Source organism: Rhizobium sp. BK512, assembly GCF_014194915.1.
In the GTDB taxonomy this organism is placed as follows: Bacteria; Pseudomonadota; Alphaproteobacteria; order Rhizobiales; family Rhizobiaceae; genus Rhizobium.
The window spans coordinates 338,226-560,368 of sequence record NZ_JACIAS010000006.1 but is presented as its reverse complement, the minus strand read 5'-3'; the positions used below and the strand labels follow the sequence as shown (position 1 = coordinate 560,368).

At 61.1% G+C, this 222,143-nt stretch carries 233 protein-coding genes and 2 tRNA genes (2 of these 235 cut by a window edge); 111 read left to right on the top strand and 124 right to left on the bottom strand.

Annotated features, from left to right (window positions below; all coding sequences use genetic code 11):
- The 3 genes in view from FHX06_RS23405 to FHX06_RS23395 are tightly spaced (at most 53 nt apart) and all read right to left on the bottom strand, a layout consistent with a single transcriptional unit that may run on beyond the window.
- Positions 1–34: the 5' portion of a sensor histidine kinase gene (locus FHX06_RS23405; protein WP_113117916.1), read on the bottom strand. The gene continues 1,370 nt to the left of window position 1, outside the view; the window shows 34 of its 1,404 coding nt (coding positions 1–34); it begins with the start codon at positions 32–34; its stop codon lies off the left edge, out of view.
- A complete protein-coding gene (locus FHX06_RS23400) occupies positions 24–695 on the bottom strand; it encodes a response regulator transcription factor (RefSeq protein WP_018114517.1) in 672 nt (223 codons plus the stop codon). The genes FHX06_RS23405 and FHX06_RS23400 overlap by 11 nt, the downstream gene beginning before the upstream one ends.
- Before the next feature lie 53 nt (positions 696–748).
- Positions 749–997: a hypothetical protein gene (locus FHX06_RS23395; RefSeq protein ID WP_018114518.1), complete on the bottom strand. Its 249-nt coding sequence runs from the start codon at positions 995–997 to the stop codon at positions 749–751.
- A 285-nt stretch (positions 998–1,282) separates the two neighbouring features.
- Here FHX06_RS23395 and FHX06_RS23390 point away from each other — a divergent pair, with 285 nt between their 5' ends.
- Positions 1,283–2,497, top strand: coding sequence for an MFS transporter (locus FHX06_RS23390; protein WP_183881067.1), 1,215 nt, complete (start codon positions 1,283–1,285; stop codon positions 2,495–2,497).
- A 160-nt stretch (positions 2,498–2,657) separates the two neighbouring features.
- On the opposite strand, the gene FHX06_RS23385 is transcribed toward FHX06_RS23390, so the two are convergent.
- The 4 genes from FHX06_RS23385 to FHX06_RS23370 form a co-directional block, all read right to left on the bottom strand.
- Complete coding sequence (locus FHX06_RS23385; RefSeq protein WP_162728633.1) at positions 2,658–2,846, bottom strand: hypothetical protein; 189 nt, start codon at positions 2,844–2,846, stop codon at positions 2,658–2,660.
- 208 nt (positions 2,847–3,054) lie between these two features.
- Complete coding sequence (locus FHX06_RS23380) at positions 3,055–3,366, bottom strand: Dabb family protein (protein ID WP_113017156.1); 312 nt, start codon at positions 3,364–3,366, stop codon at positions 3,055–3,057.
- A 144-nt stretch (positions 3,367–3,510) separates the two neighbouring features.
- The gene (locus FHX06_RS23375) at positions 3,511–4,455 is read right to left on the bottom strand and encodes a YeeE/YedE thiosulfate transporter family protein (protein ID WP_312866592.1); all 945 of its coding nucleotides are present in this window, start codon (positions 4,453–4,455) and stop codon (positions 3,511–3,513) included.
- A 137-nt stretch (positions 4,456–4,592) separates the two neighbouring features.
- A complete protein-coding gene (locus tag FHX06_RS23370; protein ID WP_183881065.1) occupies positions 4,593–5,120 on the bottom strand; it encodes a YkgB family protein in 528 nt (175 codons plus the stop codon).
- Between the two features lie 265 nt (positions 5,121–5,385).
- Between FHX06_RS23370 and FHX06_RS23365 the strand changes: the two genes are divergently transcribed.
- A complete protein-coding gene (locus FHX06_RS23365; protein WP_183881062.1) occupies positions 5,386–5,955 on the top strand; it encodes a TetR/AcrR family transcriptional regulator in 570 nt (189 codons plus the stop codon).
- 51 nt (positions 5,956–6,006) lie between these two features.
- Here FHX06_RS23365 and FHX06_RS23360 read toward each other — a convergent pair whose 3' ends face one another.
- The 7 genes from FHX06_RS23360 to FHX06_RS23330 all read right to left on the bottom strand — a co-directional run bounded on the left by FHX06_RS23360 (position 6,007) and on the right by FHX06_RS23330 (position 13,325).
- Positions 6,007–7,233 (bottom strand): NADH:flavin oxidoreductase/NADH oxidase family protein, encoded by a 1,227-nt coding sequence (locus FHX06_RS23360; RefSeq protein WP_183881088.1) that lies wholly within the window; start codon positions 7,231–7,233, stop codon positions 6,007–6,009.
- Between the two features lie 146 nt (positions 7,234–7,379).
- The gene (locus tag FHX06_RS23355) at positions 7,380–8,018 is read right to left on the bottom strand and encodes a hypothetical protein (protein WP_183881060.1); all 639 of its coding nucleotides are present in this window, start codon (positions 8,016–8,018) and stop codon (positions 7,380–7,382) included.
- Positions 8,019–8,401: 383 nt separating this feature from the next.
- Positions 8,402–8,968, bottom strand: a complete 567-nt coding sequence (locus FHX06_RS23350) for a TetR/AcrR family transcriptional regulator (protein WP_113146338.1) — start codon at positions 8,966–8,968, stop codon at positions 8,402–8,404.
- 16 nt (positions 8,969–8,984) lie between these two features.
- On the bottom strand, positions 8,985–9,446 hold the full coding sequence (locus FHX06_RS23345) for a DUF1348 family protein (RefSeq protein ID WP_112970625.1): 462 nt from the start codon (positions 9,444–9,446) through the stop codon (positions 8,985–8,987).
- Positions 9,447–9,661: 215 nt separating this feature from the next.
- A complete protein-coding gene (locus FHX06_RS23340) occupies positions 9,662–10,030 on the bottom strand; it encodes a DUF983 domain-containing protein (protein ID WP_112970624.1) in 369 nt (122 codons plus the stop codon).
- Positions 10,031–10,405: 375 nt separating this feature from the next.
- Complete coding sequence (locus tag FHX06_RS23335; RefSeq protein ID WP_183881058.1) at positions 10,406–11,809, bottom strand: PLP-dependent aminotransferase family protein; 1,404 nt, start codon at positions 11,807–11,809, stop codon at positions 10,406–10,408.
- Between the two features lie 106 nt (positions 11,810–11,915).
- On the bottom strand, positions 11,916–13,325 hold the full coding sequence (locus FHX06_RS23330; RefSeq protein ID WP_409564433.1) for a PLP-dependent aminotransferase family protein: 1,410 nt from the start codon (positions 13,323–13,325) through the stop codon (positions 11,916–11,918).
- 108 nt (positions 13,326–13,433) lie between these two features.
- On the opposite strand from FHX06_RS23330, the gene FHX06_RS23325 reads away from it, so the two are divergent.
- From FHX06_RS23325 to FHX06_RS23305, 5 genes are all read left to right on the top strand, one after another.
- Positions 13,434–14,297, top strand: coding sequence for a DMT family transporter (locus FHX06_RS23325; protein WP_112547455.1), 864 nt, complete (start codon positions 13,434–13,436; stop codon positions 14,295–14,297).
- Between the two features lie 45 nt (positions 14,298–14,342).
- Positions 14,343–15,056 carry a class I SAM-dependent methyltransferase gene (locus FHX06_RS23320; RefSeq protein WP_183881054.1) on the top strand — a complete coding sequence of 238 codons (714 nt, stop codon included), beginning with the start codon at positions 14,343–14,345 and terminating at the stop codon, positions 15,054–15,056.
- 83 nt (positions 15,057–15,139) lie between these two features.
- Positions 15,140–15,823 carry a glutathione S-transferase family protein gene (locus FHX06_RS23315; protein ID WP_183881052.1) on the top strand — a complete coding sequence of 228 codons (684 nt, stop codon included), beginning with the start codon at positions 15,140–15,142 and terminating at the stop codon, positions 15,821–15,823.
- Entirely contained in the window at positions 15,823–16,167 is a 345-nt protein-coding gene (locus FHX06_RS23310; RefSeq protein WP_112970618.1) for an ArsR/SmtB family transcription factor, read from the top strand. Before FHX06_RS23315 ends, FHX06_RS23310 begins: the two co-directional genes overlap by 1 nt.
- Entirely contained in the window at positions 16,167–16,628 is a 462-nt protein-coding gene (locus FHX06_RS23305; RefSeq protein ID WP_183881050.1) for an SRPBCC domain-containing protein, read from the top strand. The genes FHX06_RS23310 and FHX06_RS23305 overlap by 1 nt, the downstream gene beginning before the upstream one ends.
- Here FHX06_RS23305 and FHX06_RS23300 read toward each other — a convergent pair.
- Positions 16,615–17,235 (bottom strand): CGNR zinc finger domain-containing protein, encoded by a 621-nt coding sequence (locus FHX06_RS23300; RefSeq protein ID WP_183881048.1) that lies wholly within the window; start codon positions 17,233–17,235, stop codon positions 16,615–16,617. The genes FHX06_RS23305 and FHX06_RS23300 overlap by 14 nt on opposite strands.
- Before the next feature lie 159 nt (positions 17,236–17,394).
- On the opposite strand from FHX06_RS23300, the gene FHX06_RS23295 reads away from it, so the two are divergent.
- From FHX06_RS23295 to FHX06_RS23285, 3 genes are read left to right on the top strand one after another with little or no spacing between them, the layout of a single operon-like run.
- Positions 17,395–18,105, top strand: a complete 711-nt coding sequence (locus tag FHX06_RS23295) for an alpha/beta fold hydrolase (protein WP_183881046.1) — start codon at positions 17,395–17,397, stop codon at positions 18,103–18,105.
- Between the two features lie 56 nt (positions 18,106–18,161).
- The gene (locus FHX06_RS23290; protein WP_183881044.1) at positions 18,162–19,001 is read left to right on the top strand and encodes an alpha/beta fold hydrolase; all 840 of its coding nucleotides are present in this window, start codon (positions 18,162–18,164) and stop codon (positions 18,999–19,001) included.
- 25 nt (positions 19,002–19,026) lie between these two features.
- Positions 19,027–19,797 (top strand): SDR family oxidoreductase, encoded by a 771-nt coding sequence (locus FHX06_RS23285; RefSeq protein WP_183881042.1) that lies wholly within the window; start codon positions 19,027–19,029, stop codon positions 19,795–19,797.
- 6 nt (positions 19,798–19,803) lie between these two features.
- On the opposite strand, the gene FHX06_RS23280 is transcribed toward FHX06_RS23285, so the two are convergent.
- The 4 genes from FHX06_RS23280 to FHX06_RS23265 all read right to left on the bottom strand — a co-directional run bounded on the left by FHX06_RS23280 (position 19,804) and on the right by FHX06_RS23265 (position 21,362).
- Positions 19,804–20,178 (bottom strand): VOC family protein, encoded by a 375-nt coding sequence (locus FHX06_RS23280; RefSeq protein ID WP_112970612.1) that lies wholly within the window; start codon positions 20,176–20,178, stop codon positions 19,804–19,806.
- A gap of 7 nt (positions 20,179–20,185) precedes the next feature.
- The gene (locus tag FHX06_RS23275) at positions 20,186–20,362 is read right to left on the bottom strand and encodes a hypothetical protein (RefSeq protein WP_183881040.1); all 177 of its coding nucleotides are present in this window, start codon (positions 20,360–20,362) and stop codon (positions 20,186–20,188) included.
- A 113-nt stretch (positions 20,363–20,475) separates the two neighbouring features.
- Positions 20,476–20,910 (bottom strand): DUF1801 domain-containing protein, encoded by a 435-nt coding sequence (locus FHX06_RS23270; protein WP_183881038.1) that lies wholly within the window; start codon positions 20,908–20,910, stop codon positions 20,476–20,478.
- A gap of 11 nt (positions 20,911–20,921) precedes the next feature.
- Positions 20,922–21,362, bottom strand: coding sequence for a DUF1801 domain-containing protein (locus FHX06_RS23265; protein WP_183881036.1), 441 nt, complete (start codon positions 21,360–21,362; stop codon positions 20,922–20,924).
- 165 nt (positions 21,363–21,527) lie between these two features.
- Here FHX06_RS23265 and FHX06_RS23260 point away from each other — a divergent pair, with 165 nt between their 5' ends.
- Positions 21,528–23,150 carry an ABC-F family ATP-binding cassette domain-containing protein gene (locus FHX06_RS23260; RefSeq protein ID WP_183881034.1) on the top strand — a complete coding sequence of 541 codons (1,623 nt, stop codon included), beginning with the start codon at positions 21,528–21,530 and terminating at the stop codon, positions 23,148–23,150.
- On the opposite strand, the gene FHX06_RS23255 is transcribed toward FHX06_RS23260, so the two are convergent.
- A complete protein-coding gene (locus FHX06_RS23255; protein ID WP_183881032.1) occupies positions 23,147–24,100 on the bottom strand; it encodes an SDR family NAD(P)-dependent oxidoreductase in 954 nt (317 codons plus the stop codon). The genes FHX06_RS23260 and FHX06_RS23255 overlap by 4 nt on opposite strands.
- A 116-nt stretch (positions 24,101–24,216) precedes the next feature.
- On the opposite strand from FHX06_RS23255, the gene FHX06_RS23250 reads away from it, so the two are divergent.
- Positions 24,217–25,128: an AraC family transcriptional regulator gene (locus tag FHX06_RS23250; RefSeq protein ID WP_183881086.1), complete on the top strand. Its 912-nt coding sequence runs from the start codon at positions 24,217–24,219 to the stop codon at positions 25,126–25,128.
- A gap of 131 nt (positions 25,129–25,259) precedes the next feature.
- The gene (locus FHX06_RS23245) at positions 25,260–26,165 is read left to right on the top strand and encodes a S1C family serine protease (RefSeq protein WP_183881030.1); all 906 of its coding nucleotides are present in this window, start codon (positions 25,260–25,262) and stop codon (positions 26,163–26,165) included.
- Positions 26,166–26,227: 62 nt separating this feature from the next.
- Here FHX06_RS23245 and FHX06_RS23240 read toward each other — a convergent pair whose 3' ends face one another.
- Both FHX06_RS23240 and FHX06_RS23235 read right to left on the bottom strand, forming a co-directional pair.
- Complete coding sequence (locus tag FHX06_RS23240; RefSeq protein ID WP_183881028.1) at positions 26,228–26,956, bottom strand: esterase family protein; 729 nt, start codon at positions 26,954–26,956, stop codon at positions 26,228–26,230.
- Entirely contained in the window at positions 26,953–27,918 is a 966-nt protein-coding gene (locus FHX06_RS23235) for an acetylxylan esterase (protein ID WP_183881026.1), read from the bottom strand. The genes FHX06_RS23240 and FHX06_RS23235 overlap by 4 nt, the downstream gene beginning before the upstream one ends.
- 312 nt (positions 27,919–28,230) lie before the next feature.
- Between FHX06_RS23235 and otnK the strand changes: the two genes are divergently transcribed.
- Together otnK and FHX06_RS23225 are read left to right on the top strand one after the other, a co-directional pair.
- Positions 28,231–29,493: a 3-oxo-tetronate kinase gene (gene otnK / locus FHX06_RS23230; protein ID WP_183881024.1), complete on the top strand. Its 1,263-nt coding sequence runs from the start codon at positions 28,231–28,233 to the stop codon at positions 29,491–29,493.
- Positions 29,486–30,121, top strand: coding sequence for an aldolase (locus FHX06_RS23225; RefSeq protein ID WP_183881022.1), 636 nt, complete (start codon positions 29,486–29,488; stop codon positions 30,119–30,121). Before otnK ends, FHX06_RS23225 begins: the two co-directional genes overlap by 8 nt.
- Before the next feature lie 48 nt (positions 30,122–30,169).
- Here FHX06_RS23225 and FHX06_RS23220 read toward each other — a convergent pair whose 3' ends face one another.
- Together FHX06_RS23220 and FHX06_RS23215 are read right to left on the bottom strand one after the other, a co-directional pair.
- Positions 30,170–30,973: an endonuclease/exonuclease/phosphatase family protein gene (locus FHX06_RS23220; protein WP_183881020.1), complete on the bottom strand. Its 804-nt coding sequence runs from the start codon at positions 30,971–30,973 to the stop codon at positions 30,170–30,172.
- Positions 30,974–31,051: 78 nt separating this feature from the next.
- Positions 31,052–31,966, bottom strand: a complete 915-nt coding sequence (locus FHX06_RS23215; RefSeq protein WP_183881018.1) for an SDR family oxidoreductase — start codon at positions 31,964–31,966, stop codon at positions 31,052–31,054.
- Positions 31,967–32,068: 102 nt separating this feature from the next.
- Between FHX06_RS23215 and FHX06_RS23210 the strand changes: the two genes are divergently transcribed.
- The 3 genes from FHX06_RS23210 to FHX06_RS23200 all read left to right on the top strand — a co-directional run bounded on the left by FHX06_RS23210 (position 32,069) and on the right by FHX06_RS23200 (position 35,535).
- Positions 32,069–32,638, top strand: coding sequence for a TetR/AcrR family transcriptional regulator (locus tag FHX06_RS23210; protein ID WP_183881016.1), 570 nt, complete (start codon positions 32,069–32,071; stop codon positions 32,636–32,638).
- Between the two features lie 98 nt (positions 32,639–32,736).
- The gene (gene ampC / locus FHX06_RS23205) at positions 32,737–33,894 is read left to right on the top strand and encodes a class C beta-lactamase (protein WP_183881014.1); all 1,158 of its coding nucleotides are present in this window, start codon (positions 32,737–32,739) and stop codon (positions 33,892–33,894) included.
- Between the two features lie 132 nt (positions 33,895–34,026).
- Entirely contained in the window at positions 34,027–35,535 is a 1,509-nt protein-coding gene (locus FHX06_RS23200) for a mechanosensitive ion channel family protein (RefSeq protein WP_112547435.1), read from the top strand.
- Positions 35,536–35,538: 3 nt separating this feature from the next.
- On the opposite strand, the gene FHX06_RS23195 is transcribed toward FHX06_RS23200, so the two are convergent.
- On the bottom strand, positions 35,539–36,024 hold the full coding sequence (locus FHX06_RS23195; RefSeq protein ID WP_112547434.1) for a YcgN family cysteine cluster protein: 486 nt from the start codon (positions 36,022–36,024) through the stop codon (positions 35,539–35,541).
- 187 nt (positions 36,025–36,211) lie between these two features.
- On the opposite strand from FHX06_RS23195, the gene FHX06_RS23190 reads away from it, so the two are divergent.
- The 3 genes from FHX06_RS23190 (at position 36,212) to FHX06_RS23180 (ending at position 39,666) form a co-directional block, all read left to right on the top strand.
- Positions 36,212–38,395, top strand: coding sequence for a transglycosylase domain-containing protein (locus FHX06_RS23190; RefSeq protein WP_183881012.1), 2,184 nt, complete (start codon positions 36,212–36,214; stop codon positions 38,393–38,395).
- Between the two features lie 142 nt (positions 38,396–38,537).
- Positions 38,538–39,125 carry a DUF1214 domain-containing protein gene (locus tag FHX06_RS23185; protein ID WP_112547459.1) on the top strand — a complete coding sequence of 196 codons (588 nt, stop codon included), beginning with the start codon at positions 38,538–38,540 and terminating at the stop codon, positions 39,123–39,125.
- The gene (locus FHX06_RS23180; protein WP_112547432.1) at positions 39,118–39,666 is read left to right on the top strand and encodes a DUF1254 domain-containing protein; all 549 of its coding nucleotides are present in this window, start codon (positions 39,118–39,120) and stop codon (positions 39,664–39,666) included. Before FHX06_RS23185 ends, FHX06_RS23180 begins: the two co-directional genes overlap by 8 nt.
- A gap of 15 nt (positions 39,667–39,681) precedes the next feature.
- On the opposite strand, the gene FHX06_RS23175 is transcribed toward FHX06_RS23180, so the two are convergent.
- A complete protein-coding gene (locus tag FHX06_RS23175) occupies positions 39,682–39,852 on the bottom strand; it encodes a hypothetical protein (protein ID WP_183848328.1) in 171 nt (56 codons plus the stop codon).
- Positions 39,853–40,393: 541 nt separating this feature from the next.
- Here FHX06_RS23175 and FHX06_RS23170 point away from each other — a divergent pair.
- Together FHX06_RS23170 and FHX06_RS23165 are read left to right on the top strand one after the other, a co-directional pair.
- The gene (locus tag FHX06_RS23170; RefSeq protein ID WP_113209978.1) at positions 40,394–40,600 is read left to right on the top strand and encodes a hypothetical protein; all 207 of its coding nucleotides are present in this window, start codon (positions 40,394–40,396) and stop codon (positions 40,598–40,600) included.
- A 257-nt stretch (positions 40,601–40,857) separates the two neighbouring features.
- Complete coding sequence (locus tag FHX06_RS23165; RefSeq protein WP_112547458.1) at positions 40,858–41,907, top strand: DUF2336 domain-containing protein; 1,050 nt, start codon at positions 40,858–40,860, stop codon at positions 41,905–41,907.
- Positions 41,908–41,957: 50 nt separating this feature from the next.
- Here FHX06_RS23165 and FHX06_RS23160 read toward each other — a convergent pair whose 3' ends face one another.
- Positions 41,958–42,926: an AraC family transcriptional regulator gene (locus FHX06_RS23160; protein WP_113209979.1), complete on the bottom strand. Its 969-nt coding sequence runs from the start codon at positions 42,924–42,926 to the stop codon at positions 41,958–41,960.
- A gap of 117 nt (positions 42,927–43,043) precedes the next feature.
- Here FHX06_RS23160 and FHX06_RS23155 point away from each other — a divergent pair, with 117 nt between their 5' ends.
- The gene (locus FHX06_RS23155) at positions 43,044–44,015 is read left to right on the top strand and encodes an oxidoreductase (protein WP_113209980.1); all 972 of its coding nucleotides are present in this window, start codon (positions 43,044–43,046) and stop codon (positions 44,013–44,015) included.
- Here FHX06_RS23155 and FHX06_RS23150 read toward each other — a convergent pair whose 3' ends face one another.
- The 4 genes from FHX06_RS23150 to FHX06_RS23135 all read right to left on the bottom strand — a co-directional run bounded on the left by FHX06_RS23150 (position 44,016) and on the right by FHX06_RS23135 (position 48,637).
- Positions 44,016–45,602: an ABC-F family ATP-binding cassette domain-containing protein gene (locus FHX06_RS23150; protein WP_183881010.1), complete on the bottom strand. Its 1,587-nt coding sequence runs from the start codon at positions 45,600–45,602 to the stop codon at positions 44,016–44,018.
- Positions 45,603–45,727: 125 nt separating this feature from the next.
- A complete protein-coding gene (locus FHX06_RS23145) occupies positions 45,728–46,066 on the bottom strand; it encodes a DUF1491 family protein (protein ID WP_112970594.1) in 339 nt (112 codons plus the stop codon).
- 37 nt (positions 46,067–46,103) lie between these two features.
- The gene (locus tag FHX06_RS23140) at positions 46,104–47,552 is read right to left on the bottom strand and encodes a methyl-accepting chemotaxis protein (RefSeq protein WP_113209982.1); all 1,449 of its coding nucleotides are present in this window, start codon (positions 47,550–47,552) and stop codon (positions 46,104–46,106) included.
- A 110-nt stretch (positions 47,553–47,662) separates the two neighbouring features.
- A complete protein-coding gene (locus FHX06_RS23135; protein ID WP_112547425.1) occupies positions 47,663–48,637 on the bottom strand; it encodes an oxidoreductase in 975 nt (324 codons plus the stop codon).
- 152 nt (positions 48,638–48,789) lie between these two features.
- Here FHX06_RS23135 and FHX06_RS23130 point away from each other — a divergent pair, with 152 nt between their 5' ends.
- Positions 48,790–49,857, top strand: coding sequence for an AraC family transcriptional regulator (locus FHX06_RS23130; protein ID WP_113209983.1), 1,068 nt, complete (start codon positions 48,790–48,792; stop codon positions 49,855–49,857).
- A gap of 17 nt (positions 49,858–49,874) precedes the next feature.
- Here the strand turns inward: FHX06_RS23130 and FHX06_RS23125 are convergent, their stop codons facing one another.
- Together FHX06_RS23125 and FHX06_RS23120 are read right to left on the bottom strand one after the other, a co-directional pair.
- Positions 49,875–50,828: a peptidoglycan-binding protein gene (locus FHX06_RS23125; RefSeq protein ID WP_113209984.1), complete on the bottom strand. Its 954-nt coding sequence runs from the start codon at positions 50,826–50,828 to the stop codon at positions 49,875–49,877.
- Positions 50,800–52,338 carry a sensor histidine kinase gene (locus FHX06_RS23120; RefSeq protein ID WP_183881008.1) on the bottom strand — a complete coding sequence of 513 codons (1,539 nt, stop codon included), beginning with the start codon at positions 52,336–52,338 and terminating at the stop codon, positions 50,800–50,802. The genes FHX06_RS23125 and FHX06_RS23120 overlap by 29 nt, the downstream gene beginning before the upstream one ends.
- Positions 52,339–52,789: 451 nt before the next feature.
- Here FHX06_RS23120 and FHX06_RS23115 point away from each other — a divergent pair, with 451 nt between their 5' ends.
- Both FHX06_RS23115 and FHX06_RS23110 read left to right on the top strand, forming a co-directional pair.
- Positions 52,790–53,314, top strand: a complete 525-nt coding sequence (locus FHX06_RS23115; RefSeq protein ID WP_113208214.1) for a DUF5330 domain-containing protein — start codon at positions 52,790–52,792, stop codon at positions 53,312–53,314.
- 211 nt (positions 53,315–53,525) lie between these two features.
- Positions 53,526–53,948 carry a SufE family protein gene (locus tag FHX06_RS23110; RefSeq protein WP_113209986.1) on the top strand — a complete coding sequence of 141 codons (423 nt, stop codon included), beginning with the start codon at positions 53,526–53,528 and terminating at the stop codon, positions 53,946–53,948.
- A gap of 94 nt (positions 53,949–54,042) precedes the next feature.
- Here FHX06_RS23110 and FHX06_RS23105 read toward each other — a convergent pair whose 3' ends face one another.
- From FHX06_RS23105 to FHX06_RS23060, 10 genes are all read right to left on the bottom strand, one after another.
- A complete protein-coding gene (locus FHX06_RS23105; protein WP_112970588.1) occupies positions 54,043–54,468 on the bottom strand; it encodes a YciI family protein in 426 nt (141 codons plus the stop codon).
- 261 nt (positions 54,469–54,729) lie between these two features.
- Complete coding sequence (locus tag FHX06_RS23100) at positions 54,730–55,161, bottom strand: MucR family transcriptional regulator (protein ID WP_007821525.1); 432 nt, start codon at positions 55,159–55,161, stop codon at positions 54,730–54,732.
- 438 nt (positions 55,162–55,599) lie between these two features.
- Positions 55,600–55,932, bottom strand: a complete 333-nt coding sequence (mnhG, locus tag FHX06_RS23095) for a monovalent cation/H(+) antiporter subunit G (RefSeq protein WP_029868903.1) — start codon at positions 55,930–55,932, stop codon at positions 55,600–55,602.
- Positions 55,932–56,243 (bottom strand): cation:proton antiporter, encoded by a 312-nt coding sequence (locus FHX06_RS23090; RefSeq protein ID WP_029868902.1) that lies wholly within the window; start codon positions 56,241–56,243, stop codon positions 55,932–55,934. Before FHX06_RS23090 ends, mnhG begins: the two co-directional genes overlap by 1 nt.
- The gene (locus tag FHX06_RS23085) at positions 56,240–56,719 is read right to left on the bottom strand and encodes a Na+/H+ antiporter subunit E (protein WP_113209988.1); all 480 of its coding nucleotides are present in this window, start codon (positions 56,717–56,719) and stop codon (positions 56,240–56,242) included. The genes FHX06_RS23090 and FHX06_RS23085 overlap by 4 nt, the downstream gene beginning before the upstream one ends.
- A complete protein-coding gene (locus tag FHX06_RS23080; protein ID WP_113209989.1) occupies positions 56,716–58,263 on the bottom strand; it encodes a Na+/H+ antiporter subunit D in 1,548 nt (515 codons plus the stop codon). Before FHX06_RS23080 ends, FHX06_RS23085 begins: the two co-directional genes overlap by 4 nt.
- 61 nt (positions 58,264–58,324) lie before the next feature.
- Positions 58,325–58,702: a Na+/H+ antiporter subunit C gene (locus tag FHX06_RS23075; protein ID WP_113209990.1), complete on the bottom strand. Its 378-nt coding sequence runs from the start codon at positions 58,700–58,702 to the stop codon at positions 58,325–58,327.
- Positions 58,702–59,121 carry a Na+/H+ antiporter subunit B gene (locus FHX06_RS23070; protein ID WP_113145913.1) on the bottom strand — a complete coding sequence of 140 codons (420 nt, stop codon included), beginning with the start codon at positions 59,119–59,121 and terminating at the stop codon, positions 58,702–58,704. Before FHX06_RS23070 ends, FHX06_RS23075 begins: the two co-directional genes overlap by 1 nt.
- Positions 59,122–59,386: 265 nt before the next feature.
- Positions 59,387–61,744 (bottom strand): putative monovalent cation/H+ antiporter subunit A, encoded by a 2,358-nt coding sequence (locus tag FHX06_RS23065; protein ID WP_113209991.1) that lies wholly within the window; start codon positions 61,742–61,744, stop codon positions 59,387–59,389.
- A 129-nt stretch (positions 61,745–61,873) separates the two neighbouring features.
- Positions 61,874–62,077, bottom strand: a complete 204-nt coding sequence (locus FHX06_RS23060) for a hypothetical protein (protein WP_029616312.1) — start codon at positions 62,075–62,077, stop codon at positions 61,874–61,876.
- Between the two features lie 553 nt (positions 62,078–62,630).
- Between FHX06_RS23060 and FHX06_RS23055 the strand changes: the two genes are divergently transcribed.
- The 5 genes from FHX06_RS23055 to msrB all read left to right on the top strand — a co-directional run bounded on the left by FHX06_RS23055 (position 62,631) and on the right by msrB (position 67,088).
- Positions 62,631–64,292, top strand: coding sequence for a SulP family inorganic anion transporter (locus tag FHX06_RS23055; RefSeq protein ID WP_246715619.1), 1,662 nt, complete (start codon positions 62,631–62,633; stop codon positions 64,290–64,292).
- 227 nt (positions 64,293–64,519) lie between these two features.
- The gene (locus tag FHX06_RS23050) at positions 64,520–65,314 is read left to right on the top strand and encodes a DUF2092 domain-containing protein (protein ID WP_113209992.1); all 795 of its coding nucleotides are present in this window, start codon (positions 64,520–64,522) and stop codon (positions 65,312–65,314) included.
- A 23-nt stretch (positions 65,315–65,337) separates the two neighbouring features.
- A complete protein-coding gene (locus FHX06_RS23045; protein ID WP_029616223.1) occupies positions 65,338–65,538 on the top strand; it encodes a hypothetical protein in 201 nt (66 codons plus the stop codon).
- 86 nt (positions 65,539–65,624) lie between these two features.
- The gene (locus FHX06_RS23040) at positions 65,625–66,524 is read left to right on the top strand and encodes a carbonic anhydrase (protein WP_113209993.1); all 900 of its coding nucleotides are present in this window, start codon (positions 65,625–65,627) and stop codon (positions 66,522–66,524) included.
- A 150-nt stretch (positions 66,525–66,674) separates the two neighbouring features.
- Entirely contained in the window at positions 66,675–67,088 is a 414-nt protein-coding gene (gene msrB / locus FHX06_RS23035) for a peptide-methionine (R)-S-oxide reductase MsrB (protein WP_112970944.1), read from the top strand.
- Positions 67,089–67,133: 45 nt separating this feature from the next.
- Here msrB and FHX06_RS23030 read toward each other — a convergent pair whose 3' ends face one another.
- The gene (locus FHX06_RS23030) at positions 67,134–68,201 is read right to left on the bottom strand and encodes an NAD(P)/FAD-dependent oxidoreductase (protein WP_183881006.1); all 1,068 of its coding nucleotides are present in this window, start codon (positions 68,199–68,201) and stop codon (positions 67,134–67,136) included.
- A gap of 75 nt (positions 68,202–68,276) precedes the next feature.
- Between FHX06_RS23030 and FHX06_RS23025 the strand changes: the two genes are divergently transcribed.
- Both FHX06_RS23025 and FHX06_RS23020 read left to right on the top strand, forming a co-directional pair.
- Entirely contained in the window at positions 68,277–68,816 is a 540-nt protein-coding gene (locus FHX06_RS23025) for a GNAT family N-acetyltransferase (protein WP_183881004.1), read from the top strand.
- Positions 68,813–69,559, top strand: a complete 747-nt coding sequence (locus FHX06_RS23020) for a class I SAM-dependent methyltransferase (RefSeq protein WP_183881001.1) — start codon at positions 68,813–68,815, stop codon at positions 69,557–69,559. The genes FHX06_RS23025 and FHX06_RS23020 overlap by 4 nt, the downstream gene beginning before the upstream one ends.
- 1 nt (position 69,560) lies before the next feature.
- Here the strand turns inward: FHX06_RS23020 and FHX06_RS23015 are convergent, their stop codons facing one another.
- The 5 genes from FHX06_RS23015 to FHX06_RS22995 form a co-directional block, all read right to left on the bottom strand.
- The gene (locus tag FHX06_RS23015; RefSeq protein WP_183880999.1) at positions 69,561–70,259 is read right to left on the bottom strand and encodes a pentapeptide repeat-containing protein; all 699 of its coding nucleotides are present in this window, start codon (positions 70,257–70,259) and stop codon (positions 69,561–69,563) included.
- Between the two features lie 104 nt (positions 70,260–70,363).
- Positions 70,364–70,873 carry a GNAT family N-acetyltransferase gene (locus FHX06_RS23010; RefSeq protein WP_112970948.1) on the bottom strand — a complete coding sequence of 170 codons (510 nt, stop codon included), beginning with the start codon at positions 70,871–70,873 and terminating at the stop codon, positions 70,364–70,366.
- A gap of 88 nt (positions 70,874–70,961) precedes the next feature.
- Positions 70,962–71,630 (bottom strand): PAQR family membrane homeostasis protein TrhA, encoded by a 669-nt coding sequence (gene trhA, locus FHX06_RS23005; protein ID WP_112543107.1) that lies wholly within the window; start codon positions 71,628–71,630, stop codon positions 70,962–70,964.
- 120 nt (positions 71,631–71,750) lie between these two features.
- Positions 71,751–72,071 (bottom strand): TraR/DksA family transcriptional regulator, encoded by a 321-nt coding sequence (locus FHX06_RS23000; protein WP_112543106.1) that lies wholly within the window; start codon positions 72,069–72,071, stop codon positions 71,751–71,753.
- Positions 72,072–72,083: 12 nt separating this feature from the next.
- On the bottom strand, positions 72,084–72,494 hold the full coding sequence (locus tag FHX06_RS22995; RefSeq protein ID WP_018114083.1) for a universal stress protein: 411 nt from the start codon (positions 72,492–72,494) through the stop codon (positions 72,084–72,086).
- A 199-nt stretch (positions 72,495–72,693) separates the two neighbouring features.
- Between FHX06_RS22995 and FHX06_RS22990 the strand changes: the two genes are divergently transcribed.
- The gene (locus tag FHX06_RS22990; RefSeq protein WP_183880997.1) at positions 72,694–73,650 is read left to right on the top strand and encodes a VOC family protein; all 957 of its coding nucleotides are present in this window, start codon (positions 72,694–72,696) and stop codon (positions 73,648–73,650) included.
- A gap of 232 nt (positions 73,651–73,882) precedes the next feature.
- Positions 73,883–76,720: a phospholipase D-like domain-containing protein gene (locus tag FHX06_RS22985; RefSeq protein ID WP_183880996.1), complete on the top strand. Its 2,838-nt coding sequence runs from the start codon at positions 73,883–73,885 to the stop codon at positions 76,718–76,720.
- A 95-nt stretch (positions 76,721–76,815) separates the two neighbouring features.
- Here the strand turns inward: FHX06_RS22985 and FHX06_RS22980 are convergent, their stop codons facing one another.
- On the bottom strand, positions 76,816–77,889 hold the full coding sequence (locus FHX06_RS22980) for an aldo/keto reductase (RefSeq protein WP_183880995.1): 1,074 nt from the start codon (positions 77,887–77,889) through the stop codon (positions 76,816–76,818).
- A 95-nt stretch (positions 77,890–77,984) separates the two neighbouring features.
- Here FHX06_RS22980 and FHX06_RS22975 point away from each other — a divergent pair, with 95 nt between their 5' ends.
- From FHX06_RS22975 to FHX06_RS22965, 3 genes are all read left to right on the top strand, one after another.
- The gene (locus tag FHX06_RS22975; protein ID WP_183880994.1) at positions 77,985–78,884 is read left to right on the top strand and encodes a LysR family transcriptional regulator; all 900 of its coding nucleotides are present in this window, start codon (positions 77,985–77,987) and stop codon (positions 78,882–78,884) included.
- 82 nt (positions 78,885–78,966) lie between these two features.
- Positions 78,967–80,133: an AI-2E family transporter gene (locus FHX06_RS22970; protein ID WP_183880993.1), complete on the top strand. Its 1,167-nt coding sequence runs from the start codon at positions 78,967–78,969 to the stop codon at positions 80,131–80,133.
- Positions 80,134–80,156: 23 nt separating this feature from the next.
- The gene (locus FHX06_RS22965; protein WP_183880992.1) at positions 80,157–81,449 is read left to right on the top strand and encodes an NAD(P)/FAD-dependent oxidoreductase; all 1,293 of its coding nucleotides are present in this window, start codon (positions 80,157–80,159) and stop codon (positions 81,447–81,449) included.
- A gap of 107 nt (positions 81,450–81,556) precedes the next feature.
- Here FHX06_RS22965 and FHX06_RS22960 read toward each other — a convergent pair whose 3' ends face one another.
- Together FHX06_RS22960 and FHX06_RS22955 are read right to left on the bottom strand one after the other, a co-directional pair.
- On the bottom strand, positions 81,557–82,339 hold the full coding sequence (locus FHX06_RS22960; RefSeq protein ID WP_113210001.1) for a polysaccharide deacetylase family protein: 783 nt from the start codon (positions 82,337–82,339) through the stop codon (positions 81,557–81,559).
- Between the two features lie 161 nt (positions 82,340–82,500).
- Positions 82,501–82,893, bottom strand: a complete 393-nt coding sequence (locus FHX06_RS22955) for a DUF930 domain-containing protein (protein WP_029868963.1) — start codon at positions 82,891–82,893, stop codon at positions 82,501–82,503.
- A 233-nt stretch (positions 82,894–83,126) separates the two neighbouring features.
- Between FHX06_RS22955 and FHX06_RS22950 the strand changes: the two genes are divergently transcribed.
- Positions 83,127–85,235: a S9 family peptidase gene (locus tag FHX06_RS22950; protein ID WP_183880990.1), complete on the top strand. Its 2,109-nt coding sequence runs from the start codon at positions 83,127–83,129 to the stop codon at positions 85,233–85,235.
- Positions 85,236–85,287: 52 nt separating this feature from the next.
- A complete protein-coding gene (locus FHX06_RS22945) occupies positions 85,288–85,815 on the top strand; it encodes a DUF1697 domain-containing protein (RefSeq protein WP_183880988.1) in 528 nt (175 codons plus the stop codon).
- Here FHX06_RS22945 and FHX06_RS22940 read toward each other — a convergent pair.
- A complete protein-coding gene (locus tag FHX06_RS22940; protein ID WP_112970959.1) occupies positions 85,812–86,492 on the bottom strand; it encodes a TetR/AcrR family transcriptional regulator in 681 nt (226 codons plus the stop codon). The genes FHX06_RS22945 and FHX06_RS22940 overlap by 4 nt on opposite strands.
- A gap of 219 nt (positions 86,493–86,711) precedes the next feature.
- Between FHX06_RS22940 and FHX06_RS22935 the strand changes: the two genes are divergently transcribed.
- Positions 86,712–87,659, top strand: coding sequence for a homocysteine S-methyltransferase family protein (locus FHX06_RS22935; RefSeq protein WP_183880986.1), 948 nt, complete (start codon positions 86,712–86,714; stop codon positions 87,657–87,659).
- Between the two features lie 41 nt (positions 87,660–87,700).
- Entirely contained in the window at positions 87,701–87,916 is a 216-nt protein-coding gene (locus tag FHX06_RS22930) for a hypothetical protein (RefSeq protein WP_246715618.1), read from the top strand.
- A 22-nt stretch (positions 87,917–87,938) separates the two neighbouring features.
- On the opposite strand, the gene FHX06_RS22925 is transcribed toward FHX06_RS22930, so the two are convergent.
- A complete protein-coding gene (locus FHX06_RS22925) occupies positions 87,939–89,387 on the bottom strand; it encodes an MDR family MFS transporter (protein ID WP_183880984.1) in 1,449 nt (482 codons plus the stop codon).
- A gap of 258 nt (positions 89,388–89,645) precedes the next feature.
- Here FHX06_RS22925 and FHX06_RS22920 point away from each other — a divergent pair, with 258 nt between their 5' ends.
- The 4 genes from FHX06_RS22920 to FHX06_RS22905 all read left to right on the top strand — a co-directional run bounded on the left by FHX06_RS22920 (position 89,646) and on the right by FHX06_RS22905 (position 94,741).
- Positions 89,646–91,148 (top strand): protein adenylyltransferase SelO, encoded by a 1,503-nt coding sequence (locus FHX06_RS22920; RefSeq protein WP_183880982.1) that lies wholly within the window; start codon positions 89,646–89,648, stop codon positions 91,146–91,148.
- 48 nt (positions 91,149–91,196) lie between these two features.
- Positions 91,197–91,742, top strand: coding sequence for a glutathione peroxidase (locus FHX06_RS22915; RefSeq protein ID WP_113208943.1), 546 nt, complete (start codon positions 91,197–91,199; stop codon positions 91,740–91,742).
- Between the two features lie 121 nt (positions 91,743–91,863).
- Entirely contained in the window at positions 91,864–94,203 is a 2,340-nt protein-coding gene (locus tag FHX06_RS22910) for a glucose/quinate/shikimate family membrane-bound PQQ-dependent dehydrogenase (protein ID WP_183880980.1), read from the top strand.
- 76 nt (positions 94,204–94,279) lie between these two features.
- Positions 94,280–94,741, top strand: coding sequence for a hypothetical protein (locus FHX06_RS22905; protein ID WP_183880978.1), 462 nt, complete (start codon positions 94,280–94,282; stop codon positions 94,739–94,741).
- A gap of 49 nt (positions 94,742–94,790) precedes the next feature.
- Here the strand turns inward: FHX06_RS22905 and FHX06_RS22900 are convergent, their stop codons facing one another.
- The 4 genes from FHX06_RS22900 to dmeR form a co-directional block, all read right to left on the bottom strand.
- Positions 94,791–96,803, bottom strand: a complete 2,013-nt coding sequence (locus tag FHX06_RS22900; protein WP_183880976.1) for a BTAD domain-containing putative transcriptional regulator — start codon at positions 96,801–96,803, stop codon at positions 94,791–94,793.
- 503 nt (positions 96,804–97,306) lie between these two features.
- Positions 97,307–98,191, bottom strand: a complete 885-nt coding sequence (gene bla, locus FHX06_RS22895) for a class A beta-lactamase (RefSeq protein WP_113203660.1) — start codon at positions 98,189–98,191, stop codon at positions 97,307–97,309.
- Positions 98,192–98,262: 71 nt separating this feature from the next.
- The gene (gene dmeF, locus FHX06_RS22890; protein WP_183880974.1) at positions 98,263–99,216 is read right to left on the bottom strand and encodes a CDF family Co(II)/Ni(II) efflux transporter DmeF; all 954 of its coding nucleotides are present in this window, start codon (positions 99,214–99,216) and stop codon (positions 98,263–98,265) included.
- A gap of 29 nt (positions 99,217–99,245) precedes the next feature.
- The gene (gene dmeR, locus FHX06_RS22885) at positions 99,246–99,518 is read right to left on the bottom strand and encodes a Ni(II)/Co(II)-sensing transcriptional repressor DmeR (protein WP_007816163.1); all 273 of its coding nucleotides are present in this window, start codon (positions 99,516–99,518) and stop codon (positions 99,246–99,248) included.
- A gap of 114 nt (positions 99,519–99,632) precedes the next feature.
- On the opposite strand from dmeR, the gene FHX06_RS22880 reads away from it, so the two are divergent.
- The 5 genes from FHX06_RS22880 to FHX06_RS22860 all read left to right on the top strand — a co-directional run bounded on the left by FHX06_RS22880 (position 99,633) and on the right by FHX06_RS22860 (position 103,061).
- Positions 99,633–100,274: a MarR family winged helix-turn-helix transcriptional regulator gene (locus tag FHX06_RS22880; protein WP_112543085.1), complete on the top strand. Its 642-nt coding sequence runs from the start codon at positions 99,633–99,635 to the stop codon at positions 100,272–100,274.
- A gap of 41 nt (positions 100,275–100,315) precedes the next feature.
- A complete protein-coding gene (locus tag FHX06_RS22875; RefSeq protein WP_183880966.1) occupies positions 100,316–101,032 on the top strand; it encodes a hypothetical protein in 717 nt (238 codons plus the stop codon).
- Between the two features lie 152 nt (positions 101,033–101,184).
- Positions 101,185–101,730 (top strand): TlpA family protein disulfide reductase, encoded by a 546-nt coding sequence (locus tag FHX06_RS22870; RefSeq protein ID WP_183880963.1) that lies wholly within the window; start codon positions 101,185–101,187, stop codon positions 101,728–101,730.
- Positions 101,731–101,947: 217 nt separating this feature from the next.
- Complete coding sequence (locus FHX06_RS22865) at positions 101,948–102,442, top strand: GNAT family N-acetyltransferase (protein WP_183880961.1); 495 nt, start codon at positions 101,948–101,950, stop codon at positions 102,440–102,442.
- 40 nt (positions 102,443–102,482) lie between these two features.
- Positions 102,483–103,061, top strand: coding sequence for a type 1 glutamine amidotransferase family protein (locus tag FHX06_RS22860; protein ID WP_183880959.1), 579 nt, complete (start codon positions 102,483–102,485; stop codon positions 103,059–103,061).
- Here FHX06_RS22860 and FHX06_RS22855 read toward each other — a convergent pair.
- From FHX06_RS22855 to FHX06_RS22835, 5 genes are all read right to left on the bottom strand, one after another.
- On the bottom strand, positions 103,043–103,726 hold the full coding sequence (locus FHX06_RS22855; RefSeq protein WP_183880957.1) for an isochorismatase family cysteine hydrolase: 684 nt from the start codon (positions 103,724–103,726) through the stop codon (positions 103,043–103,045). The genes FHX06_RS22860 and FHX06_RS22855 overlap by 19 nt on opposite strands.
- Before the next feature lie 23 nt (positions 103,727–103,749).
- Positions 103,750–104,043, bottom strand: a complete 294-nt coding sequence (locus tag FHX06_RS22850) for a hypothetical protein (RefSeq protein ID WP_183880955.1) — start codon at positions 104,041–104,043, stop codon at positions 103,750–103,752.
- Between the two features lie 39 nt (positions 104,044–104,082).
- Entirely contained in the window at positions 104,083–104,997 is a 915-nt protein-coding gene (locus tag FHX06_RS22845; protein WP_112970978.1) for a c-type cytochrome, read from the bottom strand.
- A 130-nt stretch (positions 104,998–105,127) separates the two neighbouring features.
- A complete protein-coding gene (locus FHX06_RS22840) occupies positions 105,128–105,571 on the bottom strand; it encodes a c-type cytochrome (protein ID WP_112543141.1) in 444 nt (147 codons plus the stop codon).
- 134 nt (positions 105,572–105,705) lie between these two features.
- On the bottom strand, positions 105,706–106,341 hold the full coding sequence (locus tag FHX06_RS22835; protein ID WP_113145887.1) for a LysE family translocator: 636 nt from the start codon (positions 106,339–106,341) through the stop codon (positions 105,706–105,708).
- A gap of 127 nt (positions 106,342–106,468) precedes the next feature.
- Here FHX06_RS22835 and FHX06_RS22830 point away from each other — a divergent pair, with 127 nt between their 5' ends.
- Positions 106,469–107,170 carry a helix-turn-helix transcriptional regulator gene (locus FHX06_RS22830; protein ID WP_183880953.1) on the top strand — a complete coding sequence of 234 codons (702 nt, stop codon included), beginning with the start codon at positions 106,469–106,471 and terminating at the stop codon, positions 107,168–107,170.
- On the opposite strand, the gene FHX06_RS22825 is transcribed toward FHX06_RS22830, so the two are convergent.
- Positions 107,167–107,937: an SDR family NAD(P)-dependent oxidoreductase gene (locus FHX06_RS22825; protein WP_183880951.1), complete on the bottom strand. Its 771-nt coding sequence runs from the start codon at positions 107,935–107,937 to the stop codon at positions 107,167–107,169. The genes FHX06_RS22830 and FHX06_RS22825 overlap by 4 nt on opposite strands.
- Before the next feature lie 168 nt (positions 107,938–108,105).
- Between FHX06_RS22825 and FHX06_RS22820 the strand changes: the two genes are divergently transcribed.
- Positions 108,106–109,020: an AraC family transcriptional regulator gene (locus FHX06_RS22820; protein WP_183881082.1), complete on the top strand. Its 915-nt coding sequence runs from the start codon at positions 108,106–108,108 to the stop codon at positions 109,018–109,020.
- Here FHX06_RS22820 and FHX06_RS22815 read toward each other — a convergent pair.
- The 5 genes from FHX06_RS22815 to FHX06_RS22795 all read right to left on the bottom strand — a co-directional run bounded on the left by FHX06_RS22815 (position 109,017) and on the right by FHX06_RS22795 (position 111,701).
- Positions 109,017–109,862: a metallophosphoesterase gene (locus FHX06_RS22815; protein WP_183880949.1), complete on the bottom strand. Its 846-nt coding sequence runs from the start codon at positions 109,860–109,862 to the stop codon at positions 109,017–109,019. The two genes, FHX06_RS22820 and FHX06_RS22815, sit on opposite strands and share 4 nt — an antisense overlap.
- 84 nt (positions 109,863–109,946) lie before the next feature.
- Positions 109,947–110,168: a hypothetical protein gene (locus tag FHX06_RS22810; protein WP_112970984.1), complete on the bottom strand. Its 222-nt coding sequence runs from the start codon at positions 110,166–110,168 to the stop codon at positions 109,947–109,949.
- A gap of 40 nt (positions 110,169–110,208) precedes the next feature.
- Positions 110,209–110,619, bottom strand: a complete 411-nt coding sequence (locus FHX06_RS22805) for an SRPBCC domain-containing protein (protein WP_112543072.1) — start codon at positions 110,617–110,619, stop codon at positions 110,209–110,211.
- Positions 110,616–110,939 (bottom strand): ArsR/SmtB family transcription factor, encoded by a 324-nt coding sequence (locus FHX06_RS22800; protein ID WP_112543071.1) that lies wholly within the window; start codon positions 110,937–110,939, stop codon positions 110,616–110,618. Before FHX06_RS22800 ends, FHX06_RS22805 begins: the two co-directional genes overlap by 4 nt.
- Positions 110,940–111,098: 159 nt before the next feature.
- The gene (locus FHX06_RS22795; RefSeq protein ID WP_112543070.1) at positions 111,099–111,701 is read right to left on the bottom strand and encodes a superoxide dismutase; all 603 of its coding nucleotides are present in this window, start codon (positions 111,699–111,701) and stop codon (positions 111,099–111,101) included.
- Positions 111,702–112,195: 494 nt separating this feature from the next.
- On the opposite strand from FHX06_RS22795, the gene FHX06_RS22790 reads away from it, so the two are divergent.
- The 3 genes from FHX06_RS22790 (at position 112,196) to FHX06_RS22780 (ending at position 115,347) form a co-directional block, all read left to right on the top strand.
- The gene (locus tag FHX06_RS22790; RefSeq protein ID WP_246715617.1) at positions 112,196–113,740 is read left to right on the top strand and encodes a hypothetical protein; all 1,545 of its coding nucleotides are present in this window, start codon (positions 112,196–112,198) and stop codon (positions 113,738–113,740) included.
- 134 nt (positions 113,741–113,874) lie between these two features.
- Positions 113,875–114,543 carry a class I SAM-dependent methyltransferase gene (locus tag FHX06_RS22785; protein ID WP_113210014.1) on the top strand — a complete coding sequence of 223 codons (669 nt, stop codon included), beginning with the start codon at positions 113,875–113,877 and terminating at the stop codon, positions 114,541–114,543.
- Between the two features lie 72 nt (positions 114,544–114,615).
- Complete coding sequence (locus FHX06_RS22780) at positions 114,616–115,347, top strand: sulfite exporter TauE/SafE family protein (RefSeq protein ID WP_113210015.1); 732 nt, start codon at positions 114,616–114,618, stop codon at positions 115,345–115,347.
- Here FHX06_RS22780 and FHX06_RS22775 read toward each other — a convergent pair.
- Entirely contained in the window at positions 115,344–115,691 is a 348-nt protein-coding gene (locus FHX06_RS22775; RefSeq protein WP_183880947.1) for a nuclear transport factor 2 family protein, read from the bottom strand. The genes FHX06_RS22780 and FHX06_RS22775 overlap by 4 nt on opposite strands.
- A 194-nt stretch (positions 115,692–115,885) precedes the next feature.
- On the opposite strand from FHX06_RS22775, the gene FHX06_RS22770 reads away from it, so the two are divergent.
- Complete coding sequence (locus FHX06_RS22770) at positions 115,886–117,115, top strand: MFS transporter (RefSeq protein ID WP_113210016.1); 1,230 nt, start codon at positions 115,886–115,888, stop codon at positions 117,113–117,115.
- A gap of 3 nt (positions 117,116–117,118) precedes the next feature.
- On the opposite strand, the gene FHX06_RS22765 is transcribed toward FHX06_RS22770, so the two are convergent.
- The gene (locus FHX06_RS22765) at positions 117,119–117,727 is read right to left on the bottom strand and encodes a TetR/AcrR family transcriptional regulator (protein ID WP_113210017.1); all 609 of its coding nucleotides are present in this window, start codon (positions 117,725–117,727) and stop codon (positions 117,119–117,121) included.
- 110 nt (positions 117,728–117,837) lie between these two features.
- Between FHX06_RS22765 and gstA the strand changes: the two genes are divergently transcribed.
- Together gstA and FHX06_RS22755 are read left to right on the top strand one after the other, a co-directional pair.
- Positions 117,838–118,521, top strand: a complete 684-nt coding sequence (gene gstA, locus FHX06_RS22760; protein WP_183880945.1) for a glutathione transferase GstA — start codon at positions 117,838–117,840, stop codon at positions 118,519–118,521.
- A gap of 152 nt (positions 118,522–118,673) precedes the next feature.
- Positions 118,674–119,645: an NADP-dependent oxidoreductase gene (locus FHX06_RS22755; protein ID WP_246715616.1), complete on the top strand. Its 972-nt coding sequence runs from the start codon at positions 118,674–118,676 to the stop codon at positions 119,643–119,645.
- 51 nt (positions 119,646–119,696) lie between these two features.
- On the opposite strand, the gene FHX06_RS22750 is transcribed toward FHX06_RS22755, so the two are convergent.
- Complete coding sequence (locus FHX06_RS22750; protein WP_113210020.1) at positions 119,697–120,599, bottom strand: LysR family transcriptional regulator; 903 nt, start codon at positions 120,597–120,599, stop codon at positions 119,697–119,699.
- A 137-nt stretch (positions 120,600–120,736) separates the two neighbouring features.
- Here FHX06_RS22750 and FHX06_RS22745 point away from each other — a divergent pair, with 137 nt between their 5' ends.
- The 3 genes from FHX06_RS22745 (at position 120,737) to FHX06_RS22735 (ending at position 124,856) form a co-directional block, all read left to right on the top strand.
- Positions 120,737–121,930 carry an HlyD family secretion protein gene (locus FHX06_RS22745; protein ID WP_113210021.1) on the top strand — a complete coding sequence of 398 codons (1,194 nt, stop codon included), beginning with the start codon at positions 120,737–120,739 and terminating at the stop codon, positions 121,928–121,930.
- Positions 121,931–122,007: 77 nt separating this feature from the next.
- On the top strand, positions 122,008–123,630 hold the full coding sequence (locus FHX06_RS22740) for an MDR family MFS transporter (protein WP_113014941.1): 1,623 nt from the start codon (positions 122,008–122,010) through the stop codon (positions 123,628–123,630).
- A gap of 29 nt (positions 123,631–123,659) precedes the next feature.
- The gene (locus FHX06_RS22735; RefSeq protein ID WP_113210022.1) at positions 123,660–124,856 is read left to right on the top strand and encodes an adenylate/guanylate cyclase domain-containing protein; all 1,197 of its coding nucleotides are present in this window, start codon (positions 123,660–123,662) and stop codon (positions 124,854–124,856) included.
- Between the two features lie 101 nt (positions 124,857–124,957).
- On the opposite strand, the gene FHX06_RS22730 is transcribed toward FHX06_RS22735, so the two are convergent.
- A complete protein-coding gene (locus FHX06_RS22730; RefSeq protein WP_183880943.1) occupies positions 124,958–125,845 on the bottom strand; it encodes a branched-chain amino acid aminotransferase in 888 nt (295 codons plus the stop codon).
- Positions 125,846–126,096: 251 nt separating this feature from the next.
- Here FHX06_RS22730 and FHX06_RS22725 point away from each other — a divergent pair, with 251 nt between their 5' ends.
- Positions 126,097–127,137, top strand: a complete 1,041-nt coding sequence (locus tag FHX06_RS22725; protein WP_113210024.1) for a zinc-dependent alcohol dehydrogenase family protein — start codon at positions 126,097–126,099, stop codon at positions 127,135–127,137.
- A 107-nt stretch (positions 127,138–127,244) separates the two neighbouring features.
- The gene (locus tag FHX06_RS22720; protein ID WP_113210066.1) at positions 127,245–128,150 is read left to right on the top strand and encodes an adenylate/guanylate cyclase domain-containing protein; all 906 of its coding nucleotides are present in this window, start codon (positions 127,245–127,247) and stop codon (positions 128,148–128,150) included.
- Between the two features lie 3 nt (positions 128,151–128,153).
- Here the strand turns inward: FHX06_RS22720 and tetR are convergent, their stop codons facing one another.
- On the bottom strand, positions 128,154–128,765 hold the full coding sequence (tetR, locus tag FHX06_RS22715; protein ID WP_113210025.1) for a tetracycline resistance transcriptional repressor TetR: 612 nt from the start codon (positions 128,763–128,765) through the stop codon (positions 128,154–128,156).
- 77 nt (positions 128,766–128,842) lie between these two features.
- Here tetR and tet point away from each other — a divergent pair, with 77 nt between their 5' ends.
- On the top strand, positions 128,843–130,021 hold the full coding sequence (gene tet / locus FHX06_RS22710; protein WP_113210026.1) for a Tet(A)/Tet(B)/Tet(C) family tetracycline efflux MFS transporter: 1,179 nt from the start codon (positions 128,843–128,845) through the stop codon (positions 130,019–130,021).
- A gap of 42 nt (positions 130,022–130,063) precedes the next feature.
- On the opposite strand, the gene FHX06_RS22705 is transcribed toward tet, so the two are convergent.
- Positions 130,064–130,882, bottom strand: a complete 819-nt coding sequence (locus tag FHX06_RS22705; protein ID WP_113145868.1) for a sugar phosphate isomerase/epimerase family protein — start codon at positions 130,880–130,882, stop codon at positions 130,064–130,066.
- 272 nt (positions 130,883–131,154) lie between these two features.
- On the opposite strand from FHX06_RS22705, the gene FHX06_RS22700 reads away from it, so the two are divergent.
- From FHX06_RS22700 to FHX06_RS22685, 4 genes are all read left to right on the top strand, one after another.
- On the top strand, positions 131,155–131,619 hold the full coding sequence (locus FHX06_RS22700) for a cupin domain-containing protein (RefSeq protein ID WP_112543054.1): 465 nt from the start codon (positions 131,155–131,157) through the stop codon (positions 131,617–131,619).
- Between the two features lie 171 nt (positions 131,620–131,790).
- Positions 131,791–133,527 (top strand): hypothetical protein, encoded by a 1,737-nt coding sequence (locus FHX06_RS22695; protein WP_113210027.1) that lies wholly within the window; start codon positions 131,791–131,793, stop codon positions 133,525–133,527.
- Positions 133,528–133,663: 136 nt separating this feature from the next.
- Complete coding sequence (gene tam / locus FHX06_RS22690; RefSeq protein ID WP_113014948.1) at positions 133,664–134,434, top strand: trans-aconitate 2-methyltransferase; 771 nt, start codon at positions 133,664–133,666, stop codon at positions 134,432–134,434.
- A 219-nt stretch (positions 134,435–134,653) separates the two neighbouring features.
- Positions 134,654–135,364: a hypothetical protein gene (locus FHX06_RS22685; protein WP_113014949.1), complete on the top strand. Its 711-nt coding sequence runs from the start codon at positions 134,654–134,656 to the stop codon at positions 135,362–135,364.
- A 58-nt stretch (positions 135,365–135,422) separates the two neighbouring features.
- On the opposite strand, the gene FHX06_RS22680 is transcribed toward FHX06_RS22685, so the two are convergent.
- Complete coding sequence (locus FHX06_RS22680) at positions 135,423–136,040, bottom strand: LysE family translocator (RefSeq protein ID WP_113116224.1); 618 nt, start codon at positions 136,038–136,040, stop codon at positions 135,423–135,425.
- Positions 136,041–136,188: 148 nt separating this feature from the next.
- Here FHX06_RS22680 and zwf point away from each other — a divergent pair, with 148 nt between their 5' ends.
- Positions 136,189–137,697 (top strand): glucose-6-phosphate dehydrogenase, encoded by a 1,509-nt coding sequence (gene zwf, locus FHX06_RS22675; protein ID WP_113210028.1) that lies wholly within the window; start codon positions 136,189–136,191, stop codon positions 137,695–137,697.
- A gap of 29 nt (positions 137,698–137,726) precedes the next feature.
- On the opposite strand, the gene FHX06_RS22670 is transcribed toward zwf, so the two are convergent.
- Positions 137,727–138,017 carry a hypothetical protein gene (locus FHX06_RS22670; protein WP_113116226.1) on the bottom strand — a complete coding sequence of 97 codons (291 nt, stop codon included), beginning with the start codon at positions 138,015–138,017 and terminating at the stop codon, positions 137,727–137,729.
- 336 nt (positions 138,018–138,353) lie between these two features.
- Complete coding sequence (locus FHX06_RS22665) at positions 138,354–138,749, bottom strand: hypothetical protein (RefSeq protein ID WP_113116227.1); 396 nt, start codon at positions 138,747–138,749, stop codon at positions 138,354–138,356.
- 228 nt (positions 138,750–138,977) lie between these two features.
- Between FHX06_RS22665 and FHX06_RS22660 the strand changes: the two genes are divergently transcribed.
- On the top strand, positions 138,978–140,534 hold the full coding sequence (locus FHX06_RS22660; RefSeq protein ID WP_113210029.1) for a helicase HerA-like C-terminal domain-containing protein: 1,557 nt from the start codon (positions 138,978–138,980) through the stop codon (positions 140,532–140,534).
- A gap of 105 nt (positions 140,535–140,639) precedes the next feature.
- On the opposite strand, the gene FHX06_RS22655 is transcribed toward FHX06_RS22660, so the two are convergent.
- The 3 genes from FHX06_RS22655 to FHX06_RS22645 form a co-directional block, all read right to left on the bottom strand.
- The gene (locus tag FHX06_RS22655; RefSeq protein ID WP_113210067.1) at positions 140,640–140,942 is read right to left on the bottom strand and encodes an alkylphosphonate utilization protein; all 303 of its coding nucleotides are present in this window, start codon (positions 140,940–140,942) and stop codon (positions 140,640–140,642) included.
- A 147-nt stretch (positions 140,943–141,089) separates the two neighbouring features.
- Positions 141,090–141,515 carry a metal-dependent hydrolase gene (locus tag FHX06_RS22650; protein WP_246715615.1) on the bottom strand — a complete coding sequence of 142 codons (426 nt, stop codon included), beginning with the start codon at positions 141,513–141,515 and terminating at the stop codon, positions 141,090–141,092.
- Positions 141,516–141,618: 103 nt separating this feature from the next.
- A complete protein-coding gene (locus FHX06_RS22645; protein WP_162738446.1) occupies positions 141,619–141,756 on the bottom strand; it encodes a hypothetical protein in 138 nt (45 codons plus the stop codon).
- 453 nt (positions 141,757–142,209) lie between these two features.
- On the opposite strand from FHX06_RS22645, the gene FHX06_RS22640 reads away from it, so the two are divergent.
- The gene (locus FHX06_RS22640; protein WP_113210031.1) at positions 142,210–143,736 is read left to right on the top strand and encodes an ABC-F family ATP-binding cassette domain-containing protein; all 1,527 of its coding nucleotides are present in this window, start codon (positions 142,210–142,212) and stop codon (positions 143,734–143,736) included.
- A gap of 55 nt (positions 143,737–143,791) precedes the next feature.
- Here FHX06_RS22640 and FHX06_RS22635 read toward each other — a convergent pair whose 3' ends face one another.
- From FHX06_RS22635 to FHX06_RS22625, 3 genes are all read right to left on the bottom strand, one after another.
- Positions 143,792–144,568 (bottom strand): VOC family protein, encoded by a 777-nt coding sequence (locus FHX06_RS22635; RefSeq protein ID WP_112543044.1) that lies wholly within the window; start codon positions 144,566–144,568, stop codon positions 143,792–143,794.
- Between the two features lie 112 nt (positions 144,569–144,680).
- Complete coding sequence (locus FHX06_RS22630) at positions 144,681–145,145, bottom strand: DUF1579 domain-containing protein (protein ID WP_113014958.1); 465 nt, start codon at positions 145,143–145,145, stop codon at positions 144,681–144,683.
- A gap of 87 nt (positions 145,146–145,232) precedes the next feature.
- On the bottom strand, positions 145,233–145,976 hold the full coding sequence (locus tag FHX06_RS22625) for a DUF899 domain-containing protein (RefSeq protein WP_113210033.1): 744 nt from the start codon (positions 145,974–145,976) through the stop codon (positions 145,233–145,235).
- Between the two features lie 90 nt (positions 145,977–146,066).
- On the opposite strand from FHX06_RS22625, the gene FHX06_RS22620 reads away from it, so the two are divergent.
- From FHX06_RS22620 to FHX06_RS22610, 3 genes are all read left to right on the top strand, one after another.
- The gene (locus FHX06_RS22620) at positions 146,067–146,513 is read left to right on the top strand and encodes a MarR family winged helix-turn-helix transcriptional regulator (RefSeq protein ID WP_112971012.1); all 447 of its coding nucleotides are present in this window, start codon (positions 146,067–146,069) and stop codon (positions 146,511–146,513) included.
- A 113-nt stretch (positions 146,514–146,626) separates the two neighbouring features.
- Positions 146,627–147,034, top strand: coding sequence for a MerR family transcriptional regulator (locus FHX06_RS22615; RefSeq protein WP_112543040.1), 408 nt, complete (start codon positions 146,627–146,629; stop codon positions 147,032–147,034).
- Entirely contained in the window at positions 147,003–147,998 is a 996-nt protein-coding gene (locus FHX06_RS22610) for an aldo/keto reductase (protein WP_113210034.1), read from the top strand. The genes FHX06_RS22615 and FHX06_RS22610 overlap by 32 nt, the downstream gene beginning before the upstream one ends.
- 63 nt (positions 147,999–148,061) lie before the next feature.
- Here FHX06_RS22610 and FHX06_RS22605 read toward each other — a convergent pair whose 3' ends face one another.
- A complete protein-coding gene (locus FHX06_RS22605) occupies positions 148,062–149,606 on the bottom strand; it encodes an acid phosphatase (protein WP_113210035.1) in 1,545 nt (514 codons plus the stop codon).
- Positions 149,607–149,817: 211 nt separating this feature from the next.
- Here FHX06_RS22605 and FHX06_RS22600 point away from each other — a divergent pair, with 211 nt between their 5' ends.
- The gene (locus FHX06_RS22600) at positions 149,818–151,116 is read left to right on the top strand and encodes a cytochrome-c peroxidase (protein WP_183880940.1); all 1,299 of its coding nucleotides are present in this window, start codon (positions 149,818–149,820) and stop codon (positions 151,114–151,116) included.
- A gap of 57 nt (positions 151,117–151,173) precedes the next feature.
- On the opposite strand, the gene FHX06_RS22595 is transcribed toward FHX06_RS22600, so the two are convergent.
- On the bottom strand, positions 151,174–151,596 hold the full coding sequence (locus FHX06_RS22595; RefSeq protein ID WP_007818814.1) for an organic hydroperoxide resistance protein: 423 nt from the start codon (positions 151,594–151,596) through the stop codon (positions 151,174–151,176).
- A gap of 127 nt (positions 151,597–151,723) precedes the next feature.
- Between FHX06_RS22595 and FHX06_RS22590 the strand changes: the two genes are divergently transcribed.
- Positions 151,724–152,200, top strand: a complete 477-nt coding sequence (locus FHX06_RS22590; RefSeq protein WP_113203626.1) for a MarR family winged helix-turn-helix transcriptional regulator — start codon at positions 151,724–151,726, stop codon at positions 152,198–152,200.
- A gap of 61 nt (positions 152,201–152,261) precedes the next feature.
- Here FHX06_RS22590 and FHX06_RS22585 read toward each other — a convergent pair whose 3' ends face one another.
- Positions 152,262–153,662: an MFS transporter gene (locus FHX06_RS22585; protein ID WP_112543036.1), complete on the bottom strand. Its 1,401-nt coding sequence runs from the start codon at positions 153,660–153,662 to the stop codon at positions 152,262–152,264.
- Positions 153,663–153,785: 123 nt separating this feature from the next.
- On the opposite strand from FHX06_RS22585, the gene FHX06_RS22580 reads away from it, so the two are divergent.
- On the top strand, positions 153,786–154,748 hold the full coding sequence (locus FHX06_RS22580; protein ID WP_183880938.1) for a LysR family transcriptional regulator: 963 nt from the start codon (positions 153,786–153,788) through the stop codon (positions 154,746–154,748).
- 133 nt (positions 154,749–154,881) lie between these two features.
- Here the strand turns inward: FHX06_RS22580 and FHX06_RS22575 are convergent, their stop codons facing one another.
- The 5 genes from FHX06_RS22575 to FHX06_RS22555 all read right to left on the bottom strand — a co-directional run bounded on the left by FHX06_RS22575 (position 154,882) and on the right by FHX06_RS22555 (position 160,421).
- Positions 154,882–155,607, bottom strand: coding sequence for a L,D-transpeptidase (locus tag FHX06_RS22575; RefSeq protein ID WP_112543034.1), 726 nt, complete (start codon positions 155,605–155,607; stop codon positions 154,882–154,884).
- Positions 155,608–155,783: 176 nt separating this feature from the next.
- Complete coding sequence (locus FHX06_RS22570; protein WP_112543033.1) at positions 155,784–156,596, bottom strand: L,D-transpeptidase; 813 nt, start codon at positions 156,594–156,596, stop codon at positions 155,784–155,786.
- A gap of 147 nt (positions 156,597–156,743) precedes the next feature.
- Positions 156,744–157,667, bottom strand: coding sequence for an alpha/beta hydrolase family protein (locus FHX06_RS22565; protein ID WP_112543032.1), 924 nt, complete (start codon positions 157,665–157,667; stop codon positions 156,744–156,746).
- Positions 157,668–157,781: 114 nt separating this feature from the next.
- A complete protein-coding gene (locus FHX06_RS22560) occupies positions 157,782–159,407 on the bottom strand; it encodes a cisplatin damage response ATP-dependent DNA ligase (protein ID WP_183880936.1) in 1,626 nt (541 codons plus the stop codon).
- A 3-nt stretch (positions 159,408–159,410) separates the two neighbouring features.
- A complete protein-coding gene (locus FHX06_RS22555; RefSeq protein ID WP_183880934.1) occupies positions 159,411–160,421 on the bottom strand; it encodes a ligase-associated DNA damage response exonuclease in 1,011 nt (336 codons plus the stop codon).
- 155 nt (positions 160,422–160,576) lie between these two features.
- Between FHX06_RS22555 and FHX06_RS22550 the strand changes: the two genes are divergently transcribed.
- Complete coding sequence (locus FHX06_RS22550) at positions 160,577–161,173, top strand: DUF922 domain-containing Zn-dependent protease (RefSeq protein ID WP_113145925.1); 597 nt, start codon at positions 160,577–160,579, stop codon at positions 161,171–161,173.
- 5 nt (positions 161,174–161,178) lie between these two features.
- On the opposite strand, the gene FHX06_RS22545 is transcribed toward FHX06_RS22550, so the two are convergent.
- On the bottom strand, positions 161,179–161,751 hold the full coding sequence (locus FHX06_RS22545; protein WP_409564435.1) for a dienelactone hydrolase family protein: 573 nt from the start codon (positions 161,749–161,751) through the stop codon (positions 161,179–161,181).
- Between the two features lie 133 nt (positions 161,752–161,884).
- On the opposite strand from FHX06_RS22545, the gene FHX06_RS22540 reads away from it, so the two are divergent.
- Positions 161,885–162,856, top strand: a complete 972-nt coding sequence (locus tag FHX06_RS22540; protein ID WP_183880931.1) for a glycerophosphodiester phosphodiesterase family protein — start codon at positions 161,885–161,887, stop codon at positions 162,854–162,856.
- Here FHX06_RS22540 and FHX06_RS22535 read toward each other — a convergent pair whose 3' ends face one another.
- Complete coding sequence (locus FHX06_RS22535) at positions 162,857–165,154, bottom strand: putative bifunctional diguanylate cyclase/phosphodiesterase (protein ID WP_183880929.1); 2,298 nt, start codon at positions 165,152–165,154, stop codon at positions 162,857–162,859.
- A 224-nt stretch (positions 165,155–165,378) separates the two neighbouring features.
- Between FHX06_RS22535 and FHX06_RS22530 the strand changes: the two genes are divergently transcribed.
- Positions 165,379–166,746 carry a TIGR03808 family TAT-translocated repetitive protein gene (locus tag FHX06_RS22530; protein ID WP_113210068.1) on the top strand — a complete coding sequence of 456 codons (1,368 nt, stop codon included), beginning with the start codon at positions 165,379–165,381 and terminating at the stop codon, positions 166,744–166,746.
- Between the two features lie 98 nt (positions 166,747–166,844).
- Positions 166,845–167,510 carry a glutathione S-transferase family protein gene (locus FHX06_RS22525; protein ID WP_183880927.1) on the top strand — a complete coding sequence of 222 codons (666 nt, stop codon included), beginning with the start codon at positions 166,845–166,847 and terminating at the stop codon, positions 167,508–167,510.
- 3 nt (positions 167,511–167,513) lie between these two features.
- Here the strand turns inward: FHX06_RS22525 and FHX06_RS22520 are convergent, their stop codons facing one another.
- Entirely contained in the window at positions 167,514–168,410 is an 897-nt protein-coding gene (locus FHX06_RS22520) for a LysR substrate-binding domain-containing protein (protein ID WP_113210043.1), read from the bottom strand.
- A 171-nt stretch (positions 168,411–168,581) separates the two neighbouring features.
- Here FHX06_RS22520 and FHX06_RS22515 point away from each other — a divergent pair, with 171 nt between their 5' ends.
- Entirely contained in the window at positions 168,582–168,776 is a 195-nt protein-coding gene (locus tag FHX06_RS22515) for a hypothetical protein (RefSeq protein WP_183880925.1), read from the top strand.
- A gap of 46 nt (positions 168,777–168,822) precedes the next feature.
- Complete coding sequence (locus FHX06_RS22510) at positions 168,823–169,200, top strand: MmcQ/YjbR family DNA-binding protein (RefSeq protein WP_112543023.1); 378 nt, start codon at positions 168,823–168,825, stop codon at positions 169,198–169,200.
- Here the strand turns inward: FHX06_RS22510 and FHX06_RS22505 are convergent.
- Together FHX06_RS22505 and FHX06_RS22500 are read right to left on the bottom strand one after the other, a co-directional pair.
- Positions 169,170–169,790 (bottom strand): glutathione S-transferase family protein, encoded by a 621-nt coding sequence (locus FHX06_RS22505; RefSeq protein WP_112543022.1) that lies wholly within the window; start codon positions 169,788–169,790, stop codon positions 169,170–169,172. The two genes, FHX06_RS22510 and FHX06_RS22505, sit on opposite strands and share 31 nt — an antisense overlap.
- Before the next feature lie 103 nt (positions 169,791–169,893).
- Entirely contained in the window at positions 169,894–170,250 is a 357-nt protein-coding gene (locus tag FHX06_RS22500; protein WP_112543021.1) for a DUF4406 domain-containing protein, read from the bottom strand.
- 123 nt (positions 170,251–170,373) lie between these two features.
- Here FHX06_RS22500 and FHX06_RS22495 point away from each other — a divergent pair, with 123 nt between their 5' ends.
- Positions 170,374–171,129: a DeoR/GlpR family DNA-binding transcription regulator gene (locus FHX06_RS22495; RefSeq protein ID WP_113210045.1), complete on the top strand. Its 756-nt coding sequence runs from the start codon at positions 170,374–170,376 to the stop codon at positions 171,127–171,129.
- On the opposite strand, the gene FHX06_RS22490 is transcribed toward FHX06_RS22495, so the two are convergent.
- Both FHX06_RS22490 and FHX06_RS22485 read right to left on the bottom strand, forming a co-directional pair.
- Entirely contained in the window at positions 171,104–171,925 is an 822-nt protein-coding gene (locus tag FHX06_RS22490; RefSeq protein ID WP_246715613.1) for a hypothetical protein, read from the bottom strand. The two genes, FHX06_RS22495 and FHX06_RS22490, sit on opposite strands and share 26 nt — an antisense overlap.
- A gap of 66 nt (positions 171,926–171,991) precedes the next feature.
- The gene (locus FHX06_RS22485) at positions 171,992–172,996 is read right to left on the bottom strand and encodes an asparaginase (RefSeq protein WP_183880923.1); all 1,005 of its coding nucleotides are present in this window, start codon (positions 172,994–172,996) and stop codon (positions 171,992–171,994) included.
- A 198-nt stretch (positions 172,997–173,194) separates the two neighbouring features.
- On the opposite strand from FHX06_RS22485, the gene FHX06_RS22480 reads away from it, so the two are divergent.
- Positions 173,195–174,406, top strand: a complete 1,212-nt coding sequence (locus FHX06_RS22480) for an MFS transporter (RefSeq protein ID WP_183880921.1) — start codon at positions 173,195–173,197, stop codon at positions 174,404–174,406.
- Between the two features lies 1 nt (position 174,407).
- On the opposite strand, the gene FHX06_RS22475 is transcribed toward FHX06_RS22480, so the two are convergent.
- Positions 174,408–175,031 carry a helix-turn-helix transcriptional regulator gene (locus FHX06_RS22475; RefSeq protein WP_112971028.1) on the bottom strand — a complete coding sequence of 208 codons (624 nt, stop codon included), beginning with the start codon at positions 175,029–175,031 and terminating at the stop codon, positions 174,408–174,410.
- A 100-nt stretch (positions 175,032–175,131) separates the two neighbouring features.
- Here FHX06_RS22475 and FHX06_RS22470 point away from each other — a divergent pair, with 100 nt between their 5' ends.
- Complete coding sequence (locus tag FHX06_RS22470) at positions 175,132–176,589, top strand: MFS transporter (RefSeq protein WP_183880919.1); 1,458 nt, start codon at positions 175,132–175,134, stop codon at positions 176,587–176,589.
- A gap of 61 nt (positions 176,590–176,650) precedes the next feature.
- On the opposite strand, the gene FHX06_RS22465 is transcribed toward FHX06_RS22470, so the two are convergent.
- The 4 genes from FHX06_RS22465 to FHX06_RS22450 form a co-directional block, all read right to left on the bottom strand.
- Positions 176,651–177,649 carry an NAD(P)H-quinone oxidoreductase gene (locus FHX06_RS22465; protein ID WP_113116251.1) on the bottom strand — a complete coding sequence of 333 codons (999 nt, stop codon included), beginning with the start codon at positions 177,647–177,649 and terminating at the stop codon, positions 176,651–176,653.
- Positions 177,650–177,726: 77 nt separating this feature from the next.
- Positions 177,727–179,532, bottom strand: coding sequence for a GGDEF domain-containing protein (locus FHX06_RS22460; protein WP_210295343.1), 1,806 nt, complete (start codon positions 179,530–179,532; stop codon positions 177,727–177,729).
- Positions 179,533–179,686: 154 nt separating this feature from the next.
- Positions 179,687–179,929 carry a type II toxin-antitoxin system ParD family antitoxin gene (locus FHX06_RS22455; RefSeq protein WP_112543014.1) on the bottom strand — a complete coding sequence of 81 codons (243 nt, stop codon included), beginning with the start codon at positions 179,927–179,929 and terminating at the stop codon, positions 179,687–179,689.
- A gap of 212 nt (positions 179,930–180,141) precedes the next feature.
- Positions 180,142–180,690 (bottom strand): HdeD family acid-resistance protein, encoded by a 549-nt coding sequence (locus FHX06_RS22450; RefSeq protein WP_112543013.1) that lies wholly within the window; start codon positions 180,688–180,690, stop codon positions 180,142–180,144.
- A gap of 140 nt (positions 180,691–180,830) precedes the next feature.
- On the opposite strand from FHX06_RS22450, the gene betI reads away from it, so the two are divergent.
- The 5 genes from betI (at position 180,831) to FHX06_RS22425 (ending at position 186,300) form a co-directional block, all read left to right on the top strand.
- Positions 180,831–181,505 carry a transcriptional regulator BetI gene (gene betI / locus FHX06_RS22445; protein WP_246715612.1) on the top strand — a complete coding sequence of 225 codons (675 nt, stop codon included), beginning with the start codon at positions 180,831–180,833 and terminating at the stop codon, positions 181,503–181,505.
- A complete protein-coding gene (gene betB / locus FHX06_RS22440; protein WP_183880917.1) occupies positions 181,450–182,913 on the top strand; it encodes a betaine-aldehyde dehydrogenase in 1,464 nt (487 codons plus the stop codon). The genes betI and betB overlap by 56 nt, the downstream gene beginning before the upstream one ends.
- A gap of 52 nt (positions 182,914–182,965) precedes the next feature.
- Positions 182,966–184,618 (top strand): choline dehydrogenase, encoded by a 1,653-nt coding sequence (gene betA, locus FHX06_RS22435; protein ID WP_183880915.1) that lies wholly within the window; start codon positions 182,966–182,968, stop codon positions 184,616–184,618.
- Between the two features lie 72 nt (positions 184,619–184,690).
- Positions 184,691–185,605: a sigma-70 family RNA polymerase sigma factor gene (locus FHX06_RS22430; RefSeq protein WP_409564434.1), complete on the top strand. Its 915-nt coding sequence runs from the start codon at positions 184,691–184,693 to the stop codon at positions 185,603–185,605.
- A gap of 89 nt (positions 185,606–185,694) precedes the next feature.
- Positions 185,695–186,300 (top strand): flavodoxin family protein, encoded by a 606-nt coding sequence (locus tag FHX06_RS22425; protein WP_113014982.1) that lies wholly within the window; start codon positions 185,695–185,697, stop codon positions 186,298–186,300.
- Between the two features lie 5 nt (positions 186,301–186,305).
- Here the strand turns inward: FHX06_RS22425 and FHX06_RS22420 are convergent, their stop codons facing one another.
- The 3 genes from FHX06_RS22420 to FHX06_RS22410 form a co-directional block, all read right to left on the bottom strand.
- Positions 186,306–186,776, bottom strand: coding sequence for a DUF6644 family protein (locus FHX06_RS22420; RefSeq protein ID WP_113014983.1), 471 nt, complete (start codon positions 186,774–186,776; stop codon positions 186,306–186,308).
- A 9-nt stretch (positions 186,777–186,785) separates the two neighbouring features.
- Positions 186,786–187,172: a DUF6152 family protein gene (locus FHX06_RS22415; RefSeq protein ID WP_113145836.1), complete on the bottom strand. Its 387-nt coding sequence runs from the start codon at positions 187,170–187,172 to the stop codon at positions 186,786–186,788.
- Positions 187,173–187,265: 93 nt separating this feature from the next.
- The gene (locus FHX06_RS22410; protein WP_112543006.1) at positions 187,266–187,712 is read right to left on the bottom strand and encodes an RrF2 family transcriptional regulator; all 447 of its coding nucleotides are present in this window, start codon (positions 187,710–187,712) and stop codon (positions 187,266–187,268) included.
- 419 nt (positions 187,713–188,131) lie between these two features.
- Here FHX06_RS22410 and FHX06_RS22405 point away from each other — a divergent pair, with 419 nt between their 5' ends.
- Genes FHX06_RS22405 through cysN form a run of 3 tightly spaced genes read left to right on the top strand, consistent with a single transcriptional unit; the run spans position 188,132 to position 191,332 of the window.
- On the top strand, positions 188,132–188,875 hold the full coding sequence (locus FHX06_RS22405) for a phosphoadenylyl-sulfate reductase (protein WP_183880907.1): 744 nt from the start codon (positions 188,132–188,134) through the stop codon (positions 188,873–188,875).
- A 17-nt stretch (positions 188,876–188,892) separates the two neighbouring features.
- Positions 188,893–189,846, top strand: a complete 954-nt coding sequence (cysD, locus tag FHX06_RS22400; RefSeq protein WP_183880905.1) for a sulfate adenylyltransferase subunit CysD — start codon at positions 188,893–188,895, stop codon at positions 189,844–189,846.
- Position 189,847: 1 nt separating this feature from the next.
- The gene (gene cysN, locus FHX06_RS22395; RefSeq protein ID WP_112543003.1) at positions 189,848–191,332 is read left to right on the top strand and encodes a sulfate adenylyltransferase subunit CysN; all 1,485 of its coding nucleotides are present in this window, start codon (positions 189,848–189,850) and stop codon (positions 191,330–191,332) included.
- Positions 191,333–191,359: 27 nt separating this feature from the next.
- Here cysN and FHX06_RS22390 read toward each other — a convergent pair whose 3' ends face one another.
- The gene (locus FHX06_RS22390) at positions 191,360–192,412 is read right to left on the bottom strand and encodes a LacI family DNA-binding transcriptional regulator (protein ID WP_183880903.1); all 1,053 of its coding nucleotides are present in this window, start codon (positions 192,410–192,412) and stop codon (positions 191,360–191,362) included.
- Positions 192,413–192,933: 521 nt separating this feature from the next.
- Between FHX06_RS22390 and FHX06_RS22385 the strand changes: the two genes are divergently transcribed.
- Positions 192,934–194,442, top strand: coding sequence for a DegQ family serine endoprotease (locus tag FHX06_RS22385; protein ID WP_183880901.1), 1,509 nt, complete (start codon positions 192,934–192,936; stop codon positions 194,440–194,442).
- 51 nt (positions 194,443–194,493) lie between these two features.
- On the opposite strand, the gene FHX06_RS22380 is transcribed toward FHX06_RS22385, so the two are convergent.
- The gene (locus FHX06_RS22380) at positions 194,494–195,900 is read right to left on the bottom strand and encodes a PLP-dependent aminotransferase family protein (protein ID WP_113210056.1); all 1,407 of its coding nucleotides are present in this window, start codon (positions 195,898–195,900) and stop codon (positions 194,494–194,496) included.
- Between the two features lie 106 nt (positions 195,901–196,006).
- On the opposite strand from FHX06_RS22380, the gene FHX06_RS22375 reads away from it, so the two are divergent.
- Both FHX06_RS22375 and yghU read left to right on the top strand, forming a co-directional pair.
- Entirely contained in the window at positions 196,007–196,675 is a 669-nt protein-coding gene (locus tag FHX06_RS22375; protein ID WP_113203685.1) for a GNAT family N-acetyltransferase, read from the top strand.
- A gap of 238 nt (positions 196,676–196,913) precedes the next feature.
- Complete coding sequence (yghU, locus tag FHX06_RS22370) at positions 196,914–197,792, top strand: glutathione-dependent disulfide-bond oxidoreductase (protein WP_113210057.1); 879 nt, start codon at positions 196,914–196,916, stop codon at positions 197,790–197,792.
- Positions 197,793–198,128: 336 nt separating this feature from the next.
- Here the strand turns inward: yghU and FHX06_RS22365 are convergent, their stop codons facing one another.
- Positions 198,129–198,314: a hypothetical protein gene (locus tag FHX06_RS22365; protein ID WP_112542999.1), complete on the bottom strand. Its 186-nt coding sequence runs from the start codon at positions 198,312–198,314 to the stop codon at positions 198,129–198,131.
- 197 nt (positions 198,315–198,511) lie between these two features.
- Positions 198,512–198,588, bottom strand: a tRNA-Pro gene (locus tag FHX06_RS22360).
- 261 nt (positions 198,589–198,849) lie between these two features.
- Here FHX06_RS22360 and FHX06_RS22355 point away from each other — a divergent pair.
- Positions 198,850–199,260 carry a hypothetical protein gene (locus tag FHX06_RS22355; RefSeq protein WP_112542998.1) on the top strand — a complete coding sequence of 137 codons (411 nt, stop codon included), beginning with the start codon at positions 198,850–198,852 and terminating at the stop codon, positions 199,258–199,260.
- A gap of 94 nt (positions 199,261–199,354) precedes the next feature.
- Here the strand turns inward: FHX06_RS22355 and FHX06_RS22350 are convergent, their stop codons facing one another.
- The 3 genes from FHX06_RS22350 to FHX06_RS22340 form a co-directional block, all read right to left on the bottom strand.
- The gene (locus FHX06_RS22350) at positions 199,355–202,750 is read right to left on the bottom strand and encodes an acyl-[ACP]--phospholipid O-acyltransferase (RefSeq protein ID WP_183880899.1); all 3,396 of its coding nucleotides are present in this window, start codon (positions 202,748–202,750) and stop codon (positions 199,355–199,357) included.
- A 91-nt stretch (positions 202,751–202,841) separates the two neighbouring features.
- Entirely contained in the window at positions 202,842–203,123 is a 282-nt protein-coding gene (locus FHX06_RS22345; RefSeq protein WP_113203605.1) for a YiaA/YiaB family inner membrane protein, read from the bottom strand.
- 34 nt (positions 203,124–203,157) lie between these two features.
- Positions 203,158–203,844, bottom strand: coding sequence for a PspA/IM30 family protein (locus FHX06_RS22340; protein ID WP_113203604.1), 687 nt, complete (start codon positions 203,842–203,844; stop codon positions 203,158–203,160).
- Between the two features lie 111 nt (positions 203,845–203,955).
- Here FHX06_RS22340 and FHX06_RS22335 point away from each other — a divergent pair, with 111 nt between their 5' ends.
- On the top strand, positions 203,956–204,573 hold the full coding sequence (locus FHX06_RS22335) for a TetR/AcrR family transcriptional regulator (RefSeq protein WP_112542995.1): 618 nt from the start codon (positions 203,956–203,958) through the stop codon (positions 204,571–204,573).
- 6 nt (positions 204,574–204,579) lie between these two features.
- Here the strand turns inward: FHX06_RS22335 and FHX06_RS22330 are convergent.
- Positions 204,580–204,654, bottom strand: a tRNA-Gln gene (locus FHX06_RS22330).
- A 157-nt stretch (positions 204,655–204,811) separates the two neighbouring features.
- On the opposite strand from FHX06_RS22330, the gene FHX06_RS22325 reads away from it, so the two are divergent.
- From FHX06_RS22325 to FHX06_RS22315, 3 genes are read left to right on the top strand one after another with little or no spacing between them, the layout of a single operon-like run.
- On the top strand, positions 204,812–205,108 hold the full coding sequence (locus FHX06_RS22325) for a cupin domain-containing protein (protein WP_112542994.1): 297 nt from the start codon (positions 204,812–204,814) through the stop codon (positions 205,106–205,108).
- Between the two features lie 2 nt (positions 205,109–205,110).
- Entirely contained in the window at positions 205,111–206,025 is a 915-nt protein-coding gene (locus FHX06_RS22320; RefSeq protein ID WP_113203603.1) for an MBL fold metallo-hydrolase, read from the top strand.
- A gap of 2 nt (positions 206,026–206,027) precedes the next feature.
- Positions 206,028–206,483: a thiol-disulfide oxidoreductase DCC family protein gene (locus FHX06_RS22315; protein WP_113145826.1), complete on the top strand. Its 456-nt coding sequence runs from the start codon at positions 206,028–206,030 to the stop codon at positions 206,481–206,483.
- A 167-nt stretch (positions 206,484–206,650) separates the two neighbouring features.
- Here the strand turns inward: FHX06_RS22315 and FHX06_RS22310 are convergent, their stop codons facing one another.
- A complete protein-coding gene (locus FHX06_RS22310) occupies positions 206,651–207,556 on the bottom strand; it encodes a DUF1499 domain-containing protein (RefSeq protein ID WP_113015056.1) in 906 nt (301 codons plus the stop codon).
- A gap of 225 nt (positions 207,557–207,781) precedes the next feature.
- On the opposite strand from FHX06_RS22310, the gene FHX06_RS22305 reads away from it, so the two are divergent.
- Positions 207,782–208,171, top strand: coding sequence for a hypothetical protein (locus tag FHX06_RS22305; protein WP_112542991.1), 390 nt, complete (start codon positions 207,782–207,784; stop codon positions 208,169–208,171).
- A 52-nt stretch (positions 208,172–208,223) separates the two neighbouring features.
- Here the strand turns inward: FHX06_RS22305 and FHX06_RS22300 are convergent, their stop codons facing one another.
- Positions 208,224–208,469: a hypothetical protein gene (locus tag FHX06_RS22300; protein WP_007818080.1), complete on the bottom strand. Its 246-nt coding sequence runs from the start codon at positions 208,467–208,469 to the stop codon at positions 208,224–208,226.
- Between the two features lie 108 nt (positions 208,470–208,577).
- Here FHX06_RS22300 and FHX06_RS22295 point away from each other — a divergent pair, with 108 nt between their 5' ends.
- Together FHX06_RS22295 and FHX06_RS22290 are read left to right on the top strand one after the other, a co-directional pair.
- Complete coding sequence (locus FHX06_RS22295) at positions 208,578–208,775, top strand: hypothetical protein (protein ID WP_113203602.1); 198 nt, start codon at positions 208,578–208,580, stop codon at positions 208,773–208,775.
- 72 nt (positions 208,776–208,847) lie between these two features.
- Entirely contained in the window at positions 208,848–209,123 is a 276-nt protein-coding gene (locus FHX06_RS22290; protein ID WP_113203601.1) for a hypothetical protein, read from the top strand.
- Here the strand turns inward: FHX06_RS22290 and ppdK are convergent.
- The 4 genes from ppdK to FHX06_RS22270 form a co-directional block, all read right to left on the bottom strand.
- Positions 209,117–211,783 (bottom strand): pyruvate, phosphate dikinase, encoded by a 2,667-nt coding sequence (gene ppdK, locus FHX06_RS22285; protein WP_113014994.1) that lies wholly within the window; start codon positions 211,781–211,783, stop codon positions 209,117–209,119. The two genes, FHX06_RS22290 and ppdK, sit on opposite strands and share 7 nt — an antisense overlap.
- A 442-nt stretch (positions 211,784–212,225) precedes the next feature.
- Positions 212,226–215,684 carry a chromosome segregation SMC family protein gene (locus tag FHX06_RS22280; RefSeq protein ID WP_113203600.1) on the bottom strand — a complete coding sequence of 1,153 codons (3,459 nt, stop codon included), beginning with the start codon at positions 215,682–215,684 and terminating at the stop codon, positions 212,226–212,228.
- A 78-nt stretch (positions 215,685–215,762) separates the two neighbouring features.
- Positions 215,763–216,461: a DsbA family protein gene (locus FHX06_RS22275; protein ID WP_112971049.1), complete on the bottom strand. Its 699-nt coding sequence runs from the start codon at positions 216,459–216,461 to the stop codon at positions 215,763–215,765.
- Positions 216,462–216,710: 249 nt separating this feature from the next.
- Entirely contained in the window at positions 216,711–217,202 is a 492-nt protein-coding gene (locus FHX06_RS22270) for a DUF721 domain-containing protein (RefSeq protein ID WP_113145824.1), read from the bottom strand.
- Positions 217,203–217,299: 97 nt separating this feature from the next.
- Between FHX06_RS22270 and mutY the strand changes: the two genes are divergently transcribed.
- Genes mutY through FHX06_RS22255 form a run of 3 tightly spaced genes read left to right on the top strand, consistent with a single transcriptional unit; the run spans position 217,300 to position 219,377 of the window.
- A complete protein-coding gene (gene mutY / locus FHX06_RS22265; RefSeq protein ID WP_183880897.1) occupies positions 217,300–218,391 on the top strand; it encodes an A/G-specific adenine glycosylase in 1,092 nt (363 codons plus the stop codon).
- A gap of 2 nt (positions 218,392–218,393) precedes the next feature.
- A complete protein-coding gene (locus FHX06_RS22260) occupies positions 218,394–219,008 on the top strand; it encodes an HAD family hydrolase (protein WP_112542983.1) in 615 nt (204 codons plus the stop codon).
- 3 nt (positions 219,009–219,011) lie between these two features.
- On the top strand, positions 219,012–219,377 hold the full coding sequence (locus FHX06_RS22255) for a nuclear transport factor 2 family protein (protein WP_113213048.1): 366 nt from the start codon (positions 219,012–219,014) through the stop codon (positions 219,375–219,377).
- 129 nt (positions 219,378–219,506) lie between these two features.
- On the opposite strand, the gene FHX06_RS22250 is transcribed toward FHX06_RS22255, so the two are convergent.
- The 3 genes from FHX06_RS22250 to FHX06_RS22240 all read right to left on the bottom strand — a co-directional run bounded on the left by FHX06_RS22250 (position 219,507) and on the right by FHX06_RS22240 (position 221,470).
- A complete protein-coding gene (locus FHX06_RS22250; RefSeq protein ID WP_183880895.1) occupies positions 219,507–220,637 on the bottom strand; it encodes a site-specific DNA-methyltransferase in 1,131 nt (376 codons plus the stop codon).
- Positions 220,638–220,784: 147 nt separating this feature from the next.
- Positions 220,785–221,144, bottom strand: a complete 360-nt coding sequence (locus FHX06_RS22245) for an antibiotic biosynthesis monooxygenase family protein (RefSeq protein WP_112542980.1) — start codon at positions 221,142–221,144, stop codon at positions 220,785–220,787.
- Complete coding sequence (locus tag FHX06_RS22240; RefSeq protein WP_112971054.1) at positions 221,141–221,470, bottom strand: NIPSNAP family protein; 330 nt, start codon at positions 221,468–221,470, stop codon at positions 221,141–221,143. The genes FHX06_RS22245 and FHX06_RS22240 overlap by 4 nt, the downstream gene beginning before the upstream one ends.
- Before the next feature lie 71 nt (positions 221,471–221,541).
- Here FHX06_RS22240 and FHX06_RS22235 point away from each other — a divergent pair, with 71 nt between their 5' ends.
- On the top strand, positions 221,542–222,143 hold the 5' portion of the coding sequence (locus FHX06_RS22235; RefSeq protein ID WP_112971055.1) for an ArsR/SmtB family transcription factor. The gene runs 85 nt beyond the window's last position; 602 of the gene's 687 nt are visible here — the first part of the coding sequence; it begins with the start codon at positions 221,542–221,544; its stop codon lies off the right edge, out of view.

Sequence of the window (222,143 nt, the reverse complement as noted above, 5' to 3'; positions counted from 1 at the left end):
GCAGCACGCGTGCGGTGAGCGACTTAATTCGCATTGGTCGGCGCTTGGATGCGGTAACCGAGACCGCGCACCGTTTCGATCAGATCGACGCCCATCTTCTTGCGCAGGCGGCCGACGAAGACTTCGATCGTGTTGGAATCACGGTCGAAATCCTGATCGTACATATGTTCGACCAGCTCCGTACGGGAGACCACCTCGCCCATGTGATGCATGAGATAGGCAAGCAGGCGATACTCATGCGAGGTAAGTTTCAGGGTGACGCCGTTGACGATCGCCTTGGAAGTCTTGGTGTCGAGGCGCACCGGGCCGCAGACGATTTCGGAGGAGGCATGGCCGGCCGCCCGGCGGATCAGCGCCCGGATGCGGGCCAGCACTTCCTCGACATGGAAGGGCTTGGTCACATAGTCGTCGGCGCCCGCGTCGATGCCGGCCACCTTGTCGCTCCAGCGGTCGCGGGCGGTCAGAATCAGCACCGGCGTCGTGCGGCCTGCGCCACGCCATTTTTCAAGGACAGTCACACCATCCATCTCGGGCAAACCGATATCGAGGATGATCGCGTCATAAGGCTCGGTGTCGCCGAGAAAGTGGCCCTCCTCGCCGTCGAACGCCTGATCGACGACATATCCCGCCTCTTTGAGCGTGTCGCTCAGCTGCCGGTTCAGATTGACGTCGTCTTCGACTACCAGAATGCGCATCGCTTCGCCTTCTTCCGCTGCAAATCACTGGAACCTTGATAAGCCGATTCCGCTTACATCGGAACCTTTACCGTCACCTTGCGCGGACGCTGGCCGTTACCCTGAACGAGAACAGTTATGATGCAGCTATTGCCCACCGGCTGCACGGAGAGAAGCTGGCCGCCCGTCTCGTCCACGACCTGCTGGGCTGCGGCGCTGCAATCGCCCGCCACACGCAGGACAAGCGTGTGTGTATCGTCCGGTGAGGGCGCCGAAACCGCCAGGCCGGCGGCCAATGCTGCGACGCTCAGAGGAGAGGCCATGTGCTGTGCTTTCAATGTAATGCCAACTTGCCCAGACTATGTACTCAAGCGACCTGAATGGCAAATGAATGCACGGCTATGCAGGTTTTTTAGAACAATTCTCGACTATTGCGCGAAATATACCTGATTTCCGAATGATGGCCGGAAACTGTCGTAATGTATTCCTCCGCAACGAAAATCCCGACATCGGTCGGACCGGTGGTGGATCTGTTCGATCGAGCCTTTCACCAGCAGGTTGAAGCTGCTATCGCTTGACGCGTCTTCATTCATTTCATTTCAAAATCCATGCAAAAATCATTTTCGCTCCGTACGGCGCAGACGGTTGGCGTGCTCGCCGTCACCCAGCTTATCGGCTGGGGAACCACCTTCGACATGCTCGGCGTCATGGGACGCGTCATCGCGCCATCGCTTGGCCTTCCGAATGAGGCAATCTTCGCCGGCCTGACGATCATGATGATCATCAGCGCCTTCGCCGGCCCTGCGACCGGGCGCTGGCTCGGCCGCTATGGCGCGGCAAAGGTCCTGGCCGGCTCGTCGATCACCTTTGCGATCGGGTTGCTGCTGCTGGCCGCCACCACGAATGTCATCCTTTATGCCATTGCCTGGGTGGTAATCGGGTTCGGCGGCGCGCTCGGTCTCTCGGCGCCCTGCTACACCGCCGTCGTGGAGCGCGAGGGCGTGAACGGCAAGCGCGTCATCGCCATCCTCATGCTGTTCACCGGTCTTTCGGCCACCATTTTCTGGCCGATCCTGACATTGCTCAACGAAAACTTCGGCTGGCGCATCACCTTCGTCGTCAGCGCCGGCCTGCAATTCTTCATCTGCCTGCCGCTGCACCTCTTCGCCCTGCCGAAACCGGTCGCAAGCCATACACAGGGAGCCGCCGCCGAAATGCCACCGGTGGCGCTTTCGCCGGCCGACCGGCGCAAGGCCTTCCTGCTGATTGCCGTCTCCACCACGCTCTGCACCTTCATCACCTTCGGCGTCTCGCCGTCGCTGCTCGAAATCTTCCGCCAGTCCGGCGCATCGCCGGCCCTTGCCCTGCAGCTTGGCTCGGCCCGCGGCGTGATCGGTATCTCGGCGCGTGCGCTCGACATGCTGCTCGGCAAGCGCGGCAATCCGATCCTGACATCGGTCATGGGCGCCAGCCTGATGCTTTTCAGCTTCCTGATGCTCTTCGTCGTGCCGCCGTCGGCGCCGCTGCTCATCACCTTCGTGCTGCTCTACGGTTTCGGCTCCGGCGTGCTGGCGGTGGCGCGTGCGCTGCTTCCGCTCGCCCTTTTTTCGGCCAGGGAATACGGGCTGCAGACAGCCCGCCTGTCGATGCCGCAGAACCTCGCCAATGCGATCGCGCCCGTCATCTTCACCGCGGTTCTCGACCGTGCCGGCGCCGGTCCGACGGTGATCATATGCGCAGTGCTTGCGGCCATCGCCCTGGTTTTCGTTTTGATGCTGATGGCACTGGTGCGTGGCGCAAGACCGAGCGTCCAGCCAGCCTGACCGACAGGAGAAGCCCATCCCATTTGCCGGCGGCCGGCTCGTCTTCCAAGGCCGGCCGTTTAAATCTGTTGATTATGATGTCCCCACAACCAGCGGAGAACCGGCGCCCTGCCCTCGGCGCAGGAAGCCCGGTCAGTCGGCACCAAAGACTGCAAATCCGTTAAGCTTCTGAATCATTTGCAGCTTTTTCCTCAATGGTTGATTCCGGCTCTTGACAGATTGATTCATCGGCAACCGGCGCAGCATCCAATTTCTCCCTATCCATTTGAATATGAATAAGAATTTTCAAAATGAGCCTTAAATGCGGTGTTTTGGGCGCTAAGTCATTGATCCTGAATAAGTGATCCACTTTGCCTCAAAACTTCGCGTAAAGAATTTCAAAATCAGAGGCAGCCTTTGCTGAAATCGAATTCAAAAAGAAGTTTTGGCCTTGGATGCATCACTTAAACAGAATCAATGACTTAGCCGATAAATCACGGCAAATATGCCGGAGGCTAAAAATACTTATTCATTTTCAACGGGATAGGCCTTTCGCCGAAGCGGCGCGGTCGCCATCGTCAATGCTGCAGGGGCGTAGTGACTGCCTTATCGCTATCGAAATCGGCCGCAGTCCTGGTATCGCGGAGCGGCTTTACCGTGCGTGTCGAGAGATCATAATCGGGATGCGACTTGTAGGCGGCGAGTGCTTCCTCACTCTCGAATTCGCCGTAGACGACAAAATCGACAGCATTGCCCCACTGGTCGGTCTTGACGTTTTCGCCGATCTCCAGCTTCAGCGCATGCGGGATACCCGTCAGTATCGAGAGCCCCCTGCGCACTGCCTCGCGGTTTTCCTCCGGCACGGTGAAGAAGACGATATGGCGGATCACGCGGAACACTCCTGGGGCAATTCTCTGAGCCTGGGCTCTCAAGGCCGGCAACCGGGCGATAACACGCGCCGCCCGGGCCTTCAACCGGGCTACAATGTCGCGTCACTGACCAACAAAGCTTGAGCCGCACGGGCGAGCCTGATGTTACGACCAAGATCGCGCTGCTGAACCAAACCCAACGATCAGCGCGGCAAGCGCCGCAACCATAAGAAGGTAGGCGATTAGGGCCTGCCACGCTCCCATCGGGAGGCCGACGAGCAGCAGGGTGTCGTTTCCACCAGGGATAAGGAGCGCCCCAAAGCCCATCAGCATCCCGCCCGTTATCCTTCGCGCCACACTTCCCCATGTCGGCCAGGTTAGCGAAAAGCGATGTCCGCGAATTCTCGCCGAAACGAGACTGCCTCCGAACATGCAGACAAAAATGAGCGAACTCGTCACTGGGATCGAAAGCATCGATCCAATCGAGGTGGTGATCGAGAAGCGGGGGGCAAACTCTGACAAGGTGGCCGAAGTTATGCCGATCGTACCCATTGCTAGCGTCAGCCGCCGAAAGTTCGTCTCGGATCTGAAAGAGACGCCCAGTCTTAGAAAGAGAAATACGGACAGAACCACGAGCAACGCTCCGAGCGCAAGCGGCGGTGCGGCGCTGATCGGCATCGGTGCCGGGCGGAACTCGAGCGCAAAGTCGAGGGAGAGGATGACCAGAATACCGAGGAACGTGAAGCCGAACTCCAGGTCCCCGTTGCCAAAGTGCCCGACCGATCCAAAGACGCAGGCACCGTTCACGTATACGCCGACGCCAAAGAGGATGGCTGCGCTGACCATATGAAGCAAAGGAGACCATTCAGCATGCATGGTCGGCAACGTATCGAGGACAATATATCCGACGCCAGCCCATACCGCGCATTCGGCCAAAGCAAGAAATCGTGCAGGTCGGCGCTCGGAAACCAGCTCGGTCGTAGCGATGAAGGTGCAGATCGAACCGTAGTTCATCGCGAAGCCGAGTACGAAGCTCAGCGTACCGATAACGCTGAAACCCGCCCATGTCTCGAAACCTGCTGGCTCCGCACCGCCGGGCAATCCGTCCACAGCACCAATCCTCCGTTCAGAAAAGAAGATCGCGCTTCGCAGAATGGCACGAGTTTCGATTTCAGTGAACGGCGAACGCCCCGATCCGAGCTAGATCGGGGCGTTCGCACCAAAGGCTAACTGCCGGGCTCTCGGATCTAGGCTCTGGCGGACCGGATCGCGAGAAGGGAATCCATTGCAATCCAAAGGGATAGCGCTAGTAGCCCGACGTCCTTGAGCAGGAATTGTCCAGGAGCGACGGAAATGGCCGGGAACCCGAGCTCGGGAACAATCACGCCAGGGGTCGTCACCATGAAGCTGATGGTGGTGACGAACAGTCCCGAAGACAGGACGCCTCCCAATAGCGAGTAGACCGGGCTAATGAACCTTGCTGCGATCAGTGCGCCGATGCTCAGTTCCAGGACGCCAAGAAAGCTCGAAAAACCTCGAACACTGAAGATCGCATACATCCAGCTTACAAGGGCGCTGTTACTGACCAGATCGACGAGTCCCTGCGCTTCGTAGGCTGTAAATTTCATGCCGCCGAACCAGGCATAAATCACGGTGATCGAGACATAGAGGCCGGCGGTTGTCGCCGAACGGCCATAGGTATCCGCCAGATGCAAGATGCCGAAGGTGCTCCTGGACTGCGGCTGCTTGCCGAGACGATTGATAGCTTGGGTCATTTCCTTCTCCCATTGAATTGATCTCCGGAGGTTCCTCGCCTCCAAGGAAAACGATACAAATCTGTATCGTTAGTAACGAAATACTACAGAACTGTATCGTTTCCAAATCACGAAAGCGCGATCCTCAGCGCCCTTCGATAGTGCAGGCATGCGAGCCGCCTTGGCAGAAGTGGCGCCTAAAGGAATCTTCCTGCGCTTGCGCGTTGCCATTGGTTGCTGGAATACCTAATTGTCGCTACAGATCAGTTCTGTTTGAGGAGTGACAATGCGGCGATCAGAGATCAGGGACCATCTTCTTGAAACGGCCCTCCGCCTTTTCAACCAGAAGGGCTATCAGGCAACGGGGGTTGATTTGATCATTGCGGAAAGCGGCGTCGCGAAAACGACGTTGTATCGGCACTTCGAGACGAAGGAGGATCTGATCGTTGCCGCGCTCGAGCGGCGCGACGAGGAGGATCGCCGTGAGATGCGGGAGTTTGTGGAAAAGCGTGCCAGTGATCCGGCAGAGCGGATTTTATTGACGTTCGACTTTCTGCAGCTCTGGTTCAAGGACAAGGACTTCAGGGGTTGCAGCTTCATGGCGGCTACCGGAGAACACAAGGACATCGTCGATCCCGTGTTTCGTGCCGCCAGCATGCACAAGCGCCTGACGCTCGCCTATTTAGAAGAACTTGCTCATGCCGCACGGTACCGTGATCCCAGACGCGTGGCGGACGAAATCAATATTCTTCATGAGGGAGCAACGGCCGTAGCCCAAGTGGTTCGCACAGCGGAGCCCGGCCGCCAGGCGAAACGGATGGCCGCGGCTATCCTCGCGACGATGGAACGTGATTAGTCAGAAACCAGTATTCGCTCCATCCGCCAGATAGGGCTGGCGTCGTCGGCTTCAACTGCTTCCGGCTGCCTCGTTGGCAAAGTGAGCCAGCCAGACTTTTGTTCGATGCTTGTCCCGTTCCGCATAGTCGCGGACGGCCTGTTCGAGGCCGCTGGAATCGGGTGGATCGTTGTCAGCACCGATCTCGGCGAGCCGCATCGTGTACCATGCGGTGATCCCACCCTCCGGAGCGTCTGGGAACCTGGGAAAGGACGGCTCCGATTTCTGGTCTTCTTTCCAAAGATTGGGAAGAGAAGGCTCAAGGACGAGCGCGCGCGCAAGACCGACAATGTCAATGGCACCGCATGTCACGGCGTCTTCAGCCTGCCCGCGGGTCTTGAAACCGCCTGTCAGCATAAGAGGCTTGGTTGTGACAGCGCGTGCGCGTTTCGCGAAATCGAGGAAGTAGGGTCCCCGGCCCGCCCTGTCGGAGGCTGATTTTGCGCCAGGAAAGTAAGTCCCGCCGCTGATATCGATCAGGTCGATCGAAGATCGGTCCAGCGCCGCCACCACGTCGAGCGCGTCATCTTCGTCGAACCCTCCTTCCAGTTCGTCCGAAGAATTCAGTTTCACGGCGATCGGGAAAGCCGGCCCGACAGCGACCCGGGTGGCTTCGATAACTTCCAGCAGAATCCGCATACGATGGGCGATCTCCCCTCCGTACGCATCGCGCCGCCTGTTGAACAGCGGTGAAAGAAACTGGCTCAGCAGAAATCCATGTGCCGCGTGAATCTGCACACCGCCAAACCCGACCTGCTGCGCTAGCCGGGCTGTCGTTGCATATTGCGAGGGCAATCGGCCTAGTTCCTTCAATGTGATTTCCGCGCAACGCAGGCCCTGGAGGTCGAAAGCACTCGGACCCCTCGGGTTGCTTGTCGGTGCATAGGCAAGGGCTCCAGCGTGACCGAGTTGCAGCCAGAGCTTGGTGCCGTTTTCGCTGCCGTGCAGAGCAAGTTTCTTGAACTGTTCGAGGTCCGATGCTTCGTTGAGCACCAGGCTACCGGGGTTCTCGGCATAGCCGGAGGTAAGCTGGACCTCTCCGATTATGGATAGGGCCAATCCACCTTCGGCCCAGCGTTGATAGAGCCTCATCTGCGCAGCGGTCGGATGCCCCGTTCCGTCGCCCAGTGAATCCGACATCGCTGATTTTGCAATTCGATTACCAAGGGTCAAACCGCAAGGCAGCTGAAGCGGTTCAAACAGTGGCCCACGACTTTGCCTTAGAGCTCTCACGACCATTACCCTCGACATTCAATTTATCGCTGAAAACCGGCGGCAGGACAATGTCAGTTGCATCGTCGCGATAGTGTGTTGGCTAGCAGTTGGAAGTCGTCAGCCTCCCAGCAGTTTCGACTCGCGAGGCTCGCCGCCCTGAGGCGTTGAGATCAAGTCGATAAACCGCATTGCTCCATGCTGATCGCCGCGAGGAAGGTTTGCGCATAGTCGGCGAGCTTCTCGGCCCTGTCGGTGCCGTTGACGATGCGGCGCGCGTTGACCCAGTCTTCCCTTTCCTCGTTGAGGTGATCGCAAAGCCGGTGACTGTTGAAGCTGCCGCGCAGCATGCCCTCGATCAGGATCGTCACAGCCGGCGCCATTTCCATGGCGCGATCGGGATGAGCGACGAGATCGATGCCGGTTACCTCGCTCATCGCCTCATAGTTTCTCTTGTGGGTGAGCTGCACCAGCCCGCGGCCGAGCCAGCATTTGCCGTCCTCATCCGCCCGCCAATAGGGCGACTTCACCCAGGAGAGCCGACCCGAAGCGAAGGCGGTCTCGAGAATTTCCACGGCGCGCGAATCGCTCGTCGCCAGCGTCTCGCGTACAGGCTGCATGGTGTAAGCAGTCTCATGAAATGCGGTCGCTAATATATAGGCCAGCCAGCGCCGATCAGCGGTAGCCAAATTCGCGTTCCAGTAGTCGAGTATTGCGTTCATGCCTTCGATCTGGGCCGGCGTGAGGCTGCCCTTGAACAGGCTGTGCTGCACAGTGTCGAAGAAGGATTGCCGGTCGAGTGGGACGTTCATGATGCTTTTCTCCGAGGCCTGCTGTGGTTAATGTCCGCTTAATCGATTGAAATTTTTTTAATCGTTTCAAGTGTGACCGGGGTAGATTTACACGCTGTTTTTCTTGTGCGATGCCTCCAACCGCAAGCACACTCTTGCTGAGGAAGAGAGGGACACGATGCCGACCACCGCAGAAACTCCGACCAAGATCCCCCAGCACGTCGTCGACCAGATGGAAAACGAATGGCGCCAGGTACGCACGCAACGCGAGAATCCGCGCCCGGTCCGTCTGCCCTCCCAGAACGACTCTTAAACACAATCCTGACGAGTGAGGATGTCCTGAACCCCTCACTCGCAGCCTTCTGCATTGGCGTCATCTGCGCTCCAGCCGCGGCGGCCACGGACTATTCCCCATGTCTCGTCGCAGCCAGCCTGACGGCCAATCGACCTAGGGTCCTGCGGAACATATCCTTGTCATCCAGCGCCCGCGAGAGCACCAGCGCGCCCTGAATGCCCGAAACGGCTTCTTCGGACGCGGCAAGCGCGACATCCTCGGCGTAGCCGGCGCGGATCAGTGCCTGGCGCAGCGCCTCGATCCAACGGACGAAATAATCCCTGATGACGGGCGAGAAGCGCTGCCGCGTTTCGTCCAGCGCAAAGGCGCCGACGAGGCAAATGCGGCTGCCGGAGCGGAAATAGTCCATTACATTGTCCCACATCGCATCGATCGCCGCCCCGGCATCGTCACGGCGCAGCGGCTCGTAGATGGCGCGTTCGAACCAGCCGTCGACATCGGCAAGGACGGCCGCCGCCATCTCTTCTTTCCCGCCAGGAAAGAAATGATAGAGGCTGCCCTTGCCGATGCCGGTGCGCTCGGTAATGCGGCTCAACGTCGTGCCCTCGTAGCCGAGCTCGCGGAAGATCTCTGCGAGCAGCGGCACGACATCAGCACGTTCATAAACGGTCTTCACAGTTCACCTTGAGGCCTCAAAGGCCGAGGTCGGAAAGGCCCGGATGGTCATCGGGCCGCCGGCCGAGCGGCCAGTGGAACTTGCGATCCGATTCCTTGATCGGCAGATCGTTGATGCAGGCGAAACGGCGCTGCATCAAGCCCTCCGCATCGAATTCCCAATTCTCATTACCATAGGAGCGGAACCAGTTGCCGCTGTCATCATGCCATTCATAGGCAAAACGCACGGCAATGCGATTGTCGGTGAAAGCCCAGAGTTCCTTGATCAGCCGGTAATCCAGCTCCTTTGCCCACTTGCGTGTCAGGAAAGCGACGATCTCGGCACGGCCCGTCACGAATTCGGCGCGGTTCCGCCACTGGCTGTCTGGCGTGTAGACGAGCGAGACGCGCTGCGGATCGCGGCTGTTCCAGCCATCTTCGGCAAGGCGAACCTTCTGGATTGCAGTTTCACGGGTGAAGGGAGGAAGCGGTGCAGGCATATCTGGTCTCCTTGATGAATCTGTACCTATTGTTATTCATTGTACTGATCGGTACAGAAAATGCAATGGACTTGAATACCGGGCTCCTGCGGCATTTTGGCTTCGGAGAAATCCGGTGACGGCCCGGGCAGCAAAAAAGGCCGCTCGCTTTCCGAACGGCCTTTCATTGTGAAGGGTCAGCATGCCTGACAGTAGCAGACCTTGGCAGCCTGAGATCAGGCGAGCTTGCCCTCTTCGGCCTTATAGAAATACTGGCTTGCGACCAGCCATCCCTTCAGCGGTCTCAGCGGCGGAATACAGGTGGCGAACATGAAGGGGCCGGTGACCAGCAACTGCACCCAGAGCGGCGCAGAGAAGGCAACTTCCAGCCATACGCCGAGCAGCACGCTCGGCACGCAGGCAAAGCAGATGACGAAGAAGGCAGGCCCGTCAGCCGGATCGGCGAAGGAATAATCCAACCCGCAGACTTCGCATTCCTTCTGCAGCGTGAGGAACCCCTTGAACATATGCCCCTGTCCGCAGCGCGGGCAGCGGCCCCGGATGCCAGTCTGCATGGGAGGGAGAGGAGGATATTCGGCGTCCATGGCGATCTCGCTTTTCGACTTTGCGAGGCATCAGGAAATCCATTCAATGCCTCATAATGAATGCATACAATATAATTACATTGAAAGGGAATTGCCAGTCCATTAGCCAGAATGACGCAGAGATCTTTTGGGTTAGGCTCATGGGGCGCGAGGGAGGGAAGATCCAATCTTAACCGGACGAGATTGCGCGCTTGCCAAAAGCCCCTCCCCAACCCTCCCCACAAGGGGGAGGGCTAACTTGTGGCGCCCCTTCACTCCTTCCGAAACACCGAATAAGTGACAGCCGAGCGCGGCAGATTAAATCCCTCCCCTTGCGGGGAGGTTTGGGGCAGGGTCTTTATTGATTGAATTGAAGGCGTTAGGCGGAGCAACGGCTCAGAAGAAAGACGCCGACATTTCCGGCGGGCCTTCCAGCGCATGGGCCATGAAGTCCAGTGCGCCCTTAAGCATCTCGCGGCCGATCGGACCACCCAGGCAAACACGGACGGCTTCGGGTGCTGCACCTTCCACCGTGAAGGCGTCGCTCGCGACTACACCGATGCCTGAAGAGCGCATGTGGCTGCCGAAAGTGGAGCGGGTCCAGCCATTGGTGAGCGGCAGCCAGATGTTGAAGCTAATCGGATCGGCTTTGTAGCTGCCCTCGGGGAGGATATTCGCCACCATCTGCTGGCGAGCACCTGCCTCGGCGCGAATGAAGCGCAGGATCGTGTCCGCCGTACCATCCTCGATCCAGCGCGTCGCGAGCGCAACTGATATCGGCGAGGCCATGACATTGTTGGCGCGCATGGCGCTGACGAAGGGCCAGATCGCCTTGGTGTCCGGCGCCACCACATAGGCCAGCCGCAGGCCGGCGCCGATACATTTGGCGAGGCCGCCGATATGCCAGGTGAGATCAGGCGCGATTGCGGCCAGCGGCGGCGGGCCGTGCAGCGGGATGAAGCCATAGGCATCGTCCTCGACAACGGGCACGTGATATTTGCGGGCGACGGCAGCGATTTCCTCGCGGCGCTTTTCCGGAATGGTCAGCGTCAGAGGGTTCTGCAAGGTTGGATTGAGATAAAGCGCCTTCGGCTTCAAGCGCTCGCAGGCTTCTCCAAAGGCATCGGGCAGGATGCCCTCTTCATCCATCGGCAGACCCGAGAGATTGAGGCGCAGCTGGGCGGCGATCGAGCGCATGCCGGGATAGGTGATGTTTTCCGACAGCACGGTTTCGCCAGGCTTTGCCAGAAGGCCGAAGATCGCCAGCAGCGCCGGATGCGCGCCTGGTGTCACGAAGATGCGCTCCTGCGAGGGCAGTAGGCCGCGGCGTGCAAGCCAGGTGGCAGCGGCCTCCTTGTCCATGCCGGAACCACCAAATCCCTGATAGCGCAGCAGCGGGATAAGATTGGCGGCCACCGCCGACATGCCTTCGCGCATGCGTGTCAGAAGTTCCGGATCGTCAGGCTCGGGCGGCAGGTTCATCGAAAAATCGATTACGGATGTCCGGCGCGGATCCGGCGCAGCATCCGCAAAAAGGTCGCGCCGTTCCCTACCCTGCCCGCCCGTCACGAAGGTGCCGCGGCCGACATGCGAGTCCACCAGCCCACGCTTCTGCGCCTCCACATAGCCGCGCGCAACAGTCGTGAAATCGATGTTGAGGCGCTTTGCGAGTTCGCGCTGCGGAGGAAGCCTGTCGCCCGCTGTCAGTGCGCCGTTTCGCAAATCCATCTCGATCAGATCGGCGATCGCCATGTAACGGGGGCTCGAAGAGCGGCTGAGGTCTGGATGCCAGTCTTTCATGTCGTAATCCGCAATGCGCATCCGGACTGATACGGCCGGCCGAAATTGACTGTATATTGTTGGGCGGCGATCCTGTCATCCTAAAACATCGGCATGCGACAGCGTATCACTCAGCGGACCGTTCCGCCTGCCTAAGCGCATCCCTAAGCACATCAAATACCCTGCTTTCCAGCGTCTGCGAGACATTGAAGCGCATGAAGCCGGTGGCGGATTGCGACAGGCTGAAGGCGTTGCCCGGCGCGAGTACGACATTCCGGGCAAGTGCTGCACGCGCGACCGCCGCGGCATCCAGACCATCCGGCAGATGGCACCAGAGGAACATGCCGGCCTGCGGCTCCAGCCAGGGGCGAATGCCCAGTGATTTCAGCCGGGTTGCCACCTCGAACATCGCCTTCGAGAGGCGGCTGCGCAGGCCCTCTGCATGTTTGCGATAGCTGCCGTCGCTGAGCACACCAAGCACCAGTTCGGCATTCAGCCGGGCGCCGCCGAATGAGGTAGCGATCTTGAGGTCGATCAGGCCTTCGATCCATTCCGGCCGTGCGGCGATGAAGCCACAGCGGGCGGCGGCCGAGAGCGTCTTGGAGAAGCTGCCGATATGGATGACACGATCGAGGCCGTCGAAGGCAGCAAGGCGTGGTGCCGGCATCAGTTCGAAATCAGCGAAAATATCGTCCTCGATGATGGTGAGGCCGTGTTGTTCGGCAAGCTTCAGGAGCCGGTGCGCCGTAACCGGCGAGAGCGTGGCGCCTGTCGGATTGTGGATTGCGGAATTGGTGATGTAGAGGCGCGGCCGGTGCTCGGTAAGCGCTGCGGCGAAGAGCTCGATATCGGGGCCGGAGGGCGTATAGGGAACGCTGACGACCTTGGCGCGGTGGGCTCTGAGCAGGGCATGGAAATTGAAATAACAGGGGTCATCCACCAGCACGGTATCGCCGGGCTCGATCAGGAAACGGCAGAGGAAATCGATCGCCTGCGTGCCGGATTCGGTGAGCATGACCTGGTCCGGCGATGCCTCGATGCCGCGCTCCGCCGCGCGGCGTGCGATCAGCTGCCGCAGCGGCTTGAGGCCAAGAGGCGCGCCGTAATCGGAGAGGCTTGCGGCATCGGCGCGCGACAGGGATCGAAGGGTTCGGCGGATCGCCTCTTCCGGAAGCCATGCAGGCGGCAGCCAGCCGCAGCCGGGTTTGAGGTCGCTTTCCTGCGCCTCCAGCGATTGCCGCGATACCCAGAAGGGATCGACGGCGCGGTCGAGCTTCGGGCCAATATCGGCGAGCGAGAGCGGAGCCGTCTGGCTCGCGACATAGAAGCCGGAGCCGGGGCGCGAGAGGATCGCGCCTTCGGCGACCAGCCGCTCATAGGCATCGACCACGGTCGAAGCCGAGACTTTCAAGGTTCCCGACAGGCTGCGGATCGAGGGCAGCTTGGCGCCGGGTGTGAGGCTGCGGCCGGCGATGCGCTGGCGGATGGTCGCCATGACCATGCCGACCCGGCTGCCTGCCTGTATCTGTTCGTCCATCCGTACTGGTTCCCTAACCATAACAGTTTCAGAAAACTGTATCGAACTGTGGCTGGCAGCGCCAGTGCGGAAAGCGGATAAGCATGGGGCAAACAAAGGAGTGCCTACATGGATCGCACAGCGACCGGATGGATCAATGGTTTTATCGGCGTGCTCATTTTCAGCGGATCGCTGCCTGCCACACGCGTGGCCGTCATGCAGCTCGATCCGGTTTTTCTGACGGTGGCCCGAGCGGCGATTGCCGGCATCCTGGCGCTCTGCCTGCTGATCGTCTTTCGGGAAAAGCGTCCTTCGCGGCAGGATCTCATCTCGCTCGTCGTCATAGCGCTCGGCGTCGTCGTTGGCTTCCCGCTGCTGACGGCGCTGGCGCTGCAGCATGTGACCTCGGCGCATTCCATCGTCTTCATCGGCCTATTGCCGCTCGCAACCGCAATCTTCGGCGTCATCAGGGGCGGCGAGCGGCCGAAGCCGGCTTTCTGGCTCTTCTCGCTGCTCGGCAGCGCGCTTGTGGCCGGTTTTGCGCTGATGCAGGGGCTGACCGCCTCGCCTGTTGGCGATGCGCTGATGCTCGGCGCGATCATCGTTTGCGGGCTCGGTTATGCCGAGGGTGCGCGGCTGTCGCGCCGGCTTGGCGGCTGGCAAGTGATTTCCTGGGCTCTGGTGGTATCGTTGCCGGTCATGATCGTCGCGGCCATCGCCTACCGGCCGCCGAGCTTTGCCGAGATCCAGACGCCGGCCATGCTAGGCCTTGCCTATGTCTCACTCTTCAGCATGCTGATCGGCTTCATCTTCTGGTATCGCGGCCTTGCGCAGGGCGGCATTGCCGCTGTTGGCCAATTGCAGCTGCTGCAGCCCTTCTTCGGCCTGGCGCTTGCCGCCACATTGCTGCGGGAAACGGTGAGCTGGTCCATGCTCGCGGTGACGGTTGCCGTCATTCTCTGCGTCGCCGGGGCGCGCAAGTTTGCGAAATAGCCCCACGAATTGACAGGCCAGAAATCATGTACTAATAAAAGTTACATGAAGAACGGTGATCATCCTGGCCACTCCCCGTCTCACACGGCGGCATCTGCCTTCAGCGGCGATGCCGCCAAATCCTATCTCGAAGGTCCACCACGACAGGTTCCCGGCTTTTCAAGCCTGCACCGGATGGCGGCGTTGCTGATGGCAGAGCGCATGCCTGACGATGGTCGCGCTCTTGTCCTCGGCGCCGGTGGCGGGCTGGAGCTTAAAGCCCTTGCCGAGGCACATGCGAGCTGGACTTTCGACGGCGTCGACCCCTCCGCCGACATGCTGCAACTGGCGCGGCAGGTCGCCGGAGAGTACGGCGGCCGTATCGGTTTTCATCAGGGCAACATTGATGTCGCGCCCGAGGGACCGTTCGATGCCGCCGTTTGTCTCCTGACGTTTCACCATATCCCGATCGAGCAACGACTTGAAACCCTTTTGCAAATTCGCCGCCGCCTGAAGCCCGGCGCGCCCTTCGTGATTGCGCATATGAGCTTTCTCCAGAGCGAGCCGGAGCGATCGATCTGGATCGATCGGCATCTCGCCTTTGGCGCCATCGATGGAACAGACCCCGCCCGCGTCGAGAATGCGCGCAAGGCGATGCGTGAAAGGCTGCATATCCTCGCACCCGAGGAAGAGGAGACCATGTTGCGCGAGGCGGGCTTTTCGGGTGTCGCGCTTTTCTACACCGCCTTCAGCTTCAGGGGATGGGTGGCTTACGCATAAAAACTTTCCGCTATTGGAAAGTATCTTGCCGTACCATCACGGCGACGCTATAGTTTCCTCAGTTGGAAACTATAGGTGGATTAATGACACTGACGCTTTATCTTCATCCCCTCGCCTCCTTCTGCCATAAGGTGCTGATTGCCCTTTATGAAAATGGGACTGCGTTTGACGCGGAGATCGTCGACTTCGGCAATCCGGAGTCGGCCGCAGCGTTGCTCGACAAGTGGCCGGTCGGCAAGATTCCGATTCTGGGTGATCGGGCAGCGGGGCGCACGATACCGGAAACGAGCATCATCATAGAGTATCTGCAGGCCCACTATCCGGGGCCGGTGCGGCTTCTGCCCGATGATCCGGGGGCGCAGATGCAGGTGCGGCTCTGGGACCGGTTTTACGATCTCTATGTCAGTGTGCCGATGCAGAAGATCGTCACCGACAGGATCCGGCCGGCAGATGCTCATGATCCGCATGGCGTGATGGAAGCGAGGACGATGCTTGATCAGGCCTACAAGATGATTGACGCCCACATGCAGGAAAAGCGCTGGGCAACGGGAGATGATTTCACCATGGCCGATTGCGCGGCCTTGCCCGGATTGTTCTTCGCCTCCATCGTGCATCCGTTCACCGGGGAGCAGCAGGCGCTTTCCTCCTATCTGGAGCGTCTGTTACAACGTCCTTCCGTCAAACGCGTGCTGTCGGAAGCGCAACCCTATTTTTCGATGTTTCCCTATCGGGAGGCGATGCCCGCGCGGTATCTTGAGGCAATGTAATGGCAGAACCGGCGCCAGCCGAATTCGACCGGATGTTTCAGGCGCTTGCCGATCCCTATCGGCGCAGCTTCATTGAGCAACTTGCCAGGGGACCGGCCTCCGTCACGGAACTGGCAGAGCCCGCCGATGTCGGTCTGCCGGCCGTGCTGAAACACCTGCGCATTCTCGAGGAAAGCGGCATCGTCATTTCGGAAAAGATCGGCCGCGTGCGCACCTATCGCATGCAGCAGCAGGCCTTCGGCGCCATCAACCGGTGGCTCGAGCAGCGACAGGCCGAAATGCATGCCGCCTTCGACCGCCTAGCCCTGCTGATGGCGGAAACCCCTGAGGAAAAGGATCACTGATGGGTGTCACCGTCAATCATCGGACGTTCGTCATCGAGCGCGACCTGCCTGGTAGTGTCGGGCATGCCTTCCGCTTCTGGTCGGACCACCAGCTGAAGCGGCGCTGGACAGCGTGTCATCCCGACTGGCAGGTGATGGAGGATCATTTCGACTTCGCGATCGGCGGAGCCGAGCGCATGACATGGCGCATGCCTGATGGGACCGAGCAGGCGATGCGCGCCCACTATCTCGAAATTCACCCGCGCGAACGCATCGTCTATGCCTATACGATGCTGACGGCAGGCAAGAGCATCTCCTCGTCGCTGGTCACGGTGGAATTTACCGGACGCGGCGCCACGACGCTGATGACCTTTACCGAGCAGGCCGTCTTCGGAGACCCCAAAGACGGCGATATCAGAGAGGGCGGCACGGGTATCGGCTTTGACCGGCTTATCGAAGAAATGAAGGTTACGCCTGCCTGATCCGGTCGCGGTGTGCGGCCTGCTTGGCGCGGTTGCCGCACATTGCCATGCTGCACCAGCGCCTGCGGTGACCACGGGTATGGTCGGCAAACAGCAGGGTGCAGACCGGCCCCTCGCAAGCTTTCACATTGGAAAAATCCTCGGAGCAGACAAAGCGCCCGAGCGCCTCGCCGACCGGTAACAGCAATGCTTCCGGCGAACGCCATTTGCGCATCGGCCGGAACTCGAAAACCTCGCCTTCTTCCGTCTGGCGCGCCACGATACGGCTGAAACCCTCGTCACGTTCAAGCAGGCGGTTCAGCGGCTCCAGTTCGGCCAAAGCCTGGGGCTTCAGCTGCTTTCCCTTATGCTCGCGGACAAAAGCTCGGAACCATTCGCGCAGATTGCGCGCCTGATCGGCGACCTTGTCGAGTTCCCCCGGCAATGCCTGGGCGCGCAGGCTTTCAAGCGTCTCGTGCGGGACGAGGTTTGCCTGTTCCAGCCAGCGCAACAGGCCCTCCCCGTCTTCTATCCAATCAACAGGCGTGTCGACAGGCGTCGCCACCGAATTCAGGAAATCCAGTGCCAGCGCATCACCCAGAAACAGGGCGGGAGAGTGGTTATCCATGACAAGTCCTATTTCGGCTGCAGACCGTAACTGTACGGCAGCCCGTTTGAAAACGTGCCCCTTATGTAACCTGTCAAAAGCCTGTTGACAAGTTACGCCTCCACAGGATAACCGTTCTATATCGCTTTAAACGGTTACTTCGAAAAAGGGAGAAAGCAGATGCCGTCGCAATCGACTGATCAGCAGACTATGCATATCGTGCTCGTCCATGGGGCCTGGGCTGATGGCTCCGGCTGGGCCAAGATCATCGCGCCGCTTGCCGCCGACGGTTTTGCGGTGACGGCCGCACCGCTGCCGCTGACCTCCTATGCCGATGACGTCAAAGCCCTGGAACAGGCGCTGGACCGTTTGGACGGGCCGGTGGTTCTCGCCGGCCATGCCTATGCCGGAGCGGTTATCGCCGGCGTGCGGAACGAGAATGTGAAGGCACTGGTCTATGTTGCTGCACTGGCCCCGAATGAAGGAGAGACGGTTGCCGATGTCTTCTATCGCACTGAACTCGATCCGCGGGCGCCGCAACTGGCGCCCGACGAGAATGGACTGATCTATTACCCGCGTGAAGCCTTTGCCGCGGCCTATGCGCCGAACGCAACGGATGAAGAACTGGCGGTGCTCTCGGCCGTGCAGCGGCCGATTTCACCTGCCTGCATCACGGTACCGGTCGAGCGACCGCTCTGGAAGGATCGCCCTTCCTGGTTCCTGGTCGCCGAAGACGACCGGATGATCGCGGCCGCCAACCAGCACTTCATGGCCGAGCGTATGCAGGCGCTGCAGCGGCCCTTCGCTGTCGATCATACGCCGATGGTCACGGCACCGGACACGGTGCTGCAGGTCATCCGCGAGGCGGCGGCAACAGTGGCCGAAGCCTGAACGGCCGACATATCTCCGAACATATCACCAATCATCTCACTGAAGGAAACATGACCATGACCAAGATCAGCTATCGCAACACCACCGTCGACGGCATCAAGATCGCCTATCGTGAGGCCGGTCCCAAAGGTGCGCCGAAGCTCCTGCTGCTGCATGGCTTCCCGACCTCCGGCCACATGTTCCGCGATCTGATCCCGCTGCTTGCCGATCGCTATCACATCATCGCGCCCGACCTTCCGGGCTTCGGCCAGTCGGACGATCCCGCGGTCAACAGCTTCGACAGCATTGCGGACACGATCGACCGCTTCACCGAGATCGTCGGCTTCGATCGCTACGCCGTCTATGTCTTCGACTATGGCGCGCCAACCGGTTTCCGCCTGGCAGTGAAGCATCCGGAGCGGATCACGGGCATCATTTCGCAGAATGGCAACGCCTATGTCGATGGCCTCAGCGATGCGTGGAACCCGGTGCAGGCCTATTGGCAGGATGCAAGTACAGAAAACCGGGCCGTGCTGAAGGCGTTTCTGGGTCCGGAGACGACGATCTGGCAATATACGCATGGCGTTGCCGATCCGACCACGGTTTCGCCCGACGGTTATTCGCTCGACAATTTCTATCTCTCGCGTCCGGGTGCTGAAGATGTGCAGCTCGATCTCATGGGCGACTACAAGAGCAACGTGGCACTCTACCCGACCTTCCAGAACTACTTCCGCACCCACAAGCCGCGCTTTCTCGCGGTCTGGGGCAAGAACGACCCCTTCTTCCTTCCGCCGGGCGCAGAAGCCTTCGCCCGCGATATTCCTGATGCCGTGATCAAATTCTTCGACACTGGCCACTTCGCGCTCGAAACGCATGCGGACGAGATTGCCGCTGCGATCCGCGACTTCCTCGGTTGATAGGCCTGCAAAAAGGAGGGATATCATGTCCGACAGAGTAGCCATCATTACTGGCGCCAGCCAGGGCATCGGCCAGGCAACAGCCATCCGGCTTGCAAAGGATTTTTCCGCGCTTGTGCTCGTTGCCCGCAACAAGGCCAATCTCGCCGAGACCGCCAAGGCTGTCGAGGCGGCGGGCGCAAAAACGCTGGTCATCGATGCCGACCTTGCGGAACCGGCGGCGGCACAGGGAATCGTCGACAAGGCGCTTGCCGCCTTCGGACGGATCGATGCGCTGCTCAACATTGCAGGCGCCGTGCCGCAGATCGACGTGTTCGAGATGACAGACCGACAATGGGATGACGGCATGGCGCTGAAGCTGCATGGCGCACGGCGGCTGACCATCGCCGCCTGGCCGGCGCTGAAGGAAACGAAAGGTTCCGTCGTGCTGATGTCCGGTAACTCGGCGGTTTTTCCGAAGGCCGCCTATGCCGCCGTCGGCACGATCAATGCGGCGATATCTGCGCTCGCCAAGGCTTTCTCCGATCGCGGCATCGAGGATGGCGTGCAAGTCAACAGCGTGCTGCCCGGGCCGGTCATGACCGGGCGCCGCCGCAGCTATCTGGAGCACTGGGCGCCGTTGCACAACATGACGGCAGAAGAGGCGACGGCCAGGTTTCCGAAGGAAGCCGGCATTGCCCGCTACGGCGAGCCGGAAGAGATCGCCGAACTCATGGCCTTCCTCGTCTCGCCGGCTGCGCACTGGATGACCGGCACGACGCTGCGCATGGATGGCGGCGAGGTGAAGTCGGTCTGACGTGAACTAGTCGGAGGTGACACAGAAATTGTTGCCTTCGGGATCGTTCAGCACGGTGTAATCGGCCGTTTCGCGCACGAAAGTCGCGCCCAGGGATAACAGGCGCGCGACTTCCTTTTTCCGGTCGTCGACAGCTATATCGAGATGAACGCGGTTGCGAGCCGGACGCTCTCCCTTGCGAAGATGGAAGCAAAGGCGCGTGCCAGGCCCGTCGACCATCACCACCGGGTCGGTCTCGGGTGTCAGGCCGAGCGCTGCCAGACGCGCGATTTCATCGTCGTCGTAAGGCAGCACCGCGTAACCATCGAGCGCTTCGGCCCAGAAGCGGGCGACGCGGGAGGGCACATCGCAATCGATGACGATTTCCTTCAGCCGTCCCATGGGTCTCTCAGGAATTGCCGGAGCGGCGACGGACCGCACGCTCGGCGACCGCACCGCCCGCGACGGGCAGAAGTGCGAAAAGAACCAGTTGTGGCGTTCCTGTCAGCGTCAAAAGACTGGACAGGAAAATCGCGATGAGCATTCCGGCCAGTGCGCCCAGCAGATAGGGAAGGTAACCCTTCAAGAGAGCCTCCGTCTTATCGGGTTTTAATCGAAATCAGCTCGCAAGGTTCCACATAGCCCACTCCGCGGTGTCGGCAATGTCCAGTCGGGCCGGACCGCCTTTCGCCTGCAAAACTAGGCGCCTGCTTTCTTCGCCGCCGGTTTGCGCGCGGTGTTCAGCGCCACCGCGGCCTGCACCAGCGCTGTCAGGGCTGCCTCGTCGATTTTCTCGCCTTCGTGAATATCGATCGCGCGGCGCGTATTGCCTTCAAGGCTGGAATTAAAGAGCTTGGACGGATCCTCCACCGAAGCGCCCTTGGCAAAGGTCAGCTTGACGACGGTCTTGTAGGTTTCGCCGGTGCAGATGATGCCGGCATGTTCCCAGACCGGAACGCCGCGCCATTTCCAGGTCTCCTCGACCTCGGGATCGGACGCGCGGATGATCGCCCGGACGCGAGCGAGCGTTTCGCCCCGCCAGTCGCTCAACTCCTCGATCTTGGCATCGATGCGTTCGGAGGGAGACACTTCCTTCAGGTCCGTTTCCTTTTTTGTGGTCGCCGCTTTCTTCATGGTCTCTCTCCTTACATTTTCTCGCCGGGCAGCAGGCTTGCCTGTCTCACCCAATCGGCAATCTGTGCCTCATCGATCACGTCGTTCTCATGGATGTGGAAGTAGCGCGTTTCCGCAGTCCTGGATTCCTCGGGCGGCATGGGCTGCAGGGTGGCACCGCGGAAGAAGGCCAGCTTGATGTATCTGTTGAAACAGTGAACGCCGAGGAACCAGCCGTCACCCTTCATGCCGTAGAGCGGCGAGTTCCATTTGACGGCCTTGCGGGCATCGGGAACGGTTTGCATGATCAACGCATCGAGGCGACGGCCGACATCGCTTTTCCAGCCGGGCATGGCAGCGATATAGGCCTGCACCGGGCCATCGCCCTCGCCTTTGGCGATCTGCGGATTGCCGCCGGAAAGCAGCTTCGGTTCCGCTGGTTTTGCCGGCTTGGCTGATATCTTGTCGGTCATGGGCTCCTCCCCGTGGGGATAATAAGGAAGGATGTCTCGATTTCCAGTCGTGCGGAATGGACACAGGCTGCAAAGATCACAGCTTCATGACGCGGAAAACCTGCGACACGGCGGCAAACCCGTGGCATAAGGGCGCCAAAATTCTCCCAAGCTCCCGCGTAAGACATGATCCGTATAGAAAATATCAGCAAGCAAAACAGCCACCGCATCCTCTTCATCGAAGCTACCGCAGCCCTCAACAAGGGCGAGAAGATCGGTCTCGTCGGCCCGAACGGCGCCGGCAAGACCACGCTTTTCCGCATGATCAACGGCGAAGAGCTGCCGGATGAAGGCCAGGTCTCGGTCGAAAAACACGTCTCGATCGGCTATTTCAACCAGGATGTCGGCGAAATGGCCGGCCGCAGCGCGGTAGCCGAGGTGATGGAGGGCGCTGGCCCCGTCAGCATCGTTGCCGCCGAGTTGCGCGAGCTGGAAGCGGCCATGTCCGATCCTGATCGCATGGACGAGATGGAAGAGATCATCGAGCGTTATGGCGAGGTGCAGGCACGCTACGAGGAGCTGGACGGCTATGCGCTGGAAGGCCGCGCCCGCGAAGTTTTGGACGGCCTGAGCTTCAGCCAGGAGATGATGGACGGCGATGTCGGCGCGCTCTCGGGCGGCTGGAAGATGCGCGTGGCGCTCGGCCGCATCCTGCTGATGCGTCCCGACGTGATGCTGCTCGACGAACCGAGCAACCATCTGGATCTCGAAAGCCTGATCTGGCTGGAAGAGTTCCTGAAGACCTATGAGGGCGCGCTCTTGATGACCTCGCACGACCGCGAGTTCATGAACCGCATCGTCACCAAGATCATCGAGATCGATGCCGGCTCGCTCAACAGCTATTCCGGCGACTACGGCTTCTACGAGCAGCAGCGGGCTCAGAACGAGAAGCAGCAGCAGGCGCAGTTCGAACGCCAGCAGGCGATGCTTGCCAAGGAAATCAAGTTCATCGAGCGCTTCAAGGCGCGCGCCAGCCATGCCTCGCAGGTGCAGAGCCGCGTCAAGAAGCTGGAAAAGATCGAACGCGTCGAGCCGCCGAAGCGCCGACAGACGGTGGCCTTTGAATTCCAGCCGGCGCCGCGCTCGGGCGAAGATGTCGTCAACCTCAAGAACGTCCACAAGAAATACGGCAGCCGTACCATCTATGAAGGGCTGGACTTCATGGTCCGCCGCAAGGAGCGCTGGTGCATCATGGGCGTCAATGGCGCCGGCAAATCGACGCTTCTGAAGCTGGTGACGGGTACGGCCGAACCGGATACCGGCAGCGTGGCGCTGGGTGCCAGTGTCAAGCTCGGCTATTTCGCGCAGCACGCCATGGACCTGCTGGACGGCGAACGCACCGTGCTGGAATGGCTTGAAGATTCCTTCCCACTTGCCGGCCAGGCGCCGCTGCGCGCGCTTGCCGGCTGCTTCGGCTTTTCGGGTGATGATGTGGACAAGCGCTGCCGCGTGCTGTCCGGCGGCGAGAAAGCCCGCCTCGTCATGGCCCATATGCTGTTCGACCCGCCGAACTTCCTCGTGCTCGACGAGCCGACCAACCACCTCGACCTCGATACCAAGGAAATGCTGATCAAGGCGCTCGCCGATTTCGAGGGCACGATGCTCTTCGTTTCGCACGATCGCCACTTCCTGGCAGCCCTTTCCAACCGCGTCCTGGAGCTGACGCCTGATGGCATCCACCAGTATGGCGGTGGCTATACCGAGTACGTCGAGCGCACCGGTTATGAGGCGCCCGGCATCCACGCTTAACGGCTGAACGCGTTTACACCGGTCAATTCCGCCGAGAGCGCCCAGAGACGGGCAGCCTCGTCGGGATCGACGGCGTAGGCGCGCACACTGGTCTCCGCCCCGTCGTCGGAGATGGATGCGATATCGCAGTTGGCGCAGTACAGGCCGCCGAGGCCTGCAAGCTGTGGTGAGGTCGCGGCCCAGACCTGTGTTGCGGCACCCTGTTCGGGTGTCTTGAAGGTGGGGTCGATGGCATTGCCGTCAGCGTCGATCCAGCCGGCGGCGACCATATCCTCTTTCTCCAGATGCCGCTGCAGCGGCGTCAGGATCTTGCCGGGATGCAGCGAGAAGGCACGCGCGCCGGCATCCTTGCCCAGCCTGTCCAGATGTACGGCGAAGAGCGCATTTGCGGTCTTCGCCTGCCCGTAGGCCTGCCATCTGTCGTAGCCACTATTGAACTGGATATCGTCCCAGCGGATCGGCGTGATGCCGTGAGCGGCTGAGGAGACGGAGACGATACGGCCTCCTTTTGATATTGCCGGCCAAAGGCGATTGACGAGTGCGAAATGGCCGAGATGGTTGGTGGCGAGCTGCGCCTCCCAGCCCGGGCCTACCCGCGTTTCCGGGCAGGCCATGATGCCGGCGCTGTTGATGACGATATCGGCCTTGCGGCCGGAGGCCACGAAGCGTTCGGCAAACTGCCGCACGCTTTCGAGATCGGAAAGATCGAGCCTGTCGACCTCGATATTGGTGGTGCCCGAAAGCGCCTTGGCCGCCACTTCCGGCTGACGTGCGCCGACAAGCACATGGGCGCCGGCCCGCGACAGCGCCTTCGTCGTTTCCAGCCCGAGACCGGAATGGCCGCCGGTGACAATTGTCAGTTTGCCCGTGAGATCGATGCCGGCGAGAACATCGTCAGCCGTCGAGCGAGCGCCGAAACCGGAACCGATGGGGTGTTGTGCGTTTTCCATGGATGTCTCCTTCTCTATTTCGCCCGGAGACTAATACGGTGGCGGCCATACGATCTATGCGTTAGAGTCCACGATATGTTTGCGATCGTCCGGATTTCCGTATGACCTCCGTTTCCATGGATCCACTTTCCGATGTGTTGGCGCTCTTGAAGCCGAAAAGCTACGTCTCGCTCGGGCTCGATGCCGGCCGCGACTGGGCGATCGATTTTCCGCCACCGCAGGGTATCAAGTTCAACGCAGTCCTCTCAGGCGGCTGCTGGCTGGAGGTGGATGGTGTCGCCGAGCCTGTCCGACTGGAAGAAGGCGATTGCTTTCTGCTGACGCAGAGCCGGTCCTTCCGGATGACGAGCGATCGCAGCCTTAAGCCAATCCCGGCTGACGACATCTACGCGCATGCGAAGGATGGTGTCGCGGTCTGCAATGGCGGCGGCGCCTTCTTCCTCGTCGGCAGCCGGTTCGGCTTTTCCGGCGCCGGCGCCGACCTGCTCGTCGGCATATTGCCGCCGGTCGTGCATGTCCGCGAGCATTCGGACCAGGCGTCGGTCTTGCGCTTTGCGATCGACCAGATGGCGCGGGAGCTGCGCGGCCGACACCCGGGCGGCTTCCTGATGACCGAGCATCTGGCGCATATCATGCTGATGCAGATCCTGCGGCTCTATCTCGCGGCACCCGATACGGATGGCACGGGCTGGCTCTTTGCGCTCGCCGACCGGCAGATCGGCATGGCGATCGGCGCCATGCATGCCGAGCCGGCGCGGCGCTGGACGCTACAGCAGCTTGCAGCCATGGCCGGCATGTCGCGTTCCTCCTTTGCGGAGCGTTTCAAGCAGAAAGTCGGTGCTGCTCCGATGGATTACCTGACGCGCTGGCGCATGATGCTGGCGGGCGAGCGGCTGGCAAACAGCAGCGAACCGATCGGTACGATTGCACTTTCCCTCGGCTACGAGTCCGAAAGCGCATTCAGCACCGCCTTCAAGCGGGTGATGGCGCGCTCGCCACGGCAATACGGCCGGGACGCGGCGGAGTAAAAGACCGTAGGCCACGGGTCTTGCAGAAACGGCTGTCGTTTCATACCTATACAGAGAATGGTATGCGTCCGGCCCTTGCCGGCCCTCGCTGCATTCTGGGCCTTTGTGCCGCGCCTTACGAGGATGAAACCATGAATATCGACAGGATCCTGCGGTCAGTTGTGGCCGTTCGCGCCTCCATCCCCGAAGATGCCTTCACCGCGAATACGCTGGGCACCCGCCGGGAAGGTAGCGGCGTTGTCATCAGGGAAAACGGGCTGGTGCTCACCATCGGCTACCTGATCACCGAAGCAGACGAAATCTGGCTGACCCGCCATGACGGCAAGGTGGTTCCGGGTCATGCGCTCGCCTACGACCAGGAAACCGGCTTCGGCCTCATCCAGTCGCTTGCGCCTCTCGACCTGCCGGCCATCGACATCGGCGACAAGGTCAAGACGAAGGTCGGCGACGCAGTGATCTTTGCCGACGGCCTTGGTGAATTCGTGCAGGCCAATATCGTCGCCAAGCAGGAATTTGCGGGCTATTGGGAATATCTGCTCGACGAGGCGATCTTCATCGCACCCGCCCACCCCTCCTGGGGCGGTGCGGCGCTCGTCAGCGACGACGGCAAGCTGCTCGGCATCGGCTCGCTGCGTTTGCAGATGGTACAGGGCGACGAGGTGGCCGACATCAACATGGTCGTACCGATCAACCTTCTGCCGCCGATCCTCGACGACCTGCTCAATCGCGGCCAGATCGACCGCCCGCCGCGCCCCTGGCTCGGCGCCTTTTCGGCCGAAAGCAATGGCGAAGTGGTTGTCATGAGCGTTGCCAAGGGTAGTCCTGCGGCACAGGCGGGTCTGCAGCAGGGCGACGTCATCTCGGAAATCCGCGACGGCGAAGTGGATGGGCTTGCCGATTTCTACCGCAAGGTCTGGGGGAGCGGCCCGGCAGGGGCGGAAATTCCCATGCGCGTGCTGCGGAACGGCCGCGAGGCCTGGCTGCGCATCAAATCCGCCGACCGCAACAGCTTCCTCAAGAAACCGCTGATGCAGTGATCAGAGATAGAGTGCCGCCATCCGGCAGCGTTTAGATGTAGAGTGGCGCCATCCGGCGGCGTTTAGATATAGAGTGGCGCCATCCGGCGCCAGGCTCCTGCGCGATGCGCCCTGCCATCCCAGAAATGCAGCTGATGGCCGACAGCCTTTTCGGCGAGCAGGCGGCTGAGATAGCGGTTGTTGTCTAGGAAGGGATCCTCGTTGCCGATCGTCAGGACGATTTCGACCTGCCGCAGTTTTTCCAGCCGCCAGTCGGAAGTGAGACCCGGCAGGAAATGCGTCGGCGTGTGGAAATAGACCGTCTCGTCGTAATAGCCGTCGAAAAGATCACCGAAGGACTCGACCTTCATCGTCAGGTCGTAGCGGCCGGAAAAGGCCACCAGCTTGCGAAAGAGATGCGGGTGGCGGAAGACGAGACTGGCGGCCTGGAAGGCGCCGAGGCTGCAGCCGTGGACAATGGTGCATTCGTGGCCGTTGCGGCTCTCCATCAACGGCAGAACCTCGTTCAGCACATATTCCTCGAACGCGATATGGCGACGGAGACGATCGGCCGGGTGACGGCCGAAATCGTAAAAGGTCTCGCCCGCCAGGCCTTCGATGCAGAACAGTTGCAAATGGCCGGCCTCGAGCTTCTCAGCGAGGCTGGCGACGATACCGAGATGTTCGTATTCCCAAAAGCGCCCTTCCCGCGTTGGGAACATCAAAACTTTGGCGCCGGCATGCCCGAACACCAGAAGCTCCATGTCACGATGGAGCCGATCGCTGTACCAGCGCAGATATTCTCGGTTCATAGACCCCTGAAAAACCGCCCGACTCGCTCGCGCAGCGCAGTTTGCTGCACTGCACTATCAGCATAGTCGAAATGCCCGGCATCCAGGATGAAGATTTCGTTAAATTTTGATCTCGGCAAAGCGTTCGCAACCGCGAACTGACATGGCGGCGCGACGGCTGGATCGAAGAGGGCCACGGCGGCCAGCATCGGTATTCTGATGCGGGTCGCAGCCGTTGCGGCATCGAAAAGGCGCAGCTTTTCCAAAACACCCGGGTGGGTCTTTGCATATTCCTGCACCGAGTGGGCGCTGCCGACCGTCGGCAATGTCAGCCAGAGCTTGCGGTCTCCGAAGGTCGGCACCGTCAGATGGCCGCGCTCGATCCTGCTGTCGAAGGGAATGGCGAGCGCGCCGATACCGCCGCCGAGGCTGATCCCGCTATAGCCGATGTGACTGTCGAGTGAAGGATAGAGGGAGCGCAGCGCCGACACCGCTACCCACAGATCCTCGACGCAGCCGCCGATCACGTAATGGTCGGGATCATCGATATCATGCAGCACATGCCCGGGGGCGTCGGGCGAAATCGGCGGATGAGCGCTGCGCGACATACCGCGAAAACAGGGAAAGAGGATCGCGGTTTCCTCGACCGGAATATCGAATTCCGGCTGGTCGCGCCCGCCATAGCCGTGGCCGACGACGAGGCCGCGCCTGACTTCGCCCTTGCGGGGCGTGAGCAGCCAGCCGCCGATGCTGATATCATCAGTGGAGGTGTAGACGATATCGCGCACCTGCCAATCCGGATGGGTATCCTTGCTCGGGCTCAGGCGTGGCCCGGGCTTGACCGCCAGCGCCTTCGCATAACGCTTCTGCCAGAAGGCATCGAACCCCTCAGGCGCCTCGGGCGGGCGGATGGCCTGCAGATCGGCAAGCGTCATCCCGTAGGTGGGATCGAAGTCGAACGGATAGTCTGTCGGAATGCTCATGCCCTGCTTGTTGCCGCGAAACCGCTCTCGAAGCAAGATACGCCCCCTGCCCGAAATTGCGTGACAGCCTTGTCCGGCTGGTCTTAACTGGAAACGCGCTATGTCTGCCGACTCAGGCGACAACGCGTTCTGGTTTGCGTTCACTTCATCGGTCGGAGGACCGTTTCAAATGAAAATCCTTTTGATCGGCGCAGAGTTTCGATGCCAGCCGCACCTTTTCGCCCGGTTTCACAGCCGGGACATCCCTTGATGACACCATCCGCGTCCATATCGAGGACGAATTGAACAATAGTCTACCGGAGCGCACCTGACATGCTGCTTGGAGCCATTGCCGACGATTTTACCGGCGCCAGCGATCTAGCCAACACCCTTGCCCGCGGCGGCATGTCGACGATGCAGTTCGTCGGCCCCGGCCGCGGCAAGGTCAATTGCGAAGCAGGTGTGGTGGCGCTGAAGACGCGCTCGATACCGGCCGAGGAAGCGGTGTGGCAATCGATGGATGCGGCACGTTGGCTGCTGGATCAGGGCTGTGAGCAGATTTTCTTCAAATATTGCTCGACCTTCGATTCCACGCCTGAAGGCAATATCGGCCCGGTGGCCGAAGCGTTGCAGCGACTGACCGGCGCCAATGTCACCGTCGTCTGCCCGGCCTTTCCGGCAACCGGCCGACGGGTCTTCATGGGTCACCTCTTCGTCAAGGACAAGCTGCTCAGCGAATCCGGCATGGAGAACCATCCGCTGACGCCGATGACCGATCCGGATATTCGCCGCTGGCTGCGGCTGCAGGCGCGCGGCGGTGTCGGCGGCATCACGCTCGATACGGTGCGCCAGGGTTCGGAAGCCATCCGCCGCCGGCTGCGCGATGAGCTGACCGATGGCAATCGTCTCGTCGTCGTCGATGCGATCGAGGATGCCGATCTGCTGACAATCGGCGAAGCCGTCGCCGATCATGAACTCGTAACCGGCGGGTCGGCACTGGCCCAGGGGCTGGCGCGCAATTTCGCCAGGCGCGGCAAGCTCTCTGGCGCCCCGGCCGAAGTGCCTGTCGTCAGCGGGCCTGGTGTCATCCTCTGCGGCTCCTGTTCGCTCGCCTCTCAGAACCAGGTCGCCTGCCATCTCCAGAATCATCCAGGCCTTTCTATCGACCCGGCGGCGATCATGCGCGGCACCATGTCGGTGGAGCATGCCGCCCACTGGGTTGCTTCCAATGCGGCCGACAATCCGATCGTTTATTCCACCTCCTCGCCTGAAGTCGTGAGTTTCGTGCAGCAGCGCTTCGGCCGCGAGGAATCGGCGAAGATTCTTGAGGATTTCTTCGGCGGCCTTGCCAAACGGCTTGCCGATTCCGGCACGCAGCTGATCGTCGTCGGCGGCGGCGAAACCTCAGGCGCGGTGGTCGAGGCGCTCGGCCTCAGGCATATGATCATCGGCGCCGAGATCGATCCCGGCGTGCCGGTGCTGGTATCGGAACGCGGCAACCCGATGCAGCCGATCGGACTCGCGCTGAAGAGCGGCAATTTCGGCTCGCCCGACTTTTTCGCCAAGGCATTGGACAGGATTGCAGGCCATGAGTGAGACCCTACTGCGTGAAGCCATCGTCCGCTGGGGAAAATCGCTTTTCGACAGGGGGCTTACGGCCGGCTCTTCCGGAAATATTTCGGTGCGCACCGCAGAAGGCTATCTCGCGACCCCGACCAATTCCTGCCTCGGCTTCCTCGATGCCGAGCGGCTGTCGAAGCTTGATAGCGACGGCAGGCATGTGTCGGGTGATGCGCCGACCAAGGAACTGCCGCTGCATTTCTCCTTCTATGAAAAGCGGCCGCAAACAGGAGCCGTGGTGCACCTGCACTCCACCTATGCGACTGCCCTTTCCTGCCTTGCGGATACCGATCCAAAGGACGCCATTCCGCCGCTGACGCCCTATGTGGTCATGCGCGTCGGCAAGGTGCCGGTCGTGCCCTATACGCGGCCGGGCTCAACCGACGTGAAGCCGCTGATTGCCGAGATTGCGGGCGAACACAGCGCCGTGCTCCTGGAAAATCACGGGCCCATTGTTTCGGCCGCCACGCTCGACTCTGCCGTCTTCGCCATCGAAGAGCTGGAAGAGGCGGCGAAGCTTTCGATCATCACGCGCGGCATGAAGGTGCGGCAGCTGAACGAGGAGCAGATCGCCGACCTCAACCGGCATTTCAAGCTGCGCTAATTCCTGCGCCATTCCGGACGCAAAACCGCTTCTCGCCTTCGGAATTGCTCAGGCAAGCTCGATCAAAAGCGCCCGGTGATCGGAAACTTCGGGCTGTTCGACGACCTCGAAGCGCTCCACCACGACCTCTGGCGTCACCAGCATATAATCGGCAAAGCGCCCTTCCTTCGGATAGAGCGAGGTGCGGGTATCGGTAAAACCCCTGCTGGTGACGAGATCGTTGAGGCCGAGGCGGCCGAGCTTTTCGAAACTTACGCTGTCAGGCAGCACATTGAAATCGCCACAAACGACGAGGCGTTCGTCACCCGGCCAGACGCGTTCGATCAGCTCGACGAGTGCATCCGCCTGGGCATGACGTGCCGGGATGTCGCCCTTGCCGGCGGGATCGCGCAGGCCGTGAAGCTGGGCGATGGTGACGGAAATGCCGCCGGCATAATCGAACAGGCGGATGCAATGGGCATTGCGCGAGCGCGGATGCTCGCCCCAGCCATCCGGCGAGAAACGGCCATGGATGAAATCCGCCGCCTGCCCGATGACAGGATAGGATCTGCGGACGAAGGTGGCGATCCCGAATTCGGACGGGAAAAGGGTCTCGCCGTGAAAGAGGTCGCCGCGCGCAAACGGGCTGAAATAACCGTCGTGATCGGGAAGAACGGCAGCGATTTCGTCATAGAGACGGGCGCGCTGGGCCAACCGAGTGCCGCCGTCGCGATATTCCAGCCATTCCGGCGTATCGGGCGCTGACCGGATCACCTCCTGCAGGCAAAAGACGTCGGCCTCCGCATGCGCGAGATAGTCGATCAGCGGCGCGTGGATGCTGCCGCCCCAGGCATTCAGTGAAATGATACGCAAAGTCGTGCGAGCTCCCTTTCCGGGAGGAGACTAGCAGATTCGCCGGCCGATCAATGCCCGGGGCCGCAGTCCATCGGATCAGCGATAGCCAGCGTCATCTGCCGGCTTGCCAGGCTCCTGCACTTCGGCGAGATACCGCCAGCAATCCGGCCGGGTGCCATCGAGATCGGTGAAACCATAGGCATCGGCCAGCTGGAAGCTCGATAGCGACTGACCATTCCATCTGTTGCGATCGGGATCGGCAGCGAGTGCGGCGACCGCTCGGCCGGTGAACCGTGGCGTTTCCGATATGACGAAATGCGGCTGGACTTTTGTACCGTCACGCCAATTTTCTTCCTTAACCCCGTAAATTTCCAGCATCATTTCCGAACGCATCCAGCCCGGCGAGAGCGAGACGGCAGTGGCGCCATGGGCTGCCAGATCCTTGGCATGCGCCCAGGCCATGCGGTTCGTGCCTGTTTTCACCAGGTCGTAATAGGGGCAGAGGCGATAATGGGTGGCGTTGTAATCCGCCGTGCCATCCGTGACCTCTACCAGCAGGGCCCCCGGCTGCTCGATCATCAGCGCCAGCGCATAGTGGGCGGTGATGAAATGGGTGTCGATTGCAAGCCGCAGCATGCGCAGGCCCTTGTCGAGAGAATGTTCCCAGACCGGTTTGTTCCATTCCGTCAGATGTTCGCCACCCCAGATGTCGTTGACGAGAATATCGAGCCTGCCCTGCTCCGCTCGGATGCGGGCAACCAGCGCTTCGACCTGCTCGGGCACCAGATGGTCCACCTGCACCGGGATGCCGCGCCCACCCTCCGCACTCACCAATTCGGCTGTCTCCTCGATGGTCTCGGGCCGGCCATATTCGGATTGCTGCGCGCGGGTCGTGCGGCCGGTCACATAGACGGTCGCGCCTGCCGCGCCCAGTTCCACCGCAATGCCGCGGCCGGCACCACGCGTTCCGCCGGCAACGAGTGCTACCTTTCCATTCAAGTCCACTGTCACTTCGCTGTCCTCCCCGCTAGAAAGAATTGGCCATATCGATCGGCTCACTTGTATATAAACGAATGCTCGTTCATAAATAAGGCGAGCGCAAGAGGGAATTTCATGCCGCGTCCGCGCACGCTTTCCGATAAACAGCTGCTTTCGATCGTTCTCGATGTGATCCAGTCGGAGGGACCGGATGCGGCGACCTTTGCGGCAGTCTCGAAGGCGAGCGGCCTTTCCGGTTCGACGCTGGTGCAGCGCTTCGCCACCAAGGCCGGCATGTTGCGCGCCGCCCTGCTCCACGCCTGGGACCGGCTGGATGCTGAAACCGCCCGACTTGCCGATACATTGCCGAAAACCTCGGATGGAGCGATCGCGCTTCTGGCCGCCCTTTCCCAGGACTATGGAGATAATCCCGCCTCCTATGCGGAAGGCCTGCTTCTGCTGCGCGAAGACTTCCGCGACCCGGTGTTGCGCGCCCGCGGCGGGGCGTGGGGGACCGCGCTGATGTCGGCACTTGCCGAGCGTTTCGAAGGGCACAGTCAATCACAGACCATTGCCAGGCTGATGCTCTCGCAATGGCAGGGATCGCTGCTCTGGTGGGGCTTCTCGTCCGATGGCGCGGTTGCCGATTACGTGGAGCGGGAACTGCGGCTCTTTCTTGCCGCTCTCAAGCCCAAATTAAACTAGGGCCTCCTGCGAGTTCTTATCGTTTGTGGAGGGGCAAACGGCCACGCTATCGACGGTGTGTCGGCCGTATCGCCGGCTGCGCAAAGAGGAACCGTCCGATGAACACAAGACATTGCCTTATCGCCCTCGCCTTGTCGGCGAGCCCGCTTCACGCGGCAGACATGACGGACAAGGCATTCCAGGAGATAGCAGATCGCGTTTTTCAGCCGGTGATCAGGGAATACGACATTCCGGGACTAGCCGTCGGCGTGACGATCAATGGCTCGGAATTCTATTATACCCGCGGGGAAGCCTCGCGCGAGACGAAAGCGCCGGTCACCAGCGACACGATCTTCGAACTCGGCTCCGTCAGCAAGATTTTTAATGTCACGCTTGCCGCCGCTGCCGAACAGCGCGGCCTGCTGTCGCTGGATCAGCCGGTTTCGACCTATCTGCCGGAGCTCAAGGGCAGCGCTTTCGACAAGATCTCCCTCGTCAATCTCGCCACCCATACATCAGGCGGCCTGCCGCTGCAGGTTCCAGACAGCGTGACGGATGATAGCGAGCTGATGACCTACCTGAAGAGCTGGAAGCCGGCCTACAAGGCTGGCACCATGCGCTCCTATTCCAATGTCAGCATCGGCCTGCTCGGGCGTATTGCCGGACAGCGTCTCGGCGGCACCTACCGGCAAGCCGCCGAAGGGCAGCTGTTTCCCGCCCTCGGTCTGAAAAGCACCTTCATCGCGGTTCCGCCTGATGCCATGGATCGCTACGCCTTCGGCTATGGCAAGGCGAACAAGCCGATCCGCGTCGGACCTGGCGTCCTCGACGACGAGGCCTACGGCATCAAGACCACGGCCCGCGACATGGTGCAGCTACTGGACGCCAATTTGAAGCCGGACGCTCTTGCACCTGAATTCAGGGCTGCGATCGAGAAAACGCATACGGGATATTTCGATACGGCCTATTACACGCAGGACATGGTCTGGGAGCAATATGCCTGGCCCGTCGCGCTAAAGCAGCTTCTCGACGGCAATTCCGCAAAGATGAGCCTGGAAAGCCAGCCCGTGAAAAAACGGACAAAGCCGCTTGCGCCGCAGACGGCAGTGCTGATGAACAAGACGGGATCGACGAACGGTTTCGGCGCCTATGTCGTGCTGGTGCCGAAGTTGCATATCGGCCTGACGGTGCTGGCGAACCGGAACTATCCGAACACGGTCCGCGCCGAAGCGGGGCTGAAGCTCGTCCAGGCGCTGGAAGCCTACGCGGCGCAATAGCCATCAAATGGCCGGCCGGGCAAAAATCCCGGCCGGCGTTGTCAGCGGTCACGACACCCTATCCATTCGTGTCAGAGGACAGGACTTCTTCTTCCGTGATATAGGGTCCAACCCCCAATCAGGATGTCCTGCATGTCATGGCAGACGCTCGAAGATCCCCTGTACCAGTTTATTGTCCTCGTTCTGGCCAGTGCCGCGGCGCGGTTCATTTTCGGACGGGAACCCGCCTTCCGGCTGATCGCCAACTTCATCTTCTTCGCGCTGCTGACCGTGCTGCTCGTGAAACACGAGATTGCCCCCTATACGTCCGACATGGGCAAGGCCGAAGATCTTTTCCGGCGCATTTTCGTCGGGGTCGCCAAGGCCGTCTGGTGGATCGGTGGCGCAATGGTACTGGCGAGTTCGGTGCGGCTCTTCCTGATCTTCGAGCGCAAGCCGCGCGAGGCACGGCTGCTGCAGGATCTCGTTGTCGGCATCATCTATCTCGGCGCCGGGCTGTCGGTCGTGGCTTACGTCTTCGGCGCACCGATCGGCACACTGATTGCAACATCGGGTGTCTTCGCCATCGTGCTCGGCCTTGCGCTTCAGAGTACGCTGAATGACGTATTTTCGGGCGTCGCGCTCAATCTCGGCAGGCACTACAGCGTCGGCGACTGGATCGTTCTCGAAGACGGCGTGCAGGGCCGCGTGGTGGAGACGAACTGGCGCTCCACCCATCTCCTGAACGGCACAAACGACCTCGTCATCGTACCCAACAGCGCACTCGCCAAGGCGCGGCTGACGAACCTGACCAGCCCTGAAGAAGCCCATGGCGTCTCGCTGAAAATCCGGGTCGTGCCTTCAAGCCCGCCCGCGACCATCGAGGAGACGATGCGCACGGTGCTCTTGAGCAGCAACGCCATCCTGAAGTCCCCCGTCCCGACTGTCAGCGTCACCGGGCTGGACAGCAGTGCCATCGAATTCGAGCTCTCCTTCCGTGTCTCCGGACTGGGCGAGGCGACCGCTGCCCGGAACGAAGTCTACGATCTCGTCTATCGTCACATCAAGGCGTCAGGCCTGCAGCTTGCGTCACCTGCAGGGTCGTCGCTTCCCCCGGCTGCGGATCCGCCGGAGGACGCCGGGAAACATCCGAACTCGGCCTGGCGCCTGCTCAACGCCATTCCGCTCTTCTCGACGCTGACGGAAGACGAAAAGGAATCGCTTGCGGCCGACATGAAACGGCTGACCTTCCGGAAGGATGCGTTGATCGCCACGCAGGATACGTCGCTGACATCATTGATGGTCGTGCGGCGAGGCGTTGCCGTCGTCGAGCGGAAGGAAGGCAACGAGACGATCGAACTCGCCAGAATCGCGCCCGGTGATCTCTTCGGCGAACGCGGCGTGCTGATGGGTGCGCTGGAGCCGGCCAATATCCGTGCGCTGACATCCGTCGTGGTCTACGAAATCGCCAAGGATCACCTCGCGGCGATCATGCAGGAGCGGCCGGCACTTGCCGAAGAGCTTGGTCTGCTGCTGTCTCGCCGGATCGAATCCGAGAAGCATCACTTCAGTGCAGGCGTGTCGGCCGAAGCCAGCCATCCAACGACGCTGACGACGCGCATAAGGCATCTGTTCCAGATCCCTCACAGCACCTGGTCATGACGGTCAGCCGGCCTTTTCCTCGGGCTCTTTGGCATCATCTCCGACCGTCAGCGGCCAGTCGACGACGTAATCCTCGAAATCGTCGACAGCGACCTCGTTTTCGCTGATGGTGCGGCCGCGGGCGGAAATGCCGGCGGCATGGACAGTCTCGGGATCGCCTGAGACCAGCGGATGCCACCAATAGAGATCACGGCCCTCATTGACGAGGCGATAGCCGCAGGTCGGCGGCAGCCATGCGATTTCGGGAACGTTTTCCCTGGTGAGCTGAACGCAATCGGGCACGAAATCCCAGCGGTTCGGGTAGCTGGAACAGCGACAGCTTTCGCTGTCGAGCAGCTTGCAGCGGATCGAGGTGAAATAGACATCGCCGCTATCCCATTCCTCGATCTTGTTCAGACAACAGAGGCCGCAGCCGTCGCAGAGGCTTTCCCATTCCTCGGCATTCATTTCGGCAAGTGTCTTACGCTTCCAGAAGGGCAGATCGTTCATCGTTCGTTTCTTGCAACAGCCGCCCGCAAATTCGCGTGACGACCGTTCAACTCTCTTGTTCTTGTGCGCAAAATCAACCAATTATTCAACTTGCTCCGGCTATCCGGAGAGTTGCGGCCCCTTTCAGGCCCCGCTCCGGCGTCCGGATTTTACGGTCGCCGAGCGTGCTCAGGCGGGAATATAGGACGTGCAGGATCCGGACAACCCAAATAATGGGTCAGATGTTGGTTCAGAAGGCCCCGAAAACGGGCAAGGCAAGCAGCAGTCGAAAAACCGTCACCTGCTGCTGCGCATCGATTCGTGGATCGACTCGACCGTCTGGAATGCCGGTTTTCGCGCCGCAGAGATCTGGGAAGACACAACTATCTTCTTCCGCCGCTTCCGCGTTCGCGGCTGGAAACGTGCGGTGTTCGAACTCGCCGGCGAAGGGCTGACGCTCGGCGCCGTCGGCATAGTGCTGATGCTGGCGCTCGCCCAGCCGGCTTTCGAGGCCACCAAGCAAGACTGGCGCAACCGCGGCGATTTTGCCGTCACCTTCCTCGACCGCTACGGCAATGTGATCGGCCATCGCGGCGTCATCCACCAGAATTCCGTGCCAATCGACGAGTTGCCGGATTCCCTGATCAAGTCCGTGATCGCCACAGAAGACCGGCGCTTCTTCGACCATTTCGGCATCGACGTGATCGGCCTCTTCCGCGCCATGGTGACCAACGCCCAGGCCGGCGAAGTCGTGCAGGGCGGCTCGACGCTGACGCAACAGCTCGCCAAGAACCTGTTCCTTTCCAACGAGCGCTCGATCGACCGCAAGATCACCGAAGCCTTCCTGGCGTTCTGGCTGGAAGCCAATCTCTCCAAGAAAGAGATCCTCGCGACCTATCTCGACCGGGCCTATATGGGCGGCGGCACATTCGGTGCGGCGGCGGCGGCGCAATTCTATTTCGGAAAGAGCATCACCGATGTGAATCTGGCCGAATCCGCCATGCTCGCCGGCCTGTTCAAGGCGCCTGCCAAATATGCGCCGCATGTGAACCTGCCGGCTGCCCGCGGCCGCGCCAACGAGGTGCTGACCAATCTCGTGCAGAGCGGGCTGATGACCGAGGGTCAGGTGATTGCGGCACGGCGCAATCCGGCCAATGTCGTCGACCGCAACGAGGTGGAATCGCCCGACTTCTTCCTCGACTGGGCCTTCGACGAGGTACAGCGCCTGTCGCCGCGCTTCCACCAGCGCTCGCTGATCGTCCGCACCACGATCGACATGGGCATCCAGCAGGCGGCCGACGATTCCATCGAGACGTCGCTGCGCGAATATGGCGAGGCCTATCACGCCAAGCAGGGCGCGATGGTGATGATCGAAAACGGCGGGGCCGTGCGCGCCATGGTCGGCGGACGCGACTATGGCGAGAGCCAGTTCAACCGCGCCACAAAGGCGCTGCGCCAGCCGGGCTCCTCCTTCAAGGTCTATACCTATTCGGTGGCCATGGAGAGCGGGATGACGCCGAAAACGACGATCATCGACGCGCCGATTTCCTGGGGCAACTGGAGCCCGCACAATTACGAAAACCGTTATGCCGGCCGCATCACGCTGGAGACTGCGATCGCCCAGTCGATCAACACCATCCCGGTGCGCCTTGCCAAGGAAAAGCTCGGCATCCAGCCGATCCGCGCCATGGCCAAGGCCATGGGCGTCGAAACGCCGATCCGCGACGACGTGACGATCCCGATCGGCACGTCCGAGGTGACGGTGCTGGACCAGGCGACCGCCTATGCCGTGTTCCCGACCGGCGGCTATCAGTCCCGTCGCCATGGCATTACGCAGGTTCTCGATTATGACGGCGACGTTCTCTACGACTTCGATCGAGACGAGCCGCCCGCCCGGCGTGTGCTGTCCGAACAGGCCGACAGCTACATGAACCAGATGCTGTCGCGGGTGCCCTATGTGGGCACGGCGCGCAAGGCAGCCCTCGACAACGGCGTCGTCACCGCCGGCAAGACCGGCACCACGCAAGCCTATCGCGATGCCTGGTTCGTGGGCTTCACCGGCAACTATACCTGCGCCGTCTGGTTCGGGAACGATGACTACACGTCGACCAACAACATGACCGGCGGCTCGCTACCGGCCATGACCTTCAAGCGCGCCATGGATTATGCCCATCAGGGCGTCACGCTGCGCCCCATCCCCGGCATCGAAAACCCGCTGCCATCCGAAAAGGATGTCGCCAAGGCACAGGCCAACAAGCCGAAGGACGGCGTGCCAACGCTTGTCCGCCCGCGCATGCTGTCGGTGCAATCGACAAACATTCTCAAGGGTATCGGCGAGAAGCTGAAGGATGCTGCGCCGCTCGAGGTGCAGAAGGTGGCGAGCGCGGAATGATGCTTCCGCTGTTTTAGTCGGACCGCCCTTCGACTTGCCAAGAGTTGGGGGACACATCGCCCCATGGCATTCCACCCTGCCAGAATCAGTGGTAACCCTTTCAACTGATTTGATCTTCAAGTTTGATCTTCAAGGGCGCAAGGTGTTTCGGTTTCCCCTTTTCATCCTGATCACGCTGATCGTCGCCTTCGGCGGCGGCATCATGATTTCGCTTTACGCGCTGGATGCGACGCAGGGATTCGGAGCGATCAAGCTCGGCGCCTGGGAGGCCTTTCCGGAACTCCAGACCGTCGACGCCGACCCCTATGCGAAGTCGCATCGCGCGCGCGCCGGCAAGCTGCTCTATGGCAGCGCCGAAGGCCTGACCTTTACAGCAAGCGTGGACGACAGCGGCGAGCGGCTGAACGCTGCCTGCCATTACCGCATCAGCGGCCAGACGCCGCCGGCACGGCTGTGGACTTTGTTTACCGCAGACAATGCCGGCAATCCCGCCTCCCTGCAGCAGGCCCTGCCGGCGGCGCTGAATTCATGGACGGTCCTTCGCCAGCCGGACAGCAGCTTCACCATCGACATTGCGACGCGGGCCGAGCCCGGCAACTGGCTGGCACTGCCGCAAGCCGGTACGTTCCGGCTGGTGCTGACGCTGTTCGACACGCCAACGGCCGGCAGCTCCGGCGTCATCGACCTGTCGATGCCGAAACTGACCAAGATCGGATGCGGCAATGCTTAGGGTGTTCTTTGCCCTTCTCGCCGGGCTTTTCGGCGCAGCGCTTCTGCATCTGGTGATCATTCTGGCACTGCCGCACTTCACCGGCCGCGATGCGGCGACGCGCGTGGAAGCGGAGGGCGATCCGAACAATTTCTATCTGCTGACCGGCCGATATGATGAAGCAGGGCTCGCCAATGGCGATCCCTTCGTGCGCACGGCCGTCTGCTCCTTCGATGTGGGCGAGGATCCGGTGCACTTCACCGCCAAGGGAAATGTGCCCTTCTGGTCGATCGCGATCTATGACAGCGCTTCGAACGAGGTCTTCAGCATGAACGACCGCACCTCTGTCGGCGGCGCTCTCGATGTTCTCGCAGCAGGCCCGATCCAGTTGACGGACCTTCGCAAGAACCTGCCGCAAGAGCTGGAGCAGACGATCATGGTCGAGATGGCGCATCCCGAGGGCTATGCGGTGCTGCGCACGCTGGCGCCGCAGGCAAGCTTCGACGAGGCTGCGCGCGCCTTCCTGACGGAAGCGGGCTGCGAGGAACTCGACGCCCGCTAGGGTTGCTTTCGTGAATTACTTATTCTTGACGCGCGGCGCAGAATGCGCCGGATTTTTCTTCGGGGTTTCGACGATCCGTTCGTAACGGACGCCGGTGAACCAGAGTATTTTTGCTTCACCGGGCTCCTTGCCCGAGCGACGCGGCGCCTGCGGCAGCCGGTCCGCCAATGCGACTACAATTGCCATTCTCGTCTCCATGCACTGCCCGAGACGGATGAACTTGCGTTGGATTTCACCCTGCCCGCCTTGCTGCGGGCCAGCGCGTCCTCAAGCGCCGGATGAACCGGACCGAGGGCATTCGCGCCTTTCTCACGGCACCTACCGAAATACCGTGATGTTGCGGAGCTTCCACGATCCATATTCCCAAATCGCGTCGTTCCTGTCCGAATTGAGACACACGACCGTTAACAGATTACTAATATTCAGCCGCTGCTTTGGGCAGCCTGCTCGGCACTCAGATAACGCGCAGAACGGTTGTTTGGTTTCAGCCGCGGAAAAGAAAAGACAGGCTGAAAGCCGTCCGATAAAATTAGAGATAATTCATATAGTTAATGGCTCCCCGCCATTGAAACGGCGCCCAAGCCCCCACTGTTGCAAATATGCATCATTAAAATATGAATTGCGGCCAGGATGGATGGGTGTATCGTAACTCCATCGGCCCAAAGCTTTTAAGGCGATGGCCGCTTGGAAGTCATACGTGCTCTTGCTGTCATACGGAGAGCAGCCCATGCCCTTTTTATATGGTTGCGCATTCACGTCAGAGGATTTGGACGTGTTAAGTGGCGTGCTAAATGCGTGGTGCGCTGAAAGACATATCGACATCAGAAGTGTCGAGGCGCAGTTCGCTGCTTCGACCGCACTCGACCTCTACCAGTCGGGCCACCACGAACCCGACAAGCTTCTGTCGGCACTCAACGGCCGCACCGGCCTATAGATTATTTGCCGGCTATTTATCCGCATGTCTCGAAACTGCGAATCCCCGTGTTTTGGGGGCACGTTATTTTATTTTGCCGGCTTATTATTATGCGACACGCGAAACGTGTATATTTCTGTTGCATTTTAATAGAATCTTCAGCATGCATTAACCGTGCCGGTGTAGGATTTGTTCATAACCGTATGGTCTGACGCGCGTCCCGCCAGCGCTTGTCGGCCCACGGTGTCCCGCTTGTTCTGCGTTTTCAGGGTGTGCTTGTGCGTGACCGGTTTCGAGACCTAGAGGGCCCGTTGGCCATCAGGAAGAAGGACGTGGTGTTAATGGCGACTGTCAGCAGTTTCGAGAACCTGTCACATCCGACACGCTCCGAACTGCGCCAGTTTGCCGAACTCTTCATGCCGCTTTTCCAGGCATCCTCCGAGGAAGCACGGCGCCAGGCCGTCGCCGCACTTTCCCAGTGCGAGAACATGCCGGCAGCAGTCGCCCTCTTTATCGGCAACCAGCCGATCGAAATCGCCGCTCCTTTCCTCACCTCCTCCAAGGCAATCGGCGACGATACATTGATCACGATTGCCCGCACCCATGGTGCCTCGCATGTGAAGGCAATCGTCAGCCGGGACTCTCTCTCGCCCAAGGTCATCGATGCGCTGGTGGCATTGCGACAGGCCGAGCCGCGTCCTTCCGCCGCCACACCTGCCGAACAGCCGCCCATGCCTCTTTCGCCGATGCCTGCTCCGCCGGAAATGGACCAGGAAGAAGCCCAGCGTCTCGCCAATGAAGAGGCGCTGCGCGAGCGCATCCGCGGCCTTGCCGGCCATCTTGGCCGCGATGACGACGACCGGCTTGGCCTTCGTTCGCTATCCGACATTCAGGAAGCACTGCTGGTGCGCTTTGCCCGCTCTCGGGAAGCCACGCATTTCGCCACCGCACTTGCCGATGCGCTTTCCGCCAGCCGCTGGCTTGCTGAACGTATCATGCTCGACCTCTCCGGCCAGCAGCTCGCCACGACGTTGACGAGCCTCGGCATGGGCTTTCTTGACTCCGTCTTCGTGCTGGAAAAGCTCTATCCGCATCTTGCCGAGGTGCAGCACAATGTCAGCCGCGCCTTCCTCGTCCTCGATGCGCTGGACCCGGAAGAGTGCCATGCCCGTGTCGAGGCCTGGCGGCGGGCCGACAGCTATACCTACAATCCGGACAGTCCGGCCGCAGCCAAGCCTGCGCCCGCAGCCCAGGCGCAAGCTCCCGCCTATCGCTTCATCCGGCAGGCGCCGTTGCGCGACCTCAAGAGCGTCAACCGGGCGCGCTAGAGCGCCGAGCGTCCCTTCGGACGCACAAAGATCGCTCTAACTCTTTGATTCTACGCATCAGGCTTTCCGAAAATCGATCCCGATTTTCGGGCCGATGCTGCAGCCATCTGGTGGTCGCGCCTGTACTGCTGCGGCGCGACGCCGGTGATACGCTTGAACGCATTGCTGAAAGCGCTTTCCGACTGATAGCCCAGCGAATAGGAAATCGCCGAGATCGGCTCTGCGCCTGACCGCAGCGCCTTCGCGCCAAGCCGGATGCGCCAGCGCAGCAGATAATCGAGCGGTGAGATGCCGGCTAGCTCCCGGAACCGCAGCGCGAAATTGGAGCGCGACATGCCGGCCGCATCCGCCAGATCCTGCAGCCGCCAGTTTCGCGCGGGATCGCCGTGCAGCAATCGGATCGCCGCGCCAACACGCCGGTCGTTCAAGGCCTGCATCCAGCCCGGCGCTGCCGTCTCGGCCTGAGCGAGCCAGACACGGATGAGCTCCACAAAGAGAAGCTGGGCCAGATGATCCGCCGCAACCGACCCACCGGCGCGCTTCTCATCCCATTCCTCTCCCAGGCGCGACAGCAGCCAGCGGATGGCGGCTGCCTCCCGCGACTTGCCACTGACGAAGAGGATCGGAGGCAGCGCATCGAGCAACAGGCCGGCATCGGCATCATCGAAGGTCACGCGCCCGCCGACGGCAAACAGGCATTCTCCCGGCAGGTCAGCATGGATGGAACCGACATGGTCGGGTCCGAATACCTCGGACGGCGAAAGCGGCGTCAGCGAGGGATCACTGCACAGGATATGGGTGCCGCAATTGACGAGGAGGAAGCAATCGCCGGCCTCCAGCCAGCGTGGTTCACTTCCTTCGGAGACCAGATAACAGCCGCCTTCGAGCACTGCATTGAATTTCACGCCATCGGAGGCAAAGCGGATGGACCAGTCACCCTTGGCTCTGAGACTGGCGGAAAGCAGGCTCCTGGCCGAGAGCAGCGACAGGACATCGGAGAGAGGGTCGACAGGAAACATTTAGGACGATCACGCAAGCAGATTGGATTTCAGCGCATGGATAATCCTACATCGGATGGCCTAGGTCTAGTCCAGTAGGAGCGGACAAGCCGCCCACAAGACAAATGCGAGGACTTCATGCCGACTTCCCAATATCCTCTTCCCTCCGGATTCAGCCGCTCGACGACATCAGAAGAAGCGCTCGGCAATGCCGATCTCACCGGCAAGCTTGCCATCGTTACCGGCGGCTATGCCGGCCTCGGCCTCGAGGCGGTGCGGGTGCTTTCGGGGGCCGGAGCTTCGATCATCGTGCCGGCGCGTGATACCGAGAAGGCCAAAGCGGCGCTCAAAGACCTGCCGCGTATCGAGATCCATTCATTCGATCTTTCCAACCCGGCCTCGATCAATGCCTTCGGCCGGGAATTTGCCGCGAGCCACCGGCCGCTTGATCTCTTCATCGGCAATGCCGGTATCATGGCAACGCCGCTTGCCCATGACGACAGGGGGTTCGAGCGGCAGTTTGCGACCAACCATCTCGGTCATTTCCAGCTTGCCGCATGGCTCTGGCCAGCGCTGAAGCGCTCCGGCAATGCCCGCGTCGTGGCACTGTCATCGGGCGCGCATCGCTTCTCCGCCATCGATTTCGACGATCCGAATTATCAGCGCCGACCCTATGATGCCTGGAAATCCTACGGCCAGTCGAAGACCGCCAACGCACTCTTCGCACTCGAGCTCGACCGGCGCGGGGCAGAACATGGCGTACGCGCCTTCTCGGTCCACCCCGGCTCGATCCGGACGGAGCTGACCCGCTATGTCTCGGACGCGGATATGGAAGCGATCGGCTTCCGCGATACCGACGGCAATATACCCTCGCATATCGCGGCCCTCTTCAAGACGATCGAACAGGGTGCGGCAACCACCGTCTGGTGTGCGACGAGCCGCCAGCTCGACGGCATGGGCGGCGTCTATTGCGAGGACTGCGATATTGCCGAGGCGCTGCCTGCCGATACGACGGAGCTGCGCGGCGTCATGCCCTGGGCAATGGACGAGGAGGCCGCCGCGAGACTCTGGATGCTGAGCGAAAAGCTGCTCGGTATCTCATTCGCGTAACTATCTCCCAGGCAATTCCAGCCGGCGCGTGATGCCGACCATATCCAGGAACACCTCGTCATGGCTGACAATCAGCAGCGCGCCGTCATAGGCTCTGAGGCCTGCTTCGACGGCCGCGATGGAATCGATGTCGAGGTGATTGGTCGGCTCGTCAAGGATCAGCAGCGACGGCGGTGTCGCACCGCCGAGAACGCAGGCAAGGCCGGCGCGCAGAAGCTGGCCACCTGACAGAGTAGAGACGATCTGCAGCGCAGCATCCGCCCGGAACATGAAACGGGCAAGGGCTGCGCGGCAGGCATTCTCATCCGATTGCGGGTTCAGCCGACGGAAATTGTCGCGGATCGAGGTTTCGGGGTCGAGCAGGCTGACGCGCTGGTCGAGCATCGAGAAAGAGGTCAAAACACGCACCACTCCCTCCCATGGCTGGAGATCGCCCGCGATCAACGCCAGCAGGGTTGTCTTGCCCGAGCCGTTCGGGCCGGTGACTGCGATGCGTTCGGGTCCGGTCATGTCGACGGAGAGTTTACGGATGATCGGCTCGTCGATTTCGTAGCCGGCGGTCACCGCGTCGATCTTCAATACCGATCTGCCCGGCGGCAGGCCGGTCGAGGGCAGTTTTACGGAGAGCGGCTGCAGGACCTCGATGCGTTTGCGGGCCTCCTCGGCATCCTCAAGCGCCTGGCTATGGCGGCGTTCGGCAAGGCGGGCATTCTCGCCGCTGGTATTTTCCGCCTGCCGCTTGAGACCACCGGCAACGATGCGCGGCATGTCGCCCTTGGCCGCTTTCTTCTTGCCGGCACTGTCCCTGCGGGCCTTGCGCTCGGCCGTTTCCTGGGCACTGCGGGCGACCTCCGCCACGCGCCTTTTGGCGTCCGCCAGATCGTGCTCGGCGGCGGCCAATTCCAGCGCCTTGCGGGCGCGGTAATCGCTCCAGTTTCCGCCATAGCGGGTGGCGCCCAAAGTCGTCAGCTCGACGATGGCGTCCATCGTCTCCAGCAGTTCGCGGTCATGGCTGACGACCAGGGCGCCGTGGCGCCAGCCTCCAAGAAGCGAGATCACCGCTTCGCGCCCCTCCCGGTCCAGATTGTTGGTCGGCTCGTCGAGGATGAGGAAATCCGGCTCTTCGAAGATCAGGGCGGCGAATGCCGCGCGGGTGCGCTGGCCGCCGGAGAGTGTTGCGAGCAAAGTCTGCGGCCCAGCGGCAAGACCGGCACGTTCCAGTGCGGTTTCGATGCGGGCTTCGAGCGTCCAGTCGGCAACAGCAAGCTCATCGGCAGTGGCTTCGCCGCTTTCGGCACGGCTGAGAATGGCAAGCGCCTGCGTTGCGCCGAAAAGATCGGCGACCGTTTCATCCGGCCCAACCTGCACACTCTGGCGCAGGATGCCGATAGTGCCGGATACGGCAACGGAGCCGGTCTGCGGCTGCAGTTCGCCGGCGACGAGCTTCAGGAGCGTTGTCTTGCCGACGCCATTGCGACCGACAAGGCCGGCGCGCTCCGCGTTAAAGCTCAGATCGATATTGGAGAAAAGCGGCCGGCCGTCAGGCGTGGACCACGAAAGATTGGAAACTGTAATGGATGCAGGCATGGAAATCCCCGATGGCAAGGCGAATTGGCGTTGCGATCAGGTTCATATCCATTGAGCACACATCCTGTTGGTATTGCGGATGGCGGTAAACTAGGCGGGAATTGGCGTAAATTCAAGGCAAGCCGTCAGCTGGCCATCGGGATGAGTTCCGAGACCTCGTCTGCCTCCAGCTCGACGATCCAGAGATCCGGGTCGAACTTGCGCTCGCGCTCCAGCATTTCCTGCACCTTTTCGGGCTCGGCGCGTTCCAGCCTGATTTCGAACAGCCGGTCGCCGCTGCTCTCCTCGTCGAAGAAGCTTTGCGGGGCCGGCGCATAGAGGGTTTCAAGCCCATCGCGGAAGCGCTGGCGAATGAAGATCGCGCCAGCTTCTTCCGCGCCCTTCTTCTCCACGGCAGCAAAATCGCCGGCGGAGAAAACCCTGCGGACGAGAGCGGAAACGTAGATATCGGCGCGCAATCTCATGGGCGGGACATAGACCGGATGGCAGATGGCGGCAACGCTATACTTTTACCGCCAACCGCAAACCACCCCAATGCCTACCGCGGACTGTGATCGGGGCAGAAATATCTTTCATCATGACGAAGTTGCCGCCGCCCATGTCCCGCCTGTAGGTCTGGACGAGGAAGGGCGCAGTGCTTCTGCCGGCAGCAAGTCCGACGCGATCGTTGAAGATGCGGCGATTGCGGCAATTGGCAGTGTTCCAGACGACATCGCCCGGCCGCTGCGGCTCGGAGAATTTGCGATTGTGGGTCGGCAGGTAGCCGTTTTCATCAATGGCGGCACAGAAGGCGATGCGCTGGTCGGAACCCGCCACCGGCTCCTGGATCGGCGGCAGCAGCCGGTCGGCGAGCTCAGTGAAAGGGGCCATCATCTGTACCGGATCGGTGCCGGATATCGGCTGGTAGTGGCGGTTGAACAGGTTCTCCATGCCGATTGCACCTTCGGCAACGGCACGCTCCAGGGCATACGATATCTGGCCGGCGACGGATTGGGCCTGTTCGATCCAGTGGCGGTCGGCGGTTTCCACGCCGGCACTCGCGGTCAGCTGGATCAGTGTTTCTGACAGGCCGACGACACTGTCGACGCGCCTGGCGGCCTGCTGCAGGCGGCCGTTGGAATCCAGCACCTCGGCCGACATCTCTCCGAGCTTGGCGACGAAGCCGGCGCAATCGCGATCCACGGCCTCGGTCGTGTTGGCCATGACCGCGGATGAATCGAGGATGCGGGTAATCACATGTTCCATGCTTTCGAAGGCGCCGCGCATCGCTTCGGACTTTTCGCTGACGCCGGCAGCACTCTTGCGGGCGCCGCCGCCGACAGTCGAGAGACGATCGATCTTGAGCCGAAGCTGCTCCAGCGTTTCCTGGATGGAGCCAGTGGCCTTGGAGGTCTGCAGCGACAAGGCGCGAATCTCAGAGGCGACGACGGCAAAACCTTTGCCAGCCTCGCCTGCACGAGCGGCCTCGATTGCCGCATTGAGCGCCAGAAGATTGGTCTGGCGGGCGATGGTGCTAATTTCGGCGGCCACCTTGTCGACATCGGTCAGCGAGCGGGAGAAGCCGGAGATTTCCGTGCTGATCTCTTCCGAGGACTGGACCATGTGACGGATTTCCGAGACCGAGCCGGACAGGCGATCGGCCGATTCCTTCAGCATGTGGCGCGCCTGCGTCGCGGTACTGTCGGTCTCACGCAACGAAACGGCAACGGAGCGATTGGTCTCGGCGATGGAAAGGGCCGTGCGGGTGACCTCATCGAAGGCGGCGGCATGGCGGGCCGACATTGCCGCCATGTCCTGGATGGCGCCGGCTATATCGACGAGGTCGACGCCGAGCGTTGAGGCCTCTTCGGCAAGGCGCGAGAGGATATGGCGCAGCGCGTCGCGATCCGGTCCATCCGGCTCGTAAGCCGGGCTTACGGCATTCTCCCCCACCGCCTTCAACGCCTGCATGATCGAGCTCCCCCAAGCTACATTAGGGAAGCTTCAAACAACATGGTTAACAACTGGCTAAGAATAGCGGCGCTTATACTTAGGTCTTAGACCCCTGCCCGCTTATGCCTTCAGCTCTGCGTCAGACCGGTCAGTCTCTCGCTCAGCTGCCAGAGGCGCTCGGCAAGCTCGGGATCGGTCGCCCAGGGGCGCACGCCGAGCAGTTCCTCGGAGTCGGCAGGCACAGCCTTGGCGATATCGCAGTTCTCGCAATAGACGCCGCCCATGCCATCCAGCTCGTCGCTGACAGCGCACCAGACAGTGGTTGCCGCACCCTGGGCAATGGTCTTCTTGTTGTTTTCAGGGTCGATGACCGGGTTGCCGTCGGCATCCACATAACCGCTCGCCAGCAGATATTCGCGCGACTGGTGGCGAATGAGATCGGTCGTGACGATACCGCCCGGATGAAGAGAGAAGGCCCTCACGCCCTCTCTTGCGCCCAAAGCGTCCAGCGCAACGGCAAATAGCGCATTGGCTGTCTTCGACTGGCCATAGGCGACATAGGGCAGGTATTCGCGGTTCTCGAACATCGGATCGTCGAAATCGACGCCAGAGCGGACGTGGCCGCGCGAGGAGACGGCAACCACACGCGCGCCTTCCGCCTTCACCAGCGCCGGCCAGAGCCGCGCGGTGAGCTGGAAGTGGCCGAGATGGTTCGTGGAGAATTGCGATTCGTAACCGCGGCTGTCGCGCGTCAGCGGGTTGGCCATGACGGCGGCATTGTTGATGAGGAAATGCAGTGGCTTGTCGTCTTCGAGGAAACAATCGGCGAACTCGTCGATCGAATTGGGATCCATCAGGTCCATATAGGCGAATACCAGGCCGGGCACGTTTTCGCCCGCCGCCCTCGCCTTCTCGATATTGCGGGCGGGCACGATCACCTTGGCGCCGGCGGCCGCCATCACGCGGGCGGTTTCGAGGCCGAGACCGGCATAACCGCCGGTGACGATCGCCACCTTGCCGGTGAGGTCATGGCCGGTAATCACCTCTTGCGCCGTGGACGCTGCACCGAAACGTGAACCGATGGGAGCCTGGGGAGTGGACATGAAATGTCTCCTTTCAAGAGGATTCCGTCCCGTGGGTGACGGAAATGTTCTATCTCTTTGTTTTTATGCAGTTCGAGACGTAAAACCGCTGCACACGTCTGCCGGAATTGCTCTGGTCGGGAAATATCTATCTCCGGCAGGTGGGATTCTGAATGCTTGTAAATCCCGATTTCTTGCGCCATCGTACAGAGATGACAAGCGATCCCCTCTCCGAAATGCTCAGCCTGCTCGATGCCCGCTGCCTGATGGCGGGCGGTCTGATTGCCGGCGGCCCCTGGGCGCTTGCCTTTCCGCAGCCGAACCGCATCAAGATCAGCGCGGTGGCCAAAGGCCGCTGCTGGCTGGTGCTCGACAATGGCAGCGAGCCTATCCTGCTCGAAGCCGGTGACGTCGTCCTGCTCAACGGCAAGCATTCCTTCATGCTGACAACCGATCTTGCGATGGAGCCCGCCGATGCCGTCACAACCTTCAAGGAGAAGAAGGTCAATGGCATGGCGCGGCATGGCGTGGGCGAGGATTTCCTCTATATCGGCGGGCATATCGCGCTTGGGCCGACCGGCACGGCGCTGCTGCTCGACGTATTGCCTCCGGTCATCCATGTGCGGGCGACCCTTGCCGAGGCCGGCGTGCTGCGCTGGCTGTTGGACCAGCTGGTGCGGGAAATGGCGGCCGGCAAACCGGGCGCGCTGCTTGCCTCGGCCCAGCTTTCTCAGCTCATCTTCGTGCAGGTGCTGCGCGCCCATATCATGACGTCGGAGCCGCTGACGGTCGGCTGGCTGCGCGCCTTTGGCGACGAGAAGATCGCGCCGGCGCTGCGACTGATGCATTCAGACCCAGCGCATGACTGGCAGCTCGGAGAGCTCGCGAAATCCGCCGGCATGTCGCGCACCAGCTTCGCCCTGCGCTTCAAGACGGTCGCGGGCGTTGCCCCACTCACCTATCTCACCGCCTGGCGCATGCGCCTTGCCGAGCGGGCGCTGCGCGAGGGATCGATGCCGGTCTCCTCGCTGGCGCTTTCACTCGGCTATACCTCGGAGAGCGCCTTCAGCAATGCGTTCAAGCGCGTGACCGGCATTGCGCCGAAGCGCTACCGGACTTCGGCCGCCATCAATGTCGGGCCGATCGAAGAGGTGGTTGATGTCGAAGGTCGGGTGCGAACGGTGGACTACCGGCTCCTGCGGCTGGCGAGCCAGCCGTCAGCCCTGTCGCAGCAGGGCTGATTTCAGTCCGTTATTGCTCAGAGCGCACCGATTTCCTTGAGCTTCTTCAACACGGCTTCGCTGGGTTCGCCATTTTCCGGGAGATTGTAGTGTTTCTGGAAGTGCCGGATGGCAGCGCGGGTCTGTTCGCCGGCGACACCGTCGACGCCGACATTGGCGTAGGCCATGTTGACCAGGCCCTTCTGGATCTTCAACACCAGATCGACACTGGAAATGCCTGACAGCGGAACCTGTTTCGGCCCTGATGGCGCCGTCTTGACGGTCTTTTCGGCACTGCGGATTGCGGCTGCGACGGGATCTTCCTCCGTCGCCTTCGACGTCACGTCTTCCCGAGGTTTCTCCGGGGGGACGGTCGAGGGACCGACTGCATCGGTTCTGAGCGCCGCAAGCACGTCGGGCGTCGCATCGCCACTTTGTGCCATGCCAACCGTTTCCTCGAAGAAAAGGATGGCTGCGCTGGTGCGCGGGCCGATGACGCCGTCGGCATTGCCGTTATAGAGGCCGCGGCGGATCAGCTCCTTCTGGATGTCCATCACGAGCTGGTTCGGCTGCTGGCCGGCCGCGGCAGATGGCGGCGTGGTCTGGGTCGTTGCCGCGGCGTCGTCCGGTCGCTCGATGCGGAACGTGGTGACATCCCCCTGCGGCTCGACCTGCGGGCGGAAGCCTATGGCGGTCGGCGCGCCCGGATCGCGGGTGCGGAAAATCGGATGCGGATGCGCGCCTGGCTGATACCAGAGCGCATTGGCAGCGACGAAGGAGAAAATGACGACGAAGGCGATCGTGCCGCCGGCAATCGACGGATTGCGGCCGATGACGCCGCCGAGCGCACCGGCGCCCTGAAGACCGAGGCCACCCAGCGCAGTCGCACCCTGCAGGCCGATGCCGCCGAGTGCTGCCGCACCGGTCATCACAAGGCCCGGCTGCTGCCGTCCCTTCCTGCCCTTAGGCGATTTTCGCTTGCGCGCGGCCATCGAAAAGCCCCTCTTCCAGTTCTGCGGCACCCGCCGCGCCCTTCAGCCGCGGCGGAAACTCGACCGTTTCCACCTGGCCGGCATTTTCTGCCGCCGGGGCTCCGGAACCATCCGCCGCAATCTCGATGGTGATGATCGTGCCCTCGCCAGGCTGGCTGGCAATGGCGAAATTGCCGCCATGCAGGGCGACAAGGCCTTTGACCAGCGACAGGCCAAGACCCGTGCCCTCGAATCGACGGGTATAATCGTTCTGGATCTGGACGAAAGGTTGGCCGAGTGTGGCAAGCCTGTCGGCAGGAATGCCGATGCCGGTATCGCTGACAGTGAGCTTCAGAATGCCGTCGCGCATGGCCGCATCGACGGTGACCACGCCGCCCGCTTCGGTGAATTTCACGGCATTGCCGACAAGATTGATAAGGATCTGCTGCAGCGCGCGCTGATCGGCCACGACCTCTGCGATACCGCGCTGGACACGGTTCGTGAGCGTCACGCCCTTGCTCTTGGCCTGCAGCGCCAGCATCGATTCGCAGGACCGGATCGATGCGCCGATATCGAAAGGCTCGAGCATCAGCTCGTAACGGCCCGCCTCGATCTTGCTCATGTCCAGCATCGTATTGACGACGGAAAGCAGATGCGCACCGGATTCACGGATCAGGCCGACATATTCGCGCTGGCGCTCGTTCTCGAACTTGCCGAAATATTCGCCGATCAGGATATCCGAAAAGCCGAGGATGGCATTCAGCGGCGTGCGCAGTTCGTGGCTGACGGCGGCGAGGAAACGGGATTTGGCATCGTTGGCCGATTCCGCATCTGCCGCGCGCGTCTGCGCCTCGGCGCGAAGCCGTTGCTCCACCGAAACATCATGCAACTGGGCAATGACGGCCGAAAGCATGCCGTCGACATCACGCCGTGCGGTCATATCCATGCGCAGATAAGCGAATTGCCTGTTATCGCGCGAGACGGAGGGGCGCTCCAGCCTGATATCGACGGTCGCCTTTTCCTCGCCCTGGCGCAGCGCATCCAGCGCCTGCAGGAAAAGGATGCGATCGGAAACATGTACCTGCTCGAAGAAGCCACGGCCCTTCAGGTCGCGCATCCAGGCGAGATAGTCGCGCTTGTCGCGGCCGCCCGCCATCGTCACGCTGCCAAGCGGATCAAGGAAGAGGACGAGGCCCGGGCTCATCTCTAGGAAGAGATCGTCGGCACTGGCTGCGGCTACGTGCTGGGGGATAGCCTGGCGGGCGAGCGCAATGCTGCCGACGGCAGAAAAAAGAAAGGCGGCGCAGACCGTGGCGACGCCGGCCGGCAGTGCAACTGCGGGGCTGGTAACGATGGAGAGGCCAACCGGAGCGGCGACAAGAGCGGCAGAGGAGAGGAAGACCAGGCGGCGCAGAATGGTGAGCTCGCTCTGGCGCACAGCTTCGCCGCCGCTCGTGCGGGAAAGCCAGCTTGCAGCTGCCCGGTCCACGAGGGCTGTCGCCCAACCGCCAATGTCACTCAATACACGCACGCAATACCTGCCCGAAAAGGCCTTTCATTGACCCGGACAATAGGCCCCCGCGGCTTAAGGAAAGGATAAGGCAAAGTCGCCTTCCACAGCCCAAAAATGCTAAAAGTCCCGTTTTGGGCCATCTGTCTGGCTCTTTCAATTTCGTGGTTAATAGCAGGTAAGCGCTGGATTTTCCTCATATTTCAGCATCACGTTAACTCTTGTGGCAGAGCAGGGGGGCAAAAGTCCAGCAATTGCAGGCAGCGGCTGCCACCATGCTTAACGACATCCGTTAGAATTTGAGTGAAATGCCCCGAAAATACCGATCATTAAAATTTGAGATAAATTTGCCGCAAATGCCGATGAGTTTCGAAAAGCTGCATTCGCAACTCGGCTGTAAGGTGCAGACATACCGGACAACCGGCCCGATTCGGCGACAAGACCGGACGGGAAAAACAGGATGGGCAAGACAATGTGGTTTCTGATCAAAGGATCATTCTGGTTTGGCCTTGTGCTCGTCGCTCTCTCCGTTTTCTCTTCGGAGAGCTCCGACAATGCCGGCCACCCGCAATTGCAGCTTTCCGACGCCTTCACCGCGGCAAGCGGCGCTTACGTCTATATCACCGGGATGTGCTCCGAAAAGCCCGAGGTCTGCAGCAAGGGTGGGGAGACCCTGACGGCTCTCGGCTACCGGGCCCGCGAAGGCGCCCGTGTCGCCTATGAACTGCTCGACAGCCAGTTCAGGGACGACAACTCCAAAATGGCCTCCGCAAAGACGGCCGTGCCGCCGGCGCCTGTCGCGCTTGCCGCTCCTTCCCTGCCGGAGGCTATCACCAATACAATGCGCGAGGCTCAGGCCGCGCTGAACCAGCCGATGCCGCACCTGCCGCAGCCCTACCGCCCACCGGTGGACGACGGCGCTTCGGCTGAACGTGTGGTAACCGGAACCATTCCGGCCGGGTCGATCCCGCTGCCGACGCCGAAACCGGCGATCTGACGAATTTCGCGGGCACCCCGCCCGCACCCCAGCTTGCATCGGTGGTCCGCATGACGCGGAGATGCCCCATGCCTGACGTGCCTGCCCTGTTTATTTCAGCACTTTGCTGCGCCGTGAGGATGCCCATCCCTCACGGCGTTTCTTTTTAACGGTTCAAATCTGCGGTCGCTTCGCCTATATGAACTGATAATAGTGAAAGGCCTGAACAAGCATGGCGACCCTCGACCAGATCATCGACGACTTTTCCTTCCTGGACGATTGGGAAGACCGCTACCGCTACGTTATCGAACTCGGCAAGGCGCTGCCTGAACTGGCAGACGAGAAGAAGACTTCCGAGAACAAGGTGATGGGCTGCGCCAGCCAGGTATGGCTGGTAACGCATACAGCAGGCAATCCCGACAATCCGGTCATGACATTCGAAGGCGATTCCGACGCGCATATCGTGCGCGGCCTCGTCGCCATCGTGCTTGCCACCTATTCCGGAAAGACTGCTGCCGAGATCGCCTCGCTCGATGCTTTCGAGACCTTCTCAAAGATCGGTCTGACTGAAAATCTCTCCTCGCAGCGCTCGAACGGCTTGCGCTCGATGGTCAACCGCATCCGAGAGGAAGCGCGCGTGCGGGCGACCGCCTGACAGGTGCGATCCGCACGAGAAAACAAGCCTTGAGACCAGACGGTTCGGCGCACGGAGGAATACGCCGGGCGCCGAACCTGATCTTGCCGATTCGTTATTTGCCGTTTGTCATCCTCTCACCGAGACGTTCGGCCCGCTCGGCAAGCTCCGGCGTCAGGGCCTCGCCGAAATCGGCCGCTTCGAACACCTGACGGATTTCGATCTCGCTCGGACCGAGCATTGGATTGGGGCAGCGCTTTACCCACTCGACGGCTTCGTCCATATCCTTGACCTGCCACAGCCAGAAACCGGCGATCAGTTCCTTGGTCTCGGCGAAGGGGCCGTCGATGACCATGCGCTTCGGGCCATCGAACGCGATGCGCTTTCCCTTGGAAGAAGGATGCAGGCCTTCACCCGCCATCATGATGCCGGCATTGACCAGATCCTCGTTATACTTGCCCATAGCCCCCAGAAGCTCAGTCGTGGGCATGATGCCCGCTTCACTGTCTGCCGTCGCCTTGACGATGACCATTACGCGCATGTCTCTTCTCCTCTTGTTTGCGGCGGCATGAGTGCCCGCCCGTCCTCGATCTTTCATATCATTCCGTCGTTATCGCAAAACCGCTGCGCACTTTTGCGCGACATGCTTTAGAGACGGATGAGCAATCGCGGGACCGACATTTTTTGCCGCGCTTTTTTTGAAGATAGATGACGAGAGCCGAAATCACCGGAAGAGACGACCGGTAAATACAAAAAAAGCCGGGCAACAGGCCCGGCTCTTTATCATGCAGCGGTGCAATACTCAGCCGCGGCCGCGCTTGCGGCGCTGTCCCAGGCCCATTTCCTTCGCAAGGCGCGAACGCGCTTCGGCATAGGCCGGGGCTACCATCGGGTAATCGGCAGGCAGGTCCCACTTCTCGCGATATTCTTCCGGCGCGAGATTGTGATGCGTCATCAGGTGGCGCTTCAGGGACTTGAAGTTGCCGCCGCATTCGAGGCACGTAATCTGCTCGTCCTGCACGGACTTGCGGACAGAAACTGCAGGCTTCTGCTTTTCGACGACCGCTGCCACCGGCTGCGGTACGGATGTGTTGCTCAGTGCCGAATGTACGTCGGAAATCAGATTAGCCAGGTCGCTGACCGGGACAACGTGGTTGCTGACATAGGCCGCGACGATATCGGCCGTCAGTTCCACAAGCAGCTCCGGCGCATTGCCGGTCGCCATATCCGTCATATTCTTTCTCCTGTTAGCATGCTCAAACGGTCCTTCTCCCAAAAAGACAAAGAACCCTCGTCGTAGAGCCAAACACCAAAAGAGCAGCTTACAGCCTTTGTTTCGAAAAACCGGAATCCACCCCTAGATTCCGAAGACCGTACTCTGCACCAATACTGCCTGACGGTGAGCTACTACGTATTCTTCCAGGCCGTCACCCAGTTAGACATTGACAAACAAGGCTAGGAGACCTGGAAGCAGTACGATTCTAATTCACAATCAGAACTCTACTTGGATTTTCAAATAGCATCGTTTTCGCAAAAGGCCAATTATTAATTGTGATTTTCCTAGAAAAAAAATCCATCACAAAGAATTGGTCAGCGGTTCAGCAAGCTTTACTCGTGCTTCCAGTGCATAAGTTTGCGTAAAATTGCTTAAAATTCTGAGTAGCCCTCGCCCTCAGCGCATTCGCATATCGTCACGTACTGAGATATCGGCCGGAAAATGTCCTGATATATGCGAAGCTCTCGCAAGAAGGTGTGCAGAAACCGGTGCAGTCAGGATAAAAAAGAGGAAACCGGCCAACGCTCTTGCAAGCACAGCAAGTTCGCCCGAATAAAGCCCGGCAGCAAGCAACAACAAACCGGAACCGACCGTGCCGGCTTTTGAAGCGGCGTGCATGCGCGTGTAGAGATCCGGCAAGCGCGCGATACCGATCGCGGCCACCAGGGCGAAGAAGGCACCTGCCAGCAGCAGGACCGCAGTGACGATAGCAAGCGCATAGTCCATTATCATTCGCCTCTCCCCTGCGTCCCAGATGCCACGGCTCTCCGAGAGAGCACGAAACGGGCGAAGGCGACGGTCGCCAGAAAACCGACGAGGCCGAGCGCGATGGCGATATCGATGTAAAGCGAAAATCCGGTGCGCACCGCGACGACGGCAATGAAACCAATGGCGATGCCCGTCATCATGTCGAGCGCCAGGATGCGGTCGGGAAGAGTGGGGCCGGCAATGACGCGCCAGACGGTCACAAAAAGCGCAATACAGAGAATACCGAGGGCTGCGATGGCGGCGGCGGAAACGATGGCGGCAGGCGTTATCATCCAAAGGCCTCCATGATACGGCGCTCGAAACCGCCAGCAATATCGCGCCTGACCGCGGCAGGATCGGCGCAGTCCAGCGCATGCACATAGAGCGTGCGCCGGTCCTCGGAAACATCAACCGAAAGAGTACCCGGCGTCAGTGTGATGAGATTGGCAAGGAGCGTGATCTCAAAATCGGTTCTCACCGTCAGCGGGAATGCGAGGATACCGGGCGCCAGCTGCATACGCGGCGAAAGCACCGTCAATGCCACCCGCCAGGCCGAAAGTGCCAGTTCCCAAAGGAAAAGCCCCACCAGCAGGAAGATGTGCCAAGGGCGGATGCGGCGCGGCGGCGAACGGCCGGCGAAGGCCTCGCGCACGACTGCGAGCGACAGCAGCGACAGGGCGAGGCCGAGAACGAAATTAAGCGGCGAGGCGCTGCCGGTTACGGCGACCCAGGCGATGGCAAGCGGCAGGCTGAGGAACAGGACTGTCAACGTATGGTCCCTTCCGGAAAGACGGAGAAGATATAGGCGGAGGGATCAGCAAGCCCGTCGGCGGCGGAGCGCGCGAGTTGCAGCAACTGTTCCGGCAGGACACCGATGCCGATGACGAGGATCGTCAATGCCGCAAGCGGAAGACCGGCCGTCCAGCCGGTCCGCACCGGAGGGAGCGCCGGGGACGCGGGACGCCAATAGGCAAACAGGAAGACGCGGCCGCAGGCAATCGTCAACAGGAAGCCGCCGAGCAGGATCGTGCCCGCCAGCCACCACGCGCCGACATCGAGCGAGGCCTTGACCAGCAACACCTTGGGCCAGAAGCCGGAAAAGGGCGGCAGGCCGCAGGCGGCCAGCAGCAGCATCAGCGAAATCGCCGCGAACCAGCCATTCTGACGATAGAGGCCGCCGAGCGCGGCCAGCGAGAATGAGCCGCCTCGCCTGCCCGCTTCGCCGGCCAGAAGATAGAGCGCCGTCATCAGCACTACCGAATGCAGCGCATAGAAGACTGCGCCGCCGAGGCCTTCGGCGGTGCCGAGTGCTGCACCGATCAGCATATTGCCGATGCCCGAGATCACCACATAGCCGAGCAGACGACGCAGGTCGGTTTCGGCGAGTGCACCGAGTGCGCCGACGAGGACAGTCAGGGCTCCGACGACAGCTATCAGCAGGCTGAGTTCATCGCGCTCGGCCGGCAGCAGCATGACCAGGACGCGCAGCAGCGCATAGATGCCGACCTTGGTCAGGAGGCCGGCAAAGAGTGCGGAAACCGCGATGCGCGGCGTGTGGTAGGAGGCCGGCAGCCAGAAATTGACCGGAAAGGCCGCAGCCTTCATGGCGAAAGCGAGCAGGAAGAGGCAAGCGAGCGTCATCAGCGGCGCCGTGCCGCTCAAGCCTGCTGCCCGCTCGGCGATATCGGCCATATTGAGCGTGCCAAAACTCGCATAGAGGATGCCGACGGCGATGAGGAACAGCGTCGTGGCGATAAGGTTCAGAACCGCATATTTCAGCGCGCCATCGATCTGCGCCCGTTCGGAACCAAGGATCAGCAGGCCGAAGGAGGAGATGAGCAGCACCTCGAACCAGACGTAGAGGTTGAAAATATCGCCGGTCAGGAAGGCGCCGGTGACGCCTGCCATCAGCAGCATCAGCAGCGGGAAGAAACCGTATCGGCGGCCGCTTTCGGTGGTATCTGACAGGGCATAGATACCGGCTGCCAGGGCAGCGACCGCTGCGGCCAGCGCCATCAGCGCGCTGAAGACATCGACCGTAAAGGCGATACCGAAGGGCGGCAGCCAGCGGCCCATGACCATGGTGAGCGGGCCGTGTCCGACGACCTGCTGCAGGAGAGCAGCGTCAAGGAGCAGCAGGACAACGAGGCCGGCAATTGCGATCCATGCCTGCAGGCGCGGAAGGCTGCGCAGCATCAGGAGCAGCGCACCGAGGCTGATGCAGAGCACGACCGGCAGGATCGCCAGCCAGTGGGCGGACGGGACGGGAGCGGTGACCATGGCGGCCGAGAGGTCGGTGACGGGAGCGGCCATTAGTGGGTGCCTCCCGCGAGGGTCGGCGCATGGGCACTGAGCATCCGCATCTTGCTCACGATCAATACCCCAAAGGCGGCAGCGGCCGGTCTTCTGGTTCGGCATCGTGCATGCGGGTCGTATCGTCTGTGCCGAGCTCCTGATAGGCGCGGTAGGTCAGCACCAGCAAGAAAGCGAGGAAAGAAAAGGAGATGACGATGGCCGTCAGGATCAGCGCCTGCGGCAGCGGATTGGCCGCACCTGATGGCAACGAGTCGGCACCTGCCGGTATGATCGGCGGCACGACGCGAGTCAGCCTTCCTGCCGTGAAGATCAGCAGGTTCACGGCGTTACCGAGAATGGCGATGCCGAGCATGATGCGGATCGAGAAGCGCGACAGGATCAGATAGACAGCGGCCGAAAAGAACAGGCCGACGAGAATGGCAAAGAGCGCTTCCATCAGTCCAGCTCCCTTTCTTCCAGCGCCAGCGCGATCGAAGCGACGGCGCCGAGCACCACGAAATAGACGCCGAGATCGAAGAGCATGACACTGGAGAGCGGCACTTCCACACCTGCCAGGACGGGATAGACCCAAAGGCCGGTCATGAATGGCACGGCAAAGAAGATCGAGATCAGGCCGGCGAGGCAAGAGAGCAAGAGACCGAAGCCGGCAATCGCCAATGGATGGAAGCGGATCGCCCGGCGCACCGCGTCCACGCCGAAAGCAATGCCGTAAATCGCCAGAGCCGAAGCGGCGATCAAGCCGCCGATGAAGCCGCCACCCGGCTCGTTGTGGCCGCGCAGCAGGATAAAAACGGAAAAAAGCAGCATCAGCGCGGTGATGAAGGGGGCGACCGTACGGAAGATGAGGGTGTTCATCGCGTGCCTCCACGAAGAGCCTGAGAAGGCCGGGGACGTCTACCAACCTCCCTCATTCCTGTGCTTGTCAAAGGAATCCAGCCACGACGCGTCTGCGTCGTGAATGACTCATTTGCAGCAAACCAAAGAGTCTCTCCTGCCCAAGGACTTGGGCAGGCTGGATTCCGGTGACCAGCACAGGAATGAGGGGAAACGGTAACGTCTCGCGATACCTCGAACGCTGCATTCGCTGCGAGGACAGAATCAGATTCCAACGAGACCTGTCTCATGCCTCCTCCGCATCCGGATCGTTTGTCGCCAGCCGGCGCTCCGTGTTGCCGCGGATGCGGATCAGCGCAAGGATGGCGAGGCCTGTCACCGCCACGACGGCAATTTCGCCGAGCGTGTCAGTGCCGCGGAAATCGACGATGATGACGTTCACGACATTGGCGCCGTGGGCGATCAGCTTCGAATGGGCATTGAAGAAATCGCTGAGCGCCGTGTTGAACGGCGTCTGCGTGGCGCGCATCAAAAGCAGCGCGAAGCCGAGACCGCAGGCGAGTGAAAGCACGATATCGAAGAAGCGGCGGACGCCGTGGCGCGGATCGGTCGGCGACAGGCGCAGACGGGTCATGACGAGGGCAAGAATGACGACCGCGAGCGTTTCGACCATGAACTGGGTGAAGGCGAGATCCGGGGCGCCGAAGAGCAGGAAGATCAGCGCGACGGCAAAACCCTGAATGCCGAGCGATACGATCGCCGTCAGCCTGTCGCGGGCGATCAGCACGGCGACAAGGCCGAGTACGGCGATGACCATGATGCCCGCTTCGCGCAGGCGCAGGTCTGCAGGCCAGGCAAAGCCTGGCGGCAGCCCGTCATTGATGACGAGCGGTACAAGCAGGATTGCGGCAACGCAGAGGAATGTGCAGGCGACGTAGATATCCAGCCGCCTTGGCTGGACGATGCCGATGAAACCGTGGGCGAAACGGACAAGTCCGGCGATGAAATGATCGAAACCGCGATCCGGGCCACGTGCGGAGTGCAGCACGTAGGCGACGAAAGCCCTGCTACGGTCGAGCTGCCAGTAAACAGCGATGCCGAGTACGATCGTCAGCAACGACAAGGCAAGCGGCAGGCCGATATGCGGGGTCAGCGAAATGGAAACCTCTTTGGGAGCGCCAGCAATAGCGGAGGCCATGGGCGAGGAGATCGCACTGTGGGTGACGCCGGAAAAGACTGCAGCAAGCGGACCTGCCAGAGCAAGGACGGCAGGGCCGAGCCAAAGCAGGACCGGCGCCTCATGCGGATGTTTGGGCGTCTCCACCAGCCTGCCGGCGAAAGGCCTCAGCCCCACCGCAAAGGCGATCGCAAACATCAGCGCATTGCCGAGGACGGCGATGGTGGTGGCAAGGACAGGATAGAGATCACTGCCGACGATAGCCGTATAAATTTCCTCCTTGGCGAGGAAACCGAAGAAAGGCGGCAAACCGGCCATGGAAAGTGCGGCGACGATAGCGATCGCAAAGGTCAGCGGCATGGCCCCTCGCAGGCCCCGCAGCCGCGTGATATTCCGCGTGCCGGTTTCGTGGTCGATGATGCCGGCGACCATGAAAAGCGCGCCCTTGAAGAACGAATGCGCCACCAGATAGAGCACTGCGCCTTCAATGGCATAATCCGATCCGAAGCCGGTCAGCAGCACCAGCAGGCCAAGGGAGGAGACCGTCGTATAGGCGAGCTTCAGCTTCAGATCCGTCTGTCGGATCGCAAGCACCGAGCCGGTGACGAGCGTCAGGCCGCCGAAGACCGGCAGCAGAACCTCCCATGCGGGTGTTGCGCCCATAACCGGGTTCAGCCGCATCAGCAGATAGACGCCGGCCTTCACCATGGTGGCGGAATGCAGATAGGCTGAAACGGGTGTCGGCGCCTCCATGGCGTTCGGCAGCCAGAAGTGGAATGGAAACTGTGCCGATTTGGTGAAAGCGCCGCCGAGCACCAGCAACAGGGTGGCAAAATAGAGCGGGCTGCCTCTGACGACATCGCCGAACTGCATCAGTTCCGACAGCTGCGCAACGCCTGTCTGCCCCCAGAGCAGGAGCAAGCCGGCAAGCAGCAGCAGCCCTCCCCCGCCTGTGACGACGAGTGCCTGCAAAGCGGCGCGCCGTGCCGCCTGCCGTTCATGGTCGAAGCCGATCAGCAGAAAGGAGGTGATCGAGGTGAGCTCCCAAAAGATGAAGAACATCAGAAAGCTGTCCGACACCACGACGCCGAGCATTGCGCCCATGAAGAGGAAGATGAAGGAGAAGAACCGGCCCTGATCCGGATGGCCCTTCAGATACCCGCCGGCATAAAGCACGATCAGCGTGCCGATGCCGGTGATGAGCAGGGCGAAGGTGAGCGACAATCCGTCGAGGAACCAGGAAAAACGCAGGCCCAGGCCCGGCACCCAGTCATAGCCGCCGGTTATGATTTCGCCATCAGCGATCTGCGGCACGAGACGCAGGAAATGCAGGAAGGCGAGCAAAGGGGCCACGGCGAGCAGCCAGGCGCCGCCTGCGCCGAAGGCACGAATGATAAAGGGAGCCGCAAGAGCGCCGATCAACGGCAGACACAGGGCCAGAAATGTCAGAGCCGTGACATCGGCCATGTCCCCTCCCCGTGAGCACGGATGAAAGTCGGCAATCAGCCTTTTCCAAGGCTTAGGTGAATCGGCTGATAGCCTCAAGCAATTTCGACAACCCGCAATGGATGCGGGCTGTGTTCACAGGCTTGACGTTCAGGAAAGGCGCGTGGCGAGACGCAAAACGGAACCGTGCAGGATGAAGAAAGCGAGCGGCAGCGGCCAGACCAGACAGGCGACCAGCCCTGCGATACGGAACACCGTCCAGCGATCATGATTGACCCAGCCCTCCAGCAGGGTCACACCCATGGCAATCGCGGCGACTGCGCCGTACAGAACAATCATCAGAGTATGAAACACCGTTTGTCCCCGAAACACGCAGCATTAAGCTTAATGGAACACTAAAGATAAAGCACGGGTGATTCGTCGTCTTCCCCCGAATTGGGTAGATGACAATTGGGGCGCTGAAGCGGCACAGTCTGCTTTGGGGACTTGATCACACCGAGGCTTCCATCCTCAGGCACTCTCAGGACAGGCCGAGACGGCTATTGGCGGGCGAAAAAACCGCGGCGACGGCCTTCGTCCCAAGAGAACATCAGTTCTCCTACGATGACCGCAAGAAAGATGTAAGCAACGACCCCCATACTCACTTCTTTTCGCACGTATTTTACGTTATAATGACACCTCTTTTAGTTCGCACCCGTCCAGTAAACATCCAACTCTGCTGAGGCAGAGTGCGTGGCATGTGTATTCAATTGAGTTTCTACGAAGCGAGCACAAGGTTTTGAACTGGAGCAAGACAGCCGCTGACGCCGGGACGCGGCTATAGTGACATCGTCAAAATGCCCGGTGAAATGTCACGAAAGCGACTGAATTTCCGATCGGAGCAGTGGCCGTGTCCCACGAAACCCACATGGCAGTCAGTAGAAACGATGGCGGTGCCTCGTTCGCGGCTGGCCTTCGGTTCGATATAATGGCGGGCCTTGTCGCCGCTGCGGTCGTACTGCCCAAGGCCATGGCTTATGCCACGGTTGCCGGGCTGCCGGTGAGCGTCGGTCTCTATACGGCATTCGTGCCGATGATTGTCTACGCATTACTCGGCACGTCACGCGTACTAAGCGTCAGTTCGACCACCACCCTTGCCATTTTGGCCGGGACCGAGCTTGGAACCGCCGTTCCAGATGGCGATCCAGGCAAGCTGGTCACCGCCGTTGCGACACTTGTGGCGTTGACCGGGGCTCTCCTCATTGCAGCCTCCGTGCTGCGCCTGGGGTTTGTTGCCAACTTCATTTCATCGCCAGTGTTAACCGGTTTCAAAGCAGGCATCGGCCTGGTGATCGTACTGGATCAGATACCGAAACTGCTGGGCGTGCATATTGAAAAGGCGGGCTTTTTCCGCGACATCATGAGCGTGGTCCAGCATATACCCGAAACGTCGCTGCTTACGCTGGCCATTGCAGCCGTGGCGCTGATCGCCTTGTGGATGATGGAAAGGCTCTGGCCCCACTCTCCGGCCCCACTCGTGGTCGTCGGCGCGGGCATTCTGGTATCCTGGCTCGCCGGTCTCAATGCCTTGGGTATCGCGACAGTCGGATTCATCCCGCGGTCGCTGCCGTCACTCACTCTCCCGAGCGCCAGTTTGGTCGAGCAACTCTTGCCCGGAGCGCTCGGCATCGCACTGATGAGTTTTACCGAAACGATTGCCGCGGGTCGGGCGTTTGCCGCACCGTCCGAGCCCCCAATCAGGCCCAACCGCGAACTTCTCGCGACAGGCACGGCCAACGTGGTTGGCGCATTCTTCGGCTCGATGCCCGCAGGTGGTGGCACTTCGCAGACGGCGGTCGTCCGCGCAGTGGGCGGGCGGTCCCAGACGGCCTCGCTTGTCACTGCTGCGACTTCTGCGGCCACCATGCTGTTCCTTGCGCCGCTGCTTGGCTTGCTACCACAGGCCGTTCTCGCCGCGATTGTGATCATCTACTCGGTCGGCCTCATCGCTCCGGCGGAATTTGCGGCCATCCGCAAGGTGCGGCGAATGGAATTTCGCTGGACACTGGCGGCATTCCTCGGCGTGCTCGTGTTCGGTACGCTTCAGGGCATCGTCGTCGCGATCGTTCTTTCGCTGATCGGTTTGGCCAGTCAGTCGGCGAAACCGAAAGTTTACGTCATCGGCCGCAAGCCGGGCACTGACGTGCTCCGGCCGCTGTCTTCGGACCATCCTGACGACGAAACATTTGATGGTCTGCTGATACTGCGCCCGGAGGGACGGTTGTTTTTCGCCAACGTCCAGCAAGTCGCGGATCAGATTCAGGCATTCGTAGCCGAATACAAACCGAAAGTGCTCGCACTCGATATGAGCGGGGTCTTTGACATCGAGTATTCCGCTCTCCAGATGATGATTGAGAGCGAACGCCGCGTTACTGCCCAGGGCATAACCGTGTGGCTCGCAGGATTGAATTCCGATGTACTCGACTATCTACGCGCCTCCGGTTTCGCCGACAAGCTCGGCCGTGAGCGCCTCTTTTTTAGCATGAATGCCGCTCTGCAACGCCATTTGGAGCAAAAGAGCGGCAGCTAGGCATGGACTGGAGCCGGCAGCATTGCCGTGGTGCGTCGCTGCGCTGCTCTCCTTGGCATCTTCAATCTTTGCAATGCAGTCTTTTTGAGGGAGCAAGCTACTTCAGCCGAAAGTCGCTGGTGGACCGTCTCAGCGAGGGCCACACGAGCGCTGTAGGACAGTCCATCCCGCGCGTTTGTTTGAGCCACGCGGGTCGTCTTCTCACTATCTTAGCGGAGGAAACACCCATGCGATCTCGATCGGAAAACCCCTTTCAGAATGCCCGCCTGCTTGCCGCTGGGCTTGCCCTGGCGGCGCTGACTTGCGCGACGTCCGCCCAGGCCGACGACACACAGGCGAAGAGCCTGCTAAAGGCGATGTCGGACTACATGGCAGCGCAGGACGCAATCTCCTTCGAATATGACACGAGCCTGGAGGTCGTTACCAAACAGAAGCAGAAACTGGCCCTTGCAAGCTCCGGCGCGGTGAAGCTCAATCGGCCCGACAAGCTGAACGTCACACGCCAGGGCGGCTTCGCTAACGTCGAAATCGTTTTCGACGGCAAGACACTCTCGATTCTCGGGAAGGACGCCAACCTTTACGCTCAGACGGAAGTGCCCGGAACGACCGACCAGCTGATCGACGCCTTGCGGGACAAATTCCATCGGCCGCTGCCGGCCGGCGACATCTTGATGTCACACCCTTACGACGCGCTCATGTCCGAGGTCACCGACGTCAAGGATCTCGGGAGTGGCGTAATACGCGGCGAGGAATGCGATCACCTGGCATTTCGCACCAAGGAAGGGGTGGATTGGCAAATCTGGATTGCCCAGGGACAGAACCCCTACCCTTGCCGCTACGTTGTTACCAGCACCAAGGTCGCAGGCTTTCCGCAATATACGATTGACATACGGTCATGGAAGGCAGGGGCGGACGTGGCGGCAGGCGACTTCAGCTTCAAGGCGCCCGACGGGGCTCAAAAGCGGGATTTGAGCAAGCTTCCTGACGCTGACGAACTGCCAGAAATATTCTCCATGAAATGATCGAACTTGAAAGGAGAGACGGCATGCTTAAATGGATCGCTATCACGTTGCTTGCTGTAGTCGCCGGGGGCTCAAGCATCGAATTTCGCGGCGCACTTCCGGTCGAATTCAACCTGATGCCTTCCGCAGAGGCCAGGGTTGGGCGCCCGCTGACACCCGTCAGCGTCGCCGGCGTTGCCCGCAGGAGCGCAAGGCGATGCGCGGCAGGTGTCTATAACTGTTAGCCAAGGCAACTGCGCGCAGCGACCACGTCCTTTCAACGACAAACTGCGCGCAGCCGCCGGATCTGTCTGTGCAGGGGGGTGTCGACATGGCAAAGGGCTCTACAGAAGACCATTCGTGTGAAACCTCTGCGTTGCTGGCCGAAGTGATCTATCGGTTCGCGTTCGATGCGCCACACAGGCCCCTGCCGCAGGATGCAGATGCTGCCCGTTTGCGGCTCGAGGCTGGCAATCGGGCTTTCGCCGAACTCCTGACCCGATTCGGATCTTCCAAGGCGACAACATTAAGTATCGATATCGACCCGCGGGATCTCGGCCTTTATCCAAGGGGCAGCGGGGCACCAGCTCAGCAACCGTTCGCGGCAATTGTTGGCTGTGCCGACGCCCGTGTTCCTGTCGAGCTAGTCTTTTCCGAGGGCCCGAACGACTTGTTCGTCGTCAGGACCGCCGGCAACGGCATCGGAGATGATGTCGTGGGGAGCCTGAGCTATGCGATCAGCCATCTCGGGGATAGTCTCAAGTCTATCGTGGTTCTTGGCCACAGCCGGTGCGGCGCCGTTTCTACGGCAGTCGATGTCTATTTGCAGCCCGCCAAATACATGCATATCGTGCCGCTGAAGGATCTGCGGTGCATCGTGGACCGCACACTCGTCATCGTCCAGCTCGCAGCGACCTGGCTGGAAAGGGCTCATGGAGTGGAGGTCATTCGCCAACCGGGCTATCGCGCAGCACTGGTCGAGGTTGCGATCGTGCTGAACGCCGCTCTCACCGCCTATAGCATTCGGACGTGCCTCGGGCTAACCGGAAGCGACTCGATCGATGTCGTTTACGGCATCTATCTTCTGGAGCAACGGCTCGTGTGGGCGCCACGAGAAAAAGGGCAGAACTGGTTTGGGCTTGCGTCTGCGCCTCACGACGCGAATGAATTTGCTGTTCTGTGTGATCTCGTGGTCTCCTGCCCCAGGATACAGGCTTTGCTCGTTGCTTAGGGGCGTATCGAGAGCAGAAATATCTCCGATCACGTGCGATGCCCCCAGGTTCAGCTCCCGGAGGCGCGATCCCAGTCTTGATCAATTGCGCTCAACGCACCACATTTGCGCACGAAAAGAGATTGCCCCCATCGGCGAAAGGAGCACTCCATGGCCGAAACGACCACCACACCAAAAGTCCACAAGACCGATGCCGAATGGAAGGAACTGCTGACTCCCGAGCAGTACCGTATCACCCGCCAGCACGGTACCGAACGCGCCTTTACCGGTCCCTACTGGGATTCCTTCGAGACCGGTCTCTACCGCTGCGTCAGCTGTAATTCGCCGCTCTTCCGCTCCGACACGAAGTTCGATGCCGGATGCGGCTGGCCGAGCTATTTCGAGCCGGTCTCTCCGGAGTCCGTCACCGAACACAGCGACACGACTTACGGCATGGTGCGCACGGAAATCCGCTGCGGCACCTGCGAGGCCCATCTCGGCCACGTCTTCCCGGACGGACCGCCGCCGACCGGCCTTCGCTATTGCATTAACGGGCATGCGATGGTTTTCGAGCCCGGCAAGTAAAAGCTTGAAACCAAAACGAAAAGCGGACCCACGGGTCCGCTTTTTTCATATCAGGCCGGCGCATGGGATGAGCGGCGAGCGCCGGTCTTCCAGCACATGCTCTGCTGCAAGCCGTCCGAGCAGCGGTGCGAGAATGACGCCGGGATGACCGACGGCGACATAGGCGCCCTCGATGCCGGGCAGGAAACCGAGCCGCGGCATCTCATCGGAGAAGAATGGGCGGTAACCGGCAGCAGCCTCGACCAATGAGACGCCTTCGGGCAGGCGCAGGCGCTCATGCATGATCTTCAAGATCCGCTGACCAACCTCTTCCGGTGCGTTCTCCGCGGAATCATCGATATAGCCCTTGGCGACGTGCAACATGTTGTCCGCTGATTGGCGAATTTCCAGGCCGGGGCCGCGGAGAATGCGGTTCACGACAGGCTCTGCGCACCTATAGCGCAGGATGATCGAGGGTGAGGCTTCGACGCCCGTTTGGAAATCCACGCTTTCCGTCAGGCGGTCGACCGCTGTTCCGCCTGCGAGGATCACGAGATCGGCCTCGATCGTACCATCGGCCGAACGTACGCCACGCACCCGATCGCCCGAAAGGATGAGGCTTTCGACCTTCCGGCCGAAGGTGACGGGCACGCCGGCGGCATCGATCAGGTCCCGCGCCAGCCTTGCAGGATCGAGCGCGAGATCGCGAGGCGAGAAGATCGCGCAGGCGGGAGGCTCAAGCAGATTGGGCTCCCATGCTGCGATCCTTGCGGCATCGACCAGTTCGACATCCGTCCCTTCGGCGCGATGGGCTGCGGCGAAGTCTTCGGTCTCCGCAGTGCTTTTGAGCCAGAACAGGGAACCGGGACGCGCGGCGACAAAGGCATCCGGCAGATCGGACTGCAGGCGGGTATAGTCGGCGAGCGCCTGCTGCACGAGGCCGTAATTGACGGCTCCCGGCACGACATTGATGATATTCACCCAGCCGAAGGCCCGTGCCGTCACGCCGCTGCCGGCTTGCTCATTTTCATCCACGACTTGGACAGTGGCTCCACGCCGGGCCAAATGGAAGGCAAGCGAAGCGCCGACAACGCCGGCACCAACGATAATGACGCGTATCTTTGCAGATGCCATGGCGGAAGCTCTCGTATAAAGCGGACTGAAGAAGTTGGCGGGCTTAGGCGCGCTGGATGACAGAGGGATTAAACAATGTCCATCGTCCGCGAAATCCTGCGCAGCGACCGGCTGGTGTTGCGCGAAATCATCGTCGCGGACCTGCCGGCGCTCGAGCGCATCTTCGCCGATCCGCTGTGCATGCGATATTACCCTTCCGTGAAGGATGCCGCGGCAACGCGCGATTTCTTCGACAGGCTCGCCTTCGGAAGCTATGAGAAAAATGGTTTCGGCCTCTGGGCGATGATCGATCGCGAGAGCGGCGAACTGCTCGGCGACTGCGGGATCACGCTGCAGGACACGTCGCGCGGATTGGAGCCCGAGCTTGGCTACCACCTCTGGCCGGATTACTGGGGCAAGGGCTATGCCACCGAGGCCGCGCTTGCCTGCCGCGATCATGCCTTTTCGACCATGGGGCTGTCGCGCCTCGTCAGTATCGTCAGCCTGGAAAATCTTCCCTCGCAGAAGGTCGCCGGACGCGTGCATCAGCGGCGAGAGATCTTCAGCAAGCAGAACGCGGCCGGCGAGACGGTGGAACGTTATCTCTATATCAGCGAAAGGGCATCAGACGTATGAGCACAGTTTCAGACGATCCCCTCTACCGCGACCCTTCGCTTGCGCAATTCTATGATACCGCCAATCGCTGGGGGCCGGATTTCGACTTCTGCATGAAGCTTGCGGCAGGCGCCAATTCCGCGCTCGACCTCGGCTGTGGCACCGGAGAACTGACGGCAGCGCTCGCAGCGACACGCGACGTCACCGGCGTGGACCCGGCCGCCGCCATGCTGGATATCGGCAGGGCGCGGCCAGGCGGCGATAAGGTGGAATGGATCGAGGGTGATGCGCGCACCGTTCGCCTCGGGCAGAAATACGATCTCATCGTGCTGACGGGCCACGCTTTCCAGGTCTTTCTAACGGAAGAAGACCAGCGCGCCGCCCTTGCGACAATTGCCGCACATCTCAGTCCCATCGGCCGGTTCGTCTTCGATACGCGCAATCCCGGTTTTCTTGGACAGCACGACGTGCGTCATAGCAAGGTGCGCCAGCTCGAACATGTGGAGCTTGGTGCGATCGAGGCCTCGGACGAGTCGCATTACGATGAGACGAGCGGCATTCTTTCCTACGAGAACGGCTATCGCGTACTCTCGACCGGCGAGCGTTTCGCCGGACGTTCGAAAATCCTCTACACCCCGCGCGACAAGCTTGCCGCAATGATCAGCGATGCCGGGCTAACCGTCGATGCATGGCATGGCGACTGGGAAGGCAACCCTTTCCAGGCACAGTCGCGGGAGATCATTCCGGTCGGCCGCCTAGCCTGAGTTAATCCTGCTCCTGCGGGCAAGGCCAGTTTGACGGGACGGTAAGCCCCGAAGGCAGCTTCGTGGAGGAATCGCCACAGGCAAGATCGATCTGCGCCTGCTGCAGGCCTGTGGCGGCGGACAGATCCAGCCCCTCGATGCGGGTCAGGAACATGAAGGCACGGTCGAAGCTGATCGGGCCTTCATAACGTGAACCCGTCAGATCGGCGCGCGAGAGATTGGCGAGCGCGAAGCTCACGCCCGTCAGCACCGCCTTGTCGAAATTGGCGCGGCCAAGCTCGGCTTTCTCGAAATTGGCCTTCGTCAGTTGCGCACCGGTGAAATCGGCCCGCTGCAGCTCTGCACCGGCAAAGCTTGCGCCGTCGGCGGCCGCACCTGCAAAGGTGGAGCGGTAGGCCTCGATCTTGCCGAAATTGGCGCCCTGGGCACTTGCTCCGGCCAGAGAGGCGCGCACGAGGGTTGCTTTTTCCGCATTGGCAGATTTGAGGTTGGCACCGCCGAGATCGGTCAGCGAAAAATCCGTGCCGGCAAGGTTGGCGCCCTGCAGGTCGCTGCCCTGAAGCATCAGGTTCTTTTTGTTACACTCCTGCCAGTCGAGCTCCGGCGAAGCCGTGCTGCCGCAACTGGCCGCCATCGATGGCAGCGAATAAGCTGTCATGACCAGGAAGGCCGAAAGACCGAGCACCGAGCGTCCAAACATCAACCTCTCCTCCGCGAGTCGCGCCATCAGAGATTCCTACAAGGCGCAGACTACGATAAAAATATGGTTAGTCCTCGCCAGCAATCAATCTGGAACCGGCCCTATCAGACCTTCGGTACGCGCAGTTCCATGCAGGTCAGATCCAGCCAGCGGCCGAATTTGATGCCGACCTCGGAAAATGTGCCGGCGATGCGGAACCCGAGCTTCTCGTGCAGTTTGATGGAGGCGGCATTTTCGGCCTCGATGCCGGCAATCATGACATGGATGTTGGCGGCGCTGGCGCGCTCGATCAATGCACGCATCAGCTTTTCGCCGATGCCGGCGCCGCGGCAATCCTTGTCGACATAGACGGAATGCTCGACCGTGTGGCGGTAGCCATCGAAAGCACGCCAATCACCGTAAGAGGCGTAGCCGGCGACCTTGCCATCCATTTCGGCGACGATGACCGGAAAACCCCTGCCCTTGCGGGCCTTGAACCATTCCAGCCGGTTGTCGAGATCGACAAGCGTTTCGTTCCAGATCGCCGTCGTATGTTCGACGGCGTGATTGTAGATATCTCTGACAGCAGGAAGATCAGCTTCGGCAGCGTCCCTGATAAGAACGGTATTGGTCATGTGGCAGGCCCGGCTCGGAATGGTCGTGTTCGAATAAGCTTGTGGCACGGGGAATACGCCGGGCGCGGGCTTATGTAAACGCAAGATGTCAGAAGGCGGGGACCGAGAGGCTGAAGCAGGTCAGCACGGCCGAATAGTGCACGGCGGCGGCGGCCACCACGAAGGCGTGCCAGATCGCATTCTGAAAGCGGAGCCTTTCCCAGACATGGAAGATGACGCCCAGCGAATATATGATGCCGCCGATGATGATCAGCAGCATGGAGGCATAGGGAATGCGCGAAGCGACGGGCTCTGCCACCAGTACGCCGCTCCAGCCCATAGCGAGATAAAGCAGGATCGCCAGCCGGTCATACCTGCCCGGGAAAACACATTTGACGAAGATGCCGAAGGCTGCGATCGCCCAGATGGCGATCAGCGTGCCCAAGAGCAGCGGGTCATCGGCGCCGCGCTCCAGAAAGGGCGTGTAGGTGGCGGCGATCAGGATGAAGATCGCCGAATGATCGAACCGGCGCAGATACCATTTGGTGCGCGAAACCGGCCAGATATTGTAGGAAAAGGAAATGCCGAGCGTCAGCACCAGTCCCACGCCGTAAACCCAGGCGGCAACAAGCGCACCGGCAGGGCTCCAGAGAGTGGCGTAGAAGATCAGTACGGTCACGCCGATCAGCGCAAAGAACAGCCCGACGCCATGAACAATGCCGTCCGCGATCAGTTCATATCTGTCGTAGGCCCAGCGAATGCCGTTGAACTCGCCCATGCACGCACCCTTACTCAGAGTAAGGGGATGGTCGCACCGAATTGGGCAAGGCGCAACCGGACGCCTGGTGGCGTCAGGTTAAATCTTTGTGACGAGCCAAGCGTGTTCTTGATGGCGCGCTTACTTGCCCGCCGCGCAATCCTCGCAGAGCGGCGTCTGCGGCAGCACTGCAAGGCGGGCCGCGGAGATCCCGGCGCCGCAGCGGGCACAGGTGCCGTAAGTGCCCTTAGCGATGCGTTCGAGGGCGGCATCAATGGCGCGCAACTCCTCTTCTCCGGCCTGGCCGAGACCTTCCAGCACTTCGTCGTTCTCGTTTTCGATGGCGCGGTCTTCGTCATCGATCGCCTTGGTGCGGCCGAGATCCGTGTCGATCTTTCGCAGGCGCGTTGTCAGTTCGTGCCAGCGATCACGCAGGATCTTTTCCTGTAATTTCATGTCCATGGGTTTCACGTCCTACCGGTCCACCAGCACCGAGCACTTGGCGTGGCGCACCACGCGATCGGCGGTGGCACCGATGAAGTAGTTGTAGATATCGGGAAGATGCGAGGCGACCATGATGAGATCGGCACCGTGGTTTTCGGCAGCGGCCAGAATGCCGTTGGCGGGCGGACCGTTGCGGACTTCGACGGTGGCCGGAATGCCGGTCTTAGCAACGAGGCTATCCAGCCTGTCACGGCCTTCCTTCATGGCGTTTTCAACGACGTTTGCCGGCAACTCTATGGCGACGTAGGTCGGAATATCCTCGACGACGTTGAGGAGGATGATCTCGCCGCCATCGTCGAGCAGCTTTTCCGCCTTGCGGAAAATCTTCTCGCCTTTTTCGATGCTGCCGATTTCAATCGGAACGATGATCTTCCTGTACATGCGATCCTCCTTGAGGTGTTGCTCTTCGTCGTCAACTATCCTCTCTGGATAGATAAAGCGCATTGACTGATATCAAGTGGAGAGCCAGGCATCGTCAACGTTTTCAGAACGCTTCATCGTCAAAAATGGGCCTTCTGTGAACAATGCGAATAGGCCATATAGATATCAAGTACAGCAGCCGAGGGGAGCTTACAGGCGAATGGACCGGCGAAAATTCCTCGCGCTCGCTACGGGCGGCACACTTGCCGCCACCGCCGGTACGCCTTTCAATTCCAGGGCAGGAGATCATTCCATGACATCATCAGAAACTTCTTATGCGCTGACGCGCCCTGCCTATATCGACCAGTCGCACCTGGTCGTAAAAGACCTGGCTGCGGTCTCCGGTTTCTATCAGAGGATGCTTGGTCTCTCGGTGCTCGAAAAGACCGCAAGCGGTGAGGTTCTCGGTGTTGCCGGCCTGCCGCTCCTGACGCTGACGACAGATAGCAACGCACGCGAAGCGCCCCGCAACGCCGCCGGCCTGTTTCACACCGCCTTCCTCGTACCCAATCGCACCGAGCTCGCGCGCTGGCTTCGTCATGCTGCGCAGAACAATGTCACGCTCGAAGGCGCGTCCGACCATGTGGTCAGCGAGGCGATCTATCTTTCCGATCCGGAGGGTAACGGCATCGAAATCTATGCCGATCGGCCACATGAGGGCTGGAAATTCCACCCAGACGGCATGGTGGAGATGGCGACGCTGCCGCTCGATCTGCAGGCGCTCTACAACAGCGCTCCCGATGAGGCCTGGACCGGGATGGCAGACGGCACTGCGATCGGTCACATCCACCTGCAGGTCGGCGACATCCCCCAGGCGGATGCCTTCTATCGCGACGTGCTTGGCCTGAAGGTGATGGCCCGTTATCCGAGCGCGAGCTTCTTTGCGAGCGGCGGCTATCACCACCATCTCGCCGCCAATATCTGGAACAGCCGCGGCGCCGGCATGCGCGCCGACCACATGACCGGCCTTTCCGACTACAAGATCCGCTTCAACGACAAGGAAACGCTCGACAAGGCCGTGTTGAAGCTCGACGAACTGGAGATCAAGAGCGAGAAACGCGACGGCGGCGTCTTCCTCAGGGATCCGTGGGGCATAGGGCTGACGCTTTCAGCCTAAGGCGACCACCCTCAGACAATATCAGAAGGGTCGTTTCGGAATTTTCCGAAACGGCCCTTTTGTTTTCAGGCAATTACCAGTCGCCACAGCCTGGCGATGCAGCGGGTCTCGACGCCATCATGCCGCTGTAATAAACTGGGCGTATCCATCTACTTTGCAACCCTCAATAGATTTCGCAGCCATTCCCGATCGTATCCCAACGAAATGTCCGCTTACGGACTGAGGAGGCAGAATGACAGTCGAGGACTCCCAGCGCGTCAAGCTGGTGGCGCAGCAGGTCGCGGCTGCCAGTCCGCCTGATGTGCAGGCAGATATCCGGGCGCTGATGCACAGCGCCGATAAACCCGAATGGCTTAGCGAAGCCGGCCGCGCCATGAACGTCCGCTATGGGGGCGTCCGCGCCCTGATGAACAAAGATCAGCCTGTCGAGGAAGGGGTGGATATCGGGCCGCCACCTGTTGGTAACGACGAGACGATCGTCTTTGCCGTGGGCACGCCGGTTTTCCTCGTCAAGAACAATGCCGTCGATATCGACAGCGCTCGCGAGGAGGCCAGGGCGTGGCGTCGCATCCTCACGGAAAACGCCGCGAATGTGAACCGGGCGATGGTCTCGATCGGCCGTGTCGACGTAAGCAACGCCGATCGCGATTATGCCGGCACGGCCTGGGTGATCGATGATGGCCTCGTTGTAACCAACCGGCATGTGGCCAATCTTTTCGCCGAAGCAAGCGGCACCGGCTTCAGGTTCAAGATCGGTTTCGATGCACGCCGCCAGATCGGCGTCAATATCGACTTCCTGGAAGAATACGGCAATGAAGCCAGCGACGAGGTGAAAATCGAACGCGTCGTCTGGGTGGCGCCGGAAAGCGGGCCCGATGTCGCCTTCCTGAAACTGGAGCAGAAGTCCTCGCCGGTCGGACGTTTGAAACTCGACCTTGCTGTCGATCTGCCAGTACGCAATCTGCCGGTTGCCGCCATCGGTTATCCCGCCAGCGATTCCCGCTTTTCCGACCAGAGGCTTGCCGAAAAGATCTTTGGCGGCGTCTTCACCAAGAAGCGGCTTGCGGTCGGAAACCTGCTGGCCGCCGATGAGAACCGTGTCACGCATTCCTGCTCCACCCTCGGCGGCAATTCCGGCTCTCCGCTGCTCGACATCGGCACCGGCAGGGTGACCGGGCTTCACTACAGCGGCACCGAATTTATCGAGAATGACGCGGTCCCGGCAGCCGTGTTGCAGCGCTGCCTGCAACGCGCCCGCGGACTGCTCGAAGCGCCATCGAACGGGGAGATCATCGTGAGCGGCAAGGACGGCAATAGCAGCGGCGGCGGAAACGGAACCAGCAGCGGCGGGGGGAAAGTAACGTTCACGGTGCCACTGAAGATCACCGTTGAACTCGATACAGCTGCGCTGCAGTCATCGCTTTCCGGCGGACCGACACTCTCTTCTTTGGGGTCGACCTTCGTCGTGAATACGGCCGGTTCCGGCATTGATGCGGCAGCGGTTGCGCCGATCGCGATGCCGACCAAGGAACAGGTGTTTGCAGCGGTGCGCAGCGCGCGATCGCAATTTGCCAATCGCGAGGATGTCGTCGCAATCAAACCGGGCTATCGCTTCGAGAATGGCGAGATCACCGATCAGCGCGCCGTCGTGATTGCGGTCAATCGCAAGCTCGAGTTGGGTGCCCTGGAAGCACGCGGCCGCACGAAACTGCCTGATTATATCGATGGCGTTCGCACCGATATCACCGTCGCCTCGGCACAGGATCTCTTCGGCATCGATCTGGACGAAGCCGCGACGGCAAGCTGGCACACGAATTACAAGCCGCGCCCCGATCTGCCACTGAGCCGGCGCCCGGTCAGCGGCAAATTCGTCATCCATACCGGACCCGACGCAAGCTGGCCGCAGCTTGGCCCGTTCCTGTCGAAGACCCGCACCTCGCTGGTCGTTGCCATGTACGATTTCGGAGCGACGAATGTCGCCAATGGCGTGCTGGACGCGGTCAAAGGCCAGGCCGAGACCATCTCCATGGTGCTGCAGATGGGCGGCAAGGTGCATGACGGCGACCTGACGGATGCCGAGGCGGTCGCGCAGATCCGCGATGCGAAGGGCAACAAGTTCGATTTCGCGCCGGCGAGCGTCGGCAAGGATGGCATCTTCGATTCCGCCTATCACATCAAGGTCGCCGTGCGTGACCACAAGGCCATGTGGCTCTCGAGCGGCAACTGGCAAAGTTCCAACCAGCCAAACGTGGCGCCTTTGACGAACAAGGATGACGAGGCATCGGCGCTGCGTCTCTACAATCGCGAATGGCATGCCATCCTTGAAAACGCCGAGCTCAGCAAACTCTACGAGGCGCATATCCTGCGCGATCTTGCAGAGGCCAAGACGGTGACGGAGGCCGGCATCGTGCCGGAACAGCTGGTATTCCTGCCAGCCAATCTCGCCATGGATACGCTCGAGGCGCCTCAGAAGCCGCGCTATTTCCAGCCGCTGACCGGCGAGCGCACGATCGACGTGCAGCCGATCCTGACGCCCGACAACTATATCGACGTCGTATTGCCGTTCATCCAATCGGCCAAGAGCCGGATCTATTTCCAGAACCAGAGCTTCAATACCAGGACAGTGGGCGACAACTATCGCCGGCTCCTGGATGCGCTGCTTGAAAAGCAAAAGGGTGGCCTCGACGTGCGCATCATCTTCCGCAGCTTCGGCTCCGAGGACCGCGACGTCATCAGCAATGCCAAGGATTACGGCTTCGATACCAACAAGATCCGCAAGCAGAAGAACTGCCATACCAAGGGGATTATCATCGACAGCGAAGCCGTACTGATGGGCAGCCACAACTGGACGACAGCCGGCACCGGCTTCAACCGCGATGCGAGCCTGATCTTCTATGATGTGGAGATCGCCAAGTTCTACGAGGAAATCTTCCTCTACGACTGGAACCGTATCGGCCCGGCAAAAATAGATGAAAATCTGCCGCCGCCGGTGCTTGCGCCGGCCGGAGCGGAAACGGCACCGCCATCAGGCTACATTGCCGTCCCGCTTTCCATTGCACTTGGGCGCTGAATTTGGAACGGCACGCCTAGGCTTTTCGCAGCAAAGCGTCCAAACGACAAATGGCGCCGTTTCCGGCGCCATTTCCATTTGAATAACCTCGGACTTCAATGACGGGGCTCGATGGTCACCTCGCCGAACATGACGCCGCGCGTCAGCGGCTTGGCGAGGAAATCATGCGGGAAGCCAAGGACAATCGCGCTTGCCTCGGCGAGGCGGGCGCGGTGTTCGTCCGACAGGACGACATCGAGCGCACCAAGATTGTCTTCGAGCTGGGCCATCGTCTTGACGCCCATGATCGGCGAGGTCACGGCCGGGTTGGTGAGCGTCCAGGCGATCGCCACCTGGGCCGGCGTCTTGCCGATTTCGGCTGCGACCTGCTTCACGACATCGGCGATGCCGAGACTGCGTTCCGTCAGCGCACCGTTGCCGGCGGCGACATTCTTGCGGGTGCCGACCGCACTTGCCGTCCCCGCACCGATATCGAGATCGGAGCGGCTGTATTTGCCTGTCAGAACGCCCATGCCGAGCGGCGACCAGGGAATGACGCCGAGGCCGAGTTCATGGGCCATCGGGATCAGTTCGCGTTCCACCGTGCGTTCGATCAGGCTGTATTCGATCTGCAAGGCGACCAGCGGTGCCCAACCACGTAGGTCGGCCAGCGTCTGCATGCGCGCAACCTGCCAGGCGGGCGTGTCGGAGATGCCGGCATAAACGATCTTGCCGGCAGTAACGAGATCGTCGAGCCCGCGCATGACCTCTTCGACCGAGGTCGTGAAATCCCAGGCATGCAGGTAGAAGAGATCGATGTAGTCGGTATTCAGTCGCTTCAGACTGTCTTCTACCGAACGGATCATGCTGCGGCGATGATTGCCACCGGAATTCGGATCTTTCGGGCGCGAGGTAATCGTATATTTGGTGGCGATGATAAGCTCGTCGCGGCGGCCTTCGGCAAAGCGGCCGACGAGTTTTTCTGAGGTGCCACCGGTATATTGATTGGCGGTATCGATGAAGTTGCCGCCGCGATCGACATAGGCGTCGAACATGCGACGGGACTCCTCTTCGTCCGCGCCCCAGCCCCAGTCTGTTCCGAAGGTCATGGCGCCGAGCGACAGCGGCGAAACGCGCAGGCCGGAACGGCCGAGGAGACGGTAGCGGTCAAGGGACAATGTATCAGTCATGGGTAATCTCCTGTGTTGCAGACAGAAGATGCGCCTTGCCGATACTGACAACAATGCTACATTATCGGCATGGCTTCCTTAGAAAAGAGAGTATAATGCGCGGGAGTGACTATGCGGAGCTCAGGGCTTTTGCCGCGGTCGCCGAGCACGGCAATTTTGCCCGTGCGGCCGCCCGGCTCGGCATATCCGCCTCCGCGCTCAGCCAGACGATCCGCACGCTCGAGGAGCGGATGGGCATCCGGCTGCTCAACCGCACGACCCGTAGCGTGGCGCCGAGCGAGGCAGGCCAGCGCCTGCTTTCGAGGCTGCTGCCGGCACTTGCCGATCTCGACCAGGCGGTGGCGGATGTTTCTGCACTGCGCGATACGCCGGCCGGCCTGCTGCGCATCAACGCGCCGCGGGTTGCGATCGTACACAGGCTGGCGCCGCTGATTGCGCCTTTCCACGCGGCCTTTCCCGATATCGTCATGGACATCATCGTGGATGACAAACTCTCCGATATCGTCGCCGACCGCTTCGATGCCGGCATCCGGCTGGGCGAAATGGTGGAAAAGGACATGGTGAGCGTGAAACTCGGCGGCGAGATGCGGCTCGTCGTCGTCGCCTCGCCCGAATACATCGCGCGCCACGGCATCCCGGACACGCCGCGCGACCTGCGCGACCATTCCTGCGTCGTCTCCCGCTGGCCGACGGATGGCAGCCTCTATCACTGGGAATTCGAGCGCGGCGACGAGAAGCTTGAGGTTGCCGTTTCGGGACCGCTCAGCACCACCGACAACGATCTGATGCTGCGGGCCGTGCTCGATGGCGTCGGCATCGGTTATCTCTTCGACTATCACGTCGCGGAACATCTCGCCGCCGGACGGCTGATCAGCATGCTCGATGACTGGACACCGCCCTTCCCAGGCTTCCACCTCTATTATCCGAGCCGTCGCCAGATGCCGCCGCCACTACGCGCCTTCGTGGATTTCGTCGCGCGACAGCGGGCTGCCTAGCTGGCTCGATAGCAGAGGGGAACCTGTGGCAACCCCTGTGCGTTGATTGGCGAAGCAATCGGGCTTCGGGGACTTATCGCACATGGGTATCGCCAACGGCATCCGGAAACAGGCAAACAAGATCCGTCTTGGCGAACGCCATACCAGCGCATGGGCGCGAACACTGCAGGAAGCAGCCGAGGGGCTGCCACCGGCACCGGTGCGGCGCGTCGAGAAGGATGGGCTCGATGTCAGCATGGCCTGGGCCATCATCGGCATCTTCGGCATCCTCGGGCTTGCCGCCGTCTATCAGATGTCGCTGATCCTGATCCCGATCACGCTCGCCGTGGTCGTCGGCATGATCCTCGGGATGGCAGCCGAGAAACTTTCAAAGATGGGCGTGCCGCGGCTTGCCAATGCCGTGTTGCTTTCCAGCGGCGTCGCGCTTGTCATCTTTTTGCTCGTCAATTCGCTTGCCGGACCACTGACGATGCTTGCCAATGACGCGCCTGATTTCATCGATCGCACCACACAGCGCATCATGCCTTATCTGGAACGGATCGAGTGGCTGCACATCACGCCCGCGACTTTCCAGAGCGGGCCTATGTCCATCGAGTCCCTGCTGGCTAATACCGGCAACGTCCTGCACGTGGTGACGACGAACCTGACGCCGGCGCTGGTACAGGGGCTGATCTTCTTTGCTGCCCTGCTACTCTTTCTTGCCAGCCGTGTCAGCCTGCGCAAGACGATCATCATGACCTTCCGCGAGCGTGCGCGGAGGCTCGCGGCAATCCGCGTCATCAATGCGGTGGAACAGGCGCTCGGCTTTTACTTCGCCACAGCCTCGCTGATCTATGTCGCGCTTGGTGTCGTCATGACCATCATCGCCTATGCCGGCGGTCTGCCGACGCCCGTTCTCTGGGGCTTCTTCGCCTTCATCTCGAGCTTCATCCCCTATCTCGGCATCACGATGATGACCTTTGCCGTGGCTATCGCAGGCGTCATGTCCCATGACGGCATCGTCATCGGCCTCATTCCGGCGGCGGCATTCTTCACCGTGCACCTCGTCATGGAGAACCTTATCTTCCCCGCGGTCATGGGGCGGCGGCTGGAGATCAACCCCTTCGTCGTCTTCCTGGCGATCATCTTCTGGACGTGGATGTGGGGGGCGGTCGGCGCCATGCTGGCCCTGCCGCTGTCGCTCGTCGTCATGACCATCATCGACGAACTGCTGATCGAGGAAAAACCACAGCCGCAACTGCCGAAGTAACGACAGCGCCCGGAGACAAGCCTATGGCATCCGACCTGCATCTCAACGAAGCCAGCCACGACGAGCTCGTGGGCGGCTGCTCGCTCTGGGGCAGGAACGGCGTGCAACCGGTCTATCAGCCGCTGGAGCAGAGCTTCAAGACCGATATCGCCATTATCGGCGGCGGCATCACCGGCGCGCTTGCCGCCGAACATCTGACGGCGCGCGGCTTCTCGGTGGTCGTCATCGACCGCGAACAGCCTGGGCTCGGCAGCACCGCGGCAAGCACGGCGATGCTGCAATGGGAGATCGACCGCACGCTCGGTGAGTTGGAGACCTTTTACGGCTTCGAGCGGGCGGCCGGCATCTATCGCCGCAGCGCTGCCTGTGTCGCGGGGCTTGCCAAGCTGATTGCCGCCCATGGCATTACCTGCGGTTTCCAGCCCCGCAATACGCTCTACGTCGCCAACAACCACGAGGGTGCGCGCGAACTGATGGACGAACGGCAGCTTCGCCGCCGGGCGGGACTGCCGGGCCACTATCTCGAACATCCCGATCTCCTCACCCAATACGAATTCGACCGCGATGCAGCGATCCTCTCACCGGGGTCAGCGGAGGCCGATCCGCTGCTGCTCACCTGGTCTTTGCTGCAGATTGCCTTTTCGCGCGGTGCGCGGCTGATCAACGCCTCGGTGACCGGGCTTCACAGCGAAGGCGGGCGCGTCACGGCCGAGACAAACGGCGCCCATGTGATCGAGGCGCGGCATGTGGTGCTGGCGACCGGATATTCCATGCCCGGCCTCGACATGCCGAAGCTGCATCGCACCAGTTCCAGCTGGGCGCTCGCCACGGTGCCGCAGAAGCCTGACGATCTCTGGCGGGATGGCATGCTGCTCTGGGAAGACAGCCATCCCTATCTTTACGTGCGCACCACTGACGACAACCGTATCATCGCCGGCGGCGAGGACGACGACACGACCGACCCACAAGAGCGCGACCGCAAGCTGCCGGGAAAGGTCATGGCGATCCGGGAAAAGCTGAAGCGGCTATGGCCGAAGGCGGATACACGGGTGGAGCATGCCTGGTGCGGCACCTTCGGTGAGACGGCAGACGGCCTGCCGCTGATAGGTCCTGTGCCCAGCATGGCCGGCGTTTATGCCGCCTACGGCTACGGCGGCAACGGCATCACCTTCTCCTACCTCGCCGGGCAGATGATCGGCGCAATGCTCGCCGGCATGCATCGTGACTGGTTCGAGGATTTCGCCCTCGACAGGGATGCGCCGACCATGCGGAGTTTCGCGGCGGATTGGACGCGGACCGGCGAGGAACTGAGATAAGCCCCGTCCCAGAGCATTTCCGTTTATTTTGAATCAGGAAAGTTCTCTATCTCTTTGCTTTCACGCAATTCCGGACGCAATCCGCTGCACACTTTTGCGGCGTTGCTCTATTCCGTCGTCTTGTCGTCGCCCGTATCGGCAACATCCTGCAGCCGGACGAACTCCGTGCCTTTTGCCTTGAGATCGACGAGCGCCTTGGCGACGCCCTCACCGGCCGCATGGGTCGGCTGGTTGATATGGGAGATGACGACATCGCCATCCTTGGCCGAGGAAATGCGCTTTTCGGTGACCGCCGCACCCAGCAGCGAGCCGCCGTCGCCATTCACGGAATAACCGGCGATGCGGTATCCCATGGCACGGATCTGGCCGATGGCCGAGAGATCGTATTTGGCAGTCGAGCCCCGGAACCAGTGGGGTGCGGGAATGCCTGATGCGACCATGGCGGCAGCACCGCCCTCCACCTCCTGCCTGACGGCATCGGGCGATCCGGCGGATGCAATGCCATAGACCAGCACCGGCTTGTCGATTGCCGGGATATGCTTCTCGCCGTGATTCTCCAGCTCGAAAAGGTCGGGATTCTGCAGAAAGACGGCAACCGCCTTCGGATTGCGTTTCAGCCAGCGGGCGGTGACGAAGATCGTCGCCGGGATGCGCTCGCTGACGAGCGTCGACAGGATGCGCTCATCAGCCTCGCCCATGCAGGCATCGAAGGTGAGCGCGATACGGGCGCGGCCTGATACGTTGGAGCGGGCGATGTGCAGATGCGGCTCAACGAGCTTCGGACCGGCTGCCGCTGGCGTATGGGCTGGCATGGCAGGAGCAAGTATTTCGGCGGCAAATGCCGACGGGGCAGCCAGGAGCAGCGCAGAGGCGAGAAGACAGCGTTTCATGAAGAATCAGATTCAGTTGATGTTTTAGACAATATTAAAACAAAGAAACGAAGCGGGCCATGTGGCCTGATGCCGCCCGGCGCGAGCGGTTCATGTCTCAATCTGCCCGCATTCCTGTGCCCGTCACCGGAATGCGAGAGTGCCGGGAAGAGGCCGAGGGCTCAATCGTAAAGATAGTATTTTGTCCACTTATCCTTCGGCACCTTGTCACCGATCTTGTACTGCAGGTTACGCACATTGATGTGCTGCGGGCCGGTAATGCAGGTGTAGGAAAGGTGATACCAATCGCCCTTGCTGCGGAAGACGGCGCCGGGGGCTTCGAGGCGGTCATCGCTTGGGATCGGGTCCTTGAATGTGTACGCGATGACCTTGTCCGGCCGGAAGCCGGTGCCGTCCTGGTTGATGCGGCTCATGGCCTCGGTATCGCAGCTCTGCTCGAGGCGGGTGGCCGGATCCAGCTTTTCGAGCTGCTTCTTGATGGCGGGATCGACAGCAAGGGCGGATGAGGCTGCAAGGGCTGCAAGCGACATAAACAGGACCAGACGTTTCGGCATTACGGAGAAACCTTTACTGTTATGTATTCATCATAATGCCGCCGGAAACTTGCCGGAGGCCTGACGCGGGTGCAATTTTCGCGCAGCGCTAGCGGACATTCTTAAACAATGTGGTGACATCAAGGCAACGCGCCGGCCATTTTGTCTCAATAAGGTTCACCGGCCGACGCTTGATCATGACCCGCCGCACCTCTATCTCTTGCCCACCGATACCGCCCTTTACGGAGCTTTCCTTGACCGCTTTCAAGAACCTGCCCGCCCCGCCCGCCGCTGAAAAAAGACCCGTCTCCGATACGCGGCACGGCATCACGCGCACTGACGACTATGCCTGGCTGCGGGCAGACAACTGGCAGGCCATGTTCAAGGATCCCTCCATCCTCGACGCGGATATCCGCGCCCATCTGGAAGCCGAAAATGGCTACATGAACGCGGCCATGGAAGACACCAAGGCCTTGCAGAAGGTGTTGTTCGCCGAAATGCGCGGCCGCATCAAGGAAGACGACAGCTCGGTCCCGATGAAGGACGGCCCTCATGCATACGGCACGTCCTTCGTCACCGGCGGCGAGCAGCCCCGCTATTTCCGCATCCCGCGCGATGGCAATGTGAAAGACGAGACGATCCGTACAATCCTTCTCGACGGCGACAAGGAAGCCGCCGGCAAGGCCTATTTCCGACTCGCCGGCCTCGATCATTGCACGGACCACAGCCGCGGCATCTGGGGCTATGACGACAAGGGCTCGGAATTCTTCACGCTCAGGGTTCGCGATCTTTCAAGCCTCGAAGACCTGTCCGACGTGATCGAGAATACCGGTGGCGGCGGGGTCTGGGCGCCCGACGGGAAGAGCTTCTTCTATTCGGCGCTCGACGAGAACCATCGTCCGTCGAAGGTTTTCCACCATGTCCTCGGCACGCCGCAGAGCGAAGACCGGCTGGTTTACGAGGAGGCGGATGCCGGCTTCTTCATGGGCGTCGGCGGCTCGCTGCTCGACGACTTCATTTACATCGACATCCATGACCACGAGACGAGCGAATACCGCCTCTTGTCGACGAAGGATCTGAACGCCGAGCCGAAGCTGGTGGCGGTGCGCGAAGAAGGCATCGAATATTCGCTGACCGAAGGCGGCGACGTCTTTTACATTCTCACCAATGACGGCGGCGCCAAGGATTTCAAGATCATGGAAACGCCCGTTGACAAGCCGGGCAAGGAGAACTGGCGCGAGGTCGTGCCGCACAAGCCGGGCACTCTGATCATCAGCCACATGGCCTATGCTCGCCATCTCCTGTGGCTCGAGCGCAAGGACGGCCTACCGCAGATCATGATCCGCGACCGTCTGAGCGGCGAAGAACATGCAATCGCCTTCGACGAGGAAGCCTATTCGCTCGGCCTTTCGGGTGCCGCCGAATATGACACAGACGTCATCCGCTTCTCCTATTCCTCGATGACGACGCCCTCGCAGCTCTACGACTACAACATGGTCACCCGCGAGCGCACGCTCTTGAAGACGCAGGAAGTGCCATCGGGCCATAACCCTGACGACTATGTCACCCGCCGCGTCTTTGCACCGGCATGGGATGGCGAAAAGGTACCGGTGACCCTGCTCTATCGCAAGGATACGCCGCTCGACGGCTCCGCTCCCTGCCTGCTCTATGGCTACGGCGCCTATGGCATTACCATTCCAGCCGGCTTCAACACCAATTGCCTGTCGCTCGCCGATCGCGGCTTCGTCTATGCCATCGCCCATATTCGCGGCGGCAAGGACAAGGGCTTTGCCTGGTACGAAGACGGCAAGATGGACAAGAAGACCAATACCTTTAAGGACTTCGTCGCTGCCGCTGACTATCTGAATCAGGAGAAGTTCACGTCCTACGCGAACATTATCGCCGAGGGCGGGTCTGCCGGCGGCATGCTGATGGGTGCGGTCGCCAACATGGCGCCGGAGAAATTCGCGGGTCTCATCGCCGCCGTTCCCTTCGTCGACGTGCTGAACACCATGCTCGACGACACGCTGCCGCTCACCCCGCCGGAATGGCCGGAATGGGGCAACCCGATCGAGAGCCGCGAAGAATACGAGCAGATTGCCGCCTATTCGCCCTATGACAATGTCGGCGCCAAGCCCTATCCGCCGATCCTGGCGCTCGGCGGCCTGACGGACCCGCGCGTCACCTATTGGGAGCCGGCGAAATGGGTCGCAAAGCTGCGCGACAAGACGACGGGTGCCGCACCCATCCTGCTCAAGACCAACATGGACGCCGGCCATGGCGGGGCTTCCGGCCGCTTCCAGCGGCTGGAAGAGATCGCATTCGAATATGCATTTGCGATAAAGGTAGCGGCCAAGATGTAGGGCGCGCGGATGTGGCGTGCCCTGGTGCGCCACTCGCTCAAGGGAGGGAGAAATGGCCGTCTATATCGCGCTGCTGAGAGCCGTGAATGTCGGCGGCACGGGCTCCCTGCCGATGGCCGAGCTGAAGTCGATCTGCGAGCAGCTCGGCTTCACCGACGTGAAGACCTACATCCAGAGCGGCAACGTCCTGTTCCGTTCGGATGGGGCCGAAAAGGCGGTGGAGGAGAAGCTCGACGAGGCACTGGGAAAGAAGATGGGCAAGCGACCGGGCGTTATGGTGCGCAGCCGCAGGGAGCTTGACGGCATCATCGCCCACGCGCCCTTCCCTGAGGCCAAGCCGAATTTTCTGCTGGTCTATTTCCTGCCCGAGGCAGCACCCAAGGATGCACTGGAAAAGTTGGTGGCGCCCGATGGCGAGGAAGCAAAGCTCGCCGGGCGCGAAATCTATGTGCACTATCCCATCGGCTCCGGCCGATCGAAGCTGAAGCTTCCGGCACTGAAGGCGGGCACGTCCCGCAACCTCAACACCGTACGCAAGCTTGCCGGCCTGGCGGCTGAGCTGGAAGACGGCAAAGCCTAAAGCTGCTCGCCACTCCTTACCGTGCCATAGATATGTTCATGTCTGACGGCAACGAGCGGCGACTCGATGGCGGGCAGGAAGAGCATCCTCACGAAGATGCGCAGCATCAGCACCTGTTCGGCGAGCGTATTCGGCTCCTTCAGCGTCTTTGAGAGAACAATGCCGCCTTCCAGCACCGAAGAAACCATATCGGCGAGTTGGTCGACATCGACGGGCTCGCGTGGCGAATAGACTTCCATGATCTCGCGGAACATGCGGCCGAAGCGGCGGCGCCAGGCAAGTACGGCATTGCGGTTGGTCTCCTGGATCTCGCGATCGAAGAGCCGCTCGTAATAGCAGACGGTCGCCACGAGACAGCCCGGATGACCGTTCGGCAGGTCGGCCACCAGTTCGGAGAGCAGCTTCAGGCCCAACAGAAAGGATTGCAGCGGATCATCCATCAGATCGCGCGCACGGCTGAAGATCTCGTCATAGATCCGTTCGTCGTTTTCGATGTAGCGGTTGAGCAGCGCTTTCGCGAGCTCGTTCTTGTCCTTGAAGTGGTAAAAGAAGCCGCTCTTGGTAATGCCGGTTTCGACGATCAATTCCTCGATGGACGTGCCGCCGAACCCCTTCTGCAGGACCGCTGCTTCCGCCACATCAAGGATGCGATTCCGCGTTTCTTCGCCCTTTCGCATGTTCCCCTCCTGTACCCACGGTACAGTTTTCTGGACAGCTAGATCGAGCCCGCCTGCGCCCCCGGCAGCACCGGCCCATGCAAGGGATTGATTTCAATCCGCAAAATTCGAAACCTGTGATAGTATACCGCAAGTCGCCTAGTTTGACACCAGAATAAGCGGCAGAACATGACCATCGACGGCAGTCATTTCAGGCGCCTCGACTGGAGAGGTTTCACGATGGCAAAGTACAGGCATGGGTTGCCGCAGCTTAAAGGCGGCGCCTTCATTAGCGATGGCGGCATGGAAACCACGATGATCTTTCAAGAAGGCATCGATCTTCCGCATTTCGCCTCCTTCGTATTGCTGGCATCCGAAGACGGGCGGGAGCGCACGAAGAACTACTATCGCCGCTACCTGGATATCGCCCGGCGACACGGCACGGGCTTCGTGCTCGACACTGCCACATGGCGTGCCAATCCCGACTGGGGTCAGAAGCTCAACTATACGACCGAAGCGCTGCAAACAGCAAACGAGCAAGCCGTCGAACTGCTCGTGGGCTTGCGCCACGACTATGAGCGACCGGAGCAACCAATCGTCGTCAGCGGCGCCATAGGCCCGCGCGGCGACGGCTACAAGGCGGGCGTCATGAGCGCCGACGAAGCGGAGGACTATCACGCCTTCCAGATCGAGACCTTCGCCGGCACCGAGGCCGATATGGTCGCCGCCTTCACGCTGACCAATATCGACGAGGCGATCGGCATTGCGCGGGCAGCCAGCACGCTCGGCATGCCCTGTGCCATCTCCTTCACGCTGGAGACGGATGGCCGGCTGGTGACCGGCCGCAGCCTTCAGGATGCGATCGAGACGACGGATGCGGCCACCGGCGGATCGCCGGCCTACTACATGATCAACTGCGCCCACCCGACGCATTTCGAGGCGGCGCTCGATCATGGCAGCGGCTGGGTAAAGCGCATTTCCGGCATCCGCGCCAACGCTTCGACCATGAGCCATGAACAGCTCGACAACAGTGAGGTGCTGGATGCCGGCGACCCTGCCGATCTCGGCCAACGCTACCGCGAGCTCCTTCGCCGCATGCCGCAGGTGCGCGTGCTCGGCGGCTGCTGCGGCACCGACCACCGCCATGTCGCGGCGATCTGCGAAGCGTGCCTGCCCCGGGCGGCGTGACGGAGTGAGCGGGAGGGCATGGCGTGACGATGGTGGGGGCAATGACACGCCGGCGCAGCTGGCGTGATCTGTGGCTTGCGATTAAAGGGCAACAGACGCAAGCCGAACCGGAGGCGGCTGTGGAGGTGGCATTGCAGGATATGGATCTTGCGGCCTTCGAGGACCTCGACCGCCGCATGGCCTACGGGCTCCAGGCGGACCAACGCAAGGCGCGTCCATTGCGGCGCAGGCGATTGCGGGAACCTGTCGGCCTCTGACGAAGAGAAAGGCGCCTCAGCTTCAGGCTGCGGCGCCTTTCTTGTGCTTGACCCTGTAGCCGCTGATCTCTTCGCCCGCCGTCGGCGAGAAGCGCAGGTTCCAGATGGTGGCGGTGATCGAAATGATCGCAACGACGATGAAGGCGATCGAGAAATCGCCCAGCTCCGGTGTTTCGACACCATTGAAAGCCATGGAGCCATGCAGCGCCAGTGCGCCGATGCAGATGCCGAGCGACAGCATGAGCTGCTGGAAGGTGGTGTAGAAGCTCGTTGCCGAGCTCATCCGTTCCGGGCCGATATTGTCATAGGCAATGGTATTGTAGGCCGTGAACTGGAACGACATGAAGAAGGCGCTAAGCACGAGCGCGATGAAGATCAGCGGCATTGGCCAGTCGGGCCGGAAGGCGGCACAGAGACCATAGCCGATCGTGCCGAGAATGCCGTTTATGATCAGGCTTTTGCGGAAGCCGACACGGCGGAAGACGGCTTTGGCAAGCGGCTTCATGAAGAGTGCGCCAAGTGCGGTGGAAATGACGATCTGGCCGGCCGCAGCAGCCGAAAGGCCGAAGCCGATCTGGAAGAGCAGTGGCAGCAGGAAGGGTTGCGCGCCTTGGGTGATGCGCGTCAGCGAGCCGGCAATGACCGACGTGCCGAAGCTTGGTACCTTCATCAGCGAGAAATCCATGATCGGGGCCGGATGCTTTCGGGCATGGCGCAGATAGGCGATGCCGAAAAGCAGGCCGATGGCGATCAGGAAGATCGAGAAGGAGCCCTGCCCCTCATGGCTCGAGAGTTCGAAGCCGAACAGCATCGAGCCGAGCGAAATGCCCGAGAGGATGAAGCCGATCGTATCGAAGGGGCCGGCGGCCTTACCCTTCACCTCGTCGATATAGATCGACACGAAGATCATGCCGATGATGCCGATCGGCACGTTGATGTAGAAGATCCAACGCCAGTCGAGATAGGTGACGATGAAGCCGCCGAGCGGAGGGCCGACGATCGGGCCGATCAGCGCCGGCACCAGCAGCCAGGACATGGCGCTGACCATGTCCTTGCGGTCGACGCTGCGCATCAGCACCAGACGGCCGACGGGCATCATCATGGCGCCGCCGATGCCCTGCAGCAGGCGGGCAAGCACGAGGAACGTCAAGGTCGGCGCAAAGGCACAGAGGATCGAGCCGACCACGAAGACGGCGATCGCCGAGCGGAAGACGGTGCGCGATCCGAAACTGTCTGCCACGCGGCCGCTGGCGGGAATGAAGATCGCAAGGCTGAGCAGGTAGGAGGTCAGCGCAATCGACATGGCCGGGGCGTCGACGCCGAAATCGCGCGCCATCGTCGGCAGCGCGGTCGCCAGCACGGTTGCGTCGACATTTTCCATGAGCATGGCACTCGCGACAATCATCGCGATCACCCGGAAATTGGGTGCTGCACGCCGGACCATCGGCGCATGATAAATCTGATCCGACATCGTCAGGGATCACTCGCAAAGGCGCAGCGGAGCACACGGGGCGACAAGGCCGCGGGGATGACATGGCAAAAATGCCAAGAGGAGATGGTTTTGCTATACGCCTGCAATCATGGCGGCGCTATGTCTTTTATGGCACATCTGCTTTGCCGAGAGGTAAAGGCCGATCACCATTCCTTGCACTTTTTTGCCCTTCGTGAAGCGGATGGTTTGGACCTAAGGCGGCTTGCGTGACCGCATCTGCGGCCCTACCTATTAGTCATGACCTCCGCCCCGCAGACAAACCCGCCGGACAACGCCTTCGGCTTCGACAACAGCTATGTGCGGCTACCGCAGAACTTCTTCGCCCTGCAGGCGCCGACGCAGGTGGCCGAGCCGTGGCTGATCAAGCTCAACGAACCGCTGGCTAGAGAACTGGGGCTTGATGTCGAGGTCCTGAAGCGCGATGGCGCAGCAATTTTTTCCGGAAATCTCGTGCCTGGCGGCGCGGAGCCGCTGGCGATGGCCTATTCCGGCCATCAGTTCGGGCATTTCGTGCCACTGCTCGGCGACGGGCGCGCGATCCTTCTCGGAGAAGTGATCGACCGCAACGGGAAGCGCCGCGATATCCAGCTCAAGGGCGCGGGCCAGACGCCGTTTTCGCGCCGCGGCGACGGGCGGGCAGCTCTCGGTCCGGTGCTGCGCGAATATATCATCAGCGAGGCGATGTTTGCGCTCGGCATTCCCGCCACGCGGGCGCTTGCCGCCGTGCTGACCGGCGAAGGCGTTCGGCGTGAGGATATCTTGCCGGGCGCCGTCTTCACGCGCGTCGCAGCAAGCCATATCCGCGTCGGTACCTTCCAGTATCTTGCCGCTGGTGGCGACGAGGACGGCATCAAGGCACTCGCCGATCATGTCATCGAACGGCACTATCCCGAGCTGAGGGCGGCGGAAAATCCCTATCTCGCGCTCTATGAAGCTGTCTGCGACCGGCAGGCGGCGCTGATCGCCCACTGGCTGCAGGTGGGCTTCATCCATGGAGTGATGAATACCGACAACATGACGATCTCGGGCGAGACGATCGATTTCGGTCCCTGCGCCTTCATGGATATCTACGATCCGATGACGGTGTTCTCGTCGATCGACCAGCACGGGCGCTACGCCTATGCCAATCAGCCGGGCATCGGGCAATGGAACCTGGCGCGGCTCGGTGAAGCGCTGCTGCCGCTTGTTGATGCCGACAAAGACAAGGCGATCGAGCATGCCAACGCCATCATCAAGGCCTATGGCGAGCGTTTCCACGCCTATTGGCTGCAGGGCATGCGCGGCAAGATCGGCCTGACTTCAATCGAAGACGGCGATCTCGAACTCATCCAGTCATTGCTGGCGCTGATGCAGGCAGGGGGAGCGGATTTTACGTTGACCTTCCGGCGGCTGTCGGCTGTTGCAGGCGACGAGGCGTCCGAGGCGGTATTCACATCGACTTTCCGCGAGCCTGCTGCCGGCACCGAATGGCTGGCGCGCTGGCGCGAGCGGCTTTCGCGCGATCCGCAGATGCCCAGTGATCGGGCTGCAGCAATGAAGCAGGTCAATCCGGCCTTCATTGCGCGCAACCATCGGGTCGAGCAGGCGATCGAGGCGGCCGTTGAGGACGGCGATTTTTCGCTGTTCGAGGCGCTGCTCACAGTTCTTTCGCACCCCTATGAGGAACAGCCGGCGTTTGCAGCCTATATGGACCCGCCGAAGCTGGAAGAGCGGGTGCTCCAGACCTTCTGCGGAACCTGATTCCAGACAATTCCAATTCAACTCGCCCCATATTCATTGGAGATAACAATGACTGACCTTCTCGATATTCCGGTCAAGACAGTGCAAGGACGTGAGACGACGCTCAACGAATATCGCGGCCAGGTGCTGCTCATCGTCAATGTCGCCTCCAAGTGCGGCCTGACGGTGCAGTATGAAGGGCTTGAAAAGCTCTATGCCGACAAGCGCGAGCGCGGCTTCGTCATCGCCGGCTTCCCGGCCAATGACTTCAAGGGCCAGGAGCCGGGCACGGATGCGGAAATCCTGGATTTCTGCACCAGCACCTTCGGCGTCGATTTCCCAATGTTCTCGAAGATTTCCGTCAAGGGACCGGACAAGCACCCGCTCTACAAGAACCTGACCGGCTCCGATGTGGAAACGACAGGCGAAGGGCCGATGCGTGAGCGGCTGAAGGGCGCCGGCCTCGCCGGCGACGACAAGGAAATCCTCTGGAACTTCGAGAAATTCCTCGTCGGCCGCAATGGCAAGGTCGTCGCCCGTTTCGCCCCCGACGTGACGGCGGACGATAGCCGCCTGGTCTCCGCAATCGACCGAGAGCTTGCAAAAGCCAACTAGCGCGCCAGTTTCAACCGCGGCCAAATGCGGCGGTTGAAAGGCAGGCCTCCCGCTCTATCTGCCTGATCGGCGTATGTTTTTCGCCATTTTCCGATCCGGCTAACCAGCGGGAGACTGCCTTATGGCAATCGTCATTACCTCCATACTCTTCATCATTTTCGGACTGGCGCTCGGCGGCGGGGGGCTGTGGCTCGTCACGCTTGGCGGCAGCGTCTTCTATCTCTTCGCGGGACTGATGTTCCTGCTGACGGCAGGCCTGCTTCTCATGCGCAAGGCAGTCGCGCTGTGGGTCTATGCGGTACTCGTCGTCGTGGCTCTCGCCTGGGCAATCTGGGAGGTGGGGTTCGACTGGTGGCAGCTCGGGCCGCGCGGCGGCCTGATCATCCTCTTCGGGCTCTGGCTGCTGACGCCATGGATCCGCAGGCCGCTCGGTTTTCGCAGCCCGACCGGCATCTATTACGGTGCCAATCCCTGGCCGCTGGCCATTCCGGTCATTCTGGCCATCATCGTCGCCGGATATTCCATGACGACGGATCCGCATGACCTCGCCGGCGATCTGCCGACGCAATCATCCGCTGCAACGCCGGCTTTTGGTGGCAATGTGCCTGACGGCGAATGGCATCAATATGGCCGCACGCCCTACGGCCAGCGCTATTCGCCGCTTGACCAGATCACTGTGCAAAATGTTTCCACCCTCGATGAGGTGTGGCGCTACCAGACCGGCGACGTGAAGAAGCCCGACGATGTCGGCGAGACCACCTATCAGGTCACCCCGCTGAAAGTCGGCAACACGCTTTATCTGTGCACGCCGCACAATTGGGCGATTGCGCTCGATGCCAAGACCGGCCAGCAGAAATGGAAATATGACGCCAATTCCGGCATGAACCCGGACCGGCAGCACCAGACCTGCCGCGGCGTGACCTATTACAGCGATGAGGCGACACCTGCCGGCCAGCCTTGCAAGGAGCGTGTCTACCTGCCGACTTCGGATGCACGCCTCATCGCGCTCGACGCGACCAACGGGCAGGTCTGCGCGAGCTTTGCCGACCATGGCGTGCTGCAGCTACAGACCGGCATGCAATACAACCCGGCCGGCTACTACTACTCCACGTCGCCGCCGGTCGCTGTCGCGGGCAAGATCATCATCGGCGGGGCGGTCAACGACAACTATTCGACGAAAGAACAGTCCGGCGTCATCCGCGCCTATGACATCAACAGCGGCGCGCTGATCTGGAACTGGGATTCCGGCAATCCCGACCAGACGACACCGTTGGCCGAGGGCCAGCATTACACGACGAATTCGCCGAACAGCTGGTCGGTCTTCAGCGTCGATGACCAGCTCGGCATGGTCTATATCCCGCTCGGCAACCAGGTGCCGGACCAGCTCGGCATGAACCGCAGCGCCAATGTCGAGAAGTTCTCGTCGTCGGTCGTGGCGCTCGACATCAATACGGGCCAACTGCGATGGGTGCAGCAATTCGTTCACCACGATCTCTGGGACATGGACGTGCCGGCCCAGCCGGTGCTCGTGGACCTGACGAAGCAAGATGGAACAGCGGTGCCGGCGCTCGTCGCGCCTACCAAACAGGGCGACATCTACGTGCTCGACCGGCGCACCGGCCAACCGATCATTCCCTTCAAGGAGATTCCGGCACCCGGTGGCACGATCCCGGAAGATCATAGCGCGCCGACCCAGCCGATCTCCGATCTCACCTTCTCCCCTGAGCCGCTGCAGGAAAAGGACATGTGGGGCGTCTCGCTGTTCGACCAGCTTGCCTGCCGCATCGAATTCCACCGCTACAAATACGAGGGCCGCTATACACCGCCCTCGCTGCAGGGAACGATCGTCTATCCCGGCAATTTCGGCACGTTCAACTGGGGTTCGGTCGCCGTCGATCCGGAGCGCCAGGTGATGTTCGCCATGCCGACCTACCTGGCCTTCACCTCGCGCCTGGTACCGGCCGCCGATATTCCGCCGCGTGGCCAGGACGAGAAGGGCAGCGAACAGGGCCTCAACCGCAATGACGGTGCGCCCTACGGCGTATTCATGGGTCCCTTCCTCGGGCCGCTGCAGATTCCCTGCCAGGCGCCGCCTTGGGGTTATGTCGCCGGCGTGGATCTCCGCACCGGCCGCATCGCCTATATGCACAAGAACGGCACGGTGCACGACATGACGCCGCTGCCCCTGCCCTTCAAGGTGGGCGTGCCCGGTATCGGCGGGCCAATGATGACCAAGGGCGGCGTCGCCTTCCTGGGCGCCGCCGTCGACAACTATCTGCGCGCCTATGACGTGACGAACGGCCGACAACTGTGGGAAGCCCGGCTTCCGGCCGGCGGTCAGGCGACGCCGATGACCTATATGACGGATGACAACAAGCAATATGTCGTGATGGTTGCGGGCGGCCACGGTTCGGTCGGCACCAAGCCGGGGGACTACGTGATCGCCTACTCGCTGCCGTAGTGCAACCAGAAGGAGACACCAGCTCCGGGCAGGTTTGCCCCATCATACTGCTACCGTTTTTCAGGGGGATTTTTTCATGGAAATCGGTAGCAGCCTTTCAATTTACTCTGGCCTTGGTGCACTTTTCGAGCAGGGCAAATCCAAGAATAAGCAGGCCGACGAATTTGGCGGCAGTGCACGCAATCAGTCCGGCGCCGGCCTGCAGCCGAGCGCGACCCCGCCGTCGATCGCCAATACGATGTGGGCAGTACAAGCCGGCAACGAGACCTATATCAACCCGTCGGACGCCGAAATGGAAGCCAAGGCCGCACACAGGAGCCTGGTCGATGAGTTCACCGACTGGAGCAACATGGACCCGGCCGAATTCATCCGTGCCCGATACCTGGAATCACGCGGCCTGACCGAGGACGACCTGAAGGCCATGCCTGCCGATCAGCGCGAGGCGATCGAGAAGGAAATTGCCGAACAGATCAAGCGTGAACTCACCGGCATTGAGGATAACGGAACCGCGACAACAGACGACGTTCCAGCCGCCTGAGGCCGCAACACCAACCGACATGCGGCGGAAAGCGCTCTCCGCCGCTTTTCTACTCCGGCAACCCCGCCATTCGAAGAGCCTCGATATATCGGTTACGGTCGTCCGGTCGCCGAAACGGCGGCAGGATATCGGCAAGATTCGAAAGCCGGAGCGCGGGATCCAACTGGCACAGGCGAGCGATCGTTCCCTGCGCTTCCGCACTCCGCCCGCTCATGACCTGACCTGCCGCCATAACACGCATCGCGCTCGGATAATTCGGCTGGTGGCGTAACGATCTCGCCGCCCAGACGGCGGCATCCTCGTAATGTCCGGCGCAGAAATGAGCCAGGCCGGTGTTGAACTGCCAGGCAAACAGGCGGGGATCCAAAGGGCTCAGACGCATGGCGAGGGCTGCATGTTCGACGGCCTTGTCGGGCTCGCCAAGGCAGGTCTTCACCCAGCTGCTGGTGCCCAGAGCAGCGGCGAGATTCGGATTGAGGAAGAGCGCGCGATCGATACAGGCCGCACTGTCATCAAGGTCGCCGCCGACATAGCCGAGGACATATCCACCGTAGGAGAGCGCAACCGCATCGTCCCAGCCGAGTTCGACCGCTCTTCTCGCCAGTCGGGTCGCTTCGGCAATCTCCTCGGCGGGATTGGCCATCCAGCCATTGCTCTTTCGGGTCGCGTAGCATCGCGCCGCCCGGGCATACGCTATGGCGAACTCCGGGTCGCGCTCGATCGCCTTCATGAACAGCCGCAGGGCCTCATCGGTTACCGATCTATTGGTGACCGTCCGGTCAAACGCTGCCAACCCGCGCAGATAATAGTCGTAAGCGTCAAGGCTCTCCGTCGGCTTGCGTTTGGCGCGCTCTATCTCCGCCTCCTCTACTTTCGGCGTTATCGCGCCGACGATGCTGGAGGCCACCTGATCCTGAAGATCGAATATATTTGCAAGCGTCCCATCAAAACGGTCTGCCCAAAGGTGCACACCCGTCGATGTGTCGATGAGTTGTCCGGCAATGCGGAGCCGGTCTCCCGTCCGACGCACACTTCCCTCGACCACATAGCGCACGTCCAACTCGCGCCCGACCTGCTTGATGTCGACGGCCTGCCCTTTGTAGGTAAAGCTCGAATTCCGCGCGATGACGTAGAGATGGCGGAATTGGGCAAGGGCGATCGTGATATCCTCCACGATGCCATCGGCAAAATATTCCTGCTCCGCATCGCCGCTCAAATTCTGAAATGGCAATACCGCGACCGAGGGCCGATCGTGATGCTTCGTCGGGGCTGAAACGGCCTGCATCTGCGAGATGACGTCAGGCCCCGGTTCGGCCCGCTGATGTAAGGGTTGTTGTCGCGACTGCAGCGAAACGGCCAGGGAGGACGTCTCTGCTTCCGGTTCGGCGCCGAGATGCTTCTTCAAGAGAGCCCGGCAGGTCTCGAACTGGCGCATGGCCGCGTTCTCGTGTCCCCTGAGAATATGGAGCCGCATCAGGGCCCGGTGGGCTGGCTCCATCGTCGGGTCCGAGGCGAGCAATCTCTCGGCGAGCCCTTCGCAGGCTGGCTCTTCGGCGGAGCCCGGATCGGAGAGCATGAGGCTCAACCGCTCCGCGAGTTGCAGCGCCTTGCGCCGATATGTGCTCTGGTAAGGTCCGAACCACTCATCCAGCCCGTCCGGAATGGACTCGCCCGCAAGCACCTCACCGCGGTAGAGGTCTGCCGCAAAGGCAAGATCCGCGGCTCCGCCCGCCTCCAGCTTCCGGTCGAAGATCGAAATGTCGGCTTCGTCCAGGCCGAAAATCAGGACGACCGTCTCCTGATCTCCGTCGATGTAGACAGTGGCTTCGCTGCTCGCCGGAAACGCCCGCCTGATATCGACCAGCGCCTGCCGCAAGCTATTGCGGGCCTGTTCATTGCTTCGTCCCGGCCAGAAGGCTTCGGAAAGCAATTCCCGCCGACAGCCGCGGCGCCCTGCAAGAACCAGAGCAGCAAAAAGAAGCGACGTCTTGCGCGTGGCGAAGCGTACTTGCCGGTCTTCCGGGGAGGTAACTTCGAGGCCGCCTAGCAACCTGATACGCACAGAAAGCCTCCCGATTTGGATCGCCGCTGCAGAATAGCATTTAGGAAGACGGATTTAACACCGATTTAGCGACGGCTTGTCGAAGTTTTCCTGGCCGTTCACGCCCAGCTCAACAGGCCGAAAACACCCCCATGGCACATTCCCACTCACACATTTCACAAATAGGAGACTGGGAAATGGCTCACACGGAAACTCACGCCGCCAGCGCACCGATACAACAGGTGTCCGAGTCCAGGGTGAACAGCATCACAATATTGACTGCTGCGTTGGCCGCTGCCGTGAGGCAGTGGCGCAGAGCTGCCGCGAGGCGGAGGGTGCTGGCAGACCTGACGTCCGATCAGCTGAGAGATATCGGTCAACCCGAAATCAATCGCCCGACGCTCGAAATCAAAGCAGGTCTGATCACGAACTTGATGTCAATGCGATAACCGGCAGGTTCAATTGCATTGCTGCGACGAAACCATGGTTGCTAAGCTGCTGCCGAGCGGCGGATCTTTCCCGTTTCAGACCATCTCGGTAATCATCTTGCCGATTTCGGCGAAGACGGGATTGAATTCATCCATCTTCACCGTCGCTTCTCCGATGTAGACGGCGGCGACGATCGGGCCGCGCTTGGGCGGCCAGATGATGGCAATATCGCCGGCGGAACCATTGTCACCCGTGCCGGTCTTATCGCCGATCTTCCAATCGCCGGGCAGGCCTGCGCGCAGGCGCGCACCACCGGTCGTGTTTGCAATCATCCAGTCGATCAACTGATTTGCAGAGGTTTCTGCCAGAACCGAACCGAGCGCGATATTGCCAAGAGAATCCAGCATTGCATCCGGCGTCGTGGTGTCGCGCGGATCGCCTTTCGTGGCTTCGTTCAGCGCGGTTTCCATGCGGTCGAGCCTTGTCGTGCCGTCACCGATGGAGCGCAGCCAGTCGGTGAGTGCGGCCGGGCCGCCAAAACTTTCCAGCATCAGATTGCCGGCGGTGTTGTCGCTCAGCGTAATGGCGGCCTTGCAGATCTCGGCCATCGTCATGCCGTCGCCGCCCGCATGCTTTTCGGTCTCGGGGGAATAGGTGACGAGCTTGTCCTTGCCGTAGGTGATACGCCGGTCGAGGCTCTCATCGCCCTTGTCGACACGGGCAAGAACGAGGCCTGCAGCCAGGACCTTGAAGGTGCTGCACATGGCAAAGGGCTCGCTGCCGCGATAGCCGAAGGAGACATTCGTGTCGCTGTCGAGAACGGAAACCCCGAGGCGCCCGCCAATGCGGGCTTCAAGCGCTGCAAGCCGCTTGTCGATATCGTCATTCTGCTGCTCGGCGCGCACGCGAGACGCAAAACCCAGCGCAGGCAGCAGCAAGGCGGAGCCCATGAAGCTGCGGCGAGTGAGGCTGTGATTCATGAAGACCTCCGGGGAATCAGGATCTCAGGCGTAAGGCCCGATTGCGGCGGCATCTCGGCTTTTTGGCAGGATCAGGCAGCGCGCGTGACCTCCACCGTCACATGCGACAACTCGTCCAGGCTCGCGAGCCTCTCCTTGTAGAAGGCGGTATCGCGCGGCTGCGGCGTCAGCACCGCGACAATCGCTGCATGGTGGCCGGGACCGACCTGCCAGACATGAAGATCGGTGATGCGGTCGCCATCGCCTTCGATCGCTCCGCGGATTTCGTCCGGCAGTGTTTCTCCTTCCGAGAGCACGTCGAGCAGCACGGCGCCCGAAGATTTCATCAGTCCCCAGGACCATTGCGCGATGATGAGAGCGCCGACGATGCCCATCAGCGGATCAAGCCACAGCCAGCCATAGAGGCTACCGAAGGTGAGTGCGGCAATGGCGAGCACAGAGGTCAAAGCGTCGGCGATGACGTGCATATAGGCGGAGCGAATATTGTTATCCGCATGACTATGGTGGCCATGATCGTGGCCGTGGTGATGATCGTGATGGTGATCATGCACGTGTCCATGATGGTGGCCGCCGCTACCGCTCAGCATCCAGGCACTGACGAGGTTAACGGCAAGGCCGATGACGGCGACGGCAATCGCCTGGCTGAAGCTGATCGGCACGGGCGAGGTGATGCGCAGGAAACTTTCCCAGCCCATCAGCAGCGCGATCATTGCCAGAATGATGGCACTCGCAAAACCGGCGAGGTCGCCGAGTTTGCCGGTGCCGAACGTGAAGCGCGGATTGCGGGCCTGCTTGCGGGCGAAGAGATAGGCGAGCGCGGAAATGAGCAACGCGCTGGCATGGGTGGACATATGCCAGCCATCGGCCACCAGCGCCATCGAGCCGTACATGGTGCCGGCGCCGATTTCGACGACCATCATGACCGCTGTCAACGCAATCACCAGCCAGATGCGGCGTTCGTTGCGGGCATGGTCCTGCCCCAGGAAGACATGCTCATGTCCGTAGCTATTCGTTCCGGCACTCATTGCCAGCTCCTTACCGATATCGATCCGGCTCAGCGGATATAGGTTCGCAATACTTCCGATATTTCCTCGACTGCCTCCGCCCTCGCCTTCTCGTCGGCGGCATGCAGCACGTGTTCGTGCAGATGGTCGTCCAGCACCTCGCCCGTGAGACCCGTCAGCGCGCCGCGCACGGAGGCAAGAAGCTGGAGGATCTCGCCGCAGGGGCGCTCGCCCTCCAGTGCACGTTCGACAGCCTCGAGCTGCCCGCGGATACGGCTGACGCGGGCGATGAGTTTCTTCTTCTGATGGGTCGTATGGGACATGGCAGTCTCGGATGTAGTATAGGGGGGTACCCTATATTACCTTCACGAAAAACGAAAGTGGCAATCCATCGCAGCGGCTCTTGAATTTACATAGGACTCCTATATATTGAACCCATGGAAACGCCAAAAGACCCGACATCGATCGACAACCGCATCAGCGAAGGCCTGACCCGCATCGCGATCGCAATGCGCAGCGACGAATGGTCGAAGGCCGAAAAGGCCGGACTGAAGCCGACCCAGCTTGCGATCCTCGAATTTCTCGCCGGCCGCGATAGTGCGCGGGTGAAGGAGATTGCGGCGCATCTCGGCGTCTCGCAGCCGACAGCGACGGATTCGATTGCGGCACTGGAGCGCAAGGGGCTGGTTGCCAAGGAGAGCGCTCCCGGCGACAAACGTGCCACCGCGATCCGCATCACGACGGAGGGAATGGCGGCGTTCGGGTCCGTTTCGCCGATCGAAACGGCAGCGATGGAAGCAGCCCGATCGCTTTCCCCCGGCGAGCAGGAAGGCTTGCTGCTGTCGCTCGTCAAGATGATCCGGCATCTGCAGGAGGCGGATGCCATACCAATCCAGCGGATGTGCACGAGTTGTCGTTACTTCCGTCCCTACCAGCATTCCGGTGCGGCCAAACCGCACCACTGCAATTTCGTGAACGCGGCCTTCGGCAGAAATGAACTGCGCATCGACTGCCGCGACCATGAAACCGCCGATCCGGCAACCCGGGCTGCCACCTGGGACGCCTTTGAAAAAGGATAGGCGCACTCTCCAGGCAAACTAAAAAGAGAAGGATGTTCAAAATGTTAAGGCAGTTTATCACCGGCGCGGCAATCGCCGGAACGCTATCGCTTTGGCTGGGCTCGGCCATGGCCCATCCCGTCACGGTCGAACCATCCAAGGGCGTGAAAGCCTCGTTCGACATTATCGAAACGCAGATCGTCACAAAGGGCGACAAGGCGATTTTTTCGACGCGCGTGCGCGGCGAAGCCGGCGCTGAAAAGCCCGCTGCAACCGGCAAGTTCGAAGGCTCCGGCGTCTATGCCTATGTCTGGCCGACCTCGCTCAACAGCGGCGATATCGGCTTCGACAGGGATCAGGGCATTGTGGCGCTGGCCGTGACTTTCCATCCTGACTTCGACGATGCCGCCAATAAGGGCAAAAACCGCGATGTCTGGCATCCGCACTGGGTCGTGCTCAACGAGGACAAGGCCTGCGCCGGCGGATTGAAGGTGACCGACATCCCTAACGGCGCCAAGCCGAAGCTTCCCGCCACATGGCCGGGCGTTCCGCTGCTGATCGACAGCCCGGATTATCAGACGGTGCTGAAGGGCGACCGTGTCGATGTCGCCATCCCGGTGTCGCTCATCGGCGGCATCACAGGCGCATCCTATGACGGCGTGACGGCAGGGCTGAAGGTCAACGGCAACCTGCATGCCCCGCTGCTTTGTGTCGATAATGTCTTCAAGGTCGCCTCCGGCAATCTCAGCCTGCCGGGCAAGGTCATGCCTGCGAAGTAACAGGGGCGCCGGTCCGCCGACTGCCATCGCCGGACCGGCTCTTTCCTCTCTCCAGGCAAATAGAGAAGAGAAAACACCAGGCAGATTTATCCCATTGCGGCCCGGATGCAACCGGTGGCGGGACCGCCTGCCCAACGACAAAGGATTTCGACATGTCCGATCTGACACTCGCACCGGAGCTTTCGGTCAGCGAATGGTTCAACACATCGCAGCCGCTCTCCATCGCCGGACTGCGCGGCAAGATGATCTTCCTGCACAGTTTCCAATTGCTGTGCCCCGGCTGCGTGGCTGAAAGCCTGCCGCAGGTGCGCCGCATCGAGCGCATCTTCGCCAACACGGATCTCCAGGTCATCGGCCTGCACACGGTTTTCGAACATCACGAGGCGATGACGCCAACCGTGCTCAAGGCTTTCATTCACGAATACCGGCTGACCTCGCCTATCGGGGTCGATCAGGCCGACCAGCGCTCCGACATACCGTTGACGATGCGCCGCTATGGTTTCAGGGGAACGCCCTCATCCGTCCTGATCGGCCGCGATGGTGTGATCCTGCATCATGCGTTCGGCGTCGAGGACGATATCGCGCTCGGCGCCCGCATCGGCATGGCGCTTGCAGCACCCATCCCGACGGCGACGTCAGCTGAGGAGATTGAGGGTTGCGCGGCCGGTGTCTGCGCCGTACCGGCAGATGCGGCCTGAAACGGCTCCGATCCGGGCCCAAGCTGCCATTGACAAACGGGCGGTTTCGGACAATCAATGGCGCATGATCAAGAACGCGCACCATAACCGCTCGTATTTTTGGCTGTACCTGTAAAGGGCGGCCGAGACAGATCACAATGTCAACAAGCCGCCGTCAGGCGGCTTTGTTGTATCGGCAGCGTCCTGGCGGCATAAACGTAAAAAGGACGCGAAGACCATGCTTGAAATCGAAGACAGCGAAATATCGCTCATGCGCCCGCCGGTGGTGACGATCCGCGCCGCCAAACCCCGCGACATCTGCGAACTCCATGAAATGATCGGCCTGCTTGCCGTCCATCATGGCGACATCTCCGCCTCGACGCCGGAACAGCTCGAGCGCGACCTCTTCGGCCCGACGCCCTGGATTTCTGCCATTGTCGCCGAAGGCAGCGACGGCCTGATCGGCTACGCGATCCTCGTTCCGCTCTACAGGGCGCAGGAAGGCAAGCGCGGCATGGACCTGCATCACCTTTTCGTCCGCGACGGCCATCGGGGCCATGGCACCGGCCAGCTTCTCGTCGACCGCGCCCGGGAAACGGCCCGCATTGCGGGCTGCGACTACCTCTCCGTCAGCGCAGCGACCGGAAATCTCAAGGCTCACCGCTTCTACGAACAGATGGACTTCACCCCTCGCCCGGTCACCGGCATGCGCTATATGCAGGCTCTGTCGTGAGTGGCTTCAGCCGCTCGGCCATCTTGCAAGGGAGGAAAGCATGACCCGACTGGCGGTGGTTCTGACCGAGGGCTTTGCGGACTGGGAAGTGGGGCAGCTTGCTGCCTCCGCTCGCACCCATTTCGGCTTCGATGTGGTGACGGCAAGTCCCGGCGGCGCGGAAATCCGCTCCATGGGCGGCATGCGGGTGGCGGCCGATACGGTGGCCGAGAACCTGCATGGCGACGCTTTCGATGCGCTTGTTATCTGCGGGGGTACGATCTGGGAAACCGAAAGGGCGCCCGACCTTTCATCCATCATCAACGACTTCATCACGCGTGGCAAGGTCACCGCTGCGATCTGCGGCGGGACGCTGGCACTGGCACGCGCGGGTGCATTGAACAATATTCCGCATACCAGCAACGCGCCCGACTTCATTGCCGGTGCTGAGGGCTATGGCGGCCAGGCGCATTATCGCGACGGTCCGCAGGCCGTAAGATCGGGTATGATCGTGACTGCGCCCGGTTCGGCGCCGATTACTTTTACGGCTGAGATCTACCGGGCGCTGGGCTTCGGCAGCGAAGAACTCGACACCTATGTGCAGATCCTCGGCGCGGAGCATCAGCCGAAGGCTGCCTGAGATGTATCGAGCAGGCCGATCACCTCGATCGTCGTACGCACATCGCCGAAGCTACGATAGACCGAATAGAGCGCCATGTTGTGGTCTATGTCTCGGCGAGCGGCATTTGCGTCAGCCAGCATGATGACGCGGAAACCGCTGCAGCAGGCATCGCGAGCCGAGGATTCGCAGCAGATGTTGGTCAGGGTGCCGGTAATGAGAACCGTATCGACACCGCGCGATTTCAGCATGGCCGCAAGCGGAGCGCTTTCGGGATGGAAGGCGCTGTAGGAAGTCTTCTCGATCAATAGATCCTGCGGTTCGGGAACGAAATCCGGCGCGAGCCTGCCTTCGACCGGCCCTTCGCCGCCCGAGGTGCGGTAAAGTTCCGCGATGGTTTCACCAAAGAACTCGCGCGCCAGTTCGGGGTAGGTCTGGCGAGGAGCGGGCACCACCCAGACGATCAGCCCGCCGCACGCGCGCACCGCAGCAACGAGCGCCTGAATATTCGGAACGATGCCTTCCGCGTAGCTGCCCGGCGTCACGAAAAAGTGGATCATGTCGACGACGACCAGGGCGGTCCTTGCCGGCGTGAGGCTGGTGAAAGCGAAACGCCGTCCGCGGCGCTCTTCCTGCCGCGCGTATTCACGCGGCTCGATCTGCCAGGCATGTCGTTTCAAGACCATTCCTCCGTTTGGAGATTGAGGTCTCAACGTATACCGAGTCGCGGTGACGGCGGTGTCTCTTTCATCGGAGCATCCTCGGCGGCCACCTCATGCACCGGGCGGATTGCCCATTGGTGCAGTGCTCTCTTGACGAACAGGAATGCTGCGGCCCTCGCCTGCGCCAGATCGCCGGGATCATCGAGGCGGCTGGCAATCTTTGCCTCCATCATCGCGAGCGTTTCGGAAAACCAGCGCGCAAGAACTGCATTGCGCGCGGCGAGCCGTTCACGCATGCGGGCAATTGCGGCGTCTGTTTCCTCAAGGGTCGGGTGCTTCATGCTGACAATGTGGCCGGCGGTGCTTGCCCCAGGCAGACGCTACTTGCTCGGAACCGCCTTCAGATAGGCGGAGATCGCCTCGATATCGGACTGCGGCAGATGGGCGATGTTCTGTTGAACGTCCACCATCTGGCCACCGGCGGAGTCGAAATCGGGGGTGAAGCCGGTCTGCAGGTAGTTGGTGATATCGGCCTCGCTCCAGGAGCCAACGCTCTTCGAGCCCGGCGTGATATCGGGTATGCGGCCCTTGCCTTCCGGGTTCGGCGCGCCGGCAAGCCATTGATCGCGGAGGAAGCCGCCGAGGAAATCGCGTGGGGTGTGGCATTCACCGCAATGACCGAGGCCCTCGACCAGATATTGGCCGCGTTTCACCTTGTCGTCGGCATTGGCAAGCACGACGCGGGGCTGATCATTGAAATAGAGGAGCTTCCAGCCGCCGAGCGCCAGGCGGATGTTGAACGGGAACGGCAATTCGTGCGGCGGGGCAACGTTGCTGCTCTTTGGCAGGGTCTTCAGATAAGCGAAGAGATCGTTGACATCCTTGTCGCTCATGCGCGTGTAGGAGCCATAGGGGAAGGACGGGTAGAGATGCTGTCCATTGGGGCCGACGCCGCGCTTTATCGCATTGCCGAACTGAGCCAGCGTCCAGCGACCGATTCCTGCCTGCTCATCCGGAGAAATGTTTGGCACATGGAAGGTCCCGAAGGGGCTCGTCAGGGCGAGGCCACCGGCCAGCGTGAGTTTCGCATCGCCTTGTGCACCGGGCGTGGCATGACAGCTGACACAGCCGCCAGCCCAGAATACCTTCTCGCCATTCGCGACGTCAGGCGCGCCGAGATTGGCCCAGTGGCTATCCGGAAACGGATCCGGCGCGGTTACGAAATAGAAAACTGCGCCGCCGATCAAGACGACGCCGATGAGACAGAGCACAAAGCGGATGAACCTGCGGACCATGCGCCGCCTCTCCTTACTATCAATGTTCAGGGGCGTTCCCCGGCCCCGCTGCCGGAAGAGAATAAGGCGATCCGCACCGGCGGCAAGGGCCGGTGCGGATGACGGGATCATGCGAGAATAGCTCTATCGCCTAGTCCTTCTTGATGCGATAGAGCTGATGACAGCCACCGCAATTGCCGCCGAGCGTGTTCAGCGCCGCGCCGACGCCGGCAGCATCAGCCGGAAGCTGGGCGAGCACGGTTTCGGCGTCGGTGGACAACTTCGCGGCGCGCGCCTTGAAGTCATCCATGTTTTCCCAGATCTTCGGGCTTGCTTCTTCGTCGCCCGTCTCGGTGCCCGGCTTGAACTGGTCCGGGAAGGCCTTCGCCGTGGTGGCGATCGTCGTCAGCGCCGCCTTGACGGCATCCGCATCATAGGGCTTCGTGCCCTTGGCGATGGCGGACAGCGAGCCTGCTGCGCCACCGATCTGCTTCATCATTCCAATGCGCGCGTCATGCGTGCCGTCGGCCGCCATGACCGAACCGAGGGCAATGCCGGCGAGCGCCGCAGCCGCCGCTACTGTTTTCCAATTCATTATTCTCTCTCCATTGTTCCGCCGGCGAAGCCGGCCGAGGGCAATCTGCACCGCGATCATGACAAAATCCATCTGGCCGCATAGTCACGTTTGGCCGGATCCTCATAAAAACAACGTGATAAACATAGACGGAATCAGGCCGTCTTCCAGCCCTGCCATAGACTGATCGCGGAGATGACGACCAGCAACAGGCCCGCGAGACGGCCGATGACGGCAGTCGTATTCGGATTCGACAACAGGAGGTCGCGGCTGCGGCCGGCCGTCATGGCCAGGGTGCCGTAGACGGCAAGCTGAGTGAGCACGGTCATGATGCCCATGATCAGCCCCTGGAGCCAGATCGGCCCAAATTCCGGCTTTATGAACTGCGGATAGACGGCCAGTACGAAAATGTAGGCCTTGGGATTGACGAGGCAGGTAACCGCCCCCTGTCGGAACGCCTTCCAGGTGGAGCGCGCCGTGCCCGGGCCGACTGCCTCGACCTTGATGGAACTTCTCATCAGCGAGACGCCGATCCAGATCATGTAGGCGACGCCGGCAAAGAGCAGCAGGTTGAAGATACCGGGCAGCATGGCGACGAGAATGCCCACCCCCGCCGCACCATAGGCCGAGTGCACCGCCCCACCCAGCATGATGCCGCTGGTGGCGGCAAGGCCGCGCCTGGTGCCGCCGGTCAGGGCATTGGCGAGCACGAAGAGCATGTCCATGCCCGGCACGATGATGATGCCGAAGAGAAGGGTGAAGTAGAGCCAGAGGCTTTGGTGATAATCCATGTCAGTTGTCCGTCCCGCTTTCAGTCACGCTTTTGAGGAAGAGCTTTGAATTTCAACTTGATAGACAGCTCTATACGGCAGCCCAACTGACAGTGTATTGTCAGGAGCGTTGGAGAAAGGGCGGCAAATGCGCAAGGCCTCAAGGCTTTTCGAGATCATCCAGATATTGCGGCTGGCGAAGAAGCCGATGACCGCGGCCATCATGGCCGAGAGGCTTGAAGTGACGGTTCGCTCGATCTACCGCGATATCGCCGCACTGCAGGCGATGCGGGTGCCGATCGAAGGCGGGCGCGGCATCGGCTATATCATGCGGCCGGGCTTCGACCTGCCTCCCCTGATGTTTTCGATCGAGGAGACGGAAGCGATCGTGCTGTCGCTGGCGCTCCTGGAGCGCACCGGCGACGAAGGGCTGAAGCTCGCCGCACGGCGGGTCAACCAGAAGCTCGCCGGCGCGGTGCCGCCGCCACTGCGACAGGCGATGGAAAACAAGGCGCTCTATGCATGGGGAACGGTCGCGCCGGCGCCTGCCGGTTTGGACCTCGCCATCGTGCGCGGAGCGATCCGCGACGAGCGCAAGCTCACCCTCTCCTATCGCGATGAAATGGGACGTGCGACCGAGCGGATGATCCGCCCGATCGCACTGATCTATTATTCCCAGACCGCCAATATCGTCGCCTGGTGCGAACTCAGGCAGGCGATCCGCAATTTCCGCAGCGACCGCGTGGAGGCTTGCGCTGAGGCGGACGTCTTTTTCAAGGGGGAAGGCGACGGCTTGCGCACGCTCTGGACCGAGAGCTGGACGGAAAAGCCGCTGGCAGCCAATGCTTAGAGCGCCATGCCGCCGGAAACCTCGATGCGCTGGGCGTTGACCCAGCGGTTTGCCTCTGTCAGCAGCGAGGCGATCATCGGGCCGATATCGTCAGGCACGCCGGCGCGGCCGAGCGCCGTCATCGAAGCAACCCTGCGGTTGATCTCCGGATTGTCGCGCACCATACCGCCACTGAAATCGGTGGCAATTGCGCCAGGTGCGACGGTGTTGACGGCAATGCCGCGGGCACCGAGCTCATTGGCCATGTAGCGCGTCAGCACCTCGACGGCGCCCTTCAGCGAACCGTAGGCCGAGGAGCCTGGGACGGCGACGCGGGAAAGGCCGCTGGAGAGATTGACGATGCGGCCGCCATCGGCAATGACAGGCAGCAGCTTCTGCGTCAGGAAGAAGACGCCCTTGAAATGGACGTTGTAGAGCTTGTCCATTTCCTCCTCGGTCGTCTCCGTTATCGAGGCGTGGTAGCTGGTGCCGGCATTGTTGACGAGAAAATTGAAACGCTCGCGACCCCAGCCATTCAGGACCGAGCGGACATTGTCGACGAAAGCATCGAAGGCGGCGACATTGCCCGTATCGAGCTGCAGGGCGGCGGCCCTGCGGCCAAGCGCATCCACTTCGGCGACGACCTTATCGGCCTCTTCACGGTTGGAATTGTAGGTAAAGATTACGTCGACGCCATTGCGCGCGAGGCTGATCACGGTGTTGCGGCCGAGACCGCGGCTGCCGCCGGTGAGGATTGCGATTTTGGCATTTGCATTCGGATCGGTCATCTCAATTGCTCCTTGTTCGGATGACCAGAATCTAGGTCCGGCACCCCCTTTCCCGAATGCCGAAAGCGTCGAACTTCTTGCCTATTCCTCCAGACAGGTTGTCGCCTCGCATTCGTGGAGTAAGATGGCGGGCCAAGGCGCGGCAGGATCCGCCACCGGAGAAGAATGATGTCCGCAGAAATCAAGACTGCGCTCAACCAGTACATGGACAGCCATGGCGGCGGCGACGGGCTTTATGCGACCGCCCTGCCCGGCCTCTATCTGATGCGCTCTTCCACGCTCACCATGCCGAAGCCGGCGATCTACAAGCCGGCGCTTTGCATCATCGTCGATGGCGCCAAGCAGATCATGTTCGGAGAACGGCTTTTCACCTATAGTGCCATGCAGTCGCTTGTCATCAGTGTCGAGATGCCGGCCTTCGGCCAAGTGATCGAGGCAAGCCCGGAGCGGCCGATGATCGCGCTGACGCTGGAGCTCGACGTCACCATTCTGCGCGAGGTTCTGGAGGCGATGGAAGCTCCGCCGAAGCCATCGGGAGATGGCGGTCCGGGCGTTTTCGTCCAGAATTTCGGAGCGGAACTGCAGGACTGCATCCTGCGGCTGATGCGCATGCTCGGCACGCCGAAATCTATCCCGATCCTGCGACAGTCGATCCTGCGTGAAATCAGCTTCTGGCTGCTCTCGGGCGAAAACGGCAGCGAGGTCAGCAAGCTGGCTCTGCCCGGCAGTCAGACGCGGCGCGTGGCCGATGCCATCCATATCTTGCGCGATAATTTCACAGTGCCCCTGCGCGTGGAGCAGCTTGCGGCGGCAGCGCGAATGAGCGCCTCCTCCTTCCACCAGCATTTCAAGATGCTGACCTCGATGAGCCCGCTGCAATATCAGAAGCAGCTCCGGCTTCTCGAAGCGCGGCGGCTGATGGTGGCCGACGGCATCAATGCTGCCAATGCCGCCTATCGAGTGGGCTATGAAAGCGCCTCGCAATTCAGCCGCGAATATGCGCGCATGTTCGGCACACCGCCGAAGAAAGATGCGCTGGAGCACCGGGCACAGCCTGTACCCGATGTGGCGGGAGCCGCCTAGTAGGGTAGCGTGCGGCTATCCTCGCGGCCGAAACCGCGGATTTCCATCCGGTCCGGATAGACATCGACGATCGCGAAGGTGTTTTCGCTCTCGGTATCGACCACGCCCTTGAAATTGACGAAGTGGCAGCCGGCCACCTTGCCGTAATTGCCGACATGGTTGTGGCCGTTGAGATAGGCGACGACGCTTGTCTGCGAAGCCAGCAGTTCGACAATCCGCTCGCGGTCCCACATGTCGTGTTCGCAGGGTGGATAGACGGGGAAGTGATTCATGACGATCACCTTCTCGCCTGCGGCCTTCGCCTGTTCGATCTCGCCCGCCAGCCAGGCGAATTGCTCGTCGCTCAGCGACGCGTTCCACGCATGCGCGTTGCCGGCACCTGCTGCCGATAGAGCTGCCAGGCGCTCATGACCGAGCCTGTTCAATGGATGGTCTTCCGGCGTCGCGAAAGTGCTGACCTCATTGCCGTTCAATACGATGAAACGATAGTCGTGGCGCTTGAAGCTGTAATAGGGTGCCGGCATGCCGACGCGTTCAACAACCTTTTCCAGGTATTCGGGAGCAACGCCGAAATCGTGATTGCCGAGCAGGAAGTGCGCCTGGTGGCGCAGCTTTTCATAGACCGGCAGGATATCGTCGAAGCTATTGAAATCGCGATCGATGATGTCGCCGAGCGTCATGACGAAGCTCAGCTCCTCGCCGTTGAAAGTCTCGATGGCGGCACCGACCTTGGCCAGGCTGTTGGCGTAATAGCGCCCCATCTCGGCCTGCGGTTCGATGGCGGCATATTGCGGATCGGCGATGATGCCGAAGCGGAAAAGGGGAAGATCGGCTGATGACATGCGGCGTGATGTAGAGGCCGCGAATGACAGCGATGTGACGGCGCTGCCAGTCGCGGCATTTCAGTGAGTAGCTCTTGCGATGCCTCAGCTTGCGGCTGATGCCGGCTCACGCCTGCCCGTGAAATAGGGCAATGCGAACATGTAGAGGCCGCTGAACAAAAGCAGGAAAAGCGGCGGCAGCGGCGAGTAGACCACCCATGCCGGCGGGGTGCCGAGTGCCATGGTGGCGAAATTGGCTATGACGGTCACCGTGAAGATGATCGACAGCCAACGGTGGAGCTGGCGGATAGATTTATTCCAATTCATTGTTCTTCCTCCTCAAAAATCAGACGCCGCGCGTCCTGCATCAGTCGGCGCGCGCCAGCACCTGTTCCAGATTCTCGAAGAAGCGCTGCCAGCCGAACCTGGCGCCTTGGTAGGCCTGCTCCTGATCCGGGCGGAAGCCGGCTTGTTCCATGCGCAGGTGCGTGCCCGAGCCGATCGGTGTCAGGGTCCAGGTGACGGTACTTTCGAGGCCATAGGCATCCCAGGTATAGGCCAGCGTCCTGTTCGGCTCGATTTCCAGCACCCGGCAGTCGACGGAGCCCCACTCGGCGGTGAGCTTGAAACGATGGTCCGGAACGGGCTTGAAGTCGTTCTTCATCAGCCATTCCTGGATCAGATGCGGCTGGGTGAGCGCACGCCAGATTTTTTCCGGCGGGAACGCGATCTCCCGTTCGACGACGACGGAGCGGAGTTCAGTTGCGGTGTCGGTCATTGGTCCATCCTTTTGAGTAAATCTTCCAGGGCGTCGAACCGGCTTTCCCAGAAGCCGGCCATCTCGGTCGTCCAGTCGGCGAGCGGAGCAAGTGCGCGGATTTCGGCGCTGTAGTGCGTCTGACGACCCTCATGGCGGTCGCGCACCAGGCCGGCGGTTTTGAGTACCGCGAGATGTTTGGAAACAACCGGCTGAGACACACCGGCGTGGGCCGTCAGAGCGCCAACCGTCTTCTCACCTTCACGGCACAGGCGCTCGAAGATGCCCCGACGGGTCGGATCGGAAAGCGCCCTGAACAGCGCATCTTGAACATTCGACATTTAAATTCATACCCGGTTGGCTATGGATCTATTTATAGCCAACCGGGTATGAGTTAGTCAAGCCATCTTTGTTTAACAAATTGCAGGTCAACCGAAGCAGAAACGAAAACACCCGGCGCTTGCGGCGCCGGGTGCTGAAAAGCGGATGCTCGGATGCGCTTACTTCGTTGCTGCTTCGTAGCGTTCCAGGACGTAGTCCCAGTTGATCAGGCTGTCGACGAAGGCTTCGAGGTACTTCGGACGAGCGTTGCGGTAGTCGATGTAATAGGAATGTTCCCAGACGTCGACGCCGAGGATCGGGGTGGCGCCGTGAACGAGCGGGTTTTCGCCGTTCGGGGTCTTGGAGATTTCGAGCTTGCCGTTCTTGACGGAAACCCAGGCCCAGCCCGAGCCGAACTGGGTGGCGCCGGCATTGGCGAAATCCGCCTTGAACTTGTCATAGCCGCCGAGGTCGGAGGTGAAGGCAGCTTCGAGCTTGCCCGGCAGCTTGTTGCCGCCGCCGCCCTTCTTCATCCACTTCCAGAAATGGATGTGGTTGTAGTGCTGGGCAGCATTGTTGAAGAGGCCAGCGTTGGTGCCGAAGGACTTCTTGACGACGTCTTCCAGGGAGAGATCGGCCATGCCGGCTTCCGCTGCAAGCTTGTTGCCGTTGTCGACGTAAGCCTTGTGGTGCTTGTCGTGGTGGAACTCCAGTGTCTCCTTCGACATGAAGGGAGCAAGGGCTTCGTAGTCATAGGGAAGTTCAGGCAATTCGAAAGCCATATCAGATCTCCTCTTGGCAATAGATTGCGTCATCGGCAGGTGAGGCGGAACATAGGAGGGGAAGCATTGAGAGGCAACCGGCGAATTATCAAAAAACAACAGCTTCGAGGAAAAATTGCCTCTCGTGACGGGCTCTCCCAACACGCATAAATCACAGTGGATGCCGCGCTTTCAAGGATGCACAGGCAGCGCGACGAAAAAGACCAAGACTGCCGCGCACAGGAATAGATCCCTCTCCTCGCTGGCGGTCACGTCGCACCCGAAAATGAGGCACGCTCGCGTCCCGCAGCCGCGCTTAGGGGACGCCGCCGATATTTCAATAAAAAACTGTTAATTTCTCGTGGGCGCTTTTGACAGACGGTGAACCGCGCGTCTTAGATGCAATCCAGGGCTATCAAAGAGGGTTAGTACAACCTTTGATAGGATCTGCTTAATTAGCATTGCATAAATCATTTCAGGGACTTCTGACATCAACTTCGGGGCGTATGATGGTCATGAGCTTTTTTCGTCGTAATGAAGAACCGGTCAAGCCGGGTTCGAGAGTATCGAGCCATCGCCAGACATTTTCCATCACCGAACAGACGGGCCTCGTGGAGAGGCCGCCAGTGCAGTACAACGTTTCGGAAGTTGATGATTTCCAGGCTTTCGGCACGGCAATCGAGGAGAACAAGCAATCCTCCGAAGAGCTGCTCGTCAGCCTGACGTCGCTGCAGGAGCGGGTTTCCTTGCTGCTCGGCGCGCACAGCCACTCGCTCAACGAAACGGGCGCGCTGAGGGCCGAATGTTCGCGTTTGAGTTCGCTGCTCGACTATGAGAGCAATGCGCGGCGCAAGTCCGATCAGGAAAACCAGCGCCTGACCGCCGACAACAAGGAGCTGAAGCTCGACGGCAGCCAGCTTCGCGTCGAAGCCGGCACCTACCGCGAAGAGCTGGTGAAGCTGCAGGGCGTGCATGAGCTGACACGGGAAGAATTCACCGTCGTCGAAGCGCGGTTGATCGACGCCGAACGCGAGATCCGCGACCGGGCGCTGCAGTTCGACGACGTTTCCTCGCAGCTTCGTCGTACGCAGCAGGATCATGATGCGCGCAGCCGCGAACTAGCGAGTACCCGCGAGAAGCTGGAGCTGGAAACCACGGCCCATCAGTTGCTCACCGAAAGCTCGCGCCGCGAAAACAGCATCCAGCTGCGCGAAATCGCCCGCCTCAATGAGGAGCGCACCCACCTCAAGACCAATCTTTCAGAGCATGAGGCGCTGACGCGCGGCCTGCAGTCCTCCGTCGCCAACCTGAAGCAGGATCTGGCCGCTTCCGAGGAGCGTCACCGCCGCCTGGAAGCCGAGTACGAGACGCTGGAAACCTCCTCGACGCTCGAAATCGCCAACCTGCGCACCAAGCACGAAGCGATCGGTTCGAAGTCCGAACTCGTCGAGAAGCTGCTGTCGACGGCCAACAGCCGCAACAAGATGACGGACGAGGAACTGCAGTCGACCCGCGCGGAACTGAAGCGCACGAAGGGCGAACTCGCCACGGCGCTGGCGCGCCTGGAGCGGATGACCGACGAGCTCAACCGCGTTCGCCTCAACGGCACGGAAAGCGAAGCTGCCCGCCGCGAACTCGCCGCCCACAGCAACGATCTCGTCATGAAGCTGCGTGAGGCTGAAAACCAGCGCAGCAAGCGCGACCGCGAAATCGAAGCCTTCAAGCATGATCTCGATACGCGCCTCGACACCGACCGCTACGAAATCGGCCAGCTGCGGACGAGCCTCGAAATCGCCAAGTCGGAAATCCGCCAGCTCCGCGCCGAACGCGCGATCCTCAGCGGCCAGCTCGAAGTGGCCCGCGGCGATCGTCCGAGCCTCGCAGACGCCCTGCCCGTCGAAGAGCCGGTGAAGGAAGAGGTCCGCATGCCGGCCGCCAGCTTCGCGCCGATGATCGACATTTCCAATAAGTCGCTGCGCGGCAGTGGCGCGGTCGCCGGCTCGGTCAATGACGAGCTTGCCGCCATCGAAACCAATCTGCGCACGCCGCCGGCAGAGTGATCGAGGCTTCCTTGGTCACGAAAAGACCTTTCCGCTGAAGGCAAAAGCAGCGGGTTGGACAGGTCCTTTGCCATGCGCCGGAACCGGAGCCTGCCTTCACGAGTTTGAAGGCAGGGTCTGGAGGAGGCGCTCTCATGGGACAAGTTCAAAATCGGGGTCAAATTCAAAATCAGGCGGAAGACCAGCAGAAGATCTATCAGCGCTGGGCACCGGTCTATGACCGGGTCTATCGCAGTCTCCTGCGTGATGGGCATCGTACGCTAGCACGGCTTGCCGCTGGCGCCGGCACCGACATTCTGGAGATCGGCGTCGGCACCGGCCTGGTGCTATCGCACTATCCCCGGCGTTCCCGGGTGACGGGCATCGACATTTCCGAGCATATGATCGCCAAGGCACGGGAGAAAATTGCCCGCCACAAGCTTTTCCACGTGCGGCACCTACAGGTGATGGACGCTCATGCGCTGAGCTTCGAGGACAAGTCTTTCGATGCCGTCTGCCTGCCCTTCGTCATCACGCTCATTCCCGAGCCGGAACGGGCACTGGACGAATGCGCGCGTGTTTTGCGGCCGGGCGGCGAGATCATCCTGGCCAGCAAGCTCGGCGACGGCGCAGGGCTGCAGGGAGCAATCGAGGACGCGGTGGCGCCGCTTGCCCGGCGGATCGGCTGGAGCTCGTCTTTCCGGATCAGCCGGATCACCGACTGGGCGCGCACGAGCGGCTTCGATGCCATTGAAATCTTGCCGGTTTTCCCGAACGGGTTCTTCAAGGTCATCCGCCTCAAACGGCACTCGCCGAACGTTTGAGCCGGAACTTTTTTCGCCCTCAGCGTGTTTGCAGTATGCCTTCGGTCAGCCCTTTGCTCGTCAAGGATTTTCATGAGCACGGATTTCTTCCTCTTCATCGTCATCGGCTTCTGCGCACAGATCATCGATGGCGCGCTCGGCATGGCCTTCGGCGTGCTGTCCACGACCAGCCTGCTGACGCTCGGCGTGCCAGCCGCCAATGCCAGCGCCATGACGCACGTGACGGAGCTGTTCACGACGGCAGCATCGGGCATTTCCCATGCCTGGCACCGCAATGTCGACTGGAAGCTCGTGGCGCGGCTGGCGCCGGCCGGCATGATCGGCGGGGCCGTCGGCGCCTTCCTGCTTGCCAGTGTCGATGGCAAGCTGATCGAGCCCTTCGTCTCGGCCTATCTGATCGTGATCGGCCTCCTCATTTTCTGGAAGGCTTTCCACCCGGCTCCGAAGCGTGATGTCCGCGACTGGATGGTGCCGCCGGTTGGGGTTTGCGGCGGCGTGCTGGATGCGATCGGCGGCGGCGGATGGGGACCGATCGTCACCAGCTCGCTCGTCGGCCGCGGCCATGATCCGAAGCGGGTTATCGGATCGACCAATTTCACCGAGTTCGCGGTGACGCTGACGATCTCGATCACCTTCCTGCTGACACTCGGCTGGTCGGAGCTCGGCTCCGCAGCGGGCCTGATCATCGGCGGGGTGATCGCGGCGCCCTTCGGGGCGATCCTCGTCAAGCGGCTGCGGGTGAAACCGCTGATGGTCGCAGTTTCAATCATCATTATCGCGACATCGGCGATACGGTTTTTCTAGCCAGTGTTTCGGCCGAAATAGACATCGACGCTTGAAATCTTCTCGCCGTCGAAGCGGAAGCTTTCCATATTGCGGAAGGCCTTGCCGCTGGTCGTCTCGGCCCGGTAGCGCACGACAGCCTCTTCGCCGTCGACCGCCAGGAACTCGATCTCGAAGCCTGTCAGTGCCGGCTCGTTCGGCCAGCAGCGCTCGAAATAGGTCGCACGGTCGATATGGTCGTCCTGCGGGCTGGAAAAGGTAAAGTCCTCCGTCAGCATCGCATCGACGATATCCTTCCGCTGATCGATATAGGCTGCGTAGAGATCGCGCAGCATCCGTGCCCGGGCCTCGTTCCTGCTGGTCATAATCGCTTCCTCCTTCGATAATCTGATTTCAATTTGCAATCAGTTAGAGGCCCGATCCTGACTTTCAAGCCGCCTTTTGTGCCGGGGGCAGGTCTGATCGGGCGGAATCCGTCCTTGGCAGGCCGCGGGGCGGTGCGTAAAGTGAGGATAGCTTCATCTTGGCGCTAGCCAGACTGTACCGAAGAAGATCCGCAATGACCGATACGCAATGGGACGCCGCGAAGGTGGCGGCCGGCTCCGCCTACTGGAAACGCAACCTCGTCATCTCGCTGCTTGGCTCGTTCACGACCATTGTGGCGATGACGCTGCTGCTTCCATTCCTTCCGCTTTATGTGGAGGAGCTCGGCGTAAGTGACCATGCGGCGATCGTGCAGTGGTCGGGCATCGCCTATGGCGCGACCTTCCTTGCTGCCGCCTGCGTGGCGCCGCTCTGGGGCCGGCTCGGCGATATCTACGGACGCAAGCTCATGCTGGTGCGCGCCAGCCTCGGCATGACGATCGCCATATCGCTGATGGGCATGGCCGGCAGCGTCTGGCAACTCGTGGCGCTGCGCCTTTTCGTCGGCCTGGCCGGCGGTTATGCATCCGGCTCGATGGTGCTGGTGGCGACACAGACGCCGAAAGACCGGTCCGCCTGGGCGCTCGGCGTGCTCTCGTCAGGCATCATGGCCGGCAATCTCGTCGGTCCTCTGATCGGCGGGGCGCTGCCGCCTATCATCGGCATCCGGGGCACGTTTCTGGCGGCCGGCGGCATGATCTTCTTCGCCTTCCTGGCGACGACCTTCCTGATCAAGGAAGAGAAGTCGGCGGCCCGCAAACAGGCAGCCAAGGCATCCGGCGGCTGGAAATCCATTCCCGACAAGCGGCCGGTCGTCGCAATGCTGGCGACCGGGCTGCTGCTGATGCTCGCCAATATGTCGATCGAGCCGATCATCACCGTCTATGTGGCGCAAATCGTGCCCGACCAGGGCCAGGTAACGATGATTTCCGGCATCGTCATGTCGGCGGCAGCGCTGGGCAGCATTCTGTCTGCCTCGCGGCTCGGGAAGCTTGCCGACCGGATCGGCCATTGGCCGGTCATTGCCGGCGCGCTCGCGATCGCGGGACTGCTGCTCATTCCGCAGGCCTTCGTGAACGCCTCATGGCAACTGATCGGCCTGCGCTTCCTGATGGGACTGGCGCTTGGCGGGCTGTTGCCCTGCATCACCGCGGTCATCCGGCATAGTGTGCCTGATAGTGCCGCCGGCAGTATTCTGGGCCTGTCCATCTCTTCGCAATATGTGGGACAGGTCGCCGGGCCCGTTCTCGGCGGCTTTGTCGGCGGGCATATCGGCATGCCGGCAGTCTTTCTCGGCACCTGCGTCCTGCTTCTTGCGGGTGCGGCCTTCACATGGCTGGTGCGCACGAAGAGCGAGGAAGCCTGAGGTTCAGGCTTTACCGCAAATCATGTCGACGCCGGACTGTGCCAGGGCTTCCAGCGTCTCGCGACTGTCGCCGGCGCGAGCGCGCACGGCCAGCGAATGCATGACGGCGGAGGCGAGCCTTGCAAGAGTGTGAGGGTCGCCTCCATCCGGCAACTCGCGCCGCTCTATCGCGAGCTTCAGGCGCTTTTCGATCTCGCCGTCGAAATCGTCCAGGCTTCGGCTCAATACTTCCCGAACCCGTTCATGCTGGATCGCCTCGGCTGTTGCGGTTCCGATGAGAAAACAGCCGCGCGCGGCTGTTTCGCCGTGAAGATAGATCTCCAGAGCACGTTGATAGACACGTGCGAGGTTTTCGCGCAGCGGCAGCGATGGATCGAGCGCATCGGCAAGCACATCCATACTCTCTGCGCGATAGCCCTCGAGTGCATCGAGATAGAGGTCTTCCTTGTCTCCAAAGGCGCCATAGAGGCTCGGGCGATTGAGCTGAGTAGCGGCACTCAACGTATCCAGCGACGTACCGGCAAAGCCCCGATCCCAGAAGACTTCCCTTGCCTTCTGCAAGGTCACCTTCGCATCGAAGGCCCGTGGACGCCCGCGCTTCTTCTCGCTCATTTTGTACCATTTCGCATAAAATAATTGACCAAGAGAATTTTATGCGAAATAGTACAAATGTCCAACGGATTGATGCGGACGGCCTCGCACCGTCGCAGGAGGAGGAAAACATGAAGCTCTATATGCACGCGGCCGCCTGTTCGCTCTCGCCGCATATTGTCTGCCGGGAGCTCGGTATCGATATCGATCTCATCACGGTCGATCGAAAGACACATCGCACCAGCAACGGCGAGGACTATCTCGCCATCAATGGCAACGGCTATGTGCCGGCGCTTATGCTCGATGATGGCAAGGTACTGACGGAGGGGCCGGCGATCGTGCAGTTTCTTGCAGACAGCGCTCCTGATGGAAGACGCATGCTGCCCGAGATCGGCAGCTTCGGCCGAAATCAGGTGCAATCCCTGCTGAACTTCATCACATCGGAGCTGCACAAGCCGATGGTGATGCTCTTCAATGCTGATTACGCTATCGTGCATGAGGCGTTGCGTGCGGTCGTTCAGAAGCGCCTCGGCTGGATCAACGGAAGGCTTGCCGGCCCTTATCTCACCGGCGAGAACTTCACGGTCGCGGACGCCTATCTCTTCGTCTGCCTCAACTGGTCGCCCTGGATTGCGATCGATCTCGATCTTTTTCCAGCTATTCCCGCCTTCATGAAGCGCGTCGCTGCCCGCCCGGCCGTACAGGCGGCATTGAGCGAGGAAGGGCTTATGGCCTTCGATGCCGGCGGCAATTTCTTTGCGCCCATCGCCTATATCCAGTCCGCCGGATATGTCGGCTCTCCGGTCCGGCCGTGATAGAATGCCGGTCCGGCAGGAAGCGCCGCCGGACCGGATTATCCTTTGATGGTTGATAATCCTTCCCGAACAGCATGGATTATCGAAAGCCTTCGATGGCGGCATCTTCACTCCATCGAAACCGGGAGCCCGGTCACACAAAGGAGCGAACAATGACCACCTCAGCGGAGAATGTCGCGAAGACAGATAAAACCATGAAAGCCTGCAGGGTCCACGCGTTCGGACCGCCGGAAGCTATCATTCAGGAGCAGGTCGAGATCCCCGCGCCCGGTAAGGAAGAGGTTCTGATCAAGGTGCATGCGGCCGGTGTCGGCCCCTGGGATGGCTGGATCCGATCCGGCAACAGCGCCCTGCCCCAGCCCTTGCCGCTGACACTCGGTTCCGATCTCTCGGGCACGATCGAAGCGGTCGGCGAAGGTGTTACGCACGTGGCCCGCGGCGATGCCGTCTATGGCGTTACCAATCCCCGCTTCATCGACGCCTATGCGCAATATGCGATTGCAGTCGCCGGGATGATTGCTGCAAAGCCCAAAAGCATCGGCCATGTCGAAGCTGCCTCGATCCCCGTTATCGCCGTTACCGCGAAGCAGGCGCTGTTCGACCATGCCAAGCTTACCGCCGGACAAACTGTCCTCATCCATGGCGCGGCCGGCAATGTCGGCGCCTATGCCGTGCAATTCGCCCACAAGGCCGGGCTGAAAGCGATCGCGACGGCCAGCGGCGGCGATATCGACACCGTCAAGCGGCTCGGCGCCGACGTGGTTGTCGACTTCCGCAGCCAGCGCTTCGAGGATTTCGCTGGCGATGTCGATGCCGTCATCGATCTTGTCGGCGGCGAGACGCAGACGCGTTCCTTCGCGGTGTTGAAGCAGGGTGGCAGGTTGATTTCGGCCGTCTCGCAGCCGGATCAGGAGCTTGCCAAGGCCAAAGGCGTCGAAGCGCTCTTCTTCCTCGTCAATGTCACGACCAAGGAGCTCCGTGACATCGCTGCGATGGTCGATGCCGGCGAACTCGAAACGAATGTCGGCGATGTGCTGCCACTCGATGCGGCAATCACGGCGCATGAGATGCTGGAGGGCAAACGCCCGCATGCAAAGGGCAAGATCGTCTTGCAAGTCGCCTGAGATGATCCCAGACAGCGTTCGATGGGATAAACAGTCCCAACGGACGCTTTATCACGCCATCCATTTGCGGTGTTCGGCGAACCGCTCCACCAGCATATCCAGTAACAGCCGCACCTTGGTCGGCAGATGGCTGCGGTTCGGATAGACGGCGTTGATATGGATCTCGACGCCGCGATAGTCTGGCATCATCCGCACGAGGCGACCGGCCTCCAGATCCTCGAAGACGACGAAGCTCGGCGCGAGGAAGATGCCCTGTCCGTTCAGCACCAGATAGCGCAGCGTCTCGGCGCTGTTGGAAATGATGCTTCCGCCCACCTTGACGCTTTCCTGCCGCCCCTCGGCATCCTCGAAACGCCATTCCTCGCCAAAGGGATAGTATGCATATTGCAGGCAATTGTGCTCGGCGACCTCGGCCGGCGTCGTCGGCATGGCGTGGGTCTTCAGATAATCGGGTGAGCAGACGAGGAAATGCCGCCAGGGCGTCAGCTTGCGCGCAACGAGGCTCGAATCCGGCGATGGCGTCGTGCGGATCACCAGATCATATCCGTCCTCGATCATGTCCACCGCGCGCTCGCCGATGTTGAAATCGATCTGGACGGCAGGATAGAGCGTCATGAACTCGTTGATGACGGGCAGCAGGAAACGGACGATGGCGCTGCTGGTGTAGAATCTCAGCGTGCCGCGCGGCGTCGAACTCAGGGCACCCGCAGCGCGATCCGCCTCTTCGAGATCGGCCAGGATCTGCGACGAGCGCTCGTAATAATATTTGCCGGTCTCGGTCAGGCTTACCTTGCGCGTGGTGCGGTTCAGGAGCCGTACGCCGAGGCGATCTTCCAATGATTGCACATGGTTGCCCACCATGGTGACGGACATGTTGAGGCGCCGCGCGGCAGCGGAAAAGCCGCCACACTCCACCACCCGACCGAAGACTGTGAGGCTGGTCAGCCGATCCATATCGCTCCTCGATTATCCGCTGAGAGTTGATGATCCTTCCCGAAAAGAGCAGATTATCAGAAAGCACTGCTGGGTCCATCTTCCACTCATCGAACAGGGCTTCGCACGAACGAAGCAAAGACGAATGGAGAAGGACAATGGTTGAACTGCCCCGCAACGAAGCTTTCAAGACCGTCCAGCCGGCCGAAAGCGCCCCCGCCGCCGAAGCGATGGCTGCAGCGGCAGCGGCCGTGGAGACCCCGAAGAAGAATGGCCGCAAGTTCTTCAAGCGCGCCGTGATCGCCGCAGCCCTGCTCGCCGGCGCCGCCTTCGCCGGTGATTTCGGTCACCATTACTGGACCGTCGGCCGCTTCATCGAATCCACCGACGATGCCTATGTGAAGGCCGATTATACGACGGTCGCCCCGAAGGTCGCCGGCTATATCAAGCAGGTGCTCGTCAACGACAATGACACGGTCAAGGCCGGACAGGTTCTCGCCCGCATCGATGACCGTGATTTCCAGGCAGCGCTCTCGCAGGCCAAGGCCGATGTGAAAGCAGCCGAGGCTGCCGTCACCAATCTCGACGCGCAGATCTCGCTGCAGCAGTCGATCATCGAACAGGCCCACGCGACACTCGATGCCTCGCAGGCTTCGCTTGTCTTCGCCCAATCCGATGCGGCCCGTGCCGGCCGGCTGATTACCAATGGTGCCGGAACGCAATCCCGCGCCGAACAGAGCCAGTCGCTGAAGGATCAGGCCGCCGCTGCGGTCGAGCGCGATCAGGCCGCTGTCGTCGCCGCCGAGAACAAGGTGCCGGTGCTGCAGACCCAGCGTGAACAGCTGCTTGCCCAGCGCGACCGCGCCGTTGCTGCCGCCAGTCAGGCGGAGCTTAATCTTTCCTACACGGAAATCGTCGCCGCTGTTGACGGCACGGTCGGTGCCCGCTCGATCCGCGTCGGCCAGTATGTCACCTCGGGCACGCAGCTGATGGCGGTCGTGCCGCTGCATGCGGTCTATGTGATCGCTAACTTCAAGGAAACGCAGCTGACCTTTGTGCGCCCCGGCCAGACGGTCGAGATCAAGGTCGACAGCTTCCCCGATGTTGCGATCAAGGGCCATGTCGACAGCGTTTCGCCGGCCAGCGGCCTCGAATTCTCGCTGCTGCCACCGGACAACGCCACCGGCAACTTCACCAAGATCGTCCAGCGCATCCCGGTCAAGATCGTCATCGACGACGAACGCCTTGCCGGCCTGCTGCGCTCGGGCATGTCCGTGATCCCCGACATCGATACCAAGGCCGCCCAGACCTCCGCGGCCGCGGCGGAAGGATTATCCACCCCTGCTGGATGATCCTTCCATTCCTTTCTCAATTATCACCCGAACAGCGTCATGAGACAGTTTTCCGCAGAGCCGGAAGGAGATAAGTCATGGCTACGCTTCAGATCGCCGCAAACAGCAATTCGGTCGCGCGCCCTGCCGCTGCGATCGTCCCTGCTGCCAAACCCGTCATGAGCCCGCTTCGCATGTGGACCGCCGTCGTCGGCTCCACGCTCGGCGCCTTCATGGCGATCCTCAACATCCAGATCGTCAATGCTTCGCTGGCCGATATCCAGGGCGCTATCGGCGCCGGCACCGACGATGGCGGCTGGATCTCGACCTCCTATCTGATTGCCGAGATCGTCGTCATTCCGCTCAGCGCATGGCTTGCCCGGGTCTTTTCGGTCCGCAACTATCTGCTGGTCAACGCCATCCTCTTCCTGGTCTTCTCGGTCGCCTGCGCCTTCGCTGTCAACCTGCAGCAGATGATCATCCTGCGCGCCATCCAGGGCTTTACCGGCGGCGTGCTGATCCCGATGGCCTTCACCATCATCATCACGCTGCTGCCCAAGCCCAAGCAGCCCATCGGCCTCGCGCTCTTTGCGCTCTCGGCGACGTTTGCGCCGGCGATCGGCCCGACCATCGGCGGCTATTTCACCGAAAACTGGGGCTGGGAATATATCTTCTATATCAACCTCGTTCCCGGCGCCCTGATGGTCGGCATGCTCTGGGCTTCGCTCGACCGTGCGCCGATGAACCTCGGCCTGCTCGCCAAGGGTGACTGGCCCGGCATCATCACCATGGCGATCGGTCTTGCCGCGCTTCAGACCGTGCTCGAAGAAGGCAACAAGGAGGACTGGTTCGGCTCGGAGTTCATCGTCCGCCTCTCGATCATCGCGGCCGTCTCGCTGACGCTCTTTCTCATCATCGAACTGAAGGTCGCCCATCCGCTCCTGAACCTGCGGCTGTTTGCCCGCCGTAATTTCGGCTTCGGCATCCTTGCGAATTTCCTGCTGGGTATCGCGCTCTATGGCTCGGTCTTCGTGTTGCCGATCTACCTGGCCCGCATCCAGGGCTACAACTCCGAGCAGATCGGCTTTGTGCTTGCCTGGACCGGCATCCCGCAGCTCCTGCTGATTCCGCTGGTGCCGCGCCTGATGAAGCGGTTCGATATTCGCCTGCTGATCATCGTCGGCTTTGCGCTCTTTGCCGTCTCGAACTTCATGAACGTTCATATGACAGGCGACTATGCGAGCGATCAGCTCTTCTGGCCGAATGTCGTGCGTGCCGTTGGTCAGGCACTGGTCTTCACGCCGCTCTCGGCGATCGCCACAGCAGGCATAGAGCCGGAGAATGCCGGCTCGGCTTCCGCGCTCTTCAACATGATGCGCAATCTCGGCGGTGCCGTCGGCATTGCCTCGCTGCAGACCTTCCTGTCGAAGCGTGAGCAGTTCCATTCGAATATCCTGACCAACTCGGTCTCGGTCTTCGAGGAAGCCACCCGCGACCGTGTCGCCAGGATGACCGCTTACTTCATGAACCATGGCGCCACCGATCAGGCGCTTGCCACTCACAAGGCAGTCGTTGCCATCGCGCTGAAGCTGCGCAAGCAGGCCAATATCATGGCTTTCAGCGACACCTTCTTCCTGCTCGGCGTCGCCCTTGTGGTGGCCCTGCTTGCCACCCTGCTCCTCAAGAAACCCGGCCAAGTCTCCGGCGGTGGCGCTCACTGAGCGCGCCCATCCCAAGGAGGAGAACACCCATGAACAATCTGCTCGACATCGACTACGCCGTTGAAACCAGGGCGCCCGCCGGCAGTCTCAACACGACGGCGGTGCTCGGCCTCATCGAATGGCTGACCGGCGACGAATGCCATGCCCTCGACGAGGTCGGCCTTGTCTCCGGCCTTGGCCGCCGCCTGCGTGCGCTCGGCGTTCCGGTCGACCGGCTGACATTGCATCTCATGACGCTGCATCCGGAATATATCGGCCGCACCATCGCCTGGGCGCCAGGCGAACCGGTCGAGATCCATGACCGCGAGCACGGAACGCGGCTAGCCATTGCCAACACGCCGCTTCAGAGGGTTTTCGAAAGCCGCGAAATGCTCGTCGTCGGTCCGGGCCAGAGCCCACATGGCCGCTGGCAGCATATCGATGTCTTTGCCGGACGCGCTCTGGTGCAGCTGATGATCGCTCCGCTCTGCAATGCCGATGGCCCGGTCAGCGCCGCGATCTTCGGCACCAAGCGGCCGGGCGGTTTCACATCATCGGAAATGCAGGTGATCGAACGCATAATCCCGGCGCTGCGCAATACCAGTGAACTCCGTATCCTGCGCCAGGTCGAACTCAGCCTGCTCGACACCTATATCGGCCCGTTGACGGCGAGCCGCATCCTGGCCGGCCGCATCCGCCAGGGCGAAATCGAATCCATGCAGGCGGCCCTCCTGCTCTGCGACCTCAGAGGTTTTACCGAACTCTCTAACCGCCTGCCAGGCGAAACGGTGCTCGGGTTGCTGAACGCCTATTTCGACCGGGTCATTCCGGCGATTACGCACGAAGGCGGCGAAGTGCTGAAGTTCATGGGCGATGCGGTGCTCGCCTTCTTCCCCGGATATGATGCGACGCGTACCTGCAATGCAGCGCTTTCGGCGGCACGGGCGATCCTCGAAGCGCTCGATGGGTTCAAATATGACGGCATCGGCGCCAAGGCGGGCATCGCGCTGCATCATGGCGAGGTCAGCTACGGCAATATCGGCTCCGGCCGGCGACTGGATTTCACGCTGATCGGCGGGGACGTCAATCTTGTCAGCCGTATCCAGGGCGCATGCAGCGAGCTTGGGGAACAGTTGCTGATGTCGGAGGCATTTTTCGAGGCGGTGAAGCCGGAGGATGCGGTTTCGGCGGGAAGCCATCGGTTGAAGGGCTTCCCTGACGGGGTTGAGTTGTACAGGGTGAGGTAGGTGAACCGCGCCGTACCGCAGGCCCTTCGCATGGCTTGGGGCGTTCGCTGCTGCCGTTGATTCACTGGATCTATTGCAGCACCGCGCGGCAGCGCAGCTTGCTACTCATCACTCGCGGAGCGGCCGTAGGCCCAATCCATATAGAGTTCCAGCGCCTTGCGGGTGACCGGACCTTCCTGGAAATTGCGGCCGTCGAGCCTGTTGACGCCGACCACCTTGGAATAGTTGCCGGTCGTGAAAATCTCGTCGGCACCCATGAAATCGTCGACCGAGAGCGTCGCCTCGCGCACGTCGAAGCCGGCCTTGTGCAGCAGGCCGAGAATGCGCTGCCGGGTAATGCCGGCGAGGAAGGTACGGTTGGCGACAGGCGTCAGGATCACCCCGTCCTTGACCATGAAGATGTTCGACGAGGCGGTTTCCACGACATTGCCGTTCGTGTCGCGTATCAGCGCGTTGTCGAAGCCGCGGCTTTTCGCTTCGGCAATTGCCCGACCGCTGTTCGGATAGAGCGAGCCCGCCTTGGCGTCGGTCATTGCGGTTTCCGGTGTCGGGCGGCGATAGGGAGATACGGTGAGCGATGAACCGCCATGGCCGCCCATTGCCGCTTCGAAAAGGCAGAGTGCGAAACGCGTCGATTCACCGTCGACAGTCACGACGCTGCCAGGCGAACCATGCTCGCCCCAATACATCGGCTTGATATAGATCGGCGTCTTGCCATCGAACTTCTTGACCCCTTCCCAAGTCAGCGCCTCGATCTCTTCGGCGGTCTTGAGTGGCTTCAGGCCCATGGCGACTGCAGAGCGGTTGACGCGCTGGCAATGCAGGTCGAGATCGGGCGCAATGCCGTCGAACCAGCGGGCGCCGTCGAAGACCGTGGAGCCGAGCCACATGGCATGCGAAGTCGGCCCGATCAGCGGCGGGTTGCCGGTAATCCATTCTCCGTCGACATAGGTCCATGTGGTCGTGCGGGGTGACGTATCGACGCGCATTTCAGCTCTCCTCCTGAAGTCGGCAAAGCAAAATCCTCACTGCCGGGGGCGGTCAAGCGCAAATTGACGGTTGAAACATCGACGCAAGAAAATGCCGGAGACCGCGTTACGATTGAAATATTGATGCGCGTTTGATGGTGCTAAAACGATGGGTGCATAAAGGAAAATGATGAAAGGCCGACTGGATGGATGCCACTGCCGCGTGCCATCATGGCAGGCGGAAAGGCGCGGGCGGACAAGGAGATGAACAGATGAAAGCCATGTATTACGAAGCCTTCGAACAGGCGCCTGAGATCCGCACCGTGCCGGACCCGACGCCTTCGGAAGACGGCGTGGTCATCGAGGTCGGCGCGACCGGCCTCTGCCGCAGCGACTGGCACGGCTGGATGGGCCATGACCCGGATATCCGTCTGCCGCATGTGCCGGGCCACGAGCTTGCGGGCAAGATCGTCGCGACCGGCAAGGGCGTCGTACGCTTCAAGGTCGGCGATCGGGTGACGGTGCCCTTCGTTTCCGGCTGCGGCCATTGCGGCGAATGCCATTCCGGCAACCAGCAGGTCTGCCCCAACCAGTTTCAGCCGGGCTTTACCCATTGGGGTTCATTCGCCGAATATGTCGGGATCGACTATGCCGACACCAATCTGGTGCATCTGCCAGAAAGCGTGGACGATGCCACCGCGGCGAGCCTTGGCTGCCGCTTCGCCACCTCCTTCCGCGCTGTCGCCGACCAGGCGCGCACCGGCCCGGGCGAATGGATCGCCGTGCACGGTTGCGGTGGCGTCGGGCTTTCGGCGATCATGATCGCCAGTGCACTGGGGGCCAATGCGATCGCCATCGATATTTCCGTGGAGAAGCTTGCCTTTGCGCGCGAATGCGGGGCTGTCGCCACGATCAATGCTTCCGCGGTCGGCGACGTGGCCGAAGCGGTGCGTGAGATCACCAAGGGTGGCGCGCATGTTTCCATCGATGCGCTCGGCCACCCTGTCACTTGCTTCAATTCGATCAAGAACCTGCGCCGGCGCGGCCGGCATGTGCAGGTGGGGCTGATGCTCGGCGAGCATTCGACGCCGCAAATCCCGATGGCGCAGGTGATCGGCCATGAGCTGGAAATCTACGGCAGCCACGGCATGCAGGCCTGGCGCTATGATGCGATGATGTCCATGCTCGCTGCCGGCAAGATCGCGCCACAGAAACTGATCGGCAGACGCATCAGCCTTGAAGAGGCAGTACCGGCGCTGATGACGCTCGACAGGGCCGAGGGCACCGGCATCAGTGTGATTACACAGTTCTAGGTGGTCGCAAAACGGTGGCCCGTGCCGTCGGGCTACCGAACCGAAGGTTGCGATCCCATCTATAGAGTGACGAAGCCAGCGATATGCCGGCGGCGATGGGGGAGTTCATGAGCGAGACACAACGCAAGCTGACAACGATCTTTGCAGCCGACGTGCAGGACTATACGCGCATGATGGGCGAGGACGAGGAAGGCACGCTCGCCATGCTCAAGCACTATCGCGATGCCATGTCGCGCCTGATCGCCTCCCATGGCGGGCGAGTGGTCAACACCTGGGGCGACGGGTTGCTTGCCGATTTTCCGAGCGTTGTCGAGGCGGTCCGGGCGGCAATCGACGTTCAGAACGAGCTTGCCGGCAAGAATGCGGCGCGACCGATGGACGGACGCATGCTCTTCCGTATCGGCATCAACCTCGGCGATGTCATTGTCGAAGGTGAGGATATCTATGGCGACGGCGTCAATATCGCGGCCCGCCTGCAGGCCTCTGCACCGCCCGGAGGGATCGTGATCTCCAACACGGTCTATGACCAGGTGCGCAACAAGGTGGCAGTCGGATTCGATTTCCTGGGGGCCCTGGAGATGAAGAATATCGCCGACGCGGTGCCAAGCTATGCCGTCCGCATCGGCGCTGTCGGTCCGGAGCCACAGAAGCCGGCGGCCGCTCCCGAACAGCCTGTCGAGATGCCGAAACCACGATCGGTGGCACCGCGCGGCAGGCTGCGCAAGCTTGGCGGCATTCTGGCTGTCATCGGCGCCATGATCTTGATCATCAATATTGCCACCTGGGAGGGGGAGTTCTGGGCTGTATGGCCGCTGCTCGCCTTCGCCTTCGTCGCGGCCATGATTTGGGTGCGCATGCAGGACCGTTTCGACCATCGCGTCGCCGCGCTTGCCGTCATCGGCGTTGGAATCGTCGCCATCAACATGCTGACATGGCACGGGACATTCTGGGCGATCTGGCCGATGCTGGGACTGTCTGTCGCTGCCGGGATTCGCTGGGCAATGCGCGACTGAGCATCAGGCGCGCTCTGCGAGCCGCCGTTCAGCGCCATAGATCATCATCTGCAGCCCGGCTTCGAAGAAAGCTTCGTGGCCGGATTTGCGGTAATGCACAATTGCCCGGTGTGTGAGCGGGAAATCGGCTGCGGCTGCGTCGAGCTTTTCCTGCTCCGGCGGCGGTTCTGTCTGTTCCTCGATGACGCAGCCGACCGTGTAGCGGGCAAGGGCGACGAGCAGTTCCATGGCGAATTCCGCTTCCATGCCCGCTCCGACGAGGACAGCGATATGGGCTTCGACATTGGGAAGGTCCTGCGGACTGGTTTCCGTGCCGGCATGCACGCGGCCACCGTCGCGATAGCTCAAGAGCGTGCGACGGAAATCACGGGTGTTTTCGAGCATGAAGTCCCGCCAGTTCTCAGGCACGACCGTCCAGTCGTGGGTGTGGCCGCGCGCCATGATCTCCTCGGCCATGGCTTCAATCAGCGCCCGCTTGCTCTTGAAATGCCAGTAAAGCGCGGGCTGGCGCACATTCAGCCGATCGGCGAGCAGCCGTGTGGAGAGGGCATCGATGCCCACCTCGTTCAAGAGCTTCAGCGCTTGGTCGACGATCTGCGCCCGATCCACCTTCATCCTGTTTCCATTCCCTGTTGCCATTTCAATTTATCAGCGATAAGGAACTTATCAGTGATAAATTTTCGGGTAATCCCATGAAAAAGGCGCTCACCGTCATCTATGCCACCGTCATCCTCGATGCGGCCGGCATCGGGCTGACCTTGCCGATCTTTCCGCGGCTCCTGGAGGATGTCGGCCATACCGACAATCTCGGATGGCGATTCGGTGCCTTTCTGGCGCTTTATGCGCTGATGCAGTTCATCTTCTCTCCGGTGCTTGGGTCGCTGTCGGACCGGTTCGGCCGCAAGCCGGTGCTGATGCTGTCGCTTGGCGGGGCGGCGTTCGACTACGTGTTCATGGCCGTTGCTCCATCGCTCTGGCTGCTCTTCATCGGCCGGGCGATCGCCGGCATTACCGGTGCCAGCAACGCGGTCGCTGCCGCCTGCGTGACCGACATTACCGAAGATGCCGAGCGCACGCGCCGCTTCGGTCAGCTCAGCGCCTGCTTCGGCATCGGCTTCATCGCCGGACCGGCGATCGGCGGCGTGCTGGGTGAGTTTTCCGTGCGGCTGCCCTTCATCGCCGCTGCAGGGCTCAATGCAGCCAACCTGCTGATGGCCCTCTTCCTTCTGCCGGAGACGCGCAGAACCGGTACAGAAGCCGAGAGCCACGAGTTTTCGCCGCTGGCGCATTTCCGCTGGCTGCTGGGCTACCGGCTGCTGCTGCCCCTCGCCGGCGCCTATTTCATCCTTGCGCTTGTCGGCGAGGTCGGCGGCACGATCTGGGTGCTCTATGGTCAGGACAAGTTTTCATGGTCGCCGATGATGGTCGGGCTCTCACTCGCCGCTTTCGGTTTCTTCCATGCCGTCGTGCAGGCCTTCATCGCGGGGCCGATCAGCGAAAGATGGGGGGAGCACCGTGCGCTCCTGATCGGCATCGTCGCCGACAGCGCCGCCTATATCATCATCGCGCTGGTGACAGAGGGCTGGATGGCCTTCCTGCTGATGCCGCTCTTCTGCCTCGGCGGCATCGGGGCGCCCGCCCTGCAGTCTCTGGTGACAGGGCGCGTCGACAGCGACCATCAGGGACGTGCGCAGGGGCTGCTTGCGAGCATGACCAGCCTTGCCTCGATCATCGGGCCGCTGGCGATCAGCACCATCTACTTCGCTTCGCGCGGTGTTTTCCCGGGGCTTGTCTGGGTCCTGGGCGCAGGTTTCTACGTGCTCTGCCTGCCGGTTGCCTTCACGCACCGGTCGAAGGATGCGCCTGCCTGAAAGCGGACGGCGGCGGGATGATCAGCCCGCCGCCTGTCTCGGTTACTGGGCGACGCCGATCGAAGCCAGGTATTCAGCCGAAGCGATGATCTTCGACTTGTCCTTGATCTCGATGATCAGGCGCGGGTTGCTTTCGACCTTGGCAAGGGCAGCGAAGATCGCACGCCAGTTGACCGTGCCTTCGCCCAGCGCCCAGTGGCGGTCGGCATAACCATCGGCATCCTGCAGGTGCACATGGCCGAGGCGGTTGCCGGCGGCATGGACGTAATAATCCACAGGCGGGGCGCCGGTGGAGCCGTGGGCATAGTGGGCATGGCCGGTGTCGATCGAGACGGCGACGGCCGGCGAGTTGAAGCTCTCGGCCAAAGCCACGCGGATATGCGGGTCCTTGTCTTCGATGTTTTCGATGACGAGGGTGCAGCCGATTTCCTCGGCGCGCTTCACCGCATCGCGCATCGTCTGATGGCAGTAATCGATGATGCTTTCGCGCTCGCCGGGATTGTTGTCGAGATTGTTGTAGCCCCACGTCGTATAGGGGCTGTGGACGACCATATGCGTGCCGCCGATCGCAGCGCAGACATCGAGGCCCTGCAGCATGCGGCGGGAGACGACGGCGCGGATATCCGGATCCTGCGAGGCGATGACGAATCCCCAGAACGGACCATGGATGCCGACGCGGCCCTTGTAGCCGTCGAGCAGCCTCCTGACGTGATCGGCGCGCGGGGTCCAATCGCCATTCAGAACATCTGCATTGATGAAGCTCTGCAGTTCGAGATCACGAGACTTTTCGAAGAGCCAATCACGATGGTTTTCGAGTTCGTTGATCGTCATGGCGGCGCCGACGATGGGAAGAGAAGACATGGGGGTGCTCCGCTGATGGTATGCCGGATTGGCAGGGAAGGATCGGCGCGTTCTATGCGCCTCTTCTGTGTCGCCGATATTACAGAAAAGACGACGGCCAACCTGTCGCACTTGCGCTGCGGGGAAGCCATACCGATATGATCGCGGTCGGCTTCGGAGCCTGAAAGCGCGCAAAGTCGCTTGTTCTTCGCCCCTCCCCCGATTTTGCGGCGGTTGCCAAAACGACCGCGAAGGTCTATCGGACCGCCCCGCAAGAAAAAGAAAGAGACACCATGTCCAACTCATTTGTGAAAACAGATGCCCGGACGGAGGCAAGAAGCTTCTTCGTGCTGGGCGACAAGGTCGAGCGACGGGCTCGACTCACCGGCAACTGGCTGAACATCTTCGACATGACGGTTGCGCCCGGCGGTAAGACGCCGCGTCACGCCCATGCAAGCCCGGAAGTCTTCCGGATCATCGAAGGTACGCTGACGATCTGGCGGCTGACCGATACCGGGCCGGAAGAGATCCAGGCGAGCGCGGGCGACATCGTCACCATCGCCCCCTTCATGGTGCACGGCTATTCCAACAACGGAACCGTCCCCGCAGTCTTTTCCGCCATCGTCGATCGCGAAATGGCAGAATTCATAGAGACCGAGGGCGTTACCGAGCAGCCGCAGGGCAGCCCGTCGCCGGAAACGGTGGCGCGTATGCGGGCCGCTGCAAACGCCCACGGGATCACGATCCTGGCGGCGTAAGCGCCGTCAGTTTCTCTTGACGCCGCGCAACGGCCAGCGAAGAGATCGTCTCCGACGGTAGGCTGCGCGTTAAACACATTCTCTATTTGAGAAACCCAAGCATAGCTTTCGTATTGCGCGCAACGGTTGATGCGCTAGCATATATTTCGCGGTGTCTGGGGATTTGTGGTCGTGTTTCTGCGTACTGTCGTTTTAGGGATCTTGGCGTCGACAATCTGGTTCGGAACTGCATGCGCAGACATCACAATTCAGCGTGTGCCGATTGATAATTCCTCCCCGGTTCTGCTCCTCAAAGGTGAGTTTAGCCAATCCGACAATCCCGAACTGCTTGCCCGCGAAGTTGCGGCAAGCGGAGCCAAGGTAATCACCTTTGACAGCAATGGTGGTCACGTTCTCTCGGCAATGGCCTATGGGCGAATGATCCGGTCGCTAGGATTATCAACTCTGCAGCTTCGGTCCTCGCAATGTGCCTCTGCTTGTGCGCTGTCGTTTGTCGGCGGCGTGAACCGCCAAGCGGAGCCAGGCGCGATCGGCGTCCACCAGTCTTCCTTCTCGCCGGAGAGCAATATCGAAGGCAATGCTGCTGTCGCCGCGGTTCAGGCGATGACCGCAGAGATCATGACATACCTCATCGAGATGGATGTCGATCCCAAGCTGCTCCAGCTTAGCTTATCGGTTCCCAGCGATGACATGCGATATCTCACCGCGAACGAAATGCAGAACTACAAGGTCACGTGGGGCAGTCTGCCCGCTCTGCCGGAGCGCGCTGCATCGACCGAAGCGGCTCCGACCACCGTCCCGCCCTCGACAAATACTGAAGTCACTCCACTGACGACCGAGCAAAAGGCTCTCGCCTTTGTGGCAACTTACCACGACGCATGGTCCCGCGGGAATTCCGAAGCGCTTGATTTCGTGGAGAAGGCTTACGCCGACACGGTCGACTTCTACGGCAAGGCTACTCCCAAAGCGATCGTAATTCGTGAAAAACGAGACTTCGCATCAAGATGGCCGATCCGAGCCTACAGTGTGAAACCTGGGTCGGCGCGGGTGACATGTTCGGAGACCTGCAGGATAGATGGCGTCCTTGATTGGTACGCCAAGCGCGACGTTGATGACCGGGTGTCTTCGGGGACAGCGGAATTCTCGCTCGTTTGGGACCAGAGGGCCGGAACCATTATCTCGGAGACGGGGAAGGTCATAGCGACCGACAAGGGCGCGTCCCAACCCACTCGCCTGATATCGCAATGGAAGGAGCAGAATACTGCGTGCCGAGGCGGCAGCGGAGATTCTGCCGAGACAATGGCGGCCTGCGACCGGCGCGAGACCGTCGGAACGAAGCTCCAGGCTGTGGGCTGGTGTTATGGCCGTGAAGGCGAGTACGGGTACCAGATGGAATGGCGCGCTTGCGATGCTGCGTCACCTCAACAGGACAGAGCAGTCGCCGCAGCGTCTCCCGCAATCAAGGTCAAGCGGCCAAACGCAAGCGACTTCCCGATTCAAGGTCGGTTTACCGGAAAGACAGTGTTGCCGGATTTCAAAAGGCGAGACCGTGAGTTCAACAGCTTCAGAACGCGCATCCGCGAGGGAATGCGCGAAGGACCGAATTTTGCAGGACACTATACGCTTATCCAGATTGGTTGCGGTGCAGGGTGTTCTTTCGCCATAGTCGCCGACAACCAGACCGGTCGTCCGGCATCTTTCCCCCGTGGTGGCGAAGACAACATGTATCTGAACCTGGATTATAGCCGGGACAGCCGACTTGTTGCCGTCCAGTGGCTGAGTTACGACGTCAACAAGTGTTTCATCGAGTTCTTTGACTTTGATCGGAATACATGGAAGCCCATCAGCAAAACCGAGATCGGCGACACCGATGCCTGCTACAAGCCGATAAAAGAAAACCTTCGCTGAACCCGCTGACATTCGTCGAGATCGGAAATGTGCAAGCGCTAGTGCGGCGATTCTGGCCGCCTGAATCGGTCGGTTCGTATCGACAAAGTTCGCATCCGCCGCGTCGAGGACGTGGCCTGATATCAGGAGAAAAACGATGGCATGGTCAGCCAGCCAATATGTGAAATTCGAGGATGAGCGCACGCGCCCGGCGCGCGACCTGCTGGCGCAGGTACCCCTGACGGAGCTGCGCCACGCCGTCGATCTCGGCTGCGGGCCGGGGAATTCGACCGAGCTGATCATCGACCGCTACGGCGCGCAAAATGTGTCTGGTCTCGACAGCGACCTGAACATGCTGGAGGCAGCCCGCAAGCGTCTGCCGGGCACGGCTTTCGTGGAGGCCGACCTTTCCACCTGGCAGCCCTCGGAGCCGGCGGACCTGCTCTTTGCCAATGCCGTGTTCCAGTGGCTGCCCAGCCATCTCGACATTTTCGACAGACTGATGGACGGGCTGGCGCCGGGCGGCGTGCTTGCCGTGCAGATGCCCGACAATCTCGGCGAGCCGAGCCATCTGATGATGGAGGAGACGGCGCATGCCGGCCCGTGGAAGGGTGCCTTCGAGAAGAAGAGCGTACGTCGCAACGTGCTGCCACCTCCTTCGACCTATTACAGCCGGCTGATCGCCAAGTCGTCGCGGGTCGACATCTGGCATACGATCTACAATCATCCGATGGACAACGCGGCTGCCATCGTCGAATGGGTCAAGGGAACGGGTCTTCGCCCCTATCTCGACCATGCCGGCGAAGAGCATCGCGAGGCGTTTCTGGCCGACTATCTGCAACGCGTCGACAGGGTCTATCCAAAGGCGGCCGACGGCAAGGTGCTGTTGAAATTCCCGCGTCTCTTCATGGTGGCCGTGAAGGCCTGACCGGCAAATCCTGATTTCTCTGGCGCCGGCAGCGATTCATCCATCGCTGCCGGCATCATTTTGTCGTCATTTCGCAAGCCACACGCAAAGTTTGAAGTGTAGCGATCCGTCTTGGGGTTTCTCAATCCAGACGTGCTTTTGCCGGCGTCATCGACGCCGATCGCTATCCGTTAAACGCCTTTGCGCATTGCGCGCGAGGACCGACAAAGAGATTTTGAGATGGTTTCTTCTGTTTCCAACATCAGGCTGCAGACCGCGCAGATCGCACTGCAGGTGATCAAGGGCGGCTCTTCAGAGAGCAGCTCCAGCAGCAGCACGACCGACCACGATTATTCCAGCCTGCCCTCGCAGACCCGCTCGGCGCTCTCGGTCATGCTCGACAAGATCAATGCCGGCAAGGCCGGATCGACTGACGCAGCCGGCAATACTGTTGCCAGCACCGATATCACCACCGCCTCCTTCATGGCGCTGCTGCGCCAGAACATGACGGCCGCGGCCGACGCCAAGGGTGCGGGTAGCCAGGAAGCCGCCATGCTTGCCGCCTTCAAGAAGGGCCAGCTGACGGTCACCGATCCGACCCAGGGCGTTTCGATCAAGGCCTGGGACGTGACCGATCCCAAGGAGGCCGATGTCGACCAGAAGAAGGGCACCGACATCAAGACCGACGACTGGAACGACTTCCTGCGTGACCATCTGCAGCGCGATTCGCATGGCCGTCTTGTCAGAAGCGAAAACGGCAGCTTCATCGAGAAGGGCACCGGCAACGAAGTCTATTTCGGCCAGGTCGGCTCGCAGAACTACTACATCACTTGGCCGGCGAAGTCCGAGACCAAGCCCGCCAATGGCACAGGGGACAAGCCGGCAACCGACGGCGCCGGTTCAAAGCCGGCCACCGATACGACCACCGACAAGTCCGACTCCAAGGCATAAGCGACCAACGTTCTACGACGGCCATTGCGAAAGGTTCTTCCGCAATGGCCGTTTTCTTTCAGGAGACAGCAAGCTCGGCCAGCGACAGGACAGCCGTCGCAAGGATGACGAGGCCGAAGCAGATGTTGAGGATCCTTTCGCTCGACGGCTCAAGCCGCATCTTGCCCAAGACGACACCCAGCCACAGCCAGAAAATGTCGACGATAATCATGACGAGGACGCAGAGCACCCATTTGGCCTGCATGTCCAGCGCGCCGTCCTGCGAGAGCCGATAGGCGGCAAACAGCGAGGCGAAGGCGATATAGGCCTTGGGATTGGTGAGACCGAGCACGACACCACCAGCAACGGTCGGCGAAGCGCGCCGACGCGCGGCCGAGAGATCAGCGCCGACCGGTGCCGATGCAATCTTCCACGACAGCCAGACCAGATAGAGAGCGGCCGCGACCGTCATGATCAACATTGCCATGGGAATTGCCGCGATCAATGACAACAGACCGGCAGCCGCGGCTGCGGCAGCAACTGCCAGACCGATCTGCAGACCGAGATAGAAGCGCAGGCCGGTCGTCATGCCATGCTGGCGGCCGATCGCCAGAAGAGCAGCAATCGCCGGTCCGGGCGAACCGAGAAGAGCAAGAGCAGCCGTGAGGAAGAAGCCTGCGCTGACAAGATCGATCATGCACCACCCAATGACATAACGATATCTTTATGTCTTTATATATTTATAGCGCTCTGTCAAACACTTGTTATCCTTGAGCTGCAAGGTGCTTGCGGCAAAGCCGGAGCGCTTTATATTCGGCCGGACAATTCAGCAGGAGATGACACGCATGGACGCTCACCCCACCCCGCCCGTCACTCTCGTCATCTTCGGCGCCACCGGCGACCTGACACGGCGACTGCTGGTCCCGGCCATCATCAATCTCACCCGCAGCCGCCTCGTCGGCACGGATCTCAACATCCTCGGCGTCGGTATCGAACCGGGCGACGATGAATTCCTGCGCCAGCGGCTGGATGCCTTTCTCGCCCATCTCGAAGGCGAGGAGGCAAGCGCGAAGGACGAAGCCTGGGAGAGCCTGCGACCGCGCATCTCTTATCTGCAGGGCGATTTCACCAAGGACGATATCTTCCTCGAAATCGGCAAGCGGCTTGGCAAGACCTGCAATGCGGCCTTCTATCTCGCCGTACCACCGAGCTTCTTCGGGCCGATTGTCGAAAAACTTGCCAGTCTCGGGCTAATGGACGAGAGCGAGGGTTGCTTCCGCCGTGTGGCGATCGAAAAGCCGTTCGGCACCGACCTCGCGTCAGCGCGTGCCCTGAATGAGCGCATCCTCGCTCAGGTCGAAGAAAGCCAAGTGTACCGGCTCGATCATTTCCTCGGCAAGGAAACTGTACAGAACCTGATGACGGCGCGTTTCGCCAACATGATGATCGAGTCGCTGTGGAATAACCGCTATATCGACCACGTGCAGATCACCGCCTCGGAGATCGTCGATGTCGGCACACGCGGGAAATTCTACGACGCGACCGGCGCGCTGCGCGACATGATCCCCAACCATCTCTTCCAGCTTCTGGCGATGATCGCCATGGAGCCGCCGAACAGTTTCGACGCCGAGGCGATCCGCAACGAGAAGAGCAAGGTGCTGAAGGCGCTGCGCATCTATACGCCAGAGGAAGCCAAGGCGAATGGCGTGCGCGGGGCTTACGCCGCCGGTCCGCTGAATGGTACCGACTTGCCCGCCTATCGCGATACGAAGGACATTTCGCCCACCAGCAAGACCGAGACCTATGTGGCGCTGAAGCTCTATGCCGATACGTGGCGCTGGGCCGGCGTTCCCTTCTATCTGCGCACCGGCAAGGCGATGACGGCGCGCGATACGGAAATCGTCATCACCTTCCAGCCGGTTCCTTTCGCGCAATTTCGCGAGACGGAGGTCAACCGCCGCCTGCCGCCGAACAGGCTCGTCATCCAGGTGCAGCCGGACGAGGGCATGAGCATGGAGATTTCCATCAAATCGCCCGGACAATCCGTCGACACAGTGCCGGTCTCGCTCGATTTCCGCTATGCCGACAAATTCGATATCGGCAAGACGACCGGCTACGAATCGCTGCTCTACGACCTCTTCATCGGCGACCAGACACTATTCCAGCGCGCCGACGGCATCGAGGCCGGCTGGGCGGCCGTGCAGCCCTTCCTTGACGAGTGGGCGAAGGACGATCGCATTCCGGATTCCTACGCTCCCGGCACCATGGGACCCGCCTGCGCCGACGAACTGATCCAGCGCGACGGCCGCGAGTGGCATGAACTGGGCGTTATCCTTCACAGGAACGGCAAATAGCCGTTCCTGCTCTCGGTCCACCTCGACCGTCAGCGGCAGGCCGCTGCCAGCGTGTGGTCACGCTCGGCATTGCGATAAGCGCGCGTGCCATGTTTCGGGCAGACTGTCCGCTCCGACGGAATAACGACTGTGACATTGTCATTTTCAACGGGATCCAGCGGAATCGAGATGCCGCCGCCGTTTGCGTTGGCGTCCGGCACGGTGCCGGGCGGCATGCCGCCAAAGCGGCCGGAATAATCCATATCGCCGAGGGTCTGGGCGAAGACCGGGGCGGCGAAACCGAGGAGGATGATCGAGGCTGCTGCAATCACCGTACGCATGACCAAATTCCTTCTTATGTGGCCGATATGAAACGAGATTTGAGCATGCATCGTTCCAGCCGATCCGGCCGTCGGTAAAAGATCCGGCTTGATTTAATCTAGGGAGGGTGAGCGCGAATTTCCATGCAGCGCGCGATGTTCCCGAAGGTTTGATCCCATATCAAAAGGCGATTGCGCGTTTGAGAAAAATATGCGGGGTGGCGGGTGACCGACGGGCCCAAATAGCAGCGTTGATCGGGCTCGCCCAGCCGTGAAACACTCGGGGAAGAACGAGGAAAATGCTGAGAAACAAAGCCCTCGGACGATGCCGAGGGCTCACTGAAATGATGGATCGGGTTAAACGAACTGGCTCAGGCCGGGAACGGAAGCAACCACCTGATCGACCACCTCTTCGCCGGCATATTGCTTGGCGATGGCGATGGTTTCCTTGGCGAGCGAGGTTATTTCGCTCATGCCGAGACCCTCGCTCATCAACTGCTGGCCGAGGCCCATGATGCCGCCACCGCCGAGCGCGCTCATCAGGCCGCCGAGCAGACCGCCGCCACCGCCGGAACCTTCGCCGTTGAACTGGGCAACGAGTTCGGTGGCACCCGGGATCTTCTCGATCATTTCGGTGACCGGACCATCGGCTGCTTCACGCTGCAGGAAGCCGAGCATCATGCCGAGCGCCTTTTCGGCCAGATCAGGCGCAATGCCCACACGATTGGCAATTTCAGTCACAATCTCATTCATCGTCAGCCTCCTGTTTTTGACGTTAACGTCAACGTAATCGAATTGAGAGGGCAACTCAAGCGGCTCTCCCTGTCAGCGTCCGGTCCCGCTTTCCGTTTTAACACAGGCAGTTGTCCGTCTCCTGTCGCCTGCTTATAACAGAGAAACGATATTTGCATGACTGTGCGGAAAGAGCACTCCGCATATTCTGGAATTGAGCGGCGGCATCGACCGAGGGAGACATTCTACATGCTCGAGGACGGCAAGATTTTCATCGGCGCAAGCCGCAATCCTGATGACAGCATCAACAAGGGCGAATATCTCGACCTCAAGTTCGGCAACCGTCACGGACTGGTGACCGGTGCCACCGGCACCGGCAAGACGGTGACACTGCAGGTGCTGGCCGAGGGCTTTGCTCGCGCCGGCGTGCCGGTCTTCGCCGCCGACATCAAGGGCGACCTCTCGGGTATCGCCGCCAAGGGCGAAGCGAAGGACTTCCTCACCAAGCGAGCCGAGCAGATCGGCTTTGACGATTACGAACTCGAGCAGTTCCCGGTCATCTTCTGGGATCTGTTCGGCGAGAAAGGCCATCGAGTGCGCACCACGATCGCCGAGATGGGGCCATTGCTGCTCGCCCGGCTGATGGATGCTTCCGAGCCGCAGGAAGGCGTCATCAACATCGCCTTCAAGATCGCCGACAAGGCCGGACTGCCGCTGCTCGACCTCAAGGATTTTACTGCGCTGCTCAACTATATGGGCGAGAATGCCACAGAGCTTTCCAGCCAGTTCGGTCTGATTTCCAAGGCTTCGGTCGGCTCCATCCAGCGCGCGCTGCTGGTGCTGGAACAACAGGGTGCGGAACATTTCTTCGGCGAGCCGGCCCTGAAGATCACCGACATCATGCGCACGTCGAACAATGGATACGGGCAGATCTCCGTGCTTGCCGCCGACAAGCTGATGATGAACCCGCGCCTTTACGCCACCTTCCTGCTGTGGCTGCTTTCCGAGCTTTTCGAGGAACTGCCGGAAGTGGGCGATCCCGACAAGCCGAAGCTCGTCTTCTTCTTCGACGAGGCGCATCTGCTCTTCAACGATGCGCCGAAGGTGCTGATCGAGCGTGTGGAGCAGGTCGTGCGCCTCATTCGCTCCAAGGGGGTCGGCGTCTATTTCGTGACGCAGAACCCGCTCGATGTGCCGGAGACGGTGCTCGCCCAGCTCGGCAACCGTCTGCAGCATGCGCTGCGCGCCTATTCGCCGCGCGAGCAGAAGGCGGTGAGGACGGCGGCCGACACCTTCCGCCCCAACCCGGCCTTCGATTGCGCCACCGTCATCACGACGCTCGGTACCGGCGAGGCGCTGGTCTCGACGCTTGAAGCCAAGGGCGCACCCTCGATCGTCGAGCGTACACTCGTTCGCCCGCCGTCCGCCCGCGTCGGACCGCTGACGGATGCCGAGCGCCAACTGGTCATGGATCACAGCCCCGTACTTGGCGTCTATGACGAGGACGTGGACCGTGAATCCGCCTTCGAGATGCTGGCCGCCCGCGCCCAGAAGGCCGCTGATTCCGACGCGGCCAAGCGGGCGCAGGAACAAGCGCCGGCGCCGCAGGAGGGCAGCACGACATCAGGCTGGACCTTACCCGGCTTCGGCGGCAGCGATAACGACGACAAGGCACAGCCGCGCGGCCGTTCCGGCTACCAGCGCGAAACGGTGATGGAAGCGGCGATGAAGAGCGTCGCGCGTACGGTGGCGACGCAGGTCGGCCGGGCGCTGGTGCGGGGGATCCTGGGAAGCCTGAAGCGGTAGGACTGAAGCGTGGTGCGATCTCTCGGATCCGCTGCCACGCTTTAAGTCTGTCCGGCGCGGCCGGCATCGCAGAACGGCTGCACGCTCTTGCGCAACCAGCCTTGATCAGCGCTTGCGGACAAATTCCGTGCGCAGGACAAGGCCCTTGATCGTATCGTGACGGCAGTCGATCTCTTCGGGATTATCTGTCAGACGGATCGAGCGGATAACCGTGCCCTGTTTCAGGGTCTGGTTGGCGCCCTTTACCTTCAGGTCCTTGATGAGCGTGACGGAATCGCCGTCCTTTAACACGTTTCCGGAGGCGTCGCGAACCTCGGATGCAGCCTGCGCGGCTGCAGCCATCTCGGAGGCCGGGCGCCATTCGCCTGTCGCCTCGTCGTAAACATAGTCGTCGTCACCGCCTGCCATCATTTCGCCCCCGATCATGAATGTCTCTTCAGCCCTGGACGGCGGCTTATAACGATCACAGGGTGTTGTGCAACTGCTCCGGTAAGCCTCCGTTGGCAGAACTCAATGCAGCTTTTCCGGCACCGGCGCGAGGCCGTCGCATGTTGGTCAGACCGCAGGTCGGCCGGCTTCGGCGCGTCGGCGGCGCATCAGGAAGAGGGCGAGCGCCGAAAGGCAGATCGAGATTTCCAGCAGGAATGTCCAGTGAAGCAGGAAGCTCACGATCCAACTGGCATGGGTTGCGGGGACCCGAACCAGCTCGAACTCATGAAAGGAGAAAGGTGCCAACCAAAGGAGCGGCGCCGCGATCGTATCCATGACCATATGCAGCATGGCGGCTGCGAAGAAGACGAAACCCGTGACGAGCCAGTCCGGACGGAGCCATTTGAGGAGCGGCAGGATCAGGATCGCCGCGACCAGCCAGAAGAGCGGCCAATGCGTGACATAGGCATGGTGATGAACCCGGCCGCCGGAGGCGTAGAAATAGATCACGTCGAAATCCGGCGCGACGCTGCCGATCAGCGCAGCCGCCATGACGGCAGAGGATGATGCCCTGCGTCGCTGCCGGCAGATGAGCGATGAGCATGCGGTGCCTCCCTGTGACGCCTGACATCGCTAGGAGGCGATTGTGTCGGGATCAAAGCGGCTGCGACATGAAGACTTCGGTGTGGCTGATTTCTGCCGGCACGGTGTGAAAGGGCGGGCAGTGGATAAAGCCGGAGGACTCGTAGAGAGAAATTGCGCTCTTCAGATAGACGGCCGTATCGACGAGCATGGTGGGGCGCCAGCGCTTTTTCGCTTCGTCGCACACCCTTTACACCAGCACATTGCCAATACCCCGGCCGTGAAAGACGGAATCTCCATTGCGGCAGTCTCGAATGGTGCGAGTGCGATGCGGCTATCTCCATCGTGATCCCTTGTTTCCAGGCGCGAGCAATGGTATTTCCCTCGTGCAATCGAGAAAGAAAGGAGGGCTGCGCATGAATATCTATTTCCGGCATCATCGCCAGCGTGGCCCAGTCAACGCCCTGCAGATGCGTTTGCAGGGCTGACCAGAGACCGTTTCTCGCAAATCTCTTCCTGGTCTGCCCCTAGTGGCACTGCTGCACCTGAATGCCCGCCGTTCAAGCTGCAAGCATTTCATAATCCGCCAAGCATAACGCGCTTTTCCGTCGATGGCTGAAAGCCCCGGATATGCGCGATCGCTTGGCAAGGCCAGGATACGATCATGACCCTCATCAATATCCGCAATCTCGGCATCGTTCTGTCCGCGCCGCTGTTTTCGAAGCTCAATCTCGTCGTCAATGCCGGCGACCGGATCGGCCTCGTGGCTGCGAACGGGCGCGGCAAATCCACCCTGCTCAACCTGATGACGGGCAAGCTGGAACCGACCGAAGGCGAGCTCACCAGGGCGCGCGGCCTCACCATCGGCCATGTGGAGCAGAATGTGCCGCCGGCACTTCTCGACGCCAGCTTCCGTGACGCCGTGCTGCACGCCCTTCCTCCCGATCAGGCCGACGGTGAAAGCTGGCGTGCGGATGTCGTGCTGGAATCGCTCGAAGTGCCCGAGGAGTTGCGTGAACGGCCGCTCCGGCAGCTCAGCGGCGGTTGGCAGCGATTGGCACTGATCGCCCGCACCTCAGTGAACGAACCGGACGTGCTGCTGCTCGACGAGCCGACCAACCATCTCGATCTCGAAAAGATCGCGCAGGTGGAAAACTGGTTGAACGCGCTGCCGCGCGATACGCCCGTGATCATCTCCAGCCACGACCGCGCCTTCCTTGATGCGACGACCAACCGGACGCTCTTCCTGCGGCCGGAGCAATCGCCGGTCTTCTCCCTGCCCTACAGCCGGGCGAGAGCGGCACTCGACGAGGCGGACGCATCCGATGCGCGGCGTTACGAGAAGGATATGAGGACGGTCGAGCAGTTGCGCAAACAGGCGGCCAAGCTCAACAATATCGGCATCAATTCCGGCAGCGACCTGCTGGTAGTCAAGACAAAGCAGTTGAAACGGCGCGCCGAAAAGCTGGAGGAAACGGCAAAGCCCGCGCATCTGGAGCGTTCAGCGGGCGCAATCCGCCTCGCCAATCGCGGCACGCATGCCAAGGTGTTGGTCACGCTTGAGGATGCGGAAGTCACCACGCCTGACGGCACGCTGCTCTTCCGCACGGGAAAGCAGTTCATCTGCCAGGGCGACCGCATCGTACTGCTCGGGCTCAACGGCGCCGGCAAGTCGCGACTGATCTCCATGCTGCGCGCGGCGATCGCCGAGCCGGAAACAGCAAAGGCAGGCATCAAGGCCACGCCCTCGCTGGTGCTCGGCTATGGCGATCAGCTGCTTGCCGATCTCAGCGATGCCGACACGCCGCTGCAGACGATCATCCGCCGCTTCGATGTCGGCGACCAGCGGGCGCGCTCACTGCTTGCCGGCGCCGGCATGACGATCGAGATGCAGGGCAAGCCGGTCAAACTGCTCTCGGGCGGGCAGAAGGCACGGCTCGGCATGCTGGTGCTCAGGCTGACGCAGCCGAACTTCTACCTGCTCGACGAGCCAACGAACCATCTCGACATCGAGGGTCAGGAAGCGCTGGAAAACGAACTGCTGGCGCATGAGGCGAGCTGCCTGCTCGTCTCTCACGACCGCAGCTTCGTGCGCGCGGTCGGCAACCGCTTCTGGCTGATCGAGCGGAAGAAGCTCGTGGAGGTGGAGAGTCCTGAAGGGTTCTTTGCAAGTGTGGGAGGGGCTGGGTAAGGCCTGCAGAGATGAGGGAGCGCGCGGATGCGTGCTCCCTCCTTGTTGATGATGACTACCGCACAGCCGCCGAGAGGCAGAAAAACGCTCCCTGTGGATCCACGGCCTGGCAGACCCAGCCGCCGGGGACTTCCATCGGACCGTTGACGACCTTGCCGCCGCCGGCATTGGTGCGCTCGATCGCAGCATCGAGCGCCGGCACGGTGAAATAGTAGGACCAGAAGGCCATGCCGACCTCAGGCGGGCGGGTCATCATGCCGCCGGTCTGTTTTCCGTGTTCGGCGAAGATGTGGTAGACACCCATCGGCCCCATGTCGAAGTCCTGATCCTTCGTCCAGCCAAAGAGCCTGGAATAGAAGTCGAAAGCCTTTGCCCCGTCATTGGCATAGAGCTCGCGCCAGCCGACATGGCCGGGCGTGTCGAAGGGCAATTCCGGCGGCGGGTTTTCCATCGGCAGCGGCGTCATGATGCAGAGCACCGCTCCGTCCGGATCGGCGACGACCGCGAAACGGCCTATGCCTGGAATATCCGCAGGCTGGCGGCGGATGGTGCCGCCATTTGCTGAAAAGTCGCGTGCCGACTGATCGACATTGTCGACGGCGACATAACCAGTCCAGTTCGGTGGAATGCCCTGCCCTTCCAGCTCTGCAGGAAAGGGCATCATGCCGGCGACCCTGACGCCGTTTGCTTCGAAGATGACATATTCCGGCTGGTCCGCCGCCGGCATTTTGCTCGATGTCCAGCCGACGACCGATCCGTAGAATTTTGCCGCCGCATCGGGATCCGGCGTCATCAGTTCGCACCATATGAACTTGCCATGCGTATTGGACATCGTGTTCTCCTCGGTCCACGCTTGAGTTCTGTCTCGTTGTTTGCACGCAATTCCGGACACAAAACCGCTCTCGCACTTTTGCTGGAATTGCGCTTGAGATGCCCCGGCGATTTCAGCCCTTACGGGTATATTTGACTTCCATGAACTGCTTCCAGGTGCCGTCGGCTTCCCTGGCGCTCGATGTGAAGGTCCTGACATTGTCGTCGAGAAAGGCGATCTGCTCGCGATAATCGGCAAGGCCGTCGCCTTCGAAGGCCGGCCCTCGGGTGTAGAGCGACAGAACATTTCCCGAGGGATCGACCTCGCCCTCATAGACCCACATGTAATCCATCATCGAGCCGATCCAGCTGCCGACATATTTGCCTTTGCTGGAGTCGTAGCCGAGGGTCAGGATTGTCGTTGCCTGCTTGCCGTCGCTCATTTGACCGGCTCCTTCGGCAACGAACCAGATGCCCTGCAGGGAGCGCACCGTCTCCTGCCAAGGCTTGTCGCCGGTCATGTCTGAGGCGGCGACGGTCCAGTCGCCGACCATTTTCTCCAGGAAAGCATGCTCCTTCAGCACTTCTGCAGTCTTCATCGTCCTTCTCCTCCGGATGATGGATGGCTGGCTGGATGCTTCATGCAATTCCGAACGCAAAACCACGACAGTTTTGCGGGAATTGCGTTAGTGGCAGCAGGATGAGGCCTGGGGGGCTTCCTCATATTCATCGTGGCGCTTCACGAAATCCATCGTCGAATCCTCGTTGCGACCCTTGGGGGCATGATCCAGGATCATCAACGTGCCGAGAATTTCTTCCGCGCCGCGGGCGTAGCTCGAATAGGTATGGAACACTTCGCCCTTCTCATTCTTGTAGAAGGCCGAAAGTCCGGGCAGTTCGTCATTGGCCTCATCAGGCGCTACGGAAGTGAAATTGTAAAAGACCTTGTCCTTGGCAAGGTCCTCGGGCGTGAAAGATACGTGATAGTCGAAATTGAAGTCGCTGCCGAAAGACGAAACCCAGGGAAATTTCCAGCCCATACGCGTCTTGTAGGCCTCGATCTTGGCGAGCGGCGCGCGGGCGACCGAAACAAGGGTGACGTCGTGGTGGTTGAGGTGAGCCAACGTGCCGTCGAGGTGATCGGCCAGAAACGAGCAGCCCGGGCAGCCGGCTTCCCATTCGGGGCCGAACATGAAGTGATAGACCATGAGCTGGCTGCGGCCATCGAAGAGGTCGGCGAGCGATTTCGGCCCCTGAGGCGTGTCGAACGTGTAGTCCTTCTCCACCTTCACCCAGGGCAAAGCCATGCGTTCGGCATTCACCTTGTCTCGGAGGTGCGTCGCCTCCTTCTCTTTCGAGAGCAGGGAGCGGCGGGCTTCAAGCCATTGCTCGCGGGAAACGACGGGATTTTGAGTTACCTTGTTCAGCATGGTCTACGCCCTCCTCCGGCGCGGCCGGCACGTTCCGGCAAATAGTCTCCTCTTCTTGACTAAATAGATTGATATCAATAGAAATGGGTCATGTCAAACGCGATAATGATTCCATTTTCTACGACGCTTCTGGTGCGCGACACGTGCCTCTGCCTGCACGTACAACGCGCGGCCCGCGCGCTTGGCCGCCTGTTCGACGATGCGCTGCGGCCCGTCGGATTGACCAACGGGCAGTTCTCGCTGCTGATGTCCTTGAACCGGCCGGAACCGCCGCCGATGGGCCCGGTCGCAAGCCTGCTTGCCATGGACCAGACGACGCTGACGGCAGCGCTGAAACCGCTGCAGCGCAGGGGGTTGGTCGACATCGTGCCCAACCCGAAAGACCGGCGCGGCCGGCTACTCCGGCTGACGGATGAGGGGCGAGCCGTGCTGCAGAAGGCTCTGCCAATCTGGGAAAGCACGCATGCGTCGCTCGAGGCGAAAATGCCCGGGGGCAATGCGGATGGGCTGAGGCGAGACCTGCAATACCTGGCGTGATCTTCCTGCAGCCAGGGACAAGACGACTGCAAAATCAGCCTTAAAAAGCCTCTTGACTTAGAGCGCGCTCGAAGCCGTAGCTTCCTTGGCGTCGTGACGAGAACAGGTGTTTCATGAAGATCAGTGACCTCGCGAAACGGTGCGGTCTGTCGGCTCATACGCTGCGTTATTACGAGCGTATCGGCCTGCTGCCCTATGCCGATCGCGACCGATCCGGACAACGCGACTACGACGCTTCAATCCTTTCCTGGATCGAGTTTCTCGGACGTCTGAAAACGACCGGCATGCCGATCCGCGACATGCTGCTTTATGCAAAGCTTGCCGGTAGCGGGAAAGCCACTTTCAGCGAGCGTCGCGAGATGCTCAAAAAGCATCGTGAGCATGTCCGGGCCCATGTGGCCGATCTCGAATCCTGCCTTCGCGTCCTCGACGGCAAAATCGCCTCCTATGAGGAGGCGGAAGAAAGGATGAAAGATGACAAACGGAAGATTGCAGACACGCCGGCTCGGGCAAGGACTTGAGATCGGGTCGATCGGCCTCGGCTGCATGGGCATGAACTGGGCCTATGGCGCAACGGCGGACGATAGAGGTGAGGCGATCGCCACGATCCATCATGCGCTCGAGCGCGGCGTCACCCTGCTCGATACGGCCGATACCTATGGTCCGCACACCAACGAACAACTTGTTGGGGAAGCGATCAAGGACCGGCGTGACCAGGTGGTACTCGCGACCAAGTTCGGCATCGTACGCGCAGCAGGAGCGATGCCCGGCGTCAGCGCCCAGACGGCCAACGGACGGCCAGACTATGCAAAGGCATCCTGCGAAGGGTCTTTGCGCCGGCTCGGCGTCGACCATATCGATCTCTACTATCTCCACCGTGTCGATCCCGATACGCCGATCGAAGAGACGGTGGGCGCGCTGAAGGAACTCGTCGAAGCCGGCAAGGTCCGGCATATCGGCCTGTCGGAAGCGAGTGCCGAGACGATCCGCAGGGCGCATGCCGTGCATCCCATTACTGCCGTTCAAAGCGAGTATTCGCTCTGGTCGCGCGAGCCGGAAGACGGCGTGCTGCAGACGCTTCGTGAACTCGGGATCGGGCTTGTCGCCTATTCGCCGCTCGGACGCGGTTTCCTGTCCGGGGCGATCAAGTCTGTCGACGAACTCGCGCCCGACGACTACAGGCGCAGCTCGCCGCGGTTCATGGGTGAGAACTTGCAGCGGAACCTTGAACTGGTCGCCGTGGTCGAAGAGATTGCGCGCCGCAAGGGCGCAACACCCGCGCAGCTGGCGCTCGCCTGGGTGATGGCTCAGGGCGAAGATATCGTGCCTATTCCCGGCACGCGCCGCCGCACGCGGCTCGACGAAAATCTTGGAGCGGCTGCCGTTGACCTGACGCAGCAGGATCTCGAGGAAATCGCCGGTGCCCTGCCCCGCGCTGTCGGAGATCGCTACAGCGAAGTCGGCATGCGCGCGCTCAACGGATAAGACATCCGAAAGCAAGAAGTCTTCTCCCCAATGTCTGGGGAGAAGACAGGGTTATCGTGACGATCAGCGCGTCAGGTCGAGCGATGCCGTCAGGTTGCCCATCGGCGGCTCGTTGTTCAGCGCCAGCGCCCTGTCGCGGGCAAGCAGGCCCGGAAGCACCGGCAGGTCGTAACGGGCCGTGATCAGGCGCAGGATCGAGGTCGTGTCATATTGCGTATGATCGACCATGCCGCCCTTGGCATAGGGCGAGATGATGAAGGCTGGAATGCGGTTGCCGGGGCCCCAGCGGTCGGCCTTCGGCGGAGCGACGTGATCCCAGAAGCCGCCGTTTTCGTCATAGGTGACGATGACGAGCATATGACCCCATTGCGGGCTCTTTTCGAGATGGGAGACGAGATCGGCGAGGTGCTGGTCACCGCTCGAGACATCGGCGTAGCCACCATGTTCGTTGAGGTTGCCCTGCGGCTTGTAGAAGGAAACGGCCGGCAGTTTGCCGTCGTCGATATCCTTGATGAAGCCTTCGCCGCCGAGGCCGCCGTCCTTCAGATGCTCGGCGCGGGCGGGCGTGCCCGGCGCAAAATTGGCAAAGTAGTTGAAGGGCTGGTGATGGAACTGGAAGTTCGGCACCGGCGTGGCGTTCTTGCCATCGAGGGCTGCCTGCCATGCGCCGCCGTACCATGCCCAGCTGACGCCCTTTAGTGACAGGAGATCGCCGATGGTGATCTCGTGCTGCGGCGGCAAGGTGTTGGGCTGCGAGGGATCGGCATAGGCTGCATCTCCACCCTTGGCCGGAGCATTGGCGCTCGGCTGGTAGGGTGGTTGCATGGTGTTTACGGCATAGAAATCCGGCGTGAGGTTGCCGTCGGAGACGAATTTCGGGGCACCATCGAGCGCGGATTTTGGTGCATTTTCGGCAACGGTCAGCGAAATGCCGTCGGCATCGACCTTGGCGATCGTGGGCTTGGCGGGGCTCTTGTCGGCATCGGCATAATAGGGTGCGCAGGCGCAGATCAGCTGGAAGTGGTTGAAGAAGGAGCCGCCGAAGCCGCCCTGGAAGAAGTTATCGGCGAGGACGTATTTCTTGGCGACCTGCCACATCGGCAGGATCGAGCCGTCATAGTGGCCCATGACGAGGCTGCCGGAATCAGCCCAGGCGACGAACTTGTCGTTCTTGCCGCCATCGATCTGCATCTGCTCCTCGTAGAAGCGGTGCCAGAGGTCGCGGGTGATGACATTGGTCGATTGAGCAAAGCCCTTGGGATCGTCGATCGAGAAGACGGCATTGGCGAGGTGCGCGGACTGGGCTTCGGTGACGGCGGGTGTCACACCCTTGGCGGTGAGACCGCCCCAGGAAGGCGGCAGTTCGGAAAGCGGCGCGCCATCGCGATCGAGCTGGCGTGCCTGGCTTTCGCTTGCATTGGCGAGGCCGTTGGCGCCCGGAAAGCTGCCATAGAGGTTATCGAAACTGCGGTTTTCAGCGTAGATGACGACGATATTCTGGATCTTGTCCATGCCGGCGGGCGCTGCATGGGCGGCCGTGGCAAGCGCCAGCGGCAACATGGCCGAGCCGGCCAGCGAAAGATTGCGGAGGAATTTCAGTCTGGTCATGGCGGGATACCTCATGGCTAAGGGGGCGTGGCTAGAGGGGCGTCGGGCGGACGTGGAAAGACCCAGCGCAGGCGAGACGCTATTCCCGCCATCTATCAACTTTGTGACATCGGGCGGGTTGTTGCTGCGGCCGGTACGCGCGCGTCATCAATCTGTTGCAGTCAGGTTCGATCATGAGCATGCATTATGTTAACTCATTGGAATCGCTGACATGGCGACAAAGATTATCTGGCTTCTGCGGTCCGGACTGGCGCTTGGTCTGGCGGCCAGCACGCTTGGTTTCAGCCTTATTCCCCTGCGGCAAAGCAGCGCGGCCGTCACCGGCGGCGTGCACCCCGGCCCGATGTCGCGGGCACAAGCCTATGCCCGCGCCGAGGCGCTGACGGAACTCGGCCGCAAGATGTTCTTCGATTCCTCGCTTTCGGCCTCCGGCATGCAGGCCTGCGCCTCCTGTCACGACCCGCATCATGGTTTCGCTCCTGATACCGCGACACCGGTCGAAATGGGCGGGGCGCATCTGGACCGGCCGGGCCTGCGCGCGGTGCCGACCTTGCGCTACCTGCAGGCGGTCCCTTCCTTCACCGAGCATTTCTACGATTCCGAGGACGAAGGCGACGAGAGCGTCGACAATGGGCCGACGGGCGGCCTGACCTGGGACGGGCGCGTGGACCACGGCTATGACCAGGCGAAGATCCCGCTGCTTTCGGCTTTCGAAATGGGCAACAAGGACGAAAGCCAGGTCGTCGCCTCGCTCAGCAAGGCTGCCTATGCCGGTGATTTCAGGGAGATTTTCGGCCAGGATGTCTTCGGCAACGCCGGGGATGCCTTCCAAGGGGCAGTCGAGGCGCTCAGCACTTTCGAGCAGAGCGGCGCAGACTTCTATCCCTATTCCAGCCGCTATGACGCCTTTCTTGCCGGCAAGGGCACCCTGACGGCGCAAGAGCTTCACGGGCGCGAAGTCTTCGAAGATCCGGCCAAGGGAAACTGTTCGAGCTGCCATCTGAGCGAGCCCGCCAACGACGGGGAGCCGCCGCAATTTTCCGACTTCGGCTTCCTCGGTCTCGCGGTACCGCGCAATATGGCAATCCCGGCCAATGCCGATCCCAACTACCATGATCTCGGCCTTTGCGGCCCTCAGCGTACCGATTTCAAGGATCGGCCGGATTATTGCGGTCTGTTCCGCACGCCGACGCTACGCAATGTGGCACTGAAGAAAAGCTTCTTCCACAATGGCTATTTCCACTCGCTGCGCGACGTCGTCTCCTTCTATGCCACACGCGACAGCGATCCGGGCCGCTGGTATCCGAAGAACGCCGACGGCACGATCCGCAAATATGACGATATACCGGAGGCCTATTGGGGCAATCTCAATCAGGACCCGCCCTTCGGCCGCAAGCCCGGCGATCCGCCGGCACTGACAGAATCGGAAATCGACGATATCGTCGCTTTCCTCGGCACCCTGACCGATGCCGATCAGTTGCCCGGGCCAGCACAGCAGGCGGCGCATTGATCCAAAAGAAAAGGCCGGAGCATTGCCCCGGCCCTTGTTCACTGGCGCAGCAAGTAATCAGGCAACCGTGACCGGAACTTCGGTCGAGGTGCGCATGGCGTGGCTGTAGGGGCAAACGATGTGGGCGGCAGCTGCGAGCTTTTCGGCAGTTTCGCGGTCGACACCCGGGATGTTGACGGTCAGGGCCACTTCGATGCCGAAGCCGCCGCCATCTTCACGCGGGCCGATGCCGACGGTTGCGGAGACGGTGGTTTCCTCGGGAATCTTGACCTTTTCCTTGCCGGCCACAAATTTCAAAGCACCGAGGAAGCAGGCGGAATAACCGGCCGCAAAGAGCTGTTCGGGATTGGTGCCGGTTGCGCCGTCGCCGCCGAGTTCCTTCGGCACGGTCAGCGTGACGTCGAGAACGCCGTTTTCGGAAACGGCGCGGCCTGCGCGGCCACCGGTGGCGGAAGCTTTGGTCGTGTAGAGAATAGGCATGACAATCTCCTTTGGTTGGCCCCGTTCGTTCGGGTTGAGTTTTTAATAACGCCCAATTAAATTGTACGCAAGTGAATTTTGCAAATTGCATTCGGAATTTGAAAAGAGGACAATGAGACCTCTGAGGATGATAGCGATGAAAGCGAGAACGGCGAAAGTGATGGAAATACCGGAAGAGGAAAAGCGGCTGGAGAAGCAGCTCTGTTTCGCGGTTTACGCGACGGCGCATGCCTTTACCCGCGCCTACAAGCCCATACTTGACAAGGTGGGCCTGACCTATCCGCAATATCTCGTCATGCTGGTTCTATGGGAAAAAGCCGAACTGCCGGTCAAGACGATCGGCGAGCAGCTCGATCTCGATTCCGGCACGCTCTCCCCTCTCCTCAAGCGGCTGGAGCAGAACGGTCTCATCAAGCGCACCCGCGATTCCCGCGACGAGCGACAGGTCATCGTGTCGCTGACGCCGAAAGGTCAGTCGATGAGGGGCGAGGTCAATACGATCATGTCGTCGATCGGCGAAGCGATCGGCTGCACGCTGGAGGAAATGGCGGTCATGCGCGACATGCTGACCCGGCTGCGCGGAAATCTCAACGCAAGCATATAGGCCGAGGCCAAGCACGGCCTGAAAGACGATGCCCGCGCCACCTCGGCGCGGGCAATTTGCATTATTCCGCTGCCTGATAGGCCTGCGGGCGAAGCGTGGCGCTCTTCGGACCGACAGCAGCAAGCAGGGTGATCAGGATCGCCAGCAGCGCCACGAAGACGATGCCGCCGACATAGGGATCCCAGCCGAAGTGCGGGGCTGCGGCGAAGATGGCGGAAGCGGCCGCAAGCACGATGCCGCCGCCGATCTGGAAGGAAGCGAAGAGCAGGCCGGAGGCAAGGCCGGACTTGTCTTCCTCGACGTCAGACAGTGCTGCAACCTGGATTGCCGGATAGGTCATGGCATAACCGACGCCCAGCGGGATCTGGTTCAAGGCAACCAGGATGATCGGATCGATGTGGCCGACCAGAGCAACCCAGAGGATATAGCTCGTCGCCTGCAGCCCGACGCCAACCGCCATCAGGCCCGTCGTGCCGCGGTTCTGCGCGACAGTGGCAAAACGCGGTGCAAGGAACATCACGCAGACACCGCCGAAGGCGAAGCAGAAGCCGGTGGCAAAGGCCGACCAGCCGATCACATCCTGATAGTAGAGCGTGGCGATGAACTGGAAGCCGACATAGGCGCCCTGGAACAAAGCGGCGATGGCATTGGCATGGCTGAGCTTTGCCCGGCGGAAGATATGCAGCGGCACCATGGGATCGGCATGGCGCGATTCGACGATCAGGAAGAGTGCGATCAGCACCACGGAGGCAACGAGCGAGCCCCAGGTGAAGAAGTCATTCCAGCCGGCTGCGGCAGCGTTGGTAATGCCGAAGACGAAGAGCAGCAGGCCCGGGGTGATTGTCAAGGCGCCCGCCCAGTCGAAATGCTTGCGTCCCTCGCCGCGCCGCGCGTCCGGAGGCAGGACAAAGGGAGCGATTGCCAGCGTGAGGATTGCGACCGGAGCGCCCATGACGAGCGTTGCCCGCCAGCTCACGAGGGTGGCGGCACCGCCGAGCACCATACCGAGCACGAAGCCGGTGGCACCCGTCGAGGCGAAGACGCCGAGCGCCTTGGCCCGCTTCTCGCCCTCGCCGAAGACGGAGAGCAGCAGGGCAAGGGCCGCCGGGGCGGTGAAGGCTGCGGCGATGCCCTTCACCAGGCGGGCAGCGATCAGCGTCGGCCCGCTATCGACGAAACCGCCGGCAATGCTGGCGGCCGCAAAGATGCCGAGCGACCAGAGGAAGACGCGGCGGTGGCCGAAGAGGTCGGCGACACGGCCGCCGAGCAGCAGAAACCCGCCGTAACCCAGCACATAGGCGCTGACGGCCCATTGAAGCGAGGTTGGCGGCATACCAAGTTCGGTCTGAATGGCAGGCAGGGCGACCCCGATAGTGGAAACATCCATAGCATCAAGGAAATTCGCAGCGCAGAGCAGCAGCAACGCCAGGCCGGCTCCGCGCGGAGATGGGGAATTGGTCATCGATCTCGGTTCCTTCTTTGCTGCCGCCTTCGCCGGGAGGCTGGCGGGCGGCAGGGAACGAGAAAATGTACAGCTTCAAACCCTATTGCAAATTGATAGTAGCCATGTCAGGTATTACTCATAATGATAAATGATGCTGTCCTTCGCAAAATTGATCTGAACCTTCTGCTTGCCTTTTCAGTGCTGATGCAGGAGCGCAATGTCAGCCGTGCAGCAGAAAGGCTGTTGCTCGGCCAGCCCGGACTTTCCGCCGCGCTCAAGCGATTGCGCGAGGCGCTGGACGACGAGCTCTTCATACGCGTCGGCCGCGGCCTGCAGCCGACAGCGCGGGCGCTGGCGATCGCCCCAGCAATCGAGGATGCTCTTTCCGGCATCGAACGGGCGATCCGCCCGCCCAAGGGTTTCGACCCATCGACCTGGCAGGGCGAATTCCGCGTCGGCATGTGTGACAATCTGGAAACCGCCTTCTTCGGCCCGCTGGTTGCGCGGCTGCGTCAGCTTGCGCCGGGCGCGCGGCTCGTGGGCGTGGCAGCCGACAAACGCGATGCGGCGCAGATGCTTGATGACGGCGCTTACGAATTCAGCATTTCCGTGCATGGCGAACCCGCCTCCTGGCATATCCGCATGCCACTGTTCGAGCAGTGTTCGATCGCTATTTATGACCCGCAGCAATTGAAACTGAAGCCGCCGATCAGCGTCGAGGATTTCGTCGCCGCACCGCAAATCGCCATCTCCTTCGTTGGCAGTGCGACGACGGCAGTCGATGCTGCGCTCGACAAGGTGGGTTTGAGCCGCAACGTGGTGGCGACGGTGCCCCGCTATTCTGCGGTGCCGCCGGCGCTCAGAGCCATGCCGTCGATTGCCATCGTGCCGGAATCGCTCGGACGCTGCATGGCGCAGCTTCACAATCTCGAGGTCTCGATGCCGCCGATCGAGCTGCCCGCCGATCCCGTGTCGATGCTGTATCGGCGGGTGGACAGGGCGGACGAGCGGGCGTCGTGGTTTCGGCAGTTGTTTGTCGAGGTGGCGGACAAGGCGCTGCTTGCTTCGGGGTGCAAGGCTGGAATTTGCGCTGAGGCGGCGTAACTATCAAGTCAAAAGAAAACCGCCCGTGTTGGGCGGTTTTTGTGTTTTGGGGTTAGGCACCCTTCCAGCCCTGCGCTTACGCTGCTGCAATCGATTCACTGGATCGATTGCTCGGGCTACGCCCGACCGCAGCTCACTGCCAAACAACGATCGGGGTTTTGTTGGGAACGCGGTCGTAGAGATCGATGATGTCCTGGTTGAGCAGGCGCACGCAGCCCGACGAGACGGCCTTGCCGATGGAGCGCCATTCCGGGTTGCCGTGCAGGCGGTAGAGCGTATCTTCGTTGTTCGAGAAGATGTAGAGCGCACGCGCACCGAGCGGATTCAAGAGACCCGGCTCCATGCCGCCACGCTCGATCGAGTATTTCGCAAGCTCCGGCTGACGGGCGACCATCTCGTTCGGCGGCTTCCAGCGCGGCCATTTCTGCTTCCACTGGATGACGCCATTGCCCGACCAGGCGAAACCTTCGCGGCCGATACCGACGCCGTAGCGCATCGCCATGCCACCGGGCTGGACGAGATAAAGGAAGCGCGAGGGCGTATCGACGACGATCGTGCCCGGCGGCTGGCCGGTCGGATCCACGACCTGCTGGCGATAGTAGCGCGGGTCGATCTGCTGGTAGGGAACGGCGGGGATGAGGAAACCGCCGTCTTCGATTGGGCCGTACATGACGGCAAGTTCTGCTTCGCTGGGTACGCTCGTCGTCTGGAACGCGCGGAAGGGCGAACGGTAGCTGATCGACATGCCGCCATTTTCGACCGTATTCGAAGTGGAGGCACAGCCTGCCAGCGCGGAAGCCGCTGTCAAAGCCGAAAAGGAAAGAAAGCTACGACGGGAGATGGGGTTATCGAGGCTCATGACGCGGGACTGATTTCCTTCGTGATGCGGGGCTCGCCATAAACGCAGCTCACCCCTGATTCGTCCAATGCCGAAATCGACAAGGAAAAAATCTATCGGCTTATACTAAATAAACCATAGCATCACGCAGACGTGTCCAGCTTCGGGCAGACGATCTCGCCTGCCCTGTTGCAGCCCTACATCACCACGATCTCTGACTTGGCCGACACGCGGTCGTAGAGGTCGACCACATCCTGGTTGAGCATGCGTACGCAGCCGGAGGAAACCGCCTTGCCGACGGATTGCCAGTCGGGCGTGCCGTGAATGCGATAGAGCGTGTCCTGGCCATCCTTGAAAATATACATGGCGCGGGCGCCGAGCGGATTTGCAAGGCCCGGATTCATGCCGCCATTTTCCGCAGAGAAGGGACGAACTTCGGGCTGGCGGGAGACCATTTCGACCGGCGGTGTCCAGCGCGGCCACTTCTGTTTCCACTGGATGACGCCGCGGCCCTTCCAGGCAAATCCCTCGCGGCCGAGGCCGACGCCGTAACGCATGGCCCTGCCATTGCCTTCAACGAAATATAGGAAGCGGTCCTGGGTATCGACAACGATCGTGCCGGGGCGTTCGTTGGTCTGGTACTCGACCTCCTGGCGCAGATATTCCGGACGGATGCGAGTGGCGGGGATGGCCGGCAGCGTGAAATCGCCGTCCCTGACCTGGCCGTACATGCCCATGTCGAGGTTCAGCGGGTTGCTGACCGGCAGGCCATAGGTCTGATTGAACTGCGTCCTGTAGAGTTCGCGTGTATGCGGCACCGGTTGATCGGGAAGAGGCTTGACGCGACGCGGATCGACGCCCGGCGGCTCGTAGAAGACCGGTGAAATCTCCTGCACGAAGCGCGCAGGCGAATCCGCTGCGACATCGGGGACAAGAATGTTGCAGCCGCTGAGCATCGTTGCAGCAGCCGCGAGCCCGACAAACGGGAAAGCCCGGCGCAGAAAATTCATGAAACCACCCTCATCAGCGATCACGGAGACAGCATTATCTGCTCACAGGATGGCATTCGCGGCTGGCGCGAGGCTGGTGCCAGAAGCTAGAACCCGCCGAAAAAGACGGATGACGCAGGTCCCTGCCGGACATGCATCCGGCAGCTGTCAGGCCGCCACACCATGGAAGAATGCGATGCTCTGCGCGATCTCGGCCGGCAGTGCCGAAGTGTGGTTGCCGTCAACAGTATCTGCTTCGATATGCGTACCGGCCGCACGGGCACGCGAAACGAGAAGATCGGCGCGATCGTTGAAATGAGACTCTTCCGTGCCGTGCAGCACACGTACCGGGCACTTGAAGCTGTGCGCATAACAAAGCGCCGTGCGTACCTCGAATTCATGCGCGTTGGAATCGTCGAAGCGGATGTCTTCGGGATAGCGGTTAAAGAAGCGGAAGGCATCCGCATTGCCCGAAATCGGCACCGCCGCCCGAAAATGATGCGTACTCATCGCCGTCAGCATGGTCAGCGTGCCGCCGATGCTGTGGCCGGCAATGAAGAGGCGCGCGGGATCGACGCCAGGCAGATGGCGCAGGCGCTCGGTCGCGGCAAGCACGTCGTCCACCTCGTCATAGAAACCGGAAAAATTGCCCATCTGGCCGTTTTCGCCGCGCATGGAAGGCATCATCACCACATAGCCGGCATCCACGTAGGGCTTCATGAGCTGCCAATGGCCAATGCCCATGGCATTGCCGCCGTGAAGGAAGAGGATGCCGGGCTTCGACTTGGTCCCGCGCTTGTATTTGGACACCCAGGCCGTCAACTCCAGCTCGCCGCCATAGCCGGAGCGGTAGAATATCCGGTCGGCATCGGCCGGTGCCGTCAGCGGCTCATATTTATCCGGCGCCGGCCCCTTCTGCAGCAGCTTGGTGCGGAAGTGATGGCGGACACTGGCATAGTCATGCTTGGCGAGCCTTGGAACATCGGGGACATCGAAGGCATTCGCGAGGCGAGGCAGCATAAGAGAGCCGGCTATCCCTGCAAGCACGCCGCGGCGTTGACGGAAAAAGGCATTTCGTTCTTGCGAGCTCATACGCGGCACCCATCATTTCCCCGGCCCAAAAAATCTGCACCGGACGAACCTTGCCGCCAATACACATGCTGTTGAAAACGGGGGACTGCGTCATTTTTGCGCAGGCAGATGATATCAACCCGCCTTGGCGTCGATCATAGCAATGAGCGTGCGAAGGCGATCGGCCTCGTAGGAGGGCTTGTCCGGGCGCAATCTCGCGATGCGGGGGAACCGCATGGCTACGCCCGACTTGTGGCGTGTGGAGCGATTGATTCCCTCGAAGGCGACTTCCACCACGAAGCCGAACTCCTTGTCCGCCCGCACTGCGCGGACCGGGCCGAAGCGCTCGGTCGTGTTATTGCGCACGAACTTGTCCAGCACTTCGAGCTCGGCATCGGTGAAGCCGAAATAGGCCTTGCCGACAGGGACGAGCTGCTCGCCATCCTCATCCTCCGCCCAGACGCCGAAGGTGAAATCGGAATAGTAGCTGGAGCGCTTGCCGTGGCCGCGCTGGGCATACATCAGCACCGCGTCGACATTGTAAGGATTGCGCTTCCACTTGAACCACGGCCCCTTCATGCGACCAGCCTGATAGATGCTGTCGCGGCGCTTGATCATCACGCCTTCGATAACGGGATCGGGCGGGGCAGCGCGGAGATCGTCCAGCTGCTCCCAGGTGGAGAACGGCACCAGAGGCGAGAGGTCGAAGCGGTCGTGCGGGGAGCGGTCGATAATTTCCGAGAGCCGGTCGCGACGCTCGATATAGGGCTTGCCGCGCACGTCCTGGTCGCCGTCGAAAAGCATGTCATAAGCGCGGATGAAAGCCGGATATTCTTCCAGCATCCGTGCCGTCACCGTCTTGCGGTTCAGGCGCTGCTGCAGGTCGGAGAAGGTGCGGGTCGGATTGTTGGAACGCGCCGTGCCGCCAACCAGAAGCTCTCCGTCGATGACGCCGGAAAAGCTGATTGAATCAAGAATATCAGGAAAGGCACCGGAGATATCGTCGCCGGAGCGGGAATAGATCCTGCGTGTCTCGCCGGAGCGGGAGAGCTGGACGCGAATACCGTCCCATTTCCACTCCGCGGCATAATTGGCGGGGTCGAGACTATCGAGATCCCCCTCCTCCACCGGATTGGCAAGCATCACGGAATGGAAGATCGCAGGCGTTGCAAGTACCGGCTTTTCCTCACCACCCTCCAGCCATTTGAAGAGCGATTCATAGGGCGGCTGCAGGCCGTGCCACAGAGTTTCGATCTCGGTCACGTCCTTGCCGCCGAGATCGGCAAGCGCCTGCTTGGCGAGGCGGGCGGAAACGCCGATGCGCAATGCCCCGGTCGCGAGCTTGATAAAGGCAAAGCGCCCAGAGGAATCGAGACGGTCGAGCAGGTCGCGCACGAAGCTGCGCACTTCCGTGCGGCCAAGCGAATTCATTCTGACGACCACCTCGCCGAGACGCGGCTGGGCGAGCGCAGAGCGGTCGACATCGCGTTCATTGTCCCAGACCAGCGAGATGGTTTCGGCGAGGTCGCCGACATAATCATAGGAGTAGCGGAAGAGCACATCGTCCATGCGCTCCAGAACCAGTTCGCGCAGCATGGCGGGCTTGACGTTGCGCACCTCCAGCGTGCCGGCAATGGCAGCAAGGCCATAGCCGCGATCAGGGTCGGGCGTGTCGCGGAAATAGTCGGTCAGCAGCTTGAGCTTGCCGTTGCGGCTGGGGGTCAAGACCAGGCGGTCGAGGAGGTCGGCGAAGGCTTTCATGCTTCAATCCCCCTCGTCCTCATAACCCACCAGATGCAGCGGCTTGGCCTTGATGCCCTGCAGCTCGCACCAGCGCACCAGTGCCTCCTCGCGGCCATGGGTGACCCAGACCTCCTGCGGGGCAAGCTCGGTGATCGTCTCGGTCAGTTCCGGCCAGTCGCAATGGTCGGAGATGACGAGCGGCAGTTCGACACCGAGCTGTTTGGCGCGCTGGCGCACCATCATCCAGCCGGAGGCGAAGGACGGCAGCGGATCGTTGAAGCGGCGGGCCCAGCGGTCGGCAAAGGCAGAGGACGGGCCGACGACGACGGCGCCCTTGAAAATGGACTTGTCGCGGCTTTCGATCGTGGCCGGCAACAATTCGCCGAGATCGATGCCCTGGCTGACATAATAATCGCAGAGACGTTCCATCGCGCCGTGAATATAGATCGGTTCACCGTAACCGGCGTCGCGCAGCAGGCGGATGACACGCTGTGCCTTGCCGAGCGCATAGGCTCCGACGAGGTGTGTGCGTACGGGAAACTGGCGCAACGAGGCGAGCAGCTTGCCGGTCTCGTCGATCGGATCGGGATGGTGGAAGACCGGCAGGCCGAAGGTCGCCTCGGTGATGAAGACATCACAGGGCACGGGCACATAGGCTTCGCAGGTCGGGTCGGGCCGGCGCTTGTAGTCGCCCGATACGACGATGCGCGTGCCATTCTTCTCGATGGCGATCTGGGCCGAGCCCAGCACATGGCCGGCAGGATGGAAGCTTACCTTCACGCCGTTGACGACGAGTTCTTCGCCGAAAGCGACCGGCTGTTCGCTCGCAGAGAAGCCGTCGCCGTAGCGGATGCGCATGATGTCCAGTGTCTGGCGGGTGGCGAGCACATTCACGTGGCCTGGACGCGCGTGATCGGAATGGCCATGGGTGATCAGCGCCCGCTCCACCGGCCGCACCGGATCGACATAGAAGCCGCCTTCCGGGCAATAGAGCCCTTCGGGGGCGGGATAGAGCAACGCGTCTGGTCTCATGACAGCAAAGATAGTGGGAAATGCGTTTTGCGCCAGAGGGATACGCAGAACCAAATTCAGCGGTGAAGACGAGCCATGTGGCTCCGTCCGTTGCATCCGCCCCCAAGCCTCGTTAGCTTCGCCCGCGCTACGGCAAGGAAGCGGATGAGAGGCATATGAGGACTGTTTTCGGATATGCGTTGGTGGCGTTCGGGCTGGCTCTGCCTGCCGCAGCCGCGGCAACAGACTGGCAACCGAGTGAGGAAGTGAAGGCATATGCAATCGCCGGCCGCACCGGCATGCAGCTCTACCAGTCCATCGGCGAGCGCGGCCCGCAGGTCGGGCCGGGCCGGGTCATCGCGCATACGACTTTCAAGCTGACCTGGACGCGCAAATACGAACAGCAAGGCAGTGCCTGCACGCTGACTTTTGCAAAGCCGAAGCTCATCATCATCTACACGCTGCCGAAGGCGCCGAACGACCTGCCGGCGGCGACCAAGGCAAGTTGGGAGAGCTTCATATCGGGTGTGCGCATACATGAGCGCTGGCACGGCGAGACGATCATCGAAATGGTCAAGGAGATCGAGACGCTGAGCAACGGCTTCTCCGTGCCTGATGATCCCGGCTGCAAGAAGATCAGGCCGGAGCTGACGGTGCGGCTCGGAGAGCTCTCCAACAGGCAGCGTCAGCGCGGCCGGGATTTCGACCGCGTGGAAATGAGCGAGGGCGGCAATATCCAGCAGCTCATCCTGAAGCTGGTGAACGGTCCCTGAGCGGTTCAGAGCGCCGCGAGGAAAGTGTCGACGCGGCTCCAGGTGGCCTCCGCCGCCTTTGCATCGTAGTCTGGCAGCGACGGATCGGTATAGAGATGGCCGACGCCGGGATAGAGGAAGACCTCCAGGCTGATAGCAGCTCTTGCGGCATGCGCACGCCATGGAGCCACCTCATCCGCGGGCGCGAACTGGTCGGGGTCCGCCAGATGGACCTGAAGGGGAATGCCTTCGCGCGCGTTTGCCGGAATTTCTGCGATACCATGCAGCAAGAGGATGCCGGCCGCTTGCGGTCGTCCCGGCCAGAGGCTCGCGGCTACGCCTGCGCCCATGGAGAAGCCGCCGAGGACGGCCGATGCCGGCAAGTCGGCGATCGCCTTTTCAGCGCGCCCGCAAAGTTCGGCCCAGCCGATCTCTTTCCTGAGGGCAAAGCCTTCTTCGAGCGTGCTCCCTACCCTGCCCTCGTAAAGATCCGGCGTTACGACCTGATGGCCGGCCGCGCGCAGACGCGCCGCGGCGTCGCGTTCAAGGGACCGCAATCCGTAGACCGAGTGAAAAAGTGCAATCGCCGCCATCACCATCTCCCTGTTTTCTGGGCTAAACATAGGGTTTCTGCAACGTGAAGGCGAGCTTTAACGCACAAAAGCCCCAAATGAGCCAAAGAACCACCGGAATCGCTTTCTAGCCATTGCCGAGGCACGGCCGGAGGGGATGATGGGACGGAAGCTCAAATATGCAGGCGCGGCAATTCTCGTATTTGCCGCCGCAGTTTATCTCAACAATACCAGCTTTTTAGCCAAACATCGCGAGGGCAAGCCGTTGCTTCTGGCGCATCGCGGCATTGCCCAGCGTTTCGATGAGACGGATCTCAAGAACGACACCTGCACGGCTACACGCATGCTGCCGCCAAAGCACGACTATCTGGAGAATACGATCCGCTCCATGCAGGCGGGTTTCGATGCCGGTGCGGACGTGGTGGAGGTCGATATCCACCCCACGACGGACGGGCAATTTGCCATCTTCCATGACTGGACACTCGATTGCCGGACAGATGGGCATGGCGTGACGCGGGAGCATTCCATGACCGAGATGAAGATGCTCGATATCGGCTATGGCTACACCGCCGATAACGGCAAGACATTTCCTTTTCGTGGCAAAGGCGTCGGTCAGATGCCGACCCTGGATGAGGTGCTTTCTACCTTCCCGGACAAACATCTGCTCATCAATGTCAAAAGCCGCGACCCCTCGGAGGGCGAAAAGCTCGCTGCCGTGCTGAATGGCCTGCCGGCTGAGCGGCGCGCCAGGATCATCGTTTATGGCGGTGATGAGCCGATCGATCGCTTAAGGCAATTGGCGCCCGAGATCCGCACGGCTTCGCGCGCCAGTCTCATGGGCTGCCTTACCGGCTATATCGGCTATGGTTGGACGGGTGCGCTGCCTGCCGATTGCAGGAATGTGATGATGCTGGTGCCGATCAATTATGCCCCCTGGCTATGGGGATGGCCGGACCGGTTCCTCAATCGCATGCAGGATGCGAATACGCTGGTCTTCGTGATCGGCCCCTATCACGGCGGCGGCTTTTCGACCGGTATCGACAGTGCCGAACGCTTTGCGCAACTGCCAGCCAATTACTCCGGCGGCATATGGACGAACGAGATCGAGACGGTCGCCGATCTGGTGAAGTGATCAAGCGCCCCGCGCCAGCAGCATGACGACGATTTCTTCCGGCGCAACAGGCTTGGAGAAGCGATAGCCCTGCGCCTCCTCGCATCCTGCATGGCGCAGGAATTCCAGCTGCGCATCGGTTTCCACGCCTTCGGCGAGCACCGAGAGCTTCAGTGTCTGGGCAAGCGAAATGACGGCCGACGCGATGGCAACGGCAGTCGTATCTGCAGGCAGAGCTTCGACCAGCGAGCGGTCCATCTTCAGCCGGTCGAAGGGAAAGGTCTTCAGTGCCGCAAGCGAGGAATAGCCGGAGCCGAAATCATCGATCGACAGGCGCACACCGAGCGCGCGCAGAGAGAGCATGATGGCGAGTGCTCTGGCCGCATCCTGCATGATGACGCTTTCGGTCACCTCCAGCTCCAGCCATCGCGCATTGAGCCTATGGCTGTCGATCGCCTCGGCGACGTGGGAGGCGAAGTCCGGATCGGCAAACTGCTTGGGCGAGACATTGACGGCAATGGTCAGTGGCGTCAGGCCCATGTCCTGCCAGGCGCGAGCCTGGCGACAGGCCTCGTTCAGCACCCACAGGCCGAGCGGCACGATGAGACCGGTTTCCTCCGCAAGCGGAATGAAATTGGCAGGCGGTACCACGCCCTTCGTCGGGTGGTTCCAGCGCACCAGTGCTTCGAGGCCGGTAACGCGGCCGGTCGCGACATCGACCTGCGGCTGGTAGAGCAGGAAAAGCTGGTGGGCGACGATCGCCTGGCGCAATTCCTCCTGCTCGGTGAGCGGCAGGTCGACGGAATCGCTTACAACGCCGTCGTGATATTGCAGCGTATTGCGACCGAGCTGCTTGGCGCGGTACATGGCGCGATCGGCATTGGTGAGCAGTTCGTCCGGCGTGGCGCCGTCCCATGGGAAGGCGGCGATGCCAATGCTTGAGGTGACAGCGATTTCACCCACAACGGAGCGGACCGGCTTGGAAATCGCCTTCTGCAGATCGCGCAGGCGCCGCATGATGCCGGCATCGTGACTGGACTGGTGGACGAGCACGACGAGGAATTCGTCACCACCGAGGCGTACGACCATATCCGAAGCCCGTACGCAATTCGCCATGCGCGTGGCGGTTTCCTTCAGCACCTCGTCGCCGGCGGCGTGGCCGCTCGTGTCGTTGATCTCCTTGAAATTGTCGAGATCGATGTAGGCAACGGTGACCTTGCGGTTGTTGCGCCGGGCCTGATCGAGGATCTTCGCCATGCGCTCCTTCAGGAAAGCACGGTTGGGCAGGCCGGTAAGATCGTCGTGATGGGCCATGAAATGAATACGGTCATCGACACGCTTGCGCTCTACGGCAATGCCGGCGACGTGGGTGGCGAGCGCCACCAGCTTCATTTCATGTTCGGTCGGGCGCCGCGGCTCTTTCGAATAAAGCGCGAATGTGCCGAGGACATTCTTCTGCGAGGTGCAGATCGGCGTCGACCAGCAGGAGCGGAAGCCGAACTGGCTGACCATCGCCCTAAAATCCTCCCAGAGCGGGTCGGCCATGACGTCCTCGACGATGACGGTTTCGCCACGCCAGGCTGCCGTGCCACAGGAGCCCACCTTCGGGCCGATGACAACGCCGTCGATCATGCGGCTGTAGGCGCCGGGCAGATTGGGAGCCGCGCCGTGGTAGAGCCGCGTACCCTCGCTGTCCAGCAGCAGCACGGAGCCGGAAATGCCGGTCATCTGCCGCTCGATCATCAGCACCAGCGCTTCGAGGATCATCGGCAACGGTTCATTGCGGGCGATCATTTCCAAGAGGTTCGCCTGGCCGCGATAGAGCTCCTCCTGCCGCTTGCGCTCGGTAATATCGCGGGAGACGCCGATGAGCCCGACGACTTCGCCGCGATCGTTGCGCAGCGGTATTTTGGAGGTCAGGCGGCACATGGTACCGCCACCAGGCAGCGGCACGAATTCCTCCAGGTCGATGCGGGGCTCGCCGCCCGACATGATCTCCTGCTCGACATCGAAATACCGGCGGGCCGTCTCAAAATCGAACAGGTCGAAATCACGCTTGCCGGCGATCTCGGCAGCGTTCTCAAATCCGTGGCTGCGCGCCGTGACAGCATTGGCGAAAACGAAGCGGCCGTCGCGATCCTTGACGTACAGAAAATCGGGAAGCTCGTGGACGATCGCCTTGAGGCGGAGGTTCTCTATGCCTTCGGAAAGATGGTGCGCGGTCGCCGCCATCATTGCCTCGGTGGCAGCTACGATACGTTGTGTCTCGGCACTGAAGCTATCACCAGATTCCCAACGCCGGGCACCAATTCCATTCATGACGCTGTTCTCCCGGTAACCTCAGGCGCTGTCCACAATAGTCATAATTGAAACCGCTTTCCAAAATAGCGAGCATTTCCTTCAGGTTGTTTAAATGGAAAGGTGAACAAGACGACAATATCCGAGAGGTTGCGTTTCTTACTCGACCGACGGTTATTCTTCTTTTGCGGATATGCATCAAAAGAGGACATTTCTACTGGCATGTTTCCTGCGTGGGCACCGATATGAAGAAAGATTTCAGCAAAATCTCCCGACGAGATCTGCTTGGCATGCTGGCCGCCTCCGCGGCAGCCATGACTGCGGCTCCCGTTGGTGCGGAGCAACCCGACCTGCGTGGCTCGATCGATACGGTCCGGTATCGCGCCGTTCCCGAGAGCGGCGACAGGAAGAACCGTAACCTGCAGCAGATGATCGAGCAGGCGGCGCGCGAGAACGCACCGGTCTTCCTGCCGCCGGGCACCTACCGGATCTCCAACCTGACCTTGCCGGACAATACGCGCATTACTGGCGTGGCCGGCGCGACGCGGATCGTCTATACCGGCGAAGGCCATCTCTTTGACGCTGAAAATGTCGGCCGCATCGAGCTTTCCAACCTCGTGATCGACGGATCGAACCGCTTGCTTGCGGACTATGCCGGCGGGCTCGTCCAGTTCAGCGGTGTCGGTGAGGTCCTGATCGACAATTGCCAAATTGTCGGCAGCCGCAAGCACGCGCTGCAGCTCGAGCGCTGCGGCGGGCGGATCGAGCGCAGCACGATTTCCGGCGCAGGACAGTCCGGCATCTATGCTGTGGAATCCGCGGGACTTGAAATATCGGGCAATACGGTTTCGGATTGCGGCAATGGCGGCATTCTGGTGCACCGCTGGAAGAAGGCCGAGGATGGCACCGTCGTTTCCGGCAACCGCGTTTTCAATATCCGCGCCAATGATGGCGGCACCGGCGAGAACGGCAACGGCATCAATATTTTCCGCGCCGATGGCGTAGCGGTGACGAACAATCAGATCTCCGACTGCGCCTTCACCGCTGTTCGTGCCAATTCCGGCTCCAACATCCTGATCAGCAACAACCAGTGCCGCCGCTCCGGCGAGACGGCGATCTATGTGGAGTTCGAATTCGTCGGCGCGGTCGTCTCCGGCAATGTGATCGACGGGGCGGCAAACGGCATATCGATTGCCAATTTCGACCAGGGCGGCCGGCTAGCAAGTGTGACGGGCAATGTCATCCGCAACCTGACGCTCAAGGGGCCTTACAAGCACGAGGTCGGCTTCGGCATCGGTATTGCGGCGGAGGCCGATACGCTAGTGTCTGGCAATGTCATCGAGGATGCGCCGCGCTGGGGGCTGCAGATCGGCTGGGGGCCTTATCTGCGCAATGTCGTCGTCAACGGCAATGTCGTGCGCAAGTCGCCGGTTGGCTGCGCGGTCTCGGTTGCCGAGGGCGCCGGTTCCGCCGTGATCACCGACAATATCTTCCAGGAGATGGGCAAGGGCGCCGTGATGGGATTCGAGTGGGAGAAGCAGGTTTCTGACGAGCTTGCTGACAATAACTCCCGCTATAAGCAGCTGACCGTCGAGCGAAACCGGATTTCCTGAGTGCTATCAAAAGCTTTCATCGACATATCATCCGCGGATGCTTTCTTCATGGTCGCGCTGGCTTTAGGGTCGGCGCACCAAAGAAGAGGGACATTTCCATGCTGACGATTTATGGGGTTTACCGCTCGCGTTCGGCCCGCGTTTACTGGATGGCCGAGGAACTCGGGATCGAATTCGAGTCCGTGCCGGTGTTGCAGGCCAAACGGCTTGCCAATCCGCTCTCGCCGGACGCGCCTATCAATACTCTGTCGCCGAAGTTCCTTGCGTTGAACCCGATGGCATTGATTCCCGCCATCAAGGACGGTGATCTCGTGCTGAACGAGTCGCTGGCAATCAACCTTTACCTCGCACGCAAGTATGGCGGTGAACTCGGCGGCAAAACCGTCGAGGAAGACGGTTTGATGACGATGTGGACGGTCTGGGCGGTTTCCGAACTCGATGGCAACACGGGCAAGATCGTCTCGACCTATGACGACGGCAGGGAAAACACCGAGGCAGGACGCGCGGTGATCGATGTCGCGTGCCGTACCATGAAGCGGCCGCTCTCGGTTCTCGAAAAGCATCTCGACGGCAAGAACTGGATCGTCGGCGGACGCTTCACGGTCGTCGATCTCAACATCGCGGAAGTGCTGCGCTATGCCCAGAGCGAAACCGCGCTCTTCGAGGCACATCCGAATATCGACGCCTGGATCAAGCGTTGCCAGTCGCGCCCGGCCTATCTGGAGATGCAGCACAAGCGCTCACTGGAGCCGATCGCGATTTGAGAATCAGCCGAAGATCGCGGCTGTTTCAGCCATTTGCTCGCGAATCCAGGCCTTGAAGTCGCGTACCTTCTTCGGCTCGCGGCTGCCTTCGGCTGTTACGAAATAATAGCCATCGCCGGTATTGGCGCGGATGCCGAAGGGTGCGACCAGCCGGCCCTCCTGCAGGGAAAAGCCCGCAAGCGTCTGCCAGGCAAGCATCACGCCCTGCCCGGCAATCGCCGCATCGAGGCAAAGCGAGGCATCGTTGAAGCTGTGGCGTACTGCGGGCGGGGCACCGGATAGGCCGGCCGCCTGCATCCAGACATCCCATGTGAACATGGCATGGGCATCGATGACGGCCGGGAGCTTCAGGATATCGGCCGGCCTCTTCAGTTTCGCGGCCATCTGCGGAGAACAGACGGGAAAGACCTGCTGATCCAGAAGGTGCTCGATCCTCACGCCGGGCCATTGACCCTTGCCGACGCGGATCGCGACATCGATATCGGAGGCGGCCGGATTGATGAGCCTCGTCGTCGCATCGAGGCGCAGGTTGATTTCCGGGTGGCGCTCCATGAACCGGTCGAGGCGGCAGACCAGCCAACGGGCGGCGAGAACCGGCGCGACCGAGATGGTCAGGATGCATTCGTCCTTTCGCTGCGCCATCGAGACGGCTTCCGAAACACGGAGGAAGCCTTCGTTCAGGGCGGCAAGGACAGGTGCGCCTGCTTCCGTTACCAGCATGCCCTTCGGCGTGCGCTCGAAGAGCAGTCGGCCAAGCTGCGCTTCGGCCTTGATGACTTGCTGGCTGACAGCGCCAACGGAAACGCCAAGTTCATCTGCAGCCGCCTGAAGCGAGCCAAGCCGACCGACGGCTTCCAGTGCGCGAAGGCCATTGAGATGCACGGAGCTGAGATTTCTCATATAGTTTTCCTATAGCAGCAAACCGGTAATCTCAATTGAAAAGCAAGCGTTCGCGGCGGATATTGTGATCATTGGACGCCGATCTCCATTCCATAACTAGATGGGAGCGCCCGGCCAACTGAAATCCGTTGCGCCAAAAGCCGAGCTGCGCCCTCAGAAAGCGAGAGCAAGATGTCGTTGCTGAAGTTTTTCTTGAACGAATCCAACCCTGTCTCCAGAGTTCCGCACAGCGAACATGACAGGGATGACGATCTTCTCGATCACCCGGATATCGCCTCGATGTCGCAGCGGGAGCTTGCCGACCTGCCGCTGCCGGCCCCCGTGCCCGGACGCCCCCTGCAACGACAACTAGAGAAATGCGCCTGAACATATGATAGAATTTGCCCGGGGACGATTCAGGGCGGACATTACGATGGAAAGCATAGCGAGCATTCTGGCGCGATTGAAGCGGTTGACAAAGGAGGCTGGCCTTTCCGGCATCGAGGAAAGCACGTCTTATGGCAACCTGGCGCTGAAGGTCGGGGGCAAAAGCTTCGTCGCGGTCAAGAACGACGAAACGGTGGTGATCTCGATCCCGATCGACCACAAGGAACATCTATTGACGATGGCGCCAGACATCTACTTTCAGACGAACCATTATGTCGGCTGGCCGCACCTGCCCGTGCGGATCGCCGCCATCGGCGACGATGAACTCAAGCAACGGCTGATCGACGCCTGGACGTACCGGGCGCCGAAGAAGCTCATATCTGCGTACCGTGCTCAGGCCTTTTCGCGTGCCAGCGCGCGCTGAACAGCAGGGCGTTCCAGCATGCGGGCATAATGCGCGCTGATCCCCGGGAAACGCGCGGGATCCACGCCATCGGACGGCAGCCAGCCGGTCATGACGAAAAGATAGGGGTCGGCGACCGTATAACTGTCACCCATCACCCATGGCCCCCTGAACAGGGCGGCCTCGATAAGCTCAAAGCTTTCACCCATGGTCTGCGGCACCTTGGCCTTCATCGATTCCAGCGCAGCTTCGTCATCAGCCCAGCGGGAACCGCGCGGGCGGTGGGCGTGGTTCACATGCACGGTGGAAGAGATATATCCGTTGAAAGCTTGCAGCCGGGCAAACTCGAACGGATCGTCTAGCGGAGCGAGTTTCGCGGTCGGCGCCATCTGGGCGATGTAGGCGAGGATCGCCGTCGACTCCGTCAATACGCCACGGTCGGTGACGAGTGCCGGAACGCGGCCCTTCGGATTGATCTTCAGAAATGCTTCCGAGCGCTGCTCGTTCTCCCGCGTATTGACCTTCTTCGTATCGAAGGAAAGGCCGGATTCCTCCAGGGCAATGAGGCTTGCGAGAGCGCAGGTACCCGGTGCGAAATAGAGTGTGTGCATAATGAGACTCCCCTTTCGGGGAGCCTTATAGCGCGAGTTTCAGGACCGGCGAAAGACGCCGGGGCGCTTTCTCTTCTGCGTCTCGGGAAGAAGAGGCAGGGCCTCAAGCGCAACCCGGCACGTCCTCCAGCCGATACCAGACGGGAATGCCGCGCTCGGTGGCGATGCGGACGTCATTATCGGCACCCTTGGAGTCGCCCGGCAGGCGCAGAACGCCCTCGCAAAGCTGCAGCAGCCTGCCTGCGACCGGATGGAAGATTTCCTCGTAGAGATCGTCACCCACCGACTTGCCGCCGGCGGCGTTCCACACCGGCAATGCCACCCATTCACCGATCATGGGGACATGGCCAGCCTTGAAGAGCGCGTGCGAGGGCTGCTCGAGGCGCTTGAGATTGGCAGCCATCTTCGTCGGGTCATCGCCCGTCCCGGACCTGTAAGGCCCGGCAATCAAAATCAACATGATCTACTCCATCAACTCCCGGCTTCATGCACAGGATTTCGCGAAAATGCACGATATTTCTTGAATGTCGAGTCAATTCGTGCATATTCACGATATTCCGTAAATTTTCGTGCAGGAACATTCATGCTGACCAGCCAACGCAAGACCCTCATTCTCGACATCCTGCGCCGCGACGGGCAGGTGATCGCCAAGCGCGTGGCGGAGGATTTCGAGCTTTCGGAAGACACGATCCGCCGCGACCTCCGCGAAATGGCGGCGGAAGGGCTATTGAAGCGCGTGCATGGCGGCGCCTTGCCCATTGCCCCCGACCTGCCAGACTTCACGGCCCGCCGCGACGTCGCTTCCGACGTCAAGGCGCGGCTCGGCGCGAGGGCGGCGCAGATGGTGAAGGCCGGACAGATGGTATTTCTCGACGGCGGCACGACGACGGCAGAAGTTGCCCGTCACCTGCCGCGCGACATCGCCTTCACGATCGCCACCCACAGCCCGACGATCGCCGCCGAGTTGGAGCATCACCCGACGGCCGAGGTGATCCTCTGCGGCGGCAGGCTCTACAAGCATTCCATGGTGGCGACAGGCGCGGTCGCAATGACTGCAATCTCCGCTCTGCGGCCGGATCTCTTCTTCCTCGGCGTGACGGCCGTCCATCCCGTGCACGGATTTTCGACCGGGGATTTCGAGGAGGCGGCCATCAAGCGGCATATCGCCCGGTGTTCGGCGGAGACGCACGTGCTGCTGACGGCGGAGAAATTCGATCTCGTTTCACCCTGCACAGTGCTTGCCGCAAGCGAAGTGGCGGGGCTGATCGTGCCCGCAGAAATGCCTAGGGAAAGGCTTCAGCCCTACGCCGAACTCAATGTCGCAATTGCCTCAGCTTGACCCGCTTCCGGCGGAGCGGAGGAACGAGGCCCGGCGGCAGCAGGCTGAGGACAAGCGCGGCGATGAAAACCATAAGCACGAAGACACCAGGCAGGACATTGCCGAGCCCAAGCGTCAGTATCTCGTGGAAGCGTGGCTGGACATTGGCAATGATGGCCGCGAGCGCCGGCATGCCTAGAAGCTTAGCCACCATCGATGAAAGCCAGTTCATTTCAGCAACAGCGGCGAGAACGCCATAGAAGGCCGCGGCGTAGACAATGCCGCGTAGGACAGTCGAGGCGCCGAGGGGCCCGGTGCCATCATCCTCGAAGGGAATGGCAAGATAGGCAAGCAAGGAGGCGAGAAACAGGAAAGCCAACGGAAGCGCTTCAGATATCGCGGCCCATTGCAGGCGTTCGCCGGTCGCGACGAACAACAGGAAGGGCATGGAGGCCACAAACCACAGGGTTACCGGCAGCCCCCAAAGCCGCAGCAGCGAAAGGTAGCTCAGCCGCAGCAGCGCAGCGCCAAACAGAATCCCGATCGCAATCCACACGCCTGCAGTTTTCAGCGTACCGGCCATGAACTGCACCACCGGCATGCAGGAGCCGGCCATTTCCACACAATTGGAGAGCTGGACCGCAAGCCAGGTGAAGTAATCGAAGCAGAGCGTAAAGAACATCAGGAGGGTGATGCCAGTCAGCATCCACCACAAATAGCGGCCTGCGAACATGTTCTGCCCTCGCAGATCAGGAGGAACCGTATTGATGCGCTCCGTCGCGGCGAAGACACGGCTGACCGCCGGACGTGCCTCCATTTATATTAGGCAGTTCTTATTTTTTTATAACTTATATATTTAACAATGCAGCGATCGGGGCAGCGATCAGGCAAAGGCATCTGTCACCCTGACCTCACCGACATGGATGCCGTTCCAGTTGCGCATCGATTTATTTGCCAGAGCGCTCAGCGCGGCATGTTCCTTGCCGCCCTTCTCGAAGTAGCGTGCAAGCGTTGCGGCAACCATGGCCTCGGCAGCGCGCGTGGTGCCGTCATCACACTTCAATGCGATTGCAATTCCCTGTTCCGGGATAGCCGCGCAGAAGACACCTTCCGCGCCCGTCTTGCAAAAGATCCGTCCGGGGGCGATCTGCATCAGTTCGGTGCAGGCACGGCCGGTGCCGGCCACATAGAAGGGCTCGGCCATGCAGGCTTCGATGAGCCGGCGGGAAGCTTTCGCGCGTTCGGGGCCAAGACCATGACCCGTCGCCATCTTCGCAAAGCCATGAGCAAGTGCTTTCAGCGGCACGGCATAGGTCGGAATGGAGCAGCCGTCGGTGCCGCAGACATCATGACCGAGTGTGGCGCCCGTCAGGTCCCCCATGGCGTCTCGGATCTGCTGCTGCAGCGGATGATCGTAGCTGACATAACCCTTGCTATCGATATCCTGATGGCAGCAGACGCAGATGAAACCGGAATGCTTGCCGGAGCAATTGTTATGAAGCGCCGTCGGCTTCTCCAGCGTGCGCGCCTGATGGATCAGCGTCTTCTGGTCCGAGGACCAATGCGCGCCGCATTCCAGCGCCCCCACGTCACGGCCGGCACGCGAGAGCATGGAGGCGGCAAGCGCCACATGTTCATCCTCGCCGCTATGCGAGGAACAGGCGAGCGCCAACTCCCTGTTGCCGAAGCCATAGGCATCCGCCGCGCCGCTTTCGAGCAGCGGCAGGGCCTGCATGGCCTTGCAGGCCGAGCGCGGGAAGACACTTGCTTCGATATCGCCACGCGAAAAGGCGACACGGCCATCGCCATCCACGACCGCAACAGAACCGCTGTGACGGCTTTCGACAAGCAGGCTCCTGGTGACTTCGACGAGGACGGGATTGGGCATGGCAAGGATCCGGATGTGGGTAAAGAGACTGCAGGAGGCATAGCCCCTCCATCTCTGAAAGCCAACGGAATTCGCGCCTGATGCCGGCCAATCACAGCATCTAAACAGCGATCACACGAAGTGACCGGCGGTGCGTCAAACTATCGTTTTCCGTGTGGACGCTATGGGGCTAAAGGTGGGGTATCAGGACTCGTTTTCATGCCATCCTCATTCTCTTCCATCATCCGCGACAGCCGCATCCGCATTCCAACCGTCACGCTGGTGGCGCTCGCCTTCACCTATGCGTCGACCGTTCCCTACCAGTCGATTATCGGCATCAGCGAACTCGGCATGAGTGACGGCGCCTATTCGGCGCTGGTCTTCTTTGCTGCCATCGTCAATGTCTCGATCAGCCTGACGCTCGGCATATGGTCGGACAGGCTGACGGAAAGGCGACCGCTGGTGCTTGCGCTTTCTATTGCCGGTATGATCGGCTTCGGATCGATAGCGCTCATCCATAGTCCCGCTGTCTTCATCTTCTCGGTGCTGTTCCTCGTGCCGATGAGCAATTCCACCTATTCGCTGCTCTTTGCCAGCGTGCGGGCGCGCACCAACCAGCTGGTCCGCAGCGAAGCGGTCGCCATCACCTCGACAGTGCGCGCACTCTATTCGGGGTCCTGGGCGGTGGCGCCCGGGCTGGTCGGGCTTGCGCTGGTCACTTCGCCATCGATGACGCCGGCTTATGGCGTGGCGGCGGTGGCAAGCCTCATCTGCTTCTGTCTCTATTTCTTCTTTGCGCCCGGCAATGGACCGGTACGCGAAACGATCCCCAACCAGCCGGGCTTCTTCGCTTCACTGAAGCGGGTCTTTGCGCCCGATGTTTTCATCCGTGTTTTCGTCATGTCGCTGCTGCTCGGCCTGCAGCGGCTGAGCGGCATGGTTTCGCCGCTCATCGTCGTGCACAAGATCGGCGGCAGCGTCGTCGATGTCGGCTTTCTCTCGGGCCTGACGGCTTTTCTCGAAATGCCCTTCATGATGATGTGGGGGCTTGTACAGCGACGTTTCCGCACTGTGCATGTATTGGCTTTCGGCTCGGTGCTCTACTGCCTCTATCTGGTGCTGCTCGGCTTTGCCACCGCACCCTGGCAGCTCTATGCGCTGCTCGGTCTCAATGCCTGTGGGGCTGCTGCCATCCTCAGCCTGCCGATCACCTATCTGCAGGACCTCATCGCCGACCGGCCGGGTCTCGGCAGTTCGCTCATCTCGCTCAACACCTTTATAGGCATTGGCGTTGCCGCAGGTCTTTTCGCGCTCGGAACAGCGGTAGCGGATTATTCCGGCACGGCCTTTGTCGGGGCGGCGACAGGCATCGCCACCATCGTGATCCTGCTCTATCTGGAAAGCGGCAGCGGCGTGCGCCAGCCTGCCTAAGTCATCGCGGTGTGATGCGATAGGCGCAGCGTCGTGCCCCAAGCAGTATGTGTTCGCTGCGCTCGACCCTGGCCGAAAGCACGCTGCGGAAAGTATCGAGTTCGGAACGGCAAAAACCGGCGCAGGCGGTTGCCGCCGCGCAGATCGGACAATGGTTCTCGACCAGCATCAATGATCCATCCTCCTCCTGCCAGCTATCGGCCATATAGCCCTCGCGGCTGCGGATGGCGGCCAGCCCCTCCACGCGCGCAGCAAGATCCGGCTTGTCTGCGAGTTCGTCGCGATAGCGCTGCAGCGTTTCGTTTTCGCGGGCAGTTATGACGGCATCGAGTGCTGCGGGGCCGAGTTGCTGAACAACCGTTGTCAGCAACGTCGCAGTCAGCTCGGCGTGGCCGTCAGGGAAATGACTGTTACCTTCCGCTGTCAGATGCCAGAGCTGGCTCGGACGCCCCCTGCCCCTGGCGGCGACGCTGACGGGCTCCACCAGCCCCTCCTCCGCCATCTTCGCAAGCTGCTGGCGAGCGGCTTCGCCGGAAATACCGAGCGCATCGCCGAGCGCAGCAGCAAGCTGCGGCCCTTCTGTCTTCAACAGGATCAGGATACGATTGACAGGGGACTGGCGCATATTTTCCAAGTTATATCTTGTTTTAATCCGATGCTCATGCAATTTTCCAATTCATAACTTGGAAAATAATCACAGGTCGGGAAAAACGCAAGGATTCATCATGTCCGAGACCGCCTTGGAACCCTCAGGCTCGCCCACTTCCGTCTTCCAGCTGTTTTCTCCCACGCTTCTGCCGGCGACGCTGATGCTTGGCGGCGGCATGACGATCTCCGCCGTGGAAAGCTACATTACAGCAACGATCGCGCCGAGCATCGTGCGCGATGTCGGCGGGCTGGAGCTGTTTTCACTGGTCACGACGCTTTATATCGCCGCCACCATATTGGGCGCGATCTTCATGGCGATGCGGCCAAGGATTATCGGGCTGCGCAGCGTCTATGTCATCGCGGCTGTAATCTTCGGCATCGGCAGCCTGCTTTGTGCGGCTGCACCTTCAATGCCGGTCGTGTTGATCGGCCGGACGGTGCAGGGTTTTGGCACCGGCGCACTCGCCGCCCTTTGTTACGCCTTCATCCGCTTTGTCTATCCAGAGCCGCTCTGGCCCAAGGCGTCCACGCTCTATGCGGCGATCTGGGGTATTTCGACCGTCATTGGCCCGACGCTCGGCGGCTTCTTTGCGCATGGCAGCGCCTGGCGCTACGCCTTCGCCGTGCTTGTCCCGCTCGGCGTATTGATGGCGGTGCTGGCGCCGCGGCTCCTGCCGCAGGCCAAGGACGACCGGGAACACACAAAAATGCCGGTAGCGCAGATCTGCCTGCTGCTTGCAGCGGTGCTGCTGGTCTGCACCGCTGGCACAATCGAGTTGACGACTGCCAAGATTGGGCTGATCGGCGTTTCAATCGTCGCCGTCGGCGCCATGCTCGTCATGGAACGCAGGGGAAACAACCGGTTGCTGCCCTTGGGCGCGGTGACACTGAGCCAGCCGATATCGCGTGTCTATCTGACGATGCTCGGCCTCAACTTCGTTCTCGTCAGCGATATCTTCATTCCCTATTTCCTGCAGGTTCTGCACGGTGTAACGCCGCTGATTTCGGGCTATCTGGTGGCTCTCGTCGCGCTCGGCTGGACGGTGGCGGCCTTTTTCAGCGGCTCCTTCTCCGGCAGGAAAGCCAACGCCGCGATCATTGTGGGCTGTTCGACCGAAGCCGCAGCGACAGCCATGCTGGCCGTCTTCCTTGCCCGCGAGAACCCTGAGGCGCGCCTCATCGTCCTCGCACCGGCGGCCATCGCCATGTTCATGATGGGTTTTGGTGTCGGCCTCGGCTGGGCACATCTCGTCGCCAAGGTGCTGAAGCTGGTAGCCGACAGCGAGCAGGACAAGGCTTCAGCCGCCATCCCGACCATAAGCTCGCTCGGCAGCGCTTTCGGCGCGGCCTTCGCCGGTGTCATTGCCAACGGCACGGGACTGGTTGAGCCGGGCGGCATTGCGGGTGCATTGTCTGCGGCGAGCTGGCTCTATCTCATCATGGCATTGCCCGGGCTGATTGCGACAGGCGCAGCGCTGTCGCTCACAGCATCGAACCGAAAATCGGAATCGATTTTCGGAAAGCCCGATGCGTAGATTCAAAGAGTTAGAGTATGTCGCGATCGCAAAACCGCTATACACTCTTGTGCGACACGCTTCAGCCGAGTTTCAGCATGATCTTGCCGATGTGGTTGCTGCTCTCCATCAGCCGATGAGCGGCCGCTACATCCTCGAATGCAAAGGTCTCGTAGATGACGGGTGCGACCGTGCCGGCTTCCAGAAGCGGCCAGACCTCGGAGAGAAGATCGTCGCGGATTGCCCGCTTCTCCTCCGCCGTGCGCGGGCGCATGGTGGAGCCTGTCACAGTCAGGCGCTTGACCATGATCGGCGCCAGATTGACCTTTTCGGCAACCGCGCCCTGCAGGAAGGCGATGATGGAGAGGCAGCCGTCCTTGGCCAGCGAGGCGATGTTCTTCTCGAAATAGGCCGCGCCAATCATATCGAGGACGATATCGACGCCATGGCCGGTTTCTTCCCTGATGACGGCAGCGAAATCTTCCTGCCTGTAGTTGATGGCGCGCCTGGCGCCAAGCCTCTCGCAGGCATCACACTTTTCCTTCGAGCCGGCGGTCGCATAGACCTCGGCGCCGAAAGCCTTGGCGAGCTGGATCGCGGTCGTGCCGATGCCGCTGGAACCGCCATGGATCAGCACTTTCTCGCCTTCCGTCAGGCCGGCCATCTGAAAAAGGTTTGCCCAGACGGTAAAGAAGGTCTCGGGAAGGGCCGCTGCCTTCACCGCATCGAAACCTCTCGGGAAGGGCAGAGCCTGACCGGCCGGCAGAAGGCAATACTCGGCATAAGCGCCGCCATTGGCGAGGCCGCAGACCTTTTCGCCCAGCGAATAACCCGTCACGCCAGGTCCGATCGCGACCACCTCCCCCGCAAGTTCGAGGCCGAGAATGGGGCTTGCATCTTTCGGCGGCGGATAGCTGCCCTGGCGCTGCGAAATATCGGGCCGGTTAATGCCGACCGCTTCGGTGCGGACAAGGATCTGACCTTCCGACGGCGCTGGCACAGGTCCATCCGCAATGACCATCGCCTCCGGCCCACCGAACGAGGGCACATCGACAAAACGCATACGCGACGGCAACGACATGACCGGCTCTCCCTATTCCTAAGCAATGGAGATAAATCAGGGTCCGTAGCTTGGGAAGGCCGGAAGTGGCAGAGGCGTCAATTCGCCTCGCCTAACGTATGGAATACGAGGCCTTCGTCGCTCTCCTTGGCGCTCGACTTCACCTGGGCGATCTCGGCGCTGACCCGATTGATATCGTCGATAACCAGACCCTCGGACAGTTCCAGTACGCCGATCGAGCAGCGCATCAGTGGGAACAAGGCTTCCGCACCGGCACGATCGTGCCCGCGGATGCGGCCGGCGGCGCGGTCCTCATCCGAATAGAGATCGAGCACGTCATCATGGAAGTCGCTGATGAGACGATCGAGGATTTCCGTCAGTTCCTCTTTCGTCCAGCCGACGACGCCGATGAAGAAGTCATCGCCGCCGACATGGCCGAGGAAGTGGCGCTCGGCGAAGAAGTAGCGGCGCATCAGCGCGGCGAAGAGCGAGATCGCATGGTCGCCGAGGTGGAAGCCGTAGGCATCGTTGAAGGGCTTGAAGTTGTCGAAGTCGCAATAGCAGAAGTGGCGCACTTCATCGCCGTCGCGTCCGGAATGGCGCATGAAGTCGCGGATGGCGCGGTTGCCCGGCAGGCCGGTCAGCGGGTTCTGATCCTGCGCCGTTTTCAGTTGCTTCTCGTTGATGACCTTGATCAGCGAGGCGGCGGAAACGACACCGGCATAGCGCATGTTGTCGGTCAGGATCAGGCAGTTGCTGCCTTCCATATTGGCGAAGATCGCCATCAGCTGATCGGCGTCGCTGTCGAGGCCGACGATCGGCGCGCGCTCGACGAAATGCGATATGGCGCGCTCGTAGACCTTGTTCTTCAGAAGATCGCGGCCGAAGGGCTGGTAGATATATTCCTTGAGATGGTGCTCGTGGATGATGCCGCGCGGCTCACCATTGGCATTCAGGACCGGGAAATAGGCCTGGCGGGGATTGCGGCGGAAGAGCTCGAAGACCGTATCGATTGCGTCGCTCTCGTAGACGGTCGGCAGCATTTCGATCTGCTTGCGGATGAGGATTTCGTCGAGCGACTGGCTGGTGCCCTTGTTCTTGCCGAGTTCCTGCAGATGCGGGAAGGCCGGCACCAGTTCCGAGAGATGCGTGGAAGGGCGGGAGATGAACCAGCCCTGCACGAGATCGACGCCATAATCTCGGCAGACGATGAATTCGGCTTCCGTCTCGATACCCTCGGCGATCACGCGGGTGCCGAGGACATGAGCCATATTGACGATACTCTTCAGCAGGTGCCGCTTGCGCGGGCTGCGATCGATATCGGCGACGAAGTGGCGGTCGATCTTCAGGTAATCGACGGAATAGTCGCAGAGCAGTTTCATTTCGCCGTGACCGACACCGAAATCGTCGATCGCCAGTTTGAAACCAGCCTTGCGCAGGCGCGAGACGAGCTCAGCGAATTCGGGCACGCTGGTATTGTCGAAGCGCTCGGAGAATTCGAAACAGACGGAGGACGGTGGGATATTGGCCGTTTTCAACTGCAGAAGCAGGCTCTCGAGAAGGCGATTGCCAAGCGGGATCAGGCGGACATCGAGATTGAGAAACAGCGTCGCGGTTGCGAAGTTCGACAGCGTGGCAAATTTGGCGAGCGCACGGCTGGCCACCATTTGCTCGAGCTGCAGAAGCTGTCCGTTCTCATGGGCTTCATCCAGGATTTCGATCGGCGTCTCGAAGCCGATACGCTCCTGCCCGCGCATGAGGGATTCATAACCGAAAACCGTGCCGGTACCGGCTTCGACGATCGGCTGAAACGCATTTTCAATAACGAGTTTGGCGAGGGTGACGATCTGATCGCTGGCGTAACGACGCACGACACCCGGTTTGACGCTGGCAGCCAAAGACATGCCAATCTCCACTGTGACCTTTTCTTTTTCGGCCGGACAATGGAGCAGAAGGGTCAACGAACCCTTTCGTCAGTGTGAAACTTTCATGACCGCGCAAACGCTTATGCACGCTGCGCGCTTATTAGATTTTTTGATCTTACAATCAACGGCTTGGCTAGGCCGAACGGCGATGCTCGGCTTCGTGATCGGCGAACATATCGGCGACGCATCTGCCGCTGCCGGGTGCGCTTTCGTCAGCAAGGACTTCGCTGCTGTATTCGCCCAGTTTGCGGGCGGCATCCCACAGTCGCAGTGCCTCGCGCACGACTTCGCTGCTCGATGCATATCCACCTTGATCGACAGCATCGCGGATGCCGGCTGCCTGGAGCGGTGAGATGGAAACGGTGACCATCGGCATGGAATTCTCCTCCCATTCTATTTCGGCAGAGACTGCCTCGGGGGTCCATTTTCGGCTTCTCAAGGCGACAAGCGCCAATGCCGAAGTGCCTGAGCACAGGAGGCGGCTCTTCTGGGAAGCCGATCTCCAGCGGAGAACATTAGTCCCCCGTCATGACCTTGTCAAAAAAGAAACAGTCGGATCGAACCATCATCCCGCCTCTCTCCAAAGTTTCAAGAGCGGATACCTAGGCCGAAGGCGAGCATTGTCCAGCCCTGAACGATGAGATCGATTGCCAGGAAGAGGCCAAGGATCCAGAGGCTGTTGACAGGCCAGCCAAGCGCGATCACGAAGCCTGCGAGAGCAGTGATGAGGCCGCTCGCAACAATCCAGGCCCAGCCCTTGAGGGGCCGCATGCGGATGCCGACGAAGAGCCGGAAGACACCGGCAATGAGCAGCGCGATGGCCAGAAACAGGGTCAAGGCGGCAGATGTGAGGATGGGATTGATGAAAGCACAGATGCCGGCGAGCACATAGAGCACGCCGCTCAACGCCCAGAAGAGCACATGATCCCAACCACGCACCTGGAAGGCATGGACGAGATAGATGACACCGCCTGCCAGCATCAGCATGCCGACATAAAAGACCGAAGCGACGGTCGCCATCAGCAGGTTGCTGACAGCGATGAGACCGCAAATGAGAAGCAGCACGCCGAGACCGGCGAACCAGGCCCATTTCGACCGCAGCGGGGATGCGGACATTCCGTCATAAATATTGGCCATTTGCGCACCTCCTGATTGCCGGAGATATGCTGCAACAATTTTGCACGGAAAGAGATGAGCGAGATCAATCTGGCGAAAGATTTTTATTGATTGATCAGTCAATCAAAAATACGTTGCTTATATTCTCGGGAGAAATTGGCTTGCCGAAGGTTGGAATGGAACCGGTGCGCCGCAAGGCGCTTGTGGATGCGGCACTGCGAGTGATCGGCGATCACGGCTCGCTCACCGTCACCATGTCTGATATCGCCCGGCGGGCCGGCGTCTCGCCGGCGCTTGCACATCATTATTTCGGCAGCAAGGAGCAATTGCTGATCGAGACGGTTCGCTTCCTTCTACGCCAGTTGCGCAACGATGCGGTGACGGCGCTGAGAGAAGCAACGACACCGCGGGAAAAGGTCTCAGCCATTATCCGCGTCAGCTTCCAGGCCGACCAGTTTGCGCCGCAGACGATCGCCGCCTGGCTTGCGTTCTATGCCGAGGCCCAGCGATCCGAGGAGACACGGCGTTTCCTCGTCATCTATGCCCGGCGCCTGCGCTCCAACCTGCTGGCACCGCTAAGGTCGCTCTGCGCTGCCGATGCCGCAGAACGCATCGCCGAAGGCGCGGCCGCGATGATCGACGGGCTCTATATTCGTCAAAGTCTGAAATCGGCGCCGATCGGCATTACAGCCTCGATCGCCCTGACGGAGGATTATGTCACGACACAACTCGCCCGTATCGGGGGCATGAATCAGCAACATCAAGCCAGGGACCAGCGACATGAAAGCCCAGCCGAAAGCATCGCACTTCATCGACGGGGAATATGTCGAGGATGAAGGCGGCACCGTCATCGAAAGCATCTATCCGGCAACCGGCGAAGTGATCGCCCGGCTCCATGCCGCAACACCCGCCATCGTCGAAAAGGCGGTTGCGGCCGCCAAGCGCGCGCAGCCGGAATGGGCGGCGCTGAGCCCGATGGCGCGTGGGCGCATCCTGAAGCGCGCGGCCGAGATCATGCGCGAGCGCAATCGCGAACTTTCGGAGCTGGAAACACTCGATACCGGCAAGCCGATACAGGAAACGATCGTTGCCGACCCGACCTCGGGCGCCGATGCCTTCGAATTCTTCGGCGGCGTGGCACCCGCCGGCCTGAATGGCTCGCATATCCCGCTCGGCCAGGATTTTGCCTATACGAAACGCGTACCGCTCGGCGTCTGCGTCGGCATCGGTGCCTGGAACTATCCGCAGCAGATCGCCAGCTGGAAAGGCGCGCCGGCCCTGGTCGCCGGCAATGCCATGGTCTTCAAGCCATCGGAAACCACGCCGCTCGGTGCGCTCAAGATCGCCGAGATCCTGCATGAAGCCGGCCTGCCGAAGGGCCTCTATAACGTCATCCAGGGCGACCGGGACACCGGACCGCTGCTCGTCAACCACCCTGATGTCGCCAAGGTGTCGCTGACGGGCTCGGTACCAACAGGGCGCAAGGTGGCTGCTGCGGCTGCGGGCCAGCTCAAGCATGTGACGATGGAACTCGGCGGAAAGTCGCCGCTGATCGTCTTCGACGACGCCGATCTAGACAGCGCCGTCGGCGGAGCAATGCTCGGCAATTTTTATTCGACGGGCCAGGTCTGCTCCAACGGCACGCGCGTCTTCGTACAGAAGAAGATCAAGGGCGAGTTCCTGGAGCGATTGAAGACGCGGACCGAGGCGATCCTCATCGGCGACCCCATGGACGAAGCCAGCCAGCTCGGCCCGATGGTGTCCTGGGCGCAGCGCGAAAAGGTGTTGTCCTATATCGAAAAGGGCAAGGCCGAGGGCGCGACACTGCTGATCGGTGGCGGCATTCCGAACCATGTAACGGGCGAAGGCTACTATGTGCAGCCGACTGTCTTTGCCGATGTGACTGATGGCATGACGATTGCCCGCGAAGAAATCTTCGGCCCAGTCATGTGCGTTCTCGATTTCGACGACGAGGCGGAGGTGATCAAGCGCGCCAACACGACGGAATTCGGCCTTTCCGGCGGCGTCTTCACTGCCGATCTGACCCGCGCGCACCGCGTCGTCGATCAGCTGGAAGCCGGCACGCTCTGGATCAATACCTACAATCTTTGCCCGGTCGAAATTCCGTTCGGGGGCTCGAAGCAATCGGGCTTCGGCCGCGAGAATTCGCTGGCTGCACTCGAACACTATAGCGAGCTGAAGACGGTTTATGTCGGCATGGGGCCAGTCGTCTCACCCTACTGAGCCCATCCAAAATCGACGCATCCGTTGCACACGACAATCCAAAGGGAACAGCATGCAACAGGCAGATTTCGTCATCGTCGGCTCCGGCTCGGCAGGCTCGGCGCTTGCCTACCGGCTTTCGGAAGACGGTAGGAACACGGTCATCGTCATCGAGGCTGGCGGCTCGGATTTCGGGCCGTTCATCCAGATGCCGGCGGCCCTTGCCTGGCCGATGAGCATGAAGCGCTATAATTGGGGTTATCTTTCCGAGCCCGAGCCGAACCTCAACGACCGGCGCATTACAGCCCCGCGCGGCAAGGTGATCGGCGGCTCCTCCTCCATCAACGGCATGGTCTATGTGCGCGGCCATGCGGAAGACTACAACCGATGGGAAGAGCTCGGCGCCAACGGCTGGGCCTATGCGGATGTGCTGCCCTATTTCAAGCGCATGGAGCATTCGCACGGCGGAGAAGAAGGCTGGCGCGGCACGGACGGGCCGCTGCATGTGCAGCGCGGTGTGCTGAAGAATCCACTGTTTCACGCCTTCATTGATGCCGGCAAACAGGCTGGTTTCGAGACGACCGAGGATTATAACGGCTCGAAGCAGGAAGGCTTCGGGCTGATGGAACAGACCATCCATCGCGGCCGGCGCTGGTCGGCGGCAAGCGCCTATCTGAAGCCGGCGCTGAAGCGGCCGAACGTTGAACTCGTCAAGGGTTTTGCGCGCAGGATCATCATCGAGAACGGCCGGGCGACAGGTGTGGAGATCGAACGCGGCGGCGCAGTCGAGATCGTCAAGGCCAATCGCGAGGTGATCGTCTCAGCTTCCGCCTTCAACTCTCCGAAGCTGTTGATGCTGTCAGGCATCGGGCCAGGTGGCCATCTGCAGGACATAGGCATCGAGGTAAAGGTCGACCGGCCGGGCGTCGGCGCCAATCTGCAGGACCATATGGAATTCTATTTCCAGCAGATCTCGACGAAGCCGGTGTCGCTCTATTCCTGGCTGCCGTGGTTCTGGCAGGGTGTCGCCGGCGCGCAATGGCTGCTTTCCAAGGGTGGCCTCGGCGCTTCCAACCAGTTCGAAGCCTGCGCCTTCCTGCGTTCCGCACCGGGGCTGAAGCAGCCGGATATCCAGTATCATTTCCTGCCGGTCGCCATCAGCTATGACGGCAAGGCGGCTGCCAATACGCACGGCTTCCAGGTGCATGTCGGCTACAATCTTTCCAAGTCACGGGGCAATGTCACGCTGCGCTCGGCCGATCCGAAGGCGGACCCGGTGCTGCGCTTCAATTACATGAGCCATGCCGAAGACTGGGAGAAATTCCGCCACTGCGTGCGCCTCACCCGCGAAATCTTCGGCCAGAAGGCCTTCGACCACTATCGCGGCCCGGAAATCCAGCCGGGCGAGAAGGTCCAGACGGATGATGAGATCGACGCGTTCCTGCGCGAACACCTTGAAAGCGCCTATCACCCCTGCGGCACCTGCCGGATGGGCGCGAAGAACGATCCGATGGCGGTGGTCGATCCCGATACGCGGGTCATCGGCGTCGACGGCCTGCGCGTCGCAGACAGCTCGATCTTCCCGCATGTCACCTATGGCAATCTGAATGGTCCATCGATCATGACGGGCGAGAAGGCCGCAGACCATATTCTCGGCAAACAGCTGATAGCCCGGTCCAATCAGGAACCGTGGATCAATCCACGTGCGGCGGCGAGCGACCGGTAAGGCTGCACAAAAAACTGGACAGCGTGTCACAAATCGCTGCCTCATCTCGTCCAGCCTTCTCGAATGGACAAGATGAAGGAAATGGCGACGGCAATGGCGAAGCTGGATCAGATGACAGCGGCAGAGGGAGATGCGAGTACCGCTTTCAATCCGCTGCGCCCGCGGCTGACGCGGGTTGCCTATCGCATGCTGGGATCAGTCGCAGAGGCGGAAGACATTGTGCAAGAGGCTTTCCTGCGGTGGCTCGATGCAGATCGCAGCGCTGTCCGCGAGCCGGCCGCCTTCCTGCATCGGGTCGTGACGCGGCTTTGCCTCGATCAGCTGAAATCGGCCCGGCGGCGGCGTGAGACCTATATCGGGCCGTGGCTGCCGGAGCCTATCGTGGTCGCGTCCGAGGAGGAAGTCGACGACGTTACGCTGCCGCTGATGCTGGCGCTGGAACGGCTCTCGCCGCTCGAGCGCGCGGTCTTTGTGCTGCATGATGTCTTTGGGGTCGGTTTCGAGGAGATCGCAGCGACGATCGGGCGCAAACCGGCGGCCTGCCGCCAGCTTGCCAGCCGGGCACGGGCCAATGTCCGGAGCGCGCGGCCGCGTTATGCCCTGCCGCCCGAGCACGGAATGCAGATCGCCTCTGCCTTCTTCACGGCATCGCGCAGCGGCAATATCCAGGAATTGCAGGCGCTGCTTGCCGAGGATGCAACCGTCTATACGGACGGTGGCGGCAAGGCAGTGGCGCCGCGGAAGCCGATCATCGGTCGCGACAAGGTGACAAGGCTTTTTGTCGCGCTGGCACCGATCTTCACCGCGCATATGTCGCAACTGCTGCATTACGGCTTGATCAACGGATTGCCGGGCTTTGTCAGCATCGAGGAAGACGGCTGGCTGCAGACTACAGCCCTTCAGATCGAGGGTGAGAGGATCACCGCGATCTATGTGACGCGCAATCCCGAGAAGCTCGCGCATCTGGAACAGACCGCCCTGCACTAGGGCGCATCACGCTCACAATCTGCACATTTCACCATCCGCAGTCGACTGCGGAGGCAGGCACCCATTTTCACATCGGAGGAGATCGCCCCATGACAGAGACACGTATCGCCATCGTTTATCACAGCGGCTACGGCCATACGGCGCGACAGGCAGAAGCGGTAAAGGCGGGTATCGACCGGGTCGCCGCTGTCAGCGGTCTGCTGCTGACAGTGGAGGAAGCGCCGAACCGTTGGGATGATCTCGCCGCAGCGGAGGCGATCATCTTCGGCGCGCCGACCTATGTCGCCGGACCCTCTGCCGCTTTCAAGGCCTTTCAGGAGGCAAGTTCGCGCGCGGTCATGGCGGCCGGTTATCGCTGGAAGGACAAGATCGCCGCCGGTTTCACCAATTCGGGTTCGCAGGCGGGCGACAAGCTCGCCACTCTGATGCAGATCGCGCTGTTTGCCGCCCAACACGGTATGCATTGGATTAATCTCGACTTGCCGCCAGCCAACAATTCCTCCTTCGGCTCCAAGGAGGAGCTCAATCGGCTGGGCTTCTGGCTCGGCGCAGCCGCGCAATCGAATGTCGACGAAGGCGCTGACATTGTGCCGCCCGAAGCGGACCTCGCAACCGCCCGCCATCTCGGCCAGCGGGTCGCCGAAGCAACGCTGCAATTCGTGCGTGGACGCGGCTGGGCAACATCAGACGGGTGATTGGCTCAGAGAAAACCGATCCACCTTCCGGCTATGACGGCCGCAATCCATATGATCGCCGAGAGAGTTGCGGAGAACCGCACAACGGGGCGGATAATGCCGATCGTGACTGCGGTTCGCCAAGCCCGCCCGGCATGTACTGCCAGCACATTCAGAATGCCGAAAGCGATCAGCCCCAGCTTGGCAAGAAAGGCAGGATTGGCGGCATATTCGATCGGACGAACGCTAAAGAGACAGAAGCCGGTGAGCAGCGCCAGGGCGAGGCCGACGCCGGCCGAGCGGGACAGGAATGGCGCAACGACCTCCACAGGCACCTTGCCAAAGAAACCGGCGAGCCTGAGATCAAGCGGCAGGATGGCGCCGACCAGGAGGCCGATCGCCAGGATATGGGCGGCATTGACGAACATATAGAGCGTTGCGGAGCGGCGAAGCTCGACCGCAAGCGTGGTGGCAGCCAGCCATTCGAGAAGCTCCATGACGAGGCGTCAGTTCGTCTGGATGCGTTCCGGATAGATATCGTAGCGCTTTTCACCGACGGTGATGCGTACCGCCTTCATCCGCTTCTCGGTGCGGTCCTGTGAGCGGTTTCCGAGCGCTGTGACCTGATCGCCGGGCTTTGCGACACCTTCGACGAAGCCCGCGCGCTCCGTCTGGCGCGGATTGCCGAGCTCGACGCGCCAGACACCGTCATCAACGGTCTCGACATCGAGCGTCGGGTGCGGCCCGCCCATGGAAATCTGCTGGATGGTGCCGCGAAGCTCGATCTGATCGGCTTCCGCCCACGACCAGCCGTGATGGGCCGCGGCACCGGTTGCGACCGTCGCCGACAGCAGGACGGCTGCCAGCGCTCTCTTTGTCGAAAGTGCAAACATCATATTTCTCCCTACCCGAATGCACGGGCAGGTGGAGCATGTCAGCCAGATGGAAAGGTCACTCACCGAATCTTGAAGGCCGGTGAGAGGAGGTCAGGCAAGCAGCCGGGTGACTTCCGCGCCGCGCTTGGTACCGACGGCATCGGCGATCGTCGTGGAGAACAGCACCTTGCGTGTGGCATCCGCCACCTTGGCGAAGACGTGGCGAATTTGGCAGGTCTGCTCGCCTTCGCAATCATCGCACTTGCGGTAAGCGGTGATCGACAGGCAGGGCAGCGGGGCGATCGGGCCGTCGATGATGCGCAGGATCTCGCCGAAGGTGATGCTGTGGGCTGGCTTCAACAGCAGGTACCCGCCCTGCTTGCCGCGGCGGCTGACGACGATGCCGTGGTGTTTGAGGTCGAGCAGGATCTGTTCGAGAAACTTCTTCGGGATCTTTTGCTGCACAGCAATGTCGGAAATCATGACCGGTTCGTCGGCCGCAGCTTCCGCCAGAACCGTGAGCGCCCGCAGCGCATATTTTGCCTTTTGCGTAATCATCTCGGACCGTCGACACACACAGGGCGGTGTCGAATCCGACATCGCGAAAAAAGCTAATTGCCTCTATTGCACGGCCAGCATGAACGGAATTTGAACGCGCTGGAAAAAGCCTTGAGAGACAAGTATTTTGGCCCTGTTTTTTACCCTCGGCCAACAGCTGGTAATCTATTACAAAAGAGGGCAATTTTCATCATCCGTGCCATCAATTCAGATTTCCAATTGACAGGCGCCGTGTAACACTACTATTTCTATAGACATTAAGTTCGAGGCGCGATTTCTGCGCCTGCGGCTGCTTTTCTGCATTGCGGCAGGATGGGAGAGATATTTGCTCCGCTAAGCAGTCCTTTCGAAATCCCTTTTTCTGTCCGATCCATCTTTGAGCTGCGATACTCCGGCCAATATCAAGGACAGGATCCCCCATGACTGTTATCAATCCGATCGAAGAAGCCGAGGCTTTGGCTGACAAGCTTTCGGGTCTCGACCTTGCCGGCCGGCTTTCGTTCGTCGCCGGCCTTGGCGGGCGTGTGGTCTTCACCACCTCGCTCGGCATCGAGGACCAGGTCATATCAGCCGAGATCGGCACGCATCGCCTGCCGATCGACGTCGTGACGCTGCAGACAGGTCGGCTTTTCCCCGAAACGCTTGCGCTGATCGACGAGACCGAGAGCCAGTACGACATCCACATAACCCGCTACGAACCGGAGCAGGCAGATATCGACGCCTATGCGGCGAAATACGGCATGAACGGTTTCTACGAGAGCGTCGAAGCCAGGCATGCCTGTTGTGGCATGCGCAAGCTGAAGCCGCTTGCGCGGGCGCTGGCAGGCGCCACGATCTGGATCACCGGCCTGCGCCGCGGCCAGTCGGCCAACCGCGCCGAGACGCCGTTTGCCGAGTATGACGCCGAGCGTCATCTGCTGAAGGTCAACCCGCTCGCCGACTGGGACATCGAGAAGATCAAGTCCTTCGTCGCCGATAACAGCGTGCCGGTAAACCCCCTGCATGCCCGCGGCTACCCCTCGATCGGCTGCGAGCCCTGCACCCGCGCCATCAAGCCCGGCGAGCCCGAACGTGCCGGCCGCTGGTGGTGGGAGCAGGACGAAAAGCGCGAATGCGGTCTGCATGTCGCCGAAGAGGCCGCCGCGATCGCCGTGCAGCAATAAGAAGTCTGGAGTATTTTATGCCCGATACCCGTCAGGATACGGAACTCACCAATCCGCAGAGCGCCAAGCCGCCGCTCGACCCGCATCTGAAGGCGCTGGAAAACGAAGCGATCCACATCTTCCGCGAAGTTGCCGCCGAGTTCGAGCGTCCGGTGATGCTCTATTCGATCGGCAAGGATTCCTCTGTGCTGCTGCATCTGGCACGCAAGGCCTTCTATCCCGGCCGCGTGCCCTTCCCGCTGCTGCATGTAAATACCGGCTGGAAGTTCGCGGAAATGATTACCTTTCGCGACGAGATTGTGAAGAAATACGATCTCGACCTGATTGAACATATCAATCCGCGCGGCAAGGCTGAAAACATCACGCCGTTTACCTACGGCTCTGCCCGCTACACCGACATCATGAAGACGGAAGCTTTGCGCAATGCGCTTGATGCCGGCCAGTTCGACGCGGCCTTCGGCGGCGCGCGGCGTGACGAGGAAGCGTCCCGCGCCAAGGAACGCATCTATTCCTTCCGCACGCCCGACCACCGCTGGGATCCGCGCAACCAACGCCCGGAGCTTTGGAACGTATATAACGGCCAGATCCGCAAGGGAGAGAGCGTTCGCGTCTTCCCGCTGTCGAACTGGACCGAGGTCGATATCTGGCGCTATATCCAGGCCGAGGAAATCCCGATCGTACCGCTCTACTTTGCGGCCAAGCGCCCTTATGTCGAGCGCGACGGCATGATGATCGCGGCATCCGATCCGCGCCTGGATCTGCTGCCCGGCGAAACGAAGCAGGAAGATTTCATCCGCTTCCGGACGCTCGGCTGCTTCCCGCTGACCGGCGCGATCCGCTCGACGGCCACCACCCTTGAAGACATTATCGCGGAGCTGGAGATCGCCACGGTTTCCGAGCGCCAGGGCCGCGCCATCGACCGCGACCAGTCCGGCTCCATGGAAAAGAAGAAGCGTGAAGGATATTTCTGAGATGAGTGCAGCAATTCCCGCAAACGTCGTCGCCGTGCCCGCCGCCGAGCCTCTGAAGGCCGTGCGCGACTCGCGCCCGTTGCGCCTCATCACCTGCGGCAGCGTCGATGACGGCAAGTCTACCCTGATCGGCCGCCTGCTCTGGGACACCAAGGCAGTCAAGGAAGACCAGGCAGCAGCGCTTCGCCGCGATTCCACCGGCAAGCAGAACGATCTCGGCCTGCCCGATTTCGCTCTGCTGCTCGACGGCCTGCAGGCCGAGCGTGAACAGGGCATCACCATCGATGTCGCCTATCGCTATTTCTCGACCGACAAGCGCTCCTTCATCGTTGCCGACACACCCGGCCACGAGCAGTATACCCGCAACATGGCGACCGGCGCCTCGACCGCCGATCTTGCCGTGCTGCTGGTCGATGCCCGCGCCGGCATTCTCGAGCAGACGCGCCGCCATGCGACGATCGCCTCCTTGCTCGGCATCAAGCAGTTCGTACTCGCCGTCAACAAGATCGACCTGACGAACTATGACCGTGCCGGCTTCGACAAGATCACCCACGAGTTCAAGGAATTTGCGCTGTCGCTTGGCGTCAAGCAGATCACCGCGATCCCGATGTCGGCATTGAAGGGCGAGAACGTCGTCTATTCCGGCCAGGCAGCCATGCCGTGGTATAACGGCCCGACGCTGGTCGAGACGCTGGAACACGCAACCGTGCGCTCCGGCCAGTCGACCGGCTTCCGCCTCTCGGTACAGCGCGTCTCGCGTCCCGGCGAAAGCTTTCGCGGCTATCAGGGCACGGTTGCCGGCGGCTCGGTGAAGCCTGGTGACAGCGTCATGATCCTGCCGTCGGGCATGGTCGCCAATGTCACCAAGATCGTCACCTTCGATCTGGTCCGCAATGCGGCCGTTGCCGGTGATGCGATCACGCTCGTTCTCGACCGTCAGGTGGATGTCGCACGCGGCGACATGATCGTCTCGATCGACAGCCAGCCGCAGACCGGGCTTTCCTTCGACGCGCAGGTCGTTGCCCTGCAGCCGGAAGGCATTGAAGCGGGCAAGCGCTACTGGCTGAAGAGCGGCTCGCGCCGCCAGCGTGTGCAGGTCGAACCCGTCAGCCAGCTGGAGCTGAAGAGCGGCACGTGGAACTCGGCTCAGCGGCTCTACATGAACGCCATCGGCAAGGTGCGCCTGGTTTTCGACGAAGCCGCGATCTTCGATCCCTATGAACAGAACCGGGCCACCGGCTCCTTCATCCTGATCGACCCGGAGACCAACAACACGATCGCCGGCGGCATGGTGACCGGTAAGCGCGCCGACGTCAGCGGCCTTCATGGCAATGATGCCCGCGTGATCCTGTCGCTTCCGGCCGATCTCGCCGAGCAGATCATGGCAAGCGAGTTGTTCGCCAAGCGCAGCCACGAAGCGGAGGTGCGCCGCATGACGGCATCGGAAGCGGCCGAACTCTGGTCGAGCGCGGCAAGCGATATCTAAGAAAAAAGGGGCCGATCGGCCCCTTTTTTACTGCTTCGGCATCGAGCGTGTCGACCCGCGCTCGATGATCGAGAAGCCGAGATCAACCCTCTGCTCTTCCGGCGGCTCCTCGCGGATGGCACGCAGCAGCATATCGGCGGCGCGGCGGCCGAGGTCATGACGCGGAACATGCACCGTCGTCAGGGATGGCGACGTAAACTGCGCGAATTCCAGATCGTTGAAGCCGCAGATACCGAAATCATCCGGCACCTTGATGCCGCGTTCATTGCACTCGATCAGAGCGCCAAGGGCGAGATCATCATTTTGCGCGAGGATCGCATCGAGATCGGGCATCCGCTCCAGCAACTCGGTGAACAGTCGCCGTCCGAGACCGATGCTGGTGGAGCCGTCGACGCCGTGCATCAGCGATGGATTGCCGAGGCCAGCTTGGCGCATGGCCTCCTCATGTCCCGCACGACTGCGGCGCGATCGGATGTCGCTTATCCCGCCGATGAAACCAATCCGCTTGTATCCTTTCGACAGGAGGAAACGGGTGGCGGCTGTCGCGGCCACATGATGCGACATGCCGACAAGCAGCGTTTCCCGCGGCTGGCTGAGATCGGCAACATGGGCGACCGGAAAGGCGGCTGCATCCATCAGCATCGCAAGGCCGTCATAATATTCCGCGTTCACGAGGATGATCCCGGCCGGCTTCTGCGCAAGGAAGGATTTGAACTGGCTGATTTCCTGATCCGCGTCGTTGAGGGTGTTGGCATATTGCACGCGCAGATCCGTAGCGCGCAACCGCTCCTCGATGCCCATCATCACACCGGTAAAGCAGGGGTGGTGAAGCGAGGGCGTTATGACGCCGACGATGCCGCTGTGACGGCCGGCAAGCGCGCGAGCGGCGAGATTGGGGATGTAACCCATTTCGTCGACAGTGCGCAGGATGACCTCGCGCAGCTCTTCTGAGACGATTTCGGGGTTGCGAAGCGCGCGCGAGATGGTGATCGGACTGACCCCTACCCTCTTTGCGACGTCGCTCAGCTTCACATGGGAACCGCGCTTCTTTTCCCGCCCCGGCTTCACTGAATCCCTCATCGCTTCCCGCATGCCACCGCGAGCCCCGCCTCCCGTCGATTCGCAGCTTCCCTTTTCTGAAGAAAAATTAATTTAGAGTCTACTAACATTTTAAAGTCCATCTCAACCGAAACGCGAAAAAACATGAACAAATATCGCAAATGTTTCGGTTTAATACGTCGCTTGCAGGCTGATGGATCACGGAAAAGTGGAATATATTTCACTATTCTGGCGCCTCGCGAGGCAGGCAACACGAGCGCCGGGATAATTTCGGCAATGCTTGGCCAGTCAAGATTAAATTATAGTAATGTGTTACGATACCGTAATATAAACATGATCAATGTTTAATTTGTAAATCCCGCAGAACGGATCATATAGGTATCAAGCGCCAATTCTTACCGATCACAGTATTAGCCAAATCATACAGGCGAAATATAAGTAATAAGCGGTAAAAGCTGGTGGAAATACTCGTTGACGCCAAGGTCCATGGCATGGAACCAAGACGCCATTCAATGCCAACGCTCTCGCAAGGGACTTCCACTATGTCAAACATTCTTCGCAAGCACCGGGCCGCAGCACTTGTCGGAGCGGCCATCGTTCTCGGCGCGGCCTCCCTGCCGTTTGCCCTTTCCTCTTCCTCGACGGCTCTTGCCGCGCCGGCTGAGGCAGGGGGCGCTCTTACCTCCAGCGGCTCCTTTGCTGCCGTCGTCGATGCCGACAAGCCGGCCGTTGTAACCATCACCACCACGATGAAGGCCACCAATGCCAGTGCAGACGGTTCGCCGATGGACGAGCAGTTCCGGCAATTCTTCGAACAGCAGGGTATTCCGCTGCCGCATCAGGCACCGCAGCAGCAACAGCCGCAGCAGCAGCATGCCATGGCGCTCGGCTCCGGTTTCGTCATCAGCCCCGACGGCGTGATCGTTACCAACAACCACGTCATCGACAACGCCATCGACATCAAGGTCACGCTCGACGACGGTACCGAACTGCCGGCCAAGCTGCTCGGCGCCGATCCCAAGTCCGACCTCGCCGTTCTGAAGGTCCAGGCTCCGCATCCGCTTGCCACCGTCGCCTGGGGCGATTCCGACAAGCTGAAGCTCGGCGACCAGATCCTGGCCATCGGCAATCCGTTCGGCATCGGCACCACGGTAACGGCGGGCATCGTCTCGGCCCGTGGCCGCGACCTGCACAGCGGCCCGTACGATGATTTCATCCAGATCGATGCGCCGATCAACCATGGCAATTCCGGCGGCCCGCTGGTCGATCGTGATGGCAATGTCGTCGGCATCAATACCGCCATCTACTCGCCAAACGGTGGCAGCGTCGGCGTCGGCTTCGCCATTCCTTCCTCCGAAGCAAAGGTGATCGTTGCCAAGCTGCAGAAGGACGGTTCGATCGATCACGGCTATCTCGGCGTGCAAATCCAGCCGGTCACCCAGGATGTCGCCGATGCTGTCGGTCTCTCCAAGGCTGAAGGCGCGCTGGTTGCCGCCGTCACCAACGGGACGCCTGCTGCCCATGCCGGGATCAAGACGGGTGACATCGTAACCGCCGTCGGCAGCGAAAATGTCAAGACGCCGAAGGACCTGTCGCGCCTCGTTGCCGACCTGTCGCCGGGTGCGAAGGAAACGCTGGCCGTCTGGCGTGACGGCAAGACGGTCGATCTCAACGTCACCGTCGGCGGCAATGAAGACACGCAGAAGCAGGCCGCCGTCGAAAGCAGCGATGATCAGGGCCAGGCTGCCGGTCAGCCGAGCCTCGGCATCGGCCTTGCCGACCTGACGCCTGATATCCGCCAGCAGCTCAACCTGCCCCACAGCGTTGCCGGCGCCGTCGTTGCCAACGTCAACCCGGACAAGTCAGCCGCTGCTGCCGGCATCCAGCCCGGCGACGTGATCGTCTCGGTCAACGACAAGCCGGTGCACGACGCCCGTGACGTCAAGACCGCCGTTGCCGATGCCGGCAAGTCCGGCCGCAAGTCGGTGCTGCTCCTGATCGAACGCGGCGGCAACAAGACCTTCGTGGCCGTGCCCTTCGCCGCCGCTTGAAGGGCACCCACGTGAGCACTGCGCCCGGACCCGCTCCGGGCGCATGTGTTCTCAGCTCAGGATCCGATCGAGATCGGCTGCCAGTCTTTGAACGGCAGCCGTTTCCGCTTGGGAGATACCGAAAAGGATGCCGGGGTCGGCTTTGCCGATGAAGAAGCCTGACATCGGCATCAGTCCATAGCCCAACGCATTGGCCTTGGCGACGAATGCCCGGTCGTCCACCGTCTGATCGCAAAACCAGGCTCCAAGCTGCAGTCCGCCATTGCCACCCGAAACGGCCAGCCTGCCCGCGAAACGGCTCCCCAGCATGTCGGTCATCAAGGCCATGCGTTCGGCATATTGCTGGTTCATGCGCCTGAGATAGGCACGCAGCCGGCCTTCATTGATAAAATCGGCAAGAGCCGCCTGAATATGAGTGGCGACGGCAACACCCCTGCGATGCAGCGCTTCCGACGCCTCCGGCACCAGCCAGCGCGGCACGACAGCATAGGCGACGCGCAGGCCGGGCGCCAGCACCTTGGAGAAGGTGCCGATGTAAGCCACGACCTCCGCCCTGTCGATGCCCTGCAGGGCGGCGATCGGCCGCGAGCCATACTGAAAGTCGCTGTCATAATCATCCTCGACAACAAGGCTTTCGTGCCGGCGTGCAGCTTCCAGCAGTGCCAGCCGCCGCGGCAGGCTCAGCGTCGCGCCGGTCGGATACTGATGCGATGGCGTCACGTAGATCAGCGCCGGCTGCGGGCCTTCCACCCTAGAGACGTCGATGCCCTGCTCATCGCAGGGGACCGGCACGATGTCGGCACCCGCATCGTCGAGCAGCAGCCGGGCGGCGCTATAGCCCGGGTCTTCCATCCATGCGGTCTTGCGCCCGCTCCTTCTCAGCATTGCCCTTGCAAGCATGTCGATCGCCGCGCGCGTAGAGGGCACGATCATGACCTGCCCCGGCTCGGCGACCACGCCGCGCGTCGTCGAGATATGTTCGAGGATCGCTTCGCGCAGCTCGTGGAGCCCCGTCGGGTTCTCATAGCCGAGATGATGGCTGCGCAGAGACCGGCTGGACGAAGCGAGGTGACGGCTCCAGGCATCATGCGGGAAATCCGATACATCGGACACACCGGGCCGGAACAGGCCGCGATAGGAGGGCCGGTCCGATCTCGCCTCCTCAAGAGGAGTGCGGTCGTCCCGCTGGCGTTCCGGCCGCATGCGTTCGAGGGCGGCAACCCGTGTCGCCGCACCGGCGGAGGCCTCGATATAACCTTCGGATTTCAGCCGCTCATAAGCTTCCACCGCCGTAGACCGCGCGACCTCGAGCGAGGCCGCTAGAGCGCGGGTCGACGGCAATTTGTGTCCGGCCGGAAGCTGGCCGAGCAGGATTCGGTCGCGCAGGCTTCGATAGATCTGGCCGGACAGATCGCCGCCGCTTCGATCGAGGTTCAGCCATGCAGGTGCCGATGTCATCAGTCAACTGGTCTTCCAATAAGTTTAAAACTGGACTTTTACTCCAGTCCATTTGCAAGGCAAGAGCAGTCGGAGTTCAATGCATCAGTTCAATGGAATGACGGACATGACAAAGGATCTTGCCGACTGGAAGGGTGTTGCGCGCCCCGACCGCGCACCGATTGAAGGCCGCTACACCCGCCTGGAGCCACTAGACGCCGCAAAGCACGGCGCCGATCTGCTCCGCTCGGCCCAACAGCCGGGCGCTGAAGACCGCTTCCGCTATCTCTTCGAACAGGCACCGGCCGATATGGAAGCCTTCATGCCCTGGCTGGAAAAATCCGTCGCGAGCGAAGACCCGCTGTTCTTTGCCGTGGTCGACAAGGCGACGGGACGTGCCGAAGGCCGGCAGGGGCTGATGCGGATCGATACCGCCAATGGCGTGATCGAGATCGGCAACATTCTCTGGGGAGCTGAGATCGCGCGCAAGCGGGTGGCGACCGAAGCGCTCTATCTTTGCGCCGCTTACGTCTTCGACACACTCGGCTACCGTCGTTTCGAGTGGAAGTGCAACAACCTCAACGAACCTTCGAAGCGCGCGGCACAACGCTTCGGCTTCGCCTTCGAAGGCATCTTCCGCCAGCACATGGTGCAAAAGGGGCGCAACCGCGACACCGCCTGGTTTGCGATGACGGACGGCGACTGGCCGAAGCTGAAGGCTGGATACGAGGCATGGCTGGCACCCGAGAATTTCGACGCCGAGGGCCAGCAGAAGAGCAAGCTCAGCTTCCAATAGAGATCCAAAGTGTGCCACGATCTTTCAGATGGACGTGGCACGCCTTGGTCTTCTGTGTCGCATGTGCTTATCGCAAAACGCAGTGCACGTTTGCGCGAGTACTGCCACCCGCGGCGATTAAAAATCCGCCGCCCTGATGACAATAACTTCATTGCTACCAATATGTTCAGGGGTCCCAGTTGAGGTTAAGGATTGGGCCGCTCATTCAACGCACGAAGTTATTCCGTCAGGAGATCACATGACCAGCTCGTCCGACTATACGCCCCCCAAGATCTGGACCTGGGACAAGGAAAACGGCGGCCAATTCGCCAGCATCAACCGCCCGATTGCCGGGCCGACCCGAGAAAAGGAACTGCCGGTTGGCCGGCACCCGCTGCAGCTCTATTCGCTGGGAACGCCGAATGGCGTGAAAGTGACGATCATGCTGGAAGAGCTGCTGGCGCTTGGCCATAGCGGCGCGGAATACGATGCCTGGCTGATCAGGATCGGCGATGGCGACCAGTTCGGCAGCGGTTTCGTCGAGGTCAACCCGAACTCCAAGATCCCGGCGCTGATGGACCGCAGTGGCGAAAAGCCTGTTCGGATCTTCGAATCCGGCGCGATCCTCACTTATCTTGCGGAAAAATTCGACGCCTTCCTGCCGACCGATCCGGCCAAGCGCGCCGAATGTTTCTCTTGGCTGTTCTGGCAGGTAGGCAGCGCGCCCTATCTCGGCGGCGGCTTCGGCCATTTTTATGCCTATGCACCGACGAAGATCGAATATGCGATCAACCGGTTCGCCATGGAGACCAAGCGTCAGCTCGACGTGCTCGACCGGCGTCTCGCCGAGAGCAAATATATCGCCGGCGACGAGTTCACCATCGCCGACATGGCGATCTGGCCCTGGTATGGTGGCCTCGTGAAAGGCTGGATGTACGGTGATTCCGCCGAATTCCTGCAGGTGCAGGAGTACAAACACATGAACCGCTGGGCCGACATGATCGGCGACCGCCCGGCCGTCAAGCGCGGCCGCATGGTCAACCGCGTCAGCGGCGAGCCCTCGAGCCAGCTCCACGAGCGCCATGACGCCAGCGACTTCGAGACGAAGACGCAGGACAAGCTGCAGGCAGCCGGCTGACGGGATCACAAGGTCAGGCGCGCCGCTGCAATCGGCGTGCCTGCGCTCGAAGAAAAAACGGCGCGAGGCGGAAATCGCAAATTTTCCCACTAAAAATGATGGGTTTTTAGGCGAACTGTACCGAATCCGGCAAAAGTGCCCTCGCCTCATTCTTCCAGTCTTGCTGAAATGCCCAAGCTCTCCTGCCACCTTTCGGAGAGCTTTCCCCATCTACCCCGCCGAAAGCCACCGGCGGGGCTTTTTATTCCAGCGTCAGAGAACGGGGAACTCTCACCCGTGTCGGAGCGGACTGGCGCCGACGATCATGAGCAAAGCTTTGGGTGAAACAGATTCCAGTCAGCGCCACTTCGGCTGAGGCTTCGGAGCATTCGCCTGGATCTCATGGAGCGGTGCCCGATGGCCCAGGAGCTTCTTGAGCTTCTCCTCCTCGGCCGGGCCTATGCCGAATTTTCGGCAATGCTCGGTGATGTCCTGATCTTTCGGGCCGGGAATTCGAACTTGTCGATTGTTCATCTTCTTCATTGATGCTTCCTCCTCCGAAGGAAACCAGCTTAGCGCCAATTTGTTCGTTAGCAAAATCTAAAATTATGGGCTTGCGTGGTTCAAACCGGTGCATTTGCGGGAGCGATCTGATGGGCGTGGCGAGCGCGTCCCAGGGGACGCCGAGGAAGGACAGAAAGCCAGAAAAGAAAAAACCCCGCCGAAGCGGGGTTTTCGGCTGGTCGGAGTGGAGTGATTCGAACACTCGACCCCCACGTCCCGAACGTGGTGCGCTACCAGACTGCGCTACACTCCGTGACCAGCGGCGCCTCTATAGACCGGCCTATTATGTTGCGCAAGCACCAAAATTCAAAAAGGCGCGGGAATTTTTGACGGGCTCGTGACAAGGTGTTTCAGCCCACCGTGCAGCAAAAAGCCACACCCTCGGCAAATTCTTCAGAAGCGGCCAAGTGGCAATTTTCTTTTGCCGGGTTACAGGCTAAAGGGCTTGACGGGACAGGCGAAACCGTCGCGAAGGCGGCTTCGCAGCCACTGGCTAGATATCAGGGACGACACGATGAAACTCCGCACCATGACCGGGGCCGCCGCGCTTGCAATTGCGCTTGCCGGATGCACCACCATACCTTCCGCCGGCAACCCGATCGAGGCGCGCTGGGTCGGCCAGTCGGCCGGCAAGTTCTTTGCCGCCTATGGCCCGCCGCTCAGCGACCGCGACGAAGGCTCGTCGACGATCTACACCTGGAAGGGCGGTTACAAGACGGTGCGCGTGCCCGCGAAATATGCCGAAGGTGCTGACGGCAAGCGCGGCAAGCAGATTGCGAGCGCCCGCACGCTTTACCTGCGCTGCCAGGCCGAAATCACCACCAGTTCCGACTATACGATCCGCGATATCCGCACCGTCACCGATATCCCCGGTGTGAACGGTCCTTCCTACTGCGCCGAATTCCTGGCGCCGGAACAGAAGTAACCGGATTATTCGTCCGATAATGCCAACAGGCGGCCTGCAAGCCGCCTGTTTTGTTTTCACTTATGATCACTGCTGCCGGAGAATGAAGCCGGTTTTACGCCGCCTGCTCCGGCTGGGCCGCGCTCTCGGCCAATCTGCGCGCCGTCACAAAATCCACCTTTCCGGAGCCGAGGACCGGCACTTTGCCGATGGTAACCTCGGCCGGCACCATCATGTCCATGGCGCCCTTCGATTTGGCAAAAGCGAGGAATTCGGCGCGAGTGGCAGTCGGCACATCGGTCAGAAGTACAAGCCGCTCGCCCTTCTTTGCATCCGGTATCGAGGAGACGACCGAAAGAGCGCCCGGCCAGAGTTCTGCGGCAAGGGCCTCGACGGCCGCGAGAGATATCATCTCACCGCCGATCTTGGCAAAGCGCTTGGCGCGGCCGCGGATCTTGACGAAACCGTCCTCGTCGATGGTGACGATGTCTCCGGTATCATGCCAGCCGTCCACAAGCGGTTCGAGCACACCGGGATTTTCGGCACGCAGATAGCCGGCCATGACGTTGGCGCCGCGGACGACGAGGCGGCCACCGTCATCGATGCCGGGTACGGGTTCGAGCTTCCATTCCATGCCCGGCAGGATTTTGCCGACAGTGCCCGACTTGTTGTACATCGGCGTGTTGATCGAAATCACCGGCGCCGTCTCGGTGACGCCATAGCCTTCCAGAATGCGCAGGCCGAATTTCTCCATGTAGGTGGCGCGGGTGGATGCCTTCACCGGCTCGGCACCGGAGAAAATATAGCGGATGGAGCGGAAGTCGTAAGGGTGGGCCGTCCTGCTGTAGCCGTTGAGGAAGGTATCGGTGCCGAAGATGATCGTAGCATTCGAGACATAGATCAGCTCTGGCACGATACGATAATGCAGCGGCGACGGATAGAAATAGACCGGCACACCCGAGATCAGCGGCAGCACGGTGCCCGCCGTCAGCCCGAAGGAGTGGAAGACCGGCAGGATGTTGAACACCTTGTCGCCGCTGTGGAAATCGATGCGGGCGGCGGCCTGGGCTGCATTCGACAGGATGTTGCGATGGGTCAGCACGACGCCCTTCGGCGTACCTTCGGAGCCCGAGGTGAAAAGAATGACGGCCGGATCATCAGGCTTGCGCTTCACCAGCGGCCTTGCCTTGTGCAGATAGCCCCTGATCTTGCTCACAAGGCCGATTTCGGTGCGGAGATCGTCAAGCCAGACGATCTTAAGCTGCTTTTCCATCTCCTCGATGACCGGGCCGAGCTTGGCCTGGGTCACGAAGGCGCGGGATGTGAGGACATGCTTCACTTCCGCCGCCTTGCAGGCGGACAGGATATTGGCCGCACCGGCGGTGAAATTCAGCATGGCCGGCACCTTGCCCGCCGTCATCACGCCGAGGAGCGTTGCGGCGGCGCCATTGGCGTTCGGCAGCATGACGCCGAGATTGCGTTCCGGGAACATGCCACGGAATTTCGCGCCGAGCACGGCAGCACCCGTCAGCAGCTTGCCGTAAGTGAGCTTGCCGGTGACCGGATCCTCGACGGCGAGCTTGCCCATGCCGAATTCGTGGCTCGCCTCGATGATGCGGTCAATGACGGTCGAGGATGTATCGGCGGTCCGGAACATCAGGTTCGACATGACCTGGTAGAGGGCGGCACCGGCTGCCGTGCGGCGCTTGCGGCCCTTGAGTTCGGCCGGAACTTCGAGTTTCACCGGCTCGAGAATGGTGACCTTGACCTTGGGGAACAGCCGGCGGCGGATCTTGCCGTCGTTCAGGTAAGAGAGATAGCTCTTCTCCAGGCCGTCGATGCGCACCGGCACGACCATCGCTCCGGTCTTGTCGGCAACCATGGCGGCGCCGTCATAAACCTTCATCAGCGTGCCGGTTACCGTCAGGCGCCCCTCGGGAAAGATGCCGATCGGGCTGCCGTCCTGCACCACCTTGATCAGCGAGCGCGTCGCCATCGGCTTGGTCGGATCGAGCGGCAGGAATTTGCACATTTTCAGGAAGGGTCTTACCCACCAGGCTTGGGCGATCTTGTAATCGACCGCAAAGACCGGCTCCTCCTCGGTGATGGCAAGTGCCAGCGCGCCGTCGAGCAGACTGACGTGATTGAGCGCGATGATGGGAGCCGGCCCAGCTTTCTTGATATTTTCGAGGCCTTCGACTTCCAGCCGCATGAAGGCACGGAACAGGATCGAGACGAAATCGCGGAAGGCATTGGTCGGCAGCGTCTTCAGCATCAGCCAGGCAACGGCGAAATTGATGATGCCGAGGCCGATCAGGATCTGCGGAATAGAGGCACCGAAGGCCTGGACGACGGCAACAGCACCGAGGCCGACAGTGATGAAGAGCGCCGACAGGACATTGGCGGCACCGATGACGCGGGCGCGGCGGTCCTCATGCGCCCAGGTCTGCAGCGCGGCGAAAGTCGGAACTGCGATGAAGGCGCCTGATATCGCCATGCCGGCGAGATCGATTGCGACGCGGATCGTGTTCTGGCCGGCGAAGAAAGCCAGGATGGTTGTCGCATGGCTGGTCGATTGCAGACCCCACAGGTTCCAGGCGAGATCGAGGCTGAAGATGGCAAGCAGGGCCGTGCCGATCGGCGCAGGCAGAAGCACAATGCGGCCTGATGACATCCAGGCGGCGATGGCGGAGCCCACTGCGACTGCCACGGCAAAGACCGTCAGATAGGCGGGCACGACAATTTCCGAACCACCGAGCAATTCGGTGACCATGGTCGGCAGGATAGAGAGCACGAATGCGCCGACCAGCCAGAACCAGCAGTTCATCAGCGCCGAACGCCACAGGCGCTTGTCGCTGCGGATTTCCATGACGAGGTTGTAGCTGGAGCGGATGACGTTGGTATCGACCTCGAGATCGGGAGCCTTGGAGCCGGTTGCCGGGATCATCCGGCTGGCAAACCAGCACAGCACCGAAAGACCGATCATCATCGTGCCGAAGACGAGGACATTGTCGCCGCCGGAAAAGGCGAATGCGGCAACGATGGTGCCGCCGAGGATGGCGATGAAGGTGCCGCCCTCGATCCAGGCATTGGCCTTCGGCAGGTCGCGGCGTTCCAGGTGGTCAGGCAGAATGCCGTATTTGATCGGGCCGAAAAGCGCGGAGATGACGCCAAAGCCAAACAACGCCGCCATCAGGATCCAGATGGAGGAGAAGGCAAGACCGACGACAGCAACGACCGCCACCGCAATCTCGCATCTCTTCAGCAGTTCGGCGACCTTGGCCTTGTCGTGCTTGTCGGCGAGTTCGCCGCCGATTGCCGAGAGCAACAGGAATGGAATGATCAGGACGACGCCGGCAAGCGTGACCAGTGCCGCGCCCTCGGCAGCCGACATCTGGAAGAGGATCAGGAATACAAGAGTATTCTTCAGGAAGTTGTCGTTGAACGCGGTGAGGAACTGCGTCCAGAACAGCGGCGCGAATTTCCTTGATGTCATCAGGTTGGTTTGCACGGCAGATCCTCCATTGGCTCGCAGAGAAGGCCACAGAGTTGTTACGCAAAAGTTGAGTATAGCAACAACTCTGTGGTGTAGTTAATGAAGATTAGTCTTCACCGTTACGATTGAACTTGACGAGCAGCTTCTCGGTGCGGGCGTCTTCAACCTTGCGGATCAGCTTTTCGGATTCAGCATTGTCGCGCAGCGTCTTGGTTATATTCACCGTCGTCTGAACCAGCATCAGGATGCCCATTGCCAGGTAGCCTTTGCCCCAGAGATCGAGCGGTATCATATAGAGGCCGAGCGCCAGCATGAAGGCTGCGGCGCCGAAGGAGATGTAGGAGAAGCTGACCCAGCTGGCGGAATGTTTCTGGAAACTGTCGTTCATTGTCGTGATTCCCTCAGGTTTGATGATGCTGATTTTAAGCGGCGGGATTGATGCGGCTGCGCAGGCGGGCGAGCACGTCATCGGCGGAAGAGCGCAACGGCGCACCGTATCCGGCATTGGCAAGCTTCTCGATGATGCCGGCAGGAACGGTCGAAGTCTCCATCGCCTTCAGGGCCGAGGCCGTTATCTCATTCTGGTTCTGACGGATGCGAAGGCGCGCAAGCGTCTCCTCGGCATCGTCAAGCGTCGCAAGGCCTGTGCCGGCAACGACGACATCGAGCTTCTGCGTCTCTTCGGTGGCGCGGGCCAGACGCTCGCCACGCTGTAGTTCCTGCAACCGCATTTCGGAGATGCGGACAATTCCCTTCAGCTTGCCGATTGCAGTCGTGAACTGCGCCTGGGCCTTTTCGGATTGGTCGCGCTCGGCCTCGAGATAGGCGATCGCTTCGGCACCCTCGCGGGCCAGTGCTTCATTGCCCTTGGCAAGCGCAGCAGCGGCGCGGGTCTCGAGATCGTCGATCCGGGAGACGATCGTTGCGTGCTGAGCCCGCTCCTGCTCGTTCTGGGCAATGGCGATCGCCACGCTGCGGCGGGCCGACTGGATCGATTGTGCGGCATCACGGATCTGCTGGGCAAGCAGAGGTACGGCATTGCGGTCGGCAAAGGCCTGTTCGGCGTCGTAGGCCCCGCCCCGCAACAAAGTCGAAATCAGTTTGAACATTTCTTTCCTCCGGTTTATGAACGCTGTTCACGAGTTGAGTTATGGCAGAATCCTGAACGCCGTTCAAGAATAATTTTGAACGTCGTTCATGAAATCGAAGCGAGATGGTTAATGGCAGGGAAAAGAGAAGAAAAACGCGAAGATCTGAGGGCGCGGCTGATCGATGCGGCACGAAGCCGGATTATGCGAGAGGGGCTTGCAAACCTCAGGGCGCGCGAGATCACCCAGGATGCCGGCTGTGCACTCGGCGGCCTCTATACGGTCTTCGCCGACCTCGCCGAACTCGTCATCCATGTGAATTCCACGACGCTGAAGGCGCTGGAAGCAAGGCTCACCTTGCCCGAGACCAGGGACAGGACACCGACCGACCGGCTGCGCAATCTGGCGCAGGGATATTTAGGTTTCGCAGTGGAAAACCGGAATCTCTGGAAAGCGCTCTTCGAGCATTACCCGCCTGAAACCAGCCCGACGCCGCAATGGCATCTCGATGAACATCTCTTCCTGATGGACGTGATCGCAGAACCGCTTGCCGAGCTGCAGCCTGATATGACGGCGGAAGACAGGGCGATCCGCGCCCGCACGCTGTTCGGCGCCGTCCATGGCGTCGTCAGCATCAGTCTCGAAGGCCGCTTCGTCGGTCTGCCGGCCGAGCGCCTCGCGCGGGAAGTAGATGAGCTTGTGGTGACGATTGCCGCGGGTGCGGCGACAAGGCGTTTACAAGCTACTTGAACGTTGTGGCTGGGGCGCCTGGATTCGAACCAGGGGATGGCGGTACCAAAAACCGCTGCCTTACCGCTTGGCTACGCCCCACCAGAGCTGAAGCGGATGCCGCTTCGCCAAAACGTGGCCTGATTAGCAAAGGTCGGTCTGCCCCACAATCACTAAGTTCACTGCGACGTCATATTTGTATGCGCGGCCATGCCGGCATGGTAGGACTGCAAGCATCGAACAGCCAATGGAGACACCGTTGAGCCAATATCGCGCCCGTCCACCAGCGCTTGCGACGCTGATCCTCGATGATGCCATCGTGCGCATCACCCAGTGGGATTTCGAGCCGGGTGCCGATACTGGCGTCCATACGCATGGCTTCGGCTATGTGGTCGTGCCGATGACCGATTGCCAGTTCCTGATCGAGGATGCCGAGGGCAGCCGGCGGGTGGATGTAGCCAAAGGGGCTGCCTATCGCCGCGAGGCCGGTACCGAGCACAATGTCGTCAATGCCGGCGAGCAGCCCATGTCCTTCATCGAGATCGAATATAAATAGACATGTCCGGCGCGAACTTCGATCTTTTCTTCGATCCGGCCTATGGGCGGGCTGTTCCGGTCGCAGAGGGCATCCAACGCCTGACGGCGAATAATCCGAGCCCTTTCACCTTTCACGGCACGAACAGCTATATCGTCGGCGGCTCATCGGTCGCCGTTATCGATCCGGGACCGGCGAATGCGGCACATTTCGACGCGCTGATGACAGCGCTTGCCGGCCGGCAGGTGACGCATATTTTCATTAGCCATACTCATCGGGACCACTCGCCGCTTGCAAAACGGCTGAAAGCGGAAACCGGCGCACTGACGGTCGGCGAAGGACCGCACCGCCCCTCGCGGCCGCTGCGCGAGGGCGAGGTCAACCCCTTTGCCGAAAGCTCCGATACGGATTTCGTGCCGGATATCGCTATCCGTGACGGACAGACGATTTCCGGCGACGGCTGGGCGCTGACGGGGGTGCTGACGCCCGGCCACACGGCCAATCACGCAGCCTTCGCGCTCGAGGGAAGCGGCATCCTTTTTTCCGGCGATCATGTGATGGCCTGGGCAACGACGATCGTTGCACCGCCGGATGGATCCATGGCGGACTATATGGCCTCGCTAGACAAGCTGCTTGCCCGCGATGACGGCCTGTTGCTGCCCGGCCATGGCGGGCCGGTGACTTCGCCTGCGCCCTTCCTGCGCGGGCTGAAGACGCATCGGCGCCTGCGGGAACGCTCGATCATCGAACGTATCCGGACGGGGGAAAGCACCATCCCCAGGATGGTCGAGATGATCTACCGCGATACCGATAAGCGACTGCATGGCGCGGCGGCACTTTCGGTACTGGCGCATATCGAAGAACTCATGGAGCGTGGCGAAGTCACCGCCGATGGGCCACCTTCGCTTGTTGCGCATTATCGGTTGGCCGGAGGCTGAGAATGGCAAGGTCCGCGGATTACACCTATCGCGACGATCCTTCCGTGCCGGCCTTTGCTGATGACAAGCCGCTGATCCTCTTCGATGGCGAATGTGTCTTCTGCTCCGGCTGGGTTCAGTTCCTGTTGAAGCGGGACAAGGAAAAGCGCTACCGCTTCATCGTCGCCCAGACGCCGCTCGGCGAGGCACTCTACCGGCACTACGGGCTGGAGACGCGGGATTACGAGACCAATCTGCTGATCGACAAGGGCCGTGCCTATTACAAATCCGATGCGACGATCCGGATGCTGGAAGGGCTTGGTTTGCCTTGGGCTCTGGCCGGTGTGTTGCGGATCGTGCCGCGGCGGATTGCGGATGTCGTCTATGGGGTGGTTGCGCGGAACCGGTTGAGGATTGCAGGGCGGCGGGAGAGTTGCATGGTGCCGACGGCTGACGTGCGGGAGCGGTTTTTGGGGTAGCGTTGGGATGGCGTGTGGTGCCCGCTGACCCGCCGCAATTCTGGGAAACGCTGCGGTAACGGCGTTTTGATGTGCCTCACCGTATCCCGGCCCTTCGCATGGCTCAGGGCGTTCGCCCCTGTAATCGATCCACTGGATCGATTACTGCCGCTTTGCGGCACCGGGGCTCACCCACCCGCAATCCCGAGAAGCTCTGAATCGAGGGCACCAAGATATTGCTCGGCCTCTTCGGCGCTGAAGCCGAGGTCGTGCTGACCATAGCGGGAGGCGACGCGCACGTCGACGAAGGTGGTTTCGGCCTCTTCGCGCAGGCGGATGATGAAATCGAAACGCAGACCGAGGACGAGGGTGCGGGTCGTGCCTTGCAGGATCACGCCATTGGCGCCGCGGATCATCTTCGCCACATCATCCTCATAGGGGCGCGGCGTCGGCACGGGGATGACATCGGGCGAATCGGCCACACCGCTTTCCGGCTGAGCCGGAACCGGCTTGTCCTCAAGCTCGCGGCCGGGCGTCGTATCGCCTTCGCTTTTGGTGATGGTGACGCCGTTCTGCTTGGCGACCTTCTTCACGGCCTCCAGAACACGGTCGAGCGCTCCGTCGTAACGGCGGCCCGTGAGCTCCGGATAGGCGGAAAGCTGCTTCTCGCGGTCGCCTGACGTCACGACCGGTTCACGAGGCAGCCAGATCTGGTCGGCCTGCGGCGTCGAGAGCCAGTCCGGCGCGGAAGCGGTATCCGTGGTCACGTCGTAGATTGCCGGCAGGGTGAAATAGCGCTCCGCCGCAAAGGCGCCGATGCCGAGCGGAAAGGCTGCATAGATGAGCGCCGCCAGCGCATTCGTCCCGCCCTCGGCACCGGTCATCCAGAGGCTGCGCAGGCCGATGGCAGCCAAGAGGGTCGCGAGGACCGCGCAGCCGACCGAAACGAGCAGCACGAGGATGAGATAGGGTGTCGCCAGACCGCCGAAGCGATGGGCAATCAGCACCGCTACCGAGAGCACGAGCGCAAACGCCCCGAAATGCCGCGATAAGCGGGCAGCGCTGGAAACGGGACGATCGAAACGGATGGCCATCAAAACTACCGGTTGGTCGGCGGCGAGCAATCGAATGAAGCTGCTGCCATCGACTTTTCTAGTGCAAGATTCGTCTAAATTGAAACTCTTGTCTGAGCATTGCCGAAGCAATCCACGTCAAAGGTCCAAGTCTGAGGGCGCTCTCTCTGTAAGCTATTGCTGATATGCCGTAAAAAGGCCATTCTACCGGGGTCTGATACATGTCCCACGAAACAGGAGAGACAGATGATCTCGTCCGAAATGAGGGAAAGGCCGCAGGCATCTTCGCTTGGCGGCATCGAGCGTGGCGAGCCGCTCTTGCCGCTGGAACTTCTCGAACTCGAACTCTCGCTGGAAGGCTATGCCGATGGCGAGGCCGGATTCTGCGAAGCGGTGCGCAGAGCTGCTGCCGAAACCCGTGGCGAATTTCTCTTCGACCTGCCGGCGGCGGGGCTTGTCGAGGATTGCAGGCGAATCGCCGTGCTTCGCATCCCGACGTCGGACAAGACGATGCGGGTGGTTCTGGCCTTGCTCGACCAGAACGGTACGGAAATCCGAATGCAGGCGCCCGATGAGGACACCGAACATCTGGTGCGCTTCGCCGATGCCTTCATCGAGGTCCTCGAGCGGATCTGAATCCCAAGCGTCTCGTTAGCGCAAAACCGCTGTAGATTTCGCGAGCCATGCTTCAATCGCGGCCGGCCGCAGCTTCCGCCAGCGAGCGGAAAGGAAATTTGCGGCCGCATTCGCATTTCAGCATGAATGTTTCCTGATGCACCGAGGGGCGCTGCACAAAGAAGCCGCGCGGCAGCTGATCGACCTTGAAATCGGGAGTCTTGCGCTTGGCATCATCAATCTCGGAGGCCTCCGCAAAGCCGCTATTGCCGCATTGCGGACAGGTGAGTTTCTTCGAGAATCGATCGCGGATCGCCATGGTGCTCTTTCCTGTGAGTTGCCTTTGCTCTTACATAGGAATGCATGGCGGTGAAAGTGGAACCAAGCCTGCACCCTGCCGTTCCTTCTTCAGTGAAGGAGGTAAATCATGCCCAACAGAGACCCCATCCCGGCACCCGGCGCAGAGTCGCCGCTTGGCCCGCAGCCGACACCGGGTATTCCCGACCGCACCCAGGAAAAACCGCCGTTGACCCCGGCCCAGGATCCGAGCGATACGAAGAACCCGGAGGATCCGCCACTCGATCCAGCCCTTCTGCCGATCGGTGACCCCGCGGGCGCAGCCTGATATATAGTCGGGTTGACGACGTCAGACGGATCGATTCTCCTGGCCTGGCGTTCATGCTCGAGGAAGATACCGATGCGCCCATATATCCTGCCCCTTCTTGCCGTTCTGGCCGCCGGGCTTGCCGCCTGCCAGACGCTGACGCCCGAGGAGCGGCGGGCACGTGACGAGCAGACCTGCACCGGCTACGGCTTCAAGCGCGGAACGGATGGTTTTGCGACCTGCCTGCAGCGGATCGAGCTCGACCGCCGTGCCCAGGCCCGCTACGACAGCGACTGGGTGATGGCCGATATGGCCTATAATCTGAACGGTCCCAATTACTACCCGCGCTATTACCGCTACCGTCACTGAGCGGCGGCAATGACCGCCTGGGCGGCCGCGAGCCGGGCGATCGGCACGCGGAAGGGCGAGCACGAAACGTAATCGAGGCCGATCGTCTCGCAGAAATGGATCGAGGCGGGATCGCCGCCGTGTTCGCCGCAGATGCCGAGCTTCATGTCGTTGCGGGTGCGCCGCCCGCGCTCGGCGGCAATGCGGATCAGTTCGCCCACGCCATCGAAATCCAGGGATATGAAGGGATCATGCTCGATGATGCCCTTGCGCTGGTAGGTCGGGATGAAGGCCGAGGCATCGTCGCGCGAAATGCCGAAAGTGGTCTGGGTCAGGTCGTTTGTGCCGAAGGAGAAAAATTCGGCCGCCTCGGCGATGACGTGGGCACGCAGTGCGGCACGCGGCAGCTCGATCATCGTGCCGACGAGGTAATCGATGCGCATCTTGGCTTCCGACATGACATCCTGTGCCACGGCATCGATCTTCGCCTTGACGTAATCGAGTTCGGAGCGAAGGCCAACGAGCGGCACCATGATTTCGGGAACGACGGCGGCACCCGTTTCCTTTGCAGCCGCGACCGCCGCCTCGAAAATCGCGCGGGCCTGCATCTCGACGATCTCGGGATAGGAGATGGCAAGGCGGCAGCCGCGATGGCCGAGCATCGGATTGAATTCGTGCAGCGCGTCGACACGCTGGCGCAGAGCCGAAGGCTCCATGCCCATGGCATAGGCGACCTCGGCGATCTCCTCGTCACTCTTCGGCAGGAATTCATGCAACGGCGGATCGAGGAGGCGAATCGTCACCGGCAGCCCGTGCATGACGGAGAACAGGCCGGTGAAATCGCCCCGCTGCATCGGAAGGAGCTTGTCGAGAGCGCGCAGCCTGCCCTTCTCGTCCTCGGCGAGGATCATCTCGCGCATGACATGGATGCGCTCGCCCTCGAAGAACATATGCTCGGTACGACAAAGGCCGATACCTTCGGCACCGAAAGAACGGGCCGCGCGGGCATCGGCCGGCGTGTCGGCATTGGTGCGCACCGTCATGCGGCGAGCACGATCCGCCCAGCCCATGATGCGGCCGAAATCGCCTGACAGTTCCGGCTGGATCATCGGCACCTCGCCCTTGAGGACCTGGCCGGCGGAACCGTCGATGGTGATGACATCTCCCTTTTTCAGCGTCACGCCGATGCCCATCAGCCGCTCATTGCGGGCGTCGATGCGCATGGTGCCGGCGCCGACGACGCAAGGGATCCCCATTCCGCGGGCGACGACAGCCGCATGGCTGGTCATGCCACCGCGTGTGGTCAAGATGCCTTCGGCAGCATGCATGCCGTGAATGTCTTCGGGGCTGGTCTCGACGCGCAGCAGGATGACCTTGCGACCTTCCGACTCTGCCTCAACCGCCTCTTCCGCCGTGAAGACGATCTCGCCGGTCGCTGCACCGGGTGACGCCGGCAGGCCGGAGCCGATCACCTGGCGGCTGACACGCGGATCGATGGTCGGATGCAGGAGCTGGTCGAGCGTCGACGGCTCGATGCGCAGGACGGCTTCGTCCTCGGTGATGACACCTTCGTCCACCATGTCGACGGCGATCTTCATGGCTGCCCTGGTCGAGCGCTTGCCGGAGCGCGTCTGTAGCATCCAGAGCTTGCCGCGCTCGATGGTGAATTCGATGTCCTGCATGTCGCGGTAATGCGACTCCAGCTCGGCGCAGATGCTGCCGAACTCGGCAAAGGCCTCGGGCATCAGCTTTTCCATCGAGGGCTTTTCGGAACCTGAGGCTATGCGCCCCTCCTCGGTGATGCTTTGCGGCGTGCGAATGCCGGCAACCACGTCTTCACCCTGCGCATTCACCAGGAATTCGCCGTAGAGGATCTTCTCGCCCGTCGAGGGGTTGCGGGTGAAGGCAACGCCCGTCGCCGACGCGTTGCCAAGATTACCGAAGACCATGGCCTGGATATTGACGGCAGTGCCCCAGGCTTCCGGAATATTGTGAAGTTGGCGATAGGTGACAGCGCGCGCGTTCATCCAACTCGCAAACACCGCGCCGACAGCGCCCCAGAGTTGTACCGCCGGATCCTGCGGGAAGGCCTCGTCCAATTCTTCTTCGATCAGCGCCTTGTAGAGCGAAACGACATGCTGCCATTCGGAAGCGCTGAGCTCGGTATCGAATTCGTGGCCAAGGCGCGCCTTCTCATCCTCGAGAATTTCCTCGAAGAGATCGTTGCCGAGCCCCATGACGACATCGGCATACATCTGGATGAAGCGACGATAGCTGTCCCAGGCAAAGCGCGCATCCCCGGCGTCATGGCCGAGCGCCTGCACCGTCTCGTCATTCAGGCCGAGATTGAGCACCGTATCCATCATGCCAGGCATGGAAACACGAGCGCCTGAGCGAACGGAGAGCAGAAGAGGCTGTTTGCCCGCGCCGAAACGGCGGCCGGTGATCTGCTCGATATCCGCAATGCCTGCGAGCACCTGTTCCTTCAATGCGGGATCGATCTTGCGGCCGTTCTTGTAATAGGTGGTGCAGGCTTCGCTGACGATGGTGAGGCCAGGAGGGACCGGGAGGCCGAGGCTGCACATTTCGGCGAGATTGGCGCCCTTGCCGCCAAGGATCTCCTTGTCTCGCGCCCGGCCTTCAGCCTGCCCATTGCCGAACGTATAGACCCACTTGGTCATCTTCCCCCCAACACCATTTCGGGGACCAGCTTAATCCCTTGGTGTTGAAATGAAAATCGACAAATGCGGCGAAATGTTGCGTCGCACAATAAATCCGCAACAGGAGGCAAGATCAAACGGTTGAAACGGAGGAGACGCGGTGCAAGCGCATAAAAAAAGCTTTGCGGGACTGCAACAACCGTCCCGCAAAGCCTTGTTTCCGTCCGGCCAGGAAAACCGGACGGGGGGTCCATCTATGCCATGTGATCTTCGACCGTTCGCCCCCAACCCGAAGACAGCATTGCAAATTCCACGGTACGCAACGACCGATTGCTACTTATCCGTACCGGCGCGGTTGCGATAAAACAACTTCTAATGCAATGCGCGCAAAAGAGCATCACCCAAATGGGGTACGCACCCGATGTCAGGGTGACCTTTTTTGGTCTTTAATTAAAATGCCACCTCAGGCCGTCTCACGGAGACGCTCTGCAGTCTGCAGATCAACCGAGACCAGCTGAGAAACACCCTGCTCGGCCATCGTCACACCGAAGAGGCGATTCATGCGCGCCATGGTGATCGGGTTGTGGGTGATGATGACGAATCGTGTCTCGGTGGAGGCCGCCATCTCGTCCATCAGGTTGCAATAGCGCTCGACATTGTGGTCGTCGAGCGGGGCATCCACCTCGTCCAGCACGCAGATCGGCGCGGGATTGGTGAGGAAGACGGCAAAGATCAGCGCCATTGCCGTCAACGCCTGCTCGCCGCCGGAAAGCAGCGTCATGGTCTGCGGCTTCTTGCCGGGCGGGCGGGCGAGGATTTCGAGGCCGGCTTCCAGCGGATCGTCTGATTCAATGAGCTGCAGTTCCGCCGTGCCACCGCCGAAAAGGTGGGTGAAGAGCCGCTGGAACTGGGCGTTGACGACGTCAAAGGCGGCAATCAGTCGTTCGCGGCCTTCACGATTCAGGCTCTGGATCGCGCCGCGCAGTTTTCTGATGGCATCGATGACATCGTCTCGTTCCTTGATGAGCGCTTCCAGCTTCTCGCTGAGCTCCTTCTGCTCCTCGTCGGCCCGCAGGTTGACGGCGCCCAGACGCTCGCGCTCGATCCTTAGCCGCTCCACTTCGCGCTCGACCTCGCGCGGATCCGGCAGCGTCTGCAGTCCCGGCCGGCCGGCGAGGCGCAACGCCTCATGGGGCTGTACATTGAGTGTCTCACGAATGCGCTGTTCGCTCTCCTGCCGCTTCTCGCGTGCGGAGACGAGGCGCTCCTCGGCGCGGCCGCGGCGCTCGCGGCTTTCAGCAAGCTCCGAAAGCGCTGTCGCCGCCTTGTGGTCGGCGTCGCGCTGCAGCAGCTCGGCTTCAGCCAGCAGATCAGCGGCATGACGGCGGGCCTCCTCGGCCTTCTGCAATTCCGTCAGCAAAGCACGGCGCTTGTCATCGAATTCATCGGGCGCCATTTCAAGCTCGGCGGCTTCTTCGCGGGCCTCCTCCTCACGATCGCGGAGCGTTGCAATGTGATCTTCCGCACTTGCGGCGCGCTGTCGCCATGTCTCGCGCTCCTGGCCGATGGCGACGATGCGGCGCTGGCGCGCATCGTTCTCGCGGTTCAGGCTCTCATGGCGAGCGCGCGCTTCAGCAAGCGCACCGCGATCGGTCGCGACTTCGGCCTGCTGAAAGCGCAGACTGTCATCGAGCGCGGCCAGATCTGGCGCATCTTCGAGTTCGATGCGGGCATTTTCTTCCTGAACGGCAACATCTTCGAGCTGCGACTGCAACTGACTGACGGCTTCGGCAACGACATCGCGGCGGCGAATGAGATCGCCCGAGGCGCGCTCAGCAGCGGCCAGAGCCTCGCGTGCCTCGGCAAGATGACGGGCGGACAGGCGGTTCATGTCGCGGGCGTCAGTGAGCCTGCGCTCCTCTTCACGGATCGCATCGGCGGCAGCGGCAAGGCGCTCCTCTGCTTCGGTCAGAACATCGCGAGCGAGTTCAGCCTCACCTTCGAGCTCAGCGAGGCGGTTTTTCTGGGCGAGACGAAGAGCGGCCGCACTCGGTGCGTCCGCGCCGGCGACATGGCCATCCCAGCGATAAACGGCGCCTTCCCTGGTGACCAGCCGCTGGCCGGCCTTGAGTTCCTTCACCAGACGCGGCGCATCGGTGGCCGCCACCAGGCCTATCTGGCGCAGGCGACGGATCAGCGCGGCGGGTGCACGAACGTGGTTCAGCAGCGGCACAGCACCAGCAGGCAATCCGGGATCGCCGACACCATCGCCGTTTTCCGACCAATGGGCGGGCGCATTCGGGTCGAGCGGGGATTCGAGGTCGTCTCCGAGGGCGGCACCGAGCGCGGTTTCGAAACCGCGATCGACTTTCAGCTCTTCGGCAACCGGCGGGAATTCGCCTGTGGCGGCGCCTGCCAGCATGCGCTGGATTGTGCGTGCTTCCGTCTCAAGCGCGTTGAGCTTGCTGCGTGCCTGATCAACCGGAGCGCGGGAGAGCGCTTCCATCTCGCGCGCCTCGGCGAGTGCCAGTTCGACGGACTGGATCGCCGCTTCGGCATCGGCGACGGCGATCTCGCCGGCTTCCACCACGGCGCGCTTTTCTTCCGGGTCCGGCAGCGTTGCGATCCTCTCGCCGACACCGGCAAGCTCGCGGTTGGCCTCGTCCATCTGGCGTTCGAGCCTGAGCTTGCGATCGGCGAGATCGCGGATGGCGCGTTCCAGCTGGTTGCGTCCGGCCGCGGCTTCAGCGCGCTCCGCGGTCAGGGTGGTGAAGATACGCTCACTATCTGCGAGCTTGGTGGCAGCCTCTTCGAATACCTGCCGCGTCTCCTCGGCATAACGGCCGGAATCGGCGAGGGTTTCGGCGATATCGGCCTCTTCGGCATCGAGCCTTGCCAAGATGACGGCATTGTCGGCGACAAGCCGTTCCTCGCGCCTGATATCTTCGGCAAGCTGCGTCAGACGACGGGTGAGTTCATCGCGACGGCGCAGGATGCGGTTGGCATCTTCCTCAAGCTGGCTGCGGGCGATCTGCAGGCGCTGGAGGGCGGCCGCGACCCTCGCCTCGCCTTCGCGCAGTTCAGGCAGTTTCAGGCTGGCAATGCCCTGGCTCTTAGCCGCCTCCATCTGGATCTGCGCCTTTTCGGCGACGACGACGGTTGCCTGATTGAGTGCGCTATCAGCCTCCGCCTCAGCTTCCTTCGCCTGCACCCAACGGATGTGCAAGAGCATAGCCTCGCGGGCGCGAATATCGGCAGAGAGCGTCTTGAAGCGGTTTGCCTGGCGCGCCTGGCGCTTCAGGCTCTCGATCTGGCTTTCGAGCTGCGACGTGACGTCATCCAGCCGCTCCAGATTGCTTTCTGCGGCGCGCAACCGAAGCTCGGCCTCATGGCGGCGGGAGTGCAGGCCGGAAATCCCGGCCGCCTCTTCCAGCAACTGGCGGCGTGCCTGCGGCTTTGCGGAAATCAGTTCGCCGATACGCCCCTGCCCCACCATCGAGGGAGAGCGAGCGCCGGTGGAAGCATCCGCGAAAAGCAGCTGAACATCCTTGGCGCGGCTTTCCTTTCCGTTGATGCGATAGATCGATCCCTGCTCACGCTCGATGCGTCGGGTGACCTGAATTTCATCGCTGTCATTGAAGGCGGCAGGCGCGGTACGTTCGCCATTATCAAGATAGAGCGCGACTTCGGCGGTATTACGCGCCGGGCGGTTTCCCGAGCCGGAAAAGATCACGTCGTCCATGCCGGACGCGCGCATGTTCTTATAGGAATTCTCGCCCATGACCCAGCGCAGGGCCTCGACGAGGTTGGACTTGCCACAGCCGTTCGGTCCGACGACACCCGTCAGGCCACGCTCGATAATGAATTCGGTCGGTTCAACGAAGGATTTGAAGCCGACAACGCGGAGCTTGTTGAACTTCATGCCACGGCCTCACACCGCGCAAAAGAAAAAGCGGGCGCACGGCTTTCGCCGTCGCCCGCCTTCGCAAAGCGGTACGGATCAGAGGAGGCTGTCGATGAGGGCCGACATGGTGTCAACCGGCATGTCTCCAGAATAGCGCTTGCCATTGATGAGGAACGTCGGCGTGGCATTGACGCCGAAGTCCTTGGAACCCCGTTCCCGCGTGGCATTCACTTCATCCAGCAGTTTCTGGTTCGTCAAGCACTTCGTGAAGCTATCCTCAGTAAATCCGGCAAGCTTCGACATCTGCAGCAGCGCAGCGCGGCCATCATCGGCTGCTGCCCAGACCTGCTGCTGCTTGAAGAGCATGGCTACCATCGGGAAATACTGTTCAGGCGTTGCCAGCTCCTCAGGCTTCTGCGGGTTACAGCGGGCGAGCATGAAGGCGGCGGCAGCGCGGGGGTCGAAGGGGAATTCGCGCAGGATGAACTCGACCTTGCCGGTATCGACGTATTTCTGCTTGATGGTGTCGAAGGTCGTGTTGTGGAAGTGGGCGCAGTGCGGGCAGGTCATCGACATATATTCGACGATCTTGACCGGGGCATCGGCTTTGCCGAGTGCCATTTCCGGCAGCGCGCCGGGCTCCAGCACCTTGGCCATGTCGACATCGCCGTCCGGCTTCGGAATTTCCGGGGCTGCCTGCGCCTGCGCCGTACCGTATACCGCCATGGATGCGGTTGCGGCGGCGACACCGCCCAGAAGCTGGCGTTTCGTCAATTGCATTTCAGAGATGCGCATGGGTTCCCCATAAACAAGTGTGGCAGCTGCTTGTGCGATATAACGGCCAGAAGCCGCTAACAAGGCACGCTTCGCCAACTTTCTTCAAAGAATTGTGACCTGCGAAAGACGAATAGTCAAAAGAGTGCAGGATTTTGCCCTATCGATTGAGATCGCGACGATTGCCGACACGCAGAACCAGAAACCGGACCGCGTCGTCATCGATATCGTCAATCACGCGATAGTCGCCGGCGAGGCGTCAAACGACACCTATCTGCCCCGCTTGCCCAATACCGCCGTCCCCAGGCGAGCGATCGCCTGTCTGATCTTTTCATCCTCCAGGCCCTGCATCATGCCTTCCAGCTTGCGGGCCGCCTCGCCCTTCAAAGGCGGCGGCGTGCGGGAGCGTTTGACTGGCTGGTAGACCGGTTTCTGGACGATTCGGAGTTGGTGGACGGCGGCAAAGCCGAAGAAGCTGTTGATGCGCTGGATAAGCTCACCCTGCGCGTGGGTGAGGAAAAGAGCGCGTGCGCCCTCGCAGGCAACCGTCAGCACACCGGGACGGAAGCTTCCATCATCGCCCCCGCCGCGGGCCCAGGCGATCTTTTCCGGGCGGGTGCAATCGGCGAAGTCCTCGCCGGCGATTTCGTCCCAGGAGCCGAGAAGTGCGCTGTTGATGCCGGCACGGCGGGCGAGAACGGGATCGATGATGCCGTTCGTCAGCTCTGCAATCTGCTTCTCATCTTTGCGTGGATAACTCATCGAAACCTTGGTAAGCGACGTCCATCGGCGGCCGTCGGCTTGATCACGCCGCCTTGCTTCGCCAAGTATAGATCACTTCCCCCGATCGCGGCAAATAATGACGATACGCACATTGGACGCGCCGACTGCCTCCCCTCTCCTGGAATGGTACGACCGCCATCATCGCGACCTGCCCTGGCGGGTTTCGCCACCGATGGCGAAGCGCGGCATCAAGGCCGATCCCTATCACGTCTGGCTGTCCGAGGTGATGCTGCAGCAGACGACGGTGCAAGCGGTCAAACCCTATTTCGCGAATTTTCTGGCGAAGTGGCCAACAGTGACCGATCTCGCCGATGCACCTGTTGAAGCTGTCATGGCAGCCTGGGCGGGGCTTGGCTATTACGCACGGGCACGCAATCTCAAGAAATGTGCCGAGGCGGTCGCGAGCCGGCATGGCGGCATCTTTCCCGACACCGAAGAAGGCCTGAAAGCGCTGCCCGGCATCGGCGACTATACGGCCGCGGCAGTCTCGGCCATCGCCTTTGACCGGCAGGCCGCCGTGATGGACGGCAATGTCGAGCGGGTCATCTCCAGGCTCTATGCCATCGCTACGCCGCTTCCAGCCGGCAAGCCGCTGATGCGCCAGAAGGTGGCGCTGCTGACGCCGGCCGACCGACCCGGCGATTTTGCCCAGGCGATGATGGATCTCGGCGCCACCATCTGTACGCCGAAGCGCCCGGCCTGCTCGCTCTGTCCGTTCAACGGATCGTGCGAGGCATTGCGGCTACATGATCCCGAGCAGTTTCCGGTCAAGGCCGCCAAGAAGGAAAAGCCGATCCGGCGGGGTGCGGCATTCGTCGCGGTCACCTCCGATGGCGATATCCTGCTTCGGCGACGGATTGAGAGCGGGTTGCTCGGCGGCATGACGGAAATTCCGACGACAGCATGGACCGCGCGGCAGGACGGCGAGACCTCAGCCGAAGCGGCACCCTTCAAGGCTGACTGGGAGAGCGCCGGCAGCGTCACCCACGTCTTCACCCATTTCGAGCTCAGGCTTTCGATCTTCCGCGTGGCAATTACCAATCGCCTTCAAATCGATGACGGCTGGTGGGAGCCAGTTATAAATCTTGAAGCTCAGGCGCTGCCGACTATCATGAAAAAAGCGATCGCAGCGGCTATTCCTCTCGCGTTCAAAACAGCCAAGGGATGATTATGGCAAACGACATCAAGCATATCGTTTTCGATATTGGCAAAGTTCTTATTCATTACGATCCGCAAATTCCCTTCAGCCGCCTTATTCCCGATGAGGCCGAGCGCAATTGGTTTTTCGCCAATATCTGCACGCACGACTGGAACGTCGAGCAGGACCGCGGCCGCACCTGGGCCGATGCCGAGGCCTTGCTGATCAAGGAGCATCCGACCCGCGAAGAGCATATCCGCGGCTTTCGCAAGAACTGGCACGAGATGATACCGCATGCCTATGAAGACAGCGTCGCGATCATGGAGGGCTTCATCAATGAAGGCCGGGACGTGACGATGCTGACCAACTTCGCGTCCGACACATTCCGCGAGGCGCAGGAACGCTTTCCGTTCCTCAAGAAGCCGCGCGGCGTAACCGTTTCCGGTGATGTCGGCCTCATCAAGCCCGATATCGCGATCTACGAAACGCATGCGAAGAGTTTCGACCTCGATCCGGCCGCGACGATCTTCATCGACGACGCACCCGTCAATGTCGAGGGCGCTAAGGCCGCCGGCTGGAACGCCGTGCTCTTCACCGGCGCCGACAAGCTGCGCGCCGACCTCGCGACTTACGGTTTGAGGGCCTGAGCCATGGCTTTCGATCCCGCTGACGCCATCGACCGCTTCCACGCGGCGATCAACGCGCTCGATTTTCCCGAGATCGAGCGCTGGTTCGCCGAGGATGCGACCTACGTCTCCAACGGCGTCGGCAGCCTTGCCGGCCGGGCCGAGATCATGACTGCCTTCCGACGCTATTTCGACGATTACCCTGACCAGACGGCGGAAAACTCCCTGGTGGAAACGCTGACGCCGTTTTCCGGCCGGGCTGTCTGGTCCGTTCGGGCAACACACAGCAAAACCGGCAAGCCGTTGATCCGCGAAGGCGAGGAAACGATCACCTTCAATGCGGACGGCAAGGTTACGCGGGTCGATGTGACCGACTACCAGGAATTCTGAGGCGAGATTGCTGCCGCTTTTGCAGAAACAAGAAGCCCGGGGTCTTTCGGTCCCGGGCTTCTTGTTTCTTCTTCCGTAACTGGAGGTACAAACCGGAAGAAGCTGTATCTCAATCCTGCAAGATGTTGCTCAATCCATCTTTGCAAGGTCGCTGCGGATGATGGACCGCAAGTCGTCGATCGGGCGCAGGGATTGCCCGTCGTCGAAGTGCCAGAAGGTCCACCCGTTGCATGCATCAAGGCCCTGCACTTTCGCGCCGAGACGATGAATGGAGCCGGCCTCGCCACCAGCGGCGACCGTGCCGTCGGCGCGCACCACGGCGCTGTAACGCCGTCTGGCATCCGTCAGCACCTGGCCGGGCTTGATAAGGCCGCTTTCGACCAGTACGTTGAAGGCGACGCGGGCTTCGGCCTTCTTGCCGGTCATGACGGTCAGTTCCGCCTTGCCGAGCGGCTCGACGGCGGCGATGCGGGCAGAGGCCGCATCGATATAGTCCTGCTCACGCTCGATGCCGACGAAGTGGCGGCCGAGACGCTTGGCAACGGCGCCGGTCGTTCCCGAACCGAAGAAGGGATCGAGAATGATATCGCCGGGCTTCGACGAGGCCATGATGACGCGGGCGAGCAACGCTTCCGGCTTCTGCGTCGGATGGACCTTCTTGCCATCGTCACCCTTCAGGCGCTCGTTGCCACTGCAGATCGGGAAGAGCCAGTCGGAGCGCATCTGCACATCGTCATTGGCGGCCTTCATGGCATCGTAATTGAACGTATAGCCCTTGGCCTTGGCGTTCGGGCTCGCCCAGATCATCGTTTCATGGGCATTCTGGAAACGACGGCCCTTGAAATTCGGCATCGGGTTCGTCTTGCGCCAGACGATGTCGTTGAGGATCCAGAAGTTCAGATCCTGCAGCGTGGCGCCAACGCGGAAGATATTGTGATAGGAGCCGATGACCCAGATCGTGCCCGTCGGCTTCAGCACGCGGCGGCAGGCGAGCAGCCAGGCGCGCGTGAAGGCATCATAGGCCTCGAAGGAGGCGAACTGATCCCATTCGTCGTCGACCGCATCGACCAGCGACTGGTCCGGCCGGTGCAGTGTGCCGCCAAGCTGGAGGTTATACGGCGGATCGGCGAAGATGACGTCAACCGACTGGTTCGGAAGAGCGTCAAGGGCTGCAACGCAATCGCCCTTGATGATCGTGTCGACCCAAGAACCCGGCTTGACGGAAGCCTTGAGGTCGGCAAGCGGAAAAACAGACGCCATTTAGATACTCACTCATACGCTTTACGCTTAACTGTCCGTTATGGTTACGCAAGTTGGTTACCAAAGGCTGAAGCATCGACCCGTTTCGGGAAAATATTCGGGTTTGCGCGTAGGAGAGAGGCAGGCACAAGCCGGTGTCTGCCCCTTTCATTCCACGACATGAAGGCTATGGACGTGCCTGCTGTCTTCAGGTGCTTCGGCCCGCTCGATCATGCCATAATCCCTGATCACCTGGCCGATACGCAGGCGATAGTCTGCGAAAATGCCGTTGCGGCCGGCCGTCTGGGCCGCGCGATGGGCCTCGAGATTGCGCCACTCGCGGACCGCCTCTTCGTCCCTGAAGAACGAGAGCGAGAGGATCTTGCCGCGCATAGTCAGGCTCTCGAAACGCTCGATGGAGATGAAGCCGTCGATCTTTTCGAGTTCGGATCTGAGTTCGCCGGCCAAGTCGAGATAGCGATGGCGTTCGCCGACATAGGGGATGACTTCGAAGATGACGGCGATCATGGCAGCACCAGTCTCGCATGTGGGGCCGAGACATTCTTCAGGAAGATGCGGTCCTCTTTCAGGATGAAGCGTTCACGGCGGGCGAATTCGTAGTTCTCCCGACCGAGCGGATCGGCGGCAAGCCTTGCGCGATAGGCCTCATAGGCTGTCAGGCTTTCGATGTTGTAGACACCATACGCCGTCGTCGCGGAACCCTCGTGCGGGCCGAAATAGCCGATCAGGTCGGCGCCGTTTCTCGGGATCGCCTGCCCCCAGTTGCGGGCATATTCGGCAAAGGCATCCTTGCGGAACGGGTCGATCTCGTAGCGGATAAAGCAAGTGATCATCGTTTTCTCCTTTCGTATGAGAAGCGTTTTCGCACATTGCCGTACGAGAATGCTTCGGTTACGATCGAAGTATGAAAGAAGGGCCTGACATTGCTCAGATCGGCGCGCTCATCGGCGATCCGGCGCGCGCCAATATGCTGGCGGCGCTGACCGGCGGGCGTGCGCTGACGGCAACCGAACTTGCTGCGGCCGGCGGCATCACCCTGCAGACCGCAAGCACGCACCTTTCAAAACTCGAAGCCGGCGGCTTGCTGGCGCAGCGCAAGCAGGGGCGACACCGCTACTTCACGCTCGCCGACGAGGCAGTCGCGCGGCTGATCGAAAGCATGATGGGCCTTGCGGCAAGCCGAGGGCATCTGCGCCATCAGCCCGGTCCGAAAGACCCGGCGCTGCGCAAGGCGCGTATCTGCTACGATCATCTGGCGGGCGATTTTGGCGTGCGCATGCTGGACAGCCTCGTTGCCTCCGGGTCGATCGATGCCATCGGCGACGGGCTTGCGGTGACGGCGAAAGGCGAGAGCGATCTGCAATGTATCGGCATCGATGTCGGCAGCCTCAAGTCCTCCCGCCGGCCGCTCTGCCGCTCCTGCCTCGACTGGAGCGAACGCCGCGCCCATCTTGCCGGCAGCCTCGGCAAGGCGCTGCTTTCGAATTTCATGGAGAAGGGCTGGGC

Bases quoted from the DNA above. Each gene is read 5' to 3' on its own strand.
- FHX06_RS22455 (WP_112543014.1), bottom strand. From the start codon at position 179,929: ATGCCGATGGTCACCGTTTCCATCTCACCGCTCCAGGCAGCCGGCATC.
- FHX06_RS23310 (WP_112970618.1), top strand. From the start codon at position 15,823: ATGGCAGAACCGGCGCCAGCCGAATTCGACCGGATGTTTCAGGCGCTT.
- FHX06_RS23305 (WP_183881050.1), top strand. From the start codon at position 16,167: ATGGGTGTCACCGTCAATCATCGGACGTTCGTCATCGAGCGCGACCTG.
- FHX06_RS22670 (WP_113116226.1), bottom strand. From the start codon at position 138,017: ATGCGTACGGTGATTGCAGCAGCCTCGATCATCCTCCTCGGTTTCGCC.
- FHX06_RS23280 (WP_112970612.1), bottom strand. From the start codon at position 20,178: ATGGGACGGCTGAAGGAAATCGTCATCGATTGCGATGTGCCCTCCCGC.
- FHX06_RS22935 (WP_183880986.1), top strand. From the start codon at position 86,712: ATGGCAAAGTACAGGCATGGGTTGCCGCAGCTTAAAGGCGGCGCCTTC.
- FHX06_RS23200 (WP_112547435.1), top strand. From the start codon at position 34,027: ATGTCATGGCAGACGCTCGAAGATCCCCTGTACCAGTTTATTGTCCTC.
- FHX06_RS22745 (WP_113210021.1), top strand. From the start codon at position 120,737: ATGGTTGAACTGCCCCGCAACGAAGCTTTCAAGACCGTCCAGCCGGCC.
- FHX06_RS22345 (WP_113203605.1), bottom strand. From the start codon at position 203,123: ATGAACGACAGTTTCCAGAAACATTCCGCCAGCTGGGTCAGCTTCTCC.
- FHX06_RS22260 (WP_112542983.1), top strand. From the start codon at position 218,394: ATGGCAAACGACATCAAGCATATCGTTTTCGATATTGGCAAAGTTCTT.
- dmeR (WP_007816163.1), bottom strand. From the start codon at position 99,518: ATGTCCCATACGACCCATCAGAAGAAGAAACTCATCGCCCGCGTCAGC.
- FHX06_RS22470 (WP_183880919.1), top strand. From the start codon at position 175,132: ATGTCCGAGACCGCCTTGGAACCCTCAGGCTCGCCCACTTCCGTCTTC.
- FHX06_RS22270 (WP_113145824.1), bottom strand. From the start codon at position 217,202: ATGAGTTATCCACGCAAAGATGAGAAGCAGATTGCAGAGCTGACGAAC.
- FHX06_RS22590 (WP_113203626.1), top strand. From the start codon at position 151,724: ATGATAGCGATGAAAGCGAGAACGGCGAAAGTGATGGAAATACCGGAA.
- FHX06_RS22560 (WP_183880936.1), bottom strand. From the start codon at position 159,407: ATGAAAGCCTTCGCCGACCTCCTCGACCGCCTGGTCTTGACCCCCAGC.
- FHX06_RS22930 (WP_246715618.1), top strand. From the start codon at position 87,701: ATGACACGCCGGCGCAGCTGGCGTGATCTGTGGCTTGCGATTAAAGGG.
- FHX06_RS22255 (WP_113213048.1), top strand. From the start codon at position 219,012: ATGGCTTTCGATCCCGCTGACGCCATCGACCGCTTCCACGCGGCGATC.
- FHX06_RS22605 (WP_113210035.1), bottom strand. From the start codon at position 149,606: ATGACCAGACTGAAATTCCTCCGCAATCTTTCGCTGGCCGGCTCGGCC.
- FHX06_RS22475 (WP_112971028.1), bottom strand. From the start codon at position 175,031: ATGCGCCAGTCCCCTGTCAATCGTATCCTGATCCTGTTGAAGACAGAA.
- FHX06_RS22740 (WP_113014941.1), top strand. From the start codon at position 122,008: ATGGCTACGCTTCAGATCGCCGCAAACAGCAATTCGGTCGCGCGCCCT.
- FHX06_RS22425 (WP_113014982.1), top strand. From the start codon at position 185,695: ATGACAGAGACACGTATCGCCATCGTTTATCACAGCGGCTACGGCCAT.
- FHX06_RS23240 (WP_183881028.1), bottom strand. From the start codon at position 26,956: ATGAACCGAGAATATCTGCGCTGGTACAGCGATCGGCTCCATCGTGAC.
- FHX06_RS22910 (WP_183880980.1), top strand. From the start codon at position 91,864: ATGGCAATCGTCATTACCTCCATACTCTTCATCATTTTCGGACTGGCG.
- FHX06_RS23020 (WP_183881001.1), top strand. From the start codon at position 68,813: ATGAGCACAGTTTCAGACGATCCCCTCTACCGCGACCCTTCGCTTGCG.
- FHX06_RS23225 (WP_183881022.1), top strand. From the start codon at position 29,486: ATGAGTGAGACCCTACTGCGTGAAGCCATCGTCCGCTGGGGAAAATCG.
- FHX06_RS22535 (WP_183880929.1), bottom strand. From the start codon at position 165,154: ATGAATGGAATTGGTGCCCGGCGTTGGGAATCTGGTGATAGCTTCAGT.
- FHX06_RS23400 (WP_018114517.1), bottom strand. From the start codon at position 695: ATGCGCATTCTGGTAGTCGAAGACGACGTCAATCTGAACCGGCAGCTG.
- FHX06_RS22595 (WP_007818814.1), bottom strand. From the start codon at position 151,596: ATGCCTATTCTCTACACGACCAAAGCTTCCGCCACCGGTGGCCGCGCA.
- FHX06_RS22830 (WP_183880953.1), top strand. From the start codon at position 106,469: ATGCGCAAGGCCTCAAGGCTTTTCGAGATCATCCAGATATTGCGGCTG.
- FHX06_RS23100 (WP_007821525.1), bottom strand. From the start codon at position 55,161: ATGACGGATATGGCGACCGGCAATGCGCCGGAGCTGCTTGTGGAACTG.
- FHX06_RS22520 (WP_113210043.1), bottom strand. From the start codon at position 168,410: ATGAGAAATCTCAGCTCCGTGCATCTCAATGGCCTTCGCGCACTGGAA.
- FHX06_RS23070 (WP_113145913.1), bottom strand. From the start codon at position 59,121: ATGAACACCCTCATCTTCCGTACGGTCGCCCCCTTCATCACCGCGCTG.
- zwf (WP_113210028.1), top strand. From the start codon at position 136,189: ATGGACGCTCACCCCACCCCGCCCGTCACTCTCGTCATCTTCGGCGCC.
- FHX06_RS22415 (WP_113145836.1), bottom strand. From the start codon at position 187,172: ATGTTTGCACTTTCGACAAAGAGAGCGCTGGCAGCCGTCCTGCTGTCG.
- FHX06_RS22680 (WP_113116224.1), bottom strand. From the start codon at position 136,040: ATGATCGATCTTGTCAGCGCAGGCTTCTTCCTCACGGCTGCTCTTGCT.
- FHX06_RS22510 (WP_112543023.1), top strand. From the start codon at position 168,823: ATGGAAAGCATAGCGAGCATTCTGGCGCGATTGAAGCGGTTGACAAAG.
- FHX06_RS22290 (WP_113203601.1), top strand. From the start codon at position 208,848: ATGCGCCCATATATCCTGCCCCTTCTTGCCGTTCTGGCCGCCGGGCTT.
- FHX06_RS23235 (WP_183881026.1), bottom strand. From the start codon at position 27,918: ATGAGCATTCCGACAGACTATCCGTTCGACTTCGATCCCACCTACGGG.
- FHX06_RS23115 (WP_113208214.1), top strand. From the start codon at position 52,790: ATGTGGTTTCTGATCAAAGGATCATTCTGGTTTGGCCTTGTGCTCGTC.
- FHX06_RS22530 (WP_113210068.1), top strand. From the start codon at position 165,379: ATGAAGAAAGATTTCAGCAAAATCTCCCGACGAGATCTGCTTGGCATG.
- FHX06_RS22580 (WP_183880938.1), top strand. From the start codon at position 153,786: ATGATAAATGATGCTGTCCTTCGCAAAATTGATCTGAACCTTCTGCTT.
- FHX06_RS22775 (WP_183880947.1), bottom strand. From the start codon at position 115,691: ATGACCAGCAGGAACGAGGCCCGGGCACGGATGCTGCGCGATCTCTAC.
- FHX06_RS22850 (WP_183880955.1), bottom strand. From the start codon at position 104,043: ATGAAGCACCCGACCCTTGAGGAAACAGACGCCGCAATTGCCCGCATG.
- FHX06_RS22575 (WP_112543034.1), bottom strand. From the start codon at position 155,607: ATGAGCCTCGATAACCCCATCTCCCGTCGTAGCTTTCTTTCCTTTTCG.
- FHX06_RS22550 (WP_113145925.1), top strand. From the start codon at position 160,577: ATGAGGACTGTTTTCGGATATGCGTTGGTGGCGTTCGGGCTGGCTCTG.
- FHX06_RS23365 (WP_183881062.1), top strand. From the start codon at position 5,386: ATGCGGCGATCAGAGATCAGGGACCATCTTCTTGAAACGGCCCTCCGC.
- FHX06_RS23265 (WP_183881036.1), bottom strand. From the start codon at position 21,362: ATGACCGACAAGATATCAGCCAAGCCGGCAAAACCAGCGGAACCGAAG.
- FHX06_RS23175 (WP_183848328.1), bottom strand. From the start codon at position 39,852: ATGGCAATTGTAGTCGCATTGGCGGACCGGCTGCCGCAGGCGCCGCGT.
- FHX06_RS23010 (WP_112970948.1), bottom strand. From the start codon at position 70,873: ATGACCAATACCGTTCTTATCAGGGACGCTGCCGAAGCTGATCTTCCT.
- bla (WP_113203660.1), bottom strand. From the start codon at position 98,191: ATGAATCACAGCCTCACTCGCCGCAGCTTCATGGGCTCCGCCTTGCTG.
- FHX06_RS22380 (WP_113210056.1), bottom strand. From the start codon at position 195,900: ATGACATCGGCACCTGCATGGCTGAACCTCGATCGAAGCGGCGGCGAT.
- FHX06_RS22875 (WP_183880966.1), top strand. From the start codon at position 100,316: ATGTTAAGGCAGTTTATCACCGGCGCGGCAATCGCCGGAACGCTATCG.
- FHX06_RS22650 (WP_246715615.1), bottom strand. From the start codon at position 141,515: ATGGCGGCTGCGCTGATCGGCAGCGTCGCGCCGGATTTCGACGTGATC.
- FHX06_RS22755 (WP_246715616.1), top strand. From the start codon at position 118,674: ATGACCACCTCAGCGGAGAATGTCGCGAAGACAGATAAAACCATGAAA.
- FHX06_RS22315 (WP_113145826.1), top strand. From the start codon at position 206,028: ATGGCAAGGTCCGCGGATTACACCTATCGCGACGATCCTTCCGTGCCG.
- FHX06_RS22565 (WP_112543032.1), bottom strand. From the start codon at position 157,667: ATGAGCTCGCAAGAACGAAATGCCTTTTTCCGTCAACGCCGCGGCGTG.
- tetR (WP_113210025.1), bottom strand. From the start codon at position 128,765: ATGAAGGTGGATCGGGCGCAGATCGTCGACCAAGCGCTGAAGCTCTTG.
- FHX06_RS22240 (WP_112971054.1), bottom strand. From the start codon at position 221,470: ATGATCACTTGCTTTATCCGCTACGAGATCGACCCGTTCCGCAAGGAT.
- FHX06_RS22385 (WP_183880901.1), top strand. From the start codon at position 192,934: ATGTCAAACATTCTTCGCAAGCACCGGGCCGCAGCACTTGTCGGAGCG.
- FHX06_RS22540 (WP_183880931.1), top strand. From the start codon at position 161,885: ATGGGACGGAAGCTCAAATATGCAGGCGCGGCAATTCTCGTATTTGCC.
- FHX06_RS22825 (WP_183880951.1), bottom strand. From the start codon at position 107,937: ATGACCGATCCGAATGCAAATGCCAAAATCGCAATCCTCACCGGCGGC.
- FHX06_RS23325 (WP_112547455.1), top strand. From the start codon at position 13,434: ATGGATCGCACAGCGACCGGATGGATCAATGGTTTTATCGGCGTGCTC.
- FHX06_RS22280 (WP_113203600.1), bottom strand. From the start codon at position 215,684: ATGAAGTTCAACAAGCTCCGCGTTGTCGGCTTCAAATCCTTCGTTGAA.
- FHX06_RS23245 (WP_183881030.1), top strand. From the start codon at position 25,260: ATGAATATCGACAGGATCCTGCGGTCAGTTGTGGCCGTTCGCGCCTCC.
- FHX06_RS22835 (WP_113145887.1), bottom strand. From the start codon at position 106,341: ATGGATTATCACCAAAGCCTCTGGCTCTACTTCACCCTTCTCTTCGGC.
- FHX06_RS22300 (WP_007818080.1), bottom strand. From the start codon at position 208,469: ATGGCGATCCGCGATCGATTCTCGAAGAAACTCACCTGTCCGCAATGC.
- FHX06_RS22700 (WP_112543054.1), top strand. From the start codon at position 131,155: ATGTCCAACTCATTTGTGAAAACAGATGCCCGGACGGAGGCAAGAAGC.
- FHX06_RS22845 (WP_112970978.1), bottom strand. From the start codon at position 104,997: ATGGTCCGCAGGTTCATCCGCTTTGTGCTCTGTCTCATCGGCGTCGTC.
- FHX06_RS23335 (WP_183881058.1), bottom strand. From the start codon at position 11,809: ATGAAAGACTGGCATCCAGACCTCAGCCGCTCTTCGAGCCCCCGTTAC.
- FHX06_RS23180 (WP_112547432.1), top strand. From the start codon at position 39,118: ATGCTTAGGGTGTTCTTTGCCCTTCTCGCCGGGCTTTTCGGCGCAGCG.
- FHX06_RS22450 (WP_112543013.1), bottom strand. From the start codon at position 180,690: ATGGCCAATATTTATGACGGAATGTCCGCATCCCCGCTGCGGTCGAAA.
- FHX06_RS23145 (WP_112970594.1), bottom strand. From the start codon at position 46,066: ATGAGATTGCGCGCCGATATCTACGTTTCCGCTCTCGTCCGCAGGGTT.
- FHX06_RS23395 (WP_018114518.1), bottom strand. From the start codon at position 997: ATGGCCTCTCCTCTGAGCGTCGCAGCATTGGCCGCCGGCCTGGCGGTT.
- FHX06_RS22310 (WP_113015056.1), bottom strand. From the start codon at position 207,556: ATGGCCATCCGTTTCGATCGTCCCGTTTCCAGCGCTGCCCGCTTATCG.
- gstA (WP_183880945.1), top strand. From the start codon at position 117,838: ATGAAGCTCTATATGCACGCGGCCGCCTGTTCGCTCTCGCCGCATATT.
- FHX06_RS23065 (WP_113209991.1), bottom strand. From the start codon at position 61,744: ATGGCCGATGTCACGGCTCTGACATTTCTGGCCCTGTGTCTGCCGTTG.
- FHX06_RS22945 (WP_183880988.1), top strand. From the start codon at position 85,288: ATGGCCGTCTATATCGCGCTGCTGAGAGCCGTGAATGTCGGCGGCACG.
- FHX06_RS23355 (WP_183881060.1), bottom strand. From the start codon at position 8,018: ATGAACGTCCCACTCGACCGGCAATCCTTCTTCGACACTGTGCAGCAC.
- FHX06_RS23210 (WP_183881016.1), top strand. From the start codon at position 32,069: ATGCCGCGTCCGCGCACGCTTTCCGATAAACAGCTGCTTTCGATCGTT.
- FHX06_RS22570 (WP_112543033.1), bottom strand. From the start codon at position 156,596: ATGAATTTTCTGCGCCGGGCTTTCCCGTTTGTCGGGCTCGCGGCTGCT.
- FHX06_RS23390 (WP_183881067.1), top strand. From the start codon at position 1,283: ATGCAAAAATCATTTTCGCTCCGTACGGCGCAGACGGTTGGCGTGCTC.
- FHX06_RS22645 (WP_162738446.1), bottom strand. From the start codon at position 141,756: ATGCTCGTCGATACGGCCGTCTATCTGAAGAGCGCAATTTCTCTCTAC.
- FHX06_RS23290 (WP_183881044.1), top strand. From the start codon at position 18,162: ATGACCAAGATCAGCTATCGCAACACCACCGTCGACGGCATCAAGATC.
- FHX06_RS22625 (WP_113210033.1), bottom strand. From the start codon at position 145,976: ATGCTGAACAAGGTAACTCAAAATCCCGTCGTTTCCCGCGAGCAATGG.
- FHX06_RS22635 (WP_112543044.1), bottom strand. From the start codon at position 144,568: ATGTCCAATACGCATGGCAAGTTCATATGGTGCGAACTGATGACGCCG.
- FHX06_RS22340 (WP_113203604.1), bottom strand. From the start codon at position 203,844: ATGTTCAAACTGATTTCGACTTTGTTGCGGGGCGGGGCCTACGACGCC.
- FHX06_RS22795 (WP_112543070.1), bottom strand. From the start codon at position 111,701: ATGGCTTTCGAATTGCCTGAACTTCCCTATGACTACGAAGCCCTTGCT.
- FHX06_RS22480 (WP_183880921.1), top strand. From the start codon at position 173,195: ATGCCATCCTCATTCTCTTCCATCATCCGCGACAGCCGCATCCGCATT.
- FHX06_RS23125 (WP_113209984.1), bottom strand. From the start codon at position 50,828: ATGGCCGCGCGCAAGCGAAAATCGCCTAAGGGCAGGAAGGGACGGCAG.
- FHX06_RS23260 (WP_183881034.1), top strand. From the start codon at position 21,528: ATGATCCGTATAGAAAATATCAGCAAGCAAAACAGCCACCGCATCCTC.
- FHX06_RS22335 (WP_112542995.1), top strand. From the start codon at position 203,956: ATGGCAGGGAAAAGAGAAGAAAAACGCGAAGATCTGAGGGCGCGGCTG.
- yghU (WP_113210057.1), top strand. From the start codon at position 196,914: ATGACCAGCTCGTCCGACTATACGCCCCCCAAGATCTGGACCTGGGAC.
- FHX06_RS22800 (WP_112543071.1), bottom strand. From the start codon at position 110,939: ATGTCGAATGTTCAAGATGCGCTGTTCAGGGCGCTTTCCGATCCGACC.
- FHX06_RS23040 (WP_113209993.1), top strand. From the start codon at position 65,625: ATGGCAAAGGGCTCTACAGAAGACCATTCGTGTGAAACCTCTGCGTTG.
- FHX06_RS22515 (WP_183880925.1), top strand. From the start codon at position 168,582: ATGTCGTTGCTGAAGTTTTTCTTGAACGAATCCAACCCTGTCTCCAGA.
- FHX06_RS22495 (WP_113210045.1), top strand. From the start codon at position 170,374: ATGCTGACCAGCCAACGCAAGACCCTCATTCTCGACATCCTGCGCCGC.
- FHX06_RS22810 (WP_112970984.1), bottom strand. From the start codon at position 110,168: ATGAATTGGAATAAATCTATCCGCCAGCTCCACCGTTGGCTGTCGATC.
- FHX06_RS22500 (WP_112543021.1), bottom strand. From the start codon at position 170,250: ATGTTGATTTTGATTGCCGGGCCTTACAGGTCCGGGACGGGCGATGAC.
- FHX06_RS22840 (WP_112543141.1), bottom strand. From the start codon at position 105,571: ATGAATTGGAAAACAGTAGCGGCGGCTGCGGCGCTCGCCGGCATTGCC.
- FHX06_RS22355 (WP_112542998.1), top strand. From the start codon at position 198,850: ATGAAACTCCGCACCATGACCGGGGCCGCCGCGCTTGCAATTGCGCTT.
- FHX06_RS23130 (WP_113209983.1), top strand. From the start codon at position 48,790: ATGCTTGTAAATCCCGATTTCTTGCGCCATCGTACAGAGATGACAAGC.
- FHX06_RS22955 (WP_029868963.1), bottom strand. From the start codon at position 82,893: ATGCCGAAACGTCTGGTCCTGTTTATGTCGCTTGCAGCCCTTGCAGCC.
- FHX06_RS22410 (WP_112543006.1), bottom strand. From the start codon at position 187,712: ATGATTACGCAAAAGGCAAAATATGCGCTGCGGGCGCTCACGGTTCTG.
- FHX06_RS22815 (WP_183880949.1), bottom strand. From the start codon at position 109,862: ATGTCATCAGCCGATCTTCCCCTTTTCCGCTTCGGCATCATCGCCGAT.
- FHX06_RS23140 (WP_113209982.1), bottom strand. From the start codon at position 47,552: ATGCAGGCGTTGAAGGCGGTGGGGGAGAATGCCGTAAGCCCGGCTTAC.
- FHX06_RS22730 (WP_183880943.1), bottom strand. From the start codon at position 125,845: ATGCGCGTCGATACGTCACCCCGCACGACCACATGGACCTATGTCGAC.
- FHX06_RS22615 (WP_112543040.1), top strand. From the start codon at position 146,627: ATGAAGATCAGTGACCTCGCGAAACGGTGCGGTCTGTCGGCTCATACG.
- FHX06_RS22705 (WP_113145868.1), bottom strand. From the start codon at position 130,882: ATGTCTTCTCTTCCCATCGTCGGCGCCGCCATGACGATCAACGAACTC.
- FHX06_RS23360 (WP_183881088.1), bottom strand. From the start codon at position 7,233: ATGGTCGTGAGAGCTCTAAGGCAAAGTCGTGGGCCACTGTTTGAACCG.
- tet (WP_113210026.1), top strand. From the start codon at position 128,843: ATGAAAAAGGCGCTCACCGTCATCTATGCCACCGTCATCCTCGATGCG.
- FHX06_RS23345 (WP_112970625.1), bottom strand. From the start codon at position 9,446: ATGCCTGCACCGCTTCCTCCCTTCACCCGTGAAACTGCAATCCAGAAG.
- FHX06_RS22665 (WP_113116227.1), bottom strand. From the start codon at position 138,749: ATGAATGAGATTGTGACTGAAATTGCCAATCGTGTGGGCATTGCGCCT.
- FHX06_RS22970 (WP_183880993.1), top strand. From the start codon at position 78,967: ATGGGTATCGCCAACGGCATCCGGAAACAGGCAAACAAGATCCGTCTT.
- FHX06_RS22585 (WP_112543036.1), bottom strand. From the start codon at position 153,662: ATGACCAATTCCCCATCTCCGCGCGGAGCCGGCCTGGCGTTGCTGCTG.
- FHX06_RS22905 (WP_183880978.1), top strand. From the start codon at position 94,280: ATGGAAATCGGTAGCAGCCTTTCAATTTACTCTGGCCTTGGTGCACTT.
- FHX06_RS22245 (WP_112542980.1), bottom strand. From the start codon at position 221,144: ATGATCGCCGTCATCTTCGAAGTCATCCCCTATGTCGGCGAACGCCAT.
- FHX06_RS22305 (WP_112542991.1), top strand. From the start codon at position 207,782: ATGATCTCGTCCGAAATGAGGGAAAGGCCGCAGGCATCTTCGCTTGGC.
- FHX06_RS22660 (WP_113210029.1), top strand. From the start codon at position 138,978: ATGCTCGAGGACGGCAAGATTTTCATCGGCGCAAGCCGCAATCCTGAT.
- FHX06_RS23000 (WP_112543106.1), bottom strand. From the start codon at position 72,071: ATGGACATGAAATTACAGGAAAAGATCCTGCGTGATCGCTGGCACGAA.
- FHX06_RS23170 (WP_113209978.1), top strand. From the start codon at position 40,394: ATGCCCTTTTTATATGGTTGCGCATTCACGTCAGAGGATTTGGACGTG.
- FHX06_RS23015 (WP_183880999.1), bottom strand. From the start codon at position 70,259: ATGTTTGGACGCTCGGTGCTCGGTCTTTCGGCCTTCCTGGTCATGACA.
- FHX06_RS22685 (WP_113014949.1), top strand. From the start codon at position 134,654: ATGGTTTCTTCTGTTTCCAACATCAGGCTGCAGACCGCGCAGATCGCA.
- FHX06_RS23105 (WP_112970588.1), bottom strand. From the start codon at position 54,468: ATGCGCGTAATGGTCATCGTCAAGGCGACGGCAGACAGTGAAGCGGGC.
- FHX06_RS23030 (WP_183881006.1), bottom strand. From the start codon at position 68,201: ATGGCATCTGCAAAGATACGCGTCATTATCGTTGGTGCCGGCGTTGTC.
- FHX06_RS22460 (WP_210295343.1), bottom strand. From the start codon at position 179,532: ATGTCTTTGGCTGCCAGCGTCAAACCGGGTGTCGTGCGTCGTTACGCC.
- FHX06_RS22920 (WP_183880982.1), top strand. From the start codon at position 89,646: ATGACCTCCGCCCCGCAGACAAACCCGCCGGACAACGCCTTCGGCTTC.
- FHX06_RS22750 (WP_113210020.1), bottom strand. From the start codon at position 120,599: ATGGATCGGCTGACCAGCCTCACAGTCTTCGGTCGGGTGGTGGAGTGT.
- FHX06_RS22490 (WP_246715613.1), bottom strand. From the start codon at position 171,925: ATGGAGGCACGTCCGGCGGTCAGCCGTGTCTTCGCCGCGACGGAGCGC.
- FHX06_RS23150 (WP_183881010.1), bottom strand. From the start codon at position 45,602: ATGCCTGCATCCATTACAGTTTCCAATCTTTCGTGGTCCACGCCTGAC.
- FHX06_RS22600 (WP_183880940.1), top strand. From the start codon at position 149,818: ATGGCGACAAAGATTATCTGGCTTCTGCGGTCCGGACTGGCGCTTGGT.
- FHX06_RS22880 (WP_112543085.1), top strand. From the start codon at position 99,633: ATGGAAACGCCAAAAGACCCGACATCGATCGACAACCGCATCAGCGAA.
- cysD (WP_183880905.1), top strand. From the start codon at position 188,893: ATGCCCGATACCCGTCAGGATACGGAACTCACCAATCCGCAGAGCGCC.
- otnK (WP_183881024.1), top strand. From the start codon at position 28,231: ATGCTGCTTGGAGCCATTGCCGACGATTTTACCGGCGCCAGCGATCTA.
- FHX06_RS23340 (WP_112970624.1), bottom strand. From the start codon at position 10,030: ATGGACGCCGAATATCCTCCTCTCCCTCCCATGCAGACTGGCATCCGG.
- FHX06_RS23080 (WP_113209989.1), bottom strand. From the start codon at position 58,263: ATGGCCGCTCCCGTCACCGACCTCTCGGCCGCCATGGTCACCGCTCCC.
- FHX06_RS22725 (WP_113210024.1), top strand. From the start codon at position 126,097: ATGAAAGCCATGTATTACGAAGCCTTCGAACAGGCGCCTGAGATCCGC.
- FHX06_RS22430 (WP_409564434.1), top strand. From the start codon at position 184,691: ATGAAGGAAATGGCGACGGCAATGGCGAAGCTGGATCAGATGACAGCG.
- FHX06_RS22620 (WP_112971012.1), top strand. From the start codon at position 146,067: ATGTCAAACGCGATAATGATTCCATTTTCTACGACGCTTCTGGTGCGC.
- trhA (WP_112543107.1), bottom strand. From the start codon at position 71,630: ATGGGCGAGTTCAACGGCATTCGCTGGGCCTACGACAGATATGAACTG.
- betB (WP_183880917.1), top strand. From the start codon at position 181,450: ATGAAAGCCCAGCCGAAAGCATCGCACTTCATCGACGGGGAATATGTC.
- FHX06_RS22980 (WP_183880995.1), bottom strand. From the start codon at position 77,889: ATGACTGATACATTGTCCCTTGACCGCTACCGTCTCCTCGGCCGTTCC.
- FHX06_RS23110 (WP_113209986.1), top strand. From the start codon at position 53,526: ATGGCGACCCTCGACCAGATCATCGACGACTTTTCCTTCCTGGACGAT.
- FHX06_RS22525 (WP_183880927.1), top strand. From the start codon at position 166,845: ATGCTGACGATTTATGGGGTTTACCGCTCGCGTTCGGCCCGCGTTTAC.
- FHX06_RS22505 (WP_112543022.1), bottom strand. From the start codon at position 169,790: ATGCACACACTCTATTTCGCACCGGGTACCTGCGCTCTCGCAAGCCTC.
- FHX06_RS23330 (WP_409564433.1), bottom strand. From the start codon at position 13,325: ATGGACGAACAGATACAGGCAGGCAGCCGGGTCGGCATGGTCATGGCG.
- FHX06_RS22555 (WP_183880934.1), bottom strand. From the start codon at position 160,421: ATGAGACCAGACGCGTTGCTCTATCCCGCCCCCGAAGGGCTCTATTGC.
- FHX06_RS22960 (WP_113210001.1), bottom strand. From the start codon at position 82,339: ATGAAACGCTGTCTTCTCGCCTCTGCGCTGCTCCTGGCTGCCCCGTCG.
- FHX06_RS23160 (WP_113209979.1), bottom strand. From the start codon at position 42,926: ATGTTTCCTGTCGACCCTCTCTCCGATGTCCTGTCGCTGCTCTCGGCC.
- FHX06_RS22765 (WP_113210017.1), bottom strand. From the start codon at position 117,727: ATGAGCGAGAAGAAGCGCGGGCGTCCACGGGCCTTCGATGCGAAGGTG.
- FHX06_RS23315 (WP_183881052.1), top strand. From the start codon at position 15,140: ATGACACTGACGCTTTATCTTCATCCCCTCGCCTCCTTCTGCCATAAG.
- FHX06_RS22375 (WP_113203685.1), top strand. From the start codon at position 196,007: ATGACAAAGGATCTTGCCGACTGGAAGGGTGTTGCGCGCCCCGACCGC.
- FHX06_RS22465 (WP_113116251.1), bottom strand. From the start codon at position 177,649: ATGTCGTTGCCGTCGCGTATGCGTTTTGTCGATGTGCCCTCGTTCGGT.
- FHX06_RS22250 (WP_183880895.1), bottom strand. From the start codon at position 220,637: ATGGCGTCTGTTTTTCCGCTTGCCGACCTCAAGGCTTCCGTCAAGCCG.
- FHX06_RS22390 (WP_183880903.1), bottom strand. From the start codon at position 192,412: ATGAGGGATTCAGTGAAGCCGGGGCGGGAAAAGAAGCGCGGTTCCCAT.
- dmeF (WP_183880974.1), bottom strand. From the start codon at position 99,216: ATGAGTGCCGGAACGAATAGCTACGGACATGAGCATGTCTTCCTGGGG.
- FHX06_RS22855 (WP_183880957.1), bottom strand. From the start codon at position 103,726: ATGGTCTTGAAACGACATGCCTGGCAGATCGAGCCGCGTGAATACGCG.
- FHX06_RS22820 (WP_183881082.1), top strand. From the start codon at position 108,106: ATGTCCGCAGAAATCAAGACTGCGCTCAACCAGTACATGGACAGCCAT.
- FHX06_RS23055 (WP_246715619.1), top strand. From the start codon at position 62,631: ATGGCAGTCAGTAGAAACGATGGCGGTGCCTCGTTCGCGGCTGGCCTT.
- ppdK (WP_113014994.1), bottom strand. From the start codon at position 211,783: ATGACCAAGTGGGTCTATACGTTCGGCAATGGGCAGGCTGAAGGCCGG.
- FHX06_RS22320 (WP_113203603.1), top strand. From the start codon at position 205,111: ATGTCCGGCGCGAACTTCGATCTTTTCTTCGATCCGGCCTATGGGCGG.
- FHX06_RS22975 (WP_183880994.1), top strand. From the start codon at position 77,985: ATGCGCGGGAGTGACTATGCGGAGCTCAGGGCTTTTGCCGCGGTCGCC.
- FHX06_RS23050 (WP_113209992.1), top strand. From the start codon at position 64,520: ATGCGATCTCGATCGGAAAACCCCTTTCAGAATGCCCGCCTGCTTGCC.
- FHX06_RS22420 (WP_113014983.1), bottom strand. From the start codon at position 186,776: ATGGAGCTTCTCGAATGGCTGGCTGCCACCACGCTTGCGGTCGAGCTT.
- FHX06_RS22925 (WP_183880984.1), bottom strand. From the start codon at position 89,387: ATGTCGGATCAGATTTATCATGCGCCGATGGTCCGGCGTGCAGCACCC.
- FHX06_RS23045 (WP_029616223.1), top strand. From the start codon at position 65,338: ATGCTTAAATGGATCGCTATCACGTTGCTTGCTGTAGTCGCCGGGGGC.
- FHX06_RS22790 (WP_246715617.1), top strand. From the start codon at position 112,196: ATGAGCTTTTTTCGTCGTAATGAAGAACCGGTCAAGCCGGGTTCGAGA.
- FHX06_RS22785 (WP_113210014.1), top strand. From the start codon at position 113,875: ATGGGACAAGTTCAAAATCGGGGTCAAATTCAAAATCAGGCGGAAGAC.
- FHX06_RS22735 (WP_113210022.1), top strand. From the start codon at position 123,660: ATGAACAATCTGCTCGACATCGACTACGCCGTTGAAACCAGGGCGCCC.
- FHX06_RS23285 (WP_183881042.1), top strand. From the start codon at position 19,027: ATGTCCGACAGAGTAGCCATCATTACTGGCGCCAGCCAGGGCATCGGC.
- FHX06_RS22630 (WP_113014958.1), bottom strand. From the start codon at position 145,145: ATGAAGACTGCAGAAGTGCTGAAGGAGCATGCTTTCCTGGAGAAAATG.
- FHX06_RS22805 (WP_112543072.1), bottom strand. From the start codon at position 110,619: ATGACCGACACCGCAACTGAACTCCGCTCCGTCGTCGTCGAACGGGAG.
- FHX06_RS23025 (WP_183881004.1), top strand. From the start codon at position 68,277: ATGTCCATCGTCCGCGAAATCCTGCGCAGCGACCGGCTGGTGTTGCGC.
- FHX06_RS22485 (WP_183880923.1), bottom strand. From the start codon at position 172,996: ATGCCCAATCCCGTCCTCGTCGAAGTCACCAGGAGCCTGCTTGTCGAA.
- FHX06_RS23300 (WP_183881048.1), bottom strand. From the start codon at position 17,235: ATGGATAACCACTCTCCCGCCCTGTTTCTGGGTGATGCGCTGGCACTG.
- FHX06_RS22860 (WP_183880959.1), top strand. From the start codon at position 102,483: ATGACCCGACTGGCGGTGGTTCTGACCGAGGGCTTTGCGGACTGGGAA.
- FHX06_RS22965 (WP_183880992.1), top strand. From the start codon at position 80,157: ATGGCATCCGACCTGCATCTCAACGAAGCCAGCCACGACGAGCTCGTG.
- betA (WP_183880915.1), top strand. From the start codon at position 182,966: ATGCAACAGGCAGATTTCGTCATCGTCGGCTCCGGCTCGGCAGGCTCG.
- FHX06_RS23370 (WP_183881065.1), bottom strand. From the start codon at position 5,120: ATGACCCAAGCTATCAATCGTCTCGGCAAGCAGCCGCAGTCCAGGAGC.
- FHX06_RS22985 (WP_183880996.1), top strand. From the start codon at position 73,883: ATGACAGTCGAGGACTCCCAGCGCGTCAAGCTGGTGGCGCAGCAGGTC.
- FHX06_RS22780 (WP_113210015.1), top strand. From the start codon at position 114,616: ATGAGCACGGATTTCTTCCTCTTCATCGTCATCGGCTTCTGCGCACAG.
- tam (WP_113014948.1), top strand. From the start codon at position 133,664: ATGGCATGGTCAGCCAGCCAATATGTGAAATTCGAGGATGAGCGCACG.
- FHX06_RS22915 (WP_113208943.1), top strand. From the start codon at position 91,197: ATGACTGACCTTCTCGATATTCCGGTCAAGACAGTGCAAGGACGTGAG.
- FHX06_RS22870 (WP_183880963.1), top strand. From the start codon at position 101,185: ATGTCCGATCTGACACTCGCACCGGAGCTTTCGGTCAGCGAATGGTTC.
- cysN (WP_112543003.1), top strand. From the start codon at position 189,848: ATGAGTGCAGCAATTCCCGCAAACGTCGTCGCCGTGCCCGCCGCCGAG.
- FHX06_RS22990 (WP_183880997.1), top strand. From the start codon at position 72,694: ATGGACCGGCGAAAATTCCTCGCGCTCGCTACGGGCGGCACACTTGCC.
- FHX06_RS22770 (WP_113210016.1), top strand. From the start codon at position 115,886: ATGACCGATACGCAATGGGACGCCGCGAAGGTGGCGGCCGGCTCCGCC.
- FHX06_RS22275 (WP_112971049.1), bottom strand. From the start codon at position 216,461: ATGCGCATCTCTGAAATGCAATTGACGAAACGCCAGCTTCTGGGCGGT.
- FHX06_RS23250 (WP_183881086.1), top strand. From the start codon at position 24,217: ATGGATCCACTTTCCGATGTGTTGGCGCTCTTGAAGCCGAAAAGCTAC.
- FHX06_RS23295 (WP_183881046.1), top strand. From the start codon at position 17,395: ATGCCGTCGCAATCGACTGATCAGCAGACTATGCATATCGTGCTCGTC.
- msrB (WP_112970944.1), top strand. From the start codon at position 66,675: ATGGCCGAAACGACCACCACACCAAAAGTCCACAAGACCGATGCCGAA.
- FHX06_RS23195 (WP_112547434.1), bottom strand. From the start codon at position 36,024: ATGAACGATCTGCCCTTCTGGAAGCGTAAGACACTTGCCGAAATGAAT.
- FHX06_RS22865 (WP_183880961.1), top strand. From the start codon at position 101,948: ATGCTTGAAATCGAAGACAGCGAAATATCGCTCATGCGCCCGCCGGTG.
- FHX06_RS23075 (WP_113209990.1), bottom strand. From the start codon at position 58,702: ATGGAAGCGCTCTTTGCCATTCTCGTCGGCCTGTTCTTTTCGGCCGCT.
- FHX06_RS23320 (WP_183881054.1), top strand. From the start codon at position 14,343: ATGAAGAACGGTGATCATCCTGGCCACTCCCCGTCTCACACGGCGGCA.
- FHX06_RS22655 (WP_113210067.1), bottom strand. From the start codon at position 140,942: ATGGCAGGCGGTGACGACGACTATGTTTACGACGAGGCGACAGGCGAA.
- mutY (WP_183880897.1), top strand. From the start codon at position 217,300: ATGACGATACGCACATTGGACGCGCCGACTGCCTCCCCTCTCCTGGAA.
- FHX06_RS23270 (WP_183881038.1), bottom strand. From the start codon at position 20,910: ATGAAGAAAGCGGCGACCACAAAAAAGGAAACGGACCTGAAGGAAGTG.
- FHX06_RS22405 (WP_183880907.1), top strand. From the start codon at position 188,132: ATGACTGTTATCAATCCGATCGAAGAAGCCGAGGCTTTGGCTGACAAG.
- FHX06_RS22720 (WP_113210066.1), top strand. From the start codon at position 127,245: ATGAGCGAGACACAACGCAAGCTGACAACGATCTTTGCAGCCGACGTG.
- FHX06_RS22995 (WP_018114083.1), bottom strand. From the start codon at position 72,494: ATGTACAGGAAGATCATCGTTCCGATTGAAATCGGCAGCATCGAAAAA.
- FHX06_RS23255 (WP_183881032.1), bottom strand. From the start codon at position 24,100: ATGGAAAACGCACAACACCCCATCGGTTCCGGTTTCGGCGCTCGCTCG.
- FHX06_RS23090 (WP_029868902.1), bottom strand. From the start codon at position 56,243: ATGATAACGCCTGCCGCCATCGTTTCCGCCGCCGCCATCGCAGCCCTC.
- FHX06_RS22640 (WP_113210031.1), top strand. From the start codon at position 142,210: ATGACCCTCATCAATATCCGCAATCTCGGCATCGTTCTGTCCGCGCCG.
- FHX06_RS22295 (WP_113203602.1), top strand. From the start codon at position 208,578: ATGCCCAACAGAGACCCCATCCCGGCACCCGGCGCAGAGTCGCCGCTT.
- FHX06_RS23135 (WP_112547425.1), bottom strand. From the start codon at position 48,637: ATGTCCACTCCCCAGGCTCCCATCGGTTCACGTTTCGGTGCAGCGTCC.
- FHX06_RS22940 (WP_112970959.1), bottom strand. From the start codon at position 86,492: ATGCGAAAGGGCGAAGAAACGCGGAATCGCATCCTTGATGTGGCGGAA.
- FHX06_RS22545 (WP_409564435.1), bottom strand. From the start codon at position 161,751: ATGGTGATGGCGGCGATTGCACTTTTTCACTCGGTCTACGGATTGCGG.
- ampC (WP_183881014.1), top strand. From the start codon at position 32,737: ATGAACACAAGACATTGCCTTATCGCCCTCGCCTTGTCGGCGAGCCCG.
- FHX06_RS22365 (WP_112542999.1), bottom strand. From the start codon at position 198,314: ATGAAGAAGATGAACAATCGACAAGTTCGAATTCCCGGCCCGAAAGAT.
- FHX06_RS23155 (WP_113209980.1), top strand. From the start codon at position 43,044: ATGCCGACTTCCCAATATCCTCTTCCCTCCGGATTCAGCCGCTCGACG.